Here is a 230,686-nt window from a genome sequence, read left to right on the forward strand (position 1 = left end):
AACGCAACTGATGAAGATTTTGATACTGAATATTTAGCCAATAATTTAAATATAAAATTAGTGGATGCTATTGGCGCGGCGGCGGTATATGTAAACTCTTCAACTAGATTTACAGATGGTGGCTCTTTTAGCCTTGGAGCGGAAGTCGGTATCAGCACAAATAAACTTCATACTCGTGGACCTATGGGTATAGAAGGACTTACTACGTATAAATTTAAGATTTATGGTAGTGGACAAATTAGAGCATGAAAAAATATACTAAAAGCTGAGACATGAAAACAAAGAATAATGTTTTTCTATTTGTAGCTCAATATTTTAGATGATTGATTTTTAAAGTATGTCTCTTGATTGTCAACTTAGGACTTGGTTTCAGCATATATTTAAAAGCAAAGTACTTATTTAGAGGTAAATATAGCATAATCTATAGTATTAAAATATGTATTATTAACCTAATCTCATAATACTCTTTCAGATATAAAAATTGTTGTACTATATAGTAGATGTTTAAATTATATTTTTGGAGCATTAAGCCAATGAAAAATGATCTGTTATTACAGTTAGATAGGCTGGCATACCCAGTGTTAATTTTAAATGAGTCAAATGAATTTATTTGGTCTAATAATAAGTTTAACATCTTACATAAAAGTGCTCTTATAAACAAAAATAACATCCTCATTCGTGACATTGTTATATCATCTATACTCCCCGTTTTAGATAGAGGAGAATATGAAGTTCAAAATATTAAAAAAAAGCATTATTTTTCTATTATAGAGTCGTCAATAGATTTGAATGGTAAAACTTGTAAATTTTTAAGTTTTTTTGATATTTCCAAACGAAAAGAACTAACAAGAGAACTTTCCGAAAAAGGGAAGATGTTTGAGTCATTAAGTGAATATTTACCTGAGGGAATTGTTTTATACAATGAAAAAATTATTTATAGTAATCCAGCATTTGAGAAGCTAAGCGGGTATAGGGGTAGAGAACTAATGAGTAAAAATTTTATAGAACTACTTCTACCTAAAAGCCAATCTGAACTAAAAATAATAATGGATGGAATGCTTCTAAAACAAGGTAAAAAGTATGAATTAAATGCCCAGATTAGACGAAAAAAAGGTGACATACTCCATGTACAGGTTAAAACACAATCTTTAATGATAGATAATAATATACATTTTTTAAGTATCATATCTGATATAACACACAAAATAAAAGAACATGATAGGCTTAAGCAATTCGCATATGTTGATGCATTGACTGGTATTTATAACCGGAGAAAATTTGATGAACTATTAGAGGTTGAGTACAGTAGAGCAAAAAGATATAAACGTAATTTAAGTGCACTATTTTTTGATATTGATCATTTTAAAAAAGTAAATGATAACTTTGGACATGATATTGGTGATGATGTTTTGAAAATGATGGCTCACTTGGTCAAATCAAATATAAGAGAAACAGATTTTTTTGCACGATGGGGAGGAGAAGAGTTTATCGTTCTTTTACCAGAAACTTCGCTAGAGGATGCTTTAACAATAGCAGAACATATTCGTAGTGGTATTGAATCTAAGATGTTTGAAATAGTAGGAAAAATTACGGTAAGTATTGGGGTGAGTAAAATTAAAGAGAAAGAACGTATTGAAACGTTTATAAAGCGTCTTGATAATGCACTATATAAAGCTAAACATGAAGGAAGAAATAAAGTAGTTAAACTCTAAATACAAAGTGTTTAACTAGGTCCATAACATTTGTATTTAGATACGGATAATAAATTATATAGTTTTAATTAAAGTAAAATCAGTGTTGCTAAGCCTAGAAAACTAAAAAATCCAACTATATCTGTAACTGTGGTTAAAAGAACTGATGAACCTACAGCCGGGTCTATATCTACCTTTTTAAGAATTAAAGGGATAAGTGCACCAAAAAAACCTGCCGTTATGAGATTAATAACCATGGATGCGGCTATTACTACGCCGAGCAACGGTATAGAAAACCATGCCCATGCAATCAGACCAATTGTAACTGCAAAGATAGAACCATTCATAAGCGCTAAATAGACCTCTTTTTTTATTGTTTTTTTTGCATCATCATCACTAATATCTCCCAGAGCCATCTGTCTTACGGTTACGGTAAGTGTCTGTGTTCCTGCATTACCGCCCATAGATGCAACAATGGGCATCAAAACGGCTAAAGCGACAAATGATTGCAAAGTAGTATCAAACAAGCCAATAACTACAGATGCTACAATTGCTGTAAAAAGATTAATACCCAGCCAAAATGCTCTGTGCTTACCAATATGAAATAGGCTTTCCTCTTGCTCTGCTTCATCATTAACACCGGCAAGGTTATATAACTGACCAGTAGCACGCTCTTCAATAATGTCGTAGATATCATCAGATGTGATACGACCAAGTAGTTTACCTTTTGAGTCAACAACAGGAATGACACCCATATCGTAGTTAGATGCAATCTCTACAACATCATGAATATCATCGATAGCATTTACAGCTACACTGTTAACACCCTCTTTTACCAACTCTTTATAATGTACATTTGGCCCTTGTAAAATCAAATCTTCTAAAGGTATGGAACCTAAAAATTTATTTTTTCTACTAATAACATATACCTGATAAACACTATCTAACTCTTTTGCAGCTTTTAGACGCTTAAGCCTTCTTATAGACTCACCGACCTGCTCATCAATGAAAGCTGAAAAAAGCTCAGTTTGCATGTATGAACCGGCTTGATAATCTCCAAAAGCGATGAGGTCTTCTAGATTTTCACGATCTTCTTGTGGTAGATGTTGTAGAACTTCCTCGGCAATATCTTCATCAATTTCTTCAATATTACGAATAAGTTCAGCAGCATCATCTGTGTCGAGTGTGTTTGTTATCTCTGCAAGTTCATTGGTTGTAAAATGCTCTACAAACTCTTCATGACACTGCTTTGGTAACTCAATAAGAACAGCTGCTTTGAGCTCTTCAGGGAATTTTGCTAACTCTTGTAAATATACTTTTTCATCATAATTACGTAACTCTACCAACAATTCTGCAATATCATAAGGATGTAAATTTGTATCAAATCCTTCAACATATCTCTGAACTTTATTCTCAAGTAATTTAATCAGTTCTATAGATGTCAGTTTCATTTTATCTTCCTATGATTTAAAGATTTATTTTTTCATTTAGTAATGATTTTTGTTTTTCTATAATTGTTTCTTCAGTTTGAACAATCTTTTTAAATTTTGCATAAAGTCTATACTCAATAAAAATTGCATATAGACCAAACACTGCAAGTACTACTAGTACATATTTTAGATTAACATCAAGATAGTCAAGTATCATAGCAGTAACTGCTCCCCCAACAATAGCAGAAGATACTACAAATGAACGTAACATCAAGTATTCTTTTATATTAATTTCATCTTGCATAAAATCAATAGTATGAATCCTTGAAATCTCAAATGTAATTGCCTGTAGAGTGAAAATACTCAAAATTGCATATGTAAAAACAACAATGTTTATAGTTACTAATGAATAGCTGAATATCTGTATGATATCTAAAACTATTACAAAAAGATAAATATGATAGATTTTAGCCTTTTTAAACAGTGGCTGAATCAAACCGTCAGTAGCACCTATAAGCATATACAAACTTATCATAAATACCGGCAGATGAGTACCTTCAAGCTTTGTGATATAAGGCATAATTACCCAATCTATGTAAGTTGTTAAAAAAAGTACCATAACTTGAAGCTTTAATAGCTTACTGCCACCTAACGCTTTAAAAAGATCCTTATAATGTCTCACCGGCATATTCTAACTCCATAAGATAGGCATCACACCCATCACGATAGAAGGATTTTAGTACTTTAACTACGTTAAACCCTACTTTTTTATATAAAGATATTGCTACTTCGTTATATATACGCACCTCAAGAATAAAAAGTTTGAAATCTAGAGATATCAAATCTTTATATATTACTTTCCATAGTTTCTCAGCAATTTTTTTTCCACGATATTCCTTGCTAATTCCAATAGAATACAACTTGGCATTAGTTCGTTTTATTAAGACCAAAACATATCCTGCAATATTCCCGTCTATCTCTGCAATATATAAGAGATTATTACGTACATGGTATGCAAATGAACCTCTAGATAAAGGATAGTTCTTTATGCTAAATAGTTCTTTCTCTAGAGTATAGAGCTTCGAAACATCGCTAGTTTCTGCTTTACGAATTATCATTTTTGGTAAATTGTATATTTTGGCACAAGTTTAAATGGACGATAAGACATCTTAACCTTGCGAAGGTTCTCAAATCCCATATCATCACCTACATTAATATATGCAACACCATAATGTTCTTTAAGCATTTTAGAAAACTCACGGAAGATAAACTGAGCACATCCAAGAATTTCAAAATCTGTTTTTTCAATAATAACAGTCGCAGTATCTTCATTAATACGCTCACCAACTGTAAAGCCTTTTAGCTCGCCATTTATGTAAATAACTAATCCAACAAGTGATAGTGCTTCGTAGTTTTTAAGCATTTGCTTAACAGCAAAGCGTTCTTGGTGAATACCCTCAAGGAAATTTTCCGCCTCATCTCCTGACATATATTTCACCCTATCAGAAACCCATTTATTAAAGAGTTTCATTATCTCATCTTTATGTATAGCGCTGTCAAGCTGTTCAATAATATACTCAGGATAAGACTTTGTAAACTTGTTGATCTCTGTACGTTTTGTATGATAGCTATTTCCACGCAGTTCAATTAAGCTATCAACTGAGTAGATGTAGTCAACCAGTTTTTTTTCTAAAATATAGTGTTCAAGCATAACAAACATACTCTCTGCTTCATCAGTAGATTGAATAAACTCTTCAAGCATTGATTCCTGTACATAGTCTATGCGAGCATAGTAAGGTGAAGAGTTGTTAGCATTCATAATCTCAAAACAGCGTATTATCGCATCTGTAATATATTTTTTCTTTCCTAATGGTGGCAATAACATTGTCAACTCACCGCCTGTCATTACAAATAGACAGAAACACTTATTTATGATAGCATAGAAGCCACTACTATTAGCTAGCCATATATAATTTGCAGCGAAAGTATAATCGCTAAGATCAACATCAAGCTTTGCAAGATACTTCTCTATTATAGGTTTTGAATCAAGTGTGAAAGGCTTGAGCGTTTGTTTATTTACTGTTAAATTAGCCATTTTAATCCTCTTTGTGTATTAAATATATTTGGAATAATACATCGTTTTTTTTATTTTGCAGTAGGAATTTTTTATCCCCTAAAATAGCCTCTTAATAAGGGTTAATTTTCTAAAAATTGACTTTACTCCAATAGAGTTTTAAAATATTTTAAAATAAATCTAAAAAAAGGATATAGTTTTATTTTAAATAAATGAAATATGTTTCTAGCAACGGATTATAAAATGAAAATATATAACTTAACAGATACTCAACAAAAAGAGGCACTTATAAGTTACTCAGAAAATATAGCTTTAGAGCCATATCAAGCGGAACTGGTAAAACTTCAACAACATATTGAACGTCATAAGCTAAAGCTTATCATCCTCTTTGAAGGCCGTGATGCCGCTGGTAAAGGGAGTGTAATAGGCAGTGTCAGCAGATATCTTAATCCTAAACATTATAGAATTGTAGCTTTAGGTCGTCCTACTGAAGAAGAACGTACACAATGGTATTTTCAGCGCTATATTAAACACTTTCCACATGGTGGAGAAGTTGTTCTCTTTGATAGAAGTTGGTACAACCGTGCGATGGTAGAACCAGTATTTGGTTTTTGTTTGTCAGAGGAGCATAAGCTTTTTATGAAGCATGTAATTCCGTTTGAAGAATCTTTTGTAGAACAAGGAACTGTATTGGTTAAACTTTACTTTAGTGTTAGTAAAGAGAAACAAGCTATTAGATTTGAGCAGCGCCGCACAGATCCTCTGCGTCAATGGAAACTAAGTGAAATAGACTTGCAGGCACAAAGTATGTGGGAGCAATTTTCAACAACAAAATACCGTATGCTAGAGAAGACTAATCACGAAAAAGCACCATGGCATGTTATACGCTCTAGTGACAAACATAAAGCACGATTAGAAACTATGAAGTTGATTTTAAATAAAATAGAATATGAGGGAAAAAGTCGTGCTATTGATTTGTCACCTGACTATAAAACTGTCTTTACAGCAAGTCAGGAGTTGGAGATTATGGATATGCACAAGTTACATAATATGTAGGATATATAAAGTGAGTATTTTTGATAAATAAGGAGTTACAACTTATTTTGTTTATTAAGCATATTCTTGTTTGTATGAGAATTTTCTACTGCTATCGCAAATCTCAACGATATCAGCTGTATAAACTCCAACATGTTCCATTTCAAACACAAAGCCAAAATTATACACTTTATATTTGGATAAATATTATTTTTTTGTTTAAGCTAAATTTTAGCAAAAAAGTTTAATTTTGGGAGTATAATTTCGATGCGAATAGGAAGTACAATCTACTTTGTATATCAATGCAGCTTGGCAGTTTACATTGATATACTCCTAATAAAAAAACGTGAATGTAGTTTTGTTTAGGATTAAGGTACAGTTTAATAAAACCGTATTGAAATCCTAACAAAATAATCTTATTAAAATATTAAGGATATGTAATATGAAGATTTCAATACTTGTAAAAGCTGCTCTATTAGCAACTCTATTTTTAGTACCTTTAAATGCAAAAGATACTAGTGATGAACAAAACTGTGATACAGTTTACGAACTGTGTACAGAAAAATGTGGAGATAAAGAATCTTGCATTGATAAATGTGAAAAAAAATACGATAAGTGTACTGAATCACAAGAAAATTCTAAAAAAGACTCCGAATAACCAAACCGCTATTAGGTCCTTACTACCTTTCTATTTGCAATAAGGTTCACTGCTAATTTCAGTGAACTTATTATCTGCACCATATTGTGAACTTTCTGATAGTGCTTATATATATATATATATATATATATATCTGCTTTCTCTTCTCTGTCTACCTTTATAGATACAAAATGTTCATTTAAAATGTCTGCACACTCCTGGTTTTCAAATACTGTCTCTTCTATCACATCACACCAAGAAAACAAATCAACTGGATTCTCCTTATGTTATTGTAAATATGGTGATTTATTTTTTAGCTAATTTAATTATTTTCTATTAGTTGTATAGGTAGTGTTTTAGTTTTAATATAAAAATCAAGAGAAACGAGATGATTATTTGAGTTGTCGCTGTATATATCCCCCCCCTTCATTATGAGTATAAATAATCTATATCATAATTAGATACTTATAGATTAAGTCTAAGGAAAAAACAATATAAATATTATTTATTTAAATATAATATTAAGTGAGCAAAAATAATCGCTATGCTATACTCAGCTTTAATACAAAGGAAAGACTATGGCATATATAGATTTAACAACAAAAAACTTTGACGAAACACTTGATAATAACGAAATAGTCATTATAGATTTTTGGGCAGAGTGGTGTGGTCCCTGTAAACAATTTGCTCCAATTTTTGAAAAAGTAGCAGAAGATAACCCTGATATTACCTTTGCTAAGGTCAATACCGAGGAACAACAAGCTCTGTCAGGGCAGTATGGTGTTCGTTCGATTCCAACGCTTATGGTAGTGCGAGATGGTGTCATCCTACTTAATCAAGCAGGTATGCTACCTGAAGAAGCCTTTGGTAAGCTCATCAATCACGTTAAAGGGCTTGATATGGATCATGTACGTGAAGAGATGACTAAGGATGAAGAGGATGACGAGTAATATAATTACTATTTACGCCAATTCAAATACTAAGTGCAACACCTGTTGATAAAATACTTAAGAGTTTATTCCTCATCATCATCAAATTCATCCAAATCAAACTCTATTTTTACAGGTTCTTCTATTACTTCTTTTATATCACTAATATCTTCAGCAGAGATGTTTAGGGCCATTGAGATAAATAAGGCTAAATCATTATCATCTATAATTTCTTGGCATACTTTAGATGTATTGTAAATAGTAAGTATTCCGTCTTTTACGAGTACATCTCTAGTGCCAATACCTAGTTCTGCCGCTATATTATGTAAGTCTGGACGATTAAGATGTAGCCCGTCAACTTTCATTGAGAAGCCTGTTCTTATCTTTTTTCCTGGATGCATTTTTCTTCCTATTTTTAAAATATTTTTATTAATTAATTTTTGAAACTATAGCTAAATAGTTCAAACCTTGGAATGTCCCCTATAAACTAGACAATTACTAACCCAGTAAAAACATATATATTTGAAGACTCCATATTGTATCTTTTTTCAAACTCATTTGGTGAAATATAATCTAAATAACTATGTCTTCTTTTTGAGTTGTAGAACATTTCTATATATTCAAATATTTTAGAGGCTGCAATTTTTCTCGTTAAAAATATCTGTTTTCTGACAAGCTCTTTTTTTATAGTTTTGAAGAAGCTCTCTGCAACAGCATTATCATAACAGTTGCCTCGTCTGCTCATGCTAAGAGTGATATTATTCTTTTTTGCAAATGTTTTATACTCATAGGAGCTGTATTGACTTCCTTGATCTGAGTGAAGAATTACATTGTCGTCCTTGTTAAGTCTTGCAACTGCCATTTTGAGAGCATTTATAATTAAAGGTGTTGTCTGTCTATGTCCTGTTGCCCAGCCAATAATTTTTCTACTATATAAATCTATAACAGTCGCTAAGAATATCCATCCCTCTTTAGTTCTAATATAAGTTATATCACTAACCCATGTGTCATTTGGCTTTCCTGCTATAAAACATTGATGCAGATGATTTGGATGTGCTTTATGAACTGGACCAGCTTTAGAGTAAGGCTTGCGTTTATAAGTGCCAACACCATAGAGTTTGGCTTCGCTCATAAGTCTAGCTACTCTTTTTTTATTGACATGTATGCCGAGTTCCTTTAAATCCTTATGAATATTTCTATGACTATATACACCCTTTGAGTCTCGATAAGCCTCTTTTATTTGAATGAGCAATTCTTGATTTTCAAGTTCTCTATTGGATATAGGTTGATTAAGCCACTGATAGTATCCGCTACGGTGCACTTGCATAACTTTACACAGTCTATGAACTGTGTAAAATTGACTATGCTCTTTGATAAAAGAGTATTTTAACTTGTGTGGCTTGCAAAGTACACCGCGGCCTTTTTTAAGATGTCACGCTCCTCTGTAACTATTTTTAGTTCTTTTTGGAGTTTCTTTATCTCTGCTTGAGATTCATCTTGTAGTTTATGCTTTTTAATAGCTTCTGGGGATTCTAATCTCTTAATCCATCCACTTAAAGAAGTTGGATGAATTCCAAGTCTCTGCGCCGTATCTGTAATACTGTAACCATTGTCGGTAACTTGTTTTACTGCCTCTATTCTAAACTCTTCGCTATAAATTATTCTTGCCATTTTTAACCCTATTAAATCTCATAATGTATTAACATTATTTTATCTAAATTACTGAATTAAATAATGTCTAGTTTATAGAGGACATTCCAAAACTTTAATTCATACAACTAGATACTTTATTGATCAGTGATGTCTAAGTCTTTTGCTTTTATGACACTATTTTGTTTTGATTCCATCTTTGTACCTAACCAAAATCCAGCGGCGGCAAGGGCGATTAGTCCTAGTAAAACCACCCAAGCTTGTACGTGCATTAATTGAGACAGGGTTTGGCTCTCTGGACCTTTAGCAGCTACATACAGAGGTAGAATCGTGTCAAATAAAATGGCAAATAAAAATACACCGATGAGCATACCCAGCATAAAAATGAGAGCATCAATACGCCCCGTGAATAAACCGACTACAGAAGTGCCGGGGCAATATCCACCAATGGCAAGTCCGGCACCCAAAAGCGCACCCCCAACAGCCATTGCCCAAAAGAACGTTGTCTGTACGTTTAAAGCATCTAATCGTACCCATCCAAAGAGATCAAAAAACCATAGTCCTACTGCTGCTACCACGATGGCTACGAACATCACTTTAAAAATGCTCCAGTCTTTAAACGTAAACTGGGCATTTAGTTTACGGGGACTTCCAAGCCCAGATACTTCGAGAAAATAGCCAAAGAAAAAACCGCCAATGATAATCATAATACCGCTGGTGTATTCAAAAGGAAAATTCATTGCCATATCCTTCGTGTAATGAGAGAGACTAATATCCCTGCAACAAAAAATGCAATAAGAAATACAAATGCAGCTACCGCCAGTGTTGCGCCGCCTGAGAGGCCCAGCCCACTTGTGCATCCATGTGCAAGCTTTGCTCCAAAGCCAGTGAGTATCCCGCCACCTAAAGCCAGTGCAACTCGAGAGTATACGCCGATGTTTTGACCACGTTCAATATTGAAGCGAAACCGTCCACTCATAAAACTCCCTACAAGCGCACCCAAGGCTACCCCTGCAATTTCCCAGCTTATCCAACTATTCAGTGGGTTTCCGTTAGCAGCAAATGTAAAGAAAAAATTGTTATTTTCTGTCCACACAGGCACAACCGTATCACTCAGCCATGCGCTCAGACGAACAAAAAAGCCACTGGCTCCAATCCCATGCCCCGTAATAAGAAACATGAACATAAGTGCTAAACCGAGCCCAATACCGGCAGTTAGAGGGGACAAGAACGCTCTTGGTTGTTTATTTTTCATTATCGTACTCCTTTTAATGAATGTAAATCATCATATTAATTTTAATATACTTGAAATAGGGTGGGTTCTTTTGCAGTTGAACTATAGGAGAATAACTAAAACTAGTTATAAAATCACTACAACATTTAATAGTTACTGAAGATGAAGAGCTGCATTAAACTTTAAATTTACGTATGACAAATGCCTAAAAACAGCATTTGTATTATACAATTCTGAGAACTACTAGATACTTATACAAAATTATGAACGCTCTCATATAACTAACTAATATTTTTATATAAAAGGTCTTAAAAATACCTCCGCTGCCACCGCGACAGCACCCATTACAGAAAATCCTCCGAAGAGACTTGCAAAAAGCTTTTTCATTTCCAACCCTTTTAAATATTTACCGAAATTATAGATTTAATTAATGGAGGAATTATGAAGTTTTAATTACAAAAGCTAATACTTATCTCTTTAGTCATTATTATATATTCAAAGGCACACCAAATTCCATTATGTGTGCCTCATGCCCTAACTCATTTTTTATTACATTTGCAAATATCTCCATCTTCTCAACTTCCCCATGGATTAAACAGAGTTTTTTCATATTTTTAACTGGACGCATCCAGTCTATTAATTCACGTTGGTCTGCATGAGCAGAAAAACCATTAATCGTATAAACCTTCGCTTTTGTGACAATATCTTCTCCGTAGATATTAACTGAATCTGCACCATCAACTATACTGCGTCCCAACGTTCCTTCAACTTGATAACCAACAAAAATAAGAGAATTTTTAGGATTCCAAAGTCTATGTTTTAAATGATGCATAATACGACCACCATTACACATGCCACTACCTGCAATAATAATAGCTTTTTTATTAACTTTGTTGATAGCAATAGACTGGTCCCTTGAAGTGATTGGCTCAAGCCATGCAAATGAAAAAGGGTCCTTCCCGCTTCCTGGTCTGTATTGAATCTCATCACTTAAATGAGTTGTATATTGATTATAAAGCTTTGTTGCTTTAATAGCCAGTGGACTATCAAGGAATACCCTACATTTTGGCAACTCTCCATTGTCATGCATCTCATGGAGTAACCAAAGTATCTCTTGAGTTCTCTCCAGCGCAAAAGATGGAATAAGTACATTACCATTATTTTTCAGAGTTGATACAACCGCTTTTTTAAACTCTTCTACACTATCATCTAGCAGTTTATGTGTACGATCACCATAAGTTGATTCTATAAATAGTGTATCTGCTTCATCTAGCTTGTCATGGTTATCAATGACCAATCTCTCTGGAGAGCCAATATCACCTGAAAAAACTATACGCTTATGATTGTTTTGCTCCTGATAATCAATCATAACAAAAGCACTTCCCATAATATGACCAGCATTACCGAATGAAACTCTTACATGTTGCTTTAGTTTATGTTCTTCAAAATATTCCAGCGTGCGCCATTGTTTAGTATAAACTTGCTTGACATCATCCTTAGTATACAATGGTTCTTTAACACTCTCTTCATCACCATGTCTACGAGCTTTTCTTCTTATAGTTTTATACTCTTCTAGCAATATACTAGCACTATCAAGAAGCATAATTTTAGAAATATCACGAGTAGCTTTTGTAGATATAATCTCTCCATTAAATCCATCTTTAACTAGCTTTGCTACTCTCCCAACATGGTCAAGATGAGCATGAGTCAAAATAAGATAGTGTATTTTTTCAGGCTCAAACCCAAATGGCTCATAATTTCTTTCACTTCCGCCATCACCTTGAAACATACCACAATCAATTAAAATTTTTATTGAGCCGATTTTGAGAAGATGACAAGAACCAGTTACAGTTTTTGCAGCTCCATATGAAGTGACAGTTACCATAAAGTACTCCTGAACTAGAATGTAGACTTTCTAATAATCTATTATATTCAAAATTAATAAAGTTTGCATTAAGCTTTAAGCATAAGTCGTATAGAATGTGTGGACGAATATATTATTTACAAATCTAAATAAAGGGGATGTTATGGCAAAAGGTCAAGATGCAAAAAAATCAGTTAAGAAAACAGCAACAAAAAGTTTGAAAGAAAAAAGAAATGATAAAAAAACTAAAAAAGCTCAAGACTAAAATTCTAAAATAAGCTTTTTAAACTCTTTCATATGTGACTATTCCCTTAAATATTTTGGGATACCTATAACATCAATGAGTATTTAAAAGGGATAGAAATGGCGGTAGTAAGTATTGTAAATAATTTAGACTGTTTTGCAGAGGAATTTAAAGGTATTACTCTTCATGACTCAAAGATTGAAAAAGCGGAATTTGAATCGTGTCCATTTATATCTTGCGACTTTAGTGAAACTTTCTTTTTCTCTTGCAGGTTTGTTGAATGCCGATTTGAAAACTGTAATCTAATTATGCAGTCTGTTTTAAGGTTCAACCAGTTAGTTTATATACGTGGGGGAGTACTTCTTGGTAATGCATTGGTACTTGTGGCAGTTATGGAAGTGGAAAAAGTTGTAAGACAAAAAAGTTTCACATAAAATCGAGTCTCTAAGTTTGTGAACTTGAACCCTTTATTGTTATTGTCTATTATTGTAGCAAATTAAGAACATAAATAAATAAAAGTTTATAATGTCAAAGATAATTTTTGAAGTTAAAATGAAAGATATAGTTGATAATATGTTAATATTAAAACAAAGGATTATACATAGATGGCATCTGGAATTTTTGCACTCTTAGATGATATAGCTATACTTGCAGATGATGTTGCGGTTGCCAGCAAGATTGCCACTCAAAAAACTGCGGCAATACTCGGAGACGATTTAGCAGTAAATGCACAAAAAGCTACTGGGTTTGATCAATCACGTGAGTTGGCAGTAATTTGGGCTATTACAAAAGGTTCTTTAAAAAACAAGGTTATTATATTGCCAATAGCATTTCTTTTAAGCAGTTTTGCTCCTAGTGTAATTATATATATACTTATACTTGGAGGGCTCTATCTTCTATATGAGGGTACTGAAAAAATTGAAGAGTATCTGTTTCATAGAAATAATAAAGAAGTAGATAAAAAGATACTCCATTCAACAAAAGAAAACATCTTAGAGATAGAAGAAAAAAAGATAAAATCAGCAATACTTACAGACTTTGTGCTATCTATTGAGATAGTAGTTATCGCTCTTACAACTGTACTTAACAAACCATTTGAAGTTCAGGTAATTTCAACGGTATTTGTTGCACTTGTAGCAACTTTTGGCGTATATGGCATTGTTGCATTGATAGTAAGAATGGACAACGTAGGCTTTTGGCTGATAGATAAAAAACATATAAAAAGCGGCAGTTTTTTGATAGGTACCATGCCAAAACTGATTAAACTCTTAGCTCTAGTTGGTACATTTGCTATGATTTTAGTTGGAGGAGGAATACTAGCTCATAATATAGAATTTTTTCATCACTATTTTATAAGTGCTATTCCGGCTATTATAAATGAGTTAATCGTAGGTTTGATTATAGGAGTGGTTACTCTCGTGTTTGTAAAAATATTTAAAACCTTTAAAAAGGAAAAGTCATGAACATTAAATTAGCTTCTACTTTGACACTAATAACACTCGTTATTATATTTATTTTTCAAAATGTAGCTGTAGTTGAGATTAAATTTCTCTTTTGGTCCACTCAAATATCGAGATCTTTATTTATATTTTTTCTACTTTTAATAGGAATTGTAATAGGGTGGCTTTTACATATTTATTACAAAGACAAAAGTGAAAATAAAATATGACTTCACCTTAATAGTAAAAATGAGGGAAAAGTTCCAAAAGGTACTCCTTTAGAATTTAATATTCTATCGGTCTGACACAAAGTTTTGAACACTTCCACACAGAATTGCTAACACTCCTAATTGTTCATATTTTATACTAAACCTTTCTTTACCATGGATATAACCATAGGTATGTTTATTCCATCATTATTATAACCTTCATCTATACATGCTTCACAAACATCTCCCATTGGGCAGTCGCTATTTGCAAGCAGTTCTTCTAAGGTATTTAAATTATTTGTCTTCATACATGTAGCTATATCTTTTATACTTAAAGAGTTGCAAACACATACCTCTGTATCTAAATCAATCATTTGTTCACTCCGTTTATTTTTTAGACTTATCTTCTGGTGTAAATTTTTTATCGTGGAATTTATACCACTTACACCTTTTTTTATTTTTTATGCTGTATATATTATATGTAAATTTTCTACCGCACTCCTGACATTCAAATGTAGCACGGTTTTTAAATTTATTGTAGTTTACAAATAAGAAGTTTCCAACTTGATCGCCTTTTTTGTAAATAATTTTTTCATTTTTTGCATAAGAGCTTTCAGCTAATAGGGCATCTTCTCTCTGCTTTACAAGCCAAGTTGGTTCTTCGTCTTCTTCAAATTCGTAGTTCATATATAGTAAAGATGTTTATTTATAGTTTATGGTTCTTATAACTGAGTTTTTAACATCAAATATATTCCCATACTCATCTTCAACAATAGCTACACCAATATCTGAAAATACTGTAATAACTTTGATTTGTTTGCCTTCGTATGTTTGTCTGTAGCCAGAGTCATAAGAGTGTGAAATTTCTGGGTTTGTCTGGTATGTCATATTAAATCCTTAAAAGATATATATTAAGCTATGCAATTTTTATTCCAATTGTAAGGGTTGATTTGTGAGCGTTAGGATAAAATACTAAATGATAAACTACTCACACCCACTATTTAGACCTCCTGCAGAAGCTGATAACGTAATTATTCAAGCAACATACGGTTGTAGTTACAATAACTGTAGCTTTTGTTCCATGTATAAAACAAAGAGCTATAAAGTAAGAGATATGGAAGATGTTTTTAAAGATATAGATAAATTGGCTACACATTATCCAGCGGCAAGTAAAATTTTTCTAGCCGATGGTGATGCGCTCTCTTTGGATACAAGCTATCTGGTTAAATTACTTCAATACCTCCAGAAATCATTTGTTAAACTAAGGAGGGTGTCGCTGTATGCATCTGCACAAAATCTTCTTGAAAAATCACAAGAGGAGCTAGAACTTCTTGTGTTTAACAAACTAAACTTAATCTACTATGGAGTTGAGTCAGGAAGCGATACAGTACTAAAAAAGATTACTAAAGGTGTTAACTCAAGCCAAATCATAGAGTCTCTAAATAGAGCCTCTGCTTCTGGTATGAAAATATCAGCAACAGTTATTTTAGGTATAGGAGGAGAGAAGTATACAACTGAGCATATCCAAGATACTGCTAAGATTGTAAATGCTACAACTCTCAACTATCTATCAACTCTGCAGTTAGGTTTAGAAGATGATGCTAAAGATAATTTTTATAAACACTTTAATGATTTTACTATGCTTGACGATTACCAGATATTAGATGAGCAGAAAAGATTTTTACAACTCTTAAACCCTCTAAATAAAGTAATATTTCGCTCTAATCACGCTTCTAATGCCCTGCATCTCTCAGGAACAATCCCAAAGGATAGAGATAGGTTAATAGAGGAGTTAGACACAGCATTGGAAATTGGCAGAGATGCTTTAGTGCCTGAGATATTTAGAAGTTTTTAAAAGTATAATAGCAAATATGAAAAGCCTCCCAATAAATGAAGTCTTAGAAGATATTAAAAGCTCACTAGGCACCAACTCAACACTTATACTGCAAGCTCCTCCTGGGACCGGAAAAAGTACACTTGTTCCAATCTCTTTACTTAGCGAGTCTTGGCTTGGCGAGAAGATGATAATTATGCTTGAGCCAAGAAGAGTTGCGGCTAGGATGGTAGCAACTCAAATGGCGAAACTCTTGGGTGAAGATGTCGGAGATAGCGTTGGTTATCAGGTTAAAATGGATAGTTGTTACAGTAAAAAAACAAAAATCCTTGTAGTAACTGAAGCTATCTTGGTTCGTATGCTTCAAGCAGACCAAACACTTTCAAAAGTGGCTTTAGTTATTTTTGATGAGTTTCATGAGAGAAGTATTAACAGCGACCTCTCTTTGGCTCTGTCTTTGCAAGTTCAAGAGCTACTGCGAGATGATTTAAAAATTTTAATAATGTCAGCAACGCTTAACTCACAAGAGATTTCAAAACTGCTAGAGAGTGCTCCTGTGATCACTTCACAAGGTAAGGCCTATGAGGTGGAAGTTAATTATTTAAATATAAATACAAAGCAGCCCGACAGCAGGTCCATAAACACGCTTGTATTGAGTGCAATTCTTAACTCTATTAAAGATGACGAGGGGGATATTTTAGTTTTTTTACCTGGAGTCAAAGAGATAAAAAACTTGCAAAACTCACTACATGTAGCTTTAAAAAACAAAGATATTTCAGTTTTGCCTCTATACTCAGCACTAGGTAAAAAAGAGCAGGATAGAGCCTTACAAAACTCTACCTGTAGAAAAATTATTCTCTCAACTAACATAGCCCAGACATCTTTAACCATTGAGGGTGTAAGAGTTGTTATTGATACCGGTTTAGAAAAACTATCAAGATATAACCACTCAAACGCCATGGACCATCTGGAGATGTCGTTTATATCTAAAGAATCAGCAATTCAAAGGTCAGGAAGGGCTGGACGTGTCTCAAACGGAAAGTGCTACAGACTTTGGCATGAGGGGAAAGTCGTGCTTGAGTCAACAAAGCCTGAGATACTAAGGTCAGATTTAAGTTCACTGCTTTTAGACCTTGCTCTGTGGGGAGTTGATGATTTTAATGAACTTAAATGGCTTGATATTCCAAATGAGAAGCTTATACAAGAGAGCAGGGTTGTTCTAAAAGAGTTGCAAATGTTAGATGACTCCTATAAAATCACTCTCTTTGGGAGACAAGCTTTGAGTCTTGGAGTGCATCCCCGCTTCTCTTATATGATTTTAAAAGCCAATGATATGGGGTATGCATATGAGGCCTCTCTTTTGGCAGCACTTTTAAGTGAAAAAGATATTTTTAAAGATTCACGAACAGACAGTAGTATACTATCTAGGTTTATCCATCTTTATGAAAAAGATTTTGATGAAAACTACATACATGTACACAGAGCGAGAGAGGTTTTAAAACAGACGGATTTTTTTTACTCTAAACTTAAAAAGATTAAAAAAGTGGATAAAAAAAGTTCTGTTTTAAATAAAGATATATTAGCAGTATTACTTCTTTTGGCTTATCCAGATAGACTTGCGATGCAAAGAGCAAAGAATGAAAATAGATATAAACTCAGTAATGGCAAAGGGGCAATCCTACATCTAGAAGACTCTATGTTTAACGAAGAGTTTTTAGTTGTGCCAAATCTAAATGCAAACGAAAGCGACTCTTTTATAAATTTGAGTATGAGTATATCGATGCAACAGATAGAGAAGTATTTTAGCGATTTTATAAAGCAGGAAGAGTCTATAAACTACAACAAACAAAATAAAAAATTTGACATAAGAGATAACAGCTATTTCTTGCAGTTACAGCTTTACTCATCTGTAAGTAACCAAAGCTCAAAACACAACTACAAAAAACTGATTTTAGAGTTAATTAAAAAAGAGGGCTTGGGACTTCTTACATGGAGTAGAAAAGCAACTAGCTTAATGGCAAGGGTAAACTTTGTAAACAGACATTTGGAGTTGATGTTTGAAGATTTAAGCGATGAGAGACTACTTGAGAGTTTAGAGAGTTGGCTGGAGCCGTATCTTGATGGTGTCACTACGGTTAAAGAGCTTGAGAGCTTGGACATGTATGCAATTCTCTTGGCTTTAATATCATGGGAGAATCAACAGCGTTTAGAGGCTCTCGCTCCTCTACATGTAAGAGTTCCAAGCGGTTCAAATATTTATATAGATTACTCAGACCCGAATAAGCCATCGGTAAGTGTTAAAATTCAAGAAGTTTTTGGACTGCTTGAGGTGCCAAAGATACTAAACAGCACTATAGCTTTGCAAATCCATCTTTTGTCGCCGGGTATGCGACCTATTCAAATAACATACGATTTAAAAAGCTTTTGGCAAAACTCATATGTTGAGGTGGCAAAAGAGCTTAGAGGTAAGTATAAAAGACATTACTGGCCTGAAAATCCATATGAAGCAGTTGCCACGACTAAGACAAAAAAATATATGTAAGTTAAATACTAACTTTTAGATTTTTTAAGGCGTATTCTAAAACATGTTCCAATATCTTTATTGATAACCTCAATAGTACCATGAAGGTGATTTTCAATAATCATCTTACTCATATAAAGACCTAAACCTGTTCCATTTTTTTCATCTTTTGTGCTGAAATATGGATTGAATATTTTAGATAAAATTGCCTTATCGATGCCAATCCCGTTGTCGCAAATTTCAGTATTTACATACTCTTTATCTTCATAGATCTTTACTTCTATTATTGGACTTCTGATGTGCTTTACTTCTAATGCATCTTTGGCATTATTGAGAATATTAACAAATACCTGCATCAATTCCCTTTGATACACCTCTACTTCAGAATCGGAATTATAAGATGTAATTAGTTCAATGTTATTATTAGCGAGGCTATCTTTAATAATTACATATGTTTTTTCAAGAATGTTTTTTACTTTTACTTTAGAGATAGATTTATCAGGTTTAAAAAAGTTTCTAAAATCATCTATTGTATCTGATAAATATTTAGTATGTTTAATAACATTTTTAGAATACTCTTCTGCTTTACTTTCATTGAAATCATCCAGTGCAATATCAATAAGCATATTGTTGGCATTCATGGCAATCACACTCAGAGGCTGTCTCCACTGGTGAGCTATCATCCCAATCATCTCTCCCATAGCAGCATGGCGAGATTGAACAATCATCAGTTCATCTTTTCTTTTTAGCTCCGTGATATCCATGGCAGAAGATATTACAGTGCGTTTACCACCTATTATATTTAAAGGAGCTGAACTAAATTGCCAAGTAATAATATTTCCATTACTTGTGCGAAGATTATATTCGCCATGGTCAGATGGTTCATCCATGGTATAGAGCTTATCAATATACTTTTTAGCAACTAACGATTTTTTGCCATAAGCTTTTTCAACCCATTTTTCTATTGTATTTATCTCTTCATAGTTATATCCGGTTAGTCTCTCCCAGACTTTGTTTATCATCATAACTTCCCCGTCTTCATTATGTATCATAATAGGGTTAGGTGCTTCTTGAATTATTGTTTTCAAATCTTGTGATTCTTTTTGTAGTTCAAAAGAGGCTTTTTCAATAGCAGATTTGAGATAAACTTGTCTATTAGCTACAATATAAACAATAGAACTTAACATAATAGCAATAATTAATACGATTGAGTTAATTATCCAAGGAAAATAATCATAATAGAAGTTTTTAGCAGGATATGCTATTAAATCTACATATTTGTCAAAAATTATAACTCTATGTTTAACTTGAACTGCTGGCTTCTCTTTAATTGAACCTGCAATAATTTTGTTATCCATACTGCGCACAGCAATATCAAAACCAGATTTTGATGATAACATACCTGTTTCTAAAAAAATATTTGGCAAATCAATAGCGATAGCAATAATCCCCCAAAAATTTTCATCTTTGAAGAGAGCTAAACGTAAAACAACTCCAAGTCCCCCTTGACGCAGCTCGTAAGGTCCATCAAGTATTGGCTCTTTTGTCTCTATAGCTTTTTTAATATTTTCAACAACGGAGATTCGTGTGTCGCTTAAAAGATTGTGTCCTAGAACTTCTTTGTTATCTTCAGCCGGATAGACGAAGCTTTGTATTGCGTTTGGCGCAATAGTGATGTTTCTAATTGCTGATGAATATTCGTGCATAGATTTTGCAAAGTTAAAGATTTCAGAATTATTTAAATCCAGATTTCCTTGAGTTGCATTAAGTTGAACCTCTATATATGTTTTGAGTCCATAAAGTAGAGCAAAACGTTTATCAAGTGCCTCATCTAAGGTGTTTCCATGAGCAGTCAATTCGGTTAAAATATTTTTATTGTGATGTTCAATGATGTTAGAAACATACCAAGAACCAAGCTGTTTAAGAGAGATGAAAATTATAATAAAAAGAAGAAAAGACCATAAAAAAACAGATCTTTTTACAAATTGCAAATATTTACCCATATGTTCAATACCTCTATAAAATTTATAATTGCAACTTAATTCTTATGTATTATAGCTTTTAAATATGTAAAAAAAGATAGTTTTTTAAACTGAGTAAATATTATAAAGAAAAGTTTAGTCTAAATTTTCTAATATGCTAAATAAATTCCATTGTGATATAATTCACATTACATGAAATTACATAAGGTTACAGATGCTTGATATGAGTGAGAAGATAAAAATTTTTAAAGCCCTTGGAAACGAGACAAGATTTAAGATTTTTAAAAATATTTTCAGCGGAGGGTATGCTTGTTCAATTGATGGGACAAAACCAAAAGATGACATAATTGCTCAGGCCACATGCGTAACGAGTATCGCAAACGAGTTTGATTTTGCACTTCCTACAATATCACGTCATTTAAAAGAGCTAAGAGATGCAAAAATAATAACTATGAAAAAAAGTAAGAATAAGATTTACATTGAACCTAATGTTGAGACAATGAAAGAGATATCTGAATCTCTTAGTGCATTAATAAATGATTATGAAAAAGGGGTTGTATATCAATTTGACAACACTAAGTAGAATTTTATACTGAAGTTGTGTTGATTTTTTATATTTTACTGTAACTTTTGCTATAATATTATCACATTTATACCATATGAAAGATTCTAATGAAAAAAATTATACTTTTTGTGTTCTCATCTATTTTACTATTTGGGGCACAACCTAAATTTTTAATGCCCGAAGAGGCTTTTAAACCAACCGCTCAAGTTAATAATAATACACAGATTGAAGCTAAAATAGAGATAGCTAAAGATATATATTTATATAGAGATGCTGTAAAGTTAAAGATTAAAGAGGGAAGTGGTATAAGCATTAAGGATATCAAGTCACCTAAAAGCGTTGAGCACGATGGAGATATGGTTTATCTTGATTCTCCGACTTTTGTTGTTGATTTAAAAAAAGAGAGTGGTGTTAGCGGCATTAAAACTGTAGAGTTTGAGCTTACATATCAGGGTTGCTCAGAGCAGGGTCTATGTTATGAGCCGTATACAAACTCTTTTAAACTTGACGTAGACAGTTCAAAACTTGGTTCTAGTGATGAAAAAAGCACACAAAAAGTAGAAGTAAAACAAGAGATAATTGAAGAAGTATCTGAGAGCGATTCTATAGCTAATACAATAAAGTCAGGTAATATCATTGTAATTCTTTTAACTTTCTTGGGGTTTGGTCTTTTGTTAGCTTTGACTCCTTGTGTGTTTCCAATGATACCGATTATTTCTGGAGTAATTATAAGTCAAGGTGAAGGAATTACAACGAGAAAGGCATTTGCACTATCTATTGTATATGTCCTTTCTATGGCTGTTGCTTACACGATTGCTGGTGTTTTAGCTGGTCTATTTGGCTCAAACCTGCAAGCAGCACTTCAAACTCCTTGGGTTATATACTCTTTCTCGGGAGTTTTTGTAGTACTTGCCATGAGCATGTTCGGATTTTTCGAACTTAAAGTTCCAAGCTTTTTAGTCGAAAAAGTAAGTTCAAACAGCAACCCTAGTGGTTATATTGGTGTAGCTATTATGGGATTTTTATCGGCTCTTATAGTTGGTCCATGTGTTGCAGCACCACTTGCTGGTGCTTTAGTTTACATTGGTCAAACAGGTGATGCTGTTCTTGGGGGAATGGCTCTTTTTTCTATGAGTATCGGTATGGGTCTTCCTCTTATTGTTGTCGGTGTAAGTGCTGGTAAGTTTATGCCAAAACCTGGAGCATGGATGACTATGGTTAGTGCAGTATTTGGTGTTATGATGCTTGGCGTTGCTGTTTGGATGCTGGAGCGTATTGTAGATTCTCAAATTATTACACTTTTATACTCTGTTCTTGGTATAGGTTTTGCAATCTATTTAGGTGCTCTTGAGCGTGATGGGCATATCTTTAAAAGAACTACAGCTGTAATCATCTTTATTTACTCTATATCTCTTTTTATTGGAGTTATGGCTGGTTCAAGCAGTATGACAAAACCATTGGGATTTTTAAACTCTTCACCCTCTACAGTTGACAACCAGATACTTTCTTCACATGTAAAGTTTGAAAAGGTAACTTCAGTTAAAGAGCTAGATACGCTTTTAGCTAAGAATAGTGGCAAAAAAATAATGCTTGACTTTAGTGCTGATTGGTGTGCATCTTGCAAAGAATTGGACGAGATTACGTTTGCAGATGAAAGAGTAAAGGTTAAACTTGGGGAGTTTGTTCTTATTAGAGCAGATTTGACAGATAATGAGCAGGCTCAAAAAGAGCTAAGTAAAAAATATGGTGTTTTTGGACCACCGGTAATGATATTTTTTGATGAAAATTTAAAAGTATTAAGCGCTAAAACTATTGTAGGTTTTATAGAGCCAGATGAGTTTTTGGCTCATCTTGGTAAGATTTAACTTTTTATTGTATGAACTATAAAGTCTTGCTCTTCTTCTGTTAGAAAAGCACTCATCGGTAGTGACATGATTTGTGAGGATACTTTCTCACTAACAGGGTAGTTACCCTCATTGTAGCCTAGCTTTTTGAATGCTTCTTGAAGATGAAGAGGAATAGAATAATAAATAATAGTTGGAATCTCTTCATCTCTTAACTTCTCCATCATAGCCTCTCTATCTTCAACTCTTATGGAATAGTGAGAAAAAACACATATATTTGATTCTGAAATTTTTGGAGTTATAACATTAGCATCTTCAAGCAGGTCATTGTACCTTGTCCCTATCTCATCACGAAGTTTTATCTCATTATCAAAATATTTTAGTTTTACACCCAGAACCGCCGCTTGAACCTCGTCAAGATAGCCATATATTTTATTTTCCAATAGAGCTCTGATTTTAGCTGCCAGCTCCTCATCGTTTGTAAAAACTGCTCCACCGTTGCCATAAGCACCCAGTGGTTTTGATGGGTAAAAACTTGTATAACCTATAGTTGAGAGGTTGCAGGATTTTTTGCCATTGTAAGTTGCGCCAAAGCTCTGAGAAGCATCTTCTATTACAGGTAAATCATACTCTTTTGCTATAGAGTTAATGCTGTCCATATCTGCACACTGTCCAAAAAGTGAGACCGGTATAATTACTTTTGTTTTTTCAGTTATTGCACTTCTGATTTTTACAGGGTCGATATTGTAATTTTCCTCGTCTATATCTACGAAAATAATATGTGCACCCAAAAGTGAGATAACTTCTGCAGTTGAGCTTGATGCAAATGGAGTGGTAATGACCTCATCTCCATGACCAATATTTAAAGCAACCAAAGAGAGCATAAGGGCATCAGTACCACTTCCGCAGCAAATAGCATGATCAGCTTCAGTGAAAGAAACTAAGTTTTTTTCCAGAGATGTTAACTTTTCTCCGCGGATAAACTCCGCTGAACTAAATACCTCTAAAACTTCACTATCTATCTCTGACTTATACTCTCTATATTGTGCTTTTAAATCTACAAAATCAATATTCATTATTTTTCCTCTATTATTAATGCAACATTTTTTGAACTTCCATGTTGCAAGTATTCTCTTAATGCTTTTGAGTCATTTAAAAATTCAGTTTTGTTATACTCGCCAAAAGCTTTAATCAAGTTATCTACCGTTACATCATCTTGGATAAACTCAGGGTGCATAGCTCTTTCATTAAACTTGGTAAACATTATATTACTAAGTCCTAAATGATTTAATTTTACAAGCCTGCTCGCTATAAAGTAGTCAAGTGGTTTTGCTATATAGGTTAGAATAAAAGGAGTTCCAATAAGTGCTGCTTCTAGTGTAGCAGTACCGCTGCAAATAAATGCAAAATCAGACTGCAGAAGTGTTTTATGTGCGTTATGAGCTATTTTAAAACCGCTTAAATCACCATAAAGTTCTTTTACTTCCTGCTTGCTGAAATGTTCTGGTATTACAATAGTAGCTTCTACATGTAGAGATTTTTGAAGTTCTTTATAAACAGGCATAAGCTTGTTTATTTCGCCTTTTCTGCTCCCTGGCATAAAAGCAATTTTTTCTACATGTAGGTTTAGTTCCTCTTTATACTCTTTTATAATATCAAGAAGAGGGTGACCTACATAGGTGATTGGAGCACTCTTTGAATAATACCCTTTTTCAAACGGAAGTATAGAGGCTAAATGGTCTATTGTTTTTTCCAGCACTGGAATACGCTTTGGTTTCCAAGCCCATGCTTGAGGTAATATATAGTAAATTATCTCTTTATCGGGGTATTTCTTTTTAATTTTTTTAGCCAGTGGCAGGTTGAATCCTGATGAGTCTATAAGCAGTACTTTATCTACATCTTTAGCCAAATTTGCCATCTGAGTATTTAGTTTAAAGAAAAATCTCAGTTTTTTAATAGCATCAACAAAACCCATAATAGCAAGGCTTCTTAAATCAATAATACTATCACCAAGTTCACTGTCAAATATACCAACAAACTCTACATCATCACTTAACTCTTTTTTCAAAGATTTTAGGTGTATGTTTGCTGAGTGTTCTAAAGCACTAACTAAAATTTTCATGATCCACCATCTCCAGATGTTTGAAAGCTGTCATCATATCTTTCAGCATTCTCTTCCTCTACAAACTCATACATGTAGGTTGTTAAATTATCTATATCTGCATCACTTAAGCCAGAGGCATAAGCTATCATCATCTCTTGTTGCTGGGTGTCTGCTTTGTTAGAGCGAAAGTATTTAAGTTTATAACTCATATAACCCTTGGCTCTATTTGCCAGATGTGGATATTCATGTAAACCTTCTAGTTTGTTACCATGACAACTATAGCACCCTTTTTGCAAATATATCTTTTTCCCTAATTCATAAGGTGTTTGAGCTTGCAACAAAGAGAGTAATAAAAATAGTGAAAGAAAAAAAACGCAATCTAAGCCTTAATAGAATATAATTTTATCATTATAGCGAAGGTGGTCTGAAATGGTTATACAAAATGCAGTAATTTGTGATGCTAATGGGCAAAGAGAAGCCGATATCCGTATAGAAGATGGAATTATTACACAAATGGATACAAATCTGTCTGATGCTAATATTATCGATGGTAAGGGTTCATACTTTATGCCGCTTTTGGTAGACACGAACGTAAGACTGCAAGACTCGATTTTAAACTCTAAAAATATTAAATCTATTTCTGAACAGGCACTTAGCGGTGGAGTCGGACATGTTATATTAAATGCTGACAGCACTCCTGCAATAGATAGTGAAATAGTTTTTGAATTTGCTCAAAATGGTCTTCACGACTTAAGTGGTGCAAAAGTTGACTTGATGATTAACACACTAAAAGAAGATGCAACTCTGAGTAATATTGCAATTCTTTTAAAAAGGGGTGCGATAGCTCCATATATGAGTACGATTGCTAAAAATGATGTGGCGATTAAAATAGCTCAGTACTGTCAAATGTATGATGTAACTCTATTTTGTAAAGCAGAAGATAACTCACTTATAAACAGTGGTGTGATGCTCGATGGAGATGTCAGCTCAAAACTAGGTCTAGCAGGGATACCGGACCTTAGTGAAGTTCTACATGTATCTCGTATGATAGAGATAGCAAGACACTTTAAAATAAAAATTCTTTTTAAATCAATTGCTTCACCTCACTCTGTCTCTTTAATAACTCAGGCTAAAAAAGATGGTGTAGATGTTAAGTGTGAAGTCTCTATTCATCATCTTATAAACTCAGATGAAGCTTGTGAAAACTTCAATACTACTGCAAAGCTTGACCCGCCGCTTGCTTGTAAAAGTGATGTAAAACTTCTTCAAGAGGCACTCAAAAATAATCAAATAGATATACTTACAACACTGCACCAACCAAGTTCTCCTGTAAATAAAGAGGTTGCGTTTTTTGATGCAGCTTATGGTTGTGAAGCACTAGGTGATACAATTGCTCTTTACTATACAAAACTTGTAGAATCAAAGATGATAAGCATGAGTGATTTAGTAAAATTTACAGCTCAAAATAGTGCAAAAAGTATAAAAAAAGAGTATGGAACTATAGAAGTAGGGCAAAGAGTAAGTGCAATGCTGTTTAACCCACATATAAAAGCGACTGTAAAAAATGAACAGTCACTTTATAATGGTGGAGAGCTTAGCGGAAAAGTTACTGCCATATTTGACAATAAGAGAGTAACAGAGTTTTAAGAGCGTTTTTTATAAAACTCTGTCTTAAACTCAGCGAACCTGTCTTCGAGTATAGCTTCTCTTACTTCTCTCATTAGGTTTAGGTAGTAGTGAAGATTATGAATAGTTGCAAGCCTAAAGTATGAGAGCTCTTTAGCTCTAATTAGATGGTTCATATATGAGCGAGTATATCTTTTACATGTAAGACATGTACACTCCGGATCTATAGGTAATTCATCCTCTTTAAACTTAGCACCTTTTATATTTATTTTACCAAATGATGTAAAAAGAGTTCCGTTTCTAGCATTTCTAGTAGGCATAACACAGTCAAACATGTCTATACCGCGTTCAACATTTTCAATGAGGTCTTCAGGAGTTCCAACACCCATTAGGTAGCGAGGTTTGTCTTTTGGCATATATTGGACAGTATGCTCAACTGTATCGTACATGTCCTGATTTGCCTCTCCAACACTTAGCCCGCCGATAGCAAAACCGTCATAGTCTGTTAAAGCGCAAAGTTCAGTTGCACTCTTTGTTCTAAAAGCTTTGTCCGTTCCACCTTGAATAATTGCAAAGATGTTTTGCTCTGTGCCAATCCCTTTTGCCTGATTTTCTTTATGGTACCCTATTGACTCTTGCGCCCATTTTGTTGTTCTGTCAATAGAGAGAGCAATTCTCTCCTGAGTAGCAGGAAGTGCAACTAAATCATCTAGTATCATCATAATATCTGAGCCAAGATTGTTTTGAATATCTATAACTTTACTAGGAGTAAAAAGGTGTTTTGAGCCATCTATGTGAGAGCGAAATTCAATGCCGTTTTCTTTATGTTTGGTCATGCTGCTAAGGCTAAATGCTTGAAACCCTCCGCTGTCTGTTAAAAAACTTTTAGGGAAGGTCGTAAACTTGTGCAGTTTACCCATTTTAGCAACGGTCTTATCGCCAGGTCTTAAGTACATGTGATAAGTGTTTGCAAGAATTATCTCAGCTCCAAGTATATCAACAACATCCTCCATGTCAAGTGACTTAACACTCCCAACAGTCCCAACTGGCATAAAAACCGGTGTTTTAATAGTTGAATGAGCTGTTTTAATTGTACAAGCACGAGCATTATTTGAAGTGGCGTCTAAAGTAAATTCCATAATTGATTAAGTCCTATATTGTTTGTTATCCTTAATTTATACCCAAGGGCATTTAGGATTTATTTTTTGACATTATAGCATTAACTATAATCAAATGATTTCTTAGGTGTATTGATGCAACTTCAATTGATAAATAATCAAAATTATTTTATAAATAAATTAGTTTATAAAATAAGAATTATTTAAAGACATTAGAGATGTTGCGAGATAAAAAGTATATCAAAGAGCTGATATTTATCCCTTGAAACAGTAACAATGAAAAAATTAGCAAAATTTTAATTAAAACTTATATTTATTTATTTTTGGCATTAATTCTAAAATAATTAAACATAAAGACAAAATAATTGTTAATAAAAGAACTATTTATGTGATAAAGTAAATACAAAAATAAATAAAGATCATTAATAAGTACAGCTTATAGATACTTAACCAATCCTACTATACCATTTCCAACGCAACAAGATGTTAATAAATATCTAAAATACATTGCAATAAATGAGGTAAAGAAAATGAAAAGATTAGTATTGGCAAGTGCTTTAATAATTAGTGTAGTTAACGCAGATGTACTTAAAACGGCCCTAAATACTCCATCTAGTGATGAAGATTTTTCAACAAGCGTAACTGTAGAAAATGCTAATAAATATGGTGTGTTTACAGCCGCATATATAAAAAGCAAATCAGATATAGTGTTGGAAAAAGCTTTAAATACTCCATCTAGTGATGAAGATTTTTCAACAATCGCAACTGTAGAAAATGCTAATAAAGATGGTGTGTTTACAGCTGAATATGTAAAAAGCAAATCAGATTTAGTGTTAGAAAAAGCTCTAAATACTCCATCTAGTGATGAAGATTTTTCACAAGCGTAACTCTTTATAGTGAATAGCATAAAGCTATTATAAGATGTAGCTTAAATTAGGCTACATCTTTATCTTTCATCTGAAATATAGACAGTAACTATACTTTCAGATTGAAAAAATTTATACTCACATTTATCTATTTAGATTCTCTTTTAAGTTTTAATAGTTTAATGATTGGTTTTAATTGTACAAGCACGAGCATTTTTTGAAGTGGCGTCTTAAAGTAAATTACATAAATTTTTTTGACATTATAGCATTCTAAGCACCTTTAGTGTAGAATTCAAAAAAATTATTTAACCAAGGTGTTTTAATGGCAACTATCGGAATGGGTGATATCAAAAAAAATGTTCGCATGATTGTAGGCGAAGTGCCATATAAAGTGGTGGAGTTTCAGCATGTAAAACCAGGTAAAGGTGCAGCATTCGTTCGTATGAAAATAAAAAGTTTTTTAAATGGCAAAGTTGTTGACAAGACTGTACACGCAGGTGATAAATTTGAAGTTCCTATAATAGACTTTAAAACTATGCAGTATCTATACGATGATGGTGAAATGTACCAATTTATGGATAATGAAACTTATGACCAACTTGGTCTACCTTACGAGCAGTGTGATGATGCAGCAAAATGGTTAAAAGATGGGACAAATGTGGAAATGATTTTCTTTAAAGGAAACGCTATATCTGTTTTGGCACCCGAAACAATGGAACTTATTATTACAGATACTCCACCAAACTTTAAAGGTGATACTTCAAGTGGAAGTAAAAAACCTGCAACTCTTGAGACTGGTGCTGTTGTCCAAGTTCCTTATCATGTATTACAAGGTGACTTAATAAAAGTAAATACTGTTGATTGTGAATTTTTAGGAAAAGTAAAATAGTAATTTTTAATAATCAAACCTATTTAACATAGGTTTGATATTTCTACATGTAGATAATTATTGAGTATTGATTTTATTAATTACACTCTCACTAAATAGATAATCTGTACTCCACATGTGTTCATGGCAATTAATACATGAGTCTATTTTTCCTTCAAACCATCCATTGGTACCAGTTTTGTCGTAAACTCCATACCACCAATTTTCATTTTCACTGTCATATCCATCTTTCATCTTCATCATAATTACTAAACGAGCTAAATTTTCTCTTTTTCTTTCAGGGTATAGAGGTTTTAAGATTATAGAACCTTCAGGGAGCTTATTGTTTTTATTTATGTAAGCACTTTTCGCAATATCATTTACATAAATATCAACAAATGAATTATGGTCAATAGAATTTAGCAACTCTTTATTTAGAAGATTCATACTTTTCCATTTTGGAAATACAAACTTTTCTGCTGATGCACCATCCTCATGTTTAGAATATAAGAGTGTAAAAAGTAGCGATATTAACAGTAGTTTACTATTCATCTCCTAGCGGCTCAAAATTCTCTTTTATTTCTCCACAATAAGGACAAACCCAATCCTGTGGGAGGTCTTCAAAAGAGGTTCCAAGAGCAACTCCATTCTCTTCATCACCAACTTTGGGATCATAAATATAATCACATGTTAAACATCTGTATCTTTGCATAATGAATCCTTTTTTATTCTAATTAATTGTAAGAGATAAAAACTGTAATTAAAATTACTTTATAGACTAATTATAAATATTAAGCTATTGTATAAAATAGTATTAAACAATAAATTAGAAAAATTTATGTAGTATTTGGCATTAAATTTAAATATGGCTATCTAATGAAAAAACAAACTTATTTACAGATTTTATTTTTTATAACAGCTGTTGGCATAGTCTTTTTTTATAATTCCAAATATCAAATAACATTAAATGAGAATGCTTTTCCCATAAGTATAGAGAGACAGATTGATGAAACAACTATGCAGGCAAAACAGATTGTTACAAAAGAAGTGTCTGTCAAAGTTGAAAATGATTCTAATCTCTCTATTAGTGAAGAGAAAAATACAACTGTTGTAAAAAAAGAAATCGTGAGAAGTGAAAAAACATTAGATAAGAAAATAGAAAAACCAGTTCAAAAACCAATCCAAAAACATAAACCTAAGCTTGTGAACAAAAATAGAAAGTTTTTAGATGCATCAATTGTAAAAGAGATACCTATGGATGTTTATAGTAAATATGATGCAAGAAATACAAAAAAATCAAAAATATATAAAAAAGAAATTATTGTTATCGATAATACTGATTTTGATATTGTTGCTTCACCGATGCCTGATGAAGTTTTAAGAAGTCCTAAAAAATCTTATAAACAAAAGCAGTATAAACGCGAAAAAGTGCCAAAGAAATTAGAAGATATTAAAAGAGTTGCAGTTTTGTCTGACTATAAAAGAGTTAAAATAAAAAAAATAGATAAATCGGTAGAAAATGTAAAGGCTAATAGAAAAGTTGTCTCCACACCACCCGGTGGAGAAAATATATATTCAAACCGATGTAGGCTATGCCATGGTAAAAGTGAAAGTTTTATAGTAAAATATACTGCTCAGAGATGGAGAGAACTGCTCGCAGATGATGGCAAAATTATTAATTCAGTGCATGAAAAAACAAGGGTGTCAAAATTAACTCAGAGGTTCTATAAAAGCAAAAATTATTCAACGCAGTTTGCTTCTCTAAAAGACTTTATTTTTACTTCTGTAAAGTAAGAGTGTTATAAAATATCAAAAAAATAAATTACTAAAGATTAAGACAATTTCACTATAATCAAAAAATAATTTATAAAAGATAGGTAATAATATGAGTGCACAACCTTTCACACATTTACATCTTCATACAGAGTATTCACTACTAGATGGTGCAAACAAATTAAGCAACTTGGTCTCACGTGTTAAAGAGCTTGGTATGACTTCTGTTGCTATGACTGACCATGGAAATATGTTTGGTGCAATCGATTTTTATCAACAGATGCAGGGTGCCGGAATTAAGCCCATCATTGGGATGGAAGGATATATCCATAACGGTGACACATTGGATGATAAGAGTACTAAACAGCGTTTTCATATTTGCCTTTTTGCCAAAAATCAAAAAGGTTATGAGAACCTTATGTATCTCTCTTCTAAAGCTTTTATAGACGGCTTTTATTACTTTCCTCGTATAAATAAAAAAGAACTTCGTGAACATAGCGAAGGTCTTATATGTACCTCTGCATGTCTTCAAGGAGAAGTTAACTGGCACCTTAATTTACAAAATGAGAGAAATGTAAGAAATGGTGCTTTGGGGTATGATGGAGCACTTGCTGTTGCACAAGAGTATAAGGATATTTTCGGTGATGACTTTTACCTTGAGCTTATGCGTCATGGTATTGGTGATCAACTTTTCATAGATGATCAGGTGCTTAGGATATCAAATGAGTTAGATATAAAAGTAGTGGCCACAAATGATACTCACTATACCTATCCAGGTGATGCTCAGTACCATGAAGCGTTTATGTGTATAGGGATGAATAAACTCTATGATGACCCTAACCGTATGCGCCACTCAGTACATGAGTTTTATCTGAAATCTCCAGAGCAGATGGCAAAAATATTTGCAGATATTCCAGAAGCGCTTGCTCATACTCAAGAGATAGCAGATAAGTGTAATTTAGAGCTTAAGCTGGGTGACCCGATTCCGCCAAACTTTAAATTTACCCCAGAGTACTCAAAAGGTGATGGTTTAGATATAAACCACGAAGATGATGCTCCACTCCCATCAGCTGCCTCACTAGAAGATAAAAAAAAGTGGTTTAGCGGGATTGACAAAAATGACGCAGAGTACTTTATATATCGTTGTGAAGTTGGTCTTGTAGAGAGACTTAAACATGTCCCTCAAGAGAAGCATGAAGAGTATAGAGATAGACTTAAGTTTGAGATGGATGTCATAAACTCAATGAAATTCCCAGGCTACATGTTGATTGTTTGGGATTTTGTAAAAGTTGCTAAAGAGAGAGGTATAGCAGTTGGACCAGGTCGTGGTTCTGCCGCTGGTAGTTTGGTTGCATATTCTCTAGATATTACAGATATTGATCCTATGAAGTATGACTTACTCTTTGAGAGATTCCTAAATCCAGAACGTGTGTCAATGCCCGATATAGATATGGACTTTATGCAAGCTAGACGTGGAGAGGTTATAGACTATGTTGTTGAGAAGTATGGACGTAATCAGGTAGCTCAGATTATTACCTTTGGTTCGCTTTTGGCTAAAGGGGTTATAAGAGATGTAGCACGTGTACTTGATATGCCACTATCTCAGGCTGACAAGATGGCAAAACTTATCCCTGATGAGCTTGGTATTACTTTAAACGGCAAAACAAAAAATGGTGATTTTATTGCAGGAGCTTTTCAAAAAGAGCCAAAACTCCAAGAGCTAATAGAGAGTGATGTAAATTCTAAAAGAGTTTGGGAGTTTGCCAAGAAGCTAGAGGGTCTTAAACGCAACTCAGGTATACATGCCGCTGGTGTTGTTATATCTAATGAAGAACTTTGGAAAAAAACACCTATATATAAACCTTCAGGTGAGACAACCTTTGTAACTCAGTACTCACTTAACTACCTTGAAGATGTTGATTTAATTAAGTTTGACTTCCTTGGGCTTAAAACTCTTGATGTTATTGATAATGCCATTAAGCTAATAAAGAGAAGATACGACAAAGATGTAGTTTGGCATAAGATAGATGAAAATGATTCTAAAGTATATGATGTAATTCGTGGTGGTGATACAGTAGGAATGTTTCAAATAGAGTCTTCTGGTATGCAGGATTTGAATAAACGACTTAAGCCAGACAACTTTGAGGACTTGATTGCGGTCTTGGCACTTTATCGTCCAGGACCAATGGAGTCTGGAATGCTTGACAGTTTTATTGAGAGAAAGCATGGACGTGAAGCTATTGAATATACATTTGACACAATGGAGCAGATTCTTGGAAAGACTTATGGGGTCATCGTCTATCAAGAACAGGTAATGCAGATTGTTCAGACTATCGGTGGTTTTTCTCTTGGGTATTCTGACATTATCCGTCGTGCTATGGGTAAGAAAAAAGATATGAGTGTTTTTAATCATGAGTTTAGTGATGGTGCACAAAAGCAGGGTTATGATTATGATAAGGCCTCAAAACTATTTGATTTGATTGAGAAGTTTGCAGGATACGGTTTTAACAAGTCTCACTCGGCAGCCTATGCGATGATTACCTTTCAGACTTCATGGCTGAAGACATACTATCCAAATGAGTTTATGGCGGCACTTTTAACCTCGGACAAGGACAATACAGATAAAGTTGTTCGTTATATCGATGAGGTAAAGAGAATGGGAATTGAGCTCTCTCCTCCTGATGTAAATGACTCATACATGGAGTTTTCCGCAATAACTAAAGATGACAAAGAGATAATTCTTTTTGGTTTAGGTGCCATTAAGGGAGTAGGTGGGGCTGCTGTTGAGTCGATTATACAAACAAGGGAGCAAGATGGTGAGTTTACCTCAATTGAGAATTTTGTAAACCGTATAGACCCGTCAAAAGTAAATAAACGATTTGTTGAGTCAAGTATAAAGTCAGGTGGTTTTGACAGGTTTGGTTACTCGAGAAAAGCTCTTTTAGACCAGATAGAACTAATAGTTGAAACTGCTAAAGATGCTGCAACTGCCAGAAAAAATGCTGTAGGTAGCCTCTTTGGCGATGACGAAGAGATAACAACTGTAAAATTATCTCTTAAAAATTCAGATGAGTATGAGCTAAAAGAGATTTTGGAGTTTGAAAAAGACACCTTGGGCTTTTACGTATCAGGGCATCCCCTTGATGAGTATAGAGAAAAGCTCTCTGAACTAAACTACACTATGTCATCAGAGATTGAGAGTGTAAAAGACGGCTCCAGTGCTATTTTTATTGGAAAAGTAGAAGAGATACAAAAAAAAGTATCCAAAAAAGGAAACCAGTTTGGTATAGTAAACCTTATGGATTTTCATGGAAATGTCGAGATTATGCTTTTCTCGGATAAGCTAGAGCAATTAAGCGAAATGAATTTAGAAGAGCCTGTAGCATTTAAAACAAAAATCACTCACACAGAAATGTTTACTCGCATAGGTGTAAGTAAGATAATGACACTAAAAGAGGCAATTAAAGAGACTAAAAAGACTAAAAAAGAGGTGAGAGAAGCACCACTTGAGCCTATACATTTGGCAATTAGACTAGATAGTGAAACAACAATTTTAGATGAGCTTTATACACTTGTCCGCCAAAATCCAGGTAACAGAGAACTAAAACTTACGATAATTTCTAAGCTTCAAAACGTTGTGATTGACTCTGCCATAAGAGTTGACAGTAAGATATTGACTGCTTTAGACGGCAATCTACATGTAGATATATTAAGTTAAGGAAAACAGATGAATAAACAAGATTTTAATGAAGGGTTGTTAGGCTTTTTAGATGCTTCGCCGACACCTTTTCATGCTACGAAAAATATGGCAATGATGTTTTCTAATGCCGGATTTACAAAGCTTGATGAAGCCGGTAAATGGGAGCTGCAAAAGGGAGAGAAGTACTACCTTACTAGAAACGACTCTTCAATTATAGCTTTTACATACTCTGATAGTAAAAATTACACGATGGTAGGGACGCACACAGACTCTCCAAATCTGAAGGTAAAACCAAATCCTGTTATTAAAGAACATGGAGTTGTAAAGTTTGGTGTTGAACCTTATGGTGGGCTACTTTTAAACCCTTGGTTTGATAGAGATTTGTCTTTGGCTGGAAGAGTGACATACCTAAGTTCACAAAACATTATAAAAGATGCCCTGATAGATGTTAAAAAAGCAATTGCTGTTATCCCCTCACTCGCTATTCACTTAGACAGAGAAGTTAACAACACTAAAAGCATAAATGCCCAAACAGATATTACCCCTATTGTTACATGTAACGAAAATTTTACTAAAGAAACCGGAGGTTTTGACTTTGATGATTTTATAAAAGAACAGCTTCTACATGCAGGGATTGACGATGTAAAAGAACTATATGCGAATGAGCTTAGTTTTTATGACACTCAAAACGCCTCTTTTGTCGGACTAAATGATGACTTTATAGCAAGTGCAAGAGTTGATAATCTTCTTAGTTGTTATGTTGGGATGCTTAGTATTTGCAGTGTTGATGCGCAGACACCTATGCTTTTTATTGCAAGCGACCATGAAGAGGTGGGAAGTGCTTCAACCTCGGGTGCAGCAGGGTCATTCTTGGAAAACACTCTTAGAAGACTCTTTAGTGATTATGAAGAGTATATGCAGTTAATTAGAACATCACTCTTTATCTCTGCGGACAATGCACATGCAGTCCACCCAAATTACCCATCTAAGCATGACAAAGAGCACTCTCCATACATAAACAGAGGAAGTGTTGTAAAAATAAATGCAAATCAGCGATATGCTTCAAACTCTAAAACAATATCAAAGTTTTTAAATGTAGCATCTTCACTCGGTGAACCAACTCAAAACTATGTTACAAGAAGTGATATGGGGTGTGGTTCCACAGTAGGTCCAATAACAGCTACAAGACTTGGTATCGACACTTTAGATGTTGGACTTCCTACTTATGCTATGCACTCTATAAGAGAACTTTGCGGAGCTGATGATGCATACTCGCTATATAAAATTATCTTAGGGTTTAACGATTAATGTCTAGTATTACGCCCCAAGAGCTAAACCTATTAATAGAACAGACTTACAAGGTTGAAAATGAGTTTAATGATCTTAAAAGCTCTTATGCTCATCTGCAAGATACAGTTGAAAAAGTTGTAGAGTTTTTGCCAAATGCAATCTGGATACTCAATGATGATGGAACTGTATTTTTACAAAATTCACAAGCTAAATCTTTATCTGAACTATTAGAACTTCTTGAGCCTAAAAATAACGACTATGAGGTCTCATTTAACAAAAAATCTTATTTGATAAAAAGTTCATCTCATAAAGATAAAGTGATGCTGAGTGCTACAGATATTACAGAACAAAAAAGAAAAGAGAATCTTGCAACAATGGGGCAAATGGCTGCTCATCTCTCACACGAGATAAGGAATCCAATCGGTTCTATATCCCTTCTAAACTCAACTCTGAAAAATAGAGTTCTTCCTGAAAACTTACCAATAGTTGAAGAGATACAAAAATCAGTCTCTAGAATAGAGCGGATTATCAAGGCAACGCTAATGTTTAGTAAAGGAGTCGAAGCAAACATAGCTCCATTTATGTGGAGTGATTTGCAAGAAGAACTTAACATGTTAGTTGGGTATTATGGCTATACTAAAGAGATAACTTTTATTTTCCCTACGCAAAAATTTATACTAAATGCAGATAAAGGTCTTTTGGAGATGCTTTTTTCTAATTTCTTGGCAAATGCTATTGATGCTATAGAGTTAGATGAAAACGATGATGGGATTGTTGAAATTGTTTTTAAAAAAGAGAATAAATTTCATATTTTTTATATATATGACAGTGGCATTGAAATTGAAAATACTACAGAGTTGTTCGAAGCATTTAAAAGCACAAAAGTTAAAGGAAATGGACTTGGGCTCGTCTTATCAAGACAGATTGCTGAAGCTCATGGTGGTAGTGTAGAGCTTTTAAACGGAGAGAGAAAAGGGTTTGAGATAAAAATAGCTGTATAGAAAATGGAATGTGAATTGCTTAATTTATGGAATATAATATACTTTGAGGAATAAGCATGCTGAAAAACAGTGAAACAATAGTCTCATTACTGGATTATGTAAAAATAGATAGGTTTTATGTGGTTTGTCATTTTAAGTGTAAAACAAAAAACAAAACTATTGTTTCAAGTGTCCCATTTGAGCCATATGATGGTAAAATAGAGATAACTTGGCAAGATATGCTACTCCATCCAATAAAATCATATAATAGGTACTACCATACTCCTATAATAATCTATGGGAATGATTGTCATGAAACCATAGTTATAAAAGCTTTCGAGAAAGTTTCCAGTTATTTTGACTGGAATCAAGAAGAGAAGAAGTATATATTTCATTAAAAAGAGACAAGTATGAAAAAAGAGTTAATTGAACTAAAAAGAGCAACACTTGATATTTATAAGTATGAAAAAGATGGATTGACTTTTTATGAGTTCGATGCAACTGAATGTGAACCGCCAGAACCTATGGTTAATACAGTTGTCGCAATAAGTTTATTAAAAACTAAAGAAGATAGATTGGTTGGTGTCTATTTCCATGAACCATATCCGCTTTATGATAGGCTTCCAAAAAATGTATCTCATGAAGCTAAAGAACTCCCAAGTGGAGACTTTAGAGTAACTTTCAAAATAGACTAAACTAAAGGTTTTCTTATGGCAAAAGTTTTAATACTTACGGGTGCTGGGATAAGTGCAGAATCCGGTATATCTACATTTAGAGATAGTGATGGTTTATGGGAAAAACACCGCATTGAAGATGTTTGTAGTGCTGGATGCTTAGATACAAATGAAGAAGTGACTAAAAATTTTTATGATGCCAGACGTGCAGATATAAAAGATAAAAAACCAAACTATGCACACAAAATTATTGTAGAACTCAAACATAATTATCCTGATTATATATCTTTACTAACTCAAAATGTAGATGATTTATTTGAAAAAGCTGGTGTTAAAAAAGATGAGATTGTACATCTGCACGGTTTTTTACCAGAACTTAGATGCGTAGAATGTGATAAGATTTTTGAGATTTCATATATAAAACAGGATGATTTTGCCAAAGAGTGTTCCACATGTGGTTCAAAACTTAGACCAAATATAGTTTTTTTTGGAGAAGCTGCTCCAAAGTATGAGATACTTGCTGATGAATTAGATGAGTGTGAGCTAATAATTGTTATCGGAACAAGTGGAAACGTTTTGGATGTAACATATTTTGCACAGTTGACACAAAAATCTATTTTAAACAATTTAGAGCCAAGCAGTGCGATAGATGATAGCTACTTCACTAAGGTATATTATGCAAAAGCTACTGAAGCAATTTCTGATATTGCAGAGTATATTGAAGATTTTTTGAATTAAAGAGATTAGTTTAATCATCTATTAGTTAATTTTAACTAGAATGTCCTTTTTATTAAAGGATATATATGAAACAACTTCTCTCTGTTTTTAGTTCCATGAAAACAATGGTAATAATGATGCTTATTTTTGCATTTTCTGTTGGTTATGCAACATTTGTTGAAAATGATTACGGGACTATTACTGCAAAGGCAGATATTTACAATGCAAGATGGTTTGAGGTGCTTTTAACACTTCTAGCTGTGAACCTTATGTTAAATATGTATAAATTCAACATGTTTAGTATAAAAAAAGCCCCTATATTTATTTTCCATCTATCGTTTTTAATTATAATCATCGGTGCTGCAATAACTCGTTTTTATGGTTTTGAAGGAACTATGCATATTCGTGAAGGTTCAACTGCCTCAACAATGGAGAGTAAAGATACTTATTTTAATATCACTGCAACAGCAGGCAAAGACAAAGCTACCAGTTCAGATTCTGTCTATTTATCAAAAAAATCTACAAACTCCTTATCATCAACTTTAAGTGTTGGTGGCAAAAATGTACATGTAGAGCTTATTGACTATATACCAGATGCAATTGAAACCTTAGAAGAGGGTACTGATGGTGGTTTTGAAGTAGCTGAAATTATGATAACAGGTAATGGTTCTAGCGAATCAATCAAGCTTAAAAAAGGTACATACTATGAAAATAACTTTGTAGCTTTGGATTTTGCTTCTGGTAAAATGCTATTAAAACCAACTATATCAGTTTTTGAAGAGGGTGGAAAGCTTTATATGAAGCATGACATGCCTCTTAGCTGGATGAAAATGGATGGTGGTGCAAAAGGAGAGATGCCTCAAAGTGATAGAGATGAATTTGCTAGAAGAACACTCTTTGGTGTAGATGGTAGTAATTTTGTTTTGCGTAAGTTTTATAAACATGCGAGTGAGAAAATTGTCTCTAATCCAGAAGCTAAAGCTTCAAGACCTGGACAAGATGCACTAAAATTTAAAATTAGTGTAGATGATACATCAAAAGAAGTTGTGATTTTTGGACAAGCTGGAAGAATGGCACGTGAGTCTCACAATGAGTTTAATGGAGTAGATGTACATGTATCTTACGGTTCTAAAATAATAACACTTCCGTTTGGAATTAAACTAATAGATTTTCAGCTTGATAGATACCCAGGTTCAATGAGTCCGGCATCTTATGCAAGTGAAGTTGAACTGATAGATAAAGAGCAGGATGTTAATATGCCATATAGAATTTTTATGAATAATATTTTAGAACATCGCGGATATAGATTTTTTCAATCTTCATACGATCAAGATGAAAAAGGGACAGTTTTGTCCGTAAACAATGACCCTGGAACACTTCCAACATATATAGGTTATTTTCTTTTAGGTTTAGGTATGTTTTGGTCACTTTTTTCAAGAGGCAATAGATTTTCAAAACTCTCTGAAAAAGCAAAAAAAGCAAGTGAAGCAAAAACTTTAGGCTTATTGCTCTCTATTGGACTACTGTTTAGTGTAACGCCATCTTATGCTGAAGATATAAGCCCAGCTATTAAAACTATACTATCATTGGATAAAGAGCATTCAAAAAAGTTTAGTCAGTTAATTGTTCAAGACAGTGCTGGAAGAATGAAGCCAATGGATACTCTTACAACTGAAATATTGGCAAAAATTCATAGAGGTTCATTTGTGAAAGTTGGAAATCAAAAATTGGATTCTAATCAAGTTGTACTTGGAATGATGATAAGACCTGATATCTATAGAGACGTAAAAATTATTAGAACAAAAAATGAAGTAATAAATAAAATGATTGGTTCAAAAGCAGATTCAAAATATGCTTCATTTTCTCAGTTTTTTGGAGATCCTGATAATTTACGTGATTATAAATTGGCCAATGCTGTTGATACAGCAGTTAGAAAAGAGCCAAAGCATAGAGACTTGTTTGATAAAGCAGTTTTAAAAGTTGATGAACGTGTTAATATATCTTATTCAATATATTCTGGTAATCTTCTACAAATTTGGCCTAAACCAAATGATGTTAATGATAAGTGGTTCTCAACAATAGATGCACTACAAACATTTACTCCAGATAATGTAGAACGTGTTAAAACTATTATCTACAGCTATTTTTCAACACTTGACAAAGCAATGGTGAGTGGAGATTGGAGTGAGGCAAATATTGAAATAGGGAAGATAGTTGAGTATCAAAAATTTTATGGTGCTTCAATACTCCCATCTAAAAGTAGAATTAAAGCGGAAGTTTTCTACAATGAAGCAGATATATTTGAAACTATTTATCCTATATACCTTTTGATGGGTTTTATACTTCTTATTTTGAGTTTTACTAAAATTTTAAAACCAAGTTTTAATTTGGCTATTTATTCGAAAATCTCTTTACTAATTCTTGTTGCTCTTTTTGCATCTCATACAGTTGGACTTGGTTTAAGATGGTATATATCAGAGCATGCACCATGGTCAAATGGGTATGAGTCTATGGTTTATATAGCTTGGGCAACTGTTTTAGCCGGATTTATCTTCTCTAAACGCTCAACTATGACTATGGCTTCAACTGCAATATTAACTGGGCTTATACTGTTTGTTGCACATCTAAATTGGATGGATCCTCAGGTTACAAACTTAGTTCCAGTGCTAAACTCATACTGGTTAAGTATTCATGTATCAATAATTACAGCAAGTTATGGTTTTTTAGGTCTAGGTGCACTTCTTGGATTTATTACAATACTACTCTTTGTTCTTAAAAATGAAAAAAACGAGAAACATATTTCTCTATCAATTAAAGAATTAAATGCTATTAATGAGATGAGTTTAATGGTAGGTTTAGTGCTTCTAACTTTTGGAAATTTCCTAGGCGGTGTTTGGGCAAATGAGTCTTGGGGTAGATACTGGGGTTGGGATCCAAAAGAGACTTGGGCTTTAGTGACTATTCTTGTATATGCAGTTGTAATTCATCTTAGATTTATTAAGTCTATATATAGTGACTTTAACTATAGTGTAATCTCTTTACTATCTTTTTCAACAGTTATAATGACATACTTCGGAGTAAATTATTACCTTGCAGGAATGCACTCTTATGCTAAAGGTGACCCAGTGCCTATTCCTGATTTTGTCCCTATTACTTATGCAATTATATTTGTGGTAATTGCTTTGGCGTTTAGAAACAGAAAACTCTCTTAAAAGGATAGGTGTGGACTTTAAAGGCTTCTCAAATAAAACACTCCCTTTTTTGAGAGCTATCCGCAGCAATAATAATAAAGAGTGGTTTGAAGCTCATAGAACAGAATATGACAATTATATTCTAACTCCATCACGCTCATTTGTAGAGGAGTTTGGCGAGCATCTTATGGCTCTTGAACCAACTATAAACTTTTCTCCTAAAATCAATAAATCACTTTTTAGAATTTATAGAGACACTCGTAGAATGGGGGCAAATAAAGAACCATTGAAGCATCGTATAGGTATTATCTTTTGGCAAGGTAATGGCAGCAGAATGCAGACATCATCTTTTTACATGCACTTTTCACCAGATGAACTTTTTGTTTCTGTTGGTGTTAGATGGTTTGAGAAGCCTATGTTAGATGCATACCGTGAATATATAAAAGACTCACGCAAGCGAGAGACATTAAATAGACTGCTTCACTCTTTGATGGATAAAGGTTATAGTGTGATTGAAAAGGGGTATAAAAGATACCCATCAGGTATAAATAAAGAGATGATGTATTCGCATCTATTTTTATATAAAGGGATGGCGACTTATAAAATTATAGAGCCAAATTTAATAGAAAATGGTGAGAAATTGATAGAAACACTTTATAAGATATATGAAGATATGTTACCATTACAACAAATTGTTTATGAAATAAGTTTGAGAGTTAAGGAGGAAGGCAAGTGAAAAAAGAAGCAGTAATTTTACTAAATATGGGCGGACCTAATAACCTTGAAGAGGTTGAAATATTTCTAAAAAATATGTTTGCAGATAAAAACATATTGACTATGAAAAGCAATCTATTGAGAAAGTTTATTGGGGGATTGATAGTCTTTAATAGAACAGAGAGTTCACAAGAGATATACAGACAGCTTGGTGGTAAATCACCAATAGTAGGACATACAAAATCTTTAGTAAAAAAACTTCAAGAGAGACTCGGAGGAAATGTAATAGTTGACTTTGCTATGCGTTATACACCCCCTTTTGTACCTGAAGTTATAGATAGAATTAACAAAGAAAAAGTTGAAAAGATATACTTGATTCCTCTGTACCCTCAACAATCAACTACAACTACAAAATCATCACTAGAAGACTTTGAAGAGAATTACCACAACAGTGAAGGTAGTGCTGTTTTAGTGGAAATAAAACATTTTTTTGAAAACAAAACATATAACAAAGCCGTAATTGAGAGAATAAAAGAGAAGATGGGCGGCGATAACTATAATGATTTTGATATTATATTTTCTGCACATGGACTTCCTAAAAAAATAGTAGACGCTGGTGATGTTTATGAGCGACATGTCAAAAAGCACGTAGAAATTTTAAAAGATATGTTAAAAGAAGAAAAAATGAATTTTCATGCTACTCATTTAGCGTACCAATCAAAGGTCGGACCATTAGAGTGGTTAAAACCGTCTTTGCAAGATAAACTTGAAACTGTAAGAAATAGGGGAATAATTATATTTCCAATAGCTTTTACTATCGACAACTCTGAAACAGATTTTGAGCTGGAGATAGAGTACAGAGAGATAGCAGAAGAGCTAGGTTTTAAAGAGTATAGAGTTTGTAGATGTCCAAATGATAGCGATCTTTTTGTTGATGCTCTTGAAGAGATATATACTAAGATGAAGTAGGATAGTTTATGAAAGTTGTTATTTTTGATATGGATGGTACTCTCTTAGATTCAAAAAAAGATATAACTATTTCTGTAAATAAAATAAGAGAGATACATTATAATATGCCTCCTCTTAGTGAAGAGTTTATAGTTGAAGCCATAAATATGGAGGTTAGAAATTTACCTAAACTTTTTTATGGTACTGAAGTTTATCACGAAAGAGATAGAAATGCTTTTGAAATTCATTATGCTATTCAGTGTATACAAAATCCATATCTTTATGATGGTATAAAAGAGACGCTTCTTGAGTTGGTTAATAAGGGGATAAAAATTTCTGTAGCTACTAATGCCCCCACTCCATTTGCTCTAAGAATGTTAAAACATTTAGGAGTATACGAACTTTTTGATGTGATTATAGGAGCAGATAAGGTGGCTATTTCTAAACCAAATCCTGAAATGCTTGAAAATATTTTAAATTTTTATAAGTTTAACAAGAGTGCTCATAAAGCCTGGATGGTTGGTGATAATTCAAAAGATATGCTAAGTGCAAGAAATGCTGGCATTGACTCAATATTTGCAACTTGGGGATTTAGCCCAATAAGTAATCATAGTTTAGTTGTAAGTAATCCAAAAGAGATATTAGATATTGTTTTATAAATTTTTATGATAGAATATATGCAGATTATAACAAGGAATTAATGTGCTTGATGCTGATTTAATAGTTGCTCTTGCGTTTATGGCAGTACTTTTTTTTAGACAGATTTATATACTAAAGCAGCCAAATAAAATAGATTATGCACCACTTATGATAGGGATAGGAGCTATTAGCAGTCTCGTTCATTTTATAATACATCCTGAAGTTATTGATACGCTTCTGGTATTAAGAGAGAGTCTTTTCCCTTTATTAATATCTATGTTACTTTATATTGTTATGAATGTATTTCACCAGACAAAGCAATCTCAGCTTGAAAAAACCCAATTTGAATTTACAAAAGCTTTGATAGAACAGATAACACAGCTAAAAGAGTTTGCTTCTGAATTAGAAAAGAAAATGATTTTAAATAAAAATGAAGATAGAGAGTCTCAACAAGAAATAAGAGAAAAATTTAAGCAAGATATAAAAGCACTAGATGCGATACAAATAAATCAAGGTAAGTTTTTAGATAAATTTTTAGAGATGGATGAGTGGCACAAGGATGTTTCAATAGCATTTGAAAATTTTACAGAAGTTCAACTACCATCTTTGGACGATGTAGTACATAAACATATAGATATACTTAGAATTGCTGAGCAAGACCACTTTAATAAAGTTAAAAACACCCTTGAAAAAGCTGTAGATAGTAGATATGATATGACAAAAGATATCGAAGAAATGAAGTATAACTTAGAGAGTATTGGTAATATTTCGCAAACAATAGCAAATAATATTACAAATCAAACGATTGAACAACTCTCACATGTAACGAAACCGTTCGAAAAGCAAATTTTATCACTTAAATCACATACCGAAGGTGTTGCTACATCTTTATATGAGGGTGAAAGTAAGCTTAGTGGCATTAAAGAGCAGAGTGAGATGATCATGAAGCAGATGATTTTATCATCAAAAAAGATGAGTGTATTAGAGGGACAAAATAGTTCTTTACATGATCTCTATGGCAGTATAAAAGAGCTTGTGAGTGATATAGAGATTGTAAAGGCTGAGTATGTAAAATCACAATCACAATTAAGCGTAATTGTAAATGATCTTAAGGTAGCTCAACTTAACGAGATGAATAGTGTGAAAGAACAGATGGAATCTTTGACATTGGAACTTACAGTAAAGATAGACAACTCCCTGGAAAAATTACACAAGCACTACAATATTGCAAATGAAGATATATCAAAAAGTGTTCAGTTTTTAGCTAAACAGGCTCAAGTTAAAAAAAGTTATTCTGACCTAGATAGATAATATTATTAAGACTGGGTATATAAAAAGTCCAATATATGGTAAAAAATTATTTATTGGTGCTAGCAATATCAAGCTCATTTCATGAGATAGTTCCCTTTTTATATATACCTGCTCTATAAGAATTATTTTAGTAGCTATATCTGCACTCTTAATAAAAAGTAAAATCATTGCAAAAGTGTTGTAATTGCTTAGTATTGCAAAACATATCGCAAATATAAATGTTGGCTGCATTATTAAAAATATAAAGACACTTTTAGAGTAATATTTATGCATGCGGATTATCATACCCATAATGCTAGGTGCTTTTTGCCAGCTTATTTCATAAACTTCAAGAAAAACAAAAAGAAGTATGTAGTTTAAAACTAAATCATTTATCATCTTGAAATTCTACAATAATTTTTGCATAATATAGTAAAAATTCAGAGAGCATAATCATACTCTTTAATTAAAACAATAATATAAAATAATATAAGAAAATATTTTAATACTAAAGTACTATATACATATAAATTAACTTATGATAACATCTAAAAATAATTATATTTTATGGAGGTGTGAGATGTCTACTGGTAAAGTTATAGGACAAATACAAGTATCGCTTGGTAATGTAAAAATTGTTGGTGTTGATGGTGTGATTCGCAACACTACGTATGACGGTTTAATGTATGAAGGTGAGCAGATAGTTAGTGGTGATCCTACGGCACTATTTCAGATTAAGTATGCAGCACTTCCAGAAGCAACTGCTTATGATGGTATATTTAGAGTCTTAGCTGATGGCTCAGTTATAGCCGGCATTGATGCTATGGATAGTATTGCTAGTGATGAGAACCTTATGGATTTATTAGAAACAGCAGCCGGAGAAGAAGGAATTGATCCAAGCTCTGCATTTATTCCAATTGATGTTGTTGCCGACTCTAGTGTGCAAGGTTTTACAAGAGGTTCAAATTCTGAAGTTTTGGGTGCGGATGGAATTGGTTCTGGAGCAGAGTTCTCAGATGATTTAAATGACTTCGCCCCAACTGCTTTGGATGCTGCTAATGTTGCTACAGAGGATGACTTAACTAATGTTACAGGACAACTAGTTGGTGCAGACGCTGATGGAAATGCTTTTACTTTTGTTTTAGTTGATGGACCTACAGAGGGAACCATTATATTAAACCCTGATGGAAGTTACATTTATAATGTTGCAGGTGATTTTCAAGATTTAGGAGTCGGTGAAACTAGAGATGTTACTTTTACATATAAAACTGTAGAGACTAATACTCCGGAAGGTTATGAAAGTGAATTAGCTACGGTAACTATTACAGTAACTGGTACAAATGATCAGCCTGAAATAACAAATATATATGCGAATGGAGAAGAAACATGGTTAATTGGAGCTTCTACAATTCAAAGTGATAATGACTCAGGAGAAGCTGGTGGGTATTACGATATAGATGGTGCATCAGTAGAAGCCATAAATACTCTATTTTATGTCGGAGAAGGTTCTGTAGAACTAAGTGATATTCCAAACCCAGTTGGTGATGAATATGACCCGACTGATGGTGCGGCTATGAAGTTTACAATGAATGTGGATGCAGGTGAAACTGTAACATTTAACTGGACTTTTAATGATGCAGAAGGATATGATAGTAATTATGAAGATGATGAGGGCTATAGAGATTTTTCTTTTGTTGTAATTGATGGTCAATCTATAGAACTATTAGCAGATACTTATTTTGATGGTAACACAAATAGTGGTGTGTTTACATATACATTTGAAAATGCTGGTCAACATGAGATTACATTTGGAGTTATGAATGATGATGATGAACAGGCTGATTCTAGTCTTCTGATTTCATATATATCAGGTGGAACAATAGTAAGCACTGATAGCGTTGGTTATGTTGAGAGTATGGATAATACACTATATGAGACACATGATAATATAGATATATCTGGTGTAGATGATACTCAAGATGAAGTACATAATATCTTTACGGGTGTATTAAGTGTATCGGATGTTGATGTTACTGATACTCATACTTTTGAAGTAGTTACAGGAACTGTATCTATAGATGGAGTTATTCAACCAGATGCATTAGCAATAATTTACTTTAATGATGAATCAGGAAACTGGGAATACAAAATTGAAGGAGACTTTAATTATTTAAGCGCAAATGAGAATGCTGTAGTAACATTTGACTATGTTGCTATAGATGACAGTGGTGTTGGACTCGGAGATGAGTTTAATGAACCTGAACGCTCAGAACCGGCAACTGTCACATTGACAATTACAGGGACTAATGACCAGCCGATAGTATCAGAAGTAGCCGTTGAAGCAGTAAATGAAGCTTTAGACGGCATGAATGTAAATGTGTTTGTAAATCAGTTGTCGGTAACAGATGATGACGTTAATGATACACACACTTTTCATATTGTAGACCCAGATGCCAATGAAGGAAATTTTTATGGAGGAGGGGGTACTCAAGGTGCTCATGATCCTCACATCCCAACTACTGTAACTGATGATTCAGGTGTCCCACTTGGGATTACCGCTACAGTAGAGATGACAGATATAGACAATGGTACATTCGAGATAGTTGGTGACTTTAATGCACTTGCAGTAGGGGAGAGTGCTACAGTTACATTCTCTTATGTAGCCATAGACAATAGTGATGGTGTAGGCGAAGCATCAGTTTCAGAACCAAAATTAGTTACAGTTACAATTTTGGGTACGAATGATCAACCGGTAGTTACAGACATAAATGCAAATACTATCGTTGTTGGGGAAGAACTTACTGATGTCCATGATATAGTCGAAAATGGTGAGGGGACAGTTGCATATACATATTTTACTGTTTATGAAACAACAACAGTTTCAATCGCAGCAAACTCAACTGGAAGTAGTTTTGTTGATCCTTATCTTTACGTATTTTCTAATGATGGTGATTTGACTGAGGATGATTATATAACACACAATGATGATTCTGGACCTGGTTATAATTCATTTCTTAGTGTAACACTTCAGCCTGGAGAATATATTGCTGCGGTGGGTGACTTTCCTCTAAACATTTCAGAAGCTGTGAACGGAATAAATAATGGTAATAACAGTGCAGGTGAGATAACCATAATATTTACTGCAGATTACGGTATATCTATACATGATTCTAATACGAATAATTCTCTCTTTTATGAATCTCACGACACTACTGATATTATAGGATTAGACGACACACAAGAGGATGTATATACAACATTCGTTGGTACTTTAGCAGTACAAGATGATGATGTTACTGATACTCATACTTTTGAAGTAGTTACAGGAACGATAGCAATTAATGGAGAGACTATTTCTGATGCATTAGCAACAATCTATTTCAATGAAGAATTAGGAAACTGGGAGTACGAAATAAGAGGAGACTTTAATTACTTAAGCGCAAATGAGAATGCTGTAGTTACTTTTGATTATGTAGCTATAGATGATAGTGGTGTTGGACTAGGAGATGAGTTCAATGAGCCGGAACGTTCTGAACCAGCAACTGTTACACTCACAATTACTGGATCAAATGATCAACCGATTGTAAGTAATGTTGTTCTTGGTATAGATGAAATAATCTACGAAACTCACGACACAAATCCTGCAGACAACTATAATGGAGAAGGGTATAATCCAGATTGGGATGGTGGTATTGGTCTAAATGACGAATACAGCAATGCCTTAAGAGGTACCCTGGTCGCGAGTGATGATGATATTAATGATACTCATATGTTTGATATTATTAATACAAACGGGGGCAACTTTACATCAACACTAGACACCCAAGCTGAAGGTTATAATACACATGTAGAGTATCCTGTATGGGATATTGACCTTCAAGATGGCGAATTAGATTTTCCAGTATCAGTTATGATTGAATCAACAGATATTGATGCTTCAGAGATTGATCTTTCATATATTAGACTATATAACAATGATGGTGCCGATAGCAGTACAGACTTTAAACTAGTTGGTAACTTCAATGCATTAGCCGCAGGTGAGACAGCAACTGTAACATTTACATACAATGCAACTGACAGCTCAAGCGGAAGTGAAGAGCCAAACCTATCAGAACCAAAAACAGTAACTATTACTGTGACTGGTACTAATGATCAACCGGTTGTGGAGAATGTTGTTCTTGGTATAGATGAAATAATCTACGAAACTCACGACACAAATCCTGCAGACAACTATAATGGAGAAGGGTATAATCCAGATTGGGATGGTGGTATTGGTCTAAATGACGAATACAGCAATGCCTTAAGAGGTACCCTGGTCGCGAGTGATGATGATATTAATGATACTCATATGTTTGATATTATTAATACAAACGGGGGCAACTTTACATCAACACTAGACACCCAAGCTGAAGGTTATAATACACATGTAGAGTATCCTGTATGGGATATTGACCTTCAAGATGGCGAATTAGATTTTCCAGTATCAGTTATGATTGAATCAACAGATATTGATGCTTCAGAGATTGATCTTTCATATATTAGACTATATAACAATGATGGTGCCGATAGCAGTACAGACTTTAAACTAGTTGGTAACTTCAATGCATTAGCCGCAGGTGAGACAGCAACTGTAACATTTACATACAATGCAACTGACAGCTCAAGCGGAAGTGAAGAGCCAAACCTATCAGAACCAAAAACAGTAACTATTACTGTGACTGGTACTAATGATCAACCGGTTATAGAGAATGTTAATTTAAATGATACTCAAGGTACCATTTATGAAACACGCGATAATACGACTTATTTTAACAATAGTGATGATACACAAAATGATACATATAGCTATATTGATGGAACATTAGCCACAGCAGATGATGATGTTAACGATGGGCATACCTTTATCTTAGCGGATATTACAGCAAGAGAGTTTTATGGTGTTCCTAGACAAGGGGCTGATACTCAAGATGTTAAATTTCAAGTTGTTTCTGAATATGCTGACGCTAGTGACCGTGTTGTTGATGGTTACGTTAAAATGGTTGTCGAATCAACTGATATTAATGTTGGACATATTGATGTTAAAGGAATCGTATTATTTGATAATGATCCTACTGATGCTACTCCAAATTCAACAGATTTCAAAGTATTTGGAGACTTCAATGCTCTTGGAGTAGATGAAACAGCAACAATTACTTTTAAATATTATGCACAAGATGATAGTGGTGTAAATGAGAATGGGGATGTAAATAACGAACCATCACTCTCAGAACCAAAAACAGTAACTTTTACTGTAACTGGTACAAATGATCAGCCTATTATTGATCATATTGAGACTAGGGATGTACTTGAGACTAACTTAGATTCAGTTACTTATTATGGAGAAGTTGCACCTGTTGATTTGACAGATGTAGCATCAGATCCAAAAGAAGGATCAGCACTAAAACTTGTTTTTGATACTGCTGATGGTGATACAGTGTCATTTGACTGGAATTTCATATCTGCTGATATGTTCCTAGATGCTGTTTCAGTTATGGTAGATGGTGTTATTGTTGGAACCGTTGACACACAAAGAAGCCTGACTTCTGGAACATATGAAACAGACCCTCTTAGTTCAGGTGAACATACAATTACATTTGTAGTTGTAAATGACAGACTTGATGATGGTAATACTGCCTATAATGCACAATTTGTTATCTCTAATGTTGTAACTGATGGTGTAATGCTTCCAGGAGAAGTATTTGGTGCTGTTGATAGAGTTGGTGGTACTTACACTTTATCTGCTAATTCAAATCTTCCAGTAGCTGATCTTGATGCGTTTATAGACCTTGAAGGTGTTACGTATGAAAATGCACACTTAAGTGGATCAATCGAAGAGTATTTGAATGGTGAGGATAGAGTAGATGGTATACATGTAAGTGATGATGATGACAATGATGGCTACTCTTACGTGGCATTTGCTGACAGAATTGTTGAATTTACAGAGACTCATGACGACCCAGGGACAGATGTGGACCTTATAACAACCCCTATCCGCGTAAGTCTTGATGCAGATGGTAACTACGATGTGATTAGTTCAAGTTTTGACAAGCTTGGAGATGGTGATAGTGTAACAATCACTTTTGATATTCGAGTAAGAGATGATAGTGGTGCTAGTGATAGAGGAACTGATCCTGATGAGGCAGCAGTATCAGAAGCAAAAACAGTAACTATCGTGATTAACGGAACTAATGATAGTCCGGTACTTGGAGCTATTAGCGCTGTGGAAATGATGGAGACTGATTTACAAGGTCTTCCATTTACTCAAGACCAAGCTTATCCAGAAAACTCTTATATTATTGGTACTTTACCTCCTGTTACAGAGTTGGTATCTGATGAAGATCTAAATGATACACATACATATGTAGAGTTTGGACAGTTTAGCGGACCTCCAATGTTTGTAAATGTTCTGGACGCTAATGGAGCGATTATGGGTAATGCTCAAATCAGACTAGATTCTGCAGGAGAGTATAGAGTTTTTAATCCATCATTTAATAATCTTGCCGCGGGTGAGACAGCAACAATTAACTTTGAAGTTAAAGTTACAGATGGAACTTCACTCGGTGAGAATCCAGAATCAAATGCTCAAGTCGTGACACTTACGGTAACTGGAACAAACGATCAACCAGTTGTTCAAGATGTACATATTGGTATAGCTGAGACATCTTTAGCTAATGTAGGTATCTATGAAGAAGCAAGATATGAAGGAACATTAACTTCAGCAGATGAAGATACTGCTAATACTAACCCTCACTATCAATTAGTAGGAGATGTAGAAGTTTCAGGCAACTCAGCTGGAATATTGGCTTCTCATGTAGTTGTTGCCTTATCAGGTGCAAGTTCAAATGGATGGAATACTACTGGAGACTATACTGTTACAAGCACGATGTTTAACGGTTTAGCAGCAGGTGAGACAGTTACAGTTAGTTTTGATTATAAAGCATCTGACTGGGAAGGTTTTTCAACAACAGGAGATGGAGTAAATGAAGCTTCTCACAGTGATGTTAAAACAGTAACTCTTACCATAACAGGCACAAATGATGCAGCAGTTCTCTCTGGAGATGTCGCTGGCGGAATTAATGAAGATTCTGTATTGACAATCGACGGGCAGTTATTAATTACAGATGAAGATGTAGGTGAAGCACATTATCAAACTGGATTTGATTTTGATTCTTCTTCAGACAATTCTGAATCATATGGTACCTTTACGATTGATACAAATGGCAGATGGACGTATTCACTAGATAATGCAAATCATGGCTCAGAGATTCAAGCACTGCATGCTGGAGAAACAATTACTGAAGTGTTTAATGTTTATTCTCAAGATGATACTACTCATAGTAATCCGCAGTTAGTTACAATTACAATAGAAGGTGCAGAAGATGGACCGGTTGCGGTTTCTGAGACTATTACTAAAGTAGCTGATCATGTTGACATGACTAGTATACCTAGTTACGAGGATGGTGATATTACAGCAATGACATTCAACTCTTTATTCCCATATTGGACGAATGAAAATGCTGAAGTTGTAGTACGTGGTAATGGCACATATGCAGTTGATGATCAAAATGAGGTAAGAATTTTTTGGTGGTCTGTTGCTGATGCTGATAAAGAAAATTTTATTGATAGCAAAGGCTTATGGAATGAAGGAATTATTTTTAATTTTAATCATATAGTAAGTGAAGCTACAATAGTTCTACATAATATTGATAATCATGATAATGTGGCAATTGCACTTTATAATGGAGATGATTTTATTAAATTTGTAGATGCTTCCAATGTAGCTCCAAATAACCAAGTACTTACAATTGATGAGGGTTTAACATTTACTGGGGTTAGAATCTATGCACTTGATACTATTAATGGAATAACGGATTTTACAGTTGATTCTGTTGTTGGTTATTATGAATATGAAACAATTAATCCTTTCATAATAGAAGAGGAGACATTATTAGCAAACGACACTGATGCTGAAAACGATGATTTAGATATAATTTTTGTTGATAGTCTGTTGATTCCAGTTGGAGGAGGTGCAGCTATTGGCACGGTGACTCTTGTGGATGGAGATGTTCTAATAACTCCAAATTCAGGAGTAGAATTTACAGACCCTGTTAACGAGTATGCCACATTTAATTATACTATATCTGATGGTAATGGTGGAATTGATACAGCAACTGCTACTATCAATATAAGACTAGGTACTTTAGAAGAAGGTGAAGCATATTCTGATATTGAAAATGTTCTAGTAATTGATGATAATGGCTTACTCGATTTAACAAATGTTACAAATATAGATGTAATTCAGTTAGGTGAAGATGCTACGCTAGTTGGAAGTGGTGCTCTTGATGCTATTAATGCTAATGATGTATTTACAGCAACAGGGGATGATAATACACTAGTTATCACTGCATTAGATAATAACGCAGCAGATCAGGTCAATGTAGATACAAGCTCATTAACACCTCAAGGAGATACTAATATTGGTGGCGTAGACTATGCTCAGTACGGCGATGGAACATCAACATTGTTAATTGAGATTGATCCTCCAATAGATATGCCATAATGTACAAATATGTTAACATGTAACAATATTTGTTGCATGTTAACTACTATTTAATTTTCTTTATTTTAGAATGATTACTTAAATTTTAAGGCGAGGGAGACTCTGTCGGTTACTCCGGCTTTTTCAAAAATGTGACTAATATGACCTTTAACGGTTGAGAGGGCGATCTTTTGTTTTTGTGCAATCTCTTTATTTGATAACCCATCAGCAATCATTAGTGTAATGTCTCTTTCTCTTTCTGTTAAGAGCGAAAAGAAAGAAGGTTCATTTTTATTATGACTTTGGACATATTTATTAATAATATAACGTGTCAAATTAGAAAAAAGCCAATTATTACCACTCTCTACACTACTTATCATTTTGAGTAAATTATCTTTATCTATGTATGAATTTTCATACCCTTTAATACCATTTCCCAATAAAGTTGAAGCATGATGTACTTCAGGTACAGCATTAAAGAGTAGAATATTTGCAAACTTGTAAGATTTTAGTTTTAATAATGCATCTTGAATATTGGAAACACTCATCTCATCTAACATGACAATTGAAGAGTCACTATTTTTATCTAAATAATCTGTTAATTCATAAAAATCTTCTATATTTAATAATTGATATGAATTTACGAGAGCTTTCTCCCAATGTTTTCTAATTGAAGACATATTTGTAAATAGTATTATTTTTTTCATACAACCTACCTCTCACTCAATACATTTTCTCTGGCGCGCAATAACGGTTTTAAAATATAGTCTAATACAGTTTTCTTTCCGGTGATAATATCTACATCTGCTGTCATACCGACAATAACATTAAGTTTTTTATCTTCATTGCCTAGGAAGTTTTTATCAGTCCTAATACGTACAAGATAATAACTTTGCTTGTCTATTTCATCAATGATTGTATCAGCACTGATATGTGTTAAAGTACCCTCTAGTGAACCATATATAGCAAAATCGTAGGCAGAAAATTTTACAATTGCACGTTGCCCTGGATATAAAAAGGCAATATCTGCAGGTCTTATTTTAGCCTCAACCAATAAATTGTCTTGGGTTGGTACAATTTCAATAATGTTCATACCTGGTCTTACAACACCACCTACAGTGTTTACTAATAATTGTTTAATTGTTCCATTTACTGGAGAACGGACAAATGTGCGCTGTACTTTATCTTCTCTAGCAATATTAGCTCTTTCAATTCTTGACATTTCTGCTTTTGCTTCATTAAATGCCTCTTTGGCAGCGTTGCGAAACTTTAATTCAACCTCTTTTATATTATCCTTTTGCTCTTCAAGAACAGAGATAAGGCGTGGTATAGAGAGGTTTATTGCCTTCATTTCACCACCAATTGTGCTAGCTTGTCTTTGAAGTTGTAAATATTCAACTTCAGATACAATGCCTTTGTCAACTAAAGGCTTATTTAGTTCGAGTTCTCTTCTAATTAGTGAATAGTTATTTGTTAATTGAACTAATTTAGCTTGTGCCTCTTTTAGCTCATTTCGTTTTTGTAGTAAGCGGCGGTTATATATGATTATATTATTATTTAGCTGTTCTAGGTTTGTACGATACAAAGACTCTTCATGTTTAATAAGATTTGGTGAGTTTTTTCTTATTTGTTTAGTAGCTCTAAATGGACGCCCAGATGACTCTGCTAAAAGTCTAATAGTCTTCGCTTGTAGTTCATTGTAACGAAGTTGGCTCTCTATATAATTACTGACAAAACTTGTATCATCTATTTTTACAAGAATATCTCCTTTTTTTACTTCTTCACCCTCTGCAACAAGAATTTCACTAACAATACCACCTTCAAGATTTTGTATTACCTGTAATTGGTGAAATGGAATAATTTTACCTTGCCCTCGAGTTAGAGCATCAATCTCAGCATTATAAGCCCAATATATTAGCCATAATATTACAAATGCACCTATCCACAACATGAGCCTAGTGCTTAAAGTGGTATTCATTAACATAGCTGAGCTAACAGAATTCATATATTCTAAATCTTCCTCGTCTTTTACGCGAAGTTTTTTGATATCTTTTTTTCTATAGGAGTAATCAACAAATTTATCTTTAAGACTCATGTTTTACCCCTTTTTTTGGTTTATGCAACTGTTCAATAACTTCATTGCGTATGCCATCTAAAACAATTCTTCCTTTGTCCATTAAGATTAATCTTTGTGTAAGCGCCAATAAGTTGTTTTTATGTGATATTAAAATCATTGTACGATTTTTTTGATGTACATTTATTGTTCTGATGAAATTTAATTCATGGGCGCTATCCATTGAATTTGTTGGCTCATCAAGTAACACAATTGGTGCAGGGTGTATAAAGGCTCTTGCTACACAAATAGATTGTTTTTGACCCCCTGATAAACCGTCACCTCTCTCACCAACTGGCATATCATAACCCATTGGATGAATGTCAGCAAAGTCACTTACCCCACTAAGTTTTGAAACATATAAAATATCTTCATCACTAGCATCCGGAGAGCGTAAAATAATATTATCTTTTAATGTCCCTTGAAACAATATGACATCTTGTGGCACATAGGATATACTTCGTCTCAAATCGGCAGGGTCAATCTGTTTTATATCAATTCCATCAATTAATATTGAACCGTCTGTTGGTTCATAAAGTCCTAGAATTAGCTTTTCAAGAGTTGTTTTTCCTGAACCATTGGTACCTATTATACCGACAGACTCTCCAGGGTTAATTACAAAACTAATGTCATCTAAGACTTTTTTATCAGTATCTGGATATGTAAAATTCACATGTTGAAACTCAATCTTTCCACTAAAAGAAGGGCGCTCAACAAACTTTTTAGCATCTTCTCTTTCAACAGATAGTTTCATTATTGCGTTTATAGCATCATACGCTGTTTTTGTTTGTTGAAAGTTTGCGATTAAGGATGCTACTTGACCTAAGGGTGCTAGCATTCTTGAACCAAGCATAACTACGGCTATAAGTCCACCCATGCTTAAAGATTTTTCACCTATAGCATAAACACCACCGATAACAAGTGCTACTGTATTTATCTGGACTACAAAATTTACAAATGTTGAAATAGAATTTGATAAAATTTTAGAGCTTAGACCTTTTTGTGCAACATCACCAGTTGCTTCTTCCCATTTCCATTGATAGTGACCACTTATTCCTAGTGCTTTAATAGTTTCTAATGCTGATAATGATTCAATTAAGACAGAGTTTTTTCGTGCAGATGCTTCATATGTACTTTGAACGCTGTGTCTCATTGGTTTTTCAAGAATAGCACTGTAGATTATAATAATCAAACCACTAATCATAGGAATAGCAACTAACCAATCCCCTATTATATATATAATAAATAAAAAGATAATTGTAAATGGTAAATCTATCATAGTAGCAATTGAAGATGCAGTAAAAAAACCTCTTATAGAATCAAAGTCTTTTAAGTTACTGGCAAAAGATCCAACAGAACGAGGTTTAGAAGCTATTTTTAAATTTAATACATGTTCATAAATCATTGATGACATAATGACATCACTTTTCTTTGCTGCATTTTCAAGAAAATAGGAGCGTAAAAATTTTAAAATAATATCGAATATATATATTACAACAATACCAGTAGCAAATACCCACATAGTATCTATAGCATTATTTGGAACAACTCGATCGTATACATTTAGAGTGAAAATCGGACTTGCCATAACAAAAAGGTTTATTAAGAAGGATGCTACAATAACATCCATATAAACACCTCTTGAATATGCTAGAGTACCCCAAAACCAGTGATGTTCTTCATGTTTCAACAAACGTTTATGAGCATCTTTATAGTTATGTGAAGGTTTTAGTAAAAATGCAAAATTTATATACTCAGCTTCTAGAATATTTGATTCTACCCAATTCTCTCCTTCACCAACTTCTGGCAAAATAATTCTTGCATATTTTCTATCTGGGCTAATTTCAGTTAAAATACACGCCTTTTCATTTTCCTTATCACCTTTTAATATTAAGATAACAGGTAGAAGTAGTGGGGATATATCTTTAAATGAGTAATTTACTAACTTAGAGCTAAATCCTGCACGCTGTGCAGCACGATGAAAAGCAGATTTTGAACCTTTTGTTTCCAATGAAAACAGTTTAGGTGTTACCCTTCCCGGTGGTATTGGAAGGTCGGCAACAAGTGCATCAGCACTAAAAGGACGATTATAGAGCTTGGTGAAAATCACCAAGCATTCTAATATAGGGTCTTTGGGCATGTTATTCAACCACTACATTCATTTCTTCCAGTATTTTACCGGTGTATGATAAAATTTGATAGTAAGAGAGTAGACGGTCAAACTCTGCTGTAGCTTTACGATTTCTAGCGTTGTTGCGTTCAACTTCAATATTCAAAAGGTCAATAATACTTCTTCGTCCAAGCTCATTCTCTTTAATATAATCAGCTACTGTTTCTACAGTTGATTTTATATTATTGTCTATATGAACTAATTGTACCTTTGTTGAGTTAAATGTTTGTAAGGCGATTTGAGTGTTAGCTTTTATGTATCGCTTTGCATCCGCAAGAGTACTGTTTTTATTAAGTAATCTGTGTTGATTTGCTTGTTTGTTAGCTTGATCTGCCAAACCGTTGAAGATATTATAGTTTAGAACTAATAAAGCGTTATAACCAGAGTCATTTTCGTGTAGACTTGGGTTTGGATTGCTTAGGTCAGTAGAAACACCATGCACGTTTGCATTCCAATAACTTTGCAATCTAATATCTGCTCTTGGGTAATAAGGTGCTTCTGAACGTTTTAGAGCAGAACTTGCCACCTTAATATCATCTTGTGAAACATGGATTGTAGGATTGTTTTTCATAGCAATATCAACTAAAGCGTCTAAAGTATCTGCAGGTATTGCACCTATCATTGGCTTTTCTAAATCTGTAGCAGATACTTCGCCTGGTAATATACGCTGAAAGCTTGAAATAGAGTTAACATAATTTTGTTCTGACAAATACTGAACACTCAAAGCACTCTCATAACGTGATAATGTCTGTTTATAATCAGAATTACGTCCAACTCCTGCATCTACTTTTTGCTTTATTTGCGAAAGGTATTTTTTGTGTACTTCTACATTCTCTTTAGAAATTTTATATAACTCATAATTTCTAAGTACATCAATATAGTAAGTAACAGCTTCTAATGCTAAATCATTTGCACTCTCTTTAACTGAATCATTAGCGGATAAAATAAGTGCTTTTTGTTGTTTAACACCATACTTTGTGTCAAAACCCATAAACAAGTTTTGAGATAGTGTAGCAGAAGCATCTTGTCTAACTAAACTCTCACTCTCCCTTGCATTTGCTATTGTTCTTGTTACCTCAGGACCAACTGAGTACGACAAGTCAATTGTCGGCAAATAATCAGCTTTTACACGTGTAAGCAACTCTTTTTGCGTGAAGTGATCCTCTTTCTTCATCTGCATCTGAGGATGTGTTTCAATTGTTTTTTGTACAACTTCTGTGACTGACATAGCACTTACAAGTGCAGGCGTTAGGACAATAGAGAGTAATGTTAATCGTTTCATTCTGTTTCCTTTTATTATAATATTGGGTAAGTATACTATTAGAAACGTTAAGCTAATCTTAATATTATTTGTTATTTTTTAATGTATTTGAATATATATATTTTATTATTATCATTGTTTATGTTTGTCTAATGTGAATTATTACATACAAAAAAGAATTTAAAAGGTTGATAAAGTGCAAATAAGAGTCTATTGCGATTACCCATATTTTCCTGTAACTTCCGGAAACTGTAGGAAATAAAGACTTTTATTTTTAGAAATTTCCTATTTTTTAGTGAATTCAGTGAGATTTAGTGACCGTTTTTGGGGATGTTTTAGTCTTTTGAAAATGACATCTATATATTTCTTTATCATCTTATAAATACCTTAAAGTATAAAAGGGTGACAATTTCTTAGTTTTCTTCCACTGCCACATAAACAAATACTTTGTCTATCGAAACTCCGCATTTGCGTTTTCATTATGACGAGCAGCTAATATGAGATATGCCAGCAATTTCAAAGAATTCAGAAGGCTTTTTTCTATAGTATTTCTCTTCTATCTCACAAGATTGCTCAGTATATGGGTTTGTCATGACTTCTTGTAACTCTTTTATAAGTGTATAGTCTCCTTTTTGAGCCTCTTTGTAGGCAGGAACAAGAAACCACTCTCGTAGCGTATATTTTGGGTTGACTTGTTTCATCTCTTTAGAAAGCCTTTCGCAAGATTTTGGGCTAGTGGCGTTGATATCTATAGGGTTTGTGTCTTTGATGAGTGATTTCCATTTATCTAGCCACTCAGACCAGCTTTTTAAAATCTTATCATCATATATGGAATCATCGTAAAAGCTTTTAGTGAGCACAGAGATATCATCAGGTACGCTAGAGAGTTCGCGAAAAAAGATAGTGTAATCGACAGAAGTTTCTATCATTAGCTTTACAAGTTCATTGAATAGAGTTGCATTAAAGGTTTGTAGACCTAGCTTAGAAGCCCACATCTGTATCATTTTGGCTTGTATGACCTTGGAGAAGCCATCTCTTATCTCATGGAGTTGCTGGGTTTCGTTCTCATGTGACTGCAGTAAAGGTTGCAGTGCTTTGCAAAACATTTGAAAGTTACGCTCGGCAGCTTGAGGTTGATTAAGAAATGAAAAGTGAACTCCGCCACCCGTCCACGGCTGATATTTAGGGTCAAACATATCTATAAATCCAAACGGACCGTAATCGAGTGTAAAGCCGCCTGCTGCACAGTTGTCGCCATTAAAGTTCCCTTGAGTGTAGCCTACACGAATCCAGTTTGCTACAAGTGAGGTGAGTCGAGAGCGAAATTCACGAGCTAGTAACACCACTTTTCCTTCGGTAGTTAAATTTGTATCAATGACATCACTATATTCACGATCAATTAAGTGTAACACAATCATCTCGAGCTCTTCCATCGCTTTTGGATGCTCGTTTTTGCGGGCACGACGACCGAAAAGTTCAAGTTGACCTACCCGAAGAAAAGAGGGTGCAACCCGTGTTGTAATAGCAACAGCTTCTTCTATCATAACTTCAGGATCCTTGGAATATGAACCGTTTAGAAACCATGGTCGTTTGACTTTTTCTGTTTGTGATGCGTATAAACTCAAAGAGCGTGATGTTGGAACTCCAAGGGCATGCATATGTTCCTGTGCCAAAAACTCTCTAATACTTGAACGGAGTACTGCACGACCGTCAGCTCCACGACAGTAAGGTGTTCTACCACCGCCTTTAAGCTGCATTTCCCAGCGCTTGCCATTTATTACAGCTTCAAGTATAGATATGGCTCGACCATCACCGTATCCATTTCCCGTTTTAAAAGGACACTGTTCGTAGTATTCTCTGCCGTAGATAGAAAGTGCATATCCTGTTGCCCAACCTATCTTTCGTAATGGCTTGGGTAATTGAGAAGTATCACCGGAAAACAGTCGAATAAAATCTTCTGATGTTGCCAAACTATCACAAAAGCCAAGCTCGTCAAAAAAGTTCTTGCTATGCGCAATGTAAACGGGAGCTTTGATTGGTGTAGGGTTTACTGGGACATAATGCCCGCTTAATACTTGTCGGGGCAAGTGGTCTATACCGTTTTCTTTAGCATCTGGATCAGAGTTGAGTGTGTCCATTAGGGAGTAGTTTGTTAACTGTGCTAGATCATTGAGTGTATTTATAGTCTGACAGGTTTGTTTAACTTCTTGCATATATCTTCCTTATTTTAGAAACATAACATCTTATATCTCAACTACCTTTATAATAAATAAATTGCTTAAATTATATAGTTGTTTTTAACATTCTAAAATTTGATGGAATTTCAGTCTAGTTTATAGGGGACATTCCAATTATTTGCACAGAGTTTATTCTTATGATACTCTTTAGTTTATATATTATATTAACAAAGAGTAGAAATATTTTGTATTAGTCACATAAAATCCGTTTAGTAATTAAACAATTAATAAAGGATATTTATGTTAGATTTTGGACCTTTTATATCTCTATCTGCAGATGATTTTAATGAGAAAGTGGAACAAGGATATGAAATAATTGACATCAGAAGAGCTGATGAGTGGGAATGCTATGGAGTTATTGAGGGAAGTCATAAGATCACATTTTTTGATGAGAAAGGTGCATATGATATTGATGGTTTTTTAGAGGTATTCACGCAGATTGTCACAGATAAAGAACAACCTTTTATCTTAGTCTGTGCTCATGCAAGAAGAACAAAAGCAGTTGGTGAATTACTTGCTTTACAACTTAAGTATACAAATGTTTATGAATTAGATGGCGGTATTAACTGGGGTTGGATCGATAAAGGTTATAAAACTATTAGATGACTATATTTTAGTGTTAGGGTGGATTCCAATTAGATGATTTATCTATAAGTGCAAATTACGAAGTATGAGTGGCTACTTACAAATACAAAAGAAGAAAATAATGATAATTATCTAGTAGAAGAAAAATTACTAGTGTTCGAAGAGTTCCTGGGAAAGATAGGAGAATATTTAAAGAAATAGAATTTAAGACTTGAAGATATATTAATACATAATACTGATGTACAGATAGAAAATAAAAAAATTAAAAAGCTCTTAACAGATGTTTGACCTTACCATTAAATACAGTACAATACAAAAAATATAACTAAATATCAGCTTTAAGTTTCAAATAATTTGTGGATGTTTTTGGTAATGGTTTATTTTAGAGGGCTCTTAAATACCCTGTGCAAAGGGGTTTAACATGAAGATACGGGTCTATAACTTCCGGAAATTGTAGGAAATAAAGGCTTGCTTTTGAATAATTTTCCTGTATATTAGGAAATTAAGTGAAGTTTAGTGACCATTTTTGGTGCCGTTTTGTATTCTTAAAAGCTAACTATACTGAGGAGAGAAACAACTCTCCCTATTGTAGATATATTTTTATTCTATAACACACTCAACATCTCCGGATTTTCTATCCTCCATTGATATTTCAGGGCGTGAGACTTGGTTGTTAGCTGCATCATCTCCCAATACATAAACGTCGTTATCTTCAAAATGAGACTTATTTGCTTCATCATATGGAAGATCCCATACAATACAGCCATCTGTTGGACATGCAGCTTGACATGCTGGAGTATCATGGTCTCCAATACATTCAGTACAGGTTGCTGGATTAACATAGTACATATCCTCTCCTGTTGGGTTGTCATCTGATTCAACAATAGATCCTGTTGGACACTCTGCTAAACAAGCATCACACTCTATACATAAATCTGTAATACGAACTGACATTTTATATCCTTTTTTAGTTAAATTTAATAGCTATGATACCTATAACATTTTAAAGCATTATTAAGCTTCTGAAAATAACTGCTAATTATATCGCCAATTCAAATAGTAAGTGCAACACCTAGTTAAACTGCTGCATAAGATTTCGTAATTGTATCGAAAAACACTTCTGCTGGAATTTTGTAATTTAGTACCTTTCTTGGTCTAGCATTTAACCTATTCTGAACTTCAACAATTTGCTCATCTGTGATATTTTTAAACTCAGTCTTTTTTGGAAAATATTCTCTAATCAAACTATTAGTGTGTTCGTTTAAACTGGAATGTCCCCTATAAACTAGACAATATTTAATTCAGTAATTTAGATAAAATAATACGAATGTATTATGAGATTTAATAGGATTAAAAAATGGCAAGAGTAGTTTATAGTGAAGAGTTCAGAATAGAAGCGGTGAAGCAAGTTACAAAAAATGGGTATAGCATTACAGATACTGCTGATAGACTAGGAGTTCATCCTGACTCACTAAGAAACTGGATAAAAAGATTAGAATCTCCCCAAGCAATACAAAAGCATCAAATATTAGATGAATCTCAAATAGAGATAAAGAAACTCCAAAAAGAGCTCAAAAGAGTTACAGAAGAGAGGGACATACTAAAAAAGGCCGCGGTGTACTTTGCAAGCCACACAAACTAAAATATGCTTTTATAAAAGTATATAGTGAAGTTTATTCAGTTCATAGACTTTGCAAAGTTATGCAAGTACACCGTAGCGGATATTATCAGTGGCTAAATCAGCCGATCTCAGATAGAGAACTTGAAAATAAAGAATTGCTAATACAGATTAAAGATGCATTCAAAGCATCAAATGGTGTTTATGGTCACAGGAATATTCATAAAGACCTCAAAGAGTTAGGTATTCATGTAAATAAAAAGCGAGTAGCTAGACTCATGAGTGAAGCTAAACTGTATGGGGTAGGCACTTATAAACGTAAGCCATATAGTAAGGCTGGTCCAGCTCACAAAGCTTATCCAAACCATCTTCATCAGTGTTTCATTTCAGGGAAGCCAAATGACACATGGGTGAGTGATATAACTTACATTAGAACTAAAGAAGGATGGATATTTTTAGCCACTGTTATTGATTTATATAGTAGAAAAATTATTGGCTGGGCAACTGGCCATCGCCAAACTACACCGTTAATTGTTGAAGCATTAAAAATGGCCACAACAAGACTAAGTAAGGATGACAAGGTCATACTTCACTCAGATCAAGGGAGTCAATATGCTTCTTACGACTATAAAAAGTTTGCAACTTCACATAATATTACTCTGAGTATGAGTCGAAGAGGAAACTGTTATGACAATGCAGTTGCCGAGAGCTTTTTTAAGACTCTAAAAAAGGAGCTTGTTAGAAAACAGATATTTTTAACGAGAGAAATTGCAGCTTCTAAAATATTTGAATATATAGAAATGTTCTACAACTCAAAAAGAAGACATAGTTATTTAGATTATATTTCACCGAATGAGTTTGAAAAAAGGTATAATCAAAAGTCTTTAAAAAGTTAGGTTTTTACTAGTTTAGTAATTGTCTAGTTTATAGGGGACATTCCATTATTCTAATAATAGTTAGTGTTGTTTTTCTGTACAATACTAAAAAATATATTTTCAAAATCGCTTTCAGTTTTAAACATTTTAGTGTCCGGTTTTGTGTCCGGTAAATTAAAAAAGTACTGATAGTAACGGGTATAGAGGGGTTTAGAGTGAAAGTACGGGTTTATTACGAAGACACAGATACAGGCGGGGTAGTTTACCATTCAAATTATTTAAATTTTTGTGAGCGCGCTAGGAGTGATGCATTTTTTAATATAGGTTCTACACCGGTTCTTGAAAATGGTCATTTTGTAGCTAGAAGAGTTGAAGCTGAGTATCTTTTAAGTGCTAAATTAGGTGATGAGTTAAAAGTAACAACACAGCTTTCAGTTATGAAAGCAGCTTCATTTAAACTTTTGCAAACAATTTATAAGGATGAAAAAAAGATATTTGAATTGTCGATTACTTTAGCATATATAACGTTTGAAGGGAAACCTCAAAAAATCACTACAGATGTGAAAGAGCTTCTATTGTCACTCTTCAGTAGTTGATTCATAGTGTATAAATCTATATATAGATGGCTGTAGTAGTTTGATAGGGTAAATCATCTGATTATCAACTACTTCAATCTCATATTCTCTCTCTTCACCATTTAACTGGTTAAAAAAGTAGTCAACTCCAACTGTAGTTGTGTAGTTTATCCAATCATATACTATGTCATTTCCTAAAAGTAAGTTTGTTTCTATAAGTACATCTTTATTTTGAGTTATAGAGTTTGCTATTATCATATTTTTTCTATCTTGATATTGAGTCATAGAGAGCAGTAGCGGATTATAATTTGTTTGAGTTGACAATACATTTGTGCTGTTTGTATCATAGAGTGTCAGTTGAGACATAATCATTCCGCTTTTAATAATAGGAGTATTTACAAAAACTGATCCTTGGTTTATTTCTATATTTTCTTTTAACTGTTTTTCTAAGTTCGTTATTTGCTTAGGAATTGAAAATTTTACAACAGTTAGATTTTCATCAGAATTTATATTCTCACTCCTAAACTGTTCTTCTTGATAGTCAGATAGCCTTTTACCAATAATTGATTTATCATGGAAAATTACCAATGGAGATATCGCTTCTTTAATAAGTAAATTGCTTTGTGCACGATAATCAATGCCACCATAGTAAAGGTATTTTGATGTTGTAGTTGTGTCTTTTTTGTTTATTGTTGGAAAGTATATATTTAATTCAGGATTGATTTTTGAAATAATATTTTCACCTATTTGAGTTAGTGGAGCAATAACATAGTCAAACTCATCTTCTTTAATTTTTATTAGTGCATCAGAAATATCTTTATGAGTTTCATTCTCTATTTTGTAGCTTTTTAACTCAAAAGGGCGATTTTTGGCCATAAGATAAGCAAATGAAGCATTTGTGGTTGATGAAGCGTATCTTCCTATTTTTTTATATGGTAATAAGAGAGCAATGCGAAGTTTACGGCTTAGTATTTTTGCTTTTAGATTAAATAGTGATATATATTTTCTTCTTATATCCTCTTGTTTATTGTTCTCTAATGGCAAATTTGCATGAGCTAAAAATGAAAAAATAAAACCATTATCAAGATACTTTTGTAAACACTCTTCGTTGCATGAATAAGGATCTAAATTTTGAACATCTATTTTTGGAAGTTGAATATTAGATATAAGAAAGCTTTGTGCATATAATAAAAATGGAAATAGTAAAATAAGGCATAGCTTTTTCATATACAACTCTTTATAGTTTTTTGTAAATATACGATAAATGCCTATAATTAGTGCTTTTGAAGTATATTTAATCCCTACTTTTTTATAATTATTTAGTTTAGAGTAGGGATTTATTTAGTATGCTTATTATATCGGATTGAATTTAAATAAAAGTATAAACGAATGAGAGTATTAAAATATTATTTAAGTAAATGAAAATATCGCTTAAATGATACGATTATAAGTTATAATAGACTCAGAAAATGATACTATTAGATTAGATATTCGATTCAAAAGGCAAAGTATGGATAGTGAAATTATAAAGTGGATATGGCAACATAGAGATTATCCTCATTTCAAGTATGATAAAACAAAACTTTCAATACTTATCAGCGAAATCGATTATCAAAGGGGTATCCTCGATGGTATGTCTAAACTTTTTAATCAAGAAGACATTAGAAATATAGAAATAGATACCTTAACAGATGAAGCAATAAATACATCCTTAATAGAGGGTGAAGTATTCAAAAGGGAAAGTGTACGCTCCTCATTTAGGAAAAAACTGGATAAAGACTTTGATGGAAGAAGTGATAAATACTCAACAGCTGCAACAGATTCTCTTGTAGAGATACTTTTAGACTGTAGTTTAAATAAAGACCCTCTAACGCTTGATAGGCTTCACGGTTGGCATAACTGCCTCTTTGAAAATAGATATAGTAGGTTAGATCGAATTAATATTGCCAAATTTAGAACTCATGATGATATGGAAGTAGTCTCTGGTGCAATAGGACATGAAAAAGTACATTACAAAGCTGTACCATTATCAAGCATGGATGAAGATATTGAAAACTTTTTAGAATACTGTAACAGTAGTGATGAAAACATTTATATTAAGTCTGCAATAGCTCATCTTTGGTTTGTATCTATCCACCCTTATGATGATGGAAATGGAAGGATATCAAGAGCAATTACTGATTCCATTTTATCTAAACAGACACTTCATACAGAGTTTAAACTCTATTCTGTTTCAACAGCTATTAATAGTGATAGAAAAGCTTATTATGATGTATTAGATAAGACAACAAACCTCTTTAAAAATAGAAATTTTGACATAACTTTATGGTTAGACTGGCATTTGAATACTTTAAAAAGTGCAATGATAGACGCATTGAAAAATATTGAATATCTTGTAGAAAAAACAAAGTTTTGGGATATTCATAGGAAGCAATCTCTAAATGAAAGGCAGATAAAGGTTTTAAATAAAATACTTGATAAGGGTGCAGAAAACTTTGAAGGTGGTATCAATACAAAAAAATATATATCACTTACTAAAGTCAGTAAGGCTACAGCGGTAAGGGATATTAATGAGCTTTTAGAGTTTGGGTGCATCAAGCAAGTTCAAGGAACACAAGGGAGAAATGTAAGGTATAGAGTCCTGGTTTAGGAATAAAAGATATCAGTAAACTATGAGTGAAAAAGAGAGGATGGCTTATAAAAAAATTTAAAAAGAAACATATTTTTTTGGATGAACATGATGTACTGTTTAGACCATAGAAAGAGTATACTCAACTACTTCAAAAAACAAGCAACGAGAGGAGTTGAGACATTATAAGCCAAAGAATGATGATGTTGCTAACAATAAGTTAGAAGTTCTTTAAAGAATGGAGTGTAAAAGACCAGTTGATATAGTTATTTAGTTTTTTTACGACTAATATAAAATAAATTGTCCATATTTGGACTTTTATTCAGATCGTATGCTTTAGCTAACCTTCTTGGCTTCTTATATTTTGCATTATAGATATTAGGTAGTTGCATTGTCTTACTTCTTACCCCTAGGTGTGAATAATAATATCTTCCAATTTTAGTATTACTATCTTTAAACTGTAGTGTACAAGCCTTATATATTGCTATAGCGAGTTGAGAAGTTAATATATTGTGAGACAGTAAAATATGAATTTCTTCATCAATTTCTTTTTCCCACATCTGTATGTTTAAATTTTGTTTGCTTCCCAAAAGATTCATTCCATAAAAAGTTATTATAGAATTTATTGTAGTATATTGCTGCTGGATATATTCAAGTGGATTTCTTTGCTCTATATAGTATTTATCCCTACTAAATTTATCAATATTAAAACTGATTGAATATTCAAAATTAATATAATTTAGATTAATAATCTCTTTTAAATCATTTTGATTAAGCCTATAGTATAGTACTGTTTTATGGCAACCTCTAATTTTATTGGTAGAAAAAGAATGATTACTGAATATTTGAAGGCTCTTACCATGGATAATAAAACAGATAAACTAGCGATAAGATTTTTATACATAATCACGCAGCTAAATTTAGGTAAAAAACTTACTCCAAAAGAGTTAGCCTTAAAGTTTGATGTAACAGAGAGAATCATCCAAAAAGACATAATTACAAATTAATGCCACTTGTGGCATAATACCTCAAAAGGAGATGTTATGAAACGCATAGACTTAATTAATCAAATCATTAACAGAAAAGAGCAACTTGGTATTACTGTAGAAAACCTTGCTAAGCTTAGTGGTGTTGGTGTAAGAACTATAAACAGGCTTTTAAAGAATGAAGATGTTAAGTTAAGTACGATTGAGCATGTAACAAACTTCCTAGGTTTAGATTTTGCTGGTAATGAGCAAATACCTGTTAATGAACTAAAGAAACAAAGAGCACACGAGAAAGCTCTCTTTTTAGCTTCTATAGTTCAAGGCACATCAGCGCTTGAGATGCAAGGCTTAGAGGATGATAGTTTGAATCGTATTATTGCCACATACGAAAAAGAGTTTTTAGATGGAGAGTATAAAAATACTCTTTGGGTAGCTTAAGATGATACACTCTACAAAGCCAATAGATGATGCTACACCGCTTGATGATATATCAGGACTAAAACTGCCAAGTTATAAAGTTTACACCCTCAAAGAGATATATATTGCAGAAGCTAACAACATTGCAATCGCAACACTAAAGTACTTATCTGCCCCACCATCTAAAAAGGTAGCCCCGTTTTCTTATGAATGGCTATCTTCACTTCACGAAGAGATGTTTGGCAATGTATGGGATTGGGCAGGTAAATTTAGACAAGTAGAACTCTCTATCGGCATAAAAGCTTATCAAGTTCCAACTGCACTCAAAGAGCTATCAGATGATATCGCTTACTGGGACAAGAATAAAACCTTTGATATCTACGAAATAGCTACTCGTATACACCATAGAGCTGTTCAAATACATCCATATAAAAATGGTAATGGTCGTTGGTCTAGAATGTTGGCGAACATATATCTTAGGCAGAATGGTTCTCTCCCTGTAAAGTGGCAAGAGGACTTACTCTCAAAAGAGAATCCTAATAGAGACGAGTATATACAAGCGCTTAAAGAAGCTGATAGTGGGAACTACACCAGTTTAATTGCTATGCATCGTAGTACTTATTGAGGAAAGTATCAATGATAAAGTTTGATAAAAAGGCTATGGAAAAGTTTAATCAGATTCCAGATGATATGAAGGCAAAGATACTTTCTAATGTTTATTGTTCCAGCTGTAAAGATACAGTGAAGATTATTGATTTTACAGCAACAATAAGTCGAGAAGACTTGCTTTTAAAAGGTAAATGTGAGAAGTGTGGAACTGAAGTAGCTAGACTAGTTGAGATATAGCATTATCTTTATAGAAAATCTCTCTTTATCCCACTCTAACTTTTTAATAAATCCAAAAAGCTCATTACCATTACCAAGGATATACGATGGTGTATAGTTCATCTTTTTTGGAAGATAGCCTAATTTAATATTGTCAGTTGTAAGTACTTTAACAGCTCTGTTATCATATGGATTATTCTTTTCGCTAACTACCACTACTTTATCGTTGATTTGCAGACTTTGTATAAGTTCACTCATGTTGTCGATGAACTGAGTTCCTGCAAGATAAAATTCACCAAGACATACACCAAAAGAACTGTCAGGCAGTTTTATCTCTTTTAGATAGTGCAAAAACAGTTTAGCTGTGATTTTTGAAAGCTTTTTTTGTTCTATAAGTAAACTTTTGGTTGGTAGCCTGTAAAGCTCCATAAAACTATGGATATCATCGGTATTGATATCGCCGTCTTTTATCTTTTTTAGAAAGTATTTTCGTATGGATTTATACTCTTTATGAGATTGACCTTGTTTAGTTAGTTTATACAACAGCTTATTGTCTGTCTGTTCATACATTGATTTAAATGTGCTCTCTAGTGATAGATTTATTATCATGATAGACTCCTTCTATATCTAACAGTATAGAAAAAGTATTGGACTACATTATGTCCGTTTTATTATTTAATCAGATGTTCTATCTGCCTTGATAAAAATTTATCAGCATTGTCTTTTGCTTTAAGTGCAAGATCTTTTGGAGAAACAACAATGAGATCTGGCATCCATTTTTTCACTTCATGAAGTATTTCTCTATCAGATGTAGCAAGTAGTGCAATGTCCATGCTTCCATCACTATATATTTTAACTATACGCTGTGTAGTAGCTATCGGTCTTCGCTCAAAATACTTAGCAATATCAGAAGACGCATTTAGTATAACTTCAAAGTACTCGTTGTTAGGTTCAAACCAAGCGTTTATAGAACGTTCTAGTATATTATGGGCTCTTGATTCAGGTTTAAATACTTCATCCGTAACTTCTAAATGAGTGATATCTTTAAAATAAAATGTTTTTAAACTACTTGTTAAGATCTCTTCTCCGTACAGATACCAATAACCTTCAAAAGAAACTATCTTATATGGCTTTACATGACGGACTTTATCGTTGTAGTTAAAGATTACTATTAGATTCTCTGCGATGGCCTTTTCTATCTTGTTAAATAGCTCTAAACTCTCTGAAATATCTTCTATTATGGTTTTGGAATAAATAGGGTTATTGGAATGATTTTGAAGTTTAGAAAAAAGATGTTTTGCTTTTGAACCAAAACCTGCACCGATACTTTGTGCTATATTTTCAAGCATCTCTATTACCAACATCTCTTCAGGTGTACGCTCTTTAGTAATGTTGTAGCCTTTTTGCATTCGCCATTTACGTCCATCTTTCTCTATTGGAAATCTTATAAGCCTTTCGTTAAAATCTCTCTGTATAGTTTTAGAAGATACATTGAATTCTTCTGATAAATCACTAACCGATAAACTCTCCCCCTCATATAGTCTTTGTAAAATGATCGTTAATCTAGTAAGTATTTTGTCATAATCGTGAAGTGCTGCCATATTTTCTCCTAAACGGACATTATGTTGTCTAAGAAGTATTATAGAATAATTTCAAAGGATTTGAAAATGGAACTACCTGGTTTTATAATTATCGGTATTTTAGTTTGGTCAGTATTTACCATTGGAAGTGTAGCACTTCGTAATCCATTTACATTTATATTTGCGATGATTGGGCTAGGGTTTCTATTTGGGGATGATGATTGTGATATATAAAATTTGATAAGTACTTTACAGTATGTTTTAAATAAGAAACTGTATAATATTTTAAATTATTAGGAAATGTGAATGACAATAACTCAGATAGAACAAAATATAAAGAATATAATAGGTAATTTTTCACAAGATGACTTTATATTTGACTTACTATTAGCATATGGTGAACCTAAAGCTACTATCAGCAGATTGAGAAAGGGAGATCTGAATCAGCTTGAAAGTAAGGGCGAACTTACACACAGAAAAAAGCTGTTTTTCAAAGTTGCCACTGATCATTTACATTCAACTGTTGATAAACTAAGAAATGATAGTGCAACTCTAAAGCAGAAACCTAGATTTATCATTGTTACTGACTATAAAACACTACTTGCATATGACACAAAAACTACAGATACCTTAGATATAGAGCTAACAGACCTTACAAAACACTACGACTTCTTTTTACCTTGGGCTGGTATGGAGAAGTCCACTCATCAAGCAGAAAACCCCGCTGATGTTAAAGCATCTGAGAAGATGGCAAAACTATATGATGAAATTTTAAAAGACAATCATATAGAGTCGGAAGAAGATGTGCATGCATTAAATGTATTTTTAACAAGATTACTCTTTTGTTATTTCGCAGAAGATTCTGATATATTTACAGATAATATCTTTACTCACTCAATCTCTTCTCATACACAAGCCAATGGTAGTGATGTAGGTACTTACTTAGATAGGCTTTTTGATGTGTTTAATACCGATGAAAAAGATAGAGATGCTTCACTTCCTGAGTATCTTAAAGCTTTTCCATATGTAAATGGTGGATTGTTTAGAGATAAGTTTACTATACCTACCTTTACGATGAAATCACGAAACATTTTATTAGAGATTGGTAGTTTAAATTGGTCAGAAATCAATCCAGATATTTTTGGTTCGATGATACAAGCAGTCGTAAAAGATGAGTATCGTGGTGATATGGGTATGCACTATACTTCAGTTCCAAACATTATGAAAGTGATGCAACCACTATTTTTAGATGAGCTTTATGAAGAGTTTGAAAAAGCAAAAGGCAATACTAAAAAGTTAAACTTACTGCATTTAAGACTTCAAAACCTTAAAATATTTGATCCAGCTTGTGGGTCTGGTAACTTTTTGATTATTGCATATAAAGAGCTTAGAACATTAGAAATGTTGATTTTTAAAGAGGGTGGACTGTTAATCTCTCCAAGTATTAAATTAACACAATTTTATGGAATAGAGTTAGATGATTTTGCTCATGAGGTCGCGATACTTTCTCTTTGGTTGGCTGAACACCAAATGAATATGTTGTTTAAAAAAGAGTTTGGGACTGTTCCTCCTGCATTACCGCTTCAAGATGGTGGTAATATAGTTCAGGGTAATGCCACAAGACTTGACTGGGAAGAAGTTTGTCCTAAAGTGGATGGGGATGAGATTTATATACTTGGTAATCCTCCATATCTTGGGTCTAGCATGCAGAATAAAGAACAAAAAGCAGATAAAGAGTTTGTCTTTGATGGTTTGAATAACTTTAAGAATCTTGATTACATTGCTTGCTGGTTCTTAAAAGGTGCTAAATATATTCAGAAATCAAATGCTCAGCTTGCCTTTGTTTCAACCAACTCAGTTAGTCAAGGTGAACAAGTTTCGATGCTATGGCCAAATATCTTCAAGAAGAATATTGAAATATTTTTTGCTTATCAGTCTTTCAAATGGACTAATAATGCAAAAGGTAATGCAGGAGTTAGTGTTGTTGTTATTGGTCTTAGAAATATATCTAAAGAATTGAAATTTCTCTTTATTAATACTATTAAGCATGAAGTGAAAAATATTAATGCATATTTAGTAAACAGTAACAATATAATCATTGAAAAAAAACAATCCTCAATTTCTTTTTTACCATCAATGGTTTCTGGAAATAAGCCTGTTGATGGTGGTAACTTGATTTTAAGTGAAGAGGATAAAAATAAATTATTGGAAAAAGAACCTAACGCCAATAAGTTTTTGAAGAAATTATTAGGTGCTAGTGAACTGATGAGTGGACAAAATAGGTACTGTTTATGGATAAATGATTCTGACTTAGAAGAAGCTCAACAGTTCAAGTTTATTAGAGATCGTATTGAGAGTAATAGACAGTTTCGGTTGGCTAGTAGAGACTCTGGCGCAAACAATCTTGCTAATTCTGCTCATCAGTTCAGAGACTTTTTTTCAACTAGGCGCACAAGTATAGTAATCCCACAAACAGGCTCTGAACGACGAAAATATTTACCTATAGGGTTTATTAACTCGGATACTATTGTTTCAAATGCTGTTAGAATCATATATGATGCAGAAATTTGGATAATGGGATTACTTTCATCTAATTTGCATATCCTTTGGGTGAGAGCTGTTGCTGGAAGAATGAAAATGGATATGCAATATTCTAATACATTATGCTACAACACTTTTCCATTCCCAAATATTAACAAAAAACAAAAAGAAGAAATAACAGAACTTGTACTTAATATACGAGATGAAAGAGAGCAACACACAGAAAAAACATTGGCTCAAATGTACGATCCAGATAAAATGCCACAAGGCTTAAAAGAAGCTCATCATCAATTAGATTTAGCCATAGAAAAATGCTACAGAAATAAACCTTTTGAAAATGATGAAGAAAGACTTGAATATCTGTTTAAACTTTATGAAGAGATGACTGTAAGTGAGAATAAATAATTGAAAGATAACATACCTGAAATAAATAGTTACTTTGGTTTCAACAAATGCAAAGAACATAAAAATATTTATATCAGTGATCAACTACCTTGTCCTCATCCAAATTGTAAGCATGGATTACAGTCAGAAACTTTTATTGATAATGGAATCCCATACTCTAATAAAATAATATATATAAGGAAAAGTTGGAAAGGCTTCAATGGAGAGAATAAATATATTTGGATTAGAGAAGATGAGTTAATAATATATATCAGTAATATTATATATGATGAAGTATTTCAAATAATCAAGGGTAAATCATCAGATAGTATTTATCATTATACAACATTGGATACTTTGAATAAAATACTAGAATCAAATGAATTGTGGCTGACTGAATGGAAATGTACTAATGATAAAGTTGAAATAAAGCATGGTTTAAAAATTACTGATGAATTTAATCGTGATAGATTAAAGATAGAAGATAACCTGAAAACAAATAATTATTTTATCTCCTCATTCTCTTATGAAATTAATAATGTAACACTCTTTGATAGATATGCAGACAAAGCACAAGGTGTCGCAATAGAGTTTGATACTAAATTTGATTGCATTCCTAGAGAAAATTTTTGGTATAGAAATGCTGAATTTATGAAACTAATGCCCGTGATATATGAAGAAGATATTCAACGAAAAATAATACAGTATGCCTTTTCAATATATGAAAATACAAAAGAATGGTTAGCTGAATCAAAGGAGCATTATAACTTTGATGGAAAAGTGGTTTCAAAGAAAGAAAGAAAAAAAATGTTAGAAAAGTTTTTTATAACAACAATTGAAGAAATTATTTCATTTTTTAAACATCCATCATTTAAAGATGAACGTGAAATTCGATGGTTATATAGATTTGACAGTGATTTTATAAAAGAACATAAATTTAATTTAAAAATGAAAAAACTTAATGATAAAAGCTATTATACTTCAACTGATGCACATGATATGTCATATCAAAATTATTACAATCTAGATGAAAAATCAAAGATAAACTTACCAATAAAAAGTATTATACTAGGGAGTAAAGTTGAAAATCAAAAAAAAGTTATTAGTGAGCTAAATGAACGGTGCAAGATGTTTGGGTTTCAAAATATTGAAATTAGAGTGTCAGAAATACCATACAGATAAATTAAAGAGAGAGCATATGCAAAACATAGTAGAAGTAAGTTACGAACAAACTGGAAAAAGTAAATCAACAAACGAATTTGGTATGCGAGATATGCAAGAGAAAGCTTATGAGCAAAGAGATGCAAGGTTCTTACTATTAAAAGCACCACCAGCTTCTGGTAAATCAAGAGCATTGATGTTTATAGCACTTGATAAGCTTATAAACCAAGGACTAAAAAAAGTTATAGTTGCAGTTCCTGAAAGATCAATCGGTGGTTCCTTTGGAGCTACCGATTTAAAGTCTTTTGGCTTTTATGCCAATTGGGAAGTTAATGAAAAATACAACCTTTGTACTTCCGAAGAGTCTACAAGCAAAGTGGAAGCATTTAAAGAGTTTCTCTCTGGTGATGAGAAAATTTTAATCTGTACGCATGCCACACTAAGATTTGCATTTGATCATCTTGATGACTCAAAATTTAACAACACACTTTTAGCAATAGATGAGTTTCACCATGTATCAGCTGATGGACAAAATATACTTGGTGAACTTATTCGCTCAGTTATGGAAAAATCTTCTGTTCATATAGTAGCTATGACTGGTTCATATTTTAGAGGGGACAGTGTACCTGTTCTTATGCCAGAAGATGAAGCTAGATTTACTAAAGTAACTTATAACTACTACGAGCAATTAAATGGATATGAGTTTCTAAAATCCCTCGGTATAGGGTATCACTTTTATCAAGGTAGATATACGAGTGCTATTAAAGAGATACTAGATACTGACAAAAAAACCATACTGCACATTCCCAATGTAAATGCCGGTGAATCCACTAAAGATAAGTATAAAGAAGTTGGAACTATTTTAGATATTATTGGTACTGTTGAAGAGACTACTGAAGATGGTGTAATGATAGTTAAAAGACATGGAGATGGAAAGCTTTTAAAAGTCGCAGACCTTGTAAATGATGATAAAAAAGAAAGAGATAAGTTAGCAACATATTTACGTAACATGACGAGTGTAGATGATATGGATTTGATTATCGCATTAGGAATGGCAAAAGAGGGTTTTGATTGGCCATATTGTGAACATGCACTGACTGTTGGATATAGAAGCTCACTGACTGAAATCATACAGATTATAGGACGAGCTACAAGAGATAGCAATAATAAAAATCATGCACAATTTACAAATCTTATAGCTCAACCAGATGCACAAAATGATGAAGTAAAAGTATCTGTAAATAACATGCTTAAAGCCATAACGGCATCATTACTCATGGAACAAGTATTAGCCCCTAGTTTTAAGTTTAAAGCTAAATTTGATAGTGGTTTAGATCTAAAAACAAGAGGTGAGATAGCTAGTCGTATGGGTATAAAAGAACCAAGTAGAAAAAGAATTGGTGATATTATAGAAAGTGACCTAAACGATATAAAAGCAGCGATACTTCAAGATGAAAAGATGCCACAAATAGTAACAGGAGGTGTCGATCCTGAAGTGGTAAATACAGTGATAATACCTAAGATAATAATGAACAAATACCCTGATATAACAGAGGATGAGGCAAAAGAGATAGCTCAAAGAGTAGCAGTAGATTTTGTGACACCTGAGTTAGAGATCACTGCGGATAAGAAGTTTGTAAAAATGGCAGATAAGTTTATTAATATAGAAGACTTGAATATTGACTTAATAAATAAGATAAATCCTTTCCAAAAAGCCTATGAGATACTTTCAAAGTCGGTAACTACAGGCGTTCTAAAACTTATACAGGAGTCTATAGAATCAACTAGAATCAAAATGGATATAGATGAAGCAAAGATACTATGGCCTAAAATTCAAACTTTTATAAAAAAGCATGGTAAAGAGCCAGAGTTAAAATCTAATGATCCACTGGAAAAAAGAATGGCTGAGTGTATCATATATCTAAAAGAAGAGAAGAGAAAACGAGCTAATGGATAAAGATACAATACTTGATGATATTTTTGCTAGTGATATTTCAGGCATCTTAGATATAAAAGTAAAGAATCCAGTTGTTACAGCTGATGACAGGTTAATAGCATCTTTTGAAGAGATAAACACTTTTTACGAAACAAATAACCGTGAGCCAGATAAATCTGCAGATATGAACGAGAGAGGACTGTTTTCTAGATTAAAAGGAATACGTGAAAATCCTGATAAAAAAGCTTCACTACAAAAATATGACAGATTTGATTTGCTTTCATCTAGTGAATCAGAAGTTGAGATAAACACTATCGATGATATTTTTGCTAATGACGAACTAGGTATATTTGATAATGATGATGAAGATATTTTCACTTTAAAAAATGTACCTAAGTTTGATAAAGATAGAGCAGAAGCTGACATGGTAGCTAGGCGAGAAAGATGCGAAGATTTTGATAAGTATGAGCATCTATTTATAGCATGTCAAGAGGATTTGAAGTCTGGGAAAAGACGTATAGTAGATTCAATCGAGAGTAAGCTAGATATTGGAGTGTTTTGTGTACTGGATGGAATACTACTCTATATAGCTGATATAGAAGCACCTAAGCGAGGAAATAGTGGTAAGATCAACAGAAGAACCACTCTTATCTTTGAAAATGGCACACAATCTAACATGCTACTTCGATCTCTTGGAAAAAGACTTAGAGATAGTGGAAAAATGGTTACAGAACTTGAAGAAAGAGTGATGGATAGACTAAAAGGGATTACTCATGATGATATCTCAAGAGGACATATATATGTTTTAAAGTCCCTAAGTACTGATGATAGAATTAGTACAAAAAAAGATTTATATAAAATTGGTTTTTCAACAGTACCTGTAAATGAAAGAATTAAAAATTCTGTTAATGAACCTACATATTTAATGGCTCCAGTACATGTACTCCGAGATATTGAAGTGTTTAATTATGATGCACAACATTTAGAAGGTTTGATGCATAAGTTCTTTGGTAATAGTTGTTTAGATGTGACTATCGCAGATGAAAATGGAGAAATACATAGACCCAGAGAATGGTTTTTTGCTCCATTGGCTATTATAGATGAAGCTATAAAGCTTATCATCAGTCGTGATATTGTGAACTATCGATATGATTCTATTAATGAAGATATTGTGAGTAGGTAGTTGATGAAAATATTACATACATCTGATTGGCACTTAGGACAAAGCTTTATGGGGAAAAGTAGGGAAGAAGAACATCAGGCTTTTTTAACTTGGCTGCTAAAGACTATAGAAGAAGAGAATATAAATGTTCTAATTGTTGCCGGAGATATTTTTGATACAGGTACACCACCTAATTATGCACTAGAGCTTTACTACAATTTTCTTACAAAACTTTCTTTGTCTTCATGTGAAAATATTATTATTACCGCTGGCAATCATGATTCTATCGCTACTTTAAAAGCTCCTAAGCAACTCTTAAAAGCACTTAACATTCATGTCATTACAAGTGGTGATGAAAATGAAAATGAAGTTGTTGAAGTTTACAAGAAAGGTAAACTGGAGGGAATTGTTTGTGCGGTTCCATTTTTACGTGATTATGTAGTCCGTCAATCAGTAAGTGCCCAAACTATGAATGATAAAGAGTCATCACTCACTCATGGGATTAAAGAACATTATAATAATGTTTATAAAGAAGCTTTAATAGTTGCGGATAAGAAAAATATACCTATTATCGCTACTGGACATTTAACAACAGTTGGCAGTAAAACAAGTGAATCAGAACGTGAAATATATATTGGTGGTACCTTAGATATAGATAGTGATTTTCTAAGTAAAAATTTTGACTATGTAGCCTTAGGACATCTTCATATTAACCAAAAAGTTGGATGTGAACATGTACGTTACTGTGGCTCTCCAATACCTCTTAGTTTTAGTGAGTCAACATCACAGAAAAAAGTAAATATCGTAGAGTTTGAGAATAAAACTATAAAAGTTACTGAGTTAGATATACCACTTCATAGACCTTTGTTAGTTTTGCGTGGAGATGTTACATCTATTTTAAAAGACTTTGAGTCTGTCGAAGATAAGAATACATGGATAGAAGTCCATCTCAATGATGAAAATCCTTTCCATGCTAACCAAGTCATAAGAGACAAAGCAGAAGAATTAGAACTTATACTTTTAGCAGTTAAGATAGATAAAACAGAAAAAGCACTTCATAAAGAAGATTTTGATGTAATAAGTCTGGATGAACTCAACCCTTTCGAGGTATTTGAGCGTCGTATGGAAAAGGATGGACTAGAAGATGAAGATTTTGTAAAAGAACTTGTAGTTAACTTTAAACAGATTGTTAGTGAGGTTCAAAACTCATGAAAATAATTTCAATAAAATCTCTCAATATTAATTCTTTAAAAGGCATAACTGAGATTAACTTTGCAGAGCTCACAAAAGATAGTGCTCTTTTTTCGATAACAGGGCCAACAGGTTCTGGGAAAAGTACAATACTTGATATCATCTCTTGTGCTCTATATGGACGAACTGCAAGACTAAAAAATCCAAATGATTTGATGTCACGACACTCTGGTGAAGCTTACTGTGAAGTTGAGTTTGAAATCAGAGGTAAAACATATCGTTCATCATGGACACAAAAAAGAGCACGAAACAAATATGATGGTGCATTTCAAACAGCTAAAATGGAACTTATCGATTTAGAAGAAGACAAAATTTTACCTTTAAAATCTAGAGAAGTGCCTAAAAAGATAGAAGAGCTGTCAGGTTTAGATTTTGGTCGTTTTACTCAGTCTATGCTACTTGCTCAAGGTGGCTTTGATGCCTTTTTAAAAGCTGATGAAAAAGAGCGTTCGGCACTACTTGAAAAGATAACGGGAACGCAGATATATGCGGATATTTCTATTGCTATATTTGAAAAACATCGTGGCTTTCAGCAAGAGATGGATTCTGATCAAAAAATCTTGGAATCGATAGAACTTTTAGACAAGACAGTCGTTAAACAGAAGCAAAAACAACTTAGTGAAAATATTGCTAAAAAAAGAGAGACTGATGGAGAATTGAAAAAGCTTACGTTATCTCTAAACTGGCTACAAAGACTTTCTGAGCTTAGAAAGGATAGTAAAAGATATGAAGAGGAGTTCAAAGAGGTTGCAAAGCTAAAAGAGGAGAGTAGAAATTCCTTTCTTAAGTTGGCTCTAGCAAATCGAGCGCTTAACGTGTTTGCTACTTTTTCATCTTACACGCAACTTCAAAAGAGTGTATCTGTAGATAAAACAACAGCAATGAAACTTACTGGAGAACTTACTCTTCTAGATGAAGATATAAAGAACAAAGATAAAGAGTACTCTGTTATAAAAAAAGAGTTTGAAAAGGATAGTGTCGAGTTTGAAGCACAGAATCAGAAGCTAAAAGAGGCTCGTGAAATACAAACGCAAGAGAAAGAGGCAAAGATAAACCTTAGTAAAGAAGAGAAGTTACTAAAGGGTAAGCAAGAGAATTTAACGCAGATAACAAATTCTCTAAATTCAATTGTTAAAGACCATAACGATATACAAAAAGAAGCGGATACTAAAAAATCTTATCTTCTTGCCAATGCTAAAGATGAGAAGCTATTATCTGTAATTGGGATGATAGAGCAAAATATCAGAGAGTATAAAAAAGAGAAAGAAAGCCTTACTAACAACCAGGGTAAGTTGGAAGCCTCTGGAAGTACATTTCTTACTCAAGAGACAAACTATAATCTGAAAAAAGAGGAAGTTGATAAACTATCTTCTATTTTTAAAGAGAAAGAATTTGTATATACACAACTAGAGCAAAATAGCCTGAATGACTTTAAAATAGAAGAGGGCAGTAAAAAAAGTTTAGAAGATACACAAACTCTAATAAGAGCATTAGAAAGTTATACTAAGATTGCCAAAAACAGAGATAAAGAGCTTGAAGAACATCACAAATATAGTGATCTGGTAAATTCTCTTATGGAAACAAAAAGTGTTTCTCAGCAGTATATAAACGAAATAAAAAAGCATATAGATACACTTCGAGAAAAACAAGAAAAAGAACAACTACTTAAAAAATATGAAGAAGATAGAAATAATCTTGTTGATGGTGAAGCCTGTTTACTGTGTGGTTCTACAGAACATCCATTTGTAAATAGTTTAAACGAAGTTCATATAGATAAAACTAAGCAGATGATAGCAAATCAAGTTAAAGAGTTAGAAGATAAAGAGAAGGCTCTTAAAGAGTTAGAGTTACGCTTTGGTATTGCACAAACAAAAAAAGAGACATCAATACTTGAAATTCAAAAGTTAGACAAAGAGATAAAGACTCTTAAGAATCTTTTTAAACAATACTCCTTTGAACCTACAAGTGATAGTGAAATAGAACTGGGGGAAAAAGAGGAAGTACTTACTAAAAAACTCGATATTGTAAAGCAAAACCGTATTCAAAAAGATGAACTACTAAAACAGAGAGATAGCGCGGGTAAACAACTTCAAGTCCAAGAGAAGTCATTGGAGCAGATAAAAAGTGTTTTAGAAAAACTAAGTAGTGAAAAAGAGCAGCTGATTTTAGCTGTAAAATCTAATGAAGTAAAAATCAAAGAGTATCTAAAAAGTTTAGAGTTAGATTTAGAAAAGTTTGACCTAAAACTAGACCTAGAAAAATTAGATATTCAGTATAAAGAGCTTGTAAGTAGAAAAGAGCTTTATATAGAAATGACAGAGGCTTTAAAAGTATTAGATATAGAGTTAAATAAATGCAGTGTAATTAAAAAAGAGAGTGAGACTAGAGCCACTTTATTAGCGAAAGAAATTGAACTAATAGAAGCGAATATAAAAGAGTTGGTGCTAAATCTTGCTAAGTTATCTTCTAAGCGAATAGAGATACTTAATGTAGCTGATTTGGATGTTCATGAAAAAGAGATTACTACCAAGTATAAAATGGCGCAAGAAAGAGAACAGCTATGTAAAACTGCTCTAAATGAACTTAAAGTAAAGAGTGCAGAGCGATTAGCTAATAAAAAAAGTCTAGAAATAGAAATAGCTGAAGATGAGAAAAAGCTAGATATATTAAGAGCTGAACTAGAAGAACTCTATAAGCAAAATGATTTTAAAGATGCAGAGGAACTGCAAAATGCAATGCTTGATAAAAATGAGAGAGAAGAATTGTCTACTTTGTGTAAGACAATAGAAGACAGATATAAACAAACGCAAACTCTTAAAGCAGAGACTATAAAAAAATTACAAGAACATGAGAAAGAACCTCTCAGTGATAAACCAATAGAACAGCTAGAAGTTTTACAGGCTTTGCTAGGACAAAAAGCAGATGCACTTGCCGAGAGTATAGGAAGTGATAAAAAAGAGTTAGAACTTAATCAGGAAAACAGTGATAAACATAAAGAGAGAATAGCATCTCTAGAAAAGAAAAAAGAGTCTTTTAGAGTCTGGGTAAAACTAAATGAACTAGTAGGTTCAGCAGATGGAACAAAATTTAAAAAGTTTGCACAAGGTATAACACTAGATCAGCTTATAAATCTAGCAAATCAGCACCTAAATATTTTAAGTTCTCGCTACACCTTAGCAAGAACTCAAGATAAACTCTTAGAGCTTGAGATTATAGACGCTTATCAAGGCAATGTTGTCCGTCCTGTAAGTACCTTATCTGGAGGGGAAAGTTTTATCGTAAGCCTTGCATTAGCACTTGGTCTATCAGAACTCGCGAGCCAAAAGATAGCCATAGACTCACTCTTTTTAGACGAGGGCTTTGGAACACTGGATGAAGATAGTTTAGAAACGGCTCTTAATGCTTTAAACCTTTTACAAAGTGGTGGAAAAATGGTTGGTGTTATCTCGCATGTGGAAGCTCTAAAAGAGCGTATACCTTTACAGATAAAGGTTGTTCCTAATGGGGATGGGACTAGTTTTGTTGAGATTTAGAAGTTAAAGGAAAAAAATGAAAATTAAAAGTGTAAAGATTTCAAATTTTAGATCTATTATAGATGTTGAAATAAGTTTTGAAAATTTAATGATGTTCATAGGGCAAAATAATCATGGTAAATCAAATATTTTATATGCAATACTTTTTTTCTTTGGTGAAATAAAGATACAAGACCTAGATTTTTTTGATGGTACAGATGACCTTTATGTAGAAATATTATTTTATGATTTAGATGACGATGATAAAGTAACTTTTAATAAGTATTTAACAATAGAGAATGAAATTTTAGTGAGAAAAACTGCTTATAGAAATGGTAGTTTTGAATACAATGGTTATATTCAAAATCCTCAAAATGAATACCTACAAGAGTCTAATGCTACTAACTATAGAAGTCGAGAAACCGCACTAGAACTACCTTTTTATGATTATCTTCCACCTGATGGAAGGCTAACAATTGCCCTTATCCAAGATGCACAACAACAATATATTGCAGATAATGGAGAAAGTATAGAGTTTGTATATGAATTGGAAGAAACTAATTTCTTAGGTGCAAAAAATGTTGCACAAGGAATGTTCGGTGAAATCTTTTTTATTCCAGCGGTAAAAAGTATAAATGAAGATTTATCTAGTAATAAAACAAGTGTATTTACAAAATTATACTCAAAAGTAATAGAACTTGTAACTTCATCTAATGCAGATATCTCAAGTATCAAAACTCAAATTAATACACAATTTAACAAGTTTAAAAAATATAATGAAGATAGTACAGATAATCAAGATAGACCGGTAGAACTAAATGAATTTGAGAATAGACTTTCACATAATTTAAGAGAATGGGGAGTTAATTTAGAAGTTGAAATTCTTCCTCCTAATATTGATGATGTATTTAAATCTGATGTGAATATTTGGATACATGACGGTATTAAAACTGATATTAATAGAAAAGGGCATGGGCTACAAAGAGCAATGACCTTTTCGTTAATAAAAACTTTTTCAGAACATGTATTGTCAATACCTGATGAAGAACGACCTAATAGACAAGCATCTAAGTCATCATATTTTATTTTTGAAGAACCAGAATTATATCTTCATCCACAAGCACAAAGAGCATTGTTAGATACATTGATTAATTTATCTAACGATAGTCAAGTTATTTTATGTACTCATTCAAGCTCCTTAATTAGTTTAGATAACTATAAATCAATTGCTATTGTTAGAAAGGATGCAACTACAAATGAAACTAGTATCACACAATATCAAGATGAAATATTTGTAGGGGATGAAAAGAAAAATTTTAATTTACTATCTTGGGTAAATCCAGATAGAGCGGAATTGTTTTTTGCAAAAAAAGTAATTTTAGTTGAAGGTGCAACAGAGAAAGCAATAGTTCCATTTATTGCTAAAAAATTAAATGTTTTCAAATTTGAGTATACATTAATTAATTGTGGTTCTAAAACAAATATCCCTTATTATATAAACTTATTAAATAAATTTAAAATACCATATTTTGCTGTATATGATAAGGATCATCAATCTAGTAAACAAGAGCAAGCAAGAAATGTAGCGGATAGAGATACTGCTAAAATTGAAGATATTATAGATTCTAGTATTGGTAAAGGTATTGTTTTTATAAATGATATTGAAGAAGAATTAGGAATGACAGCTGGTATCTCAAGTAAACCATTTACTGCTCTTGAAGAAATAAGTAAAGAAGAGTTTATTGTATCAACAAGTTTAGAAACTAAAATCATAGAAATTTTTTCATAATAAATTAAAAAGGATAAAAAATGTGTAATGAAATGATTAATGTAAAATCATCCAATGTGGAGAGTGTTGGTTATGATGAAGATTTAAAGATAGTATGTGTGAAATTTTTGAATGGAAGTTTATATACTTACAAAGGTGTTCCCAACTCTGAATTTAACAATCTTAAGAATGCTACATCTGTTGGATCATACTTGAATCGTAATTTTAAAAATGTTTACCAATATGAAAGAATAAGCTAAGTAACATATATTTTACAAGGAAAATAATGAACCTCTCTAAATCCCTATATACAAAAGCCATCCAATGTCCAAAAGCACTATGGTTAAAAAAGTACAATAAAGAAGTACTTACACCACCAGATGCAACTGCATTAGCAAGATTTGAAACCGGTAATGTTGTTGGAGAGTTGGCGTGTAAACTTTTCCCAAATGGAAAAGAAGTCATTTATAATCCTGATGATTTTAACGGTATGGTAGAGACTACTAAAGAGTGGATAGAGGAGGGCTTAGAGTATATTTATGAAGCTACTTTTCTTTATAATGGAATCTTAGTTTTAGTAGATGTTTTAAAAGTGACTCCTGATGGATTAGAGATATATGAAGTAAAAAGTTCTAGTAGTGTTAAAGATATTTATTTGCATGATGTTTCGATACAGTTGTATGTACTTAAACAGCTTGGATACAGTGTAATCAGTAGTAATGTCGTACATATTGACAGTTCTTATGTTCGAGGTGATGAGCTTGATTTAAATGGACTATTTAAGATTGTAGATGTTAGTGATGAAGTAAATACTTTGCAAGTAGATATTCCTAAAAGACTTGAGGAGTTTGAATTATATCTAGCCGATAGAGATAATGAACCAGATATTGATATTGGGAGTCATTGTAATAAGCCTTACGAATGTGATGCAAAAGAGTACTGTTGGAGAGTTCAGAGAAATATACCTGAGTATTCATTATTCAATATTTTTAATCTTGGCAGTAAGAAGCAGATAGAACTTTATGAACAAGGCATAGTTAATATAGAAGATATTCCTGACGGTTATGCCATGACCGCTATACAAAAGCAAAAAGTTCAAAACTGGAAAGAGCAAGTAACTTTTGTAGATGAAGAGAATATAAAAGATTTTCTTAACACACTGAACTATCCTATTTATCATCTTGATTTTGAGACATTTCAACAGGCTATTCCAGAGTGGAAAGGTATTAGCCCATACCAACAGATACCATTTCAGTATTCGCTTCATATAGAGCACTCTGATGGGATTATAGAACATAAAGAGTTTTTAGGTGAAGATGGTATTGACCCTCGTTATGAATTGGCCAAGAGGCTTGTTGAAGATATTCCTATTGACGTTACAGTTTTAGCTTATAACATGAGTTTTGAAAAAGGGGTAAATGCTAAATTAGCTGAGAGTTTTCCAGAGTTTACAGATCATCTACTTTCTATTAATGAAAATACAAAAGATTTAATGTTCCCTTTTCAAAAGAAATACTATGTTACACCTGAAATGCAAGGAAGCTATTCTATCAAGTATGTATTACCATCATTAGTGCCGGAAATGGCAGAAGCATATAAAAGTTTAAACGGTATTCAAAACGGTAGTGATGCAATGAATGCCTTTCCAAAACTTCCTAGTATGAGCCCAAAAGAAAAAGCAGACACTAGAACGGCTCTGCTTGAATACTGTAAGCTTGATACTTTAGCAATGGTGGAAGTTCTTAAAAAACTAAAAAAAGTAATAGAATAATACTTGTTGCGAACTCATAGTTCGTAACAAGTAGATACTATAGCAATATTGATAATTTATACTTTTAAAGGGAGTAGATATGTTAACTAAGATAGTTTTACTAAATTGTGCAAAATATGAACAAGGGATTATTACGATAAATGATGTAGAGTCCATTCAAATTGTAGGTAGAAACAATTTAGGAAAAACGACATTAATTAGTGTACTTAATTTCCTATATTTACCAAGTCAAAAAGATTGGAACTTTGATCATACCCCAAAAGAGACATTAAACTTTTATTTTAAAAAGCTTGATAAAAATTATATACTTTTTGAAATATATAAAGATGGGTATTTTTGTATCTTGATGAAAAGAGGTTTAAACAATGACCTTGAATACTATAAGATAGACTCATCCTATGATGAGATAAAAGATAAAATTATACAGAACTCTAAACTGTTAAAATTTGAGTCAATCCAAGAAAACTTACTGGGAAATATCTCTAAACTTGACAATAAAAAATACAAAACTCTTTTATATGGGCACTCTAAACGAGATAAGACGGTACTGTGGTTAAAAGAAAATAAACAAAACGTATTTAGTAGGGTGTATAGGTATCTGTTAGATATAACCCAGATAGATAATTATGCAGTAAAAGAATCACTTTTAGTATCTGATAATAGAGAGAAAATAAAAAGAGAATTTACAAATATAGATAACGACAATATTCAAAGTATGCAAAAGCAACAAAGAGTGATAGAAAGATTAAAAAATATTAAAGAAGAGTTTACTTATTTTAAAAATATTGTCAGTGAATTTATCGTGAAAAGTTCTGTTCTTGTACAGAGCTACTCTGATTTTTTATCTCTATATCAAGCTGAAAAGAAAGAGTTAGAAGATATTGTTTTATCATCCTCACGTATAATAGAACATATTGAAAAAGAAAAAATCCTGCCACTAAAAAACAATATAGAAAAGATTGGTATTGAGAAAGGAACAATAGAATCAGACTTGAAACACCAAAGTATAAGTCTTGATAAAGAACTTAAAACTAAAGAGAAAATTTTAAAGTATGATGACATTGGTTTACTTAGAATAGCACAAGAAAATTTGAACAGTGAAATGGATAAAAAGAAGTATGATTTAGAGCAAATAAAACAAGAGAACTACACACTTGAGATGATTGATGGTTTAATAAATAGTACAAAAATTAAACAAGTAAAGCTATCGAAACAAATAGAAAACTATGAGAATTTACTTATACATCATATATCAGAAGATGTAGATGCTAAACGAATAATTAGTAGTGTTTTATCAAAAGATGTTCTTGAATTAGACAAGAGAAATATCATAGAGATTGTTAGAAGTATAAGTGATGGCTCTCTAAAACTTTTTGATGGTGAGATTGATATATCGAGTATAAAAGCAGTTGATTTCATTACAATAGAAAGCTTAATGCAAGAGTTGAAACAAGTCGAGTTATCGATAGAAAAATATGCAAAAGTTAAAAATAATATTGAAAACTATAATGGCATCAAAGCAGAGATACAGAGACTAGAGAAAGAAATTTCTCTAATTGTAAATCAAATCAAAGAGATAAGTACGCTTCCTGATATACTGAATAAAATCACTTCTCTCGAAGAAGATGGCAAAAGTTTAACTTTAAGACTATCAGAAATAACATCTAAAGCAGATGAAAACAAGCAAAATTTGGAAGCAGCAGAGTTATTGGTTCAAAATGAACAAGACAAAGAACAAATATCAAAAGAAAGATTAGCTGTATTAAATGCATATCACATGAATTTTAAAGATGAGTTAGAAGAATTAGAAAACATAAACATAGAGAACAGCTCTGATAAAACAATTGATGAGTTGGCTGAAGAGATAAAAACTCTTAGAAAAGAACTAAATAAACTAAATGATGCTAAAAATAGCACCTTTCGTGATTTAAAACATATTTTACAAAAAGAGCATGCTATAGAGAATGATTTTATAAAAGAAGTGGAAGAGGAAATTGACACTATTAAAGATAAAGAAAATACTGTTTCGGAACTTATTCAAAATATTACTAATGAAATCAGTGCCCCAACTAAAACTTTTTTAAGAGAGTTGGAAGATTTTGAAAAGTACATTGTTTCTGCTAACACAGCATTTAAAAAATACAAAGTTTCAAATATTCAAACTATTGAGATTAAATTAGTTAAAAATGAAAATATAATTTATGATTTAAAACAGATTGCAGATATCAAGAAGGATGATCTCTTTGACTTTGATGAAAATAAAACTTCTAGTTATGAGGAACAAATTAATATTTTAAAAGGCTATATTAGTAAATCAAAAGTATTTACACTTTCGGACTTGTTTGATGTCGCGTTTGTCATAAATGGAAAAGTAGCTAATTTAAACAAGCAGATAGAGTCAACAGGTACAGATAAAATTTTGAAGATAATGCTTTTTATCCTTATAATTAAAAATATAATCATTCAGGATGAAGATAACAAGCTTGTAGTGTATGTGGATGAGCTTAGTGCAGTTGATGATGACAATAGTGCTGAATTAATTAGAATATGTAAAGAAAATAACTTAATACCTATTTTTGCCAGTCCCGATAAGAAAATAAATATTCAAAAGTATTATGACCTACAAGAGTTGAGTAACGGTCAGATAGTTGTGGATGAGAATAGGGCGATATTATGGGAAAAGTAGAATTTAATTTTTATAACAATTTACAATTAAATGGAAGAGCCGCCAATAAGATTCCAAAAGTTGTAGCATCTTCATCTGAATTCCATGTTTTATTGGAAGCTAAAATTATTAATAAAGTTCATAGTGGACGAGGGTACTATTATGAAGTATCTAAGCAGGATAAATTTGATGCTTTTTATAATAAGAAATATCCAAGGGATAATATTGAAGTTATGACAGAAGTTGATAATCAGTTAAAGTACAGAGACACTAAAGCAACTGGATTAAAAAAAGATAGAGTTATATTCATACGAGGTACTCAAAAAATCACACTTAACGACAGGGAGTTGGATCTAAAGCATGCAACACAAGATTTTAATATATTTAGTGCAGTTTTTCAAACACTAAAAGCTAGCAAAATATGTTTTGTAGAAAATTTACAGCCTTTTTTAGAGGTTGAGAAGATCTTAGGCGATAAGTACACTTATATACATTTTTATGGTCGATTGCCTAGAAAAGAGGTGCTGTTAAATATAGAATGCGATGAATATTTACACTTTGGAGATTATGATTTTTTAGGTCTAAATGAATTTTTAAAAGCAAAAGAGGTGTTTGCTAAGTGTGAAATTTATATTCCAGATAATTACGACATGCTTTATAATGAGTTTTCTAGGAAAAGGGAAGCAAAAGATACAATTTATGAAAAAGTAAAGAACTCTACGATTAGTGAGGTGGTGAGAATAAGAGAGCAATTGAATAAACATAACCGTTTTTTAGAACAGCAAGTTGTTATAAGTGAAACAGTATGAATGAACCAGTACAAATTCTTGCTTTTGTTAGTAATTTTTTCAACGAAATAAAAGTAATTTATAAACTAGAAAAAGAGTATGGATCCATCACACATTCTCAGCTAAAAACTATATTTGATCGAGACTCGACAATAGATAAACTTTTTGAATATGACATTTTAGAAGAGATGGTTGATGAATCTATAAAGATAAAAGAGGTTTGGTACACGTTAATTGAGAGTTTGTTAGATGAAACATCGCTTGATATGCCAGAGCAAATATCTAAGTATCATCTTTCATTAACTGAGTTGTACACAAAGTTAAAGAGCTCAAAAAGTAAAAATGAAGTTATAGAGTATACAAAATCGTTAGATAAAGAGATAAGTAAATTTGAGAGCCAACTCAAAAGAAATATTAAAAAACTAATAGAAGAAACAAGATACATCAAAGTTAATAGTGATAAATTAAACTATAAACAAAAGATGAAAAAAGCTTCTGAATTATCTAGTTTATATCTTGAGCCATTTAATATTATTATGCAAAACCATAGCGACTCACTTATGTCTATCATTGCAGATATAAGTGAAGAAGCGAATAAGCAGCGGTTTTTAAATACTGACATTATTGTGCAAAGACTATATACAAAAGTTTATACAGCTTTTTGTAGAGTAGAGCGTGAAGTTCAGAATAATAATCGGCTGTTGATTAACGAGGTAGGACCGCTTTTAGAGAGGATAAAGTCTGAGAGTGTTCTATTGAGTGGTTTTAGTTTATTTCTTCGAAATAATAAAAAGTATGAAGTGCCCAAACTATTACAAAAAACAAATAACAAAGTCTATTTTAAAGATGCTATTTGGGATGCTAAAGATATATGGGACGGGTATTACGAGATACAAGAAGATGTTGTCATGCAGAGTATTGAAACCGTAAAGAAAGAATGGATGTACGATGAAACAAAATATCTTAAGAAGCTGGAGGAAGCACTACCGGTAAATAATTTTTATAATTGGATCTATACTGAGTTAACACAAGAGTTAGAGATGGTTGACTCTAAGATGTTTCTTCAGCTATCTAAGTTAATACATAATAGAAAAATCGAAGCCACATATGCTGATAACGAGAGAGAAAAAATAAGATTAGAAGATAAAATAATGAATGTGCCAATAGTGGGCATAAAAAAGGTATTGTAATGAATGTTAATAATAGTTTTGTTTACCCTGAGAAACATTTTGAGATAGTTAAAAATTTGCTAAACGGTAAGTTCATTCTACATAATGAAGAGTTGTTTGAAGTTATAAGTGATAACTTAGAGTTTTACATTGATTTTTTCCAAAAATCCTATGATTATGAGTTAGTAAAAAACACAGAAATTATCTATGTTATTTCAAGTATCACGAGTGAAAAGTTTTCTAGAAATATTATGTTGGTTTTAGCAGTTATATCTTGGGAGTTTAATAGAGAAGGTAAAAATATATATACAGAATTAGACAATAAGCATACTATTAGAAGTATAGAAGAACTTATTAAAAAATCAAGTTTTAAAGATAGCTGTAGAGGGATTAACATAGATAAACTATTTAAAGATGCTGCATCTAGAAATTTAGTGTTGATTCTTGATAATGAGAAAAGTATCAAGTTTACGAATGCTATAAATATATTTTTAGAGGCAGCTAAAGAGATCGCAGAACTAGAATAGATATGCTTTAAATCCATTAATACTGCTTCATTAATATTTTTTTTAAAAGTGCCTTTAGCTTCAATTGACTTTTCAGTATTAGTATGCTTACTAGAGTTTTTTTTAGATAAAATAATATAAATACAATGGAGATAATATGGAAAACAATCGAACAAAGATGGATGATGCATTTGAAATGATAGAGAAAATGGAGGAAAAATTTGAAAGCATGAACGTGCATTCTTTGCTAGTTGTAGTTGGACAGACTTTACACGATACAATGGATTATAGTAGACTTTTTAATAGTTTCAACAGTTATATGCAATTTAAAAATCTTTATCTCGATTCTAAATCAAGCACTTTAGAAGAAGATTTAGACAATGAGGCTGAAACAGAGGATAAGATGATGAATGAAATATATAATCAAATGCTCTCTCATAGGCGAGAAATAGAAAAAACTCAAATGATAAATGTACAACAAATTTTAAGATTACAGGATATGGCTAGACGAGCACTTGAGTTTGCAGTTGAAAAATCAAAAACAAAAGCTGAGTTGCTACAGTGTGCTAAATATATAGAGTTTGAAATTGATGATAAAGATTGGGCTAATGAAATAAGAAAAAAAGCATATGCTAAAAACTGGAGTCCATCAAATAGTGAAAGTTCAGATACAAATAATCCAGTGAAACCTAGTAGCGATTTTGAAAGTTTTATAAACGAAAATGAACTTGACTTAATGAAACATTTTAGTACTAAACGACCTGCTGCATATGAAGAGTTTTTAAAAGAAGAAGCTGAAAAAGACAACTAAAATATAGGAGATGAGAGCTTACTTCATCATCTCTATAATTTTATATAGTTTTTCATCTGAAGCATTAGGGTATAGTTTTTTTAATGTTTCATATTCAGTCTCAATTATTTCAACATCTATAGCATCATTTGATGTGCCTATAACAGCTGTAAAAGTGTTTTGAGCTTCTATTGCTTGTTCTGTATTGTCATTAAGATAGTTTGCTTGTGTAGTACTTAGCAGTTTATGAGAGAGCATTTTAGAAACAGCATAGATATCTGCACCATTTCGTAGTGCCACAACTGCAACCATTGAGCGAAGATCATGCATAACCATATTGCTAACACCAATGCTTTCCATGGCAAGTCTCCAATGATAATGTACTGATATTGCTTTTAAATCAAAAATTTTACCAGTAGTGGTTTTTTGTATCTTTATAGCATTTAGAAGTAGGGGAGTTAAGGCATAAGTGACTTCTGTGTTAGTTTTGGTATTTTCTTTAGGCAGTCTAAAAGATCCATAAGGGTATTGCTCTGTCTTTTTATAGTTAATATGGGAATGTTCCATCAGCATGGTTTCATTTACTCTTCTACCGCTGAGTAGAAATGTAAATACACCTCTAGCTATTGGATGCTTATACTCCAATAATGTTTTAGCAATGAGCTTGGCTTGTTCATCATCACCACTAAATTTTTGTTTAGGCTCTATTTTTGGCAATATGATTTTTTTCCAATTTAGAGTTACATCATTTGTATCTAGCAATGGTTTTAGTACGGCTTTAACTATAGTGATTGTTTTAGGCTTTTTCCCTTTGTTAATCATCTCATTAATAAGGTTTTGAATGTCATCTTCAGTGATTTCGTCAATGATTTTATTATCAAGTTTTTTGATTGAAGCATTGTAGGAACCGTTATACATTTTAACAGTACTAGAACTAACCTCAATGGCTTTACGAGCTATCCAAGCAGCATATACAGATTTGAACTTTCTATCTTTAGTATCTATCTTTGGAATAATCTTCTTTTCAATTTTCAAGGTACCTTTAGATTTAAGAGTATTTTTCATCTCTTCACGCTTACCAAGTAATGATCCAACAGCTTTAGCAATACTGGTACCTTTAGCAATTGTAAACGTTTCCTTGCCTCTAGCTCTTTTGTGATTATGCATTGCTTCCACAGCTACTTCAATCTTGTAACTTCTATTTGGTGGTTTCGTTTCATTATCTTTAGTATATTTGATTTCATTGTCATTAACTAAAATATACATTCCAGAAGCTGTTCCATTATTTAGTTTGATTTTTACTGGCTTATGCTCTAAAACGCCCATAAATAGCACCTTTTTTTTAAATCCCTACTTTTTACTAAAAACTACAAAAAAAGTAGGGATTTTTATAGTTATATGTAAATTATTATATCTAGTTGTAGTTAATAAGATTTTCTAAACATGCTAAAATAGGGGTGTTTGTGGATAGTTGTAGCTAGATGTAACTATGTTCTACAGGCAACTCTTTATAGTTTTTAAATCATTTAGTGCAATTTTTTTATCATCAGGATTTCTAAGTAAATGGTTCGGATGGTAAATTGGGATTAGCTTATACTCTTTGAAGTCAATAACATGTCCTCTTACACTTTGAAAATTTTCATTCTCAGATGTAACTTTAGCATAAGCATCTTTACCTAAGGTTACAATGATTTTTGGTTTAACAAACTCTATTTGTGAGAATAGATGGTCTTTACATGAATCCCACTCAGAATTTGATGGAGTGTTTGAGTTCAGAGGTTTACACTTTATCGCATGGGTAAAATAAACATCTTCAGTTTTTAATTTCAAAACATTTTCTATCATATTTGTTAATATTTCACCTGAACGGCCGGTGTAATAAGAATTTGTACTATCTTCATTTAGTGAAACGCTATAGTCTATTATCATAATATCAGCATTTTGGTTTCCAAAACCACTCATACTCTGTGATCTTGATTTACTTAAATCACATAGATGACATGTAGATATGTTTTTTGTTAATTCATTAAGGTTAGAAGGCTTTTCATTTGAACTTTTATGGTTGACAGAAAATGGATCACTATATTCAAAGCCAAGAGCTTTTAGTCGATATAGATTTTGAAGAAGAAGTAGATTTTGAAAAGACTTCAAATAGTAACCTTTATATTATTAAAATATCAATGTGAGTATATTTAAAATGTGGTTAAAATCTACTTTATATTTTTTAGGTAGAATGGCAGAAAGAATTTTTGGAGTGTAATGTGGACTTAGACAATGAAATATTAGAAGTCACTGATTTTACATTAATATCTTCAAGAGATATTCCAGATGTAATTGAAAGTTTTGAAAAATTAAATAAAGATAATATTTTAATTCATATTGTGTCTTATATACACAATACAGTTTTAGTTCAAAGTTTAAAAAATGAGTTGATTAAGATAATTCCAAGTGCCAATGTGATTTTAATTAAACATAGTGATAAGAGTAGAACTTTTTTGACTGTTTACAACTTGAAAATTAATATAGATATTCAAAATATAAATAATGAGATACTAAGAGAACTTTATTTAGAAACTACAAAAAAAGATTTGAGTATTGAGGAGTATAGAAATAAACTTTTTAGTAGATATTTTACAGATCATCTAACAAGTCTTCCAAATGTATATAAGCTCAGAAATGATCTAGACGAAGAAAAAGATTTTGCTTTAGTAGTTTTTAACATAGATAATTTTCAGACAATTAATAATTTCTATGGTTTTATTGTTGGAGATTATGTGATTGAGCAAGTTGGAAAATATCTTAAAGAAATTATTTCTGATAATGAAATTTACAGACTCTCTGGCGATGAATTTGCGTTTATTTTAGACAAAGACATTGGTTTTTATGAGCTCAAAGACTATTTGAATACTCTTTATAATAATATTAAAAGTTTTGTTGTTGAGTATCAGGATATTAATATATATGTAGATTTTACGTTGGCCTCATCAACTAATGGAGATAATAAAAATATATTTTCTAAAGTTTCAATGGCATTAAAATATGCAAAAGAGATAGGTATTCCTTTTTGGATATATGAAGATAGGATGAATTTTGAAGATGAGTATGAAAGAAATTTAAAACTCTCTGGAATTGTTAGATATGCTGTAGAAAACTCTCATATAGTTCCATATTATCAGGCTATTGTTGACACAAAAACTTCAAAAATAAAAAAATATGAGTGTTTAGCAAGGTTAATAGATAAAAATGAAAAGATACTCTCTCCGATTCTTTTTATACCTATAGCAAAAAAGATTAAAGTTTATAATATAGTTACAAAAACTATCATTGACAAATCTTTCTCTACATTTGAAAACAATGAGTTCGAATTTAGTATAAATCTTTCTATCGAAGATATCATGAGTAGTGAAATGTTTAATTTTATTATAAATAAATTGAAAAATTCTAAAGCATCAAATAGAGTTATTTTTGAACTTCTTGAATCAGATGCAATCGTCGATTTCAAAAAAGTAGAACGTTTTGTTAGTGAAGTAAAAAGATATGGAGCTAAAATAGCTATTGATGACTTTGGAAGCGGTTATTCAAACTTTGCTTATTTAACTAAGATGAGTGCTGACTACATAAAAATAGATGGTTCTCTTGTTCAAAATATGGATGTAGATAAAAATTCACTTTTAGTTGTTGAAACTATAGTTGAATTTGCCAAAAAACTGGGGATTAAAACTATAGCTGAGTATGTTCATTCAAGTGTAATAATGGATAAAGTTAAAGAGCTTGGTGTTGATTATTCTCAAGGATATTATATAGATGAACCATCTATTAATCTTAGAAAGTAGATTTATGAGATTATCTCCAAATCACTTCTAAGTCATTACTTAAAAGTGATTTATCAAATTTAGTTGTTGCTGTTTGCAGGTTCCCAATATTAGACTCAGTACTAAGAAACTCTTGCAGATAATATTTTTTGTTATAACCTCTATTCATTAACTCTTTTATAATTTCATTAACATCTTCTACATGTAGTAAATCATTATGGATTGTGGTTCTTACTTCAAAATCAATTGAACTGCTAATAAGCATATCTAATGTACTTAAAAAATCTTCATATTTGTTTGAGTAGGTTATTTGTTGAAATTTTTCTTTTGGTGCTTTGAAATCAAGTGCTACATAGTCAAGTAAATTTAGTTCCAGTAGCTCTTTGATTTTTATAGAATTGGTACCGTTTGTATCGAGTTTAATTTTGAAGCCCATCTCTTTTATGGATTGGCAAAACTCTTTTAAGTTATGTGAAGTTGCTTCTCCACCAGATAGTACAACAGCATCTAAAAGGTTCTTTCTGCTTTTTAAAAAAGTTAAAATATCATTATAGCTATGCTCTGCATTTTTAGCGAATACAATATCTTTATTGTAGCAGTAATCGCACCTCATATTGCACTCACTAAACCAAACTATACAAGATAGATGATTAGGATAGTCTAAGTGAGTGAATGGTGTGCAATCATAAATTACATTAGCACTCAGTGAATTGCTTTCTTTGTTTATGCTCACCAGTTTTTCCTACATTAAAACTTTCAACAGGTCTGTGGTAACCCATAACTCTTGTATATACTATACACTTTTGTCTTTTGTCTTCGTGTAACTTTAATGCTTCATTTTTACTCATTTAATTTCCTTTAATTTATTTTATACGGTATCGGAAGTAATTCCGCTACCTAAGCTAATACAGCTAGTACTTAAGCGATGTTTTCTTCTATCAAAATTTCTTCATCACATTTTGGACAATACTCATGCTCACCTGCAATATATCCATGTTTTGGACAAACAGAGAAAAGAGGAGTAATTGTAATATATGGAAGTCTAAAGTTTGAAATAACATTTTTAACAAGCTTTCTACACGCTTCAGTAGAACTAACTTTTTCTTTCATATATAGGTGAAGAACTGTTCCACCAGTATATTTACACTGCAGATCATCTTGAAGTGTTAATGCTTCAAAAGGATCATTTGTCACATCAACTGGAATTTGTGATGAATTTGTATAGTAGATATTATCATCCATACCAGCTTGAAGAATTGAATCACCGTATCTTTTTTTATCTTCTTTTGCAAATCTGTATGTAGTTCCCTCAGCTGGTGTTGCCTCAAGATTGTAAAGGTTTCCTGTCTCTTCTTGAAATTCAACCATTCTATCTCTCATATGATTTAAAATCTCAGTTGCAAACTCTATACCAGCTTCTGACCTTACATCATAAGCATCGCTGGTAAAGTTTCTAATCATCTCATTGATTCCGTTTACACCAATAGTTGAGAAGTGATTTTTAAAACCTGGAAGATATCTCATAGTATATGGGAATAATCCTCTATCATACATCTCTTGAATAAACACACGTTTCTTTTCTAAAGTATTTTTTGCATGATTCATAAGTTGGTCAACACGAAGCATTAATGATTCTTTGTCACCTTTATATAAAAAGCCAAGTCTTGCCATATTTACAGTTACAACACCAATGCTTCCTGTCATCTCAGCACTACCAAATAGACCACCACCACGTTTAAGTAATTCTCTTAAATCAAGTTGTAGTCTGCAGCACATACTTCTTACATGTCCAGGCTTATATGCTTCTTCATTTGCAATTAATTCTCCTACATCGTTTCTCTTATATTGAGAACCAATGAAGTTTTGAAAATATGATGAGCCAATTTTTGCAGTATTTTCAAAAAGTACATCTGTGTTTTCTCCATACCAATCAAAATCTTCTGTAATGTTTACAGTAGGTATAGGGAATGTAAACGGTTGACCAGTTTTATCTCCCTCAGTCATTACCTCGTAGTAAGCTTTGTTTATCTGGTTCATCTCAGATTGGAAATTTTTATATGTCATATCTTCAAGACTTTTACAACCACGCTCAGATGCTATTGCTTCTAATTCACTGTCAAGTATGCCCTTGAAAAGGTGAGTTTGCTTAGATGTAGGAATTTGATCTTTTAAATCCTCTGGCACAGTCCAGTCTATTGTAACATTTGTAAAAGGTGATTGACCCCAACGAGCTGGAACATTAAGATTGTAAATAAAACTTCTTACTGCTTTTTTAATCTCTTTGTATGGAAGTTTATCTCTAAATACATAAGGAGCTAAATATGTGTCAAATGATGAAAAAGCTTGAGCACCAGCCCATTCACTTTGAAGTATTCCTAAAAAGTTAGCCATTTGACCAAGAGCTTCACGAAAATGCTTTGGAGCATCACTTTCAACTCTACCCCTCACTCCGTTAAAACCTTCATCAAGAAGTGCTCTAAGGCTCCACCCGGCACAGTAGCCTGTGAGACAGTCAAGGTCATGAATATGGTAATCACCATTTCTATGTGCCTGACCCTCTTCTTTTGTATATATTTTATCTAACCAGTAGTTTGCAATAACTTTACCGGCAGTGTTGTTTACAAGTCCTGCATTTGAATAACCAGTATTTGAATTTGCTTTAATTCTCCAGTCGGTACCAGATATATACTCTTCAATAGTTTGAGTAGAGTTTATGTATGTTGTGTCTTCTTCTAGAGTGTGGTCCCTTTGCATTTTATGCATATGGCGGTAAAGTAAAAATGATTTCATAACATCATAGTATCTTGCTTTATATAGCTCTTCTTCTATTGAGTCTTGTATGTCTTCAACAGCTACTACTCTCTTATTTTTAAGTTTATCAAGTACATTGTGAAATACAGAGCTATCATAAATTACATGCTGTGACTTAAATGCTTTTTTAATTGCATCTTCAATCTTATATGACATAAATTCTTTATGCGTTCCGTCTCTTTTTAATATGTTTTCAACCATAGTAACCCCCAATATTTTGACGAATTTTATAGGATAAGAAGTTAAAAGTTAATAATAAAAAGTGTCATTTAGATGTCACTAAAAGCTCTTTTAATTGCTATAGGGTATAATTACGTATGAATAAAAAAATAGAAAAAATTTTAGAAATTTGGCATAAGCATTTTGAGTCCGAGGATAGACAGTATTCTGAATTTGAAGACTCAGACATAGAGTATTTTGTAGGGTGTTTATTATACAACCACTTTTCACTCTCTAAATCACTTGATACAATGAAAACCATAGATTTGTCATATGATTTCATCTCAGAGTGTGGTGATGAGTATGATGAAGTTATGAGTATAATTAAAAGTATAGATTTTGATGATGAAACACAAAAGTTAGAGTTTTTGCAAAACTATTTAACGCAAGTGAAATCAAAATATAGTGGCGATGAACTTTACTTGCTAAATCGTTTAGAGTATCATGTAAATGGTATTGCGCAAAGATACAAAAATGATGAAGAATCGGAAACTGTTGTCTTTGATGCTCCAGTTTCTAAATCTAGAAATCCACTGCTTAGATAGCAGGTCTAGTAGCTAATTAAATTATGTATAAAAGCAAAACACTAAAGGCTATTGAACCACAAAAGTATCTAATAACTTCTGCGAAGTTTTGTATAGATACTCCAGATATTTTTAAAAATATTTTACATAACCAGTTTTTAAAACACAAACCAAACTATGCACTATACAGAGATAAGTCAAATAAAGACTATGCTCTTGGAGCTAGTTCTTTTATGGATGTCTGCCGTGATTTTAAAACTGTTAAAAGTTTTATTCACCAACATGTAGATTTGGCTAAAGAACTAAATGCTACGGGTGTACATCTTACCTCTACACAGTTTGACAGGATTTTGGACGCAAAAAAGTCTGATCTTGAAGTTATCATTAGCACTCACACCTTTGAAGAAGTTTTATTGGCACAAGAGTTGGGGGCTGACGCAGTAACTTACAGTCCAATTTTTGCATCTCCAGATAAAGGTGAGCCAAAAGGGGTAGAAGAGCTAAAAGAGCTTTTGGAGATATGTTCTATTCCTGTATTTGCATTGGGTGGAATAGTTAAAACGCTACATGTAGATATGATTGGGCAGACAAAAGCTTATGGTTTTGCTTCTATCAGGTACTTTAAATAGATGATGTTTTATCTTTAGTATCAACTTCTTCACTTTTTTTAAAACCGGCACCTTTTTTTGTTTTAGCTTCAAGTCCTATAGCTTCTATTATTGAGCGGTAATCTATTTCTTGTTTATTCATTGTTGAAAAGCAGGTTGCAATTACTGCTATCGTATTGGGCACTTTACCTTTTGTTTTATATGATTGAATATTTTTTTCACTTACTTTTATTAGTTTACTAAATTTTGGCAAGCTTATTTCAGCATCAAGTAATAATTTTTTAAAATCTATAAACGTCATAATATACCCTTGTGTCTACATTTAACATGCGTAATTATATCTTACTTTATCAATATATATCTAAAAGTAGAGTATTACTATATTTTATTACTATTAGTTAGAAAATAGTTGACATAATCATATAAAAATAATATAATCTCTATAATTTATTACTAATAGTAATAAATCCAAAACAAAAGGAGCCGCAAATGGCAAAAGTTTTAAAGAAAAAAGCAGTAAAAAAAGTTGTTGCAAAAGTAACTAAAAAAGCAAAAGCATCAAAAGATGTGGCAAAAAAAGTAGCTAAAGCTGTTGTAAAGAAAAAGCCTGCGACTAAAAAAGTAGCAAAGAAAGTAGCTAAAAAAGCTGTTAAAAAAGCAAAATAATTATTTTTTTAATAGTCCTGCCAAATGTCCACTGGCAAAACTCCATTGGAGGTTATAACCTCCACATGGACCATCCAAGTTCATAACTTCTCCGCAAAAATATAAACCATAAATTAGCCTGCTCTGCATCGTCTTTGGATTTATCTCTTTTAAGTTTATTCCGCCTCTGGTAATCATTGCCATCTTAAAGCCATCGTGTCCGCTTATTGTAAGTGGTGTCCATGCAAGTATATTTATGAGTTTTGCTTTTGATGAGCCGGAAATTTTCCCATATGTACCCTTAGGGTCGATGTCAGCTAAGTGAAGTAATTCTAATGAGAGAGGCTCTGGAAGTAGGGCGCAGATATACTTTAAAATCTCTGCATGTGGATTACTCTCTGCTTCTTTTTTTAAGTGCTGATTTAACTGCTCTTCATTCATCCCTTTTGTTAAATTGGCAAGTATTGGAAGTTCGCCATATTTTGATAAAAGTGGTGTAATCTCTCTGGCAAAATCCAAAACAACAGGACCTCTGATACCGTTGTTTGTAAATATCAAATCTCCTGTTGCTCTGAGTTTATTATGTTTTTTCAAGTCTACCCTAAGTTCAACTTTGGCGATTGTGTCGGCACGACAGTTTTTAACCCACTCATCTTTTGTCTTAAGCGGCATCATAGCCGGATAGAGCTCTGTTGTTTTGTGTCCGAGTTCTCTAGCCATATCATAACCGTCACCTTGAGCTCCTAGAGTTGGGTAGCCGAGTCCGCCAGTAGCTACTATGACTTTTGGTGCACTGAAAGTGTCAGATGATGTTTTAACACCAACTATTTTATTCTCTACATGTATAAGTTTTTGGACTTTTTGTAAGCATGAAACTTCTACATGTAGATTATGTAGCTCATTTTCAAGAGCAGAGATAATAGTAGATGAGCTGTGAGAAGTAGGGAAAATTCTAAAGCCGTCAGGGGCATGAGTCTCAACTCCTATATCTTTGAAAAACTGTTTAAGAGCTCTGTGGTCAAATTCTCCAAGCGCATCTTGCATAAAGCGGCCATCACGACCAAATTTAGCCATAAACTCTTCATTTGATAAAGTATTTGTAAGATTGCAGCGTCCACCGCCAGTAGCCTTCAGTTTTGCAGCAATTTTAGGAAGTTTTTCTAAAAGCAGAACACTTTTTCCATCTCTCGCAGATGTTATTGCAGACATTATCCCTGCTGCACCGCCACCAACAACGATAAGGTCAAAGCTTTTATTCAAAGTAATCCTTTTAATTGTCTAATTTTAGTATAATTTCTATTATTTATATAGGTTGAAAATGCAAACACTTTATGGTGATAGAGAAAAATGTTATAACTGTTACAGACCAAAAAGCTCCTGTATGTGCAGTTATGTCAATAGTATTAAAACAAAAACTAAGTTTATAATACTTATGCATCCAAAAGAGTTTAAAAAAGTAAAAAATGGAACTGGGCATTTAACTCATCTATCACTTAAAAATTCAGAACTTTTTATTGGAGTTGATTTTACTAACCATAAAATGATAAATGATATTATTTCTACATGTAAGAGCTATATACTTTATCCATCAAAAGACGCAATAAATATTAGCAGGGAAAAACTGTATGATAACGATTTAGATATTCAAAAAGATATGGCAATTTTTATTATAGATTCTACTTGGGCATGTTCACTGAAGATGTTAAGAGAATCTAAAAATTTACAAACTCTTAAGCATATTAGTTTTGACAATAATAAACTTTCGCAATTTAAGATAAAAGAGCAACCGGCAGATTATTGCCTATCTACAATTGAGTCAACTTTGAGTGTTTTAGAACTTTTAAACTTTTGGAAGCTTGAAAACATAGAAAATGACTATTTAAAGACATTTTTAAATCCATTTGAAAAAATGGTTGAATACCAGCTAAAATGCGTAGATAATCAGCTCAGTAATGCTGTTAGATATAAAATAAAATATAAAGTTATTAATTAAATCTTCTTTCTTTGTGATAATTTAGTTATAATTTCGCTATAAAATAATAAATATAAGGATAGACAATGAAATTATCAGATGTATTAAAGGGTGGCTTAGTAGCTGCTGCTTTAAGTACGACACTCTTAGCCGGAGTGCATGGAACTCATTGGGGTTATACAGGTCATGAAGGCCCTGAAAATTGGGGTAATTTAGATCCAAAGAATTTTATGTGTAAAGATGGTAGAAATCAGTCTCCTATCAACATTGAAGAGAGATCAATTGTAACAACAACTAAAGGGTTGGATAAAATAAAATTCAACTATGCTACAGAGGCTGAAAATGTTGTAAATAATGGACATACAATTCAGGTAAATGTTAAATCTGGAAGTTCTATAAATGTTGATGGAATAGAGTTTAACTTAAAACAGTTTCACTTTCATACTCCAAGTGAGAATCAAATAGAAAGTAAACATTTTCCTTTAGAGGCTCACTTTGTGCATGTTAGTGAAGATGGACAACTCGCTGTTGTTGCTTTAATGTTTGAAGATGGTAAAGAGAATAAAAAAATTAAAAAGATTTGGGATCATATGTCAGAGCATGCTGGAGAGACTAAAGGTTGCGGAACTCATGCAGTGGCACCAAAAGATTTTTTACCATCAAAGAAAGATTATTATAGATTTGACGGTTCACTTACTACTCCGCCATGTAGTGAAGGTGTAAGATGGTTTGTTTTTCAAAATTATACATACGTAAATAAAGAGCAAGTTAAAAAGTTTGCAGAAATTATGGGTGGCAAAGACAACAGACCAATTCAGCCTATCAATGCTAGAAAAGTTCTAAAATAATTTAATTCCCTTTTTAGAATTATTTGTAAATAAATGTAACTCTAAAGTGAAAACTTTAGAGTTGAGATAAAAAGTTTTAATTGTAAATAAAATTATTTATTAAACATAATGGAGCCGAGTCTAACCATGTTAGAACCACACTCAATTGCCAATTCGAAATCACCGCTCATTCCCATAGAACAAATAGTTGCACCTTCAAGTTCACTGTAGATTTTATATGTCGTCTCAAAACTTTTTTTAATTACTCCTATGTCATTGCTATGTGCACCAATGCTCATAACACCCTTAAGATTGATATTAGGGCACTCTTTAGCTATTTTTTCATAGCTCTCTTTTGCAGTTTCTGGCATAAAACCATGCTTACTATCTTCTTTTGCAGAGTTAATTTGTAGTAGGCAATCAAGAGTCATATCTCTAGCTTTTAGTTTCTTCTGTAGCTCATATGCCAACTCTAAAGAATCAAGTGCATGAAATAGAGTAGGGTCTATGTCTAGCAGATTGTTTATCTTGTTTTTTTGTAGGTTGCCTACAAAGTGCCACTCAATAGGAAGTTCTTTAAGCTCTTCACTTTTAGCCCTTAAGTCTTGAACTTTGTTTTCCCCATAAGCTCTTTGGCCTATACTATAAAGTTCTTCTATCTCTTTAGCTGTTGAATACTTACTAATAGCTACAATTTTTACAATATGATGAGCACTGACTCTAACTCTTGCAAATTCAACTCTTCTTATTACATCATCAATATATAGCTTATACTCTTCTTTGTTCATTTTTACCCCATTAATCTATTAATATCGTTGTATATTCCAAGTCCCATAAGTGAGAAAAGTATTGCCCACCCAGCAATAGTAAGTTTGATAACTATCGCTTCACTCGCTTCTCTTCTGAATATAAACTCATAGAGATTAAACATTATATGTCCGCCGTCAAGTGCTGGAATTGGAAGAAGATTTAAGACACCAAGGTTAACGGAAATAAGTGCAGCAAAAGCTAAAACACTCATCCATCCATATGCCGCTGCATCTGATGTTATTTTAACTATACTTATAACTCCGCCCAACTCTTTTGCCGGAACTTCTCCAACAATTAGTTTTTTAAGGCCTGTAAATATCATAGTAGAGGCAAAAACAGTCTGTTCAATCGCATAAGAGATTGTTTCACTTGGAGTAAGTTCAAGTTTGTGTGTTACTCCTGCACTCCCGATTCCTATCATTTTCTTTTGTATAATCTCGTTAAACATGTTTGTAGTTTCTGTGACTTTTGGAGTTAGTAACTTATGCTCAATAAAATTATTTCTTAAAATCTCAATATCTAGTGAGCCTGTCGAAGTTTCAATATGTTTAGCCATATCTGACCAAGTGAAAATCTCTACACTATTAATAGACTTAATAGTGTCATTAGATTTTAGTCCTGCAATAAAAGCAGGTGAATCTTTTACAACATTTCCTATAACAGGAGATAAAATACTAGGGCCACCAAGCGCGATAATAAAATAAAGCAAAAAGGCTAAAGCAAAATTGGCAAGTGGACCAGCTAAGAGTATAAAAATCTTTTGGATTGGTGTTTTTACATTATAGCTGTCGTTGTCATAACTTTTTTTACTTGGGTCACTATCATCTTGACCCTTCATCCTTACATAACCACCAAGTGGTATAAGTGCTATTTTCCACTCAGTGCCCCACTTATGAAAAGAGGCGATTTTTTTTCCAAACCCGATACTGAAAACTTCAACATAAACACCCATAGCGCGGGCTGCAAAGTAGTGACCTAATTCATGAAAAAATATAAGTGCAGAGAGGACTAAAAGAGAGATAATAAAACTCATTGATTTTTACCTTTTATAATTGCTTGTTTAAACCCATAAAGATATTCAAATCCTGAGTATAGAGTAAGAGCTACCGCAAACCATAAAAGCTCAGTCGCAAAAGGCCAGTGCATTAGTAAAAAACCAATGGCAATCATCTGTATAACTGTTTTTATTTTTCCAGCCCACGAAGCTTTAACGCTTAATCCTTCACTAACCGCAACAGTACGAATTCCAGTGATGAAAAGTTCACGAACTATAATTATATAAATTGCCCAGGCAGAAGCCTCACCAATCATCATTAGAGCTAGAAATGCAGCAAGAGTAAGCATCTTATCAGCAAGAGGATCTAAAATGGCACCAAGCATAGTCATCTGATTCCATTCTCTAGCTATGTAGCCATCAAAAAAATCTGTAATACTAGCTAGCACAAACAAAAGAGAAGCCGTATAATAGTTCCATGTAATATCATAACCAGAGCCTGTGAAAAAATCTGGATTTAAGATTATCCAAAACATCAATGGTGCAATTAATATGCGAAGTGATGCCAAGGCATTTGGAAGATTAAGCAAAAATATCCTTAAAAATTTTAATTATGTGATTTTAGCTATTTTTTGCTTGTTTTTGGTTAACTTAGTAAAAGTTTAAGTATATACTTAAGTGTACTTAAGCCAACAAAGATGGCTCATCTATATAATAACCTTGAGAGAAATCAACACCTAGTTCTTTAACTCTATCCATGATGACTCGCGAATGAACATACTCTGCTATAGTTTTAATCCCCAGTTTTTTGGCGAACTCAACTATAGTTTCAACAACCAAAAGAGAGTTTCTATCTGTGTCAATCTCTTTAACAAGAGAGCCGTCTATTTTTATAAAGTCGGCACTCATCTTGGTTAAGTATGAGAAGTTGGAATAACCACTTCCAAAGTCATCTATAGCTATTTTAGCGCCATATCTTTTTACTTCACAAATAAAGCGTTCAACTTTCTTAAAGTCATCTATTGCATCTGATTCAAGTATTTCAAATGTAACTTTATTTGATACTTTTGAATTTTTCAGTTTATCCATAATAAATATAAACATTTCTTTGTCTATAATATCTTCTATTGATAAGTTTATTGTAAATTCAAAATCAAGAATTTCAAATGTAGCAAATGATTTGTCAATTATTGTTTTTGTAACTATATGGTAGTTTTTTATCTTCTTTGCTATAGGTATAAAGTCTAATGGTGACAATACTTTTCCATTAATGTCTATAAGTCTTGCGAGACATTCATATTTCATGATTTTAGAAGTTTTAGTATCAATAATAGCTTGATAATATGGAACAACCCTAAAATTACTAACAGCCTCTCTTACCACATCTGATAACTGAAGTTTTTTTTCATAGTTGTTTTCAAAATCCATTTTATCTTCATATATCCAAAAGTGGGCACGAATCTCTTTTGCATGCCTTAGTGCCATTGATACTTTGGAAAATATATTTGTATTATCTCCATTTACGGATGATGCAAGGGTGATATTAATATATATATTAGTACCTTGATATTTAACAACAATATCTTTCAAACGGTTGTAAAGGTTATTTAGGTGCTCTTTTAAGTCATAAAAAAACATGTGTTTGTTTATGACAAGTGCAAACTCATCACCAGATAGTTTATAAATATCATACTCAGGTATGTTTTTTTGAAGATATTTGGCAACATTTTCAATTACATAATCTCCAATTAAATAACCATAAAAATTATTGATTGTTTGAAAATTATCTATGTTGAATATAATTAATGTAAAATTTTCATTTTGCTCTAAATCACCTCTTAATTGATATACATTTGGAAGGTTTGTTAAGTGATCAGTGAAATATCTGCTAAGAAGCTTGTCTCTGTATTTTATTATTTCACTACTTTTATTTGTGTTGTCTCCATACAGCTTGCTAAATATCTCATCACTGAAATCTTTAGTTTCTGTATCTTCTTGCAAAGTATAAACGTTTAGGCATATTTTAGATTTTTCGTTGTGCCTCAGAAAAACTATCTTTGCTTGTGGAACTACAGTATTTATTTCATTATTTAAATTTTGAAGCAATTGTGAATTACTTGAAAAAGATACTATATGAATAATAATGTTATTTTTTTTTAAATTTTTTAAATTTTCTAAAATATTAAAAACTTCATTTGGAGATGTAATAGTAAAACTTTTACTTTCTATAGTGTTTTTGTTTAGTTCCACATAGTCTCCAAAATACTTTTTGTTATATAAAAGCTCTTAACTTTCAATATAGATATTAATTATTTTGGGAGCAAACATTGTTCCAATAAATACACATATGTCACATATGCAACATAATAAAATACTATAAATTAAAGGCAGTGTTTAGATTTGATTTTATTTAAAGGAGTGTTTTCAACAGGGCTTTAAAGCCTTATTGAAAAGAGGAGAAATTTATAGTTATTCAGTTACTTCAACTTCTGTTTCAGTTGATTCCCAAATACCGTGCTTAGTACAGTATGCTTGAGCAGTAAGTTTAAGTTTTTTACCAGTTGGAATAATGTTAAATGTAACTTGTGCATGAGATTTTATATTTCCAAGAGCACCAGGTGTAAAGTCAGCACGAGCAAGAAGTGTTTCACCATTAAAAAGTGACATGTTAGCAATATAGTGATCGAAATCATCAGGGTGAGTATATTCATTACCCATTTTTACAGTTATAGAGAACATCTCACCAGCTTTAGCCTTACCTTCACAGTGAATGAATGGAGAGTGACGGTCAATTAGGTCTTTTTTAGCTTCACGTTCTACAGTATCAATATCTACATACTTATTTATCTTTGGCATTTTATTTCCTTGTGTTTTAAATTTATATGACATTGTAACTGTAAAAGCTTTTAGATTAACATAAAGAAGAGTATATTTATCTTGTTTAAGAAAATTTTAATTTTTAACACTATTGTTTTTAATACAACTAGACTTAACAGATAAGTAACAATTCTTGGTTAAAGTTCTCAACTTAAAATTTTTAGCTTAGGAAAATTATGAAATATAGATATTCACTTATCACACTGTTTACACTATCATCACTTAATGCACAAAATATCAGTTTAGATGCGATTAGCATAACAGCAACAAAAATCTCTACAGGAACAAAAGAGGTGTCACAATCAATTGCAGTTGTAGATGAAAAAACTATTGAAGATAAAAACATATTAAATATTCAAGAGGCTATAGAAAATATACCAGGTGTAAATGCAGAGTCTTCAACAAACTCTCCAAGTCCAAGACTTATAATCAGAGGAGCTGGGCTTAAAGCCAGATATGGTGTTAGAGAAGTTATGGTTATGAAAGATGGAGTGCCTCTAACTGATCCAGATTCATTTACAAGATTTGATTTTATTGATATACAGGATGTATCTAGTATAGAGGTTCAAAAAGGACCAGGTTCTATAAATGCTGCTAATGCAACCGGTGGTGTAATTCAGCTTATAACCAAGTCTGTATTTGAAGAAGACAAAAACAGAATAAAACTTGGTGTTGGTGATGATGGGCAAAGAAATCTTAATCTAAAAGTTAGAAGTGCTATTAGTGAAAACGATTTTGCTTCAGTTACCTTCAGCAAAAGGAAGATAGATAATAGTTGGAGAGATAATAATAACTTTGATGCCACTCAACTTAGTCTAAAATATGGTCACTTCTTTGAGGATGACTCTTCGGTAGAGACAGAACTATCATATACTGAATCAAATATGAAGATACCAACAGCAATGACAGCAGAGGAGTTTGCTGTATTTAAAAATACAGGTGAACAGCATAATACAAGTGCTCAATTCCAACACAGTTCTAGAGACTCTAAGATATTTGCCCTTAATGTTAAGTATGAAAAAGAGGTTGGAGAAATAACTTACAAACCAAGGTTTTATTTTAATACATGGGATCACTTTCATCCGGTTACAGGCTTGATAAACGAAAGTGATAACAACAGTGTATACGGAACTGATTTAGAGTTAAATTATAATCATAATTTATTTGGAAATAAAGCCTCTTTAGTAGCTGGAGTCACCTTAAAAACAGACATAACCAAAGATGCCAAAAAGTATGAGTATGCGGATTATGTAATACTACCTGCATCTGGATGGCCATTTTCACCATACATAAGTGAGACACTATCAGACAACAAAGGCGATTTGGCACAAACTGAGGATAGTACAACTACACTTTATGGGGCTTACCTGATGGAGACATTTTCACCTATAAATGGTTTGAGATGTGATATTAGCACAAGAGTTGATAAACTGAGTTTTGATATAAGTGGTAATGAGATTACAGCTTATGATTACAGCATTAAGAACTATACCGATGGTATAGGAGAATATTCGATTGATAAGTCATATAAACTTATTTCATCTAGATTTGGGGCAACTTATAAACTAACTGAGACAACCAATGTGTATTTGTCTGTGGCAACAGCTAATCAAGCTCCTACTACAAGTGAATTAGGTGAGAATGAATCTTTAGAAAAATCAACAAGTTTAAACTATGAAGTTGGTGTTAAAACCAGAGCACAAAACATCTCATTTGATTTTGCAATTTATCAAAATGATGTAGATGATGAGATTATTCAAATTTTAGATGCTAATGGTAACTCCGTGTATGATAATGCAGGAAAAACTCAAAAAAGAGGTTTAGAATTTAATGGTGTTTATAAATTATCAAATAACCTAGACTTTGGAGGAAGCTATGCTTTTAGTGATTTTAAATTTAAGAAATTCAATGAAAAAGTTGGTGCAGTATTAGTATCTAGAGATACAAACCACTTACCATATATTCCAAAAAACCAATACTCACTATTTGCTGCATTTAATATGGATAATGGGTTTAAATCTAGAATTACCACAAAAAGTTGGGGCAGCTACTATATGGACAATGCAAATACAAAAAAATATGAAGGGTTTAAATTTGCTACAGATTTAATGATAGGTTATACATATAAATCGCATAATATACAGTTGAATATTAAAAACATAACAAATAAGTACTATGCAATGGAAGCTTTAAAGGACGTATATGGAAATGAATCATATAAAGCCGCAGCTCCAATGAGTGTTATGTTGACTTATAGCTACTTATTTTAGGAATTATTATGATTGAAAAACAAATAAGAGATAAGAATGACATTTTTAACATCCCGGTTTTAAGGTTTTTATTTAAAAATCAATTGTTTATAATGGGTCTTAAATTGATATTGTTAGAGCTATTTATATATGCTATGTACTTTGGAATAATTCATCCGGTAAAAGAGGAAAACATATTTACAACTGCAGTTTTCTGGTCATTGTTTTGGCCACTGTTTATAGTAGTTACACTCTCAACATTTGGTAGAGTTTTTTGCGGTATCTGCCCACATGCATTTATAGGAAAATATATAACTGATTTTGGCCTCAAAAAAAAGATGCCTAAAGCACTCTCTAATCCTTTTGTTGGTTTACTATTGCTAGTAGTAGGTTTTTGGGTAGTTTACTATATATACCCAGAGGCTTATAAAACTCCAATTGCATCATCAATATTTTTTATTGTTCTAACCGTAATATCAATAGTGTTTTTTTATATCTACAAAGATATGAGCTACTGTAAATCAATATGTCCAATAGGAACCTTAATGAGAGGTTTTGGAAAAATTTCTTTTGCAAAACTTGGGACTTATGAAGAATCATGTAAAGACTGCAGAACATTTGAATGTGTAGATGCATGTTCTTACAACCTAAAACCATTTACGTTTGACAAACGCTCTAGTATGACAGACTGTACTCTTTGTATGGATTGTAGCAGTGCATGTGAGGCAGTTAGTTTTAAACTTGTGAAGCCATCTGAGCCACTTTTAAAAAAATTTCAGATACAAAAGGCTGAAGTATGGGCTTTTATTCTAATCACAGCAGCAATCTCTATAGCAATGAGTTTTCACCATGCACTTGGTCGTGTTGCTATTTCTGATGAATTTATTTGGTCAAAACTTGGTGCTTTTTTAAAAGAAACAATAGCTATAAGTGGAGTTGACTATGTAGGGATAAGCGCACTGTTCTTTGCAATGCTTATAACTATATCTTTGGTATATGCTGGAATGTACATTGCGGCAAAAGTCTTGAAAGAGGATTTTAAGAGAGTGTTTTACACTCTCGGTTACGCCTTTGCACCTCTGTTTATAATAGGCGGACTCTCACATACATTCGAATTTTTCTTTTTATACCACTATAGCGATATAGCAAATGGGTTTATTCAAGGTTTTTACCTTACTGTTAACAGAGTAGAACCAATCGCTACAAGAGGAGATGACTGGCTTAGAATATTTGCTATTTTTAACTACATAGCTGTTATTTGGGCATTTATAATTATGGCAAAGAGAATAAACTTTTTCAGTGCTTCAAAAATTGCAAAGATAGTAGCATTTTTAGCTGCATCAAGCTTGATAATATTTTATCTATGGCTCAACGTCTATAAAGTTTATGCATTTAAAACATATGGCGCCAAAAAGTTTGCTCATCATGCTCCAAAAACTAAAAGGTTTCAATCAGTCTCTTTGATTGATGCTACACTACTTCATTCTGGAGAAAACAAGAGAGATGGGGTTTTATGTGGTATGGATTTAGTTATATTTTATAAAACAAATCATACCGCAACATTAAATGGTAAGGCTAGACAATACTGCTCTCTTCATTGTCTTGTTGATGACTTACATGTTAATAAACTACCTCTTAAGGATATTCAAGTTGTTGATGTGAAAAGTTTGAAATTTCTAGATGTAACAAAAGCTTTTTACGTAGTTGGAAGCAGACAAAAAGGTACCATGAGTGTAGAGAGCAAGTATGCATTTTCAAATTATGAAGACGCCAGTGAATTTGCAAAACTATACGGCGGCAAAATTTTAAATTTTGATGGAGCCGTAGAGATAGCAAAAAAAGATTTTAAAAGCACTCTTTAACCAATAAACAGATAAAATCGCGGCAATAATATAAAAATAAAGAGTATATGAGATGTTGAAACCATTATTAATCGAGATTGGTGTAGAAGAGCTTCCAGCGGTTCCGCTTTTAAAAGAGTTGAGTAATATTGAAAAAAAATATGCTGATATTTTAGAAAAAAATTCACTTTTATGTGAGTTTGACTTCTACTATACACCTCGTCGTTTGGTTATTTGGCATGCAGAGTTTAAAACTCGTCAAGATGACAGTGAAGAGGAGTTTTTCGGCGCACCAATATCTGTAGCATACAAAGATGGTGAACCAACTCCGGCAGCTATGGGCTTTGCCAAGAAATGCGGAGTTACCATTGAAGAGATTGGCAAAGCAGAGAAGGGCGGCAAAGAAGTTCTTTACTACAAAAAAGATGTTAAAGGTAAAGCTTCAGCAGAGCTTTTAGGAGAGATAACAGAGAACTGGATTAAGTCACTGGACTTTGGTAAATCTATGAGATGGGGAAGTAGTAGCGATAGCTTTATAAGACCTATAAGATGGGTAAATGTACTTTTAGGCGATGATTTAGTTGATATGGAAGTTTTTAATGTAAAGTCCAATAAGCAGACTTTTGTTCACCGTATCAGTAATTTTGACGCTGTTAATATTAGTGGAGCCAAAGAGTACTTTGAAGTTTTGAAAAAAGGTGGTGTTACACTTTTCCCTGAACTAAGACGTGAAAGTATTTTATCTGACTTCGTTTCACTTGAAAAAGATAATGGTATAAAAATCGAAATAGATGAAGAATTACTAGATGAAGTTGTAGCAATCACTGAACACCCAACCGCACTTTTAGGCTCATTTGATGAGTCGTTTTTAAGACTTCCTCCTGAAGTAATTATTACCTCTATGAAAGAGCACCAGAGATACTTTCCAGTTTTTAAAGATGGTAAATTAATCAATAAGTTTGTTGTTGTATCAAATGCATTTACGGATGATTTTACTAAGGTTATTGAAGGAAATGAAACAGTTCTAAGACCACGCTTGGCAGATGGGCTTTTCTTTTATGACAATGACCTCAAAAACGGACTTAGTACCAATGGACTTGAAAAAGTTGTCTTTATGAAAGGTCTAGGGACAGTGGCTGATAAAATAGAGCGCGAGAAAAAAATAGCAAATACTCTTTTTGACATGTATACTCCAAAAAACTCAAAAAAAGAGACACTAGAGCGCGCTGTAAGTCTAGCAAAAGCTGACTTGACAAGTGAGATGGTATATGAGTTTACAGAGCTTCAAGGTCTTATGGGAAGCTACTATGCAAAATCACTAGGTGAGAGTGATGAAGTAGCTACATGTATAAAAGAGCAGTATCTTCCAGACGGAGAAGATAGTGAGCTTCCTTCATCTGAGCTAAGCGCAATAGTTGCTATGAGTATTAAGCTAGATACTCTGCTTGCCATGTTTAGTATTAACCAAATCCCAACAGGCTCTCGTGACCCTTTTGCGCTTCGTCGTGCTGTTAATGGTCTTATTAGAATCACTAGAGAGCATAACTTAGAGTTTGATATAGTTGATACTCTTACAAATTTAAGCAAAGAATATGCAGAGTTTGAAATGTCAAAACTAGAGGGATTCTTTTTAGAGAGGGTTAAGCAGTACTTTAAAGTAAACCCATCAATCGTAGAGGCTGTTTTGGCTTCTGGAGAGAGAGAACTTTTAGCAATGGGTAAAAAGATAGAAGCTTTAGAGACCATGGTTAATAGTGAAGGTTTCAGTGAATCTTTTTCAACATTTAAAAGAGTCTCAAACATCACTAAAGATATTAATATGTCAAAAGAGATGATAGTTGATCATAAGCTTTTTGAGCAAGAAGCAGAAAAAGTCCTACATGTAAGATATATAGAAGTTTCTACATGTAAATATAACTCTTATGAAGAGGAACTTGATGCTCTCTTTGGTCTTAAGCCTGAACTGGATAAGTTCTTTGAAGATGTTATGGTAAATGCCGAAGATGAAAGTGTAAGAAATAATAGAAAATCTTTACTAGCTTCTATCTATAAAAGTATCTTGAAAATTGCTGACATCAAAGAGGTGAGCGTAGCATAACTGAAGAGGATTCAGCTAAATTCTGCTGATTCCTTTGTTTATAATAATCTCTATTATTTCATTGTATGAAAGACCATGTTCAATTTCACATGCTTTGACTAGATAGCTTGAGACATCTTTTATATCTGGGAGTAGATTTGCTCCCATTAAAAAGCAGTGCCCATAACTGTTTGTTTTAATATCTATTTGTGCAAAGTCTCTTGCTCCAAGGTCCATAAAAGCATTAACAGCAATATTTTTAACCCTATTTATAAGCTCAGAATCTTGAGTTTTTTTGAACTCCTCTTTGTTCTCAATTCGTGTTTTTAATCCAAGAATTTTAATTCCATTTTGTGATTTGGTAGGGATAACTTCAATTGTACTAACTAGTAAATCACCATCTTTTGTTTTAAGAAGGGCAACTGTAAACTCTTGACTTTCAAGATACTCTTCAACTAAAACAGGCTCATTGTATGTGTTATATAATGATAAAACCTTACTCTCAAACTGTGCATAATTTGTAACGTACGATAAATCGTCAATTCCATTGCCGTTTGCAGAACTATTTGGTTTGATAAATAGAGGGTATCTAATTGGTATCTTGTTGTCATTTACATACTCACCAGGAGTTGCTGTAAAATAATTTGCTGTATTATGACCTTGCTCTTTTAAGTAAGATTTGGTTAACACCTTGTCAGAGTTATATTTTAATGCTTCTTTTGTTGAGCCTGAAAAATTTATACTGTTTAATTCAAAGTATTCAGATAGGCAAATGTTTTCTTCATTTTCAATTAATATATCTTTTTGAGACAAAATCACTAAGTCCGGTTTTCTTAGTACAACTTCATCTAAATTTGATTTATTTAAACATATACTCAGCCTAACTGCGTGACCAATCTCTTCAATTGATTTAACAATGTCATTACATGTGCTTGTGTCTGTCGTTATAATTTCTATATTCATTGTTGCTAACTCTCTTTATGGTTAAAGATGATTATTACTTTGGAGGGTATCCAGCTATAAGGTCATCGCATCTATCAGATTTTCTCGATATTAGAGTAAACCACATTTAAAAGTATTTTAGTGCGTCTTAGTTGGGGATTTTAATCATAAAAAAATGAAAAGTCCATATTAGAAAAACAGAAATATCACCTGTTTACATCCAAAAAAGGAGTTTGTTTAGTCAAATAAGAATGCGATTATACAGTTTTACTGCTTAATATACAGGGCGGTCTTAAAGCTAGATTATTTAACTTTACCTAAGAGTATTTTCTTTGATGTCAATGCTTTTACTAGTGCATTTTGTATTGACATATATGAATCCTGATTTTGAATCAATATTTTTTTGTCTCTATTTTCTTCTCTTTTTAAAGAATCAATTTCTCTCTTTATATCTGCGTAGTTAGCTACTACACTTGAATCAATAAGCTTTGAAGACAACACGGCTTTTTGTTCTTTTTGATGTAACAAATTTCTTTTTATTGAGACTATGTCATTTTTTAATGTTTTTCTCTCGTTTTCATCTTTTGATGAACTTAAAGTATCTATATATGAGTCTAATTTTTTTGTATCATAGTTAGCTTCTTGTGATAACTTATCTATCTCTCTTTTCAATCCATTGTTATACTCTAAAGGTGAAATTCCACCAATATATAAACCAGAGATGTCATTATTTAAATCATTTACTTTTTCATATATATTATCTATAGATATTTTTGCTTTAATATAAACTCTAACAATAGACATTATGGATGTAATATTCCATCTCATCCCATTTTCTGCTTCCATACGTGGAACTTTATATTTAATTCCATCAAGAACAACTACATCTAATGAATAATACTTTAAAAATTCTATCATGTTCTTATTTGATGATCCAACTTCTTCTAGTATAATGTCTGCTATATATCCAAATACCTCTTTGAAATGTATTCTAAATATATAGCCTGCAAACCCTTTAAAAAATTCATTATTGTTGTCAAATAAATTAGTTAATTGCTCTATTATAATTGATTGTATTAAAGAAAATGCATTTTTTTCGTAAGCTATATTATCTATGTTCTTAACTAAAAAATATGTATCAACAAATTCTTCTGCTGTGAAATAAAAAAAATCTTTATTATCTTGCTGTGAAAAAATCTCATCATTGAACGATTTTAGTTTATCCTCATCAATCCCATTGTACCTATTTGCAACAGTATTTTTTTGATTATCAGCAACTTCCTCTATTAGGAATCCGTCTAATAATTTTATAATTATTTGATTGCTTCTAATGATTATAATATCACTTTCCTCAAGTTCAAAAGCATGTCTTACGGCAAATCTAATCAATTCTTTTTTATTTATATCCTCATTGTTTATGTTTCTTACAAAACTATATATTTTATTTTTTACATCTTCTGGGATAGAAATTAAACCTTCTATGCCTTTGTAATCATACTCTATTAGATCTTCGTAAGATTCAATAATATTAATAATCGCATCCAGGTTTATACTATCTTTAGGCTCAGTTTTATATTCAAAAACTTTTATCCGTATTGTATTTTCTGTTAGCTTTAATAATGGGTACCCAATAGGCTCAAAATACTCTTTAAAAGCACGTTTGATGTTTAGTAGATTTTCGCTGTTTGATAGGAAGTTTTTCGGATAATTTTTATTTAAATATAAAAAAAAATTTTCATTGTCCAAATCATCCCATTTAAAGTCAATTGATGGTTTTGGTAAATTTGTTTTTAAATAAGTATTTAACTCTGAAGCTATATTCTTCATTTTATTCCAATAATAACATAATTATGAAGTATACAACCACTAAATTAAACAGTAGAAGTATATGCAACCCGACCATCTTTTAGTAAAAAAGACTCGTGATTTTCCGTCCTTACTTCACAATAAGTTTGGCTTTTTTTTAATATACCTATTGTACAGTATAATGTTTTAATTTATAATTAATATAATTTTGAAGTTCATTTATGTTAAAATTTTATAAAAAATAAAAGGTGAATAATGAAATTAATATTTTTATTATTATTAGCTGTTGGATTGCTCCATTCAGAAGAGCTGGGCGATTTATTAGGCACTTATACACACAATAGTGATCTTTCAAATAAGACAAAACTTGAAAGCGGCGGGGCTGTAACTATCTTTACTAGAAAAGATTTAGACATTATGCAGGCTCACAGTCTCAAAGATATCTTAAAGTCACACCCTATAGTAAGATACAAAGAGAGTCGTGGCGGAATTGCAGATATGTTTTATAGAGGCTCCTCCGCATTTTTTTCAAGCAGTACTATACGTTTGTATATAGATAATCAAGAACTTGTTTCATCAACATTTGGAAGCGGTTTTACAGCTGCTAACAGTATTGACCTAGATTTTATAGACCATGTAGAAATTTATACACGCTCACCATCGTATGAGTTTTCTACAGAACCAACATATATCTTAATTAAGCTATATTCAAAAACGGCCGAGCGTGACAGTGGTGGGAAGTTAAATCTTAATTATGGAAGCCGTGGATTTAATCAAGAATCTGCATATTATGCAGATGAGCTCAAAGATTACTCTTATGTTGCATATGTATCTAGAAGTGATGATAAAAGAAAAAAGTATTTCAGTCACAATATTCCAATTAAACGTGATTCTGAAACTTATTCACTTTTTAGTTCCATACATTCCAAGAACAATAAGCTCCAAGTTATGGCGGGGACATCAGACCTTGATACATCAATAGCCAGAAGCCCTTTAGCTACTTATGATATCTCAACAGGTCACTATGACTATTTTAACATAGGGTACGAAACAACATACTTTAAAAATTTATGTATCTCTGTAAATCATCAATATACACATATCTCTGGAAAAAACAAAGAAGCAGCTGGTTTTGAATCGCCTTACTCTCCAGAGCTTGATTTTGATAGAGAAGAGGGTGTTTCTACAGCAGAGATAAAGTACACAGGTGAATCAGAGTATAACCGTCTAATTATAGGTGCAAAGCTTCGCTATAAAACCTTTGAGATGATAGAAGCTAAAGTGGATGGTGTTTTAAGTTCCAAGGATGATTATAATAGACAAGCCGTAAGTACAATTTTCTTAGAAGATAGACACAGCATATCAAATAACAATATTATAAGCATTGCTGCTCAGTATGCCTTAGTGAATAACAATGGAGGAATTGAAAATGAAGATCTTTTTCAATTTCGTATAAATCACACATATATTCATGATAATTTTATTTTTAAATCATTTGCGTATAGAGTGGAGTCATTGGTTGAACCTTATATATATGTAGATTTTCCATTTACTAAACGTCCTCTTGATAATCAAGTTTTAAATGCGATTAGCGAGGAGATAAAATATATTAATGGTAAAAATGAAATAGAGTTAGTTGCTACCTATGGTGTTACTAAGAATTTATTTGTACAACCCCCCTTTGTAGTAAATCCAACAGGAGCTTTTACCAATAGCAAAGAGAACGTAAAAAATATATCTGCTTTTTTGGAGTATACTTATAATTTTGACATAGACAATAAACTTGTCTCAAATGTTTCATATGCAGATATAAGAAACTTCAACAATAAATCTATTGCTGCTTTTGTCCGCTCACTAAATAGAGTTGGAAAGTTTGATATTTTTAATGAGGTTATCTTTAATCGTAACAATATTGACGATACTAATCATTATGATTATAGTGCAGGGATCAAGTATAGCTATACGAATGATTTGATAATTTCTTTAAAAGGTGAAAATATTTTTAATAAGGGTTACGAAGATAGTTATTATAGAGTTGATCCAAACACATTTTTACAAGAAGAACCTATAAATATATCTCCTGTAGAACAACGCTTTTTTGTTAGCATGGAGTATATGTTTTAAATGAAATTTATTCTGTTTGTACTATTGGCACTTGAGCTGTTTGCTTTTGATACTGCTACTGCCTCTAAAATATTTGATAAAATATTTTTGGCAATGGTAGATAAGGACAATATTAGTGTTTATACAGTTAACAACAAATACAAAGAGGTTGTTTTAGCCTCATCAAATCTATACATATCGAGTGAAGTTGAGAGCGCTGATATTATTTTAGTTGATTCACTTGAAGAAATTCCTAAAAACAGTGAAGGTTTACTACTTTTTACAACATCACATGTAGTATACAAGGTTAATAAAGATTCGGTTGGTGCTTTTTACTGGGATAGAGGGCATATTAAAATTGAGTTTTCAAGAGTAAGGCTGCATAACAAACAAATATCACTTCCTCAAAATTTTGATAAGTATATAAAGGATAGTGAATAATGATAAAGTTTAAAACTATACAGACTAAAATAATATCCCTCTCAATTGCTACTATTGTTTTGTTTTTTGGCATTAATTTTTTACTTCAACTCAATGAAATAGAGGAATATGCATTTGAAATGATTGAAAGCACTAATAATATTGTAAATGATTTACTTGTTGAACATATAAGTGCATATGTTTACAACCATGATGAAGTGAATATCCAACTTAGCATTGATTCAATTAATAGTGATTATATAAAATCCATCTATATTCTTGATAAAGACGGAATTATTATAGCAAAAAATAAATCTCCCAATATTGTTCAAGAAATACATCCTATGTTTGAGACACTTTTGAAAAAAGAGCACAATAGTATTAGGAATACAGAGCAATATATTGTAATGGATATCTTTTCTGTGTTGGATGTCCCAATCGGTTATATGGTTGTTGAAGCTAATTTAGAAACATATAATAATTATATAAAAAGAGAGTTATTTGAGTTTATTATTGAAGGGTTGTTGTTAATTAGTGTCTTTTTTATTATTTCGTATTTTGTAGCAAAATCTATAGTCTCACCAATATATGATATTGTTTATAAACTGAGTAATACAAAAGATGATGATATCTTGATGTTTCCCAAGCAAGAGCAAAAAGAGTTTCAGTACTTAGGAGTAAATATTGCTAATAAACACAATAAACTCCTTGAGTCAAAATCGAATTTAAACACAATTTTTGATATGACTACAGATGGAATTGCTATAATTGATAAAAATACAAATTTTCTTTTTGTAAACAGAGCCTTTGGTGAAATTACGGGATATACCAAAGATAGTCTCTTGGAGAGATCTTTTATTGAGTTTATACCCCTAGATTTTAAAGATGAAATAATAGATATTATTAGAGATGTGTTTTATAAAGGCTCACACTCTAGTTTTGAAAATAGTTGTAGTGTTAATCACGACAAGATTATTGATGCAATTATTAGTATGAATCTTATGCCTGACAGAAAAATAATTATGCTTGTTTTAAAGGATGTGACCAAAGAAAACCAATACAAAAAAGAGAAGCTAGAGCAAGAGCGTAAGTTTATAGAGCAGACAAGAATGGCTCAAATGGGAGAAATGATAAGCATGATTGCCCATCAGTGGAGGCAGCCGCTCTCTTCAATTTCAGCAACATCAATGAATATGATGATAAAAATTCAACTTGGAGAGTATGACTTAGAGACAAAAGAGGGGAGAGATAAGTGTGAAAATTCCTTTATCAAGCAGCTTAATAATATTGAACACTATACACAAAGTCTAACTACGACAATAAATGATTTCAGGAATTTCTATAAACCAAATAAGTTACAAGTACTTAGCACATTAGAGGATGTAGTTGCAAAATCTCTAAAAATCATTGAGGGATCACTTACTAATGATAATATTGATATAGTTTATGATTACAATTTTAAAGAAAAAATAGCACTTTATGATAGTGAATTGATGCAGGTTGTTCTCAATATATTGAAAAATGCTCAAGATAACTTTAAAGAAAAAGGGATTGAAAAACCACTGATTAAAATAACTACAAAAGATAGCAGCTTAATCATATGCGACAATGGCGGCGGAATACCTGAGAGAATTATGAAAAATATATTTGACCCATACTTTTCAACAAAAGATGAAAAAAATGGAACAGGACTTGGGCTATATATGTCTAAAATAATTGTAAATGACCACCACAAAGGAGCTCTACATGTAGATAATCAAGAGGCTATAGAAGGAGAAGGTATCGGTGCCTGTTTTACTATAAAGCTTAATTTATCTTCACAATCGTTGGAAGGTTAGTTTTAAAAGCTCTCTTAAATGCATTTGCTCTTATCTCTCTAAGTTTTCCAGTTGCAATTGCTGGTAAAAAATATGCCACCTCTTGACTCTCAACTGCATCGTGGTTATTGTCATACATAAATGCAATATGTTTACCTAGCTTAGCAGCTTGTGCAGAAATATTTCTAGCATAAGTGATTATATTTTTGTGATGTCTGTCATACTTGTTTCCTGAAATAAAGAAAACAAACTTACCACTAAGACGAATATTAAGGTAGTCTTGATAGTTAAGCTCTTTATCATAGCGTGTTAGCTGATTGCTTGTGTATCTGTCTAAATCACCCTCAAACTCTTCTAGAATGGGTGTTGGTTCTATGTTTGGTTTGTTAAGTGCGAAAAGATACTTAATCTCTATAAGCTTGCCTCTATAGCCATCTTTAATAGCAGAAGCGAAAAGAGTACAGTTTTTGTCAAAAGCTAGTTCATCAAATTGACCATTGAATTCATACCCCTGTCCGTCTAAGCTGGCATCGTCTTTGTATCCTATAGGTGCTATTGTCGGATTGTATAAAAAAATAGTTCCAATTACTGTTTTACGTTTGTTTTTAAGCATCTGCTCTAGTTGCTCTGAATCTATAGTCTCGTCACTCTCTTGAATATAAATATACTGTTCTTTTATGTACTCTAAATCTAATTTTCTTGAAAATTTCCCGAATGCTTGCATATAAATATCCTATAATAATTATTGGAATTATACTATAATTCCACTCAATAAGGTTACAAATGATATATATAGTATTTTCACTTTTTACGCTTGGTATTATAGCTTTCGCATTTTACCATTGGCAATATTTTATGGTGTTTTCACCAACTTATTATCGTGATGAAGAGTTAGACGATGAGTTTGAAATTCTTAGTATTACTACAGATGATGGCATTGAACTTGAAGGAGTTGTGTATGAGCCAAAGAGTCTATATAGAAAATTACCTACTATAAAGTCAACACTTCTTTTTTTTGCAGGTCGCTCACATGACAGTGTAGGACTTATTAAAAGACTCTCATTGTTGTTTCCGCATGTTAGAATAATCACTTTCAACTATCGCTCATACGGAAGAAGTGAAGGAGTTGTTAATGAAAAAAACATATTAGTAGACTCTCTAAAAGTAGCCCAGATAGTTAAAAAAAATTATGGTGATTTTTATGTTTTAGGCTTCTCAATAGGCTCATTGGTTGCTGCTTATGTGGCGAGTAAAATGAGCGTTTTGGGTGTGTTTTTGGTTGGACCATTTGATTCCATCACGCTACTTGTTAAAGAGAAATATGGTCTTCACATACCTTGGCTCCTGAGATATAAATTTGATAAAACTAAACTTGTGTCGGAGATAGATGCCAAGACTTATATTTTTGCTAGTAAAGATGATGAGATAATATATATTAAAAATACAAGAAATTTAAAACAATATGTGAAAAACTTGGCACTATACAAAGAGTATGAAGGGTTGACGCATAAAGAGCTTCTTTGGCATGAGGAAGTCTCAAAACATATAAATGAGGTGTTAGAGTAATGGAACTTGGATTTTTTTTAAAGAAGTTTATAACTTTTTTTGTTGAGCCTTTTGGTATGGTACTTATAGTTTTTGCTTTTGGCTTTTATTTTCTATTTAATGCAAAGTATAGAGTTGCAAAAGCTTTTCTTGGTTTTGCACTTGGACTTTTACTCCTTTTTTCATACCACCCATTTTCAAACTTTTTAGTAAAAAACCTGGAAAACCAATATTCAAAATATGAGTATAAAGAAAATATAAAATATATACATGTATTAGGAAGCGGGCATAACACAGATGAATCTCAGCCGCTTTCATCACAAGTTGCAAGTAAAAGAGTGCTTGAGGGTGTTATAATCCATTTGCAAACTCCAAATTCAAAACTTATATTTACAGGTTATGAGGGGAATACAAATATTTCAAATGCACAAATGAATGCCTCTTTAGCAATTGCACTCGGAGTTAAGGCTGAAAATATTATTATTAATGGGGAGCCAAAAGACACAAAAGAGGAAGCAATTTTCACACAAAGTTTAATTGGTGATGAAGCTTTTGTACTTGTAACGTCAGCAAGCCATATGCCAAGATCTATGAAGCTCTTTCAATCCCTTAGTTTAAACCCAATTCCTGCACCAACAGACTTTCATAAAAGTAAAGTTAATGGTTATCTTACGGCACCTGGGATTGGGTATATGCGTAACTCAAATATTGCTATGCATGAGTATTTCGGAATCTTATGGAGTATGTTAAAAAAGTAAATATATTAGTATTTAATTTTGGCTAAATAAAGACCATTACATTTAGCAGGTTTAAGCTTGTGGTTTTCTTTGCATTGCAGTTTTTCAATGATTTCACTTGTGTCTAGTGTAAGAAGTGCCCCAACAATAAGTCTTATCTGACTTCTTAAAAAGCCGTTTCCTTCGAAATTTAAGACTATATACCCTTTATGTTCATATGTAAATGCTTTGTAGATGGTTCTACATGTAGAGTTTATATCACTTCCGGTTTTCATAAAATACTTAAAGTCAAACTCACCTCTAAAGAGCTTTATATTTTTCTCAATTCTCTTGAAATCTACGGAGTCAATAAATGTAAAATAATTATCTTCAAAAGGATTACTCTCCCCCTGTTTTATAAGATATCTATAAACTCTTTTTTTAGCGCTGTATCTTGCATGAAACTCATCATCTACTTCTTTTATATGTTTGATAAGTATAGAATTTGGAAGCATCTCATTTAGAACTTTTTTAAGTTTAGTTAGATCATTCCAAAACTCTGGTAAGTTAATATGGCAAACCTGACCTGTTGCGTGAACACCTCTGTCTGTTCTTCCGCTGGCGATAATCTTTGAATCTATATGTAGTTTGTGCAGCACATGCTCCAAGTTTCCAAGTATGGTATTTGAAGAACTTTTTTGCGTTTGTGAACCTAAGAAATGTGTGCCGTCATAGGCTATTGTTAAAGCACATCTCATTAAGCATTAAAACTTTGTAACAATTGTTTTTCTATATAAGAAATATGTTGTGATTAGCCAAGCTGTAATGAACAATGGAATTGTATAGTATGAAAACTTACTCTGCAACCCAAAAGCAAGAGCATAATAAACTAAAATTCCTAAAAATAAGTATAAATATACTTTCCCTTTTTGATGCCTAACATGTACTATCCCAATACTTGCAACTAAAAATAGACTTATCAAAGGAAAGATACTAAGTAAAATGTTTATTATAAACAATTTTTTATAGTTTTTTCCACTCTTAAGCCAGTACTCAACTGGTGTTTTATACGTGCGAAAATCAGTTTTCATAGTATCGTTAATAAACATTGTTTTAAAGTCTATTTGTGTGAACTTCTCTTTTGAGTAGCTATAACCCTCTCCATCACTTAGTTTTAGTCGCAAAATACCAGAGTCATTAATAATCTGTGCTTTTTTAGCCCCTATCAAAACCTCTTCATTTTGTTTTTTATTAAATAAAATAACATCAGAGTAGCTTTCATTCTCATTTTCTTTTCCAATATAGAGTAGCCATTCACCAAATTTATGACCAAATTCAGAAGCAGAGAGATTGAATTTTGCCTCGCTGGTCTTATATGATATAAAGTTTTTTGATAGAATTTTAGCGTGTGGAAATAGTATGAAAAAATTAAACATTAGTATAACAGAGAGAATGGCTGCTGGTTTTAGTAATGTTTTTAGTATAAATCTAGGCTCTATACCAAGTGCAAACAGCACAACTATCTCATTGTCATTTGATAGTTTGAAAAGAGTTAAGGTGGTGGCAATAAAAAAAGAGATTGGAAGTGAATAAAATAGTAGCTCAGGGACTATGAAGAAAAATAGTTTAGCCATCTCCCATATAGACAGTTGTATAACAGCTGTATAAGTAGCAAGTTTTATAAGAAAAACTACAGAAGCTATGGCAAAAAGAGGGATAAATATAGATAAAAATATAACAGATAAAGAGTCTCTTATATATTTTTTTAGTTCATACATTAGTATAGGGCCTCAACTAGTGTTAAAACATAGCTATCAAATATATAAACTATAAATGTTGCCAGAACTAAAAATGGAACAAAAGGAACAGTTTGCCCTTGCCCATATCTATTTATAAGAAATATCATAACAGGTAGTGCCAAAATTGCTGAAAGAAATACAGCGACAAGAGTTAGTTTTACACCAAGAAGTGCTCCCATTGTTGCCCCAACCATTATGTCGCCTTCGCCCATAGCTTCTATAAATGGATATGTATGATAGTTTTTTGTCCAAGGTGTTATAGTTTTTTTAGCATCCCTGTGAGCAGATGATGTTAGGTAATATGATAGGGCAAATCTCAATAGAGTAAATCCACCTGCGAAGAGAAGAGCATTTTGAAAGTTTGTTAAAACTCCGTGTAAACTCCAAGCACCAACTATTGCAAATAACAAAGCCAAAAGATTAAGCGAGTCCGGAACCATTTTATATTTTAAATCAATCATTGAAAGAGATAAAAGCATAAAGAAGCTAAGTGCTATAAAAAGAACAGGAACACTAAAACCAAACTTGTTGACCAACATTAAAAATATCAATCCAGACGTCAGTTCAATAAGTGGATATTGTATGGATATCTTCGCACCACAAAAAGAGCATTTTCCTCTTAAAAATAACCAAGAAAATAGAGGTACGTTATGCCAGGGCTTCAAGTTATGTCCGCATGTTGTGCAGTGTGAGCCTCCAAATACTATACTTTCATCATTAGGTATTCGTAATATAATTACATTTAAAAACGAACCAATAAGCATACCGAATATAAAAGCAATAGTAAGTAGTTCCATTATTTTAAGCCTCCAAAGCGTCTCTCAATTTTTGTGAAATCCTTGATGATTTTTTGTAAATCATCGGTTGTAAAATCTGGCCATAATGTATCTGTAAAAAATAGCTCAGCATATGCAGCCTGCCAAAGTAAAAAGTTAGATAGTCTGTGGTCTCCACCTGTGCGAATAAGTAAATCTACATTATGTTTGCAGTCAAGTGCGTTTGAGAGCATTGCTTCTGTTATGAAGTCTTCACAGTCTTTAATTTTATTAACAGCTCTTAGTATCTCATCTTGAGCACCATAGTTAAGTGCAAGCGACTGAACCAAGCCATCACAGTGAGATGTTTTTTCTTGAACATCTTTTATAGTTTTTTGTAGAGACTTGGAAAAAGCCCTAGTGTCACCAATAGGCTCAAACCGTACATTGTTTTTCAGATAGACAGGAAGCTCATTTCTTAGATACGATTCTAACAGCTTCATTAAAAACTCAACTTCTAGTCTTGGTCTTTTCCAGTTTTCTGTTGAAAATGCATAAAGCGTTAACCTCTCTATATCTTTGCTCTGTGAACAAAATGTTGTAATCTCTTTAACAACCTTTGCTCCTGCTTCATGACCTTTAACTCTTTTTTTATCTTTGAGCTCTGCCCATCGACCGTTGCCATCCATAATAATTGCTATGTGTTTTGCTTTGTTCATATACAAAGGTCCAAAAGAGAGTTGATATTAGCGTTGTAAAGTGGTTCTATTAAATTTATAACAGAGATGTCTACTTCATAAGAGAGGTTTTTCATATCATTTTCCAAAAATTGTTTAGTTTTATCAAAAGCAACATTTAGCTCAATGCTTACTCTGCCATTTTCAAGTGAAATAATACCTGAAATGGGTCCTAAAAGCTCAAGTGCCGCATAAAAGTCTATTTGACTCTTCTTAGTTTTCTTATTGTACCTTTTTTTAAATTGTAAAACAGAAAAATAGCCATGATAATTTAGCGGAATTGTCATAGTCTGGTTTTGCAAAGAAAGTAATAGAGTCGATGCATTTGAAAATTCTTCTTTTGTAGTTGCAGTGCTTAAATGCTCTAGTATGTTTTGTTTTAGTATATTTTCTGGTTTTACAGATGATAGAATCGTTTTTAAATCTTTTAATGAATATTCCAGGTTTGTATGCTGTAAATTTTTAAGTAATGATGGCTGTTTTAAGAGTTGGGAGAGCTGTGGTACTGAGTCTTTGGTTTGTGTGAGTTGTGACCAGTATTTAGCCCCTTCGCTCAGTGGTTTGTCACTCTGTGCGGTAAGTCTCTTGTTATCAAGTAAAACACTATATTTACCATCTCCTAAAGATTTTAAGATATCAACAGAGACTAGTTTTATAAGAGCTTTGGCCTCATTTGGATTTGTATTGATTAGATTTACCAAAGAGCCTAGTTGTGATATATTCATTGAGTAGCTATTTTTGCATACTTTTTGCATGCTCTAAAATATCAAATGCGACACTAAGTTTGTCAGATAAAGGGATAGACTCTATTTTGTCTGGAAGAATAAAATCAACCTTATTTGTGTCAGTCCCAAAACTAGAAGAATCTTTCAAGACATTGAGACAAACAGCATCAATACTTTTATTGTCAATCATCTTAGAGGCGTTTTTGATAGCGTTATCTGTGTCCATTTCAGCCTTAAAAGCAATAGTTGTTATATCTGTTTTATCAATAGAGTTTAAAATATCAATATTTTGCGTTAGTTTGAGATCCCACTCTTCTCCTAAAGTCTCTTTTTTTAGTTTTCCATCTTGTGCGTATGCAGGCACATAGTCACTAACGGCCGCCGCCATAAATAGATATGGTTTTTTTTGTATAAGACGAATCTGGTCATCACTCATAAGTGATGCCTTTGATAGTTTGCCTTTTTTGGCAATTCGGATAGAGTCACTTAGATACTCAAGCATCTCCTGCGAACTTTCAACATCAATAGTATGTAAATCTTTTGGTAAATTATCTTCAAATTTAGTAGAGATTAAATTAACATCAGCTCCCTTGCAATAGAGTGCTGTAGCAAGTGATGAAGCCATTTTACCACTTGAGTAATTTGAAATATATCGAACATCATCAATCTTCTCTACAGTTCCACCACCAGTAACTATAACTCTTCTATCAGTCCAAAAATCATCTTTAAGTATAGCTCTAGCAGATTGCCAAAAAACATCTATGGGCTCTGCCATAGCACCATTTCCAACTGTTTTACATGCAAGTTCTTTGGTCTGAGTATCTACAAGCTCATAAGATGCAATCGACAACATTTTTAGGTTAGCTTTTGTAATAGGGTTTTCTAACATATTAGTGTTCGCGGATGGCGCTATTATCTTTACATGTGGATATGCTAAAGCAGTTTGTAAAAGCATATTATCAGCTATACCATTAGCTAGTTTTGCAATTGTATTCGCAGAGCAGGGCGCTATAACAAATAGGTCAGCCCACTCACCAGCCTTGATGTGGTTATGGTCATTTACCCATGACTCATTAGTATCATCAAGTACTTGATTTGAGGTGAGGGTCTCAAAAGTAAGAGGAGTTATAAACTTTTTAGCAGCTTCACTCATAACAACTTTTACATCTGCACCAGCCTTAACAAATAGTCGAACAATATCAGGTGATTTATAGACAGCTATTGAGCCGGCAACTCCTAAAAGTATCTTTTTGCCTTTTAATAAATCTGTTGGAATAAGCATGGTTTACCTCGATTTTTCTATATGTTTATTTGAGTTGTATTTTAGCAGGAAAACCTTTAAGATATTTAACTTAATGCTTGTAGAGTTTCTATAGTTAAAACTACACAATAACCTATCTTTGTAATTTTTTTTAAGTTAATTTAGTTAAATATTAAAAAAGTAGTATAATAATTTTTATGGAAGCACATGACTTTTTTTTAACACTTTTTTTAATATTGATAGTTGCAAGGATACTAGGTGAGGCTTTCGCTAGATTTGGAATCCCATCAGTTTTAGGTGAACTATTTGCGGGAGTACTTTTAGGCTCTTCCATCCTAGGCATTGTTGAGCCAAATGAAATATTGAAAATATTAGCAGAGATTGGAATTATTTTACTTCTTTTTGAAGTAGGACTGGAGACCGATTTTACAAGATTGAAAAATGCAGGAACAAAATCTCTTATAGTTGCTTTATTGGGAGTTATACTACCCTTTAGTTTTGGGCTGTTAATAGCTTATTATATCTTTGAATTTTCATTTGATATATCTCTTTTTGTAGGTGGAACACTTACAGCAACAAGTATAGGTATTACTCTTAGAGTTTTAAAAGATATCCATATGGAAAACACTAATATAGCCCAAATTGTTATTGGTGCGGCTGTTATTGATGATATCATCGGAATAATACTTTTAGTCTTTATATATGACTTCTCAATCTCACACGAGACAAATTTTAAGCATACACTCTCAGTAGCAGGAATGGTTATGATGTTTTTAGTATTGGCCCCGATTTTGGCTAAATCACTTTCGTACATGATACATAAGTTTAATGGAAAAGATTTAGTTCCAGGGTATATTCCAACGATTATTATTTCACTTATTTTACTTTTTGCATACCTTTCACATTTGGTTGGTGCCCCTGCTATTTTAGGCTCTTTTGCAGCAGGTATTGCACTCTCAAGAAGATTCTTTCTCCCCTTTGGTACATTTTTGAGCACAAATGAAATACTCCTTGGTGAAGTACAAAAAAGTATGACACCAATTATTCAGATATTTACACCTATATTTTTTGTTATGGTTGGCCTTTCTATGGATTTGAGAGTTATAGACTTTTCATCCTCTTCTTTTTGGATTATGGGGTTATCATTTATTACAATAGCGTTTTTAACTAAATTTATTGGAGCATTTTTTATTATTCAAAGTTGTATTAGAAACAATGTAATAATCGGAATATCTATGATACCAAGAGGAGAGGTTGGTCTTATCTTCGCTGAGATGGGCAGGGTAAACGGAATATTGCCAAATGATATTTATGCAATGCTTATTTTTGTAATAATAATTACAACTGTTGTCCCTCCTTTTTTACTAAAGAAATATTTTAGAGGTGAATGCGTTTAAATATAATTTTTTATTAAGTTTTTTTGTTATAGACTGTTTAAAATATAATATGTAAAGGAATGAAAATGAAAAAGAGAATGACTACAACAGGCGGAAATCCTATTGGTGATAATCAAAACTCATTAAGTGCTGGTGCTCGTGGTCCGTTATTGATGCAAGATTATCAATTAATTGAAAAACTTGCTCATCAAAATAGAGAGAGAATCCCTGAGCGTGTTGTTCATGCGAAAGGTTCTGGTGCTTTTGGAACACTAAAAATTACCCATGACATAAGCAAGTATACTAAAGCAAATGTTTTACAACTAGGGGTGGAGACACCTATGTTGATTCGTTTTTCTACAGTTGCAGGTGAGAGAGGTGCCGCAGACGCAGAGAGGGATGTTAGAGGTTTTGCAATGAAGTTTTACACAAAAGAGGGGAATTGGGACTTAGTTGGAAACAATACTCCGGTTTTTTTCGTAAAAGATCCTATGAAGTTCCCTGATTTTATTCATACACAAAAAAGACACCCAAGAACAAATATGAGAAGTACAACAGCTATGTGGGATTTTTGGTCATTAAGCCCTGAATCACTTCACCAAGTAACAATCTTGATGTCAGATAGAGGAATCCCCAAAACATTAAGAAATATGAATGGATACGGCTCTCACACATACAGCCTTATTGATGATAAAAATGAAAGAGTATATGTAAAGTTTCATTTTAAAACGGCTCAAGGAATTGAGACTATGTCAAATGCCGATGCTGAAGCAGTTGTAGCAAAAGACAGAGAAAGCTCTCAGAGAGATCTTTATGAGTCTATAGAAAGTGGTAACTTTCCAAAGTGGAATTTCCAAATACAAATTATGACAGAAGAACAAACCAAAGAAGCGCCATTTAATCCATTTGATTTAACTAAGATTTGGCCACATGCAGATTATCCCATGATTGAAGTTGGTGAGTTTGAGCTAAATAGAAATCCGCAAAACTATTTTGCCGAGATAGAGCAATCTGCGTTTAGTCCATCAAATGTAGTCCCTGGAATTAGTTGGTCGCCTGATAAAATGCTTCAAGCAAGAGTCCTCTCTTATGCTGATGCACATAGATACAGAATTGGTACGCACTATGAGATGCTTCCGGTAAACAGACCGCTAAGCGAAGTAAATACATATCATGCTGATGGCCCTATGAGACTTGATGAGCCAAAAGGGAGTGATGCTTATTATGAACCAAATAGTTTTGATGGCCCTGAAGAAGACAAGCAATATGTTGAGCCGCCATTTGCTATAGATGGTGATGGATACAGATATGACCATCGTGAAGATAGTGACGATTACTACTCTCAGCCAAGGGCACTTTTTAATCTAATGAATGGTTATCAAAAACAACAATTATTTAGTAATATTGCTGAAGCCATGGGTGGAGTGCCAAAAAATATTGTAGATAGACAGTTAGCACTTTTTAAAAAAATTGACCCAGGGTATGCGACTGGTGTGTCAAAAGCATTGAGTATGCAATGATGAATACAACAACTGAAGAAGATGATAATAATAGGTATATTGAACTTCAGCTTATGTCACTTGACTTTGCACGAGATGGTGAAACATATACATTAAAAAATATGATAGAAGCTGGTATAAGTGTTGATTTAGCAGATGAAAAAGGAAATACTCTGCTTATGCTTGCTTCATATAATGGCAATATAGAATGTACAAAAATGCTACTAAGTCATGATGCACAAGTAAATAAAAGGAACGATAGAGGACAAACACCACTGGGTGGAGTAGCTTTTAAAGGCTATCTTGAGCTTGTTATATTGCTTATAGAACATGGTGCTGAAGTTAATGCAGACAATGGTGGAGGAAGAACTCCACTAATGTTCTCCGCGATGTTTGGGCACAAAAATATTGTCGAATATTTAGTATATAAGGGTGCAGACATACAATCGCAAACCTTCTTTGGTATGTCAGCTTTGCAAATGGCAAAGATTACCGGTGGAATTAGAGTTTTATTTGGGAAATCAAACAATAAAGTGCAATGAGTATTGATATATCAAATAATATAGTCTATTATATTCTAATAATATTTGGTGAATTGCTGATTGTCTTAGTCTTTATACATATGGTTTACAAAAAGAGAACACCTGCGAGTATGACAGCATGGCTTTTATCTATGATACTAGTTCCCTATATAGGAGTTCTCTTATATTTGATTTTTGGTTTGAGAAAACGAGAAAATAGATATAAGAAAAAAGCAATAATACTCCAAAAACATACACAAAGTTTTTATAAACAAAATCCTGTTCATGATATTTTAAGAAGTTATGGTATTGCTGATGCAAGTGAAAATGAGAAGTTTGAACTCTTTACGGACTCTATAAAAGCATATGAAAAGTTTATGAGTTGTATAGAAGATTCTAAAACATCAATATATTTAAGTACATATATTTTTGAATATGATGATGTTTCAAAAGAGATTATAAAGGCACTTATTAAAAAAGCAAAAGATGGGGTAAAGGTTAAAATACTTATAGATTCACTCGGTTCGATAGGCTTATATTTTTCTCAGTATAAATTGAGAGAACTTAGAGAATCCGGTGTAAAAGTTGAATTTTTTATGCCAATCTTTCAAATGCCATTTAGAAACTACATAAACCTTAGAAACCATAGAAAGATTTATATATTTGATGATAAAAAGGTTATAAGTGGTGGTATGAATATCTCAAGTGAATATTTTGGACCAAATATAGATAAAGCGAGATGGGATGATATGCTTTTTTTTAGTGAAGGCACATCTGCTGAACTATTTTTTGAAATATTTGCTTCTGATTGGTTTTATGCTTCACAGGAGAATATGAGTTTTGTAAAAAACAGTGCTCCAAATAGCGGTGATACGTTTTTACAAGTAGTACCATCTGGACCAGATATGAGCAAAGATATTCTTTATGAAGCACTTCTCTGTGCAATTTACAGTGCCAAGGAGCGTATCTGGATTGTCACTCCATACTTTATACCTGACAATTCTATAATCCAAGCTCTAATAATTGCTAAACATAAAGGGATAGATGTTAAACTTATTACACCCAAGGACTCACAAAACATCATCGTTAATTTAACTAGAAGTTCATATATGAGAGAGCTTGAAGAGGTTGGTGTAGAAGTTGCACTCTATAATGGAGCGTTGCTACATGCAAAAGCTATACTTTTTGATGAGACAAGTGCTATGCTTGGAAGTGTTAATTTTGACAATAGAAGTCTGTTTTTAAACTATGAGGTAGCTACATTTGTCTACTCTGTAAAAGTTATAGAAGATATTGAATTTTGGATGAATAAATTACTTTTATATTCATCAGCAGGGACAAAAGAGGTTTCTGTACCTAGAAAAATTTTAGAAAATTTAATGAGAATTATAGCACCTCAACTATAGCAAAAAGAAGAAATTATGCTTAAGCCGACTAAAACTGTAAAATCTTTAAAACACCAAGATAAAAGTTTGAGAGAAAGTTTTACTGTTTTATGTTGGAATGTGGCGAAACTAACACTTAAAAGTGAATATCAGGACTACTTAAACTCAATTGTTCAAAAATATAAAGTAGATGTTTTACTACTTCAAGAGGTAAAAAAACAGATAGCAAATGAGTTGGATATATCTGATTTTTCTTATGTTTTATCTCCAAATATTCAAACTAAAAAACACGTATTTGGAGTATTGAGTGCATTTAAAATTTCTTGTGAGAATGAAGTGTCGCTTCTTACTCAAAAACGGGAACTTGCATACGCAACTCATAAAGTGACATTAATAACTAAACATAAAATATCTCACGACAAAGAGATATTGATAGTAAACTTACATGCAATAAATTTTGCAAATAATAGTGACTTTTACAATGAGTTAGAGAGTATAAAGTTAATAATTAAATCTCATACAGGAGCCATGATAGTTGCGGGTGACTTTAACACTTGGAATGTAAAAAGGATTCAATATCTAAAAGAGTTCACGCAATCATTGTCGCTTAAAGAAGTAAAATTTAGCGATAGAACAAATCTAAAAAAAGTTTTTACAAATTGCTTAGATTATATTTTTTACAGAGACTTAGAATTAACATACTCAAAAGTGATTGACAGCAAAAAAATCTCAGACCATAATCCTATAATTGCGACATTTGAGTTTTGATTTTTACATGTAAGTATGTAAATAAGATTATCATTTACTAATCTATAATATAGTCTTTGGTTATTATTTCGAGTATATGACCATTTTCATCTTTAAAGTATACTCCGCGACCGCCATAGTTGTCGTTTGTCTCGCCATTATCTAACTTATATGGACCGCTACCGTAAACTATTTTATCCTCTTTTATACGTTCAAATATCTCATCGAACTGCTCATCTGTTACTTTAAAAGCGTAGTGCATTTTTGAGAAGTGCTCTTTTGTGCTAAAGTCCAGTGTCAGAGTTGAGTTAACTCTTACAACCGCAAAGTCATACCAGACTTTTAAAAACTCAAAGCCGAAAATCCTCTCATAAAACTTAGCCGATTTTACATTGTCATACGCTGGAATAATTGTATGATTGAGTGTGATTTCCATAACTATTTCCTCACTTAAGAACTATATTTAAAATGTAACATAAGTAAAATATATGTATGTTTTATTACTTATTTTAATAGTTACATGTAAGTTTTAGTTTTGATTTTTTCATGTGCTGTATGTACATTGATATTATAAGACTTAAAAGAGTGAGTATGATGTAAAATATCATAAAGAAGAGTGTGAATCGTGAGGTGCAATCAAGGAGTAAATATATGAATAAATATTTCACAGTGGCGCTATTAACTCTCTTTATAGCTTTAAACTTATCTGCAAACGACAGAGAAAAGTCTGTTTGCGGTGTTTTTCAAGAGCCTTTTTTGTTTTGGGTATGGAGTTCTATGACACCTGAACCAGATAGTAAAAGAATAAGCAATATACCGTTTATTGAACCGAGTGAGTTTAAGACATCAGATGGCAAAACCCTTCGTGGTTATAAGTACATATCAAATGATTCCAAGAACAAAACTTCTGCACAAGGGTACCTTTTAGTTGCCATGGGAAACACCATGGTCTCAGACCAGCTAATTGGCTACCTAAGAGAGTTCTCTGAGAAAAACTATGATGTATATATTTATGACTATAGAGGTTATGCCAACTCTGAGGGAAACAGACGAATCAACGCTATAATTGAAGACTATAAAGAGATAACTACATCTCTAAACAAATCATATGATAGAAAACTTCTTTATGGGATCTCTTTAGGTGGAGCTATTGTGCTAAACGTTATAGGCTCGGGTGTTGTATATGACGCAGCTGTCGTTGACTCAGCCCCAAGTTTTCTCTCGCCTCATGGTTGTCCAGAGTGGATTGATCCGGTGGCAAATCTTCCAAAAGATGCTAGTAAAATACTTGTGATTACTGGAAAAAAAGATAGCGTTTTGCATGAGAGCATGACTTCACCGCTGAGAGAGGGTGCACATGACAGAGGCGCTAATACAATTAATGGCGAAAACTACAATCATCCTTTTAATGATAAAACAATTGAGATTCATAATCAGCGTATGGAGCTGATTTTAAATCACCTAACTAAATAGTGAGCTAAAGTGGAGATTCAACCTCTGGGGTTTAGTTTTGGGGTTTAGTTTGGGGTTTAGTTTTTATTTAATAGCCAGCAAAACTTGGTACTCATGTAAAGCAAAATCATCTGTCATGCCGCTGATGTAGTCTATGATTAGTCGTACTCTGTAGTACCATTCAAGAATTTTAAATGACTCTACATCCTCTTTATCAAGCTTTTTAACATCATTTGAGTACGCTACAACATGCTTTGATGCTATCCTTTTTATAAGTCTCATGGCAATAAAGCACTCTATCTCCTCATCACGCATTAACTTCTCAAAATCTTCTGAGCTCAGCCCTAAAAGAGGTTTATAAATATTTAGCAGTCCATTTATAATTGCGTAGCCTTGAAGTTCCAGTTTTTGGACATGTGCATTTTTGTAAATATGTTTTTCAGATATATTTTGTAAAATCTCAATAGCTTTGTAGTACTTACTATGTTTATCATACTCAAGTAATGCACTATTAAACTTGCCCTTAAAAATGGCTTCGTGGTTGTCAATATAAATATCTACGACATGAGACACTAAAGAGGTCACTAGTTTTGCTCTTACTAGAGTAAAAAACATGTTGAACTGGAAAGGTTCATCGTCATTTTTTGCCTTTTGGTATCTATCTTCTATAACATCTAGTAGATAGTTTTCTCCCTCTTCTTCACACTCTGCTTTTATGAGGTTATAAACCTCATCCAAACTAAGTATCCCTTTTTCAACAGAGTCTTCCAAGTCTGCTGTAAGGTAGGAAATGTCATCAGCTGCTTCCATGATGTAAGTTATTGGGAATCTATGTCCATGTTCTACATCTAGTTTTTTTTGAATCTGCTCTATTAAATCTTTTTCACTGTAGTAAAACCCCGGTTTTTTCATAAGATAATCAAAAGGTTCTCCCTTTTTTGGTCTATCTTCAAATGCACCTCTTGTATATTTTAGTACTGCTAGAGTTTGAGTGTAGGAGAGGTTTAGTTTTTGCAGTTTTGTGATTACTCTTATGGCTTGTGCGTTTCCGTCATAGTTGCAAATATCTTTAGCAATCATCCCTTTGAGTTTTTTACTTTCATCATAACTTGAAGAAAAGCTTTCAAGTATTGGCAGAGCATTTTCTTTTATCCATTTGTTGATAGTTTTTTCTGCAAAATGTCCAAACGGTGGGTTACCAATGTCGTGAAGTAAACTTGTCATCTCTGCAGTAGATACAAACGCATCTTTAAGACCGTCCAAGCAATATGTCTTAAGTTCTTCTTCTGTGAGCTTTGAGAAAATAGTTTTAGCAATGAAACGGGCAGTCTGTGCCACTTCAAGAGAGTGCGTAAGTCTTGTGCGAATAGATGCGTTTAGTTCTAATGCAAAAACTTGCGTACGTTTTTGGAGTCTTCTAAATGCAGGTGCAGAGAGTATTCGACCTCTGTCACTCTCTATAGAGTAGTCAAGATTATCAATGGGGTAAAACTCTCTATCTACTGTCAACTTTTTACTATAATCAATCATCTATTGCCTTATTAGATATATCTAAACTTTGAGTGCATGATTTACTTTTTCGTTTAGTTTACATGCATGGGAATTATAACTTGTTTTCATGTAATCATGCCAAAGTTATTTTGTGAACACTTTTTGCTTTTTGACATTTGATCCACATCTTTTATTTGTTACGATACTTCTAGACTAAGGATATGTCATGAACAATGGTTTAATTCGAGTTGATGTTGCTAGTACCCACAATCCAAAAGTTAATCAGAATATACGGTTCCTAAAAATGGTGAAAATCAATTTAATGCTTAACGATAAAGGAGGCTGATCCTTTCGTATAGCAAATGAACTTACTATATGTATCTTGTGCTCAAGGATGAGATAAGATACATTCTAAACCTCTATAACCATCGACATAGTTTCAAGCTTACTAAAATACTCTATCCATCTTTATTATTTTTCCACGGTCATCAGCAATATACATTTTACCATCATCGTCAAAACATAATCCTTCCTGACTAGACTTAGGTAGTTTGTAGGTTTTTATTGTTTTCTCATTTATTGGGTCATATGCTATCAAAAGGTTATCGTTGTCACTAATCATGTATAAAATATTTTGATAGTAACTAAGTGCAGCGATATCTACATAACCATGATTGAAAATTTTTGTTATTTTCGCCTTCTTATTTTCAAGTGTATCTATTGTGAAAACGATTGAAGAGTCCTCTTTGGGGTAGATATTGTATGACTGGTTAGATAGATATAAAACATCATCTATAAGCTCAATCGCTTCTAATCCATGCTTCTTATCTTTTTTCAGAACTTTTATGCCATTAAATTTTCTTTTTATAGGAACCTCTTTTATAATATTGAAACTTTTTGCATCAACAACTAAAACAGAATCATCACCTTCAACACAGAGATATAAAAGTTTTTTTTCATTGTCACATGCAATGCCTTCTAAATCAAAACGTCCAAGATAATGTTCTCTTTTTATTTTTCCTTTTTTGGAGAGTTCATATATGCTCCCCTCATCATTCACAACAAAAAGAGTTTTTGATAGAGTGTAAAAACAGATGCCCGATGCCTCTGGTATTTTAGCAATAACTTTTTCTTTAGCAATGATTTGAGTAAATATACCCAACGATAGGATTAAGGTTATTATCATTTTCATTTGATGTCCGTTAGTGTATATTGTATTTTAAATCCCTTTTATAGCTTCTACAAAGATGTCACAACTACTCTGTGAAGAAAATACAAAGTTTACTTCCATTGTATCATCTGTATCTAAAAAAGATTTAACGCTCTTGTAGGCAACTTTAGCTGCATCATCCTTTGGATAACCGTAAATACCCGTAGAGATAGCAGGAAACGAAATACTATGGCATTTCAGATCTTTAGCAATTTTGAGTGAGTTGATATAGCAGTTTGAAAGAAGCTCTTCACAACGATTTTTACAAGATGTATAAATTGGTCCAACAGTGTGAATCACATATTTTGCCTTCAAATTTCCTGCAGTTGTTACAGTAGCATCTCCGGTAGGCAAACCATCTGGATAGGTAGATGTTCTAAGCTTTTTACACTCACTAAGAATTTTCTCTCCACCTGCACGATGTATGGCACCATCCACACCACCTCCACCGAGAAGTGATCTGTTTGCCGCATTAACTACCGCACATACATCCTCTTGTGTTATATCTGCTATTTTTATGTTTATATTTTTCATTTTCATACCTTCTGGCGTTGGATAGCTTTGTAATTGTACAATATTTGACTTTATAGATTTGTGTATAATAATTCAATGATATAATTATTTAATCTCTTGTTTATTACAAAAGGAAAACAACCAATGATACCGTTTAATCATCTAGGATTTGTCTTTAAATATTTTGGCTCTGTTATATATCCAAAAAAGGTCTTAGAAGAACTCTGCATATTTTTAGAACCATTGTCTAATAAAGCATCAGTTTTAGATGTCGGAGCAGGGACAGGTATGATGAGTGAGTTAGCATATAGATGCAATAGTGAGCTGAGATATGTAGCGGTAGACCCAGCGAATGGTATGCTCAAATATGCTGAGGATTATGTAGAAATACATATAGCAACTGCAGAAGTACTCCCTTTTGATGATGATAGTTTTGATGCCATACTTATGGGAGAATCACTGCACCACTTTGATGACCCTGATGTTGCTATGAAAGAAGTTGTGCGAGTTTTGAAGAAAAATGGAAAACTATTTATTTATGATTTTGATAAGGGAACATTTATGGGCAAGAGCCTCTGGGCTATGGAAAAACTATTGGGTGAGCCTGCTCATTTTTATGAAGTACATGTACTAAAAAAGATGCTAGAAGGGAATGGTTTTACCGTTGAAGTAAGCAATCATAGTTGGCGTTATACTGTGAGTGCCACTTTATAAATATTTAATATCTTATTTCAAAATCACCGCTAAATGTCTCATCACATGGGTGTCTCTCTATATTTTTTACGATACTTTTGGTCGAGCCTTTTTTGAGTATCTCGATAAATCTATTTATATCATTTTCATTACATGTAACGCAGGCTTCAACAGATCCGTTTGGCAGGTTTTTAACATATCCGCTAAAGTTTTCTTTGATGGATTTTTCATAAGTACTTTTTCTGTAAAAAACACCTTGTACTCTTCCATTTATAATAAATTTATAATTTTTCATGAAGATTCCTTCTGTATTAATGTATCAAAATTTTACTTATATTTTAGATATAGATTAAAGTGGAGATTCAGCCTCTGGGATATATCTTATAAAGTCTCAATATCAACCAGTTCTACACGCTCACAATCTTTCTTTAGTAACTTTTTAGTTGCTGCATCTTCTTCTGCTAGTACTAGAATATCTGCAAAGTCATCTTTAGTTACCTCAAATGAATGTAGCTCTTTGGTAGTTTTAATTTTTAAAGATGCGTCTGTACCAGTAGAGAGTAGTGCAATATTTCTAAAACCTTTGGCAAATTCACTTTTTATAGCTTTAGCTACTTTTTCGTTCAAAAGTAACTCTTTTAGAGATATCTCTTTATTTAAATCCCCATTACACAGAATTTTATATGTTACCATTATTGTCCCATTCATTTCTAGCCTTTTAACCTATTATCGTTCACAATAATATCCTATTGTTTAGGAAAGAACTAAATTTATTGCATAATGTCATTTTTTTATATAATATAATGGACTCTAAACTTATAATAAGGAATTAATATGTACACAGTATATCTTGCAGGAGAAATCCATTCTAACTGGAGAGAAGAAATTATAATAGGTTGCAAGGGTTGTGATATTAAATTTCTTACACCTGAGCACGACCATCAAAGTAGTGATGATATAGGTAAAAATGTAGTAGGAGAACAAGATAGTAGTTTCTACAATGACCATGTTAGTGCAAAAATAAACTCTATGAGAAATCACACCTACATCAAACAATCAGATATAGTAGTTGTAAGGTTTGGTGAAAAGTATAAGCAATTCAATGCTGCCTTTGATGCTGGATACGCAAATGCACTAGACAAAAAGTTAATAGTTATTCATCCCCAAGAATTTATACATGCACTCAAAGAAATTGACGCAGCAGCATCAGCAGTTGTAAACTCTCCATCTCAAGTTGTTGATATACTTAAACATTTAGTGAGATAAATAAACAGCTATTTTTCAGTTTTACTGGTTATGAATATATCTACATGTAGATTATATTAAAAGTGGAGATTCAACACAATGGGGCGTAGTCTTTACATCAAACCACGCATCATTAGATGTTTATACATGTGCTTAAGCATATATACATCAAAAACCCACCATGAATAACGTGGAACTGAAATATCTTTCCAAAAAGGTATAGAAGGCATTGGTCCATCATAACCAAACTCTGCCATGATTATTTCACCATACCTTGGTTTTAATGGGCAAACTGTGTAGCCATCAAACTTTTCTTCTAATGGTTTGTTACCCATAACTGAAATAATATTTTTTGCTACAATCGGTGCATGATGACGAGCAGAACCACCAGTTTTACCCATAGGAATTCCACACACATCACCTATTCCAAATATATTTTTATAACGGCGATGTTGAAGAGTAAATTTATCTACTTCAAGCCAACCTTTTTCAGGTCCTTCTTCCCATACTAGATTTGACTCTCTAACAGCTTCAACAGGACTCATAGGTGGAACAATATGTAGATAGTCATAATCTAAAACAACTTCCTCCTCCATAGATTCTATCCCCCACTCATCTTTATGCTCATAAATATAATGAAAAGTAGCCTTCTTATTTTTTACATCTACTTTAATAAGGTTGTGCTTAAATTTTGTTGACATTCCTTCGTAGCTATCTTGCGCTTTTTGTAGCTCATCTGCTATGTTTTTAAGACTAAAAAGTTTTCCCCCTGCAGTCGTGAAAATCATCTCAGTATGAAGTTTTTTCTGCTTTAAATAATCAGCACATAGACAAAGCATCTTCTGAGGAGCACCACCACATTTAATGGCCGTTCTTGGCTGAGTAAATATAACACGAGGCTTTTTGCCAGACTCTATCTCTTTAGTTATGTCCTTTAGCCATGTCCAACTTGTTGAACCACCGTCAGCTGTGCCTTTTTCAAAGTCTGAAAGATAAACAGATGAAAGTCCATTTGTTCCTATATCTTCTTTCTTCAGCCCTTCAATCCAGTCGTAGTTACACGCTGCACCCGTGGCTATAACAAGGTAGTCATAGCTAACATCTTCGCCGTTTCTAAGAGTTATTTTATTGCTATCAGCATCAATATTTTTAACTTCATCTTTAATCCAATTTACATCACTAGGTATAAAATCATTATTGTTCATGATAATATCTTCAGTCTGGTATACACCTGTTGCAATAAAAACTTGTCCTGGTTGATAAAGATGAGTTTCATTGGGAGCTATAATAGTGATATCTGGGTTAGAAATTTTTGACTTTAAGTGTGCCATTGCCATGATTCCACCAGCGCCTGCACCAATAATTACAATTTTTCCCTTAACATCAGTTGCAGCTTCTGCTTCGCTTGACATTGACCCATTAGCTATTACCATAGCTGCTACAGGTGAAATTCCTATTAACTTAATGGCATCACGTCTTGATAAATTACTTTCTATATTTAAAGTCTTTTTTGGCTCTTGATTCATTATATATCCTACTTATTAAATTAATAAGAAAGTATAATGTTATATAACTAAAATAAATCTTAAATAGTAAAATATTTTTTACTTAAATATTATCTAGTTTATAGTGGATATTCCATTTTTATTTTTTTACAACTCCACAACCCTCTCAAACATCTCTTTAATCTCCATCTCATGGCTAATCAAAAATATCTGCCTGTACTGCTCTTTAATGGTGTGAAATGCTTCTAGTATCTCCATCCTTCTTGCTTCATCTTGACTTCCGAACACTTCATCAAACGCTAAGAAACCTATGGAACTAGCACCGCTTAGTTCTGTTAGAGTTTTTGAGATAGCTATGCGTAGAACTAAGTTTGCTAGGTCTATCTCTCCACCTGAAAATCTCTCTATCGGGTACTTTTTTCCCTCATCATAGATGAAAAAGTCGAAGTCGTTGCTTACCTCTATGTGTTGGTATTTGCCTTTTGTTATTTGGGAGTACATCTCAGAGGCAACGCTTGAGATGCGAGGTGCTACTTTGGCATTTAGTTTTGTCTTAAACTCTGCAAGAGAGAGTTTGATTTTCTCGTAGTCCACTAAGTCATCTTTTTTAGTTTGCACTTTTTTGAGTTGAGTTTCGTTGTTCTCAAGTGAGTTTTGAATGTTTTTTATCTCGCCGTCTATCTTTGCAGTTTGTACTTTTAGCTCGTTTATAAATGCTGTTTTTGACTCTATGGTTTTGAGAAGACCTTCGTGCTCATCAAGTGCGTGTTTATGCTTCACATCGTCATAAATCACGAGTTTAAACTCTGCTTCTTTATCGCTACATGTAGAGTCTAAAACCTCGATGTTTTTAGTTACGTTTGCTAGGTCGGATTTAACTAAGACAAATCTTTTCAGCTCTGTTTCAAGGCTAAGTAAATGTTTGTATTTTGGCTCTAACTCAGTAAAATTACTCAAAATAATGTAGTGTTGTTTCTCATCGTAGTTATACTGCTCAAGCTCTTTTAACGCTTCTTTATTTTTGAGACCTTTTTTCTCTACATGTACAAAATGTTCTTGTGCAGTTTTTAGGTCTTGAAGCTTACTTTGTATAAGATTCAGACTCTTTGAAAGCTCCAAGTGTTCCTTCTCTTTAGCTTTCTTCTGGGCTTCAAGTGTAGCTTTTTGAGTTTGCACATGTAGAAGTTGTTTTTTAAACTCGGTTATCTTTTTTTGGTGCGTGTTATTTACTATATCTACTAGCGAGTTTATAACATTGTCGTACTCTTCTATAAGCGGTCTGGTACATGTAGGGCACTCAGATTCACTCCCTAGCTCTTTAAGTTTTGCTATTTTTGAGTTTGTGACGTCTATCTGCTTTTGTTCTCCAGCCATCTCTGCTAGAAGCTCTTTTTCTATGGTGTGTTTAGCTTCTATGTCATCTTGTCTTATATGAAGGTCTTGATCTAAATTCTTTATGTCAAAAGTGTACTGCTCGTACATCTCACACGCTTTTTCTAGAGTGTGAATGTCGGACTTACTTTTAGTGTACTGGTCTCTTAAGTTTACTTGCTCTTTTTGTAAACCCTCTTTTTTGAGGTGAAATTCTTTTAGCTTCTCTTGGTTTTTTAGTTGCTCTTGCAGGTTTATGTACTCTGATTTTAGGTTGCCTAGCTTGTTTAGTTCTTCTTGTTTGTGCTCTAGCTCGTGAACCTCGGCCGATAGTTTTACTTGGTTCATAACCTCAGAAGACTTGGAGTTTTTAGCAAGTTCAAGTTCTGAGAACAGCTTTTGTTTTTGCTCTTTTGTTTTAGCAAAAACCTCTAGTTCTTTTTTTACATGTAGCTCTCGACTCTTAATACTCTCAAGCTCTTTTGTTTTACTTTTCTCATCTTCACTAATAGATTTTTTAGCATCTTCATTACTCTTTATTTGCTCTTGTTTTAGCTTTATCTCATCTTCACCAAGAAGCACTTCTGCAAATGCACTTATCTCACGTTTTAGCTCTCTGCTTTTCTCAACCAGCTCTTTTTCCACGAAGTCTATCTTCTCAAGTCCGAGAAGTTTTCGTATCATCTTTTTACGGTCTTCATTTTTTAGAGTGCTTAGGCTTATCAGCTCTTTTTGAGAAGCGAAAAGCGTGTGCATAAAAGCATCTTTACTCATCTTTGTTAGGTTTACTATGGAAGTTGTAACCTCTTTTGCTCCCGTAGTTGTAAGCTCACCGTTTTTATAAAACTTTGCGTGTGCACTTAGAGCTTTTCCACGGAACTCCCGCACCACTTTGTACTCCAAGCTTTCAAACTCAAACTCTAGTTCTACAACAACAGGGTCTTTCACAGATGCATTTGCATTTCGAATTAGCTCTTTATTTCCTCTTGTTTTAGCTTCACCGTAAAGTGCAAAAAGTATAGCCTCAAATATGGTAGATTTCCCGCTTCCGTTCTTGCCGATGATGCCCACAAGACCCTCGCCAAACTCTATCTCAAATTCGGTGTATTTTTTAAAGTTGGTAAGCTTTATATTAGATAGTATCATTCGATATATCCTCATATTGTGCAAACAGTTCTTGAACTTTAAATTTTAGTCTTTCATACTCTTTTTCTTTCGTCTCTTCTTTGATATGCTCTAAGAAAAACTCCTCTAAAGAGAGTGCTTCTACGCCATCTATATTTGCCTCGTTTTGCTCATGTATAAACTCTCTTTTTACACTCACACTCATAGCATCAGGGAATAGATTTTTTATATCTGTGTTTTGAATATCAATAGATTGCAGAGCTGTTAAGTTTGTAAGTCTTACCTCCACAATCGCATCTTTTGTATCACTAGCGTCTAAAGTTTTTAGTGACTCTTCAAACTCTTCACAATCTATCTCTTTAAGAATTATAGGTCGTATTTTTATCTCTCGATAATCTACATGTAGAGTGTCGTTTAACTCTACATGTATAAAACCTTTTGAGTTTCTTTTGTCGTTTAGTGATGTTCTCTCAGTTGAACCGCTGTAGTAAACATTTTCATGTTTGCCGACTTTTCCAAAGCCGTGCCAGTGACCAAGAGCAACATAGTCCATCATCTTAAATATATACTCTTTGTCGCTCGGGTAAACCCACTCTCCAAACTCTTGCATTAAGTACCAAGCACCAACTGAGCAGTGCATCATCATAACATTCTTCTTACATGTAGAGATGTTTTCCTCGCAAAGTTCTATCTGAGAGAGTGCCTTTGTATCATCGTTCATGTGGGGCAGGGTATGAAACACTATGTCGTCAAACTCCACTTTTTTGTACTCTTGATTGTACGATACATGTAGATTTTTAAAACCCTCAAATATCCTTAAAATAGGGCTACTTAGATTAGTTCTAGGAGTTGAGTGATTTCCAGCTATAAGGATAAATGGAATGTCAAGTGAGTCTATGATTTTAAACTGTTCAAGTGCAAAAGTTATAGCACGGTTTGAGGGGCTAGAGCGGTGAAACAAATCACCAGTGTGTATAATGTAGTCGGGTTTTATAAGTTTGATTTGCTCAACCACTTGAGAGAAAGCGTTATAAAAATCTGCTTCTCTTTGGTTGATGTTCTCTTCGTTTAAAATATCTAAGTCGTTATACCCTAAATGAGTATCGCTAAAGTGTATTATTTTCAAATATTTTCCTGATATAACAACAGCAGTCGTTTTATTTTTTATATATTCTTTGAACAGAATTTATCCAAGGCTCATATCTACTGCCATACTTTAACTCTACTTTATATTGTGGAGATATGCTTTGTCTATTTTTATAATTATTTGCTGTTTTGACATCTTTGAAGACTTGTTTAAATCTATAAGGTAGATAAACGTTTCGTATACTCAGTTGTTGTATGTAGCCATATATGCTCTTGTCTTTACTACTTTGACCTAGTTTAACAACTCCTTTAACTATTATATAACTAACTTTACTAGTATATTTTCGTCTCAATTTATCATAATCTAAACCTGCGTCGATAGCAAAAAGTCTTGACGCTGATAACTGTTCACTAGTTAAACTCTCTTTTGCGCGATTATAAGATCTTTCTCTACCTTTAGAATATTTATTCTCATTATATAAAATCTCATTTGCTACAAAATCTTCTTCTGCTAACTTTAAAGATTCTTTATATGCTTCACCGTCATACTCTAGAACTATAAAAGCCTCTTTGCTTTCTTTTTCGTTATTTTTAGAATCTATATATTTATTTGTATCTAATCCTAGCTCTTTTAATTTAGTAGTGTCTAGCCAATCAACGCCAGGTGAGCGTTTTGTTTTCTTTAGAGTTCTGTAATTTATTCTAAGAGATATGTTGCTGATTTCTTCTTGCATTACATATGGCAGTTTCAGTTCCCTTTGTGTTAATGTCGTATCAGATGTTGTCTCGCCAGATCTATTGATATATACACCTGTAAGTACAACTAAGTTAGTCGTAATCAATAATATGAAAGCTGCTAAAAATAGTTTAGAAGAAGAGTTTAATTTTTTCATGATACCTTCCCTTGTGTATTACTTAGTAGCTTTTCTCTAAATCTTTTTAGCACTATAAGTATAAAAACAGCACTTAACCCTATAACTAAAAAGAAGATGTATTTTGGCATCCAAGCCCACCACCAGTTGTAAAACTTTGTATAAAGAAAAATAACAAAAAATACATTTCCCATATTTGTAACTTCTGCTAAGCCTTTTTTGATACCAATATATATGGCAAAAGCACTAAAGCCAAATCCTAGAAGCTGGTAAAAGCCCTCTATGAAATTTTTGTCCATATTTATATAGCTTATTACTCCATAATTTGAGAGTACAAGTACAGGCAAGAAGAACAAAAACATAGAAAAATACCTATAAATGACATCAAAATTTGAGTATTTACTATGGTTTATAAATGAGAGTAAAAATAGAATTAGTGCAATCGGAAAAAAGTTTTCGGGATTATCTGAAAAATTAATCCAGTAAGCTCCACCCAAAACTCCAACCTTTACCGATAGAAAAAATGAAAAGAATATAATCCCTACACCTAAAAGTAGTCTTGCATTTAAAGCGTAAGCCAGTAAAAATGCAAAAAGTGACCATACAAAAAAAGCATTTGGAGATTCTGAGATATTAAATATTTGACCCAACATAGATAGATTTAAAATAAATGTAACAAAGGTAAGAAGTCCTGAGATTTTTGTATAGTAATCTCTACTTTGCTGTTTTGATAGATAAGCAGTTAGAAAAAAGAAAACAGTTGGAGTTAAAATAAGTATCATAACTTGAGTAGTCTCTACAAAATCACCCCAAAATTGCATGAAAAGAAAAAATATACTAAAAGCTAATCCTAAAGCCGCTAAAAATGAAGCTATCTTCATACCAAGGCTAATTTGTTTCTCATTTTTAGTTGTCTCTGTGTCAAATTTTAAATAGTAGTTAGATAAAAGTTTTTGATGGTATTGAGATATTTTTTCGTCTTGTTTGTCAGTAAGAGAAATGATATCTGCGTCTTTTAAAACCTCTAGTTCAGCTTGGAATGACTTTATCTGGTCGGTTCTTTGTTGTGCTGTTAGAGATGATTTATTTTGCATTTATTTTTTACCAAAAAACTTATAGTAAAAATCTTTTATTGTTCTTAGTTTTGCACTGCTTACTGCAAGATGACCACTCTCGATTTTACCGCTTCTTACAGTTGTTCCCGCAGCTACCATAACATCATCTTCTATTGTAATTGGAGCTATCAGTTGGCTGTCACTTCCAACAAATACATTTTTGCCAATAATGGTCTTATGTTTATTGATGCCATCATAGTTACATGTAATGACTCCTGCACCAATATTTGTACCTTCGTCAATCTGAGCATCGCCAATGTAGCTTAAGTGGCCAGCTTTAACACCTTTTAGAGAACTCTTCTTAACCTCTACAAAGTTTCCTATATGAGTGTCTTCTATAAATGAAGCAGGGCGCAGATGTGCCAGTGGTCCGACATCTGAGTTTTTAACGATGCTATCTTCTATAACTGTTCCTGCCTTTATGTGAGAGTTTACTATTAGTGTTTTGCCAGTTATGCGGCATCCGTTTTCTACTATACACTCGCCTTCAAATATTACTCCATCTTCAATGTATGTTGTTTGAGGAAGTTGCATAATAACGCCTGACTTCATTAATTCAGATTTGATTCTATTTTGCATTATCTCTTCTGCAACTGCTAAATCTAGTTTTGAGTTAATCCCCTTAAAATACTCCTCTTCAACAAGTAGTGGAGAAATTCTAAGTCTGTCCTCTTTAGCCATTGCTATAACATCTGTTAAATAGTATTCTTTTTGTGCGTTGTCATTATTTAAAAGAGGAATATACTTCTCAATTACACTTTTTGAAAACGCGTAAACTCCAGCATTTACTGTTGTTACTTTTAGTTCATCTGCTGATGCATCTTTTTGCTCAACAATTTTTTGAACTTGAGTGTTCTCAATAATAACACGACCATATCCATCTGGATTTACAAGGTTAAATATTGACATTATGATGTCGGCATCACTATCTAAAAAACCTTTTAACGAATCTGCAGTTATTAGTGGCATATCTCCGTTTAAAACTAAAACTTTCTCATTTTTAACTCTTACATCTCTCATGGCTCCACCGGTTCCAGGAAAGTTTTTGGCATCTTGAACAACAAAAGTTATATTACTAAAGTAAGAGTTCATCTGCTCTTTTACACTCTCTTTTTGATGTGCGATTACCACTGTAACGTCATCACTTATTTCTACTGATGATTTTATAATATGATAAAGCATAGGCTTGCCACTTATGGAGTGAAGGACTTTTGCCTTAGTTGATTTCATACGGCTACCTTGACCGGCAGCTAAAATGACTATACTTATTTTATCTTTGTTCATAAATTTCTCTTGTTAATTAAATTGTTTGAATTATACCCTTTTAGGTTATGTATATGAAATTAAATTGAGAAAATAACCATTTTAGTGTTGAGCCTAATATATTTTGTGGTATTATAAGCCTAATATTTTGGTTTAAGGTTTGTGAATGGATTTAGGTACGGTCATTGGTATTGTTTTAGTCATGGCGCTTCTAGCGGGCGCTATGTCAATGGGTGTTGGTGTAGGCGCTTATATCGATATTCCTTCTGTTTTAATCGTTATCGGTGGTAGTATTGGTGCCTTGATGATTTCATTTAAACCGTCTCAGATGAAGTCGTTTACAAAAATCTTCATGATAGCTGTTAAGCCGCCTGAAGAGGATAAAGCTGAGCTTATCAAAAAACTTATTGGATTTGCTACCAAAGCAAGAAAAGATGGTATTTTAGCACTGGAGAGTGAAGTTAATGGCGAGCCAAATGAATTTTTAAAAAAAGGTTTATCAATGGCCATTGATGGAAATGAGCCTGATACTATACGTGACCTTTTAGAAATTGATATGGAGCAGACAAGTACCCGTCATAAAATTAATGGTTCTATGTTCTCTCAGTGGGCAGGACTTGCAGGGGCTATGGGTATGGTTGGTACTCTTATTGGTCTGGTTGCGATGCTTCTAAATATGGCTGACCCATCTGCGATTGGTCCGTCAATGGCAGTTGCATTACTTACAACCATGTATGGTGCCATAATCGGTAATGTTGTTGGTACACCTATTGCAATTATACTTGGAATTAGAAATGATGACGAGACTTTAGTTAGAGAAATGATTATTTCAGGAATTATGTCAATTCAATCAGGAGATGCGCCAAGGGCCTTAGAAGCAAAACTTCTAAGTTTCTTAGCACCAATAGAACGCGTGAGTCAGTTTGACTAATGGCTAGAAAAGTAAAATGTCCTGATTGTGAGAGATGTCTCCCCGGTTGGTTAGCAGCCTTTGGAGATTTAATGTCTCTTCTTTTATGTTTTTTTGTTTTACTGCTCTCTATGTCAAGTATGGATGCGAAGAAAATATCTGAAGCTATAGGATCTCTCTCTGGTGCTATGAGTGTTTTAGAGGGTGGTACAAAAACTGAAATTTCTAAACAACGAATACAAGAATCAACACCAATAGAATCAAGAGATGAAACATCTGAGCAGGTAAACAGAATTACTGTGTCAGCTGCTCAAGCTGTTATTGATGCAAATGAAATGATTGAAAAAGGGCATGCGCCTTCAATTGTTTTAGAAGAGGCTCAGGATGGTTTTGTAATAGAGCTACCAGCTTCACTGCTGTTTAAATCAGGAAGTGCAACTATACAAAATGATGATGCAATACTTTTTTTAAAAAGAATAGCTCTTATTATTGCAGAACTACCAAACGAGATAAAAGTGAGCGTTCAGGGGCATACAGATAGCCAAGGACCTGCCCAAAGCAGTATATTTAAAGACAATTGGGAACTCTCTTCGGCCAGAGCAATATCTGTTTTACAAGAACTTTTACTTGATGGAGTTGACCCAAAACGCATTAGTGCATCAGGGTATGCTGAGTTCTCACCAAAAGCAACAAATGTAACAAAAAGCGGTAAAGAAAAGAACCGTAGAGTAGAGTTACATTTCTTTGGTGCAAAACCTAAAGATAAAGCTAAAGTTAGAGAAACTGTTTTAGATAAGGCAGCAAATAAATAATGCTTAAACTGTTTCTATTACTTTTGGGCGTAAGCACATTTTTGGGTGCTGAAGCTGTGCAGATTCCTACCATGAATTTTCAGCTTTCTGCTCCCGACACTCCACAGCAACTAGTTAGTTCTCTAAATGTTTTAGTAGTTCTAACACTACTATTCTTGGCTCCTAGTATGGTTCTTGTTATGACAACGTTTACTCGCTTTGTTATAGTCTTTGGCTTTCTAAGACAAGCACTCGGTACTCAGCAAGTTCCACCTACTCAGCTTCTTGTAATGCTAGCTATGGTTCTAACATTTTTTGTAATGGAGCCAGTCGGCACCAAGGCCTATGAAGCAGGGATTAAACCATATATAGAAGAGAAAATTGGCTATGAAGAGGCCTTTGATAAAACTGCTTTGCCATTTAAAAACTTTATGATTAGAAATACACGAGAGAAAGATTTAGCTCTGTTTTTTAGAATAAGAAAAATGGATAATCCTCAAAGTGTAGCAGAAGTTCCTTTGTCTATAATAATTCCAGCTTTTGTTATTAGTGAGTTAAAAACAGCTTTTGAGATAGGTTTTTTACTCTTTTTGCCATTTCTTGTAATAGATATGGTTGTCGCATCTATATTGATGTCAATGGGTATGATGATGCTTCCACCGGTAATGATAGCTCTGCCCTTTAAGATACTTGTGTTTGTTCTTATAGATGGATGGAACTTGCTTATTGGTAATCTTATAGCCTCAATAAAGTAGTAATAGATGGATTGTAAATATTTCGGAGTATGCGGAGCTTGTAGAATCTATGAAGATGGATATGCTGCTCAATTAAATGAGAAATTAGAATTAAATAGAGATAGATTTAAAAGTTTTTATAGTGGTGAAATATCTGTTTATGATTCCCCCCAGCAAAACTACCGCTCAAGAAGTGAGTTTAAGATTTGGCATGATGGCGACATCCTTCGATATGCAATGAACCATGTGGATAAAAAAGGTGTTGTATTTGTTGATGAATGTCCGCAAGTCAATGAATTTATATTTGAATTAATGCCAAAACTTCTTTGTGAAATCACTGAGGAACAGATAGGTTTTAAGCTTTTTGGTGCTGATTTTTTAAGCTCAAGAAGTGGTGAGATAGTTGTTTCACTCCTTTACCATAGAAAGCTAGACGAGGAGTGGCAAGAGAAAGCTTCTGAGATAGCAGGAAAACTTGGCATATATATAATAGGTAGAAGTCGCAAGCAAAAAGTTGTTATAGGGCAAGATTATATAACAGAAACTCTACATGTACAGACCAAAGAATATAAGTTTAACTATATTGAAAACAGTTTCACTCAGCCAAATACTAAAGTAAATGAGCAGATGATTTCATGGGCTTTGAAGAATTTATCTGATATTGATGGAGATTTGCTTGAACTTTATTGTGGTGCAGGAAATTTCACTATACCTTTTGCAAAAAAATTCAATAAAGTATTAGCGACTGAAATATCTAAATCATCTATTAATGCAGCAAAAGCCAATATGCTTTTAAATGATGTAAGTAACATTGAGTTTGTACGAATGAGCGTAGAGGAGTTTGTTCAGGCTCTTGATGGTGTTAGAAGTTTTAGAAGAATGAATGAAATAGAGATAAGCTCATATAATATTGAGAGTATATTTGTAGATCCGCCAAGAAGTGGAATGGATGTGGCTTCATGTGAGTTTAGTTCAAGATATGAGCATATTTTATATATATCTTGTAATCCAGAGACATTGGTGAGAGATTTAGAGCTATTATGCCAAACACATGATGTTGTTGATATGGCTCTATTTGATCAGTTTCCTTATACCCATCATGTTGAGATGGGTGTTAAATTAGTCAAAAAAGGTAGTAAGCAATGAAAAATATATTTGTAACTTTAGTTTTTTTATCGTTTTTAAATGCAGGTGAAATGCCAAACTTGGAAGCAGGTGAAGTAAAGAGAATAGGAGCTATCATAAAAGACATTGGTAAACTTCGTATTGATAATAATAAATGTCAAAGTCAACTGAATGAAGAGAAGCAAAAAAACGCTGTCTTAAGGGCTGAAAAAGACTTTGAAAATGATTTAGCAACTAGCAATAAGAGTTTGTCAAAAAAAGTTGCAGAGTTAGAAAAAATCATTATAACTCTAAGAAAAAAAAATAGCGGTGTTACTAAAGAAAACAATACTTTTCCTAAGTTGATGATGAAAGAAAAATATAAAGAAGAGGTTACTGCTTTTAAGGCTGCAGCATTTGTTTTATCAACTGATTCTATTATCTATAGCTCAATAAAAGGCAAAAAAATTGATAAGTGGGAAAAAGGGACATCTTTTACATCAAATAAAAAGAGTAAAAACTGGATTAAAATTACGGGCTATTTTGTAAATAAAAAATGGAAAATTAGCGAAGTTGATATGTGGGTAAAAATAGCACAGGTATCTAAGAAGTAGTTCTTTTTTCTCATATAGTTAAAAGTTATATAATTGTATGCTTTATACATGTAGATAGAAAAGGAGTCTATTATGTGTATTCCTCATGGTGCAACTGGAGCAAAGGATAGTTCTTATATCAACACTAAGCCTAAGAAGCACGTAAAAAAAGTTGCTCAGCATATATTTGAAAAAGGTGACCCGAATTTCGTTGATGAAAGGCGGTTGGAAGAAGACAGCATAAAAGATAAAAAATCTTTTCTTAGCTCGCTTTTTGATGATTAGTTTTTTAGTCACAACTAACATAAATAAATTAAATATTATATTTAATGTTATTTTAATAAAGTTCTTACATTCCTTCTAGTACAATCATTATAAAATTTATATAATAAATATTTTGGGAAGTTAAATTTCTTGAATGAGTAATATAATGGAGAATAATATGAGTAAAAAAATTATAATAGTAGATGATTCGAAGACTGTTCTGGCAACTGCAGAAATGGCTTTAGAAGGCTTAGTTAATGATGGAACAATTGTCTTAAAGACATACGTGAATCCAGCAGAGCTTCATGATGCATTAATTGGTGGAACTGAAGATTATGACCTGCTGATAAGTGATATAAATATGCCTCAGTTAAATGGTTTGGATTTAGCAGCAGAACTCAAGCAAATTGCTAATTTTAAAAGCAAGCCAATTCTTATTTTGACTACAGAGAGTTCAGCTGAAATGAAGACAAAAGGAAAAGAAATCGGTGTTACTGGATGGCTTGTTAAGCCTTTTAGTGATGAGAAGTTAGTTAAAGCCATTAAGATGGTATTGGGAATCTAAATTATATGGATAATAAGAAAAAAATAAAAGAGATTAGTACAGCGCATAGGTACTTAACCTTTTTTGTTGATGATGAGCAGTATGGTATAGATATCTCTAGAATAAAAGAGATTATAGCTCCTATAGCAATAACACATATACCAAAGACCCCACCATTTGTAAAAGGTGTTATTAATTTACGTGGTTCAATTATTCCCGTAGTTGATGTAAGACTGAAATTTGATATGCAAGAGCGTGAGATAGATATCAATACCGCAATTATAATCTATGAAGTAGATAAATCTTCCATAGGATTCATAGTTGATCAAGTAGAAGATGTTCTCTCTATAGAAGATAAGTATATTTCCGATGCCCCTCGATTTGGAGGAAATATTGACACAACTTTTATAGAAAATATAGCTGAAGTAGGTAATGATGTTATCATGCTTTTAAACCTAGAAAAAATATTTGAACCAGAAGAATTATTAGATATAACCAAACTAGAACATGAATATATAAATGAGGAAGAGTAATGAAAAAATTGACACTAACCACACGGATTAACTTAGGATTTGCATTATTAGTGATAATAACATTAGCTTTAGGTGTTATTTCTATTGTAAATATGAAAAGTAGTGAAGTTGATTCTCATAAATTAGCAGAAATATATGTCCCTGAAGTAGAAATTGCTAACAATATAGAGCGCTATGCAATATTAGCAATGTATGATATTAAGAGTTATTCTTTAAGTGAAGATAAAAAATTTTTAGATTCGGGAAGAAAAACTATCAAAAAAGTAAAACATTACCTAGATGAAGCTAAAGAATTTGCTCAAAGATTCTCTTTAGCTGACTTAGTTAAGCAAGAAGCTGAAGCAAGAAAAAGTATAGATATATATGAAGAATTAGTAACTGAAATTGAAGAACTTAAGAATGCAACTGTTAACGCAAGAATTTTGATGGATGAAAGTGCTGATGTATTTATGAAAAACGCTAATTTATATCTTTATAGCAGTAATAAAATACTTGAAAAAGAAATTTTAAATAAATCAGCTAATTATAAGCTTAGTAGAAGTGTTCAAAAAATTACATTGATTAATGAAATAATTAATTTAGTGAATGATTCAGCGATAAAAAACTTCAAGTTTCAATCATCTGGTAAAGTAGAAATTTTAGATTCAGCTTTTGAAAACTTTATTAATATTGAAAATAGACTAAAATTAATTAGAAAAAGCACCTTCATAAAGGCAGATATAAATAAAATAGATGTATTAAGTAATAGTACCAATAATTATGAAAAAGCTATTAAAGGATATTTGTTCGCATGGAAAGAGATGAAATTTATTAATGTACAAATGGATAATGCTGGGGGAATTGTCTTAAAATCCTCTCAAATTATCTCCAAAATCGCAATGGAGAATGCAAATAATATATCAAAAGAATCTGAAGAAAATTTATCAAAATCTTCTTACATTTTAATGGTAGGCTTAATTATTTCACTTATAGTTGGTGCTAGTATTTCTATATTTCTTGGATATTTCATAACAAAGCCAATTATAAATGCTGTTAAATCTATTATTGAATCGAACGAGCAAGTGTTAAGTGCTTCTACAGAGATTGCAGATTCTGCTACAGCTCTTGCAGAAGGTGCGAGTGAGCAAGCTAGTAGTGTTGAGCAAGTTAGTGCTACAGTAGAAGAGTCTACAGCAATTAATAATCAAAATTCAACTAACTCTCGTGAAGCTGATATCCTAGCTAAAGATGCTAAAGCTTCTGCTGAGAATGGTTCTAAAAAAGGTGAAGAATTAATAGAATCGATGAATGAGATTAATAAATCAAGTGAGAGAATTTCTAAAATTATCAAAACAATTGATGAGATTGCTTCACAAACAAAACTTCTGGCACTTAATGCTGCAGTAGAAGCTGCCCGTGCAGGTGAACATGGTCTAGGGTTTGCAGTTGTTGCAGATGAAGTTAAAAGTCTTGCTCAACGCTCCTCAGATGCTTCTACTGAGACAGCGGCTATTATCGAAGAGTCAATTGCTCAAACAAAAAAAGGTGCAGAGATAGCTAAACTTACTTCTCAATCATTTGAAGATATTCTAGACCGTATAAATAAAACATCTAACCTTATAAGTGAAATTTCTGTATCTGCAAAAGAACAGAGTGATGGAATGAATCAAATTGCTATAGCAATAAGCGAAATAGACCAAGTTACACAACAAAATGCAGCTACAAGCGAAGAGACAGCCGCATCTTCAGAAGAACTTAGTGCACAAGCAGTATCTATGAAAGAAACTGTAAATATTATTGCTGCCATGGTTGGTGAATCAACAACTATATCTGAAAATACACATACGATAAATCAAGTAAAACGTTCTCCAAAAAAAGCTAAATCTGTAAGGTCGTATTCAAGAGGTTCTAAAGATATCTTTCCATTAGATGAAGAAGACCTTAAGGAGTTTTAGATGACTATTGATGGTGATACTCTTGAAGTTTAGCTTGTGTAAATGTATATAAATAATAAAAATTAATTAATTAATTTTTATTATTTTTAATAATGTTCTTACATTCCTTCTAGTACAATCATTATAAAATTTATATAATAAATATTTTGGGAAGTTAAATTTCTTGAATGAGTAATATAATGGAGAATAATATGAGTAAAAAAATTATAATAGTAGATGATTCGAAGACTGTTCTGGCAACTGCAGAAATGGCTTTAGAAGGCTTAGTTAATGATGGAACAATTGTCTTAAAGACATACGTGAATCCAGCAGAGCTTCATGATGCATTAATTGGTGGAACTGAAGATTATGACCTGCTGATTAGTGATATAAATATGCCTCAGTTAAATGGTTTGGATTTAGCAGCAGAACTCAAGCAAATTGCTAATTTTAAAAGCAAGCCAATTCTTATTTTGACTACAGAGAGTTCAGCTGAAATGAAGACAAAAGGAAAAGAAATCGGTGTTACTGGATGGCTTGTTAAGCCTTTTAGTGATGAGAAGTTAGTTAAAGCCATTAAGATGGTATTGGGAATCTAAATTATATGGATAATAAGAAAAAAATAAAAGAGATTAGTACAGCGCATAGGTACTTAACCTTTTTTGTTGATGATGAGCAGTATGGTATAGATATCTCTAGAATAAAAGAGATTATAGCTCCTATAGCAATAACACATATACCAAAGACCCCACCATTTGTAAAAGGTGTTATTAATTTACGTGGTTCAATTATTCCCGTAGTTGATGTAAGACTGAAATTTGATATGCAAGAGCGTGAGATAGATATCAATACCGCAATTATAATCTATGAAGTAGATAAATCTTCCATAGGATTCATAGTTGATCAAGTAGAAGATGTTCTCTCTATAGAAGATAAGTATATTTCCGATGCCCCTCGATTTGGAGGAAATATTGACACAACTTTTATAGAAAATATAGCTGAAGTAGGTAATGATGTTATCATGCTTTTAAACCTAGAAAAAATATTTGAACCAGAAGAATTATTAGATATAACCAAACTAGAACATGAATATATAAATGAGGAAGAGTAATAAAAATGACAATTAAAAAACAGTTGACTACGGCACTATGGTTAGTAGGCTCGATACCATTTATAGTAATAGCACTTACATCTTATTATAAATCAAGTACAGCTCTATCTTTAGAAGCAGTTGATAAAATGGAGATGGCAAGAGATTTAAAGAAAAATCAGCTACTTGGTTATTTTGAAATGCTTAAAGGAAGTGTTGAGAGCTTTTCTGAAAACAGAAATCTTCATGTAATGTATGATGAATTAGTAGTACTGCATAATAAATATAATGTTACTCCAGATGGTCCATGGAATATAACTACTAACTCCGAAGTATTGGATGTTTATGCTAGGTATGATAATTATTTTAGAAAATATATGGATGATAATAATCTTGCTGACATTACTATTATGTGTGCAAAGCATGGACATGTTATGTACTCGGTACAAAAAAACTCTGATCTTGGTCAAAACCTTATAACAGGAGAACTCCGCAATAGTCCTCTTGCGGAGGCATTTAATATAGCTCTTAAAGATAAAGAGTCACATTTGACTGACATGAGTCCTTACTCGCCATTAAAAGGCTCACCAGTTATGTTTCTTGGAGCCCCTATATCTGAAGCTGGTAAAGTAGAGTCTGTGATTACGGTTCAGATTGATTCTAGATTAATTAATAAAATTATGCATGACCGTACAGGAATGGGCGAAACAGGAGAGACATATTTAGTTGGACAAGACTCTCTTATGAGAAGTGACAGCTTTATAGATCCGAAAAATCGCACAGTTTATGCTTCATTTAAAAACCCTTCAGTGGGGTCAGTAAAAACAAGTTCTGCGAAGAATGCTTTATCTGGAGAGACAGGCACAGATATTATTGTGGATTATGAGGGTGACTATGTTATGTCAGCTTATACCCCATTTGAATTTCTTGATTTGAAATGGGCAGTTATTGCTGAAATTGAAAGAGATGAAATATTTGCAGCTGTTATAGAGCTTCGTAATTATACGTTAATAATGGCGGCTATTTTTGCTATTCTTGTAATATCTGCTGCTTTGCTCCTAGGAAGTTTTATTACAAAGCCAATTATAAATGCTGTTAAATCTATTATTGAATCGAACGAGCAAGTGTTAAGTGCTTCTACAGAGATTGCAGATTCTGCTACAGCTCTTGCAGAAGGTGCGAGTGAGCAAGCTAGTAGTGTTGAGCAAGTTAGTGCTACAGTAGAAGAGTCTACAGCAATTAATAATCAAAATTCAACTAACTCTCGTGAAGCTGATATCCTAGCTAAAGATGCTAAAGCTTCTGCTGAGAATGGTTCTAAAAAAGGTGAAGAATTAATAGAATCGATGAATGAGATTAATAAATCAAGTGAGAGAATTTCTAAAATTATCAAAACAATTGATGAGATTGCTTCACAAACAAAACTTCTGGCACTTAATGCTGCAGTAGAAGCTGCCCGTGCAGGTGAACATGGTCTAGGGTTTGCAGTTGTTGCAGATGAAGTTAAAAGTCTTGCTCAACGCTCCTCAGATGCTTCTACTGAGACAGCGGCTATTATCGAAGAGTCAATTGCTCAAACAAAAAAAGGTGCAGAGATAGCTAAACTTACTTCTCAATCATTTGAAGATATTCTAGACCGTATAAATAAAACATCTAACCTTATAAGTGAAATTTCTGTATCTGCAAAAGAACAGAGTGATGGAATGAATCAAATTGCTATAGCAATAAGCGAAATAGACCAAGTTACACAACAAAATGCAGCTACAAGCGAAGAGACAGCCGCATCTTCAGAAGAACTTAGTGCACAAGCAGTATCTATGAAAGAAACTGTAAATATTATTGCTGCCATGGTTGGTGAATCAACAACTATATCTGAAAATACACATACGATAAATCAAGTAAAACGTTCTCCAAAAAAAGCTAAATCTGTAAGGTCGTATTCAAGAGGTTCTAAAGATATCTTTCCATTAGATGAAGAAGACCTTAAGGAGTTTTAGATGACTATTGATGGTGATACTCTTGAAATTGAGCTTGATATGGATATTAAAGATGTACTTGAACTAAAAAACTTTATAGTTGATAGACTTGAGTATATTGAAGCTGTTTCACTTATAGGAGAGATGAATGAATTTTCTTCATCCTCACTATTGCAGTTGCTTTTTAGTATAAAAAAATCTAAACCATCAATTACAATAAATGCAATTGATACAGATTTAAAGTTAGAGAATTATGGTGTAATACATTGGGTAAATAATGACTAAAGAGCAGATACGAGATATATTCATTGAAGAAGCAACGGAGATTATTGAAAAGTTAGATGTTGATATTATTAATTTTGAAGATAATCCGCAAGATAAAGATTTACTGAATGAACTATTTCGTGGCGTACATACTTTAAAAGGAAGTGCCAACTCTTTCGGATTTACTAGACTTGGTGAGTTTGTGCACCATTTTGAAGATGTGCTTGATTATTACCGAAATACAAATGATATTGTAAATCCACAAAACATTGATCTATTTTTATCTTCTGTTGACATAATTAAAGATGTTATGTGGAGAGAAGTTGATGGTAACGAGGGTGTGCCAGATAATTTCAACAATATATTAGAAGGTATAAAATCTATTTTATCACAAAGTACAGTAGGTTCAAAAGTTGAACATGCTGATTTAGCAATTGACTTTTCAGAACAAGCAAAAGTAATAAAAAGTAATTTCAGTGAAGAAGATATTATTAGAATGAAGAGTACACTAAATTATGGAGAAGAGTTATATCACATTTCTTTAACCCTTGACGATGATATATTTTTTCGTGGGTTTGATCATGCACGACTCTTCAAGCTACTTAGTGATGAAGGTCAGATACTTGAATCTTGGTGGAATATGGATGATATTCCCACTCTTGATGAACTGAATCCGGAGAGAAGCAGTATTAAACATGTAGATGTTTTTTTCGCTTCTGATAAGCCATCAAGTGAAATTGAAGAGTTGTTTGAGTATATAGATGAACATGAATATAGTTTTGTACATGTAGAAAAAGATGTAGAAAAAAAACCTGAACCTGAACCACTAAGAGATGAAGATATTAAGTTCGGACGCAGGGAAATTGATAATGAAGTAAAAACATCTGGCCGTAGAGCAAACGATAGGGATGATACAAAAGCTGGAGTTGGTCGTAGAAAAAACGATGCACGCTCTTTTGTGAAAGTCGACACTACTAAGCTTGATGAACTTTTTGATTCAATTGGAGAAATGGTAATTGCACAAAATTTTCTTGCCGAAAACGAAGAGATAAAAAAGATTAAAAGTGAGGGTATTACAAAAACTATAAATGTCCTTTCAAAAATTACACGTTTAATTCAAAATAGAGTTATGTCACTACGAATGGTAGCCGTAAGTGATACTTTTGAGAAAATGAAACGGGTTGCTCGCGATGCAAGCAAAAAAGTAAATAAAGAGATATCTTTAGAAATTTATGGCGCTGATACTGAAATAGATAAAACAATGGTAGATGCTCTTTCTGATCCTCTTATCCATATCATGCGTAATGCAATTGACCATGGCCTGGAAGATTGCACAGAAGACAGGATTGCAGTAGATAAAACAGCTATAGGTATTATAGGACTAAGAGCATTTCACAGGGGTGGAAATATAGCCATTGAAGTTTCTGATGATGGACGAGGTATAAACCGTGATAAAGTCTTTTCTAAAGCAGTAGAGCGTGGACTGATTGAAGAAGATGATGATTTAACTGACGCTCAGGTATTTTCACTAATTATGCAGGCTGGTTTTTCTACAGCAGATGTAATTAGTGATATATCTGGTCGCGGAGTTGGTCTTGATGTTGTACGCTCATCAATTGAAAAGTTGCATGGACGAGTTGAGATAGCTTCTGAGGTTGGAAAAGGTTCTACTTTTACTATTTTACTTCCATTAACCTTAGCTATTATCGATGGTATGATTGTTAAAAGTGCCGGTGATACCTTTATTATTCCAACACTCTCTGTAGTCGAATCATTTATTCCCTCCAAAGAGATTGTTCACTCCATTAAACGAAAAGGTGAATTTGTTGATTTAAGAGGAGAGATGATTCCTGTAGTAAGATTAAATCATGTGCTTGAAATTGGTGAAGCTAAACCTAATATTTGGGAATCTACACTTATGTGCGTCGAGAGTGAAAAAGGCAAATATGCTATTTTGGTAGATGACCTTGTTGGAAGACAACAGGTAGTTATAAAATCACTTGGTTCAACGCTTTCAAGAATAAAGGAGCTATCAGGCAGTGCTATTATGGGTAGTGGAGAAATTGCTCTTATTCTAAATGTAGAAGAATTGCTTATTCAAGGATGCATAAAGTAGTGAGTATAGAAGAAAATCTAAGTATTTCAGAATTCAAGATGTTCCAAAAACTTATTTATAATGATATCGGAATTTCATTGGCGGATCATAAGCGTACACTTGTTCAATCACGACTTAGAAAATGGATAAGGGAGTTTGAACTAGCAAACTATCAAGAGCTTTATGAAAAAATAGCTAACGATAATAGTGGTCAAATGCTGATGATGCTAGTCAATGCGATTACAACAAATGTAACATCTTTTTTTCGCGAAGAGAGTCAGTGGATTTATTTACAAAATAATTTAACTGAAATTTTCGACATAAAAAATAAACGTATTCGTATCTGGTCAGCAGCTTGTTCTAGTGGACAAGAGCCTTACAGTATCATTATTTTTTTAAAAGAGCATTTGAAAAATTTTGATGAATGGGATATTAAAATTTTAGCAACAGATATATCTGAAGAAATTTTACTAAAAGCTACTAGTGGTATTTATGTAAAAAAAGAGCTAGAAGGTATGCCAAAGAATATACTAATAAAGTATTTTAACGGTTATAAAGATGAATCATTTATGGTTAAAGATGAAATTAAACAATACGTAGTTTTTCGTACTTTCAATCTTGTTACAGGTGATTTTTCAATTTTTAAAAATAATTTTAATATTGTTTTTTGTCGTAATGTGATGATTTATTTTGACCGTCAAACACAAAATCAACTTTTTGAACAGTTTGCAAAATTACTTGAAAAAAAATCACGACTATTTATTGGACATTCAGAATCAATACATCAAAAAAATTATACGTATAAATTAGTAGCACCATCAATATATAAACTTAATTAAGGAAGACATTATGGAGATTTCAAGAATTACAGATAGCGAGCTACTTAAAGAGATTGGGCGCCGTTTTGAAGAGAAGAAAGCTTCTATTTCAGAGATGGAGTTTATGACAAAAAAACTTCTTGAGCTTAATGAAAAAAATAAAAATTCACAAGAGGTTAAAAGTCAATTTTTATCTCTTATTAGAAATGAGTTTAATAACCCTATGTCGTCATTACTAAACATAACAAATATGATAGTAAAAAAAACAACAGATCAAAAAATTGCTAATTTATCAGCTATGATGCAGAGTGAGTTGCTAAAATTAGATTTTAGCTTAAAAAATATTTTTGCTGCTTCAGAGATAGAAGCAGGAGAGACTGCTAATGACTACTCTTCTGTTAATATTGAAAGTATTTTTAACGAAAAGCTAGACTACTTTAGTTTTCTAATTGAAGAAAAATCTTTAAAACTAAAATATATAGATGGATGCAAAGAAAAAGTTATTTCAGATTCTCAAAAGATAGATATTATTCTACTCAATTTAATATCAAATGCGTGTGAATACTCATACAAGAACTCTGAAATCATAGTATCTGTTGAGTGTAATGACAAAAATTACATAATTAAAGTAGAAGATTCAGGAGAGGGTGTGTATGAAGAGCACACTAAAGAGATATATAATCGTTTTACGCACTTTGAAACAGGAAATACAAGAGCTACGGCTGGATTAGGCCTTGGACTTAGTGTTGCTCGAGGAATGGTAGAAGCTCTTGACGGTACGATTGATAATACCATAGAAAATGGGAAGACAGTTTTTACAGTTTTAATAAGTAAAATAGATGAAAGAGACATTGATATATCGACAGGAGTAGGTTCTAATGAGTTTATATTTGACCATGGTGACGGGATAGTGGAATTTTAGCATGTACATAAAGAAATTTATCCATGTTGGAGAAATTCATATTGGTGCAAGAGAAACTGAAATTAGTACAATTTTAGGTTCTTGTATTTCAGTTTGTATTTATGATTATGTACGTTGCGTTGGTGGAATGAACCATTATTTAGTGCCTTTGTGGAATGAAAATGGCCTTCAAAGCCCAAAGTATGGAAATATATCAATTCCTCGCTTGATAGAAAGTATGGTAAACATTGGTTGTGACACCAAAAATATGGAAGCTAAAATATTTGGTGGGGCAAATGTTATTGATGTTTCAAGCGTTGAGATGATGGTGGGACGAAAAAACATTTTAATTGCTAAAGAGATACTAAGAGAGTATGGTATTCCAATTGTAGCACAAGATGTGGGCGGTGAAAAAGGAAGACGAATTATGATGCGTAGTGATACTGGGAAAGTTTTTTTAAAATATACAAAAAGCAGTGATGAATAGTTATGGGGATAAAAGTCTTAGTAGTTGATGATAGTGCTACAGCAAGAGCTATTCTTACTGATATTTTAGAGAGTGATAGTGAGATTGAGAGTGTAATGACTGCTCCAGATGCTTATGTAGCTCGAGATAAAATACTAAAGTATAAACCAGATGTTATATGTTTAGATGTTGAGATGCCAAGAATGGATGGAATAACATTCTTAAGAAAACTGATGAAATACATGCCTATTCCAGTTGTAATGGTATCTTCTATTACAAAAAAAGGTGCCAGAACAACACTAGATGCTCTTGAAGCTGGTGCTGTTGATTTTGTTGCTAAGCCACACTCTAATATATATGAAAATTCTGATGAAATTCGAAGTGAACTTTTAGAAAAAGTAAAAAGTGCGGCTATGGCACAAGTAAATAAAGATATTAAAATAGATACAAATAGAAAAGTTTTTTATAAAGCATCTACTTTAGAGACTCCTCAAAAGCTTATTGTTCTTGGCTCATCGACAGGCGGTGTTGAGGCACTTAGGTTGTTTTTGGCTCAATTTCCAAGTAACAGTCCTGCTATATTATTAGTACAACATATGCCTGTAGATTTTACTAAACAATTTGCACAGAGACTTAACAGCACCTGTAAAATGGATGTTAAAGAAGCAAAAGATGGAGATACACTGGAAATAGGTCAAGTGTTGATTGCACCAGGTGATAAACATATGACATTAAAACGCTCAGGGCATAGGTATTACGTTCATATTGGTGGTAGAGAAAAAGTTTCAGGTCACTGCCCATCTGTTGATGTCATGTTTAACTCTGTGTCAAAAGTAGCAGGAGCAAATGCTGTTGGTGTTATTTTAACAGGTATGGGCTCTGATGGAGCAAAAGGACTTCTCAATATGAGTAAATCAGGAGCTATGACTTTTGGGCAAGATAAGCAAAGCTCTACGGTTTATGGTATGCCCAAAGCAGCATATGAGTTGGGTGGCGTTAAAAAACAAAATTCTTTAGATAAGCTCCCAAAAGATATTTTAGATTATTACAACCAGGATAATAAATGAGTAACCACAATAATATTTCTGAATTAAAAAAGTTGACAAAAGACTTAACAATTTTATATGTAGAAGATGATGATCAAATTAGAAAAAGTACAGCAGAAATTTTTTCGCACCTAGTACAAACAGTACATGTAGTGGTTGATGGGCAAGAGGGATTAGACCTTTATAAGGAGTATTTTTCAGATAATGGTAAATATTATGATATTGTAATAAGTGATATTCAGATGCCGCGTGTTGATGGTATTTCTATGAGTAAAATGATTTTAGAATTAAATAAAAAACAAAAAATCATTTTAATATCTGCACATGATGAACATATGCTTGAAGCAATCAATATGGGCATTGAAGGTTTTATTCAAAAGCCTTTAAAAAGTCAACAAGTTTTTGACGTATTAAAAAAAGTATCTTTAAACTTTCATTCTGATGATATTCAATATTTTAATGTACTTACTGAGGCTTCGATTATATCGAAATCAGATACAAAAGGTGTAATTACTTATGTAAATGATAATTTTTGTAAAATTACTGGATATTTAAGAGAAGAGATGCTCGGTCATCCGCATAGTATTTTCAAGCATCCAAATAACTCTGATGAAATTTATAAAGACTTGTGGGACACTATCTCTTCTGGTAAAATATGGAGAGACCGAATGGTAAATCTAAATAAAGATGGTTCTGAGTTTATTGCTGAAACTACGATAATACCACTCCTTGGCAGCAACGGAAGTATTAAAGAGTATATGGCAATTAGAAATGATGTTACAGAAGTGGTTCACTTTAAGAGAAAAATCTTCTTAGAAGAGCAGGAAAAAGCAAAACGAATTAAAGTTGCAGAGGCACAAAAATCTTTCCTTGTTGTGTTTACGCATGAACTTAAAACACCACTAAATGCTATTATTAATTTTACGAAATATGTAAAAAAACAGATAGAGTTGCCTAAAGAGTTAAATAAAGAAAAGCTCTCAAGCTTACTTGATTCTGTTTTGAGTAATGCAAACGATATGCTTGAAAATGTCACACAAATATTAGAGGTGTCTAAGTTAAATGCACATAAACTAACCTACAATTACTCAGTATTTAATGCAAAGGATATTGTTTCTGAAGTAATGAAAAGATATAATTCACTTATAACAGAAAAGAATATCAAAGTTGTATATGATATGCCAGATGATGTTCTAATAAGTAATGATATATTTCGCGTTAAACAGATTTTCTCAAATATAGTTTCAAACGCTATTAAGTACGGAAATAGTGAGATTAAAATTTCTATTTCAAATAAAGAACATTCAACAATTTCAGTAGAAGACAATGGGCCTGGAATAAAAGATAAAGATGCTATATTTAACCTTTATTCTCAAGAAGATGATGGACTATTAGAGAGAAAAAGTCAAGGTACTGGAGTTGGTCTATACTTTGTTAAACTTCTTTGTGCAGATTTACATATTAGTTACAAAGTTGAAGATAGAGATGAAGGTTCTGGAACTAAATTCATTCTTATATTTAATGAAAAAAAAGAAAAAGGTGAATAAAGATGAAAATATTAATTGTTGATGACAATAGAGATAATAGAATGACAGTTGAACTTCTATTGGAAGAGTTTGAGAATATAGAAACTTCTGAAGCCAAAGATGGTCAAGAAGCTGTTGATATGTGTAAAAATAAGCATTATGATATAATTTTCATGGATATTATGATGCCCAATGTTGACGGTATTAAGGCAACAAAAATTATAAAAGCGTTTGATAAAAAGGTGATGATACTAGCACTAAGTGCTTTAGATGATGATGAGTCAAAAAATCAAATGCTTTCTAATGGTGCGGAAGACTATATTGTTAAGCCCATAGAAAGTGGGCTTTTTCATCAAAGAATGAAAAATTACTTGCAAATTGTAGAGCTTCGTAAACGAAAGTTATACAACATAAATGCCACTAATGCTTTTACTGAAGAAATCTACTCAAGAACTATGGTATTTAACATTTCAACATTACAGTCATTATCTGAATTATGGGACTATTATTTAAATAACTCTTATTATCAAATAGAAAGCCTGGAAGATTGCATTAGAATGATATATGCTTATGGACAATTAATTTTAAAAAAAGACAATACGTTTACTATTGTCGCTGAAGAGAATGATGATAATTTATATTTAACACTCACCCCTCTAGATGTTATAGGCGAATTGGTTATACAAAGAACATTAGTAAAAAACTATAGTTCTGCTGTTTTTATTCTTAAAGATAAAGAACTCTCTTTTCGTCTTCCAAAAGCAAAACCAATTACTATTGAGAAAGTTGAAAAGATTGAAGTTACTGATTATCAACAAGATATTTTAGCTAAGGTACATTTTGATAAAACTACAGCAGTAGAATATGTAGACAACACAGCAGTTTATGTTATTGACAAAATAGAAATTCTTGAGAACACACTACGAGAAGTTGAAGTCAAAGCAATTGACTTTGAGAAAGATGCCAAAAAGAATACTTTATTTGAGATTACAGAGTTATTTATGGAATATATACATGTTGTTGAAGAGCTGATGGAGTTTGAACATTTTGCATATGCACTTAAAACACTTAATGAGTTTATGAGAAATTTAGATATTGAACATGTTGACCCTGCTGATCATAAAAAGTTTGCTCTTTTATTTATACTTCTTTTAGATGATATCGGAGAGTGGAGAAATAATATATTCATTAAGCAAGAAGCAAACGATGTTCATTATCTTGACTCTTCACTTTTAAGCTCTTGTCTGCAATTGCAGTCTATATTTGAGAAAAAAGAAGTTTCTCAGCAAGACGAAGATGATTTTGAGCTATTTTAAAGTATTTAGGTAATAATTATATATGAAAAAAATTCTTATCATAAGTGATGGAGACATTGGGGATCATTTTATACATAGAACAATTGATACGTATTCAAGTGAAAATATCTACTATGTAGTTCAGAGAAAAGCTAAAGAATACAAAGGTGCAAATCCAAAACGTTTTAAGTTTTATGAGTTTGATTCAACAAGTTTATACAAACTATCAAACCTTCTGAAAATGGACTTTATTCAAGTTGTTATAACTATGGAAAATCTACTTGATGTTGAAAATACGATTAAAAATATTAGAACTATAAAAAAACAACTTAGAGTTATTGTTCTAAGCAGATGGAATTTGATTAATAAGGATCCAAACGTTCTTTTAATAAACTCAAATGAAATTTTAGCATCAAGACTTCTTGATTATTTACCTAATGTTCCAGTTATTGCCCAGAATGTTGGGATGGGAGAGGGTGAAATAATGGAAGTGCTGGTTCCATTTGGAAGCTCATTTGTATATAGACACATAGGTGTAATTGAGCAAAAGAATTGGCGAATAGTAGCAATTTATAGAAACAGAGAATTAGTTATGCCAAATCGTCGCAGAATGATTCAGCCAAATGACTTACTCCTTTTAGTTGGAGACCCTACAGTTTTAAAATCAGTTTACCGTGCAATTAAAAGAGAACTTGGACAGTTTCCTGAGCCATTTGGGTCTAATCTTTACATCTATATTGATATGAATATTGTCAATTTGGAAACTATAGAAAATTTTGTAAAAATGGCAGTTTTTACATATAAAAAATTAAACCATAAACTATTTATAAAAATAGTAAACCCTAACAATATATCTATCATTTGGAAGATTAAAGAATATATGGATGATGATATCATGGTAGATATAGATTATAATAGTTTAAATTTAAAAGAGAGTTTTTTCAGTGATATTAAGACTCACCATATTGGATTAGTTATTGTATCTAGAGAGATGTTTAAAAATTATCATATGAGACAAACTCTCTATGAAGCACATGTTCCTGTTCTTAAAATTGCTGATAAAACTTTCTCTTCAGTTAAGGATGCAGTTATAATTTTGAGTGATAACCGTGATATAGAAAAAATTTCATCTACAATATTTGATATATCTGAGCAGATGAATTTTAATATAGAACTTTATAACTATACGAATGAACACCAAGATGCAAAAGAGCAGGTAATAGAACACTATTATAATTTATCAACAATTTTTTCAAAAAATATAAAAGTTATTAAAGAGAGTGAAAATCCTATTAAAATTTTAAAACAAAAAGATGATTTTATTCAGCTTTTACCGTTTACAAGAAAGTTAACTAAAAGACGAATTTATTCTCTTCTCTCAACTGATAGTGAAAAACTATACCATAAACTTGATGATTATCATCAGATTTTTATTCCTGTGCAGATTTGAGATAGAAATTTATCAAAATATTAGTTTGTTTTAAGTATTATATATCCAATTATATAATATACAAATCTGGATAAACAATGCAAGTAAATATAGCTCTTAAAAAAGTTGTTGACAACTCATACGATATAACAATAAATACTCTCCCAACACTTCATCTTGACACTAAAGTAGCAATCGTAACTAATGAAACAGTCTCTGCTATTCATTTAGAATATTTACTAACAAAGGTTTCTGCAAAAGAGCTACATGTAGTAACTTTAAAAGATGGTGAAAAATATAAAAATCAAGAGAGTATAGATACAATTTTAGAGTCATTATTTGAAAATCGTTTTAATCGCAAATCTATCTTGATTGCTTTTGGCGGTGGTGTAATTGGAGATATGACTGGTTTTGCTGCAAGTATATATCAGAGAGGTATAGATTTTATTCAGATTCCAACAACTCTTCTTTCTCAAGTTGATGCTAGCGTTGGTGGGAAAACCGGAATGAATAATAAGTATGGGAAAAACCTTGTTGGAGCATTTCATCAGCCCAAAGCTGTATATATTGACCCATATTTTTTAACAACACTTCCATCTCGCGAATTTAGTGCTGGTGTCGCTGAAATAGTGAAAATGGCAGTGACTTTTAATAAAGATTTTTTTGAATTTTTAGAGTGTTCTGATCTTAATAACCCTGAAGTTTTACAAGAAGTTATAAAACAAGCAGTTTCAACAAAAGCAGATGTTGTGACTAAAGATGAAAAAGAGCACGGAATACGTGCAGCCCTTAACTATGGACATACTTTTGGACATGTAATAGAAAATGAAACAAAATATAAAAAATATCTACATGGTGAAGCTGTAGCTATTGGCATGGTTATGGCAAATGATGTAGCTGTAAAAATGAATCTTATGAGTGAAAAAGAAGCTGCACGAGTAAAAGCACTGCTAGAAAAATATAATCTACCAACTTCATACAAAATAGAAAACTCTCGCAGTTTTTATGAAGCATTTTTCTTAGATAAAAAAAGCTCTGATTCTGCGATAACATTCATTATTCCTATAGGAATTGGAAATGTAACAATTACAGACAAAGTAGACATAGGAACAATCATGTGTGTTTTAAACAAGTTTGGAGAATCTTAATGAAGATAATATTTTTATATTTTCTATTAACTTCATCTTTGTTACTTGCTGAGAGTGTAGATAAAAGTATTGTTACAGACAAGCAGGAGATTCTAAAACAAGAGCTTGAAAAAGAGGATCTTAAAAAAGAAAAAATAGCTGAATATGTTTTAGAATTGGAGAATCTTGAAGTAAATATAGAAAATAAAGATAGTGTTTGGACGAAAAGTTATGCCTCTTATTTAACATCTTTAGAAGTTAGAGAAAGTTTGGAGAAGATTAAAAAAAGAATAGATTTTTTACAAAGAAAAAGAAAAAAATCTGTTACTCAAAAAGATGAGTTAGATGCACTTGTATCAAAAGAGAAAATTTTAACATCGCAAATAGAAAAACTAAAGAAAAAAGACAGCTCTCCTTTTGCAAATATTTTAACTCCACCTAGTATCGATGAAACTGTAGTAATTACAAACCCATTTGATATATTTACTGGAATCTCTTTGATTAAAACAGTGGAAAAAGACTACAGTGAATATGTGCTGCAAAAAGATGAGTTAAGTGAACTGATATCATTATTAAGATTGCAGATATCTATCTATAAAGAGATAGAAGCTATAGATACTGATGGTAAATATAAAGAAGCAGCAAAGAGAAAATCAAAGCAACTAGAGAGATTTGAGACAGCACTTGATACTATGAGTGTTACCTCTGAGGTTTATCAAAAAAGATTAGAAATTGTAGAGATAAATATTAATAAAGCTATTGAAGTTCAAATGCTGAAAATTGTAAGAATAGGTGTTATAGTTTTAGTTGTTTTTATTATATTTTTTCTCCTTAAATTGATTGTTAAAAAATATATAACTGACAATGAACGATTTTATATGGCAAATAAAATTATTACATTTGCAAATTTTACGTTAATAATTTTAATTCTATTTTTTAATTATATTGAAAATGTCGCATACTTGGTTACAATACTTGGGTTCGCCTCAGCCGGTATCGCTATTGCTATGAAAGATTGGTTTATGAGCATCTTGGGATGGCTTGTAATAGTCTTTGGCGGGAGCATTCATGTTGGAGATAGAATTCGCGTAGATATGGACGGAATGAAGTATGTTGGTGATGTTATGGATATTTCACTTCTTCGAATGACGATACTTGAAGATATTACGCTGACATCTGTTATGCAAAATAGAAGAGCGGGAAGAATTATTTTTGTACCAAATAATTATGTCTTTACAAGAATGATTGCAAACTACACTCACAGCACACTTAAAACTGTTTGGGATGGTGTAAATATCACTATATCATTTGATTCAAATCATAAAAAAGCGATGCAAATCTGTAAAGAGATAACTAAAAAATACTCTAAAGGTTATACCGATATAACTAGAAAACAGTTAAATAAACTGAGAAACCAGTATAGTCTTAAAAATACAAATGTTGAACCCAGGATTTTTTCATTTATTGAACAAAATGGTATATCAATTGATGCATGGTATTTGACGAACGCTTATGCAACTCTTACTTTAAGAAGTGTAATATCTGTTGAGATAGTTGATGCTTTTAATGCTGAAGATGATATTACTATTGCATACCCAACTCAAAAACTACATGTAGAAACAGTTAGAAAAAAACCACCTTTTGATGAAAATGAAGTTGTATAGATGAAAAAAAAGGTTTATTTTAAAACTTTTGGTTGCAGAACTAACCTTTATGACTCTCAGGTTATGATGGGTGCTATGCAAGATTATGATGTTACAGAGATTGAAAGTGAAGCCGATGTTGTTGTAATAAATTCGTGCACTGTAACTAATGGAGCCGATTCTCATGTTCGTTCATATCTATCACATGTAGAAAAAAGCAGTGGTGCTAAAGTTTTCTTAACAGGTTGCGGAGCACATACAAAAGGTGAAAAACTACTTACTCAGGGAAGGGTTCAAGGGGTATTTGGTCAAAGTGAAAAATTGAAAATAGATTCAATGTTGAGTAAAGATAAACCTTTTTACGAGCCTGGTGATTTAAACCATATTGATGAAGCAGTTGTTGATGATTTTGTCGGAATGAGCAGGGCGTTTATAAAAATTCAAGAGGGGTGTAGTTTTCGCTGTTCTTACTGCATTATCCCATTTGTACGTGGTGATGCAAGAAGTATGGATGAGGATAGAATTTTAGAGCAAATCAGAAGCCTAGCTCTAAACGGTTTTGGTGAATTTATCTTAACTGGCACTAATGTTGGAAGCTATGGTCAAAAAACAGATAGTTCTCTCGCACTACTTATGAAAAAAATATCACAAATTCGCGGTGTCAGACGCATACGATTAGGGAGTGTTGAGCCTATTCAAATAACAGATGAGTTTAAAGAGATACTTGGTGAGCCTTGGCTTGAAAGGCATCTTCACATAGCGCTTCAACACACTTCTCCACAAATGTTAAAACATATGAATAGAAGGAATATCTACAAACAAGATAGAGAACTCTTTGAACTTTTAGCATCCAAAGGCTTTGCTATTGGTACTGACTTTATTACCGGTCATCCAGGTGAGAGTCAAGAGCTTTGGAATGAGGCTATGATAAATGTAAAAGATTTACCTCTTACTCATCTGCATGCTTTTACATATTCAAAAAGAGACGGTACTCCATCTGCTACAATGAAGCTAGAAGTTAACGGTAAAGTAGCAAAAGAGCGATTACATGAATTAGAGTCTATTGTTAAAGCAAAAAACCTAGAATTTAGAAAAGCTTTTAATGGCGAACTGGAAGTTTTAATAGAGAATGAAAAAGATGGTCTATATATTGGTTATGACCAATATTTTAATAAAATATCAGTAGAGTCCGATGAAGACCTTGTTGGTAATTGGCTAAGTATTAAAGATTATAAAATAAAAAAGGAGTTTAATTATGCTAGAGTCTAAGTCAAACAGAGTAGCTCTTTATGCATCAGCTTTTTTAGTGATTATCTTAGTTCTATTTGCAATGCTTAGAGATAATGCAGATAAAATAACTCTTAACGATGCAACTGAAATCCTGGATAACCATTTAGTTAAAAAAGTAGTTGTTTCTAAAGATTATGTTTACCTTAAAACAGATAAAGATTTTTACAAAATAGCATCATCCCAAGTTACTCCTAAGATGTTTATAGACTATCAAGTTGAAGTTGACAGTGGTTCAAATATAATTGTATATCTACTTTTTTTAGTTTTATTTTTAGGTATAGGGAGCCTTGTGTTTAGGTGGCTTCAAAAAAGTCCACTAAAAATAGGTAGAAGTATACAAAAAGATTTATCTATTTCTGCTTATGAGACAACAAGACCAATTGAATCAACAAAAAGTGATGTTACCTTCAATGATATTGGCGGAATAAGTGATGTTAAAATAGAGCTGGAAGAGATTATAGATTTTATGAAAAACCCAAAACGGTATAAAACTTTTGGTGCAAGAATGCCAAGAGGTGTCCTTTTAGTTGGCCCTCCTGGTGTAGGTAAAACTATGATTGCCAAAGCCGTTGCTAATGAGGCAGGTGTGCCTTTTTACTATCAAAGTGGTGCCTCATTTGTACAAATATATGTTGGGATGGGTGCAAAAAGAGTTCATGAACTTTTCAGCGCTGCCAAAAACAATTCCCCATCTATTATATTTATAGATGAAATAGATGCAGTTGGTAAAACAAGAGATGGGCAAAGAAATGACGAAAGAGAAGCAACTCTCAATCAGCTTCTAACAGAGATGGATGGTTTTGAAAATTCCAGTGGAGTGATAGTAATAGCTGCTACCAATAAGATAGATATATTGGACTCTGCACTTCTTCGCGCAGGTAGATTTGACAGAAGAGTTTTTGTTGAGCTTCCGACAAAAAGGGAGAGAGAATCTATTTTATCAAAATATTTAGCTCAAATTCCCCACGAGCTAGATGTTAAGGCAATAGCAAATATGACAGTTGGATTCAATGGTGCATCTTTGGCTGCATTGGTAAATGAAGCAGCTCTTCTTTCAATAAGACAACATGATTTTCAAGTTACTATTGATCATTTTCATCACGTAAAAGATAAGGTTATGTTTGGAAAGAAAAAGCTTCAGATGTTAAGTGATAAACAAAAGGAGTATAGAGTAACTTATCAAGCGGCTAAAGTTACATGTGCTACTTACTTTAACTTGCCGTTTGAGAAGTTGATGCTCTCAAGTGAGAAACTAACCCCAAGAACAGACGATCCATTAATTAAACATGAATTGGAATCAAGAGTTAAGATGTTGTTAGCTGGCATGGTAGCCTGTGGCATTAAATTTAATGAGCATGCCAGTAGTGCAAAAGTTGATTTAGACGAAGCAAAAGAGATAGTTAATAAAATGCTTCAAGAGTATGGCATGGGTGAATCATTATTAGCTAAAGATAAAGAGCAAGAAATCTTTATGAGTAGACTTTATGATGAGACTAGGATTTTGTTAGAATCTTTATTGGAAGTTATAAATAAAGTTGAGAATGTTCTCTATGAGAGAGAAAGTATTACAAAGGAAGATGTTAAAATATTTATAGATAAATATTTATAGATAAATTGTTTTTAAGCAGAAAAAAACTTGTTTATTTGGGGGTGTATTATGAAAGTATTACTTACTGGTGCAAACGGTTATATTGGTAGAAGATTAAAAAGCCTGCTTATCTTAGAAAAAGATATTAACCTGAGGATATTTGTTCGAAATAAAGAAAAATTATCTAAAAACATACTTGATAATTATGAAGTAATAGAAGGCGATACCTTTAATAAAGAAGCTTTGGCTGAAGCTTTGTCTGGAATTGATACTGCTTATTATTTAATTCACTCTCTAAATAAAGATAATTACAAAGTTCTTGATAATAAATCGGCTGAAAATTTTATACAAATTGCAAGCGACTGTGGTGTTAAAAGAGTAATTTACCTTGGTGGATTAGGTGTTAAGAATGATTTTACAAGTCAACATCTCTTAAGTCGTATTGAAACTGGTGAGATTTTAAGTTCATGTAGTAGTGTCCAAACTATATGGATAAGAGCTGGAGTAATTATAGGCTCTGGAAGTGCCAGTTTTGAAATTATTCGTAATCTTGTAGAGAAGTTACCGCTAATGATAACACCAAAGTGGGTTAATACTTACGCACAACCAATCGCAATAGATGATGTGATGAATTACCTTGTTTCGTCTTTATATTTAGAATATAGAAAAAATATTATAGTTGATGTTGGTTCTACAAAAATGAGATATAAAGATATGCTGCTGAAAACGGCAACTGCGCTTGAGCTAAAAAGATATCTTATAGCTGTACCATTTCTGAGTATAAATTTTTCTTCTTATTGGTTAAATTTAATCACACCGGTTCCTTATAAGGTTGCAAAAGTATTAATAGAGGGGCTTAAGTCAGAAGTAACAATACAAAATAACAATGCAAAAGAGTATTATCCACAAATAAAGCCTATTGGCTATATTGAGGCTGTAATAAAAGCTGTTATTGAGATAGAGCAAAATCAAGTACTAAGCAGATGGAGTGATACAGATGATACTACTTGGGATGTTAACCATATAAATCAAATCAATGATGCTATATATGTTGACAGAAAAGAGGTTAATATTAGTTCTTTTGATAAATCGAAGATATTTAAATCCATTACTTCTATTGGTGGTGAAAATGGTTGGTTTAGTTACACTTTCTTATGGAAGATAAGAGGAGCAATTGATAAAGTATTTGGCGGAGTTGGACTAAGTAGAGGTAGAAGGGATCATAGTAATTTAAGACTTGGTGATTGTTTGGATTTTTGGAGAGTTGTAGATATAAAAGAAAATGAAAGACTATTGCTTTTTGCACAAATGAAATTACCTGGATTGGCATGGCTAGAGTTTAAAATAGATGGTGACAAACTGATTCAATCGGCATACTTTTATCCTAAAGGTATCTTAGGCCGTATTTATTGGTATATTCTTATACCTCTTCACTATTTTATTTTTAAAAATATGATAAATAGTATTCTTAAAAAAAGCAGTTGATTTAGATTTTTTCACCAAACAGATTATTAAATATACATTATGGTTAATCCAATCTCTTCTCTTGTGCAGTATTTTACAGAATATTAATGATTGCAAAGTATAATTCATGTACAAAACCTTTTAGGAGTTCATAGTGATATATAAGAGTTTTAATGAAGTTTTTTAGCGGTTTTTCACTGAATAATGAAATGTATCTTTTTAAGAGTTTTATAAACACATCTGAATACTCAATATGTGGATTTAGTTATGGTTCAATTAAAGCATTAGAACATGTTAAACAACAGCTGGAATGTTCAAGCAGAGTAGATACGCTTCAGTTGTTTTCCCCAGCTTTTTTTCAAACAAAAAATGAGAAGTTTAAAAGGTTACAACTACTCTCTTACAGTAAAAACACAGATCAATACATAAGACAATTTATTGATTTGTGCTTCTCTCCACATGAGAAGAAAATAGTAGAACTTATAAACAGTAAAAAAGAAGAGCTTGAGGAGTTGTTGAAGTATGAGTGGGACTTACAAGAGTTAAAAAACATATCTCAAAAAGGTGTAAAAATAGAGGTATATCTTGGTAGTGAAGATAAAATTATAGATGTATGCGGAGCAAGAGAGTTTTTCTTGCAAATAGCTACTGTAACCTATATTAAAAGTGCAAACCATTTTTTACAAATAAATTAATAGGAAAAGATATGAGTGAAATCAAAATAGGTGTAATAACGGCAAGTGATAGGGCAAGTAAGGGAATATATGAGGATATATCTGGTGTTGCAATACAAGATACTATGAAAGATTATTTATCCAGTGAATTTGAGATAGTTTATAGATGTATTCCTGATGAGCAAGATATACTTGAAGAGACTATGAAAGAGTTGTGTGACGAAGCAGGGTGCTGTTTAGTTGTTACTACTGGCGGAACAGGCCCTGCGCTTCGTGATGTTACACCTGAGGCTACTGAGAATGTTTGTCAGAAGATGATGCCAGGCTTTGGTGAGCTTATGAGACAAGTTAGCTTGAAGTATGTACCAACAGCAATTTTGTCCCGTCAAACAGCTGGAATTAGAGGAAAAAGTCTAATTATAAATCTGCCAGGAAAACCAAAGTCAATTCGTGAGTGTTTGGATGCAGTATTTCCGGCGGTTCCATACTGTATAGATCTTATAGAAGGTCCGTTTATTGAAACTAACGAGAGTGTTATTAAGGCTTTTAGACCTAAAGCTAAATAGCCACTCCATTATAATTACAATGTATTTGATTTTTAATATGCTTGCTTGAATCAACTTGAATCAATATGTGATTAAAGCCAATGTGTTCTAGTTTATATTTTATATTATCTGTAATTTTTTCTACATTCAAGAGATTTAACTTATCATCATTTAATACTATGTGAAATGATATAAAGTTAAACTTTGAATTTGGTCTAGAGATATGAAGGTCATTATATTCCAAGATTGCCTCATCGCTATTTATGATTTCATCTAATTTTTCCTGAGAAATATCAGTTGTATTTACATCCATAAGTGATAAGAAACTTTTTTTAAGCAGTGGATATGAGTGTTTTAAAATGTAAATAGAGAATATTATAGTCAGTATTGAATCTATATAATAAATTTTAAAATAATATATAAATATACCTGCAACAACAACACCAACAGATATTAGAGCATCACTTAGCATATGCAAGTAGGCAGATTGAATATTTGCATCTCCATGGTGGTGGTGATTATGTGTCTCATCATGTGAGTGTTCATGACCATGACTGTGTTCCACACCAAGAGAGTGCAAGATATAAGCACTGACTCCATTTGCTATTACAGCGATTATTCCAACAACTATCATATATATTGGTTCTATAACTTCAGGATTATATACTCTATTGACCGCTTCATAAATCATATAAATCATGGTTACAAATAGAAATAATGTGTTTGTAAATGCTGCCATCATTTCAGCTTTTATAAAACCAAATGTATATTTAAACGTTGTTTTTTTAGCCCCTAGCTTTAGTGCCATATACGTTATAGCTATAGCTAAAACATCGCCCGTATTATGCAAGGCATCAGCAATTAGAGCAAAAGAGTTTGAAATAATTCCAAAAAATATTTCAGAAATTACAATTAATGAGTTAAATATTATTATCCAAAATATTTTTCTTTCTTTCATTGCTGCTCTTCTTTGTTTTACTTCATTGAAGTTTTAATCATCATTCTTCTAAGATAAGCAATTTTCGTTTGTAAAGGTAAGCTCTTAGGGCAAACATCTTCACACCCTAGAAGTGTCATACATCCAAATACACCATCTTCATTACCAATAAGCTTATAAAACTCTTCATCACTTCGCATATCTCTTGGGTCTAAGTGGTATCTTGCTATTTTGTTTAAGCCAACAGCTCCAACAAACTCTTGTCTCATCTGAATAGTACCACAGCCTGCCACACAGCACCCACACTCTATACAACGCTCAAGTTCATAAATTTCATCAGCTAGTTCTGGTTCCATTCTCTCTTCAAGCTTATCAACATTTAATTCTTTTTCTTTATTGTGTATCCAAGTTTCTAAATGCTGATTTAAGTAACGCATCCATTTTCCAGTATATATAGATAAATCACCAATTAGTTCAAAAAGAGGAAGAGGGGCTAAGGATATGTTAACTCCTAGTTTTGAAGTTAGAGTTTTACATGCCAAAGTAGGAGTTCCATTTACAAGCATAGAGCAACTTCCGCAAATTCCTGCACGACAAACAAAATCAAATTTTAGTGAATTGTCGTGATGCTCTCTAATCTCATTAAGTGCAATAAAGAGTGTCATGCCATCTGCTTCTTCAACTTCAAAAGTTTGCATATGAGGAAAATCTTCTGGATCATTTGGATCAAATCTTAAAATACTTATTTTTAAAATTCTATTGTTTTCTTCACTCATACATTTTCTCCTAATCTTTCATTAATTCCCTGATATTTTTTTGGAAGTTTATCAATAAAGGGCATTAGAGCATTTTGAATATCAAAGCGAGATGCTCCTTTTGCCTCAAGTTTTTCTGTTATGTCGTCAACAATTTTTTGTCTCTCTTGTGAATCTGGATGAGTGTTTGTTAAATCTTTTCCATAACCGCGGAAGCCAGGAGGTATCTCCATTTTTGATATATCTATATCTTCATAGCTTACTGTTGGGAGCACTTGCTCTTTACTCTCCCAGCTTGTTATAGTTCTTTTTAGCCAGTTTTCATCATCACGTTCAAGATAGTCTTCTCTGGAGTGTGCCCCACGACTCTCTTTTCTTAGTAGTGCTCCATAAGCTACACAAAGAGCTACTTTTAGCATTTTTTGAGTTCTATATGCATTGACTAAAGCTGGGTTTGCTGCTTTACTTTTAGAGCGAAAAACTTCTATATTTTCACTTCTTTTTAGAAGTTCTGATAGTTCATTTACAGCATCTTGAAGGTCATCTCCATTTCTGAATATTCCAACTTTTTCCATCATAATCTCTTCCATTCTACGACGAAGAATATATGCATCTTCACCATTCTCTTTTTTAAGAAGAGCTTCTAGTTTATCAGCCTCAGTTTTTAATGCTTCTTCAACAACGGCAGTATTTATTTTTATATCGCTATCATCACTATCAAGATAATCAGAAATGTACTCTCCAACTAACATACCAGCTACAACTGTTTCACTAACAGAGTTTCCTCCAAGTCTATTAAAGCCGTGCATATCCCAGCAAGCTGCCTCGCCACATGAGTATAAACCTTTTAGTGTTTGTGATTCACCTGTGAATTTTGTACGAATTCCACCCATTGAGTAGTGTTGAGTAGGGCGAACGGGTATCCAGTCTACTGCAGGGTCTATACCTAGAAAATTTTCACAAATCTCTTTTACTTCTCTAAGGTTTTTTTCAATGTGTGCACGTCCAAGTATAGTTATATCTAACCATAGATGATCACCATAGCGAGACTTGACACCTTTTCCTTTTCTGATATGCTCAGTCATTCTACGACTAACAACATCACGAGACGCAAGCTCTTTTTTTTCTGGTTCATAATCTGGCATAAATCTATAGCCATCTTTGTCAAGAAGCAGTCCGCCATCGCCACGACAACCCTCTGTAGTTAAAATTCCTACAGGAACAATAGCTGTTGGATGAAACTGTATAGCTTCCATATTACCAAGTGTCGCAACACCTGTTTCTAATGCTATAGCTTGTCCTATGCCTTGACAAATAACAGCGTTAGTAGACACACTATAAATTCTGCCATATCCACCTGTAGCAATGGTTGTTGCTTTTGATACATAAGCAACTAATTCACCATTCATTAGGTTTCTAGCAACTGCCCCGTAACATCGACCATTCTCATGAATAAGCGATATAGCCTCAAGCCTTTCGTGCATCTCTATTTTATCTTCATGAGCTTTGTTGTCCATAGCGTACAGCATACTATGTCCTGTCCCGTCAGACGTGTAGCAGGTTCTCCACTTTTTAGTACCACCAAAATCTCTGGCAGTAATAAGACCATGCGCCTCATCTCTTTCTGTGATAGTGACTTTTTTTGCATTTATCACAGACTGTCTGTCACCTCTTTGAACTCTAGTCCAAGGAACTCCCCATTGAGCTAATTCTCGTATAGCTTTTGGAGCACAGTGTGTAAACATTCTAGCAACTTCTTGATCAGCTCCCCAGTCACTACCTTTGATAGTGTCACTAAAGTGTACATCTTCGTTGTCACCTTCACCCATTTTAGAGTTCGCTAAAGATGCTTGCATTCCACCTTGTGCTGCTGCAGAGTGTGAACGCTTTGGTGGCACTAGTGTTAATACAATTACATCATGCCCACGTTCTTTAACTCCTGTTGCAACTCTCAAGCCTGCAAGTCCTCCACCAATGATTAGCGAATCCGTATAAATTATTTTCATTGTTGTGTCCCTTGAATAGTCTTGGTTACTTTATGATATCTCTCTCCAGCCTTACTTTTATGCTCAATGCCTATTTTAATATAAGCTGCTAAAGTTATAAATCCTAGGGTAAGAAAAAATATTGTGATAGCATATTTTAGTTTACGTAGATTACTTCTACTTTTTTTAGTGTCACTGCCTTCAAACCATCCCCACTTAAGTGCAAGACGATATAAGCCTATAGAGCCATGTAGTTCTACTGCCAATAACAGTAGTATGTATAACGGCCACATCCACTCAGTTACAACGCGATCAGCTGAAGCATATGGGCCAATTTCTGAAGGATTAGTCATAATAATATAGAGGTGAATAGAGCCTAAGAAGAACATTGCAAAACCAGTGAATATTTGCCAAAACCAAAGTGTCGTGTCAGTATGATTAAACGACTTTATATGATTTTTCATAATTTTATATTTTTTATAGTTTGATGGAAATTTACGTAATGCAACTAAAGCATGCGCTATAAATATTATGAAAATAGCACCCGCTGCAATTGTTACAATAATTGGATATGACTCTCCAAAAAAATATTCCCCTTCAAAAAACTTTGTTACGTTATACATAACCTCTTTACCAAGTAATATTGTGGATACGAAAAACATGTGTGCCCACATAAAAAGTGCAAGTATTAGTCCACTCGCACTCTGTATGAAGTCTAGCCTAGCCGGTATTTTATCTATTTTTATCTGTTTCATATTACCTCATATAATTAATTACGAGGATTATATTATTTTTTTTATTAAATACTAATTATTATGCCAACAGGACAGTGGTCAGAGCCGTTAATTTCATCAAGTATAAAAGCATCTTCTAGGTTTTCGCATAAATCTTCACTGATAAAGAAATAGTCAATTCTCCAACCTACATTTTTTAGTCTTGCACCTGAGCGGTAAGACCACCAGCTATATCTATCTGCTTCATCCCCATTTACATATCTAAACGTATCTACATAACCATGTTCTATCAGTTTATCTATCCACGCTCTCTCAGCTGGCAAAAAACCAGATGTTTTAGAGTTTGCTTTTGGATTTTTAAGATCAATCTCTTTGTGGGCGGTATTTACATCTCCGCAAATAATTATAGATTTTCCATCTTCTCTTAGTTGTTCACTGTAAGATAAAAAGTCATCATAGAATTTCATCTTATGTGCCAACCGCTCATCATCTTTTTGACCATTTGGAAAGTAAATATTAAAAAGAACTATATCTCCATAGTGAGTCTCAACAATTCTCCCCTCGCTTAGAGTGTCAATATTGTTACATGTAGAGTTGTAATCACTTTGAATTGAACTATAAGTCATAGTTCCGCTATATCCTTTTTTACTTGCAGAATTAATTAATGTATCTACATACCTTTTATCAAATAAATTATCAGGGATTTGGCTTGGGAGTGCTTTTATCTCTTGAAGACATAATATATCTGGATTTCGTCCATCAATCCATTTAAGAGCCTCTTTATTGCCTACAGCTCGTATACCATTAACGTTCCATGAGATTATTTCAATTGAGTTTGACATTATGCATTCTTTTTTAGTGTATTTGTTTGTAAGTAAAAAGCAGTAAAGTGCGCGAGCCTTCTGATAAAAAAAGTTTTTTTATCAGTAGCACTTTAATACAGAGGCGTAACTAAAGGAAAGAATACCCTTAGTATGATAAATTATATAAAATTTACTTCAGCAATGTGATGCTTAAGTCCAAGTTCTTCAGTGCTACATCCAAGTGCAAGACCAACCATTTGTTGCATGTGTAAAACTGGAAGCTCTACATCGCGACCTATAGCTTTTGAAGCATGATCTGCTTGAGTATCTAACTTTAGGTGACAAAGTGGACATGGAGTTACCATCCAATCAGCATTTTGATCAACTGCACCAGCAATTGCATTACCAGTTAAAACAGCAGCAGTATGAGGAGCTTGAAGCTCTACATGGAAACCACAGCATTTGTTTTTTTGTTCATAATCAACATTCTTACCACCACAAGCGATTATTAAATCATCAAGTGAAGTAGGATTGTATGGATTCTCTTTTGTTCTATGAGTCTCATTTTGAAGCTCAGAAGGGCGAATATTATGACAACCATAAAATGGTGCAATATTGAATTGACTTAAAGGTTTAACAACCATCTCTTTTAGTTTATCAAGACCAAAGTCATCAATTATTGCATAAAGAAAGTGAGTTACTAGAGATGTACCTTTGTACTCTAGACCTACTTCGTTTAATTTTTCATTCACTTCTGCTTTTAGCTCTGCATTGTTATCTAGGCGGTGCTTAGTCATTGCAGTATTAAGCTGACATGTATTACAAATAGTAACCATAGTTAGTCCGTGCTTTTCTGCATAAGCTATATTTCTGGCATTTAAAACTAGAGATAAAAAGTCATCATAGTCTTGAAGGTGAGAAGCCCCACAACATGAAGCTTCAGTTAGTTCTATAAGTTCTATTTCAAGTTTATTTGCAACAGCATATGTAGACATTAATTGCTCTGGAGTACTTTGTTTTGCTGTACAACCAGTAAAAAGTGCGTATTTTAATTTTTCCATCTATAACTCCTTAAAACTTAACAGTTGATGATGATTTAATAAGTTTTTGTATCTCATCTAGATTGTCAGATTTTGGTATTGCCCACGGCATAACTATCTTACCTTTTCTAAGCATCTTAAGTGCAACAGGGATATGTTTAACTATAGCTGGCCCTTCACTATAAAGAACTAATCCACCTTCATCCAGTACACCATGTTTAGCAATTGAGTGCTTAAAGCCTACAGCATGACGAGTAGCAACATTACTAGTTGCAACACCTTCTTTAAATAACATTTGGTGAAGTTTAGTTATTTTATCTATTGGGTTTACATCTTTAGGACAAGCTTCAGCACACTCAAAACATTTTACACAGTCCCAAAGACCTTGCTTCTCTTCGTGCAGCTCAGTAAGTCTTGTAACATGGGCATCATCACGAACATCTGCCTCAAAACGGTAGGCTTTTGCAAATGCAGCAGGACCGAAAAAGTCTTCATTTATCTCGACTACAGGACAAGCATAGTGGCAAGCACCACATTGAATACATAGATCAGCATCATTTAGCTCATCTGCTTGTGCTGGAGTAACAGCACACTCCATATCTGGATGTTCATCTATATTTGAGATAAGGAATGGATGAATAGCATCGTGTTTTTCCCAAAAATCACCTTTATCAATGATTAAGTCTTTAACAGCTCTTTTTATACTTAATGGCTCAATTGTTAAATCAGTGCCAAATATGTTTATTATAGTACTCATACTCTCTTTACATGCAAGAGTTGCACGACCATTTACTTTAATAGCACATGCCCCACAAATACCATGGCGACAGCTACGACGATATGAAAAACTGCCGTCTAAATCCCATTTTATTCTATTTAATATGTCTAAAACAACTTCTTCTGAAGTTACTTCCATACTGTAATCTTCATAGTATGGAAGGTAATCATCACCAGCATTGAAACGAAATACTTTGAAGTTTACTTTTTGTGTAGTTATTGAATGTGTACTCATAAGTTCTCCTTAGTATGTTCTTGCTTTAAGTTCATGTTTGCCAAGTACAACATCCATGTAGTCAAGTGTAATATCGCCATTTTCAGACATATAAGCCATTGTGTGTTTTAAAAACTCTTCATCATTTCTAGTGTCAAAGTCTTCTCTAAAATGAGCACCACGACTCTCATTCCTAGCTATTGCACTCTCTACAATAAAAGCAGAATAGTCAATCATATGACCAAATTCTATAGCTTCTTGAAGCTCAGTATTAAACACCTTTGATTTATCTTTTATTCTTATATCTTTAAATCTTCCTCTAAGCTCTTTAACTTTTGCTACTGCTATCTCTAAAGTACCTTTTGTTCTGAATGCACCGGCATTAGCCGTCATGCACTGCTGTAACTCTTCTCTTAAATTTGTAATTGTTTCTTTGCCATTATTGTTTAAAATAAAATCTATCTCTGCAAGTGCTGTTTTTGCATCTTCTTGTGTCGCAACACGAAGTTCAATATTGTCAACTTCTGCAGCCATTGTTTTACCAACATAGCGACCAAAAAGAAGAGCTTCGAGTACAGAGTTTGCACCTAAGCGATTGGCACCATGAACTGAAACACAAGCACACTCACCAGCTGCATAAAAACCTTCAATAAATTCATTGTTATTTTTACGAACATTTCCAGCTATATTTACCGGAATTCCACCCATGGAGTAGTGAGCAGTTGCCGAGATAAGAATAGGCTCTTTAATCATATCAAGACCTAAAAATGTGATTGCTAAATCACGTAGTTCAGGTAGTCTCTCCATAATTAAATCTCTACCAAGATGAGTTACATCTATATAAACTGCATCTTTTCTTGGTCCAACACCACGACCTTCTCTGATTTCATTAAGAATCGCTCGACTTACAACATCACGAGATGCAAGTTCCATAGCGTTAGGAGCATATTTCTCCATAAATCTTTCACCTAGAGAGTTTAAGAGTTTACCACCTTCACCACGTGCAGCTTCTGAAATCAAAACACCATTTCCAGATAATCCAGATGGATGAAACTGAACAAACTCCATATCTTCTAAAGGAAGACCATGGCGAGCAACAATAGATAGTCCATCGCCGGTATTTGCATGTGCATTTGAATTGATTTTATACGAACGAGCATATCCACCAGTTGCAAACATTACAGATTTTGAGTTAAAGATAGCCATTTGCATATCTCTTATATTAAATGCAATAACACCTGAAACCTTCCCATCTTTATATATAACGTCAGCTGCATACCACTCATCCCAAAACTTTACACCTGCACGATGAGCCTGCTCATATATAGTTTGGAGTAGTGTTAAACCAGTCCTGTCTTTTGCGTAACAAGCACGAGGTGAAGATTGCCCTCCAAAAGGTCTTTGAGCAATTTTTCCATCAGGAGTACGGCTAAATGCTGCACCCATTCTTTCAATCCAGCGAATAGTACCAGGAGCTTTTTCACACATAAAAGCTACTGCATCTTGATCTGCTAGATAATCCGATCCCTTAACTGTGTCAAATTCATGAAGTTCAATACTATCCTCATCACTAAATGCTGCGTTTACACCACCTTGAGCCGCTCCAGAGTGGCTTCTAAGAGGGTGAAGTTTAGTTATAACAGCAACTTTTTTTCCTGCATTTTGTAGTTCTCTTGCTGCAGCACAGCCAGCAAGACCAGCTCCAACAACAATTGCATCGTAAGTATAAATAGGAATACTCATCTAGCTTTCCTTTGTTAAATAAAATATTTTGGATTGTACAATCATTACCCTTTGTAACGCATAAAAAGATATCATATAGTCCTGTTTGTTACCTTTTGGGACATGGTTCTTTATATACTGTTGTTATTATTTTCTGATATACTCATCTCTTATTTTTAATATAAATATTAGAAGGAATATTATGATTAAAGAACTACAAGTTGAACTTTTTAGATTTGATTCTAAAGTTGATTACCTGCCTTATTATAAAACATATACTATAGAGTATAAGCAAAGAGACACCGTATTGAGTCTTCTCAACAAGATAAACAGTATTGATAAATTTGGATTTGAGGCTACTGTTGATTTTAATATAAAAATAAATAATCTTTATATGAATGTGAACGAATTAATAGTAAACATAGTAGATGCAACATCAAATGAATTTAAAATTGAGCCTATTAGCATATATAGAGCCACACAAGACCTAATAATAGATAAAAAAGATTTCTTAGAGAAGATAGTTACATTTAAAGAGTATATAACTCCTATGGATATGGATGAATATGCTAAAAATTATGAATTAGACTATTATGCATCCAACACATACGATATCAACAGAGATTATATCGGAGATCATTCACTGCTCATAGCTAGTGATGTAATTGAGCAAAACCCTAAGTTGAAGGAAGATGTTTTAAAATTTATTTCTAACGTAGATAACGGAATTTGGTACCATACATCACTTCAAAATAGAGTTTTTAACTATGACACAAGCAAAGAGCATAAAATAAAATCACTTTTATCAATGCTACCAAAAGTTACTTATTCTGGAATTTCAGCCTCTACAAATATTAAAACACATCATGCAGATATTTCTCAATTTTTTGAAGGTTTTAATATTGCTTCATTCGATGGTTTAAATAAAAATTCTTCAAGTTCTATGATAAAAGAATCAAAAGCTAATTATGTTGATATAAGCCTTAAATATGAAGATCTGGCGCCATATTCAACGTTGGTTAGCAAAAATTTTTCACTTAAAATAGCGGGTAATATTTTAATTCAAGCCAAAGACGAAAATGCTGACTTTATTGTTGTTAGAGGCAAAAGCGATGTTATGTTATTTGATGGTGAGCAAAAAAGAATAGAAAAAGCAGTAGGACGAGAGATTAATCTTCCAGTTATATCTCAAGAGCAGTTTGTTAAGTTACTAGAGGGAGAAAAAAACAGTTCACTCCTTGGCTTTGATAAACATAAGGTTAAAATCTCTTTTTTATAAAAGATTTATCTAGAGCTCACTTTTAGCCAAATCTTTTATTTGACATATGCTACAAGTACCTTGCTCTTTAGAAAAATTTAAAACTTTTTTTGCTTCTACTATAGAGTTTTCAAGAGATACATTGTTCGGTTTAACAACAAATCCTCCATTTATAGTTATCTTTACTGCGCCATCAGCTTGTGATTTTAATCTTAGTTCAGAAATACTTTGACGAATAGTCTCAATATCTTTAAATGACTGCTCTTTGCTCTCACGAGAAAGAATTACAGTAAATTGGTTATAGTCAGTTCTTGCTATTACATCCAATGCTTGTTCATGTAGAGATATGGTAAATGCAACTTTTTTAAGTATAGTTTGTGTAAATTCTTGTGAATAGGCTCTGTTAGATTTTGAAAAATTATTAATCTCGAGAATAGTTACAGTTGTAAAGTTTCCATCCTTTAACCCTTTTTTTTCTGAGAATGAATTTACCATACCTCTGTGATTATTAATACCTGTTACAGGGTCTATCATTGATGGATTGTCAGATGTAACCGGCTTTCTAACCATTCTTAGTGCAATAGCATCAACTTCTTCTGAAAATATCACGTAATCTTTTTTATTCACATTGTATAAAAATAGTAAATCTTCATATATTGCATTAAGCTTTTTTCTATAAAAAATTAATGCAAGCAGAATTATAAAAAATGAACCGTAAGTGATATTTTTATATATATAAAATTTTTCTTTGGAGTATTTTATGCTTTTGAATATAATTGAGTCAATTTTATTATAGAGCAGATTAAAGTTTTGATTTAGCTCATCTTTTTTAGCGTTAGTTGTGTAGTAATGACGAGCTTTTATGTTAAATGAAGTTGTTAAACTACTAAGTTCATCCAAATCTGCAAGATACTCATCTTTATTTGATAGTACGTACTGTTCTGTATAATTATATTTATACAAGTTACGTAGTTTCTCTATCTCGTAGTGTAGCTTTGTGCTTTTGCCATTGAATTGGATAAGTGCTAATTCTATGTCATCTTTAGGAAAAGTTGTCAAAGTTGATATAATTTGCTTTTGGTTATTTAAATTGTCTATCTTTGTAAAAGTACTACTATGGTCTATAGCAACCAACACGCCACCAGCAGCAAGTATGGTTATTAAAAAAAGAAATAATATTAAGTTATTAAAAATATTTTTTATAGATTGTTTCATGAAGTTTTCCTAAAAAATGGTATAATGTACGCTATTTTATATCTATTGGCTTTAATACTAACTTAAAGCCACTGCAAGAAGTTTTATTGAATTTAGAAAATTATTTTATATCACAATTTAAGAGTGAACATATTGGTGATGATGGGGCTTTGATAAAACAAAATGTTTATTCAAAAGATGCATTCTTTGAAAATGTACACTTCAAGCATGAATGGATGAGTTATTATCAAATTGCTTCCAAGGCAATGATGATAAATATTTCAGATGCAGTTGCCATGAATGCAAAACCAAAATATGCACTTTTGAGCGTTTCTATGCCTCCTCGTATAACTAAGAAGCAGATGAAAGAATTGGCATCAGGCTTTAAAGATGTTGCAGACAAATATGGGATTGATATAATAGGTGGGGATACTATAAGTAATGTAAAATTGGATATTACTATAACAATTGTCTCGCAAACAAAAAAGCCACTTTTAAGAAGTAATATTAAAAAAGGATATTTAATAGCTTTCACTGGTGAACTTGGTAGAAGTAAAAAAGATTTAAAAAAGCTTATGAATTTAGGCAAAATACACAAAAAATCTAAGTTTATAGATATAAAACTTAGAGATAAATTTTTATCAAATGCAGAGCGATTTTTAAGTTCAGGAATGGATATATCAGATGGTCTATTTAGTGATTTAGATAAGCTTTCATCAGTGAACAGAGTAGGCTTTAAGTTTAATACAAAGATATTAAAATCTATTGGATGTAGCGGAGAAGAGTATGAAATGTTGGTTGCGTTTGATAAAAGACACAAAAAAGCTGTTTTAAGACGGGCAAAGCAGAGCAGAACACCACTTAATATTTTTGCTAAAAGTGTTAGAAAGAGATATGTAAATTGCTGTAAAGCGAATCATTTTTAAAATAAGGATTATAAAAGTATGGATAGATTTTATTCATTAAACCACTCTAGTATTGATTTTCTTTTTAAACAGACTCCCAGAGATTTTGTTGTTGAAGAGTTGCCTCTTTATGAGTTTTCAGGGGAGGGTGAGCATCTTGTTCTTTTTGTTAGAAAAAAGAGTTTATCAACACTTGAATTAGTTAGCATAATTGCCAGATATCTTGGCATTCAAAACAAAGAGATTGGTTATGCCGGTCTAAAAGATAAACATGCCATGACTAAGCAGTATATATCTATTCACAAAAAACATGAAGAAGCTATGGATAAGTTTGAACATGAAGGTATTAAAATACTTTCAAAAGCTTATCATAACAACAAAATAAAAACTGGTCACTTAAAGGGAAATAGGTTTTATATTAAACTTAAAAAAGTAAATCCAACAAGTGCTCAAAAGCTAGATGAAGCTTTAAAGAATATTTCTAAATTTGGTATGCCTAACTTTTTTGGTTTTCAACGTTTTGGAAATGATGGTGATAATCACATTGAAGGTGAGAAAATTGCCAAAGGTGAGAAAAAAGAACGTAACCCAAAGATAAAAAAACTTCTTATAAATGCATATCAAAGTCATCTTTTTAATCTATGGCTAAGTAGAAGACTTGAAATTAATACACTTATAGAAAATTTTAAACCAGAAGAGTTAGAATCACTTCTGAATATGCCAAACAGTGAACTTGTTAATCTCAAGGCGCAAAAGCATCCATTTAAGCTGTTTAATGGCGACATAATGGAACATTATCCTCATGGTAGGCTTTTTGATTTTAATGGACAAGAAGATGATTTAAATAGGTTTAATGATAGAGGAATATCACCAACAGGTCTCTTGTGTGGGACAAAGGTAAAAATGTCTTCAGATAGTGCAGGCGTTATAGAAAAAGATTATGATGATGAAATTAATGCTGAGGGTGCTAGAAGGTATGCTTGGGTTTTCCCTGAAGGTGTAGAGGGCAGGTTTAAACCAGAAGAGGCTCAGTATGAACTAAACTTCTCTCTTCCAAAAGGCTCTTATGCAACTGTGCTTATAGAAGAGCTGGCAAAACGTAATATTAATGAAAAAAATAAAAAATAAGTAGGATATAGTTAAAAATGAGCAGACATATAACTTCAGCAGTTTCACAAAGTTTTGCAAAATTTGCAAATAAAAAGTTTTCAAAACCAATTCAAAATTTTGTTAATAACTCTTATGTAAATTTAATGGGCTTAGATATGAGTGAATTTCATTCTCCAAACACTTACAGCAGTTTAAATGCCCTTTTTACGAGAAAGTTAAGAGAAGATAGAATGTATTCACTTGATGCAGATGATTTTATATCACCGTGCGATTCTCTTATATCTGAGTGTGGAGAACTACAAGAAGAGTATGCGCTTCAAATTAAAGGTATGAGATACAAAAGTGATGAGCTTTTAGGTGATAATTTTTCCCAAGAAGAGAAAAGTATAGTCAACAATGGAACTTTTGTAAACTTTTATCTTTCACCAAAAGACTACCATCGTTACCATATACCAACAAATCTAAAAGTTATTAAAGCTGTACACATCCCAGGTAAATTTTACCCTGTAAATATACCATCTCTTAAAAAAAGAGTTAATCTATTTATAGAAAACGAGAGAGTTGTTTTGCTTTGTGAAACGACTAATAAAAAGAGATTTTATATGGTTCTTGTAAGTGCCTTAAATGTAGGTGTTATGCAAGTTTCTTTTGAGCCAAAGATAAAGACTAACGCTGATGCATTTAATAGCAGTGTTTACAGCTATGCTGATTTACACCTAAACAAAGGTGATGATTTTGGCTGTTTTGAGATGGGCTCAACAATAGTTATATTAGCTGAAAAAGGGATGTTGGAATTAGATATTAAAGCTGGCGACAATGTCAAATACTCAGACACAATCGCGAAAATTATTTAGTTATTTATAATAAGTTTTGCTAAAAGTTTTCCATCTTCTTGATAAATTTCTAGTTTGGAGTCTATTGGATTTTTCTGTTTTCTTAGACTACCTTGAACTGAATGAAGTACATGTGCAAATTTTTGAAACATAGGCACAACAATAAATCCAATATTCTCATTTTTAACAAGCTCCGCCAATACATCAACAGCACAATAATAAGCACTCTTGTTTTTTGATCTTTGGATTAGGTAATCACTCATAATGTTTATATTGTTTTCAAGAGTTATTTTATCTTCACTCTTTATAATGTTATTTTCATGCGCTCTTTTTAAATTATGATTAATTTCATTCTGAACATCGTGACTTTTTTCTTCAATTAGTGAGCTTAACTTAGGACAATACTTTTTTAATTCCTGATATATTTCATCATTTGATAATCTGGAACTGTCGGTCTGATATGTATATATCTTGTCTTTAATGTAGCTGTGATTAAGTGATTTTAGTAGTTGGACAACAATATTCAGATAAACAAACTTATCCTCTTTGTTGTTGTCAAATTCTATGCCCGTGTGTGAAATAATTGGTTTGGGACCAACATACTTTAACTCCATACTAACTCCCTTTTAAATCGTTTAGTATGCGATAAATCGGCAGTTGTGCCTAAATGTTAAATCTAAAGTGCATAACATCACCATCATTAACAATATACTCTTTACCTTCTAGTCTCATCTTTCCAGCTTCTTTTGCTTTGGATTCCCCACCACACTCTATATAGTCATTGTAAGCTATAACTTCTGCACGGATAAAACCTTTTTCAAAATCGTTATGTATAGCTGCTGCTGCTTTTGGTGCAGTAGTATTTTTACGAATAGTCCAAGCACGCACTTCTTTAACACCGGCAGTAAAGTAACTCATAAGTCCCAGTTTATCAAATCCTTTGTGGATAATTTGCTCTAATCCAGACTCTTTAACGCCTAAGTCAGTTAAAAATTCTTGTGCTTCATCATCATCTAAGCCAATTAGTTCTTCTTCTATCTTTGCACATAGCTTAATAATCTCACAGTTGTTTTTAGAAGCGTGCTCTCTAAGTCTAATAACATAGTCGTTATCCTCAAGTAATCCGTCTTCATCAACATTAGCACCATACATAATCTCTTTGTTTGTTAAAAGTCTGATTTCATGATTAAGTAGAATGTATTCTTCTGTATCATTTTTTTCGAAGTTTCTTGCTAAATTACCATCAGCTAAAAACTCTAAAAGTTCTTCTGCAATAGTTAAAACAGCTTGAACATTTTTATCAAATTTTGCTTGTTTTTTCAGTCTATCTATTCTATTTTGTAATACTTCTATATCTGCAAGTATAAGCTCACCCTCAATTATATCAACATCTCTCAATGGGTCAATATTGCCTTCATTGTGAACGATGTTATCATCATCAAAACATCTAACAATTTGAAGTATAACTTCTGTCTCACGGATATTTGATAAAAACTTATTTCCTAGTCCTTCACCCTTACTAGCACCCTTAACAAGACCTGCAATATCAACAAAATCAAGTGTTGAATATTGAATTTTCTCAGGATTAACAATCTTAGCCAGCTCTGCCAATCTTTTGTCTGGAACAGGAACAACTGCTTTGTTTGGTTCTATTGTACAAAAAGGATAGTTAGCTGCTTCTGCATTTTGTGCTTTTGTTAGTGCGTTGAATGTTGTTGATTTACCTACGTTTGGAAGTCCTACTAGACCTATGCTTAATCCCATTTAAACCCTTTTGATACTTATAAAATAATTTTGTAATAATAACTAAAGTATGCAAAAATAACTCTTATTAGATAAAATATATAAATCAAGTAGAAATACTCTATTATGCTACTCCTTTGCTATGCAAATTAGGTATAATATTTTAATTATATTTAAAGGTTGTAATATGAGAAATATTAAAATATTTAGTTATGGAACACTACAAAAGAGTAAATTTAGTAGGAATAGAGAGAAAAAAGAAGCAACACTTACTGGTATGTATGAGATTATGGAAGGTGATTTTCCATTATTAGTAGATACACATAGAGGAAAAAATATAATAAATGGTGTTTTATTTGAAGTTACACAAGATGAGATAAATGAAATAGATGATTATGAAAGTTTACCACATCTATTTAAAAGAGAAGAAAAAACGATTATATTGACAGACGGTACTAAAGAAACAGCATGGGTTTATTTGCTAAATGATTAAGTAAAAATTAAATACTGCCAGTAAGGTACGAAGCCTGATTAACTAATTTAAATTCCTTGAATTAACTTAGCTTCTATCTTGCTTGCTTCTTCGTATTGTTTATATATGTAAACAAAATCAGCTTTTCCATGTAGAATATTGCTATATTCTTTGCGTTGAGGAAGTAGTGTTACAAAAGGTATTTTAGACTCTCTTGCAAAGCGTAAGTTTACACCAATATTATTAATTAGGTGCATTTCCCCTGCAAAAACAATAAGTTTGTCCCTATTAGTTCGTAACACATCATTAGCAAGTTTGGCACTCTCTTTAGCCATCTTTGTATCCCAAGCAACCTGAACGCTGTACATTCTGTTTATGCACTCTTGATTACTTTCTCCATTTTTTGCTTTATGACAATGGCTAAAAAATGGTGAAAGAAATGTTTTATGAACTAATACATCTACATCTAGAGTGTTGAAAAATATTTTTTCATTCCTGTTCATACCAGTAGTGTTTACAGTTGAAATAAGTTTACGTTGTTTTTTTGATAGATTAATACCATAAAGTTTTCCTTTAGTATCTATAACTGCATGATATATAGGTGAGAAAAGGTCAAATTGAAAATATTTTCTTGTTTTCCAGTTTATTTTTTTGGTAAACTCTTCATCGTTTAGTGATCCATTTGCATATTTATCTAAGATATTATTATCTTCTGGTGTGAACCACTCATTTGCAAGATGAATACGATATCCTTTTTTAGATAAACTGTATATGATGTCCGCAACGTTCTCATGGTGTTTTTTACTACTATGATGATCTCCTATAAATATAACTTTATAAGATTCAAGTGTCTCAATAAACTCTTCATGATTTATGCATTCGGCACTTTTTAATGAATAGATACTTTCTTTGCAATTTAGAGAATGATAAAGTTGCTTTGGAGTGCTTGGTTCAGTACAGCCGAAAAATACTATAGATAAAAATAATGTTAAAATTAATTGCATATTCATCCTTGGATAACTATTTTCTAGCCTCAATCCCTCTTTTATATTCTCTTTTATTGTGGCAAATTGGGTTGCATGAACCGCCATCTATATTTTTTATATAGTTTAAAGAAAATTTTGTTCCTGCAAATGTTGTTTTCTCTTTAAGTAGAGGTATTTGCTTTTTTACAGCATGAAACTCATGACAGGTTCCACATACAATTGAGGATTTCTTTACATGTATGGTATGAAGGTTCTTATCATTTCTTCTAAAATTTGTAAATGTTGTAGTAGAGGCTTGAGTTATCTTTTCACTATCATGACAAATAAAACAGAAATAACTCTCAGGTTTAAATTTTGCTATGCTTTTAGAGGGGTAAGGACCCTTTAGCATCCTATGATTGTTAGAACCATGTGGATTGTGACATCCTACGCAATTTCCAGTAATAATTGGACCGTGCCACTTAGAGTTGTTATCCAAATGCTCTTTCATATTTAGAAGCATTTTACCATCTTCGTCTCTTTTTAGTGGCTTGTTATGACATGAAAGGCATAAATCTTTTGATGTTGGAGCTTTTAACATCTTTGGTCTATTTGTGCCATGTGGATCGTGACAAAAGAAACATCCGCCATCTTCTAAAAATATTGCACCATGTTTATTTTTAACACTGCTAATCCACTCTTTTTTTTCTGTATGACAACTAAGGCATAGATCTTTTCTTTTATCATGTTTTAGTCTAAATTTACGTTCACCAGAATGTGGATCGTGACAGCCTGTGCAGCCTTTTTGTTTAATGGCGGGGTGCTGATATTTGTCTTTGTAATAAGTAGCTCTTTTAGCGGAATGACATAATATGCACATTTCAGGAGATTCTTTTATTCTAAGTAGGTCTTTTGTATCAGTGTTAACATTATGGCATGCAGTACAAGTTCCTATTTTTACAGGCATATGGAAGTACTTATTTCCTTCACGCATATCATGACATGTATCACACTTGTTTTTTAGTTCCTCTTTTGAATGTTTGTAAACATTTTGAATACTTTGGGCTTGTTTATTTTCAGCTTGTAAATAATTACAAGCCATTAAAATTACAATTGGTATCACTAATATTGAAGGTTTCATTTTCTCTCTAAATTCTATTTTTATTGTGAAGTTAAATATTTTTTAAATAGTGACTCACCATACGCACGCCAGCACCAGTTGCCCCATGTACATTACAGTCCCATGGAGCTTCTGTGTATGCTGATCCAGCTATGTCAAAATGCATCCATTTATCTTTCATGTCATCTTGTATAAACTTATCTAAAAAAAGACCGGCTGTTATAGCTCCGCCATAAGGTTTTGAAGAAACATTTGAAATATCTGCTATTTCACTTTTTAGAAGTTTTTTAAGATGTCTGTTGAATGGAAGAGAACCAACTAATTCACCAGATTTAGTTCCAGCTTTTAAAAAGTCATGTTTTACTTTTTTAGAGTGTCCCATTATGCCGGTTGTATACTGGCCAAGAGCAACCATACATGCACCTGTAAGTGTTGCAAAATCAAATATATAGTCAGCTTTGACTTTATCTTGAGCATAAGTTAAAACATCTGCTAAAACTAATCGACCCTCAGCATCAGTGTTTCTAACTTCTATTGTGGTTCCGCTACGTGAAACTAATATATCATCAGGTTTGTATGCGTTTCCGCCAACCATATTCTCAACTGCTCCAATAAAAGCATGAATCTCAACATCAAGTTTTAATTCGCTTGCTGCTTTTATCATCCCCATAACTGCACATGCTCCAGCTTTATCCATTTTCATAGTTACCATTGATGTTGCAGGCTTAAGACTTAATCCGCCACTATCATAAGTTAGACCCTTACCAACAAGAGAGATTATTTTTTTAGGATTAGCAGGCTTATATGACAGATGTATTAATGCACTTCCATGAACAGAGGCACGACCAACTGCTAGCATAGCACCCATATCCTCTTCTTCTAGCTCTTTTTCCTGAAGAATATCACACTCTAGTGAATTGTCAGATGCTAATTTTTTAGCTAGTTCAACCATGGATTGTGGATGCATCTCTTGTGGTGCTGTATTTACTATATCACGAGTAAAGCATGTAGCGTTGGCAACAATTAGTGCTTCTTTAAAAGTTTTTTGCATTATTTCAAAATTTGAGTCATTGCAACACAAAGATATATTTTCTAAAGTTGTCTTTTTTGGCTTAGATTTATATTGATTAAACTCATACCCACCTAAAACTACGCCTTCAACGATTGCAGTTATGGTAGCAATAGAAACAACATCTAATTTAGCACTTGTGTAGTTTGATGCTTTTAGTGCTTTAATCATCACTGCACTTGCACTTCTTACATCATCGCTGTTTTTACTATCAATTCCGCAATATATGGTAGCCTTCTCATATAAAAAACATTTGGAATCCTGCTCCGCTGTAAACCCTGCATTATTTAATAGTGTAAATTCTTTATGCTCTTTTAACTCATCTTTTGTTAAAAATGTAACTATTACTTGAGCTTCAATATCAGTAATATTTTTGTTTAATAATTGAATATTCATTTTTGTTCCTATAGTTGTTAATATTATTTTTTTAAGATATTAATCAAAGTGAAGAATATCTTTAGCTTGAATCATATCTTTATCACCACGGCCGGAAAGGTTTAAGATGATTAGTTTATCTTTTATATTTGGTAGTTTTTTAAGATAAGCTACAGCATGAGCACTTTCAAATGCCGGAATAATTCCCTCTTTTCTAGATAACCATACAAAAGCATCAAGTGCTTCTTGGTCGGTTACATTATCATAGCTTACAGATTTATTGTCACTATGAAAAGAGTGCTCAGGTCCAATACCTGGATAGTCAAGCCCAGCTGATATAGAGTGCGCTTCTAATATTTGACCATCTTCATCTTGGAGTGTATAGCTCATTTGACCATGTAAAACACCTGGACGACCTTTTTTAAGTGAGCAACCATGTTTATCTGTTTCTATCCCAAGCCCACCGGCTTCAATACCTATACATTCAACTTCTTCATCTTCTAAAAAATGCTGAAACATCCCTATTGCATTAGAACCACCGCCAATACAAGCTATTACATGATCTGGCAGACGATTCTCTTTTTCAAGTATCTGTGCTCTTGCTTCATAACCTATAATAGCTTGAAAATCTCTAACCATCATCGGGTATGGATGAGGACCGGCTACGGTTCCAATAATGTAAAAAGTGTCTCTTGCATTTGTTACCCAATGACGGATTGCTTCATTCATTGCGTCTTTTAGTGTACGCGAGCCACTCTCAACAGAGTTTACTTTAGCGCCAAGAAGTTTCATTCTAAAAACATTAAGCTCTTGTCTTTGCACATCTTTTGCACCCATAAAAACTTCACACTCTAAATCCAAGAGTGCACAAATGGTTGCAGTTGCAACGCCATGTTGTCCAGCACCAGTTTCGGCTATAATTTTTTTATAACCGAGTCTTTTTGCCATTAGCCCCTGAGCTATTACATTGTTTACTTTATGTGCACCGGTATGGTTTAAATCTTCTCTTTTAATATAGATTTTTGCACCAAGTTCATTTGAAATATTTTCAGCAAAATATAGTGGGGAAGGGCGACCTACATAATCTTTTAGATAGTAGTCTACTTCACCCCAAAACTTTTTATCAAAGCGTATAGATTCATACTCACCTTTAAGCTTTAATAGTGATGGCATAAGCGTTTCAGGAACATATCTACCACCAAAGATACCAAAATGTCCATTTTCATCTGGGTCGTATTTAGAAGCCGATGGTATATACATTAGTTAACCTCTATCAGTGAGTAAACATCAGTTTTACTTTCTAGGTTTTCCACTCCATCTAAGAAACTTAGAGCAATTATAAAACAAGCTTCAATGCACTGCGCACCTGCTTGTTTAACAAGCGTAGCAGCAGCATTTGCAGTTCCTCCGGTAGCTATTAGGTCATCAATAAGAAGAACTCTTGCATTTTCTATACTACTAAAAGCATCAATATGTATTTCAACTTCATCTACTCCATACTCTAATGAATACTTCTCACTGATTGTAGTGTATGGTAGTTTTCCTTTTTTACGAATAGGTACAAAACCAACTCTAAGCATCTGTGCGAGTGCTGCACCAAATATAAAACCTCTTGCATCAATACCAGCAATATAGTCTAAGTTGTACTCTTTATATCTTTGATAAAGATGGTTCATTAAGACACCGTAAGCTTCTTTGTCATTTAACAAAGTTGTGATATCCTTAAAAACAATTCCAGGTTTTGGAAAGTCCTTTATATCCCTTATGGAGTTTTCAATTATTTTTCTCTCAATATTGCTTAGTGTCATGATTTATTCCTTTATAATAGAGCGTCAATACGATTCTCTAGTGCTTTAATTTTACTATTTAAACGGTCTGTCTCTTGTCTATGTTTCGTGTTTCTCTGCTTTAGTATTTTAAGTTCATTTCTTAGTTTTGTTAACTCATCGCTTAAAATATCCACATTGCCTAAAGCACGCTGAAGCTGAATTTGATACTTTCTAATAAGTATCTCAGCTTCTTTAAGAGTTAATTTCATCAACTCATTGCTTCTTTGTTCTTTGTTTGTAATGCTTTTGAAGTAAAACATTTTAACAAACAAATATATAGAAAGAATTGATAATATTGTTAAAAGTGACCATTCCCAAAACATAGCTTTCCTTTAAGAGTTTATTGCTTCTATTTTTTCTACTCGACCAGAGTGTCTACCACCATCAAAACTACTAGCTATCCAAGCATCAAGGATAGACTCACACACACCGCGACCTATAATTCTTTCGCCAAAGCAGAGAATATTTGCATCATTGTGTCCACGAGCAACAGTTGCAGTGTAAGCATCGTGGCAAAGAGCCGCTCGTATTCCTGAGTGTCTATTCGCCGCCATACTCATACCGATACCTGAGCCACATATAAGAATCCCTTGTGAATCACTCTCTGCCAACACAGCTTCTGAGACTTTAACTGCATAGTCAGGATAGTCAACTCTATCTTTTGAGAAAGGACCTAAGTCTGCAACTTCGTGCCCTTTTTCTTTAAGCAGTTCAACTGTGTAATCTTTTAAATCAATTCCAGCGTGGTCTGTAGCGATATAAAATTTCATTTTCTTCCTTTATGTTAGTAGTAGGTTTAAAACTGTTTGAACAGGTATCAGCAACAGATAATTTTTTAAAGGGGTCATAAGAACAATAAGCACTATTATTATCCCATACCTCTCGTTCTTGTAAAAGAATTCCGCAATTGCATTTAGTTTGTATTTTAGAGACAAGTGCATAATAAAATGAGCACCATCAAACTGAGGAATAGGAAGCAGATTAAAGACACCTAAAACAACGTTTATAATCAATAGTTGAAATACAAATATATATGCAAATATATAAACCAAGCTATCAGCATTAGTTGGTTTACTCATGGAAACAATCGCTATAGACGCAAAAACTGCCAATGTGAAATTATATACAATCCCAGCTAAATCAACCTGCATAGCTCCATTGTATCCAGCTCTTTTAATAACGGTTGCTGTATTTATAGGAACCGGCTTTGCCCAACCAAATAAAAAGCCACTTTCTCCACCTAGAAGCATTGGTAAAAAGTACAAACTTAACGGAACTATGATTGTTCCAACCAAATCTATATGAGATAGAGGATTTATAGTTAATCTGCCTGCATTTTTTGCAGTTGAATCGCCGTACATGTAAGCAACCCAGCCGTGCATTATTTCATGTCCTATAATTGCTACTGCAAGCGCCAATACGGCTGCTAGTATTTTAAGTAAATCAATAGATTCCATGGTCATCTTTGTCTTTTTTTATTCGTTCTGCTATTGCTTTTTCTAAGTGTTCAGGTGATTCCAAGTCTGTAGGAGTTTTACCGATTCTATCCCATCTGATTTCCCAATGTTCATCAACGCTGAAGTAGATAAACCAAGGAGTTCCTTCAATGTTATCATAAGGCACTGCTCCCCAAAAACGGCTGTCATTAGAATGGTCACGATTATCACCCATCATAAAGTAGTTATCTTCTTCAATTTTAATAGGTGCAAAGTTAAACAGCTGAGAATGATATTTACCATTATCAACTATTTTAGTGTCATTATGAATACCAGGATGTTGTTTTCTGTAAGGATTTTTAACCCACAGTCTTCCTGCAAATACTACTATCTCAAAGCCTTTAAAATTCTCTTTTATCCACTCATCACCTTCACTGAAATGAATAAATAAATTTTTCTCATGTAAAAACAGCTCATCACCAGGAGTTGCAACACATCTCTTTACAAAATGCTGTTTAGTGTTGTTTGGCGGTCTGAAAATCACTATATCGCCTCTTTTTGGCTTGTCTCCGTCCATCAGGCGAAGCTTGTCACTCCACGGCATAATGGACATTTCCAAGAATGGTATATGAGGCATGGAGATACCGTAGGCGAATTTTTTGGCAAAAAGGTGGTCACCAATAAGAAGTGAGTCTTTCATTGAACCACTAGGAATTCTAAATGCTTGAGCTATAAAAAATATTACAAATAAAACTATGATTATAGTTCCTGTCCATGAGTTTGAGAATCTATAAGTTTTGTGCAAAATCTCCTTCATCTATACTCTCCTAAGCGCATTGGCATTTGCAGCTTTTAGAGTATTGCTAAGTAGCATAGCTATTGTCATAGGACCAACTCCACCTGGAACTGGAGTTATGTAAGAGCATTTTTTGCTAACATTTTCAAAGTCAACATCACCAACAAGTTTTCCATTATCAGCTCTGTTTATTCCAATATCAATTATTATTGCATCTTGCTTTACCATATCTTCTTTTATAAGATTTATTACACCGACACCAACTAAAAGAATATCAGCATTTAGTGTATGTTTTTTCAAATCATCAGTAAATATATGGCAGATTTCAACAGTTGCATCAGCATTTAAAAGTAGGGCAGCCATAGGTTTTCCTACTATATTAGAAGCGCCTACTACAACGCAGTTTTTCCCCTTAATATCAATATTGTACTCTGCTAAAAGTTCCATAACTCCAAGTGGAGTACATGGAACAAATCCATCAAGTCCAGTTGTTAAACGACCGACATTATATGGGTGAAAACCATCTACATCCTTACTTGGATCTACTAATTCAAGTATTTTTGTTGTATCAATTTGAGGAGGAAGCGGAAGTTGAATTAATATCCCATCAATATTTGGATTGTTATTCATCATTGTAATTGTATTTTCTATTGCTTCTTGAGAAATATCTTCTGGCATTTCATGCGTAACAGAATAAAAGCCAACTCTATCACACGCCTTTTTTTTCATGCTAACATAAGCAGCACTAGCAGGGTCATGGCCTACTAGTACTACGGCTAATCCTGGAACTGAGCCAGAAATTTTTTTAAACTCTTTTACGCCACTAAGTACAATAGTTTCTATCTTTGTTGAAAGTGCTTTACCATCGAGAAGTTGCATTTAAACCTCATAAATTATTTTTTTGTTATTATACCGATATATATTGAAGGGTCGCTTTATGAGATACATATTATTTTTATTAATGCCATTTTACCTATTTGCAAAATCTAGCTTTATTACACCTATGGAATACGCATCATCACTCTATAAAAACCCAAGAGGAATAGGTTGTCATTTGTGCCATGGGGAGAGTGGAGAAGGTAGGCTTGTTGCTACTTATATGGATAAGAAAATAAAAAAAAGCTTTAGCGGCAATGCAATAAACAGTCTTGATTTTGGCAAATTTCACAAGGCATTAAATGAAAGAAAAAATGGTATGCCTAGATACTTTTTGACAAAAAAAGAGATTCAAGCACTCTATTTCTACCTCCAAGAAAAAAAGAAAAAAAGCAGTTCAAATGAAAAATGAATTATTATTAGAGATACAAACAGCTTATAAAAATAGAGATTTACAGGCTCTTGATGCTCTTGCAAAACCTAAATACAGAAATATAAACAAACATAATGATTTTCGTTCAGCATTAATGTTGTCGTGCAATAATATAAAGCATTTAAGCAAAATAGAAGATTTAGAAGCAGACTGTATTATGCTTAATTTAGAAGATGGCGTAAGCAAAGAAGAGAAACCTTTTGCATTAGTATTATGTGCCATATTTTTATCACACTTGCCTACATGTAATAAAAAACTTGTAGTAAGGGTAAACCCTCTTGATGAAACTGGATATGAAGAGATAACATACTTAAATCAATTTATGCCTGATGCCATAAGAGTTCCTAAAGTTAATACGCCACAGGAAGTGGAACGGGTAAGTGCTCTTGTAAATGACGAGATTGAGCTTCACCTATCTATCGAAACTGCGTCAGCTTGGCACAACTTATCTTCCCTAAGAGTTAATGAGAAAGTAACAACATTTTATTTTGGTATTTTAGACCTGTTTGCAGATATAAAGCTATCTCACAATCTTGTAAATAGAGATAATCCAACAATGCTATACATGTTATCTCATTTTTTTATCTCTTGTAAAACAATGGGCATAAAACCTGTCTCTTTTGTTTATCAGGAGTTTAAAAATTTAATAGAGTTCGATAAATGGCTAGAGCTCGAAAAGAGTATCGGTTATGACGCAAAAGGGTGTATATCTCCAGAGCAGGTATTACATGTGAACAAAATGTTTGTAAATGAAGTTAAAGAGATTCAAAGGGCACAAGTAATTATAAAGCTTTTTGAAATGCATAAAGAGCAGGGTATAACAGGCTTTGTAGATGAGGAGTATGGTTTTATAGATGAGCCAATCTATAAGGGAGCTTTAGCTCTACTTGAGAAAAAATGAACTCTACATGTAGAATTTAATATCTAGCTAAATTATAAAAAACGTTGTATCTAATCAATGTTTTTTCACTCGGTCTTGGGTATTTGCTGTATGCGTAGTCAATAGTCTCTTTTGTAGTGTTGTCAAGTACGAAATATCCGCTTTTTTGTAAAAATCTAAAATCACTTATATCACCATTTGGATGAAGATAAAACTCTATAATATTACTTCTATTAACATTCATATCTCTTGGTAAATTTACACTTGCAACTCTGGTTAAGACCTGCTGAGTTATCCTTCTCATAATCTCCTGATTATCTATTATGTATTGTTGTTGACCTGGAGTAAGTTTTCCAAACTCCTCGCCGTAAAGCTCTTTTATATTTTGGTCTATGCTACTACTGCTTTGAGCAACAGTTTTTTTCTTCTTTATCTCTTGTGATGATTTGTCTTCATACATCCAGGCAAGAGGGTCTTTTTTTTCTTCTTTTACCGGCTCTTTTTTAGACTCTAAGACTACATGCTTCTCTTTTGGTGGCAGAGGCTCTGTTTTGTTAATTGGTTTTTCTTCTACTTCGGGCTCTTCCTTTGGGAGATTTATTGGCTGTTTTTTTATTTCTGGTTGCTCTTGTATCTTTTTTTGATCATATAAGATTGGCTGCTGCTTTATAAACTTAACAATCTCTTTAAGTTGTTTTCCTTTTGGCATAGGTGGAGCTATATTAGATGGTTTTATTATTTTTTTTGTAACTCCTGCATCTTTAAACTTTTTAGGCATCTCTTTTAGAGATACTTTCATCCTTTGTTCCTCTTTTTCTTTTATTGGTTTTTTTACTTCAGGCGTTATGCTACCAAGTAGCCAAAAGAGCAAGATAAGTAAAAAGTGAATTAAGAGTGCCACAAAAAGGGCAAAAGATGAGCGATTCAAATATTTCCATTTATTATAAATTTTTGAATGATTATAACTAATATAGATTAATAGTTATTGGCTATAATAACAAAAAAATTATTAAGGTTATTCAATGGGTACACAAGCATCACTTAAAGCGTTCAATCAAGCAAAAGAATTAATCCCAGGTGGAGTTAACTCTCCAGTAAGAGCATTTAGCAGTGTTGGAGGCTCACCACTTTTTATAACAGAGGGTAGTGGAGCATATATAACTGATGTTGATGGAAACAAGTATGTTGACTTTGTACAAAGCTGGGGACCACTTATATTTGGTCACAGAGATGAAGCAATTGAGAGTGCTGTAATAGAGGCTGTAAAGCACGGACTTAGTTTTGGAGCTCCAACACAGGCTGAGACAGATTTAGCTTCTCTTGTGATATCTATGTTTGACTCAATTGATAAGATAAGATTCGTAAGCAGTGGTACAGAAGCTGTAATGAGCGCTATTCGTTTAGCTCGTGGATTTACAGGTCGTGATGATATTGTTAAGTTTACAGGGTGCTATCATGGTCATAGTGATTCATTATTAGTTGAAGCTGGAAGTGGTGCTGTTACTTTTGGAAACCCTAGTTCACCTGGTGTTCCCGCAGATTTTACGAAACATACTTTACTGGCAACTTATAATGATATAGAGAGTGTAAAGAAATGTTTTGCAGATAGCAAAGACATTGCATGTGTAATTATTGAGCCAATAGCAGGAAATATGGGTCTTGTTCCAGCAGATAAAGAGTTCTTGCACGAATTAAGAAAGCTTTGTGACGAAAATGGCACTCTACTTATTTTTGATGAAGTTATGAGTGGTTTTAGAGCATCTATTAATGGTGCTGAGTCAATAACTGGTGTTAAGCCAGACCTTATCACTCTTGGTAAAGTTATCGGTGGAGGTATGCCGGTTGGTGCATTTGGTGCAAGAGCAGAAATAATGGCAAAACTCTCCCCTGAAGGACCAGTATATCAAGCAGGAACTCTTAGTGGAAACCCAGTTGCAATGGCAGCAGGACTAGCTGCTATAAGCAAACTAAAGAAAAATGCTCAAGTAATGTCTGTATTAAATGCAAGAGCAACTAGATTGGTTGAGGGAATGCAAAAAGAAGCAGAGGCTTGCAAAATTACAATGCAGATAGATACACGCGGAAGTATGTTTGGATTTTTCTTTAACGAAAAACCAGTAAAAAACTTTGCTGATGCATGTAACTCAAATGCAGAACTATTCGCTAAGTTTCACTCAGGTATGTTAAAAGAAGGTTTTTACTTTGCATGTTCACTATATGAAACAGGCTTTATCTCTACAGCAACTACAGATGAGATGATTGAAGATACAATTACTGCTAGTGCAAGAGTATTTAAGGCAATCACAAATGGGTGAAAATAATGAAGAGTCAAAAGAAGAACGCAAACCTAGAATAAAACCTATTATTGAGGCAGCTGATAGCCTCTCTTTAGGTATCTCAATGGTTGTAGCAGTTGTTATGGGTGTTGGAATAGGATATTTGCTAAAAAGTATGACAGGACATGCTTGGACTTTTTGGATAGGTGTTTTTGTTGGAATAGCAGCAGCTGTTTTGAATGTTTACAAAGCCTATGCAAAACAGTATAAAGAGTACGAGGAGTTGGCGAAAGAGCCACGTTATGCAATTAAGAAAAAACTAGAAGATGATGAAGACGATGAAGATAGTTTTTGGGAAGATGACTATGGCGAAAAAAGCCATTAAATTTTTTTTAGTAGTTGAGATACTTATTTTGGCTACGCAGTTATTTTCGTTTGAGTTTTTCATAAATCTGCAGATAGCTTTTTTAAGCAGTTTTTTTATAATTATAGGTTCAATGTTCGCATATAAACGTATGATTGAAACACAGATTCAAGCCGAAAACATTAATGAAAAAAGAGAGTTCCTTGATGAATTGGAAGATCCATATGAACTTTATGATGAAGAACCTCTAAACAATGCCCCATATGAAGAGCTTGATTTAAAAGAGATTGTTAAACAAGAGAAAAAGAAGATAAAAATTTTAAATATTAGTGATATTAAAAAAGGTGGCAGAGCAGGTTTTTCACTCTATAGACTTGTTCCATATGTGTTTCTTATATTGGGGTTTATTGCTCTTAAAAACAACAACCTTTTAGACATTTCAATCTATTTACCATCTTTATTGGTTGGTATAGTTGTTGGATATATAAGCTCTAAGCAGTAATCATAGGTATATTTATAGTTACCTTCTCTTTTATATCTATATAAAAGCTTGTATTTGCAGTTAGAATTTCCAGTTCATTCATTTTATGTTTGTCTATGTTTTGAGCACTGATCTCAACAGAAAATAAACTATACTTTTTATCATCAAATTTTATATGCTCTCCAACTCTATAAAATATTTTGGTATTTATTTTTTCATTCTCACTAAAACATAAATATACTTTATTGAGTATTTTAATAAAGCTGTTTGAATCAATAATAATTTCTGGTATTGTTGGGTCAAGTTCTTTTGTAAAAATAATATTTGAGTTAATAGAGTTTGTAGATATACATAGGTCCACAAGTGTATAGATATTTGTTAGTTCACCAATAGGTTGAGGAGGCTTATTAATCTTGAAAGATGGGGATTGGTAAAGTTTAATCCCTACCTCATTTTCATTTTCATACCCAACAGTAACTGCAAAAAATTTGTAACGTCCAAATTCCAACTCTATAAAAGTTGTTTTGAACCCAAAAGTTACATTCGCATATGTGGTTGCTATTTTAAAAATCTCATCTGCACTAGTAGCAGCAAGAAAGAACTGTGATTCAGAGTTTAGTGATATTATTTTTCCGGTTGAATCAAAGAGTATGAAAGGGTTGTAATCATACTCTATCCACTGTTGTTCAAAAGTCATATTTTATTCTGCTACTCTTCTATATAGTTTTTAAGTTTTCTTCCAACTTTAGGGTGCTTCAGTTTTTTAATAGCACTAGACTCTATTTGACGAACACGTTCTCGAGTAACATTTAGCTCTTTTCCAATCTCTTCTAAAGTTCTATCACTTTCATCATCCATTATTCCAAAACGAAGTTTTATAACAGCTTTTTCTCTCTCATTTAATTGTTCTAGTACAGTTTCAATTTGAACTCTTAAATCATCTTTTAGTATAGCATCAGATGGAGAAAGCGATGTTTTATCTTCAATAAAGTCTCCAAAACGACCATCATCTTCACTACCAATAGGAGCCTCGAGACTAATAGGTTCTTTTGTAATTTTAATTACATTTTTAACTTTTTCTACTGACAATCCCACTTCTTCAGCAATTGTTTCAACATCCGGCTCTTTACCATGCTCTTGAAGGTGTTTACGCATTATTTTATTAATACGGTTGATTGTTTCAATCATATGGATTGGTATACGGATAGTTCTTGCTTGATCTGCAATTGCACGGCTGATTGCCTGACGAATCCACCAAGTTGCATATGTTGAGAATTTATAACCTTTTTGGTATTCAAACTTGTCAACAGCTTTCATAAGACCAATGTTTCCTTCTTGAATAAGGTCAAGAAAAGGGAGTCCACGATTGGTGTATCTTTTTGCAATTGAGACAACAAGTCTTAGATTTGATTTAGCCATCTTAGTCTTAGAGATTTCAGAAATATTTTTACCACGTTTAATCTGCTCTAAAATATCAGCTAGTTTTTCAGGCTCCATATCAAAACTATTTTTTGAAGCCTCTTTTGTTTGAGCAAGCTTTTTAATTTCCATATATGTACTAACCATAGTAGCTTCTGGAACCATATTAGCAATATCTTCTTTGTTTAAGTCACAAATTTTATCAACTAAAATTTTGTGATTTGCTTTTAATGTTGAGTTAAACAGTGGTAATTTATACTCTAATCTTTTTAATTCTTTGTCATAACCATCATCGCTTTTTAATGCGGTTTCCATCGCTTTTACAAGTTCATTTATTAGTTTTGAAGTTGGCCCCAAGTCTAATAATTTCTCTCTAAGCGCACCTTTTTTAAATGTAACGCCCAAGAAGTACATAACTATTTCTTCTGTTATATCACCATCTAAATTTTCTGTTGATTGATCAGCAAGTTTTACCCACTCTTTTTTTGCTTTTTCTAATGCTTTAAAACTTACGGTTACTTTTTCAACTCTTGTTTTGTCTTTAGCTGTTAATACTACTTCTTTAACTTCATCAGATGAGTCTTCAACTGATTCTGTGTCATCATTAGTGTCTGACTCTTCTTTTTCATCTTCAAAACTTTTAAACAGCTCTTTAACTCTTCTTTCGCGGTTAATTAAAGGTTCCTTATAGTCTAAAATAAAATCTATTAAGTATGGAACAGAACAGATTGCATCAATTATAATACTCTCACCACTTTCTATTTTTTTAGATATTTCTATCTCTTCTTCTTTTGTAAGCAGAGGAATCTGACCCATTTCACGCAAGTACATACGAACTGGAGAGTCTGAACGAGACCACTCAAGAAGTTCATGCTCTTTTAGTATGTCAAACTTGTCAGTTTCATTGTTTTCAAGCATTTTTCTCTGCACAGACCTTCTTGCTTCAGCTTCTTTATCATTTAGAAGTTTTGCGTGTTCTGATGCGGTGTATATACATGCTTTATTTTTTGTAATAAGCTTAAATATATTTTTTGCTTGTGCTGCAGTTGGTTGTTTGTCAAAAAGTTCAATTAGTGTTTCATATGTTGAGCACTCTTTGGATTTTTGATTGGTAAAGAATGTTTCAATTGCTTTGTTGAGTTCTTTAGCTGTCATATAAAATATGCCTTATATAGAGTTTTGTAAGATTTTTTAAAGGTGGATTATACCGAGATACTCTTAAAATATCCTTTTTTATTTATTGGCACACTACTTGCTTTTGTCTTGAAATAAACTAGAAAAAGGGATTTTTATGCAAAGCGGATATTATAGTTCAGCAGCAGGTATGGTGACTCAATTTAATCGTCTAGATACTATTGCAAATAATCTTGCCAATGTTAATACAATTGGATTTAAAGAAGATAATCTTGTTGTTGGTGACTTTATGCGTCTATATAAAGAGGCAAGAGATGAAGTTCCAAACGAAAATAATACTAAAGAAGCGGCTCAGTTTCTAAACAGAGCAATGAATAAAGCGCCACAAATTGTAGACTCATTTACTAATCATTCGCTTGGTACATTGCAAAAAAGTGATAATCCATTAGATTTTGCTCTGTCAGAAGAGGGTCTATTTTTTATGGTTAAAACACCTGAGGGAGTAAGACTTACCAGAGATGGCTCATTTACTGCAGATGATGAAGGGAAGCTTATGACTAAAGAGGGTTATGAAGTTTTGCCAAATGACTACTTTGCTTCAAAGAGCCCTATAACGATAAACAGAGAAGACAGCATTATAGAAGTTGATAAAAATGGAAATATGTATACTAATGCACCAAATAGTGTTAAGCTAGTAGCTGGTTCTAAACTTTTTGTTGCACAGCCAGACAATTTGAGACTTCTTAAAAAAGAGGGCGACAACCTTTACAAATATCCTGGGATTGATGAGCTGAAAAGTTTAGATGAGAGTGGAGCTGTACGACAAGGTTTTGTAGAAAAAAGTAATGTTAATGCCGTCAAGATGATGACAAGTATGATAGAAACAAATCGTCTTGTTGGAATGTATCAAAAAGCTATGGATACACAAATGAATGATATGAACCGTGATGCAATTGAAAAAATTGCTAAAAAATCTTAAGGAGTTAAACTATGATGCAATCACTTTATACTGCCTCTACCGGAATGCTAGGGATGCAGACACAGATAGACACGACTGCGAATAATATAGCCAATGTTAATACTATTGGATTTAAAAAATCTCGTGCAGAGTTTGCTGACTTGATGTATAAAGTTATGGAATATGCTGGAACCTCCACAAGTGATGTTACAAAGAGTCCCACAGGTATAGAAGTTGGTCTTGGTTCTCGTCCTACTGCGATAAATAAGATTTTTTCAGAGGGAAGTCTTAAGCAAACCGACAATCAACTTGATTTAGCTATAACTGGTAGAGGTTTTTTCAAACTTGAGCTTCCAGATGGAACTGAAGTTTACTCAAGAAATGGTGCATTTAAAATTGATGAAAACGGTACTATGGTTAACAGTGATGGATACAAACTAGTTCCTGAAGTTGTTATTCCGCCTGATGCAACAAACATCAGCATAGGTACAGACGGAACAATGACTGTTGTTCAGCCTGGTCAGACTCAAGCTACGCAAATTGGGCAAGTTACACTTACAAACTTTATAAATCCAGCCGGTCTACACTCTATGGGAGATAACCTATATATTGAAACAGACAGTTCAGGTCAACCAGTTGAAGGTACACCAGGTCTTGATGGTCTTGGAGTATTGAGACAAGGTTTTGTTGAACTAAGTAATGTTGAACTTGTTGTAGAACTAACTGACCTTATTACAGGTCAAAGAGCTTATGATTCAAACTCAAAAGTAATCACAACAAGTGATGAAATGCTACAAACTATAAATAATCTAAAAAGATAACAACTCCACAGTAATGGCTTGATATTATTTGATATTAAGCTGTGGTTTTGTTCTACATGTAGATCTGGATATTCAACTACTTGGGTTTTATTTTCAAAAGTGTCTATATTAGTGTTAACAGATCACTCTATAATATCTTCATCATTTAGTTCATGAAACTCACTTGATTCCATTGCATCTTCATTAAAATACTCAATCTTATCTTCAGCAATTTCTAGGTTTCTAAATTTACCTATATGAAAAACAGCATCACCTGCTTGCACTAATGGTATTTCTGATTTACCAATAATTACACCATCAAATGGTGATTTTATTTCAAAGCTTTCATCATCTAATGGTTCATCTATATATGCAATTACTTCATCTTTTTTGACTGTATCACCAAGAGCTTTTATTGTCCTTAACATACCACTTTCAGTTGATCTTACCCACTGACTTGTTTTTGTAATTATTGGTGTTTTTTTAGTTTTTTTACTCAATACTTTTGGAAGCATGTTATTTTCTCTTAAAACATTAACAATGCCATGAACTCCAATTCTAATGCAACCCTCATCAAACCTTAATGCTTCACCTGCCTCATACAAAAGAATTGGGACACCTTCTTCTTGAGCTACAGATCTTAGTGAGCCATCTCTGAGTTCAGAGTGTAAAACAACAGGTGCTCCAAATGATTTAGCAAGTCTAAATGTATACTCATTATCTATATTTGTCCTAATTTGTGGCAAGTTTGACTTATGTATGGAAGCTGTATGTAAATCGATTCCTAAATCACATTTTGTAACTATCTCATTAAAAAATATCTTTGCTACTCTACTAGCTAATGAACCTTTATTATTACCTGGAAAACTTCTGTTTAAGTCTCTTCTGTCAGGTAAATATCTTGAAAGAGTCATGATTCCATATACGTTAACTATAGGAACCAACACAAGAGTTCCTTTTAATCTTTTTAAAATATTTAACTTTCTTAATCGTCTAATTATTTCTATACCATTCAATTCATCACCATGGATTGCAGCACTTATAAAGACAACTGGACCATCCTTTTTGCCTCTGATAACTCTAACGGGTAATTGCGTAGGAGTATTGTAAAGTTTTGGTAAATCAAGGTTAATAGTTATATTAACCCCTCTATTTATTTCAACACCACCTAAAATAAACTTTTCATTAGACACATTAAGCTCCAATTTTATCTTTTTTGATTTTTCTTTTCTTTCTATCGCTTTCACATTGTGGAGTTACATTTGCTTCAATATAGTCCATTATTGAAGCAGCTATATCTATATTTGTTGATTTTTCTATTCCTTCAAGACCAGGAGATGAGTTAACTTCCATTACAAGTGGTCCACGAGCAGATGGAATCATGTCTACTCCACAAACCCCTAGTCCCATTGCTTTTGCAGCGGAAAGAGCAGTTGATTTTTCTTTTCTTGTAAGCTTATGTGCAGTTGCACTCCCACCTTGATGCAGGTTTGACCGAAAGTCACCTTCGGCACCTTGTCTTTTCATAGCACCAACAACTTTACCATTGACAACTAGTACGCGGATATCTGCTCCGCCAGCTTCATCTATAAACTCTTGAACTAATAAACTTACATCCATTCCGTAAAAAGCATCTAGTACTGATTTAGCAGCCTTTTCCGTATCTACAAGTACAACACCAACACCTTGTGTCCCCTCAAGTATTTTAAGTATTAAAGGGGCTCCTCCACTAAGGGCTATTACATCTTTTGCACTTGATTTATTTGAGGCAAAAACTGTTTTTGGCATATCTACATCATACTTTGACAATATCTGAAGGCTTCTTAACTTATCTCTACTTCTTGCTATTGCCAAATTACCTGATGTTGAAAATACACCCATCATCTCAAAGTGCCTTACCATTGCTGTACCATAAAATGTTCTACTGGCACCTATTCTTGGAATAATAGCATCAGGAACAGGCAGTTCAGCACCTAAATAGTTAACACTTAGATGACCTTTCATAATCTCAATACTACATTTTAGGTAATCAATGACTTTAATATTCCAACCTTTTTGCTCTCCAGCTTCAACTAGTCTTTTTGTAGAGTAAAGATTTTCATTTCTCGATAATATATAAACTATCATATTTGTCCTTTTTTATATTTGCTTAGCAAGATACTCTAGTGAGACATCAACTAAGAACTTACCATCTAAAAATTTTCTTCCTATTAGCATTGGATACTTCATGTCTGAACGATCCGTTAAAGATATAATAGTTGAATACTTTTCGCCTAGAAGTTCAATTTCCACCTTAATTGACGGCCTATGTTGAAGTTTTCCATTTGAACTTCTTATTTTTTTCATTTTGTAAAGGGGCACTTGCATATGTTTGCCATTATAAGCTTCATGAACTTCATCTAAAAGTTTGAAGTGCACAATATTATTCTCATCTACAAATATATCATCACAGTGTAGCGCATTAGAATCAGCACCAGTATCTACTTTTGCATCCAACCCATATAGTTCTAAATCCAAAATAGAGATAAGCTCTTTTTTGCCAATAATTTTCTTTTTTATCATTCATACGCTCCACCTATTATGGAAATTATAGCACATAATATAATATAAAATCGTTAAAGTTAAACGCTTGAATAATGAGATTTTCTTAAGTTTATTTTTAACAAAAAAATATTATTAGGGAGTACAGTTTAGCTCTAAATCTATAATCAAAATTAGACCCCGTGGATTGAATCTCCACTTCGAAAATAAACGACATTTGAATTTCCAAATACGTCTTTAAAAGGTCTACATGTAGTATGCTGTATTAGTCATACATAATTAACCTTTTTTATTCTACATGTAGAACTCAAATATGAATCTATTTTATTAAATATAATCATATTTCACATCTTAGAAACTTTCAAGAAGTAGGCTTTAGCTCTATCTTTTCTCTTTTTGATCAAGTATATAAAGATAATATACTTTACTCTTTTGACATAAAATAACGCGAGAAAGCTATAAAAAAGTTTACGCAGATTAATGTTTTGAAGATATAAAACTATTTTACAACCTTGACAACAGGCTATTTGAGATGCCTAATTTTACACATGGAAATACAAGTAAACTTCTAAAACAATATGGCATTGAAAAAGACAGTATCTGCTTTGAAATTTCAGAAAGATATGAAATTCCTATTAAGCAAGAAGAGAAACAGGCACATGTAAGCAGTTTGGTGGGAGAGCCAAATTTATCTACATGTGACCTATTCTTAATAAATAATTATTTTAGAAACTGCTTTATAAAACTACAATCACAATTTGGATATAATCGCAAAATTATTTAGAGATACAATATTAAAAATATAGGATTTTCATAATGAAAAAAGCAAATATTGATGGAAAAGTTTGGACATTTGGTAAGGATGTTGACACAGATTTAATCATAGCGGCTCGCTATCTTAATACTTCGGTACCAGAGGAGTTAGCAAAGCACGTAATGGAAGACGCTGATCCAGAGTTTGTTAACAAGATGAGTGTTGGCGATATAATAGTAGCTGGTGAGAACTTTGGTTGTGGAAGCTCACGTGAACACGCTCCAATCGCACTTAAAGCTGCTGGTGTTGCAGCAGTTATTGCTCCAACTTTCGCAAGAATATTTTATAGAAACTCATTCAATATGGGTCTTCCAATTTTCGAACTTCAAGAGAGTGCTGAAATATCTGAAGGTGATGATATTACTGTAAATATGAACGATGGAACAGTAACAAATAAAACTACAAATAAAACATATAGTTTTACGCCAATTCCAGAATTTATGCAAGAACTAATAGATGCAGGCGGACTTATGAACTTTGCACAAAATGAAATAAAAGCTCAGGAGAGCAAATGATGAAAACATATAAAATAGCACTTATTAAAGGTGACGGTATCGGACCAGAGATAATAGATGAAGCAGTGAAAGTTTTAGATGCTGTATCATCTTGCTTCGACTTTGATTTTGAGTACGAAGAGGCTCTAATGGGTGGTTGTGCTTATGATATTACTGGAGACCCACTTCCTCAAGAGACAATAAATATTTCACTAAACAGTGATGCTGTACTTTTTGGTGCTATCGGTGGAACACAGTGGGATTCACTGCCTCGTGAAAAACGCCCAGAAAGTGGTCTTTTAAGATTCAGAAAAGAGCTTGGTGTCTATGCAAATCTTCGTCCTGCTGTTGTTTATGATGAGCTTATTAATGCTTCATCACTAAAGGCAAGCGTTGTTGAAGGTGTTGACCTAATGGTTGTTCGTGAGCTTATCGGCGGAATCTATTTTGGTGAGCCAAAAGGTCGCACTGATGATAAGGGCTGGAACACTATGGTTTACACTCGTGAAGAGATTGTAAGAATTGCTCACCAGGCATTTAAGATTGCAATGACTAGAAGCAAGAGAGTTTGCTCTATTGATAAAGCAAATGTTTTAGATGTTTCTCAGCTATGGAGAGATGTGGTTACTGAGGTTGCAACTGAGTACCCTGAAGTTGAACTAAGCCACATGTACGTAGATAATGCTGCGATGCAACTTATCCGTGATCCAAGACAGTTTGATGTAATGCTTACTGGAAATATCTTTGGTGATATTTTAAGTGATGAGGCAAGTATGCTTTCAGGTTCTATCGGTCTCTTACCATCTGCATCTGTTGGAGCTAAAATAGGTGTTTATGAGCCTATTCATGGTTCTGCTCCAGATATCGCTGGTCAAGGCATAGCAAACCCAATTGCTACAATATCTTCTGCTTCTATGATGCTAAGATATGCTCTTGGCGAGATTGATGCGGCAGATAAAATAGACGCTGCTGTAAAAAGAGCACTTAAAGAGGGCTATAGAACAAAAGACTTGGCGCAGTATGATGCAAAAGAGGTTTGTTCTACAAGTGAGATGGGTTCTATTATTGCTAATTATGCGGCAAAATGAAAACATTAACTTTAGCTAATATTTACGAACTTCAGGGCCTCAAAGAAGAGGCTCTTGAAATTTACAAAGAAATTTTAAAAAAAGACCCTTCTAATAGCGATGCAAAAATTGCTATTAGAAGATTATCCGGTATGAGAAAAAAGTTTTTAAATGTAAACACTCAAATGAAGGGCTTTTTTTTAAAATTGGATTCTGAAGTAGAGTTTAACGAATTTGAAAGGTGGTTATTGAAATTATGGAATTAAAAGATGTAATACTATCAACATTGGCAGAGATGGAAGATACAAACACTGACAAAAGTGATAAAAAACCTATAAATAATTTTCAAATTAAACTAAAAAAAGAAGTGAAAGAGGAAGTATTTACTGAGGATGAACGTGAATATACTCAGGAGAAGACTTCTAGTGATGAGATGATTTTTTTAATTTCAATGAGAGAGAGACTACTTGTTCTTTTTGAGGGCTTTCAAGCACCGAATAATACAAATATAGAAGCAAAAGTTGATATGACACTTAATTTCTTGGAGTACGTATTAATAACTCTTGACGAAAGAGTGCTAGAGCTTGAAAAAGGGACAAGTATATGAGCAAATACAGAGTATTAATTGATGCTTATGATGAAAAAGGGTTGGTGCATAAAGTATCTACTATATTTTATAATAATGATTTAAATATACTCTCAAATAATGAGTTTGTAGACAAAGAAAATAATAAGTTTTTTATGAGAAGCGTTGTAGATGGAGATATTGACCTAGATGTGCTCTATGACCTATTAGAAAATGTTCTGCCTTCTAGTGCAAATATCAAGGTAATAGCTCCTAAGAAGAAAAATATAATTATTATGGCTACAAAAGAGATGCATGCACTAGGTGATATATTGATTCGTCATGAAGCAGGTGAGCTTGAAGCAAATATTTTAGCAGTAGTCTCTAACTACAGTGATTTAGAATCTCTAGTCACTAAATTTGGCATTCCTTTTATAGCAGTTTCACACGTAGATTTAGACAGAGCAGAACATGAAAATAAAATACTTAAATGTTTGGAAGAGTTCAAAGATATTGACTATATTGTTTTGGCAAAATACATGAGAATCTTAACTCCGAGATTTGTAGAAGTATATGCAGACAGAATTATTAATATTCACCACTCTTTTTTACCTGCTTTTATAGGAGCAAATCCTTATAAGCAAGCTTATGATAGAGGTGTTAAGATTATTGGTGCTACATCACACTTTGTAAATAACAACCTCGATGAAGGTCCAATTATTGCTCAAGAAGTGATACATGTAGATCATGCTTACGGCTGGAGAGATATGCAGCGCTCTGGTAAAGATGTAGAAAAAGTAGTTCTTTCACGTGCTCTTAAATTGGCACTCGAAGATAGAATTTTTGTATATGCTAACAGAACTGTAATCTTTTAATGAATTTATCTATAATAAAATCAACTTTGGGAATGTCATTTGTTTAATATTGTACTTGTAAATCCACAGATACCTAACAATACGGGAGCCATTGGTCGACTTTGCGTTAATGCCGGAGCAGCTTTACATATAATTAAACCTATAGCGTTTGACATAGATGAAAAAGCGGTTCGAAGAGCAGGGCTTGATTACTGGGAAAAGTTAGACTTACATGTATGGGAGAGTATTGACGAGTTCTTCCTTGAGAACAAGATAAAAGACAATGCTTACTTTGCCACTACAAAAACAGATAAGCCATACTTTGAGGCGGAGTTTAAAGATGGTGATTTTATTTTTTTTGGAAGTGAGACTGCAGGAATTCCTGAAAATATTCTAAATGCTTATAAAGAGCAAAATATCACAATACCAATGACTAAAGATGGCAGAAGTCTAAATTTAGCTATAAGTACAGGTATTATTCTTTATGATGCCATAAGACAGATATACAGTACATTTAAGGGAAATATATGATCCCTATTATTAATGGAATAATGGTAGTGCTATTTGTATTATTTCTTGTATTTGTTTTTGGTGGTTACCATAAAAATAAGTCAGCACAAAGAGAAGCGGATAGGGAAGATCAAGAGAAAAAAGAAGTAAATTCAGATAGTTCTACTGAATCTAATTAAATTTCATAAGTTAATAAACGCGAAGAGTTTAGCTTAGAACATTTAAATAACTCATTTAAACTAATTAAAAAATTCTCTCTGCCAATTTTTCTATATTTATTTCAAATCTCTCAAATAAACTTTGTGCATTTTTTACTATAATCGCCATTTATAATCCTTTAATTTATTCTCAAATACTACACATATTTTCAAATAAAAATAATAAATATTGCATTTTGTCATATTTTCTTTGACTAAATTGAAAAATAGTATTATAATTGTTAAAAAGTACAGGGGAATGGCATGAAAAGTTTTTTAGAAATTGTTGAAGAGATTAAAAGTATTATATCTGCTGAGTTTAGCGGTAAGAAGATATTCGATAAAGATGTAGCAGATACTTTAGGTGTAAGTCAGATGAATTTTGCAACAATGAAAAAAAGAAATAAAATTCCTTTCGGTGAGCTTCTTGATTTTTGTGCAACAAAATCTATTTCAATAAACTGGATGCTTTATGGACAATCTCCTGAGAGTCTTATTGATGCAACAAACAAATTTTTTATGGTTAAATATTTTAGTGATATAAATGCTTCTGCTGGTGGTGGAGCAGATAGCGATATTGAAGACGCACAAGAGATAGAGATACCACATGCATTTGCAATGATGCTAGGTGGAGAGAAAGAATTAAAACATATAGAAGCAATAAATGTAACTGGTGATTCTATGGAACCTACTTTTAGCTACAGCGATATAGTATTTATAAACAGAAGTAAAACTGACCTGCAAAGAGGCGGAATCTTCACAATAAGAACAGAAGCTGGTCTGTTTATAAAGAGAGTAGTCAGGAGAATAGATGGCAAAATAGATATAATATCTGACAATGAAGTCTACTCCACACAAACTCTTGACCCTGGAGAAATTGAAGTTATAGGGAGAGTTGTAAGTAGATTTGGTGAGGTTGATTAAAAGATTATGGTGTTGAAATATATTTATATAGTTTTATCTGTCATTATCTTTGTGGGTTGCTCAAATAAAGAGATTAGTGCAGTAGCAAAAGTAATTAAGCCTAAGAAGATTTTGGTAAAAATTGATGATAATTTAAGTTGTGAAGAGATAGCAGACATAACTCCTAAAAAACTCATAGATGTAGCTGATTTAGTTAATATACCACAGGATGTGACTAAATATTTACAAAACATATCTCAAAATGTACCTTTTTATGAAATTCAAAAAAAGTATGAAGAGTATTACTTTAGTATGTGGAATATAAACACACCTAAAGAAGATTTAAACTCCATTAAATGGCCATTTGCATCATATTGTGCTGGAACAAGCTATGGAGAAAATTTTCAACCATTAGAGCAAAAGTTTTTTGATGAAATGCTAGAAAGTTCAAATTTTACCTCATTTGCAACAGTTAATTTAAATGCAATGACTCTAAGAGAGACTAATATAAGAGCTTTTCCAACTATAAAACCACTATTAAAAGACCCAGCAAAAGCAGGGGAGGGTTTTCCTTTTGATTATCTTCAAAACAGCACTATTCACGCAAGTAAACCTGTTTTTATTTCACACTATTCCAGAGACAGAGAGTGGGTGTATATTTTCGCCAGCTTTGCATCAGGATGGGTTAAAACATCCGAAATAGTTATATTAGATAAAAAGTATAGTGATATATGGCAAAAAGCTCAGCAAGTTCAGATTGTTAAGGAAGATGTGCCAATATACTCTCTTAATGGAAGATTTCTTTTTAAATCAAAAATAGGGATGATGTTTGCCTTAGTTGATCAAGATAATGAAACATATACAATTTTAACAATCTCTTCATATAAAGACTCTGAACCACTATACATAAAATCAAAAATATCAAAAGATATAGCTCACAAAGATGTTATGAATTTAAACAAAAAAAATTTACACAATATAATAAACGAAGTTTCTAAAACAAATTATGGCTGGGGTGGAATGTATGAGCAGAGAGATTGTTCTTCTATGCTTAGAGACATGTTCGCACCATTTGGTATATGGTTACCTAGGAACTCTTATCAGCAAAGTAAGATTGGCAAAGTTATAGCTTTTAATGGGATGAGTGATGATGAAAAGATTAACCTTATTAAAGAGAAGGGTATTGCTTTTGAGACACTTCTGTATAAAAAAGGTCATATAGTTTTGTATGTTGGAACTTATAATGATGAAGTTATTGTGTTTCATAATACATGGGGAATAAAAACTAAAAAAGATAATATAGAGGGAAGAGTAATAATAGGCAAACCAATTTTTAGCACTCTGAAACTTGGCAAAAATCAAGAAAATTATGACGAAGAAGCAGAAATACTTAAAAATTTAAAAACCATGAACATCTTAACACAAGATGCCTTTTAGATATTATGCTTTAATATCTAAAAGTGAACCGAACATCTCATCTTGTGTTTTTATTGCTGTAACATTCACAGCAGTTGCATTCTGCGCAACAATCTGATCTGGAATCTCTTTGGCTAAATCAGTCTGACTAATCTTAGACCCATTATTATCAGCTTTACGAGTATTTGCCAAAACAGAACCATCAGCACTAGACATTCTAGTACTGCTAGGAACAAAACCATCCGAATTAACATTTGCTACATTATTTGCAGTTGTGTTCATCATAGTTTGATGAGATTGTATCGATGATATATTACTTGATATACTCATATTAACTCCTTCGCGTGTCAGGAATTATACTATACATTAATTGAAAGAATGGTTATTTGATGGAAGTAGTTCTACATGTAGAAAATAAATCTACATGCAAAATAGAATATTTAGTGGAGATCTGCGTTGAGTTTAATCTCTCTTGTTGAGCGTGAAGCAGTTAATTCGCCAGTCATAGAGTTTTGTCTAAAATGAAGACCGTTTAGTCCTGCTAAATCTTTACCTTTGAAGATTTCACCATCTATAGTAATGTTATTATTTACTTCTTTTATTTTAAGAAGCTCTTTAGAACTTATTTTAACTTTAGTTCCTTCTAGCATTGCTACACCTGCATCTAAGATACAACCATCACCCATAGGTATTCCACATGTAGAGTTTGCACCTAAAAGTGTGTTTTTACCAATTGAAACAGGATTCCCGTCTGTTCCACTAAGAACACCTAGTATAGAAGCACCACCACCAACATCACTGCCAGCACCAACAATAGCAGAGCTAGAAATACGTCCTTCAACCATAACTGGACCAGTTGTACCAGCATTAAAGTTAACATAAGAAGCACCGGGCATTACAGTTGTACCAGCTGCTAGTTGCGCGCCAAATCTAACTTTTGATGTGTCTAGTATACGAGTGTTGTCTGCAGGAATAATGTGTTGTAAAAATCTTGGGAACTTATCTACAAAGTCAATATGTGGGTATTCATTTGATAATTTTAATTCAATCTCAAATTCACGAAGGTAGTCAAGTTCAATTGGTTGACCATTTGACCAAGCAACGTTTGGAAGTGCACCAAAAGCACCATTTAAGTTAATGCTTCTAAGTTCAACTTTAGCTTGTGACAATGCATATAATTTTAAATAAGAAGCTTCAACGCTCTTTAACGCTTCATCAGCAAAGATAAATGTAACTTTAAACTCACCCTCTAAAGAGCCGCTATTCATTATTTGGTTATAAAGTGCAGAAATAACTTGGATGTTTTTATGAGCATCACCATAAGCTTCATCAGAGTAAGGGGTAAAAGCATTTAAACAGCTTCTTAAAAAGTCAGCGTTAATATCGCAAACAACCTCGCTTTCATTAAAATCAACTTCAATACCTTGCTCAGATAAAGCTCTAATGAAAATAGCCGCACTTCCAAAGTTTTCATTCCAGTTAATTATAGGGTAAGTTGCTTGAAGAGATTTTCCAATATTCAGCTGACCTAAATCTACTCTACAAATACCAAATGCTAGAGGATCTTTATATCCAGTAGTTGATGATTTAATATTTTCTATTAATGCTTTAAAGGCATCCGTTGTTTGAATTAGTTCCATAAACTCTCTCTTTGATAAATTATTTGTGCAAGTATATTAAAACTTTACTAATACATATTTATATATACTTACATTATGGATAAATGGATACGATTTTTAAAAAATAATGACTATTTAGGTGTAAAAAAACATCTAAGAGATGGTGCTGATGTTAATGATGCTAATGAACATGAGGAATCTGTACTAGCTATGTCATTTAGGCACCATTGTGATATTGACTTAATAATGCTTCTTATTGAGAATGGTGCAGATATTTATGATTTTGACGAAGAGGGTGTGAGTATCTTCGAAGTGGCTATAACTTATGGCAATATTGAAATGGTTAAATATTTAATATCTTGTGGCATAGATGTAAATAAAGCACAAAGAAGAAGTGGCTTTACGCCTCTAATGGCAGCAGCTTGCTATGGTAGAACAGAAATTATAAAGCTTCTTATGGAAAAAGGCGCAGACATAAATGCCGTTGATTTAAAAGGATTGAGCGTAACTGACTTTGCAAGAAAAATGAAAAAGAATAGTATATTAGAGCTACTTAGAAAATAGCTCTTTGTAGTCTAAGAAGCATGTAATAGTTTTGCGAAGCTTTTATAGCCGTCTATTATATGCTGATTTTTTTGACTTTGAATATAAAATTCAATTGCTTTTTTGCCTAATCTTGGGATTTCATTTTTAACTGCCCAACTGCTTACAGTTCCCTCTGGAACTTCTAAAATTTGTGCAAGATTTTTTTGAGTAATTTTAAGCTCATTACAAATATCTTTAACTATATTTGCTTTTTGTTTTGTTCTCTTAGTTGTTTTTTTCACTTCTGCAACAGCTATGTTTGCAGGTTTATTTTCTATTTCAGGAGTGTTTTTCTTTATCCAGTTTAATACATCAGAAGCACTTAGAATCCAATCTCTAGTTAATTCTCTAACAATATCGTGAGTAAACTTTAGTGCATGCTCTCTTGCAAAATCTTGATTGCTAAGTTGACACAATATAGAAAAACCTAACTGTCTTGCAGCTGGTCCTGTATGTCCCCAGTCAAAACCATTTTTAGATTGAGAGAAAATCTCATACCTTACTGGAAGCTCCAACTCTCCATAAGTTACAAACTTACTTCCAAGCAATGATTTATGTCCTTTAAAAACATAGTTATTTCTAACAATAGCCATTTTTTACCTCTTAAATTTTAAATGTAAAATGATTGTTTATCTTTACATCTTCCTCTTTTTTCTCAAAGAAAGCAAATTTACAAACAATATATATGGAGAGTGTAAGCAATAATAATACCAATAACCAAATTAACATGATAAATTTCCTTGATTTTTACTTATTCATAAGAAATCGGCAAAAAAAATATTAAATCAAGGTGAATTTAATTTTAGAGCTAGATAGAAAGTCTGTAAAAAGCTTGAAATATTTTTCTACTTGTAGATTGTTTGTAGAACATAGTGATATTTCAACTGAGATATTTGATTTACTAAGTATAGGCAAAGACGAGAGTTCTATATCTTCTGGAATCTGTTTCATTATTGATATTAGAGTATTCTCACTAGTTTGAGCAAGCAGAGTTAGTCTGTATTTTTCAACTGATTTATTAAAGAGCCTGCTGATAACTGCACTTATCATTGGGTGTGCCATTTGCGGGAAACCTGGAACAAAAAAATATCTATCTTCTAAGGAAAATCCCGACATATTGTTTACCGGGTTAAACAACAAATCTGAGTTTTGAGGTAAATCTGACATGTGTATCCTATGTGGATATGCTTCGTTTGCAAATTTATTTATAATATCTTGCTCAAACTGTTTGTGCCTATAAAGCGGCTTCGATGTAAACACATCCGCCGCAATAGCTCTTGTTAAATCATCCGGAGTTGAACCTATTCCTCCAAATGAGAACATAACAGATTTTTTATCATTCATTATCAGTTTGTATGTGTTTTTTATAAGCTCTTCATCATCCTTTATGATAAATGATGCAAAAAGTTCATGTCCGTATTTATTAAGCTCATTTTTTAAGAATTCAAAATGTTTATCAACTCTTCGTCCGTTTAAAATTTCAGTTCCAATTATTAGTGCATAAAAGTTCATTTTAACCTACTAGTTTGTAATTTTTAAGTATTATATTGTAAATTATTTAAGGAAAAGATATATGTCACACGCACAAAAATTAGAAGAGCTGATTACAAAGAGTGTTATTCCTGATCTTGATGATAGATTAGATGAGATTTTCGCAGAAATTGCTGATAGCAAAGAGGCAAATGAGGATGCAAAAGAAGAAATAGAAGAGCTACGTGAATTTAAAGCTGACCTGCAAGACGTTTTAGAAGATATACAAAGTGGAGACATTGAAGAAGAAGAGTGTGAAGAGCTGATTAATGACATTTTAGAAGCTCAAAAAGGTAGCGAAGAAGAAGATTTTGGATTTTCAGAAGAAGACTAATAGTTATCAAAACGCAAGTGCTATTAATATGGCATTTGCAAATATAAATACTTAACAAAACAACACACTCACTACACATAAAATCAATATAATTCAACACTAAAATTACAAGGAGAACTATGAACTGGCGCACTGAAACTGAGGCTTTAATGGAAAAACTTGGGAAAAAAATAACTCTTCATCCTAAAAAAATAATTTTATTTATGTTGCTTGTAAGTTTTGCAATGATTTCAAACTTACCAAAAATAACTATTGACACTTCAACTGAGGGATTCTTGCACCATGAAGATCCGGCTTTAGTTAAATATGAATCGTTTAAAGAGCAGTTTGGTCAAGATGAACGAATCATGGTAGTTGTAAGAACTAAAAATATTTTTGATATTAAGTTTTTAGAGAGGTTTAAAGAGTTACATGTAGAACTAGAAAACAACATACCACACCTAACTGATATAAATTCACTTATTAATGCTAGAAATACAAGAGGTGAGGGTGATAGGCTTATTGTCGAAGACTTAGTTGAGAACATGCCACAAAATGTACAAGAGTTGGCTTTATTAAAAAGGCTAGCAACAACTAGCGTAATGTATAAAAATCTTCTTTTAAATAGCGATGCTACATTAGCTACTATCATACTAGAGCCTAATGCTTATGAAGCTTCGTCTAATGTAGATGCACTTGATGGTTTTAGTGAAAGTAAAATAAAACAAGAGAATCAGGAATTTATATCTGATAAATCTAAAAGTGAAATGGTAAGAGCTGCTGGTGAAATTGCTAAAAAATTCACAAAAGATAATTTTGATGTTTTTATAGCTGGTTCACTTGCGGTAAACGACAATACAAAAAAATCTATGCAGTCTGATATGCAAAAGTTTATTAAGCTAATTCTTCTAATAATAGCAATATTTCTATTTATAGTTTTTCGAAGAATTAGCGGTGTTTTGCTTCCTCTATTTATAGTTCTAATATCTTTGTTGAGTACTGTTGGAGTTATGGCTATGACCGGCACAGCTATATCAGTACCTACTCAGATATTGCCATCATTTTTATTAGCTGTAAGTATTGGTGCTACCGTTCATCTTCTGGTAATGTTTTTTAAACATTTCAACAGTAGTGAGTCAAAGAATGAAGCTATAATCTTTGCTTTAGGACACTCAGGACTGCCAATAATTATGACATCTTTAACAACTGCTGCCGGACTACTATCATTTAGTTCAGCGGAGATTGCACCTATAGCAGATTTGGGTATATTTGGAGCTGTTGGTATTATGATAGCTTTATCAAACACAATTATTCTGTTACCTGCCATACTTGTTGCTTTACCTCTAAAAAAAGCTAAAGAGACGCATAAAAACAACTCTGTCATAATGGATAAATTTCTAATAGCTATAGCAAATTTTAGTATCTACCATGCTAAAAAAATAGTTGCTGTAACAGCTATAATTTTTGTTGTGTTTTTGTATAGTGCTTCACAACTTGAGTTAAAACATGACCCACTAAGTTGGCAAAAAGAAGATGCCCCAATCAGAATAGCTACTGAAGTTGTAGATAGAGAGCTTAAAGGTTCTGTTACAATGGAAGTAATTCTTGATACAAAAAAAGAGAATGGCCTTCACAATTCGGAATTATTAAAAAAGATAGATATAGTAAGAGAAAAAGCTGAAGCAATTAATAACGATAAATATTTTGTAGGAAAGGGTTGGAGTGTTGCTGAAGTTCTAAAAGAGATTCATCGTGCTTTACATGCAAACAACCAAGAGTATTATGCTATTACAGACAATAATGCTTTAATCCCACAAGAGTTTTTACTTTTTGAAAATAGCGGAAGCGATGATTTAGAAGATTTAGTAGACTCTTCATTTTCTAAAGCAAGACTAACATTCAAATTGCCTTGGATGGAAGCAAGTGAATATGAAGCTTTATCTCAAGAATTAACTACGCTCATAAAAGAAGAACTTAAAGATGAAGTTGAGATAACTATAACTGGTATGGTTCCTCTTTTTCAAAGAACATTGGTTGCAGCCATGGACACTATGGTTGTTAGCTATGCGACAGCATTTATTTTGATAACAATTATGATGATTTTATTACTTGGAAGCTTTAAAATTGGGTTAGTAAGTATGATACCAAATGTTCTTCCTGTTGTTATGGCTTTAGGATTCATGAATATGGTTGGCATGCCACTGGATATGTTTACTATGCTTATAGGTTCTATTATTATCGGTCTTTCTGTTGATGATACAGTTCACTTTTTTCATAATTATGCAAAATATCATCATAACGGAATGAGTGTACAAAAAGCCGTAGATGAAACAATGCTTGGAACTGGTCGTGCAATGGTTGCTACAACAATAGTTTTATCGTTAGGATTTTATGTTTATATGTTTGCTTCGCTTAGTAATTTAGTTAACTTTGGTATTTTAACTGGTGGGGCAATTACCATAGCATTACTCTCTGACATTATATTAGCTCCGGCATTACTAAAACTACTGGCAAAGGAAGAAAAATGATTTTAAAAACACTTTTAACTACAGTTTTAACACTTAGCTCACTAATGGCTATAACTGGCGAAGAGATAGCGCAAAAAGTTCATGATAGAGATGATGGTGACAACATTACATCAGAGATGAAAATGACTCTTATTGACAAGAATGATAAACAAAGAGTTCGACAACTTAAGGTCTATACAAAGGACAAAGGTATTGATACTCAAAAGCTAATGTTTTTTATGGCTCCTGCAGACGTTAAAAATACAGGTTTTTTAACTTATGACTATGATGACAGTAGTAAAGATGATGACCAGTGGTTGTATCTTCCAGAACTTCAAAAAGTCAAAAGAATAGCATCAAGTGATAAAAGTTCATCTTTTATGGGGAGTGATTTTACATACTCAGACATGACTAAAAGAAATGTAAAAGATTACACCTATAAAATAATGAAAGAGAGTGTTGTTGGCGGACATAAAACTTGGCAGATTCTTGTAACCCCAAAGAGTGAAAAAACTATTGATGAAACAGGTTACACAAAGTCTATTATATTTGTAAGGCAAGACAACTTTGTAATTGTCCAGGCACTCAACTATATAAAAGCCGGAAAGAAATTGAAGTATATGATGCTTACCGGACTAGAGAAAATTGATGGGATTTGGACAACAACAAAAATACAGATGGTTACAAAAAAAGGTAAAAAAACTCTCCATAAGACTATCTTGGAATTTTCAAGTATAAAATACAATCAAGATTTAAAAGAGTCGTTTTTTGTTACAAGAACTATAGAAAAAGGGCTATAAGGAATGATAAACAAAGTCTCTCTTTATGTGTTGTTTTTTCTTACATGTAGCAATGTCTATGCGCAAAATATCGTTGAAGATGATTTGGGCGGATTTGAAGTAGAGGCTGTGCAAGAGAAAACTGTTGAGGTTTCCGATGATTTGGCAGGTTTTGGAGAAGAGGAAGTTTCTCTAGAATCATCAACAGAGAACAAAGAAGAGAATATCTTTTCTTTGAGTGGAAATTTGGCTTTTAAAACCTCTGCAGGATATAAAAAACATAAAGTAGACGGCATTGAGTATTCAGGTATAAACCAAGCTCAAACTTCGCTATCTCTTCAGTTAGATTCTAAACTTTCAGAGAAATGGAAAATGCGAATAAGCACAAATATGTTTTATGATGCAATCTACGATTTATATTCACACAACAACTACAGTAGCGATATTAAAGATGATTACAAAACTCAAATCAGGATTGACGATGCTTATGTTCAGGGGAAAATAAACTCAAACATTGATTTAAAAATTGGTCGTCAAATAGTTGTATGGGGAAAATCTGACAGTCTGAGAGTTACAGATGTTATAAACCCGCTTGACAACCGCTTGCCAGGGATGACTGATATAGAAGACTTAAGACTCAGTGTCGGTATGGCAAAGCTTGATTACTATTTTGGCAAATGGAACTTCTCTTTTATTGCCATAGGTGAGAATAGAATTATGATTGAAGCTCCCCCTAGAAGTGAATTTTTTCCAGTGGATGAAATATTTCCATCTGCACCGAA

The 230,686-nt window shown here is 32.8% G+C and carries 223 protein-coding genes, 2 pseudogenes and 1 riboswitch (2 of these 226 running past the window's edge); of the genes and pseudogenes, 128 read left to right on the top strand and 97 right to left on the bottom strand.

Going from position 1 to position 230,686, the window contains the following annotated elements; genetic code table 11:
- Both proA and HUE87_RS05280 read left to right on the top strand, forming a co-directional pair.
- A pseudogene (proA, locus tag HUE87_RS05275) lies at positions 1 to 249 on the top strand (glutamate-5-semialdehyde dehydrogenase); its annotated part reaches 129 nt to the left of the window's first position; the annotation flags it as partial.
- 284 nt (positions 250 to 533) lie between these two features.
- Positions 534 to 1,712, top strand: a complete 1,179-nt coding sequence (locus tag HUE87_RS05280; RefSeq protein ID WP_194367678.1) for a sensor domain-containing diguanylate cyclase — start codon at positions 534 to 536, stop codon at positions 1,710 to 1,712.
- 68 nt (positions 1,713 to 1,780) lie between these two features.
- Here the strand turns inward: HUE87_RS05280 and mgtE are convergent, their stop codons facing one another.
- Genes mgtE through HUE87_RS05300 form a run of 4 tightly spaced genes read right to left on the bottom strand, consistent with a single transcriptional unit; the run spans position 1,781 to position 5,216 of the window.
- Positions 1,781 to 3,142 (bottom strand): magnesium transporter, encoded by a 1,362-nt coding sequence (gene mgtE, locus HUE87_RS05285; protein WP_194367679.1) that lies wholly within the window; start codon positions 3,140 to 3,142, stop codon positions 1,781 to 1,783.
- A 16-nt stretch (positions 3,143 to 3,158) separates the two neighbouring features.
- Positions 3,159 to 3,809, bottom strand: coding sequence for a hypothetical protein (locus HUE87_RS05290; RefSeq protein WP_194367680.1), 651 nt, complete (start codon positions 3,807 to 3,809; stop codon positions 3,159 to 3,161).
- Positions 3,790 to 4,239 (bottom strand): ribosomal protein S18-alanine N-acetyltransferase, encoded by a 450-nt coding sequence (rimI, locus tag HUE87_RS05295; protein ID WP_194367681.1) that lies wholly within the window; start codon positions 4,237 to 4,239, stop codon positions 3,790 to 3,792. Before rimI ends, HUE87_RS05290 begins: the two co-directional genes overlap by 20 nt.
- Positions 4,236 to 5,216 (bottom strand): DUF2156 domain-containing protein, encoded by a 981-nt coding sequence (locus HUE87_RS05300; RefSeq protein ID WP_194367682.1) that lies wholly within the window; start codon positions 5,214 to 5,216, stop codon positions 4,236 to 4,238. The genes rimI and HUE87_RS05300 overlap by 4 nt, the downstream gene beginning before the upstream one ends.
- Positions 5,217 to 5,438: 222 nt before the next feature.
- Between HUE87_RS05300 and ppk2 the strand changes: the two genes are divergently transcribed.
- Positions 5,439 to 6,251, top strand: a complete 813-nt coding sequence (gene ppk2, locus HUE87_RS05305; RefSeq protein WP_194367683.1) for a polyphosphate kinase 2 — start codon at positions 5,439 to 5,441, stop codon at positions 6,249 to 6,251.
- Between the two features lie 421 nt (positions 6,252 to 6,672).
- Complete coding sequence (locus HUE87_RS05310) at positions 6,673 to 6,888, top strand: hypothetical protein (RefSeq protein WP_194367684.1); 216 nt, start codon at positions 6,673 to 6,675, stop codon at positions 6,886 to 6,888.
- Between the two features lie 11 nt (positions 6,889 to 6,899).
- On the opposite strand, the gene HUE87_RS05315 is transcribed toward HUE87_RS05310, so the two are convergent.
- Entirely contained in the window at positions 6,900 to 7,115 is a 216-nt protein-coding gene (locus HUE87_RS05315; protein ID WP_229855237.1) for a DUF255 domain-containing protein, read from the bottom strand.
- Between the two features lie 330 nt (positions 7,116 to 7,445).
- Here HUE87_RS05315 and trxA point away from each other — a divergent pair, with 330 nt between their 5' ends.
- On the top strand, positions 7,446 to 7,817 hold the full coding sequence (gene trxA, locus HUE87_RS05320) for a thioredoxin (protein ID WP_194367685.1): 372 nt from the start codon (positions 7,446 to 7,448) through the stop codon (positions 7,815 to 7,817).
- A gap of 65 nt (positions 7,818 to 7,882) precedes the next feature.
- On the opposite strand, the gene HUE87_RS05325 is transcribed toward trxA, so the two are convergent.
- The 5 genes from HUE87_RS05325 to HUE87_RS05345 form a co-directional block, all read right to left on the bottom strand.
- Entirely contained in the window at positions 7,883 to 8,197 is a 315-nt protein-coding gene (locus HUE87_RS05325) for a hypothetical protein (protein WP_194367686.1), read from the bottom strand.
- Positions 8,198 to 8,283: 86 nt separating this feature from the next.
- Positions 8,284 to 9,467, bottom strand: a protein-coding gene (locus tag HUE87_RS05330) for an IS3 family transposase (protein ID WP_194367687.1) whose coding sequence is annotated in 2 segments (ribosomal slippage) — positions 8,284 to 9,227 and positions 9,227 to 9,467 — 1,185 coding nt in all. Because the reading frame shifts where the segments join, the coding sequence is not laid out codon by codon here.
- Between the two features lie 116 nt (positions 9,468 to 9,583).
- Entirely contained in the window at positions 9,584 to 10,186 is a 603-nt protein-coding gene (locus HUE87_RS05335) for a DUF6691 family protein (protein WP_194367688.1), read from the bottom strand.
- Positions 10,183 to 10,701, bottom strand: a complete 519-nt coding sequence (locus HUE87_RS05340) for a YeeE/YedE thiosulfate transporter family protein (RefSeq protein ID WP_194367689.1) — start codon at positions 10,699 to 10,701, stop codon at positions 10,183 to 10,185. The genes HUE87_RS05335 and HUE87_RS05340 overlap by 4 nt, the downstream gene beginning before the upstream one ends.
- Positions 10,702 to 11,167: 466 nt before the next feature.
- Positions 11,168 to 12,565: an MBL fold metallo-hydrolase RNA specificity domain-containing protein gene (locus HUE87_RS05345; RefSeq protein WP_194367690.1), complete on the bottom strand. Its 1,398-nt coding sequence runs from the start codon at positions 12,563 to 12,565 to the stop codon at positions 11,168 to 11,170.
- A 342-nt stretch (positions 12,566 to 12,907) separates the two neighbouring features.
- Here HUE87_RS05345 and HUE87_RS12675 point away from each other — a divergent pair, with 342 nt between their 5' ends.
- From HUE87_RS12675 to HUE87_RS05360, 3 genes are all read left to right on the top strand, one after another.
- Positions 12,908 to 13,222: a pentapeptide repeat-containing protein gene (locus HUE87_RS12675; RefSeq protein WP_229855238.1), complete on the top strand. Its 315-nt coding sequence runs from the start codon at positions 12,908 to 12,910 to the stop codon at positions 13,220 to 13,222.
- Between the two features lie 171 nt (positions 13,223 to 13,393).
- Entirely contained in the window at positions 13,394 to 14,251 is an 858-nt protein-coding gene (locus tag HUE87_RS05355; protein WP_194367691.1) for a DUF808 family protein, read from the top strand.
- A complete protein-coding gene (locus HUE87_RS05360) occupies positions 14,248 to 14,457 on the top strand; it encodes a lipopolysaccharide assembly protein LapA domain-containing protein (protein WP_194367692.1) in 210 nt (69 codons plus the stop codon). Before HUE87_RS05355 ends, HUE87_RS05360 begins: the two co-directional genes overlap by 4 nt.
- Positions 14,458 to 14,588: 131 nt before the next feature.
- On the opposite strand, the gene HUE87_RS05365 is transcribed toward HUE87_RS05360, so the two are convergent.
- Genes HUE87_RS05365 through HUE87_RS05375 form a run of 3 tightly spaced genes read right to left on the bottom strand, consistent with a single transcriptional unit; the run spans position 14,589 to position 15,324 of the window.
- Complete coding sequence (locus tag HUE87_RS05365; protein ID WP_194367693.1) at positions 14,589 to 14,810, bottom strand: hypothetical protein; 222 nt, start codon at positions 14,808 to 14,810, stop codon at positions 14,589 to 14,591.
- A 13-nt stretch (positions 14,811 to 14,823) separates the two neighbouring features.
- Positions 14,824 to 15,123: a hypothetical protein gene (locus HUE87_RS05370; RefSeq protein ID WP_194367694.1), complete on the bottom strand. Its 300-nt coding sequence runs from the start codon at positions 15,121 to 15,123 to the stop codon at positions 14,824 to 14,826.
- 15 nt (positions 15,124 to 15,138) lie between these two features.
- Entirely contained in the window at positions 15,139 to 15,324 is a 186-nt protein-coding gene (locus HUE87_RS05375; protein ID WP_194367695.1) for a hypothetical protein, read from the bottom strand.
- 88 nt (positions 15,325 to 15,412) lie between these two features.
- Here HUE87_RS05375 and HUE87_RS05380 point away from each other — a divergent pair, with 88 nt between their 5' ends.
- Together HUE87_RS05380 and hrpB are read left to right on the top strand one after the other, a co-directional pair.
- Positions 15,413 to 16,291 carry a radical SAM protein gene (locus HUE87_RS05380; protein ID WP_194367696.1) on the top strand — a complete coding sequence of 293 codons (879 nt, stop codon included), beginning with the start codon at positions 15,413 to 15,415 and terminating at the stop codon, positions 16,289 to 16,291.
- A gap of 16 nt (positions 16,292 to 16,307) precedes the next feature.
- Positions 16,308 to 18,812, top strand: coding sequence for an ATP-dependent helicase HrpB (hrpB, locus tag HUE87_RS05385; RefSeq protein WP_194367697.1), 2,505 nt, complete (start codon positions 16,308 to 16,310; stop codon positions 18,810 to 18,812).
- Between the two features lie 8 nt (positions 18,813 to 18,820).
- Here the strand turns inward: hrpB and HUE87_RS05390 are convergent, their stop codons facing one another.
- Positions 18,821 to 20,794, bottom strand: a complete 1,974-nt coding sequence (locus tag HUE87_RS05390) for an ATP-binding protein (protein WP_194367698.1) — start codon at positions 20,792 to 20,794, stop codon at positions 18,821 to 18,823.
- A gap of 193 nt (positions 20,795 to 20,987) precedes the next feature.
- On the opposite strand from HUE87_RS05390, the gene HUE87_RS05395 reads away from it, so the two are divergent.
- Positions 20,988 to 21,356: an ArsR/SmtB family transcription factor gene (locus HUE87_RS05395; RefSeq protein WP_194367699.1), complete on the top strand. Its 369-nt coding sequence runs from the start codon at positions 20,988 to 20,990 to the stop codon at positions 21,354 to 21,356.
- A gap of 89 nt (positions 21,357 to 21,445) precedes the next feature.
- Complete coding sequence (gene dsbD, locus HUE87_RS05400; RefSeq protein ID WP_194367700.1) at positions 21,446 to 23,203, top strand: protein-disulfide reductase DsbD; 1,758 nt, start codon at positions 21,446 to 21,448, stop codon at positions 23,201 to 23,203.
- Here the strand turns inward: dsbD and HUE87_RS05405 are convergent.
- From HUE87_RS05405 to HUE87_RS05415, 3 genes are read right to left on the bottom strand one after another with little or no spacing between them, the layout of a single operon-like run.
- Positions 23,200 to 24,258, bottom strand: a complete 1,059-nt coding sequence (locus tag HUE87_RS05405) for a DegT/DnrJ/EryC1/StrS family aminotransferase (protein ID WP_194367701.1) — start codon at positions 24,256 to 24,258, stop codon at positions 23,200 to 23,202. The genes dsbD and HUE87_RS05405 overlap by 4 nt on opposite strands.
- On the bottom strand, positions 24,258 to 25,304 hold the full coding sequence (gene lpxB / locus HUE87_RS05410) for a lipid-A-disaccharide synthase (RefSeq protein ID WP_194367702.1): 1,047 nt from the start codon (positions 25,302 to 25,304) through the stop codon (positions 24,258 to 24,260). Before lpxB ends, HUE87_RS05405 begins: the two co-directional genes overlap by 1 nt.
- Complete coding sequence (locus tag HUE87_RS05415) at positions 25,301 to 25,624, bottom strand: c-type cytochrome (RefSeq protein ID WP_229855240.1); 324 nt, start codon at positions 25,622 to 25,624, stop codon at positions 25,301 to 25,303. Before HUE87_RS05415 ends, lpxB begins: the two co-directional genes overlap by 4 nt.
- A 91-nt stretch (positions 25,625 to 25,715) precedes the next feature.
- Here HUE87_RS05415 and HUE87_RS05420 point away from each other — a divergent pair, with 91 nt between their 5' ends.
- Positions 25,716 to 26,933 carry an amidohydrolase family protein gene (locus HUE87_RS05420; RefSeq protein WP_194367704.1) on the top strand — a complete coding sequence of 406 codons (1,218 nt, stop codon included), beginning with the start codon at positions 25,716 to 25,718 and terminating at the stop codon, positions 26,931 to 26,933.
- On the opposite strand, the gene tgt is transcribed toward HUE87_RS05420, so the two are convergent.
- Complete coding sequence (gene tgt / locus HUE87_RS05425; protein WP_194367705.1) at positions 26,930 to 28,051, bottom strand: tRNA guanosine(34) transglycosylase Tgt; 1,122 nt, start codon at positions 28,049 to 28,051, stop codon at positions 26,930 to 26,932. The two genes, HUE87_RS05420 and tgt, sit on opposite strands and share 4 nt — an antisense overlap.
- A gap of 509 nt (positions 28,052 to 28,560) precedes the next feature.
- Between tgt and HUE87_RS05430 the strand changes: the two genes are divergently transcribed.
- Both HUE87_RS05430 and efp read left to right on the top strand, forming a co-directional pair.
- Positions 28,561 to 28,917 (top strand): hypothetical protein, encoded by a 357-nt coding sequence (locus HUE87_RS05430; RefSeq protein WP_194367706.1) that lies wholly within the window; start codon positions 28,561 to 28,563, stop codon positions 28,915 to 28,917.
- 301 nt (positions 28,918 to 29,218) lie between these two features.
- Positions 29,219 to 29,785, top strand: coding sequence for an elongation factor P (efp, locus tag HUE87_RS05435; RefSeq protein ID WP_194367707.1), 567 nt, complete (start codon positions 29,219 to 29,221; stop codon positions 29,783 to 29,785).
- A gap of 57 nt (positions 29,786 to 29,842) precedes the next feature.
- Here efp and HUE87_RS05440 read toward each other — a convergent pair whose 3' ends face one another.
- Both HUE87_RS05440 and rd read right to left on the bottom strand, forming a co-directional pair.
- A complete protein-coding gene (locus HUE87_RS05440) occupies positions 29,843 to 30,316 on the bottom strand; it encodes a cytochrome P460 family protein (protein WP_194367708.1) in 474 nt (157 codons plus the stop codon).
- Positions 30,309 to 30,476 (bottom strand): rubredoxin, encoded by a 168-nt coding sequence (rd, locus tag HUE87_RS05445; protein ID WP_194367709.1) that lies wholly within the window; start codon positions 30,474 to 30,476, stop codon positions 30,309 to 30,311. The genes HUE87_RS05440 and rd overlap by 8 nt, the downstream gene beginning before the upstream one ends.
- A gap of 164 nt (positions 30,477 to 30,640) precedes the next feature.
- Here rd and HUE87_RS05450 point away from each other — a divergent pair, with 164 nt between their 5' ends.
- From HUE87_RS05450 to HUE87_RS05505, 12 genes are all read left to right on the top strand, one after another.
- On the top strand, positions 30,641 to 31,558 hold the full coding sequence (locus tag HUE87_RS05450; RefSeq protein ID WP_194367710.1) for a hypothetical protein: 918 nt from the start codon (positions 30,641 to 30,643) through the stop codon (positions 31,556 to 31,558).
- Between the two features lie 91 nt (positions 31,559 to 31,649).
- On the top strand, positions 31,650 to 35,255 hold the full coding sequence (gene dnaE / locus HUE87_RS05455) for a DNA polymerase III subunit alpha (RefSeq protein ID WP_194367711.1): 3,606 nt from the start codon (positions 31,650 to 31,652) through the stop codon (positions 35,253 to 35,255).
- 9 nt (positions 35,256 to 35,264) lie between these two features.
- Positions 35,265 to 36,545: a M18 family aminopeptidase gene (locus HUE87_RS05460; RefSeq protein ID WP_194367712.1), complete on the top strand. Its 1,281-nt coding sequence runs from the start codon at positions 35,265 to 35,267 to the stop codon at positions 36,543 to 36,545.
- Positions 36,545 to 37,528, top strand: coding sequence for a sensor histidine kinase (locus tag HUE87_RS05465; protein ID WP_194367713.1), 984 nt, complete (start codon positions 36,545 to 36,547; stop codon positions 37,526 to 37,528). The genes HUE87_RS05460 and HUE87_RS05465 overlap by 1 nt, the downstream gene beginning before the upstream one ends.
- Positions 37,529 to 37,584: 56 nt before the next feature.
- Entirely contained in the window at positions 37,585 to 37,905 is a 321-nt protein-coding gene (locus tag HUE87_RS05470; RefSeq protein ID WP_194367714.1) for a hypothetical protein, read from the top strand.
- A 12-nt stretch (positions 37,906 to 37,917) separates the two neighbouring features.
- Positions 37,918 to 38,202 (top strand): DUF2249 domain-containing protein, encoded by a 285-nt coding sequence (locus HUE87_RS05475; protein ID WP_194367715.1) that lies wholly within the window; start codon positions 37,918 to 37,920, stop codon positions 38,200 to 38,202.
- A 15-nt stretch (positions 38,203 to 38,217) separates the two neighbouring features.
- Positions 38,218 to 38,919 carry an SIR2 family NAD-dependent protein deacylase gene (locus HUE87_RS05480; protein ID WP_194367716.1) on the top strand — a complete coding sequence of 234 codons (702 nt, stop codon included), beginning with the start codon at positions 38,218 to 38,220 and terminating at the stop codon, positions 38,917 to 38,919.
- A 65-nt stretch (positions 38,920 to 38,984) separates the two neighbouring features.
- Complete coding sequence (locus tag HUE87_RS05485) at positions 38,985 to 42,110, top strand: cytochrome c biogenesis protein CcsA (protein ID WP_194367717.1); 3,126 nt, start codon at positions 38,985 to 38,987, stop codon at positions 42,108 to 42,110.
- A 10-nt stretch (positions 42,111 to 42,120) separates the two neighbouring features.
- Entirely contained in the window at positions 42,121 to 42,825 is a 705-nt protein-coding gene (locus HUE87_RS05490; protein WP_194367718.1) for a TIGR02453 family protein, read from the top strand.
- Positions 42,822 to 43,772, top strand: coding sequence for a ferrochelatase (gene hemH, locus HUE87_RS05495; RefSeq protein WP_194367719.1), 951 nt, complete (start codon positions 42,822 to 42,824; stop codon positions 43,770 to 43,772). Before HUE87_RS05490 ends, hemH begins: the two co-directional genes overlap by 4 nt.
- Before the next feature lie 8 nt (positions 43,773 to 43,780).
- On the top strand, positions 43,781 to 44,410 hold the full coding sequence (locus tag HUE87_RS05500) for an HAD family hydrolase (protein WP_194367720.1): 630 nt from the start codon (positions 43,781 to 43,783) through the stop codon (positions 44,408 to 44,410).
- A gap of 43 nt (positions 44,411 to 44,453) precedes the next feature.
- Complete coding sequence (locus HUE87_RS05505; protein ID WP_194367721.1) at positions 44,454 to 45,701, top strand: hypothetical protein; 1,248 nt, start codon at positions 44,454 to 44,456, stop codon at positions 45,699 to 45,701.
- Here HUE87_RS05505 and HUE87_RS05510 read toward each other — a convergent pair.
- The gene (locus HUE87_RS05510) at positions 45,690 to 46,079 is read right to left on the bottom strand and encodes a hypothetical protein (RefSeq protein WP_229855242.1); all 390 of its coding nucleotides are present in this window, start codon (positions 46,077 to 46,079) and stop codon (positions 45,690 to 45,692) included. The two genes, HUE87_RS05505 and HUE87_RS05510, sit on opposite strands and share 12 nt — an antisense overlap.
- Before the next feature lie 181 nt (positions 46,080 to 46,260).
- Here HUE87_RS05510 and HUE87_RS05515 point away from each other — a divergent pair, with 181 nt between their 5' ends.
- Entirely contained in the window at positions 46,261 to 54,279 is an 8,019-nt protein-coding gene (locus tag HUE87_RS05515; RefSeq protein ID WP_194367722.1) for a VCBS domain-containing protein, read from the top strand.
- A gap of 74 nt (positions 54,280 to 54,353) precedes the next feature.
- Here HUE87_RS05515 and HUE87_RS05520 read toward each other — a convergent pair whose 3' ends face one another.
- The 6 genes from HUE87_RS05520 to HUE87_RS05545 form a co-directional block, all read right to left on the bottom strand.
- Positions 54,354 to 54,965: a response regulator transcription factor gene (locus tag HUE87_RS05520; RefSeq protein WP_194367723.1), complete on the bottom strand. Its 612-nt coding sequence runs from the start codon at positions 54,963 to 54,965 to the stop codon at positions 54,354 to 54,356.
- Between the two features lie 5 nt (positions 54,966 to 54,970).
- On the bottom strand, positions 54,971 to 56,353 hold the full coding sequence (locus HUE87_RS05525) for an HlyD family type I secretion periplasmic adaptor subunit (protein WP_194367724.1): 1,383 nt from the start codon (positions 56,351 to 56,353) through the stop codon (positions 54,971 to 54,973).
- Positions 56,343 to 58,511, bottom strand: coding sequence for a type I secretion system permease/ATPase (locus HUE87_RS05530; RefSeq protein ID WP_194367896.1), 2,169 nt, complete (start codon positions 58,509 to 58,511; stop codon positions 56,343 to 56,345). Before HUE87_RS05530 ends, HUE87_RS05525 begins: the two co-directional genes overlap by 11 nt.
- 1 nt (position 58,512) lies before the next feature.
- Positions 58,513 to 59,823 carry a TolC family protein gene (locus tag HUE87_RS05535; RefSeq protein WP_194367725.1) on the bottom strand — a complete coding sequence of 437 codons (1,311 nt, stop codon included), beginning with the start codon at positions 59,821 to 59,823 and terminating at the stop codon, positions 58,513 to 58,515.
- Between the two features lie 366 nt (positions 59,824 to 60,189).
- The gene (locus HUE87_RS12915; protein ID WP_194367726.1) at positions 60,190 to 60,282 is read right to left on the bottom strand and encodes an SEC-C metal-binding domain-containing protein; all 93 of its coding nucleotides are present in this window, start codon (positions 60,280 to 60,282) and stop codon (positions 60,190 to 60,192) included.
- Positions 60,282 to 62,015 carry a protein adenylyltransferase SelO gene (locus HUE87_RS05545; RefSeq protein WP_194367727.1) on the bottom strand — a complete coding sequence of 578 codons (1,734 nt, stop codon included), beginning with the start codon at positions 62,013 to 62,015 and terminating at the stop codon, positions 60,282 to 60,284. Before HUE87_RS05545 ends, HUE87_RS12915 begins: the two co-directional genes overlap by 1 nt.
- Positions 62,016 to 62,279: 264 nt before the next feature.
- On the opposite strand from HUE87_RS05545, the gene HUE87_RS05550 reads away from it, so the two are divergent.
- A complete protein-coding gene (locus HUE87_RS05550; RefSeq protein ID WP_194367728.1) occupies positions 62,280 to 62,645 on the top strand; it encodes a rhodanese-like domain-containing protein in 366 nt (121 codons plus the stop codon).
- A 579-nt stretch (positions 62,646 to 63,224) separates the two neighbouring features.
- Here HUE87_RS05550 and HUE87_RS05555 read toward each other — a convergent pair.
- Together HUE87_RS05555 and HUE87_RS12920 are read right to left on the bottom strand one after the other, a co-directional pair.
- Positions 63,225 to 63,578 (bottom strand): 4Fe-4S dicluster domain-containing protein, encoded by a 354-nt coding sequence (locus tag HUE87_RS05555; protein WP_194367729.1) that lies wholly within the window; start codon positions 63,576 to 63,578, stop codon positions 63,225 to 63,227.
- A 122-nt stretch (positions 63,579 to 63,700) separates the two neighbouring features.
- Positions 63,701 to 63,889 (bottom strand): annotated as a pseudogene (locus tag HUE87_RS12920) (IS30 family transposase); the annotation flags it as partial.
- Between the two features lie 92 nt (positions 63,890 to 63,981).
- Between HUE87_RS12920 and HUE87_RS05560 the strand changes: the two are divergent.
- Positions 63,982 to 65,138 (top strand): IS3 family transposase gene (locus HUE87_RS05560; RefSeq protein WP_430732976.1). Its coding sequence is split into 2 segments (ribosomal slippage): positions 63,982 to 64,225 and positions 64,225 to 65,138, totalling 1,158 coding nucleotides; the frame shifts between segments, so codons are not numbered across the junction.
- A 194-nt stretch (positions 65,139 to 65,332) separates the two neighbouring features.
- Positions 65,333 to 65,713 carry a YbgC/FadM family acyl-CoA thioesterase gene (locus tag HUE87_RS05565; RefSeq protein ID WP_194367730.1) on the top strand — a complete coding sequence of 127 codons (381 nt, stop codon included), beginning with the start codon at positions 65,333 to 65,335 and terminating at the stop codon, positions 65,711 to 65,713.
- Here the strand turns inward: HUE87_RS05565 and HUE87_RS05570 are convergent.
- Positions 65,696 to 66,919, bottom strand: coding sequence for a hypothetical protein (locus HUE87_RS05570; protein WP_194367731.1), 1,224 nt, complete (start codon positions 66,917 to 66,919; stop codon positions 65,696 to 65,698). The genes HUE87_RS05565 and HUE87_RS05570 overlap by 18 nt on opposite strands.
- Before the next feature lie 283 nt (positions 66,920 to 67,202).
- Between HUE87_RS05570 and HUE87_RS05575 the strand changes: the two genes are divergently transcribed.
- Positions 67,203 to 68,342 (top strand): Fic family protein, encoded by a 1,140-nt coding sequence (locus HUE87_RS05575; RefSeq protein ID WP_194367732.1) that lies wholly within the window; start codon positions 67,203 to 67,205, stop codon positions 68,340 to 68,342.
- A gap of 245 nt (positions 68,343 to 68,587) precedes the next feature.
- Here HUE87_RS05575 and HUE87_RS05580 read toward each other — a convergent pair whose 3' ends face one another.
- Positions 68,588 to 68,911: a hypothetical protein gene (locus tag HUE87_RS05580; protein ID WP_194367733.1), complete on the bottom strand. Its 324-nt coding sequence runs from the start codon at positions 68,909 to 68,911 to the stop codon at positions 68,588 to 68,590.
- 207 nt (positions 68,912 to 69,118) lie between these two features.
- On the opposite strand from HUE87_RS05580, the gene HUE87_RS05585 reads away from it, so the two are divergent.
- Genes HUE87_RS05585 through HUE87_RS05600 form a run of 4 tightly spaced genes read left to right on the top strand, consistent with a single transcriptional unit; the run spans position 69,119 to position 70,570 of the window.
- The gene (locus HUE87_RS05585; protein WP_194367734.1) at positions 69,119 to 69,328 is read left to right on the top strand and encodes an HTH domain-containing protein; all 210 of its coding nucleotides are present in this window, start codon (positions 69,119 to 69,121) and stop codon (positions 69,326 to 69,328) included.
- Between the two features lie 36 nt (positions 69,329 to 69,364).
- On the top strand, positions 69,365 to 69,745 hold the full coding sequence (locus tag HUE87_RS05590; RefSeq protein ID WP_194367735.1) for a helix-turn-helix domain-containing protein: 381 nt from the start codon (positions 69,365 to 69,367) through the stop codon (positions 69,743 to 69,745).
- Position 69,746: 1 nt separating this feature from the next.
- Positions 69,747 to 70,349, top strand: coding sequence for a mobile mystery protein B (locus HUE87_RS05595; RefSeq protein ID WP_194367736.1), 603 nt, complete (start codon positions 69,747 to 69,749; stop codon positions 70,347 to 70,349).
- Positions 70,350 to 70,360: 11 nt separating this feature from the next.
- On the top strand, positions 70,361 to 70,570 hold the full coding sequence (locus HUE87_RS05600) for a hypothetical protein (RefSeq protein ID WP_194367737.1): 210 nt from the start codon (positions 70,361 to 70,363) through the stop codon (positions 70,568 to 70,570).
- Here the strand turns inward: HUE87_RS05600 and HUE87_RS05605 are convergent.
- Complete coding sequence (locus HUE87_RS05605) at positions 70,556 to 71,158, bottom strand: HIRAN domain-containing protein (protein ID WP_194367738.1); 603 nt, start codon at positions 71,156 to 71,158, stop codon at positions 70,556 to 70,558. The two genes, HUE87_RS05600 and HUE87_RS05605, sit on opposite strands and share 15 nt — an antisense overlap.
- Positions 71,159 to 71,220: 62 nt before the next feature.
- The gene (locus HUE87_RS05610) at positions 71,221 to 72,150 is read right to left on the bottom strand and encodes a helix-turn-helix transcriptional regulator (RefSeq protein ID WP_194367739.1); all 930 of its coding nucleotides are present in this window, start codon (positions 72,148 to 72,150) and stop codon (positions 71,221 to 71,223) included.
- A gap of 66 nt (positions 72,151 to 72,216) precedes the next feature.
- On the opposite strand from HUE87_RS05610, the gene HUE87_RS05615 reads away from it, so the two are divergent.
- The 15 genes from HUE87_RS05615 (at position 72,217) to HUE87_RS05685 (ending at position 93,554) form a co-directional block, all read left to right on the top strand.
- A complete protein-coding gene (locus tag HUE87_RS05615) occupies positions 72,217 to 72,363 on the top strand; it encodes a hypothetical protein (protein ID WP_194367740.1) in 147 nt (48 codons plus the stop codon).
- Between the two features lie 72 nt (positions 72,364 to 72,435).
- Complete coding sequence (locus HUE87_RS05620) at positions 72,436 to 75,075, top strand: DNA methyltransferase (protein ID WP_194367741.1); 2,640 nt, start codon at positions 72,436 to 72,438, stop codon at positions 75,073 to 75,075.
- Positions 75,076 to 76,236, top strand: a complete 1,161-nt coding sequence (locus HUE87_RS05625; RefSeq protein ID WP_194367742.1) for a DUF2971 domain-containing protein — start codon at positions 75,076 to 75,078, stop codon at positions 76,234 to 76,236. It begins immediately after the preceding gene.
- A 16-nt stretch (positions 76,237 to 76,252) separates the two neighbouring features.
- A complete protein-coding gene (locus HUE87_RS05630; RefSeq protein WP_194367743.1) occupies positions 76,253 to 78,172 on the top strand; it encodes a DEAD/DEAH box helicase in 1,920 nt (639 codons plus the stop codon).
- Positions 78,165 to 79,334 (top strand): GIY-YIG nuclease family protein, encoded by a 1,170-nt coding sequence (locus tag HUE87_RS05635; protein WP_194367744.1) that lies wholly within the window; start codon positions 78,165 to 78,167, stop codon positions 79,332 to 79,334. Before HUE87_RS05630 ends, HUE87_RS05635 begins: the two co-directional genes overlap by 8 nt.
- A gap of 3 nt (positions 79,335 to 79,337) precedes the next feature.
- The gene (locus HUE87_RS05640; protein WP_194367745.1) at positions 79,338 to 80,525 is read left to right on the top strand and encodes an exonuclease SbcCD subunit D C-terminal domain-containing protein; all 1,188 of its coding nucleotides are present in this window, start codon (positions 79,338 to 79,340) and stop codon (positions 80,523 to 80,525) included.
- Complete coding sequence (locus HUE87_RS05645) at positions 80,522 to 84,097, top strand: SbcC/MukB-like Walker B domain-containing protein (protein WP_194367746.1); 3,576 nt, start codon at positions 80,522 to 80,524, stop codon at positions 84,095 to 84,097. Before HUE87_RS05640 ends, HUE87_RS05645 begins: the two co-directional genes overlap by 4 nt.
- A 16-nt stretch (positions 84,098 to 84,113) precedes the next feature.
- A complete protein-coding gene (locus HUE87_RS05650; RefSeq protein WP_194367747.1) occupies positions 84,114 to 85,865 on the top strand; it encodes an ATP-dependent nuclease in 1,752 nt (583 codons plus the stop codon).
- A gap of 20 nt (positions 85,866 to 85,885) precedes the next feature.
- Positions 85,886 to 86,104, top strand: coding sequence for a KTSC domain-containing protein (locus tag HUE87_RS05655; RefSeq protein ID WP_194367748.1), 219 nt, complete (start codon positions 85,886 to 85,888; stop codon positions 86,102 to 86,104).
- A gap of 26 nt (positions 86,105 to 86,130) precedes the next feature.
- A complete protein-coding gene (locus tag HUE87_RS05660) occupies positions 86,131 to 87,615 on the top strand; it encodes a DUF2779 domain-containing protein (protein ID WP_194367749.1) in 1,485 nt (494 codons plus the stop codon).
- 79 nt (positions 87,616 to 87,694) lie between these two features.
- Positions 87,695 to 90,301, top strand: coding sequence for a hypothetical protein (locus HUE87_RS05665; RefSeq protein WP_194367750.1), 2,607 nt, complete (start codon positions 87,695 to 87,697; stop codon positions 90,299 to 90,301).
- Complete coding sequence (locus HUE87_RS05670) at positions 90,289 to 91,089, top strand: DUF2220 family protein (protein ID WP_194367751.1); 801 nt, start codon at positions 90,289 to 90,291, stop codon at positions 91,087 to 91,089. Before HUE87_RS05665 ends, HUE87_RS05670 begins: the two co-directional genes overlap by 13 nt.
- Positions 91,086 to 92,258, top strand: coding sequence for a hypothetical protein (locus HUE87_RS05675; RefSeq protein ID WP_194367752.1), 1,173 nt, complete (start codon positions 91,086 to 91,088; stop codon positions 92,256 to 92,258). The genes HUE87_RS05670 and HUE87_RS05675 overlap by 4 nt, the downstream gene beginning before the upstream one ends.
- Positions 92,258 to 92,764: a condensin complex protein MksE gene (locus HUE87_RS05680; RefSeq protein ID WP_194367753.1), complete on the top strand. Its 507-nt coding sequence runs from the start codon at positions 92,258 to 92,260 to the stop codon at positions 92,762 to 92,764. The genes HUE87_RS05675 and HUE87_RS05680 overlap by 1 nt, the downstream gene beginning before the upstream one ends.
- 136 nt (positions 92,765 to 92,900) lie before the next feature.
- A complete protein-coding gene (locus HUE87_RS05685) occupies positions 92,901 to 93,554 on the top strand; it encodes a hypothetical protein (RefSeq protein ID WP_194367754.1) in 654 nt (217 codons plus the stop codon).
- An 18-nt stretch (positions 93,555 to 93,572) separates the two neighbouring features.
- On the opposite strand, the gene HUE87_RS05690 is transcribed toward HUE87_RS05685, so the two are convergent.
- Both HUE87_RS05690 and HUE87_RS05695 read right to left on the bottom strand, forming a co-directional pair.
- Positions 93,573 to 94,859: a tyrosine-type recombinase/integrase gene (locus tag HUE87_RS05690; protein ID WP_194367755.1), complete on the bottom strand. Its 1,287-nt coding sequence runs from the start codon at positions 94,857 to 94,859 to the stop codon at positions 93,573 to 93,575.
- Between the two features lie 168 nt (positions 94,860 to 95,027).
- Positions 95,028 to 95,684, bottom strand: coding sequence for a uracil-DNA glycosylase (locus HUE87_RS05695; RefSeq protein WP_194367756.1), 657 nt, complete (start codon positions 95,682 to 95,684; stop codon positions 95,028 to 95,030).
- Between the two features lie 110 nt (positions 95,685 to 95,794).
- Here HUE87_RS05695 and HUE87_RS05700 point away from each other — a divergent pair, with 110 nt between their 5' ends.
- Positions 95,795 to 97,366: an EAL domain-containing protein gene (locus tag HUE87_RS05700; RefSeq protein ID WP_194367757.1), complete on the top strand. Its 1,572-nt coding sequence runs from the start codon at positions 95,795 to 95,797 to the stop codon at positions 97,364 to 97,366.
- Between the two features lie 10 nt (positions 97,367 to 97,376).
- Here the strand turns inward: HUE87_RS05700 and HUE87_RS05705 are convergent, their stop codons facing one another.
- The 3 genes from HUE87_RS05705 to HUE87_RS05715 all read right to left on the bottom strand — a co-directional run bounded on the left by HUE87_RS05705 (position 97,377) and on the right by HUE87_RS05715 (position 100,357).
- Complete coding sequence (locus HUE87_RS05705; RefSeq protein ID WP_194367758.1) at positions 97,377 to 98,078, bottom strand: anaerobic ribonucleoside-triphosphate reductase activating protein; 702 nt, start codon at positions 98,076 to 98,078, stop codon at positions 97,377 to 97,379.
- Positions 98,041 to 98,193, bottom strand: coding sequence for an anaerobic ribonucleoside-triphosphate reductase (nrdD, locus tag HUE87_RS05710; RefSeq protein WP_194367759.1), 153 nt, complete (start codon positions 98,191 to 98,193; stop codon positions 98,041 to 98,043). Before nrdD ends, HUE87_RS05705 begins: the two co-directional genes overlap by 38 nt.
- Positions 98,194 to 98,263: 70 nt before the next feature.
- On the bottom strand, positions 98,264 to 100,357 hold the full coding sequence (locus HUE87_RS05715; protein WP_194367760.1) for a ribonucleoside triphosphate reductase: 2,094 nt from the start codon (positions 100,355 to 100,357) through the stop codon (positions 98,264 to 98,266).
- A 116-nt stretch (positions 100,358 to 100,473) separates the two neighbouring features.
- On the opposite strand from HUE87_RS05715, the gene HUE87_RS05720 reads away from it, so the two are divergent.
- Both HUE87_RS05720 and HUE87_RS05725 read left to right on the top strand, forming a co-directional pair.
- Entirely contained in the window at positions 100,474 to 100,920 is a 447-nt protein-coding gene (locus tag HUE87_RS05720) for a hypothetical protein (RefSeq protein ID WP_194367761.1), read from the top strand.
- 23 nt (positions 100,921 to 100,943) lie between these two features.
- Complete coding sequence (locus HUE87_RS05725) at positions 100,944 to 101,528, top strand: thiamine phosphate synthase (protein WP_194367762.1); 585 nt, start codon at positions 100,944 to 100,946, stop codon at positions 101,526 to 101,528.
- Here HUE87_RS05725 and HUE87_RS05730 read toward each other — a convergent pair.
- Positions 101,521 to 101,808: a hypothetical protein gene (locus HUE87_RS05730; protein WP_194367763.1), complete on the bottom strand. Its 288-nt coding sequence runs from the start codon at positions 101,806 to 101,808 to the stop codon at positions 101,521 to 101,523. The two genes, HUE87_RS05725 and HUE87_RS05730, sit on opposite strands and share 8 nt — an antisense overlap.
- Before the next feature lie 188 nt (positions 101,809 to 101,996).
- Here HUE87_RS05730 and HUE87_RS05735 point away from each other — a divergent pair, with 188 nt between their 5' ends.
- A complete protein-coding gene (locus HUE87_RS05735; RefSeq protein WP_194367764.1) occupies positions 101,997 to 102,173 on the top strand; it encodes a hypothetical protein in 177 nt (58 codons plus the stop codon).
- Here HUE87_RS05735 and HUE87_RS05740 read toward each other — a convergent pair whose 3' ends face one another.
- A complete protein-coding gene (locus tag HUE87_RS05740; RefSeq protein ID WP_194367765.1) occupies positions 102,174 to 103,412 on the bottom strand; it encodes a BaiN/RdsA family NAD(P)/FAD-dependent oxidoreductase in 1,239 nt (412 codons plus the stop codon). It lies immediately after the preceding gene.
- 58 nt (positions 103,413 to 103,470) lie between these two features.
- Between HUE87_RS05740 and HUE87_RS05745 the strand changes: the two genes are divergently transcribed.
- Together HUE87_RS05745 and HUE87_RS05750 are read left to right on the top strand one after the other, a co-directional pair.
- Entirely contained in the window at positions 103,471 to 104,145 is a 675-nt protein-coding gene (locus HUE87_RS05745; RefSeq protein ID WP_194367766.1) for a tRNA-uridine aminocarboxypropyltransferase, read from the top strand.
- Between the two features lie 65 nt (positions 104,146 to 104,210).
- Positions 104,211 to 104,972, top strand: a complete 762-nt coding sequence (locus HUE87_RS05750; RefSeq protein WP_194367767.1) for a carbonic anhydrase — start codon at positions 104,211 to 104,213, stop codon at positions 104,970 to 104,972.
- Between the two features lie 92 nt (positions 104,973 to 105,064).
- Here HUE87_RS05750 and HUE87_RS05755 read toward each other — a convergent pair whose 3' ends face one another.
- From HUE87_RS05755 to HUE87_RS05775, 5 genes are all read right to left on the bottom strand, one after another.
- On the bottom strand, positions 105,065 to 105,739 hold the full coding sequence (locus HUE87_RS05755; protein ID WP_194367768.1) for a YggS family pyridoxal phosphate-dependent enzyme: 675 nt from the start codon (positions 105,737 to 105,739) through the stop codon (positions 105,065 to 105,067).
- 2 nt (positions 105,740 to 105,741) lie between these two features.
- Positions 105,742 to 106,794, bottom strand: coding sequence for an RIP metalloprotease RseP (gene rseP / locus HUE87_RS05760; RefSeq protein WP_194367769.1), 1,053 nt, complete (start codon positions 106,792 to 106,794; stop codon positions 105,742 to 105,744).
- Positions 106,791 to 107,345, bottom strand: coding sequence for a CDP-diacylglycerol--glycerol-3-phosphate 3-phosphatidyltransferase (pgsA, locus tag HUE87_RS05765; protein WP_194367770.1), 555 nt, complete (start codon positions 107,343 to 107,345; stop codon positions 106,791 to 106,793). The genes rseP and pgsA overlap by 4 nt, the downstream gene beginning before the upstream one ends.
- Positions 107,346 to 107,439: 94 nt before the next feature.
- Complete coding sequence (locus tag HUE87_RS05770) at positions 107,440 to 109,005, bottom strand: EAL domain-containing protein (RefSeq protein ID WP_194367771.1); 1,566 nt, start codon at positions 109,003 to 109,005, stop codon at positions 107,440 to 107,442.
- Between the two features lie 219 nt (positions 109,006 to 109,224).
- Positions 109,225 to 109,611, bottom strand: coding sequence for a class II SORL domain-containing protein (locus tag HUE87_RS05775; RefSeq protein ID WP_194367772.1), 387 nt, complete (start codon positions 109,609 to 109,611; stop codon positions 109,225 to 109,227).
- Between the two features lie 197 nt (positions 109,612 to 109,808).
- Between HUE87_RS05775 and HUE87_RS05780 the strand changes: the two genes are divergently transcribed.
- From HUE87_RS05780 to glyS, 3 genes are read left to right on the top strand one after another with little or no spacing between them, the layout of a single operon-like run.
- On the top strand, positions 109,809 to 111,902 hold the full coding sequence (locus HUE87_RS05780) for a TonB-dependent receptor (protein ID WP_194367773.1): 2,094 nt from the start codon (positions 109,809 to 109,811) through the stop codon (positions 111,900 to 111,902).
- An 8-nt stretch (positions 111,903 to 111,910) separates the two neighbouring features.
- Complete coding sequence (locus tag HUE87_RS05785; protein ID WP_229855244.1) at positions 111,911 to 113,743, top strand: nitrous oxide reductase accessory protein NosL; 1,833 nt, start codon at positions 111,911 to 111,913, stop codon at positions 113,741 to 113,743.
- Positions 113,744 to 113,795: 52 nt separating this feature from the next.
- Complete coding sequence (gene glyS / locus HUE87_RS05795; protein ID WP_194367774.1) at positions 113,796 to 115,820, top strand: glycine--tRNA ligase subunit beta; 2,025 nt, start codon at positions 113,796 to 113,798, stop codon at positions 115,818 to 115,820.
- Positions 115,821 to 115,835: 15 nt separating this feature from the next.
- Here the strand turns inward: glyS and HUE87_RS05800 are convergent, their stop codons facing one another.
- Positions 115,836 to 116,762 (bottom strand): D-alanine--D-alanine ligase family protein, encoded by a 927-nt coding sequence (locus HUE87_RS05800; RefSeq protein ID WP_194367775.1) that lies wholly within the window; start codon positions 116,760 to 116,762, stop codon positions 115,836 to 115,838.
- Between the two features lie 282 nt (positions 116,763 to 117,044).
- The gene (locus HUE87_RS05805; RefSeq protein WP_194367776.1) at positions 117,045 to 118,568 is read right to left on the bottom strand and encodes a hypothetical protein; all 1,524 of its coding nucleotides are present in this window, start codon (positions 118,566 to 118,568) and stop codon (positions 117,045 to 117,047) included.
- 59 nt (positions 118,569 to 118,627) lie between these two features.
- A riboswitch (cyclic di-GMP riboswitch) is annotated at positions 118,628 to 118,708 on the bottom strand.
- 94 nt (positions 118,709 to 118,802) lie between these two features.
- On the opposite strand from HUE87_RS05805, the gene HUE87_RS05810 reads away from it, so the two are divergent.
- From HUE87_RS05810 to HUE87_RS05820, 3 genes are read left to right on the top strand one after another with little or no spacing between them, the layout of a single operon-like run.
- Positions 118,803 to 120,671: a TonB-dependent receptor plug domain-containing protein gene (locus HUE87_RS05810; RefSeq protein ID WP_194367777.1), complete on the top strand. Its 1,869-nt coding sequence runs from the start codon at positions 118,803 to 118,805 to the stop codon at positions 120,669 to 120,671.
- The gene (locus HUE87_RS05815) at positions 120,672 to 121,091 is read left to right on the top strand and encodes a hypothetical protein (protein ID WP_194367778.1); all 420 of its coding nucleotides are present in this window, start codon (positions 120,672 to 120,674) and stop codon (positions 121,089 to 121,091) included. It begins immediately after the preceding gene.
- The gene (locus HUE87_RS05820) at positions 121,091 to 122,908 is read left to right on the top strand and encodes a sensor histidine kinase (RefSeq protein WP_194367779.1); all 1,818 of its coding nucleotides are present in this window, start codon (positions 121,091 to 121,093) and stop codon (positions 122,906 to 122,908) included. The genes HUE87_RS05815 and HUE87_RS05820 overlap by 1 nt, the downstream gene beginning before the upstream one ends.
- On the opposite strand, the gene HUE87_RS05825 is transcribed toward HUE87_RS05820, so the two are convergent.
- Positions 122,877 to 123,611, bottom strand: a complete 735-nt coding sequence (locus HUE87_RS05825; protein WP_194367780.1) for a hypothetical protein — start codon at positions 123,609 to 123,611, stop codon at positions 122,877 to 122,879. The genes HUE87_RS05820 and HUE87_RS05825 overlap by 32 nt on opposite strands.
- Before the next feature lie 59 nt (positions 123,612 to 123,670).
- On the opposite strand from HUE87_RS05825, the gene HUE87_RS05830 reads away from it, so the two are divergent.
- Positions 123,671 to 124,453 carry an alpha/beta hydrolase gene (locus HUE87_RS05830; protein ID WP_194367781.1) on the top strand — a complete coding sequence of 261 codons (783 nt, stop codon included), beginning with the start codon at positions 123,671 to 123,673 and terminating at the stop codon, positions 124,451 to 124,453.
- The gene (locus HUE87_RS05835; RefSeq protein WP_194367782.1) at positions 124,453 to 125,190 is read left to right on the top strand and encodes an ElyC/SanA/YdcF family protein; all 738 of its coding nucleotides are present in this window, start codon (positions 124,453 to 124,455) and stop codon (positions 125,188 to 125,190) included. Before HUE87_RS05830 ends, HUE87_RS05835 begins: the two co-directional genes overlap by 1 nt.
- A 5-nt stretch (positions 125,191 to 125,195) precedes the next feature.
- Here the strand turns inward: HUE87_RS05835 and truA are convergent, their stop codons facing one another.
- The 6 genes from truA to coaBC are packed head-to-tail and all read right to left on the bottom strand — an operon-like array spanning position 125,196 to position 130,446.
- Positions 125,196 to 125,906, bottom strand: a complete 711-nt coding sequence (gene truA / locus HUE87_RS05840; RefSeq protein ID WP_194367783.1) for a tRNA pseudouridine(38-40) synthase TruA — start codon at positions 125,904 to 125,906, stop codon at positions 125,196 to 125,198.
- Between the two features lie 6 nt (positions 125,907 to 125,912).
- Positions 125,913 to 126,926 (bottom strand): LptF/LptG family permease, encoded by a 1,014-nt coding sequence (locus HUE87_RS05845; RefSeq protein WP_194367784.1) that lies wholly within the window; start codon positions 126,924 to 126,926, stop codon positions 125,913 to 125,915.
- Positions 126,926 to 127,744, bottom strand: a complete 819-nt coding sequence (locus HUE87_RS05850; RefSeq protein ID WP_194367785.1) for a prepilin peptidase — start codon at positions 127,742 to 127,744, stop codon at positions 126,926 to 126,928. The genes HUE87_RS05845 and HUE87_RS05850 overlap by 1 nt, the downstream gene beginning before the upstream one ends.
- Entirely contained in the window at positions 127,744 to 128,421 is a 678-nt protein-coding gene (locus HUE87_RS05855; RefSeq protein WP_194367786.1) for a di-trans,poly-cis-decaprenylcistransferase, read from the bottom strand. The genes HUE87_RS05850 and HUE87_RS05855 overlap by 1 nt, the downstream gene beginning before the upstream one ends.
- Positions 128,418 to 129,164, bottom strand: coding sequence for a hypothetical protein (locus HUE87_RS05860; RefSeq protein WP_194367787.1), 747 nt, complete (start codon positions 129,162 to 129,164; stop codon positions 128,418 to 128,420). Before HUE87_RS05860 ends, HUE87_RS05855 begins: the two co-directional genes overlap by 4 nt.
- Before the next feature lie 7 nt (positions 129,165 to 129,171).
- Positions 129,172 to 130,446: a bifunctional phosphopantothenoylcysteine decarboxylase/phosphopantothenate--cysteine ligase CoaBC gene (gene coaBC, locus HUE87_RS05865; RefSeq protein ID WP_194367788.1), complete on the bottom strand. Its 1,275-nt coding sequence runs from the start codon at positions 130,444 to 130,446 to the stop codon at positions 129,172 to 129,174.
- A gap of 176 nt (positions 130,447 to 130,622) precedes the next feature.
- On the opposite strand from coaBC, the gene HUE87_RS05870 reads away from it, so the two are divergent.
- The 5 genes from HUE87_RS05870 (at position 130,623) to HUE87_RS05890 (ending at position 135,974) form a co-directional block, all read left to right on the top strand.
- Positions 130,623 to 131,822, top strand: a complete 1,200-nt coding sequence (locus tag HUE87_RS05870) for a cation:proton antiporter (RefSeq protein ID WP_194367789.1) — start codon at positions 130,623 to 130,625, stop codon at positions 131,820 to 131,822.
- Positions 131,823 to 131,887: 65 nt separating this feature from the next.
- Positions 131,888 to 133,321, top strand: coding sequence for a catalase (locus HUE87_RS05875; protein WP_194367790.1), 1,434 nt, complete (start codon positions 131,888 to 131,890; stop codon positions 133,319 to 133,321).
- Positions 133,318 to 133,842 (top strand): ankyrin repeat domain-containing protein, encoded by a 525-nt coding sequence (locus HUE87_RS05880; protein WP_229855249.1) that lies wholly within the window; start codon positions 133,318 to 133,320, stop codon positions 133,840 to 133,842. The genes HUE87_RS05875 and HUE87_RS05880 overlap by 4 nt, the downstream gene beginning before the upstream one ends.
- Entirely contained in the window at positions 133,839 to 135,227 is a 1,389-nt protein-coding gene (locus HUE87_RS05885) for a phospholipase D-like domain-containing protein (RefSeq protein WP_194367791.1), read from the top strand. Before HUE87_RS05880 ends, HUE87_RS05885 begins: the two co-directional genes overlap by 4 nt.
- Before the next feature lie 15 nt (positions 135,228 to 135,242).
- Positions 135,243 to 135,974, top strand: a complete 732-nt coding sequence (locus HUE87_RS05890; protein ID WP_194367792.1) for an endonuclease/exonuclease/phosphatase family protein — start codon at positions 135,243 to 135,245, stop codon at positions 135,972 to 135,974.
- Positions 135,975 to 136,011: 37 nt separating this feature from the next.
- On the opposite strand, the gene HUE87_RS05895 is transcribed toward HUE87_RS05890, so the two are convergent.
- Positions 136,012 to 136,389 (bottom strand): VOC family protein, encoded by a 378-nt coding sequence (locus tag HUE87_RS05895; protein ID WP_194367793.1) that lies wholly within the window; start codon positions 136,387 to 136,389, stop codon positions 136,012 to 136,014.
- A 215-nt stretch (positions 136,390 to 136,604) separates the two neighbouring features.
- Here HUE87_RS05895 and HUE87_RS05900 point away from each other — a divergent pair, with 215 nt between their 5' ends.
- Positions 136,605 to 137,426 (top strand): alpha/beta hydrolase, encoded by an 822-nt coding sequence (locus HUE87_RS05900; RefSeq protein WP_194367794.1) that lies wholly within the window; start codon positions 136,605 to 136,607, stop codon positions 137,424 to 137,426.
- Between the two features lie 63 nt (positions 137,427 to 137,489).
- Here HUE87_RS05900 and dgt read toward each other — a convergent pair whose 3' ends face one another.
- The 3 genes from dgt to HUE87_RS05915 form a co-directional block, all read right to left on the bottom strand.
- The gene (gene dgt, locus HUE87_RS05905) at positions 137,490 to 138,935 is read right to left on the bottom strand and encodes a dGTPase (protein ID WP_194367795.1); all 1,446 of its coding nucleotides are present in this window, start codon (positions 138,933 to 138,935) and stop codon (positions 137,490 to 137,492) included.
- A gap of 409 nt (positions 138,936 to 139,344) precedes the next feature.
- Positions 139,345 to 140,088, bottom strand: a complete 744-nt coding sequence (locus HUE87_RS05910) for an SdiA-regulated domain-containing protein (protein ID WP_194367796.1) — start codon at positions 140,086 to 140,088, stop codon at positions 139,345 to 139,347.
- Between the two features lie 27 nt (positions 140,089 to 140,115).
- The gene (locus HUE87_RS05915; RefSeq protein ID WP_194367797.1) at positions 140,116 to 140,640 is read right to left on the bottom strand and encodes an O-acetyl-ADP-ribose deacetylase; all 525 of its coding nucleotides are present in this window, start codon (positions 140,638 to 140,640) and stop codon (positions 140,116 to 140,118) included.
- Positions 140,641 to 140,763: 123 nt separating this feature from the next.
- Between HUE87_RS05915 and HUE87_RS05920 the strand changes: the two genes are divergently transcribed.
- Positions 140,764 to 141,333 carry a class I SAM-dependent methyltransferase gene (locus tag HUE87_RS05920; protein ID WP_194367798.1) on the top strand — a complete coding sequence of 190 codons (570 nt, stop codon included), beginning with the start codon at positions 140,764 to 140,766 and terminating at the stop codon, positions 141,331 to 141,333.
- A 4-nt stretch (positions 141,334 to 141,337) separates the two neighbouring features.
- On the opposite strand, the gene HUE87_RS05925 is transcribed toward HUE87_RS05920, so the two are convergent.
- Entirely contained in the window at positions 141,338 to 141,607 is a 270-nt protein-coding gene (locus HUE87_RS05925) for an acylphosphatase (RefSeq protein ID WP_194367799.1), read from the bottom strand.
- Positions 141,608 to 141,693: 86 nt separating this feature from the next.
- Positions 141,694 to 142,020, bottom strand: coding sequence for a hypothetical protein (locus HUE87_RS05930; RefSeq protein ID WP_194367800.1), 327 nt, complete (start codon positions 142,018 to 142,020; stop codon positions 141,694 to 141,696).
- A 126-nt stretch (positions 142,021 to 142,146) separates the two neighbouring features.
- On the opposite strand from HUE87_RS05930, the gene HUE87_RS05935 reads away from it, so the two are divergent.
- Positions 142,147 to 142,578 carry a YtoQ family protein gene (locus HUE87_RS05935; RefSeq protein WP_194367801.1) on the top strand — a complete coding sequence of 144 codons (432 nt, stop codon included), beginning with the start codon at positions 142,147 to 142,149 and terminating at the stop codon, positions 142,576 to 142,578.
- 92 nt (positions 142,579 to 142,670) lie between these two features.
- Here the strand turns inward: HUE87_RS05935 and HUE87_RS05940 are convergent, their stop codons facing one another.
- The 6 genes from HUE87_RS05940 to glmU form a co-directional block, all read right to left on the bottom strand.
- Positions 142,671 to 144,083: an NAD(P)/FAD-dependent oxidoreductase gene (locus HUE87_RS05940; protein WP_194367802.1), complete on the bottom strand. Its 1,413-nt coding sequence runs from the start codon at positions 144,081 to 144,083 to the stop codon at positions 142,671 to 142,673.
- 126 nt (positions 144,084 to 144,209) lie between these two features.
- On the bottom strand, positions 144,210 to 146,579 hold the full coding sequence (locus tag HUE87_RS05945; protein ID WP_194367803.1) for an AAA family ATPase: 2,370 nt from the start codon (positions 146,577 to 146,579) through the stop codon (positions 144,210 to 144,212).
- Positions 146,566 to 147,684, bottom strand: coding sequence for a metallophosphoesterase family protein (locus HUE87_RS05950; protein WP_194367804.1), 1,119 nt, complete (start codon positions 147,682 to 147,684; stop codon positions 146,566 to 146,568). Before HUE87_RS05950 ends, HUE87_RS05945 begins: the two co-directional genes overlap by 14 nt.
- A gap of 31 nt (positions 147,685 to 147,715) precedes the next feature.
- The gene (locus HUE87_RS05955) at positions 147,716 to 148,537 is read right to left on the bottom strand and encodes a DUF4824 family protein (RefSeq protein ID WP_194367805.1); all 822 of its coding nucleotides are present in this window, start codon (positions 148,535 to 148,537) and stop codon (positions 147,716 to 147,718) included.
- On the bottom strand, positions 148,534 to 149,610 hold the full coding sequence (locus HUE87_RS05960) for a DUF2157 domain-containing protein (RefSeq protein WP_194367806.1): 1,077 nt from the start codon (positions 149,608 to 149,610) through the stop codon (positions 148,534 to 148,536). Before HUE87_RS05960 ends, HUE87_RS05955 begins: the two co-directional genes overlap by 4 nt.
- A complete protein-coding gene (glmU, locus tag HUE87_RS05965; protein WP_194367807.1) occupies positions 149,611 to 150,915 on the bottom strand; it encodes a bifunctional UDP-N-acetylglucosamine diphosphorylase/glucosamine-1-phosphate N-acetyltransferase GlmU in 1,305 nt (434 codons plus the stop codon). It abuts the gene before it with no gap.
- Positions 150,916 to 151,060: 145 nt separating this feature from the next.
- Here glmU and HUE87_RS05970 point away from each other — a divergent pair, with 145 nt between their 5' ends.
- The 28 genes from HUE87_RS05970 (at position 151,061) to mog (ending at position 179,538) form a co-directional block, all read left to right on the top strand.
- Positions 151,061 to 151,825, top strand: coding sequence for a motility protein A (locus tag HUE87_RS05970; RefSeq protein ID WP_194367808.1), 765 nt, complete (start codon positions 151,061 to 151,063; stop codon positions 151,823 to 151,825).
- Entirely contained in the window at positions 151,825 to 152,616 is a 792-nt protein-coding gene (locus HUE87_RS05975; protein WP_194367809.1) for an OmpA/MotB family protein, read from the top strand. Before HUE87_RS05970 ends, HUE87_RS05975 begins: the two co-directional genes overlap by 1 nt.
- Positions 152,616 to 153,350 carry a flagellar type III secretion system pore protein FliP gene (fliP, locus tag HUE87_RS05980; protein ID WP_194367810.1) on the top strand — a complete coding sequence of 245 codons (735 nt, stop codon included), beginning with the start codon at positions 152,616 to 152,618 and terminating at the stop codon, positions 153,348 to 153,350. The genes HUE87_RS05975 and fliP overlap by 1 nt, the downstream gene beginning before the upstream one ends.
- 6 nt (positions 153,351 to 153,356) lie before the next feature.
- On the top strand, positions 153,357 to 154,475 hold the full coding sequence (trmA, locus tag HUE87_RS05985; RefSeq protein ID WP_194367811.1) for a tRNA (uridine(54)-C5)-methyltransferase TrmA: 1,119 nt from the start codon (positions 153,357 to 153,359) through the stop codon (positions 154,473 to 154,475).
- Positions 154,472 to 155,047: a hypothetical protein gene (locus HUE87_RS05990; protein WP_194367812.1), complete on the top strand. Its 576-nt coding sequence runs from the start codon at positions 154,472 to 154,474 to the stop codon at positions 155,045 to 155,047. Before trmA ends, HUE87_RS05990 begins: the two co-directional genes overlap by 4 nt.
- 72 nt (positions 155,048 to 155,119) lie before the next feature.
- Positions 155,120 to 155,311 carry a hypothetical protein gene (locus HUE87_RS05995; protein ID WP_194367813.1) on the top strand — a complete coding sequence of 64 codons (192 nt, stop codon included), beginning with the start codon at positions 155,120 to 155,122 and terminating at the stop codon, positions 155,309 to 155,311.
- Positions 155,312 to 155,444: 133 nt separating this feature from the next.
- Entirely contained in the window at positions 155,445 to 155,855 is a 411-nt protein-coding gene (locus HUE87_RS06000; protein WP_229855250.1) for a response regulator, read from the top strand.
- Positions 155,856 to 155,860: 5 nt separating this feature from the next.
- Positions 155,861 to 156,367: a chemotaxis protein CheW gene (locus HUE87_RS06005; RefSeq protein WP_194367814.1), complete on the top strand. Its 507-nt coding sequence runs from the start codon at positions 155,861 to 155,863 to the stop codon at positions 156,365 to 156,367.
- Positions 156,367 to 158,301 carry a methyl-accepting chemotaxis protein gene (locus HUE87_RS06010; protein WP_194367815.1) on the top strand — a complete coding sequence of 645 codons (1,935 nt, stop codon included), beginning with the start codon at positions 156,367 to 156,369 and terminating at the stop codon, positions 158,299 to 158,301. Before HUE87_RS06005 ends, HUE87_RS06010 begins: the two co-directional genes overlap by 1 nt.
- A 167-nt stretch (positions 158,302 to 158,468) precedes the next feature.
- Entirely contained in the window at positions 158,469 to 158,879 is a 411-nt protein-coding gene (locus HUE87_RS06015) for a response regulator (protein ID WP_229855250.1), read from the top strand.
- 5 nt (positions 158,880 to 158,884) lie between these two features.
- Positions 158,885 to 159,391: a chemotaxis protein CheW gene (locus tag HUE87_RS06020; RefSeq protein WP_194367814.1), complete on the top strand. Its 507-nt coding sequence runs from the start codon at positions 158,885 to 158,887 to the stop codon at positions 159,389 to 159,391.
- 5 nt (positions 159,392 to 159,396) lie between these two features.
- A complete protein-coding gene (locus HUE87_RS06025; protein ID WP_229855251.1) occupies positions 159,397 to 161,367 on the top strand; it encodes a methyl-accepting chemotaxis protein in 1,971 nt (656 codons plus the stop codon).
- A complete protein-coding gene (locus tag HUE87_RS06030) occupies positions 161,368 to 161,631 on the top strand; it encodes a hypothetical protein (RefSeq protein ID WP_194367816.1) in 264 nt (87 codons plus the stop codon).
- On the top strand, positions 161,624 to 163,726 hold the full coding sequence (locus HUE87_RS06035; protein ID WP_194367817.1) for a chemotaxis protein CheA: 2,103 nt from the start codon (positions 161,624 to 161,626) through the stop codon (positions 163,724 to 163,726). Before HUE87_RS06030 ends, HUE87_RS06035 begins: the two co-directional genes overlap by 8 nt.
- The gene (locus HUE87_RS06040) at positions 163,726 to 164,544 is read left to right on the top strand and encodes a CheR family methyltransferase (protein WP_229855252.1); all 819 of its coding nucleotides are present in this window, start codon (positions 163,726 to 163,728) and stop codon (positions 164,542 to 164,544) included. Before HUE87_RS06035 ends, HUE87_RS06040 begins: the two co-directional genes overlap by 1 nt.
- Positions 164,545 to 164,554: 10 nt before the next feature.
- Positions 164,555 to 165,445 (top strand): sensor histidine kinase, encoded by an 891-nt coding sequence (locus HUE87_RS06045; protein WP_194367819.1) that lies wholly within the window; start codon positions 164,555 to 164,557, stop codon positions 165,443 to 165,445.
- A gap of 1 nt (position 165,446) precedes the next feature.
- Complete coding sequence (locus HUE87_RS06050) at positions 165,447 to 165,911, top strand: chemotaxis protein CheD (protein ID WP_194367820.1); 465 nt, start codon at positions 165,447 to 165,449, stop codon at positions 165,909 to 165,911.
- A 2-nt stretch (positions 165,912 to 165,913) separates the two neighbouring features.
- On the top strand, positions 165,914 to 166,957 hold the full coding sequence (locus HUE87_RS06055; RefSeq protein ID WP_194367821.1) for a protein-glutamate methylesterase/protein-glutamine glutaminase: 1,044 nt from the start codon (positions 165,914 to 165,916) through the stop codon (positions 166,955 to 166,957).
- Complete coding sequence (locus tag HUE87_RS06060) at positions 166,954 to 168,483, top strand: hybrid sensor histidine kinase/response regulator (RefSeq protein ID WP_194367822.1); 1,530 nt, start codon at positions 166,954 to 166,956, stop codon at positions 168,481 to 168,483. Before HUE87_RS06055 ends, HUE87_RS06060 begins: the two co-directional genes overlap by 4 nt.
- Positions 168,484 to 168,485: 2 nt before the next feature.
- Positions 168,486 to 169,778 carry a response regulator gene (locus HUE87_RS06065; protein WP_194367823.1) on the top strand — a complete coding sequence of 431 codons (1,293 nt, stop codon included), beginning with the start codon at positions 168,486 to 168,488 and terminating at the stop codon, positions 169,776 to 169,778.
- A gap of 22 nt (positions 169,779 to 169,800) precedes the next feature.
- Complete coding sequence (locus HUE87_RS06070; protein ID WP_194367824.1) at positions 169,801 to 171,207, top strand: COG3400 family protein; 1,407 nt, start codon at positions 169,801 to 169,803, stop codon at positions 171,205 to 171,207.
- A gap of 77 nt (positions 171,208 to 171,284) precedes the next feature.
- Positions 171,285 to 172,334, top strand: a complete 1,050-nt coding sequence (gene aroB, locus HUE87_RS06075) for a 3-dehydroquinate synthase (protein WP_194367825.1) — start codon at positions 171,285 to 171,287, stop codon at positions 172,332 to 172,334.
- Positions 172,334 to 173,977 carry a mechanosensitive ion channel family protein gene (locus tag HUE87_RS06080; RefSeq protein ID WP_194367826.1) on the top strand — a complete coding sequence of 548 codons (1,644 nt, stop codon included), beginning with the start codon at positions 172,334 to 172,336 and terminating at the stop codon, positions 173,975 to 173,977. The genes aroB and HUE87_RS06080 overlap by 1 nt, the downstream gene beginning before the upstream one ends.
- Complete coding sequence (gene mtaB, locus HUE87_RS06085) at positions 173,978 to 175,225, top strand: tRNA (N(6)-L-threonylcarbamoyladenosine(37)-C(2))-methylthiotransferase MtaB (RefSeq protein ID WP_194367827.1); 1,248 nt, start codon at positions 173,978 to 173,980, stop codon at positions 175,223 to 175,225. It begins immediately after the preceding gene.
- Entirely contained in the window at positions 175,212 to 176,855 is a 1,644-nt protein-coding gene (locus HUE87_RS06090) for an AAA family ATPase (RefSeq protein WP_194367828.1), read from the top strand. The genes mtaB and HUE87_RS06090 overlap by 14 nt, the downstream gene beginning before the upstream one ends.
- A gap of 48 nt (positions 176,856 to 176,903) precedes the next feature.
- Positions 176,904 to 178,319, top strand: a complete 1,416-nt coding sequence (locus HUE87_RS06095) for an SDR family oxidoreductase (protein WP_194367829.1) — start codon at positions 176,904 to 176,906, stop codon at positions 178,317 to 178,319.
- Positions 178,320 to 178,471: 152 nt separating this feature from the next.
- Positions 178,472 to 178,993, top strand: coding sequence for a pimelyl-ACP methyl ester esterase BioV (bioV, locus tag HUE87_RS06100; protein WP_194367830.1), 522 nt, complete (start codon positions 178,472 to 178,474; stop codon positions 178,991 to 178,993).
- 11 nt (positions 178,994 to 179,004) lie between these two features.
- The gene (gene mog, locus HUE87_RS06105) at positions 179,005 to 179,538 is read left to right on the top strand and encodes a molybdopterin adenylyltransferase (RefSeq protein ID WP_194367831.1); all 534 of its coding nucleotides are present in this window, start codon (positions 179,005 to 179,007) and stop codon (positions 179,536 to 179,538) included.
- On the opposite strand, the gene HUE87_RS06110 is transcribed toward mog, so the two are convergent.
- The 8 genes from HUE87_RS06110 to HUE87_RS06145 all read right to left on the bottom strand — a co-directional run bounded on the left by HUE87_RS06110 (position 179,531) and on the right by HUE87_RS06145 (position 188,505).
- Positions 179,531 to 180,475 (bottom strand): cation diffusion facilitator family transporter, encoded by a 945-nt coding sequence (locus HUE87_RS06110; protein ID WP_194367832.1) that lies wholly within the window; start codon positions 180,473 to 180,475, stop codon positions 179,531 to 179,533. The genes mog and HUE87_RS06110 overlap by 8 nt on opposite strands.
- A 17-nt stretch (positions 180,476 to 180,492) precedes the next feature.
- Positions 180,493 to 181,230, bottom strand: a complete 738-nt coding sequence (locus HUE87_RS06115) for a fumarate reductase iron-sulfur subunit (RefSeq protein WP_194367833.1) — start codon at positions 181,228 to 181,230, stop codon at positions 180,493 to 180,495.
- Positions 181,227 to 183,215 (bottom strand): fumarate reductase flavoprotein subunit, encoded by a 1,989-nt coding sequence (locus HUE87_RS06120; RefSeq protein WP_194367834.1) that lies wholly within the window; start codon positions 183,213 to 183,215, stop codon positions 181,227 to 181,229. Before HUE87_RS06120 ends, HUE87_RS06115 begins: the two co-directional genes overlap by 4 nt.
- Positions 183,212 to 183,949 (bottom strand): fumarate reductase cytochrome b subunit, encoded by a 738-nt coding sequence (locus tag HUE87_RS06125; protein WP_194367835.1) that lies wholly within the window; start codon positions 183,947 to 183,949, stop codon positions 183,212 to 183,214. The genes HUE87_RS06120 and HUE87_RS06125 overlap by 4 nt, the downstream gene beginning before the upstream one ends.
- Positions 183,950 to 183,993: 44 nt before the next feature.
- Positions 183,994 to 184,770, bottom strand: a complete 777-nt coding sequence (locus HUE87_RS06130) for an exodeoxyribonuclease III (protein ID WP_194367836.1) — start codon at positions 184,768 to 184,770, stop codon at positions 183,994 to 183,996.
- A gap of 140 nt (positions 184,771 to 184,910) precedes the next feature.
- On the bottom strand, positions 184,911 to 185,792 hold the full coding sequence (locus tag HUE87_RS06135; protein WP_194367837.1) for a CoB--CoM heterodisulfide reductase iron-sulfur subunit B family protein: 882 nt from the start codon (positions 185,790 to 185,792) through the stop codon (positions 184,911 to 184,913).
- Positions 185,793 to 185,802: 10 nt separating this feature from the next.
- Positions 185,803 to 186,783, bottom strand: coding sequence for a succinate dehydrogenase/fumarate reductase iron-sulfur subunit (locus HUE87_RS06140; RefSeq protein WP_194367838.1), 981 nt, complete (start codon positions 186,781 to 186,783; stop codon positions 185,803 to 185,805).
- Positions 186,784 to 186,792: 9 nt separating this feature from the next.
- Positions 186,793 to 188,505: an FAD-dependent oxidoreductase gene (locus tag HUE87_RS06145; RefSeq protein WP_194367839.1), complete on the bottom strand. Its 1,713-nt coding sequence runs from the start codon at positions 188,503 to 188,505 to the stop codon at positions 186,793 to 186,795.
- A gap of 181 nt (positions 188,506 to 188,686) precedes the next feature.
- On the opposite strand from HUE87_RS06145, the gene HUE87_RS06150 reads away from it, so the two are divergent.
- The gene (locus HUE87_RS06150; protein ID WP_194367840.1) at positions 188,687 to 189,763 is read left to right on the top strand and encodes a DUF5644 domain-containing protein; all 1,077 of its coding nucleotides are present in this window, start codon (positions 188,687 to 188,689) and stop codon (positions 189,761 to 189,763) included.
- A 9-nt stretch (positions 189,764 to 189,772) separates the two neighbouring features.
- Here HUE87_RS06150 and HUE87_RS06155 read toward each other — a convergent pair whose 3' ends face one another.
- Positions 189,773 to 190,957 (bottom strand): GGDEF domain-containing protein, encoded by a 1,185-nt coding sequence (locus HUE87_RS06155; protein ID WP_194367841.1) that lies wholly within the window; start codon positions 190,955 to 190,957, stop codon positions 189,773 to 189,775.
- An 86-nt stretch (positions 190,958 to 191,043) separates the two neighbouring features.
- On the opposite strand from HUE87_RS06155, the gene HUE87_RS06160 reads away from it, so the two are divergent.
- The 3 genes from HUE87_RS06160 to HUE87_RS06170 are packed head-to-tail and all read left to right on the top strand — an operon-like array spanning position 191,044 to position 193,805.
- On the top strand, positions 191,044 to 191,862 hold the full coding sequence (locus HUE87_RS06160) for a thiamine-phosphate kinase (RefSeq protein WP_194367842.1): 819 nt from the start codon (positions 191,044 to 191,046) through the stop codon (positions 191,860 to 191,862).
- A gap of 18 nt (positions 191,863 to 191,880) precedes the next feature.
- Positions 191,881 to 192,969 carry a tRNA pseudouridine(13) synthase TruD gene (gene truD / locus HUE87_RS06165; RefSeq protein WP_194367843.1) on the top strand — a complete coding sequence of 363 codons (1,089 nt, stop codon included), beginning with the start codon at positions 191,881 to 191,883 and terminating at the stop codon, positions 192,967 to 192,969.
- Positions 192,970 to 192,986: 17 nt separating this feature from the next.
- Positions 192,987 to 193,805 (top strand): phosphatidylserine decarboxylase, encoded by an 819-nt coding sequence (locus HUE87_RS06170; protein WP_194367844.1) that lies wholly within the window; start codon positions 192,987 to 192,989, stop codon positions 193,803 to 193,805.
- Here HUE87_RS06170 and HUE87_RS06175 read toward each other — a convergent pair.
- Both HUE87_RS06175 and ychF read right to left on the bottom strand, forming a co-directional pair.
- Positions 193,802 to 194,398, bottom strand: coding sequence for a hypothetical protein (locus HUE87_RS06175; protein WP_194367845.1), 597 nt, complete (start codon positions 194,396 to 194,398; stop codon positions 193,802 to 193,804). The genes HUE87_RS06170 and HUE87_RS06175 overlap by 4 nt on opposite strands.
- 49 nt (positions 194,399 to 194,447) lie before the next feature.
- Positions 194,448 to 195,548 (bottom strand): redox-regulated ATPase YchF, encoded by a 1,101-nt coding sequence (gene ychF, locus HUE87_RS06180; RefSeq protein ID WP_194367846.1) that lies wholly within the window; start codon positions 195,546 to 195,548, stop codon positions 194,448 to 194,450.
- A 166-nt stretch (positions 195,549 to 195,714) separates the two neighbouring features.
- On the opposite strand from ychF, the gene HUE87_RS06185 reads away from it, so the two are divergent.
- Positions 195,715 to 196,020: a gamma-glutamylcyclotransferase family protein gene (locus tag HUE87_RS06185; RefSeq protein WP_194367847.1), complete on the top strand. Its 306-nt coding sequence runs from the start codon at positions 195,715 to 195,717 to the stop codon at positions 196,018 to 196,020.
- Between the two features lie 47 nt (positions 196,021 to 196,067).
- Here HUE87_RS06185 and HUE87_RS06190 read toward each other — a convergent pair whose 3' ends face one another.
- Genes HUE87_RS06190 through folD form a run of 10 tightly spaced genes read right to left on the bottom strand, consistent with a single transcriptional unit; the run spans position 196,068 to position 204,468 of the window.
- The gene (locus tag HUE87_RS06190) at positions 196,068 to 197,003 is read right to left on the bottom strand and encodes a ChaN family lipoprotein (RefSeq protein WP_194367848.1); all 936 of its coding nucleotides are present in this window, start codon (positions 197,001 to 197,003) and stop codon (positions 196,068 to 196,070) included.
- Positions 197,004 to 197,019: 16 nt separating this feature from the next.
- A complete protein-coding gene (locus tag HUE87_RS06195) occupies positions 197,020 to 198,105 on the bottom strand; it encodes a cytochrome c3 family protein (RefSeq protein ID WP_194367849.1) in 1,086 nt (361 codons plus the stop codon).
- Positions 198,106 to 198,136: 31 nt separating this feature from the next.
- Entirely contained in the window at positions 198,137 to 199,549 is a 1,413-nt protein-coding gene (locus HUE87_RS06200; protein ID WP_194367850.1) for a leucyl aminopeptidase, read from the bottom strand.
- Positions 199,550 to 199,588: 39 nt separating this feature from the next.
- Positions 199,589 to 200,788 (bottom strand): tryptophan synthase subunit beta, encoded by a 1,200-nt coding sequence (gene trpB / locus HUE87_RS06205; protein ID WP_194367851.1) that lies wholly within the window; start codon positions 200,786 to 200,788, stop codon positions 199,589 to 199,591.
- Positions 200,788 to 201,336, bottom strand: coding sequence for an adenine phosphoribosyltransferase (locus HUE87_RS06210; RefSeq protein WP_194367852.1), 549 nt, complete (start codon positions 201,334 to 201,336; stop codon positions 200,788 to 200,790). Before HUE87_RS06210 ends, trpB begins: the two co-directional genes overlap by 1 nt.
- A gap of 11 nt (positions 201,337 to 201,347) precedes the next feature.
- Entirely contained in the window at positions 201,348 to 201,680 is a 333-nt protein-coding gene (locus HUE87_RS06215) for a hypothetical protein (protein WP_194367853.1), read from the bottom strand.
- Between the two features lie 9 nt (positions 201,681 to 201,689).
- Positions 201,690 to 202,127 (bottom strand): ribose 5-phosphate isomerase B, encoded by a 438-nt coding sequence (gene rpiB, locus HUE87_RS06220; RefSeq protein WP_194367854.1) that lies wholly within the window; start codon positions 202,125 to 202,127, stop codon positions 201,690 to 201,692.
- A 9-nt stretch (positions 202,128 to 202,136) separates the two neighbouring features.
- Positions 202,137 to 202,814 carry a site-2 protease family protein gene (locus HUE87_RS06225; RefSeq protein WP_194367855.1) on the bottom strand — a complete coding sequence of 226 codons (678 nt, stop codon included), beginning with the start codon at positions 202,812 to 202,814 and terminating at the stop codon, positions 202,137 to 202,139.
- Positions 202,801 to 203,610, bottom strand: coding sequence for a signal peptidase I (gene lepB / locus HUE87_RS06230; RefSeq protein WP_194367856.1), 810 nt, complete (start codon positions 203,608 to 203,610; stop codon positions 202,801 to 202,803). The genes HUE87_RS06225 and lepB overlap by 14 nt, the downstream gene beginning before the upstream one ends.
- Positions 203,611 to 204,468 carry a bifunctional methylenetetrahydrofolate dehydrogenase/methenyltetrahydrofolate cyclohydrolase FolD gene (folD, locus tag HUE87_RS06235; RefSeq protein ID WP_194367857.1) on the bottom strand — a complete coding sequence of 286 codons (858 nt, stop codon included), beginning with the start codon at positions 204,466 to 204,468 and terminating at the stop codon, positions 203,611 to 203,613.
- Between the two features lie 58 nt (positions 204,469 to 204,526).
- Here folD and HUE87_RS06240 point away from each other — a divergent pair, with 58 nt between their 5' ends.
- Both HUE87_RS06240 and HUE87_RS06245 read left to right on the top strand, forming a co-directional pair.
- Positions 204,527 to 204,877 carry a c-type cytochrome gene (locus HUE87_RS06240; RefSeq protein ID WP_194367858.1) on the top strand — a complete coding sequence of 117 codons (351 nt, stop codon included), beginning with the start codon at positions 204,527 to 204,529 and terminating at the stop codon, positions 204,875 to 204,877.
- The gene (locus HUE87_RS06245; RefSeq protein WP_194367859.1) at positions 204,867 to 205,799 is read left to right on the top strand and encodes an HpcH/HpaI aldolase/citrate lyase family protein; all 933 of its coding nucleotides are present in this window, start codon (positions 204,867 to 204,869) and stop codon (positions 205,797 to 205,799) included. The genes HUE87_RS06240 and HUE87_RS06245 overlap by 11 nt, the downstream gene beginning before the upstream one ends.
- A 16-nt stretch (positions 205,800 to 205,815) precedes the next feature.
- Here HUE87_RS06245 and HUE87_RS06250 read toward each other — a convergent pair whose 3' ends face one another.
- Complete coding sequence (locus HUE87_RS06250) at positions 205,816 to 206,706, bottom strand: energy transducer TonB family protein (RefSeq protein WP_194367860.1); 891 nt, start codon at positions 206,704 to 206,706, stop codon at positions 205,816 to 205,818.
- Between the two features lie 94 nt (positions 206,707 to 206,800).
- Between HUE87_RS06250 and hemL the strand changes: the two genes are divergently transcribed.
- The 3 genes from hemL to HUE87_RS06265 are packed head-to-tail and all read left to right on the top strand — an operon-like array spanning position 206,801 to position 208,920.
- The gene (gene hemL, locus HUE87_RS06255) at positions 206,801 to 208,093 is read left to right on the top strand and encodes a glutamate-1-semialdehyde 2,1-aminomutase (protein WP_194365364.1); all 1,293 of its coding nucleotides are present in this window, start codon (positions 206,801 to 206,803) and stop codon (positions 208,091 to 208,093) included.
- On the top strand, positions 208,086 to 208,439 hold the full coding sequence (locus HUE87_RS06260) for an AtpZ/AtpI family protein (RefSeq protein ID WP_194365365.1): 354 nt from the start codon (positions 208,086 to 208,088) through the stop codon (positions 208,437 to 208,439). The genes hemL and HUE87_RS06260 overlap by 8 nt, the downstream gene beginning before the upstream one ends.
- Positions 208,393 to 208,920, top strand: a complete 528-nt coding sequence (locus tag HUE87_RS06265; protein ID WP_229855062.1) for a hypothetical protein — start codon at positions 208,393 to 208,395, stop codon at positions 208,918 to 208,920. Before HUE87_RS06260 ends, HUE87_RS06265 begins: the two co-directional genes overlap by 47 nt.
- Here HUE87_RS06265 and HUE87_RS06270 read toward each other — a convergent pair.
- Together HUE87_RS06270 and rpoD are read right to left on the bottom strand one after the other, a co-directional pair.
- Complete coding sequence (locus tag HUE87_RS06270; RefSeq protein WP_194365366.1) at positions 208,910 to 209,596, bottom strand: hypothetical protein; 687 nt, start codon at positions 209,594 to 209,596, stop codon at positions 208,910 to 208,912. The two genes, HUE87_RS06265 and HUE87_RS06270, sit on opposite strands and share 11 nt — an antisense overlap.
- Before the next feature lie 11 nt (positions 209,597 to 209,607).
- Positions 209,608 to 211,473 carry an RNA polymerase sigma factor RpoD gene (gene rpoD / locus HUE87_RS06275; protein ID WP_194365367.1) on the bottom strand — a complete coding sequence of 622 codons (1,866 nt, stop codon included), beginning with the start codon at positions 211,471 to 211,473 and terminating at the stop codon, positions 209,608 to 209,610.
- 136 nt (positions 211,474 to 211,609) lie between these two features.
- Here rpoD and HUE87_RS06280 point away from each other — a divergent pair, with 136 nt between their 5' ends.
- Together HUE87_RS06280 and flgG are read left to right on the top strand one after the other, a co-directional pair.
- On the top strand, positions 211,610 to 212,431 hold the full coding sequence (locus HUE87_RS06280; RefSeq protein WP_194365368.1) for a flagellar hook-basal body protein: 822 nt from the start codon (positions 211,610 to 211,612) through the stop codon (positions 212,429 to 212,431).
- A gap of 11 nt (positions 212,432 to 212,442) precedes the next feature.
- Entirely contained in the window at positions 212,443 to 213,231 is a 789-nt protein-coding gene (gene flgG, locus HUE87_RS06285) for a flagellar basal-body rod protein FlgG (protein WP_194365369.1), read from the top strand.
- Positions 213,232 to 213,353: 122 nt separating this feature from the next.
- Here flgG and HUE87_RS06290 read toward each other — a convergent pair whose 3' ends face one another.
- From HUE87_RS06290 to HUE87_RS06300, 3 genes are read right to left on the bottom strand one after another with little or no spacing between them, the layout of a single operon-like run.
- Entirely contained in the window at positions 213,354 to 214,457 is a 1,104-nt protein-coding gene (locus HUE87_RS06290) for a succinylglutamate desuccinylase/aspartoacylase family protein (protein WP_229855065.1), read from the bottom strand.
- Positions 214,405 to 215,337: a 30S ribosomal protein S6--L-glutamate ligase gene (gene rimK, locus HUE87_RS06295; RefSeq protein ID WP_194365370.1), complete on the bottom strand. Its 933-nt coding sequence runs from the start codon at positions 215,335 to 215,337 to the stop codon at positions 214,405 to 214,407. Before rimK ends, HUE87_RS06290 begins: the two co-directional genes overlap by 53 nt.
- Before the next feature lie 12 nt (positions 215,338 to 215,349).
- Positions 215,350 to 215,772 carry an ATP-dependent zinc protease family protein gene (locus HUE87_RS06300; protein WP_194365371.1) on the bottom strand — a complete coding sequence of 141 codons (423 nt, stop codon included), beginning with the start codon at positions 215,770 to 215,772 and terminating at the stop codon, positions 215,350 to 215,352.
- A 511-nt stretch (positions 215,773 to 216,283) separates the two neighbouring features.
- Here HUE87_RS06300 and HUE87_RS06305 point away from each other — a divergent pair.
- The 10 genes from HUE87_RS06305 to HUE87_RS06350 all read left to right on the top strand — a co-directional run bounded on the left by HUE87_RS06305 (position 216,284) and on the right by HUE87_RS06350 (position 222,592).
- On the top strand, positions 216,284 to 216,535 hold the full coding sequence (locus HUE87_RS06305; RefSeq protein WP_194365372.1) for a hypothetical protein: 252 nt from the start codon (positions 216,284 to 216,286) through the stop codon (positions 216,533 to 216,535).
- Positions 216,536 to 216,567: 32 nt separating this feature from the next.
- Entirely contained in the window at positions 216,568 to 217,080 is a 513-nt protein-coding gene (locus HUE87_RS06310; RefSeq protein WP_194365373.1) for a 3-isopropylmalate dehydratase small subunit, read from the top strand.
- Positions 217,080 to 218,147, top strand: coding sequence for a 3-isopropylmalate dehydrogenase (gene leuB, locus HUE87_RS06315; protein ID WP_194367903.1), 1,068 nt, complete (start codon positions 217,080 to 217,082; stop codon positions 218,145 to 218,147). Before HUE87_RS06310 ends, leuB begins: the two co-directional genes overlap by 1 nt.
- Positions 218,144 to 218,392 (top strand): tetratricopeptide repeat protein, encoded by a 249-nt coding sequence (locus HUE87_RS06320; protein WP_194365374.1) that lies wholly within the window; start codon positions 218,144 to 218,146, stop codon positions 218,390 to 218,392. The genes leuB and HUE87_RS06320 overlap by 4 nt, the downstream gene beginning before the upstream one ends.
- Positions 218,383 to 218,733 (top strand): CiaD-like domain-containing protein, encoded by a 351-nt coding sequence (locus HUE87_RS06325; RefSeq protein WP_194365375.1) that lies wholly within the window; start codon positions 218,383 to 218,385, stop codon positions 218,731 to 218,733. Before HUE87_RS06320 ends, HUE87_RS06325 begins: the two co-directional genes overlap by 10 nt.
- Entirely contained in the window at positions 218,730 to 219,566 is an 837-nt protein-coding gene (purU, locus tag HUE87_RS06330; RefSeq protein ID WP_194365376.1) for a formyltetrahydrofolate deformylase, read from the top strand. The genes HUE87_RS06325 and purU overlap by 4 nt, the downstream gene beginning before the upstream one ends.
- Positions 219,567 to 219,605: 39 nt before the next feature.
- Entirely contained in the window at positions 219,606 to 220,076 is a 471-nt protein-coding gene (locus HUE87_RS06335; protein WP_194365377.1) for a tRNA (cytidine(34)-2'-O)-methyltransferase, read from the top strand.
- A complete protein-coding gene (locus tag HUE87_RS06340) occupies positions 220,073 to 220,234 on the top strand; it encodes a hypothetical protein (RefSeq protein WP_194365378.1) in 162 nt (53 codons plus the stop codon). Before HUE87_RS06335 ends, HUE87_RS06340 begins: the two co-directional genes overlap by 4 nt.
- Positions 220,235 to 220,516: 282 nt before the next feature.
- Positions 220,517 to 221,176 (top strand): LexA family transcriptional regulator, encoded by a 660-nt coding sequence (locus HUE87_RS06345; protein ID WP_194365379.1) that lies wholly within the window; start codon positions 220,517 to 220,519, stop codon positions 221,174 to 221,176.
- A 12-nt stretch (positions 221,177 to 221,188) separates the two neighbouring features.
- Positions 221,189 to 222,592, top strand: coding sequence for an SH3 domain-containing protein (locus tag HUE87_RS06350; RefSeq protein WP_194365380.1), 1,404 nt, complete (start codon positions 221,189 to 221,191; stop codon positions 222,590 to 222,592).
- Positions 222,593 to 222,595: 3 nt separating this feature from the next.
- On the opposite strand, the gene HUE87_RS06355 is transcribed toward HUE87_RS06350, so the two are convergent.
- Positions 222,596 to 222,901: a flagellar basal body rod C-terminal domain-containing protein gene (locus tag HUE87_RS06355; protein ID WP_194365381.1), complete on the bottom strand. Its 306-nt coding sequence runs from the start codon at positions 222,899 to 222,901 to the stop codon at positions 222,596 to 222,598.
- A gap of 110 nt (positions 222,902 to 223,011) precedes the next feature.
- Positions 223,012 to 224,211 carry a tetrahydrodipicolinate N-succinyltransferase N-terminal domain-containing protein gene (locus HUE87_RS06360; RefSeq protein WP_194365382.1) on the bottom strand — a complete coding sequence of 400 codons (1,200 nt, stop codon included), beginning with the start codon at positions 224,209 to 224,211 and terminating at the stop codon, positions 223,012 to 223,014.
- 75 nt (positions 224,212 to 224,286) lie between these two features.
- Between HUE87_RS06360 and HUE87_RS06365 the strand changes: the two genes are divergently transcribed.
- The gene (locus tag HUE87_RS06365) at positions 224,287 to 224,754 is read left to right on the top strand and encodes an ankyrin repeat domain-containing protein (protein ID WP_194365383.1); all 468 of its coding nucleotides are present in this window, start codon (positions 224,287 to 224,289) and stop codon (positions 224,752 to 224,754) included.
- 11 nt (positions 224,755 to 224,765) lie between these two features.
- Here the strand turns inward: HUE87_RS06365 and HUE87_RS06370 are convergent, their stop codons facing one another.
- Positions 224,766 to 225,368 carry a DUF6166 domain-containing protein gene (locus HUE87_RS06370; protein WP_194365384.1) on the bottom strand — a complete coding sequence of 201 codons (603 nt, stop codon included), beginning with the start codon at positions 225,366 to 225,368 and terminating at the stop codon, positions 224,766 to 224,768.
- A 187-nt stretch (positions 225,369 to 225,555) separates the two neighbouring features.
- Positions 225,556 to 226,287 carry a competence/damage-inducible protein A gene (locus tag HUE87_RS06375; RefSeq protein ID WP_194365385.1) on the bottom strand — a complete coding sequence of 244 codons (732 nt, stop codon included), beginning with the start codon at positions 226,285 to 226,287 and terminating at the stop codon, positions 225,556 to 225,558.
- 61 nt (positions 226,288 to 226,348) lie between these two features.
- Here HUE87_RS06375 and HUE87_RS06380 point away from each other — a divergent pair, with 61 nt between their 5' ends.
- The 4 genes from HUE87_RS06380 to HUE87_RS06395 all read left to right on the top strand — a co-directional run.
- Positions 226,349 to 226,639 (top strand): hypothetical protein, encoded by a 291-nt coding sequence (locus HUE87_RS06380; RefSeq protein ID WP_194365386.1) that lies wholly within the window; start codon positions 226,349 to 226,351, stop codon positions 226,637 to 226,639.
- 119 nt (positions 226,640 to 226,758) lie between these two features.
- Positions 226,759 to 229,146 (top strand): efflux RND transporter permease subunit, encoded by a 2,388-nt coding sequence (locus HUE87_RS06385; RefSeq protein ID WP_194365387.1) that lies wholly within the window; start codon positions 226,759 to 226,761, stop codon positions 229,144 to 229,146.
- Complete coding sequence (locus tag HUE87_RS06390; protein ID WP_194365388.1) at positions 229,143 to 229,925, top strand: outer membrane lipoprotein-sorting protein; 783 nt, start codon at positions 229,143 to 229,145, stop codon at positions 229,923 to 229,925. Before HUE87_RS06385 ends, HUE87_RS06390 begins: the two co-directional genes overlap by 4 nt.
- A gap of 3 nt (positions 229,926 to 229,928) precedes the next feature.
- Positions 229,929 to 230,686, top strand: partial view of a DUF1302 family protein gene (locus tag HUE87_RS06395; protein WP_194365389.1) — the 5' portion only. Its footprint extends 679 nt past the window's final position; 758 of the gene's 1,437 nt are visible here — the first part of the coding sequence; the start codon lies at positions 229,929 to 229,931; the stop codon falls past the right edge of the window.

The organism is Candidatus Sulfurimonas marisnigri, from assembly GCF_015265475.1.
In the GTDB taxonomy this organism is placed as follows: domain Bacteria; phylum Campylobacterota; class Campylobacteria; order Campylobacterales; family Sulfurimonadaceae; genus Sulfurimonas; species Sulfurimonas marisnigri.

Excerpts from the sequence above, each read along its gene's own strand:
- HUE87_RS05280 (WP_194367678.1), top strand. The coding sequence starts at position 534 with ATGAAAAATGATCTGTTATTACAGTTAGATAGGCTGGCATACCCAGTG.
- mgtE (WP_194367679.1), bottom strand. The coding sequence starts at position 3,142 with ATGAAACTGACATCTATAGAACTGATTAAATTACTTGAGAATAAAGTT.
- HUE87_RS05290 (WP_194367680.1), bottom strand. The coding sequence starts at position 3,809 with ATGCCGGTGAGACATTATAAGGATCTTTTTAAAGCGTTAGGTGGCAGT.
- rimI (WP_194367681.1), bottom strand. The coding sequence starts at position 4,239 with ATGATAATTCGTAAAGCAGAAACTAGCGATGTTTCGAAGCTCTATACT.
- HUE87_RS05300 (WP_194367682.1), bottom strand. The coding sequence starts at position 5,216 with ATGGCTAATTTAACAGTAAATAAACAAACGCTCAAGCCTTTCACACTT.
- ppk2 (WP_194367683.1), top strand. The coding sequence starts at position 5,439 with ATGAAAATATATAACTTAACAGATACTCAACAAAAAGAGGCACTTATA.
- HUE87_RS05310 (WP_194367684.1), top strand. The coding sequence starts at position 6,673 with ATGAAGATTTCAATACTTGTAAAAGCTGCTCTATTAGCAACTCTATTT.
- trxA (WP_194367685.1), top strand. The coding sequence starts at position 7,446 with ATGGCATATATAGATTTAACAACAAAAAACTTTGACGAAACACTTGAT.
- HUE87_RS05325 (WP_194367686.1), bottom strand. The coding sequence starts at position 8,197 with ATGCATCCAGGAAAAAAGATAAGAACAGGCTTCTCAATGAAAGTTGAC.
- HUE87_RS05335 (WP_194367688.1), bottom strand. The coding sequence starts at position 10,186 with ATGAATTTTCCTTTTGAATACACCAGCGGTATTATGATTATCATTGGC.
- HUE87_RS05340 (WP_194367689.1), bottom strand. The coding sequence starts at position 10,701 with ATGAAAAATAAACAACCAAGAGCGTTCTTGTCCCCTCTAACTGCCGGT.
- HUE87_RS05345 (WP_194367690.1), bottom strand. The coding sequence starts at position 12,565 with ATGGTAACTGTCACTTCATATGGAGCTGCAAAAACTGTAACTGGTTCT.
- HUE87_RS12675 (WP_229855238.1), top strand. The coding sequence starts at position 12,908 with ATGGCGGTAGTAAGTATTGTAAATAATTTAGACTGTTTTGCAGAGGAA.
- HUE87_RS05355 (WP_194367691.1), top strand. The coding sequence starts at position 13,394 with ATGGCATCTGGAATTTTTGCACTCTTAGATGATATAGCTATACTTGCA.
- HUE87_RS05360 (WP_194367692.1), top strand. The coding sequence starts at position 14,248 with ATGAACATTAAATTAGCTTCTACTTTGACACTAATAACACTCGTTATT.
- HUE87_RS05365 (WP_194367693.1), bottom strand. The coding sequence starts at position 14,810 with ATGATTGATTTAGATACAGAGGTATGTGTTTGCAACTCTTTAAGTATA.
- HUE87_RS05370 (WP_194367694.1), bottom strand. The coding sequence starts at position 15,123 with ATGAACTACGAATTTGAAGAAGACGAAGAACCAACTTGGCTTGTAAAG.
- HUE87_RS05375 (WP_194367695.1), bottom strand. The coding sequence starts at position 15,324 with ATGACATACCAGACAAACCCAGAAATTTCACACTCTTATGACTCTGGC.
- HUE87_RS05380 (WP_194367696.1), top strand. The coding sequence starts at position 15,413 with ATGATAAACTACTCACACCCACTATTTAGACCTCCTGCAGAAGCTGAT.
- hrpB (WP_194367697.1), top strand. The coding sequence starts at position 16,308 with ATGAAAAGCCTCCCAATAAATGAAGTCTTAGAAGATATTAAAAGCTCA.
- HUE87_RS05390 (WP_194367698.1), bottom strand. The coding sequence starts at position 20,794 with ATGGGTAAATATTTGCAATTTGTAAAAAGATCTGTTTTTTTATGGTCT.
- HUE87_RS05395 (WP_194367699.1), top strand. The coding sequence starts at position 20,988 with ATGCTTGATATGAGTGAGAAGATAAAAATTTTTAAAGCCCTTGGAAAC.
- dsbD (WP_194367700.1), top strand. The coding sequence starts at position 21,446 with ATGAAAAAAATTATACTTTTTGTGTTCTCATCTATTTTACTATTTGGG.
- HUE87_RS05405 (WP_194367701.1), bottom strand. The coding sequence starts at position 24,258 with ATGAATATTGATTTTGTAGATTTAAAAGCACAATATAGAGAGTATAAG.
- lpxB (WP_194367702.1), bottom strand. The coding sequence starts at position 25,304 with ATGAAAATTTTAGTTAGTGCTTTAGAACACTCAGCAAACATACACCTA.
- HUE87_RS05420 (WP_194367704.1), top strand. The coding sequence starts at position 25,716 with ATGGTTATACAAAATGCAGTAATTTGTGATGCTAATGGGCAAAGAGAA.
- tgt (WP_194367705.1), bottom strand. The coding sequence starts at position 28,051 with ATGGAATTTACTTTAGACGCCACTTCAAATAATGCTCGTGCTTGTACA.
- HUE87_RS05430 (WP_194367706.1), top strand. The coding sequence starts at position 28,561 with ATGAAAAGATTAGTATTGGCAAGTGCTTTAATAATTAGTGTAGTTAAC.
- efp (WP_194367707.1), top strand. The coding sequence starts at position 29,219 with ATGGCAACTATCGGAATGGGTGATATCAAAAAAAATGTTCGCATGATT.
- HUE87_RS05440 (WP_194367708.1), bottom strand. The coding sequence starts at position 30,316 with ATGAATAGTAAACTACTGTTAATATCGCTACTTTTTACACTCTTATAT.
- rd (WP_194367709.1), bottom strand. The coding sequence starts at position 30,476 with ATGCAAAGATACAGATGTTTAACATGTGATTATATTTATGATCCCAAA.
- HUE87_RS05450 (WP_194367710.1), top strand. The coding sequence starts at position 30,641 with ATGAAAAAACAAACTTATTTACAGATTTTATTTTTTATAACAGCTGTT.
- dnaE (WP_194367711.1), top strand. The coding sequence starts at position 31,650 with ATGAGTGCACAACCTTTCACACATTTACATCTTCATACAGAGTATTCA.
- HUE87_RS05460 (WP_194367712.1), top strand. The coding sequence starts at position 35,265 with ATGAATAAACAAGATTTTAATGAAGGGTTGTTAGGCTTTTTAGATGCT.
- HUE87_RS05465 (WP_194367713.1), top strand. The coding sequence starts at position 36,545 with ATGTCTAGTATTACGCCCCAAGAGCTAAACCTATTAATAGAACAGACT.
- HUE87_RS05470 (WP_194367714.1), top strand. The coding sequence starts at position 37,585 with ATGCTGAAAAACAGTGAAACAATAGTCTCATTACTGGATTATGTAAAA.
- HUE87_RS05475 (WP_194367715.1), top strand. The coding sequence starts at position 37,918 with ATGAAAAAAGAGTTAATTGAACTAAAAAGAGCAACACTTGATATTTAT.
- HUE87_RS05480 (WP_194367716.1), top strand. The coding sequence starts at position 38,218 with ATGGCAAAAGTTTTAATACTTACGGGTGCTGGGATAAGTGCAGAATCC.
- HUE87_RS05485 (WP_194367717.1), top strand. The coding sequence starts at position 38,985 with ATGAAACAACTTCTCTCTGTTTTTAGTTCCATGAAAACAATGGTAATA.
- HUE87_RS05500 (WP_194367720.1), top strand. The coding sequence starts at position 43,781 with ATGAAAGTTGTTATTTTTGATATGGATGGTACTCTCTTAGATTCAAAA.
- HUE87_RS05510 (WP_229855242.1), bottom strand. The coding sequence starts at position 46,079 with ATGATAAATGATTTAGTTTTAAACTACATACTTCTTTTTGTTTTTCTT.
- HUE87_RS05515 (WP_194367722.1), top strand. The coding sequence starts at position 46,261 with ATGTCTACTGGTAAAGTTATAGGACAAATACAAGTATCGCTTGGTAAT.
- HUE87_RS05520 (WP_194367723.1), bottom strand. The coding sequence starts at position 54,965 with ATGAAAAAAATAATACTATTTACAAATATGTCTTCAATTAGAAAACAT.
- HUE87_RS05525 (WP_194367724.1), bottom strand. The coding sequence starts at position 56,353 with ATGAGTCTTAAAGATAAATTTGTTGATTACTCCTATAGAAAAAAAGAT.
- HUE87_RS05530 (WP_194367896.1), bottom strand. The coding sequence starts at position 58,511 with ATGCCCAAAGACCCTATATTAGAATGCTTGGTGATTTTCACCAAGCTC.
- HUE87_RS05535 (WP_194367725.1), bottom strand. The coding sequence starts at position 59,823 with ATGAAACGATTAACATTACTCTCTATTGTCCTAACGCCTGCACTTGTA.
- HUE87_RS12915 (WP_194367726.1), bottom strand. The coding sequence starts at position 60,282 with ATGAAAACGCAAATGCGGAGTTTCGATAGACAAAGTATTTGTTTATGT.
- HUE87_RS05545 (WP_194367727.1), bottom strand. The coding sequence starts at position 62,015 with ATGCAAGAAGTTAAACAAACCTGTCAGACTATAAATACACTCAATGAT.
- HUE87_RS05550 (WP_194367728.1), top strand. The coding sequence starts at position 62,280 with ATGTTAGATTTTGGACCTTTTATATCTCTATCTGCAGATGATTTTAAT.
- HUE87_RS05555 (WP_194367729.1), bottom strand. The coding sequence starts at position 63,578 with ATGTCAGTTCGTATTACAGATTTATGTATAGAGTGTGATGCTTGTTTA.
- HUE87_RS05570 (WP_194367731.1), bottom strand. The coding sequence starts at position 66,919 with ATGAAAAAGCTATGCCTTATTTTACTATTTCCATTTTTATTATATGCA.
- HUE87_RS05575 (WP_194367732.1), top strand. The coding sequence starts at position 67,203 with ATGGATAGTGAAATTATAAAGTGGATATGGCAACATAGAGATTATCCT.
- HUE87_RS05585 (WP_194367734.1), top strand. The coding sequence starts at position 69,119 with ATGGCAACCTCTAATTTTATTGGTAGAAAAAGAATGATTACTGAATAT.
- HUE87_RS05590 (WP_194367735.1), top strand. The coding sequence starts at position 69,365 with ATGAAACGCATAGACTTAATTAATCAAATCATTAACAGAAAAGAGCAA.
- HUE87_RS05595 (WP_194367736.1), top strand. The coding sequence starts at position 69,747 with ATGATACACTCTACAAAGCCAATAGATGATGCTACACCGCTTGATGAT.
- HUE87_RS05600 (WP_194367737.1), top strand. The coding sequence starts at position 70,361 with ATGATAAAGTTTGATAAAAAGGCTATGGAAAAGTTTAATCAGATTCCA.
- HUE87_RS05605 (WP_194367738.1), bottom strand. The coding sequence starts at position 71,158 with ATGATAATAAATCTATCACTAGAGAGCACATTTAAATCAATGTATGAA.
- HUE87_RS05610 (WP_194367739.1), bottom strand. The coding sequence starts at position 72,150 with ATGGCAGCACTTCACGATTATGACAAAATACTTACTAGATTAACGATC.
- HUE87_RS05615 (WP_194367740.1), top strand. The coding sequence starts at position 72,217 with ATGGAACTACCTGGTTTTATAATTATCGGTATTTTAGTTTGGTCAGTA.
- HUE87_RS05620 (WP_194367741.1), top strand. The coding sequence starts at position 72,436 with ATGACAATAACTCAGATAGAACAAAATATAAAGAATATAATAGGTAAT.
- HUE87_RS05630 (WP_194367743.1), top strand. The coding sequence starts at position 76,253 with ATGCAAAACATAGTAGAAGTAAGTTACGAACAAACTGGAAAAAGTAAA.
- HUE87_RS05635 (WP_194367744.1), top strand. The coding sequence starts at position 78,165 with ATGGATAAAGATACAATACTTGATGATATTTTTGCTAGTGATATTTCA.
- HUE87_RS05640 (WP_194367745.1), top strand. The coding sequence starts at position 79,338 with ATGAAAATATTACATACATCTGATTGGCACTTAGGACAAAGCTTTATG.
- HUE87_RS05645 (WP_194367746.1), top strand. The coding sequence starts at position 80,522 with ATGAAAATAATTTCAATAAAATCTCTCAATATTAATTCTTTAAAAGGC.
- HUE87_RS05650 (WP_194367747.1), top strand. The coding sequence starts at position 84,114 with ATGAAAATTAAAAGTGTAAAGATTTCAAATTTTAGATCTATTATAGAT.
- HUE87_RS05655 (WP_194367748.1), top strand. The coding sequence starts at position 85,886 with ATGTGTAATGAAATGATTAATGTAAAATCATCCAATGTGGAGAGTGTT.
- HUE87_RS05660 (WP_194367749.1), top strand. The coding sequence starts at position 86,131 with ATGAACCTCTCTAAATCCCTATATACAAAAGCCATCCAATGTCCAAAA.
- HUE87_RS05665 (WP_194367750.1), top strand. The coding sequence starts at position 87,695 with ATGTTAACTAAGATAGTTTTACTAAATTGTGCAAAATATGAACAAGGG.
- HUE87_RS05670 (WP_194367751.1), top strand. The coding sequence starts at position 90,289 with ATGGGAAAAGTAGAATTTAATTTTTATAACAATTTACAATTAAATGGA.
- HUE87_RS05675 (WP_194367752.1), top strand. The coding sequence starts at position 91,086 with ATGAATGAACCAGTACAAATTCTTGCTTTTGTTAGTAATTTTTTCAAC.
- HUE87_RS05680 (WP_194367753.1), top strand. The coding sequence starts at position 92,258 with ATGAATGTTAATAATAGTTTTGTTTACCCTGAGAAACATTTTGAGATA.
- HUE87_RS05685 (WP_194367754.1), top strand. The coding sequence starts at position 92,901 with ATGGAAAACAATCGAACAAAGATGGATGATGCATTTGAAATGATAGAG.
- HUE87_RS05690 (WP_194367755.1), bottom strand. The coding sequence starts at position 94,859 with ATGGGCGTTTTAGAGCATAAGCCAGTAAAAATCAAACTAAATAATGGA.
- nrdD (WP_194367759.1), bottom strand. The coding sequence starts at position 98,193 with ATGAGTAAAAATGAAGCATTAAAGTTACACGAAGACAAAAGACAAAAG.
- HUE87_RS05715 (WP_194367760.1), bottom strand. The coding sequence starts at position 100,357 with ATGGTTGAAAACATATTAAAAAGAGACGGAACGCATAAAGAATTTATG.
- HUE87_RS05720 (WP_194367761.1), top strand. The coding sequence starts at position 100,474 with ATGAATAAAAAAATAGAAAAAATTTTAGAAATTTGGCATAAGCATTTT.
- HUE87_RS05725 (WP_194367762.1), top strand. The coding sequence starts at position 100,944 with ATGTATAAAAGCAAAACACTAAAGGCTATTGAACCACAAAAGTATCTA.
- HUE87_RS05730 (WP_194367763.1), bottom strand. The coding sequence starts at position 101,808 with ATGACGTTTATAGATTTTAAAAAATTATTACTTGATGCTGAAATAAGC.
- HUE87_RS05735 (WP_194367764.1), top strand. The coding sequence starts at position 101,997 with ATGGCAAAAGTTTTAAAGAAAAAAGCAGTAAAAAAAGTTGTTGCAAAA.
- HUE87_RS05745 (WP_194367766.1), top strand. The coding sequence starts at position 103,471 with ATGCAAACACTTTATGGTGATAGAGAAAAATGTTATAACTGTTACAGA.
- HUE87_RS05750 (WP_194367767.1), top strand. The coding sequence starts at position 104,211 with ATGAAATTATCAGATGTATTAAAGGGTGGCTTAGTAGCTGCTGCTTTA.
- HUE87_RS05755 (WP_194367768.1), bottom strand. The coding sequence starts at position 105,739 with ATGAACAAAGAAGAGTATAAGCTATATATTGATGATGTAATAAGAAGA.
- rseP (WP_194367769.1), bottom strand. The coding sequence starts at position 106,794 with ATGAGTTTTATTATCTCTCTTTTAGTCCTCTCTGCACTTATATTTTTT.
- HUE87_RS05775 (WP_194367772.1), bottom strand. The coding sequence starts at position 109,611 with ATGCCAAAGATAAATAAGTATGTAGATATTGATACTGTAGAACGTGAA.
- HUE87_RS05780 (WP_194367773.1), top strand. The coding sequence starts at position 109,809 with ATGAAATATAGATATTCACTTATCACACTGTTTACACTATCATCACTT.
- HUE87_RS05785 (WP_229855244.1), top strand. The coding sequence starts at position 111,911 with ATGATTGAAAAACAAATAAGAGATAAGAATGACATTTTTAACATCCCG.
- glyS (WP_194367774.1), top strand. The coding sequence starts at position 113,796 with ATGTTGAAACCATTATTAATCGAGATTGGTGTAGAAGAGCTTCCAGCG.
- HUE87_RS05800 (WP_194367775.1), bottom strand. The coding sequence starts at position 116,762 with ATGAATATAGAAATTATAACGACAGACACAAGCACATGTAATGACATT.
- HUE87_RS05805 (WP_194367776.1), bottom strand. The coding sequence starts at position 118,568 with ATGAAGAATATAGCTTCAGAGTTAAATACTTATTTAAAAACAAATTTA.
- HUE87_RS05810 (WP_194367777.1), top strand. The coding sequence starts at position 118,803 with ATGAAATTAATATTTTTATTATTATTAGCTGTTGGATTGCTCCATTCA.
- HUE87_RS05815 (WP_194367778.1), top strand. The coding sequence starts at position 120,672 with ATGAAATTTATTCTGTTTGTACTATTGGCACTTGAGCTGTTTGCTTTT.
- HUE87_RS05820 (WP_194367779.1), top strand. The coding sequence starts at position 121,091 with ATGATAAAGTTTAAAACTATACAGACTAAAATAATATCCCTCTCAATT.
- HUE87_RS05825 (WP_194367780.1), bottom strand. The coding sequence starts at position 123,611 with ATGCAAGCATTCGGGAAATTTTCAAGAAAATTAGATTTAGAGTACATA.
- HUE87_RS05830 (WP_194367781.1), top strand. The coding sequence starts at position 123,671 with ATGATATATATAGTATTTTCACTTTTTACGCTTGGTATTATAGCTTTC.
- HUE87_RS05835 (WP_194367782.1), top strand. The coding sequence starts at position 124,453 with ATGGAACTTGGATTTTTTTTAAAGAAGTTTATAACTTTTTTTGTTGAG.
- truA (WP_194367783.1), bottom strand. The coding sequence starts at position 125,906 with ATGAGATGTGCTTTAACAATAGCCTATGACGGCACACATTTCTTAGGT.
- HUE87_RS05845 (WP_194367784.1), bottom strand. The coding sequence starts at position 126,926 with ATGTATGAACTAAAAAAATATATAAGAGACTCTTTATCTGTTATATTT.
- HUE87_RS05850 (WP_194367785.1), bottom strand. The coding sequence starts at position 127,744 with ATGGAACTACTTACTATTGCTTTTATATTCGGTATGCTTATTGGTTCG.
- HUE87_RS05855 (WP_194367786.1), bottom strand. The coding sequence starts at position 128,421 with ATGAACAAAGCAAAACACATAGCAATTATTATGGATGGCAACGGTCGA.
- HUE87_RS05860 (WP_194367787.1), bottom strand. The coding sequence starts at position 129,164 with ATGAATATATCACAACTAGGCTCTTTGGTAAATCTAATCAATACAAAT.
- coaBC (WP_194367788.1), bottom strand. The coding sequence starts at position 130,446 with ATGCTTATTCCAACAGATTTATTAAAAGGCAAAAAGATACTTTTAGGA.
- HUE87_RS05870 (WP_194367789.1), top strand. The coding sequence starts at position 130,623 with ATGGAAGCACATGACTTTTTTTTAACACTTTTTTTAATATTGATAGTT.
- HUE87_RS05875 (WP_194367790.1), top strand. The coding sequence starts at position 131,888 with ATGAAAAAGAGAATGACTACAACAGGCGGAAATCCTATTGGTGATAAT.
- HUE87_RS05880 (WP_229855249.1), top strand. The coding sequence starts at position 133,318 with ATGATGAATACAACAACTGAAGAAGATGATAATAATAGGTATATTGAA.
- HUE87_RS05885 (WP_194367791.1), top strand. The coding sequence starts at position 133,839 with ATGAGTATTGATATATCAAATAATATAGTCTATTATATTCTAATAATA.
- HUE87_RS05890 (WP_194367792.1), top strand. The coding sequence starts at position 135,243 with ATGCTTAAGCCGACTAAAACTGTAAAATCTTTAAAACACCAAGATAAA.
- HUE87_RS05895 (WP_194367793.1), bottom strand. The coding sequence starts at position 136,389 with ATGGAAATCACACTCAATCATACAATTATTCCAGCGTATGACAATGTA.
- HUE87_RS05900 (WP_194367794.1), top strand. The coding sequence starts at position 136,605 with ATGAATAAATATTTCACAGTGGCGCTATTAACTCTCTTTATAGCTTTA.
- dgt (WP_194367795.1), bottom strand. The coding sequence starts at position 138,935 with ATGATTGATTATAGTAAAAAGTTGACAGTAGATAGAGAGTTTTACCCC.
- HUE87_RS05910 (WP_194367796.1), bottom strand. The coding sequence starts at position 140,088 with ATGAAAATGATAATAACCTTAATCCTATCGTTGGGTATATTTACTCAA.
- HUE87_RS05915 (WP_194367797.1), bottom strand. The coding sequence starts at position 140,640 with ATGAAAAATATAAACATAAAAATAGCAGATATAACACAAGAGGATGTA.
- HUE87_RS05920 (WP_194367798.1), top strand. The coding sequence starts at position 140,764 with ATGATACCGTTTAATCATCTAGGATTTGTCTTTAAATATTTTGGCTCT.
- HUE87_RS05925 (WP_194367799.1), bottom strand. The coding sequence starts at position 141,607 with ATGAAAAATTATAAATTTATTATAAATGGAAGAGTACAAGGTGTTTTT.
- HUE87_RS05930 (WP_194367800.1), bottom strand. The coding sequence starts at position 142,020 with ATGAATGGGACAATAATGGTAACATATAAAATTCTGTGTAATGGGGAT.
- HUE87_RS05935 (WP_194367801.1), top strand. The coding sequence starts at position 142,147 with ATGTACACAGTATATCTTGCAGGAGAAATCCATTCTAACTGGAGAGAA.
- HUE87_RS05940 (WP_194367802.1), bottom strand. The coding sequence starts at position 144,083 with ATGAATCAAGAGCCAAAAAAGACTTTAAATATAGAAAGTAATTTATCA.
- HUE87_RS05945 (WP_194367803.1), bottom strand. The coding sequence starts at position 146,579 with ATGATACTATCTAATATAAAGCTTACCAACTTTAAAAAATACACCGAA.
- HUE87_RS05955 (WP_194367805.1), bottom strand. The coding sequence starts at position 148,537 with ATGAAAAAATTAAACTCTTCTTCTAAACTATTTTTAGCAGCTTTCATA.
- HUE87_RS05960 (WP_194367806.1), bottom strand. The coding sequence starts at position 149,610 with ATGCAAAATAAATCATCTCTAACAGCACAACAAAGAACCGACCAGATA.
- glmU (WP_194367807.1), bottom strand. The coding sequence starts at position 150,915 with ATGAACAAAGATAAAATAAGTATAGTCATTTTAGCTGCCGGTCAAGGT.
- HUE87_RS05970 (WP_194367808.1), top strand. The coding sequence starts at position 151,061 with ATGGATTTAGGTACGGTCATTGGTATTGTTTTAGTCATGGCGCTTCTA.
- HUE87_RS05975 (WP_194367809.1), top strand. The coding sequence starts at position 151,825 with ATGGCTAGAAAAGTAAAATGTCCTGATTGTGAGAGATGTCTCCCCGGT.
- fliP (WP_194367810.1), top strand. The coding sequence starts at position 152,616 with ATGCTTAAACTGTTTCTATTACTTTTGGGCGTAAGCACATTTTTGGGT.
- trmA (WP_194367811.1), top strand. The coding sequence starts at position 153,357 with ATGGATTGTAAATATTTCGGAGTATGCGGAGCTTGTAGAATCTATGAA.
- HUE87_RS05990 (WP_194367812.1), top strand. The coding sequence starts at position 154,472 with ATGAAAAATATATTTGTAACTTTAGTTTTTTTATCGTTTTTAAATGCA.
- HUE87_RS05995 (WP_194367813.1), top strand. The coding sequence starts at position 155,120 with ATGTGTATTCCTCATGGTGCAACTGGAGCAAAGGATAGTTCTTATATC.
- HUE87_RS06000 (WP_229855250.1), top strand. The coding sequence starts at position 155,445 with ATGAGTAATATAATGGAGAATAATATGAGTAAAAAAATTATAATAGTA.
- HUE87_RS06005 (WP_194367814.1), top strand. The coding sequence starts at position 155,861 with ATGGATAATAAGAAAAAAATAAAAGAGATTAGTACAGCGCATAGGTAC.
- HUE87_RS06010 (WP_194367815.1), top strand. The coding sequence starts at position 156,367 with ATGAAAAAATTGACACTAACCACACGGATTAACTTAGGATTTGCATTA.
- HUE87_RS06015 (WP_229855250.1), top strand. The coding sequence starts at position 158,469 with ATGAGTAATATAATGGAGAATAATATGAGTAAAAAAATTATAATAGTA.
- HUE87_RS06020 (WP_194367814.1), top strand. The coding sequence starts at position 158,885 with ATGGATAATAAGAAAAAAATAAAAGAGATTAGTACAGCGCATAGGTAC.
- HUE87_RS06025 (WP_229855251.1), top strand. The coding sequence starts at position 159,397 with ATGACAATTAAAAAACAGTTGACTACGGCACTATGGTTAGTAGGCTCG.
- HUE87_RS06030 (WP_194367816.1), top strand. The coding sequence starts at position 161,368 with ATGACTATTGATGGTGATACTCTTGAAATTGAGCTTGATATGGATATT.
- HUE87_RS06035 (WP_194367817.1), top strand. The coding sequence starts at position 161,624 with ATGACTAAAGAGCAGATACGAGATATATTCATTGAAGAAGCAACGGAG.
- HUE87_RS06045 (WP_194367819.1), top strand. The coding sequence starts at position 164,555 with ATGGAGATTTCAAGAATTACAGATAGCGAGCTACTTAAAGAGATTGGG.
- HUE87_RS06050 (WP_194367820.1), top strand. The coding sequence starts at position 165,447 with ATGTACATAAAGAAATTTATCCATGTTGGAGAAATTCATATTGGTGCA.
- HUE87_RS06055 (WP_194367821.1), top strand. The coding sequence starts at position 165,914 with ATGGGGATAAAAGTCTTAGTAGTTGATGATAGTGCTACAGCAAGAGCT.
- HUE87_RS06060 (WP_194367822.1), top strand. The coding sequence starts at position 166,954 with ATGAGTAACCACAATAATATTTCTGAATTAAAAAAGTTGACAAAAGAC.
- HUE87_RS06065 (WP_194367823.1), top strand. The coding sequence starts at position 168,486 with ATGAAAATATTAATTGTTGATGACAATAGAGATAATAGAATGACAGTT.
- HUE87_RS06070 (WP_194367824.1), top strand. The coding sequence starts at position 169,801 with ATGAAAAAAATTCTTATCATAAGTGATGGAGACATTGGGGATCATTTT.
- aroB (WP_194367825.1), top strand. The coding sequence starts at position 171,285 with ATGCAAGTAAATATAGCTCTTAAAAAAGTTGTTGACAACTCATACGAT.
- HUE87_RS06080 (WP_194367826.1), top strand. The coding sequence starts at position 172,334 with ATGAAGATAATATTTTTATATTTTCTATTAACTTCATCTTTGTTACTT.
- mtaB (WP_194367827.1), top strand. The coding sequence starts at position 173,978 with ATGAAAAAAAAGGTTTATTTTAAAACTTTTGGTTGCAGAACTAACCTT.
- HUE87_RS06090 (WP_194367828.1), top strand. The coding sequence starts at position 175,212 with ATGCTAGAGTCTAAGTCAAACAGAGTAGCTCTTTATGCATCAGCTTTT.
- HUE87_RS06095 (WP_194367829.1), top strand. The coding sequence starts at position 176,904 with ATGAAAGTATTACTTACTGGTGCAAACGGTTATATTGGTAGAAGATTA.
- bioV (WP_194367830.1), top strand. The coding sequence starts at position 178,472 with ATGAAGTTTTTTAGCGGTTTTTCACTGAATAATGAAATGTATCTTTTT.
- mog (WP_194367831.1), top strand. The coding sequence starts at position 179,005 with ATGAGTGAAATCAAAATAGGTGTAATAACGGCAAGTGATAGGGCAAGT.
- HUE87_RS06110 (WP_194367832.1), bottom strand. The coding sequence starts at position 180,475 with ATGAAAGAAAGAAAAATATTTTGGATAATAATATTTAACTCATTAATT.
- HUE87_RS06115 (WP_194367833.1), bottom strand. The coding sequence starts at position 181,230 with ATGAGTGAAGAAAACAATAGAATTTTAAAAATAAGTATTTTAAGATTT.
- HUE87_RS06120 (WP_194367834.1), bottom strand. The coding sequence starts at position 183,215 with ATGAAAATAATTTATACGGATTCGCTAATCATTGGTGGAGGACTTGCA.
- HUE87_RS06125 (WP_194367835.1), bottom strand. The coding sequence starts at position 183,949 with ATGAAACAGATAAAAATAGATAAAATACCGGCTAGGCTAGACTTCATA.
- HUE87_RS06130 (WP_194367836.1), bottom strand. The coding sequence starts at position 184,770 with ATGTCAAACTCAATTGAAATAATCTCATGGAACGTTAATGGTATACGA.
- HUE87_RS06135 (WP_194367837.1), bottom strand. The coding sequence starts at position 185,792 with ATGGAAAAATTAAAATACGCACTTTTTACTGGTTGTACAGCAAAACAA.
- HUE87_RS06140 (WP_194367838.1), bottom strand. The coding sequence starts at position 186,783 with ATGAGTACACATTCAATAACTACACAAAAAGTAAACTTCAAAGTATTT.
- HUE87_RS06145 (WP_194367839.1), bottom strand. The coding sequence starts at position 188,505 with ATGAGTATTCCTATTTATACTTACGATGCAATTGTTGTTGGAGCTGGT.
- HUE87_RS06150 (WP_194367840.1), top strand. The coding sequence starts at position 188,687 with ATGATTAAAGAACTACAAGTTGAACTTTTTAGATTTGATTCTAAAGTT.
- HUE87_RS06155 (WP_194367841.1), bottom strand. The coding sequence starts at position 190,957 with ATGAAACAATCTATAAAAAATATTTTTAATAACTTAATATTATTTCTT.
- truD (WP_194367843.1), top strand. The coding sequence starts at position 191,881 with ATGGATAGATTTTATTCATTAAACCACTCTAGTATTGATTTTCTTTTT.
- HUE87_RS06170 (WP_194367844.1), top strand. The coding sequence starts at position 192,987 with ATGAGCAGACATATAACTTCAGCAGTTTCACAAAGTTTTGCAAAATTT.
- HUE87_RS06175 (WP_194367845.1), bottom strand. The coding sequence starts at position 194,398 with ATGGAGTTAAAGTATGTTGGTCCCAAACCAATTATTTCACACACGGGC.
- ychF (WP_194367846.1), bottom strand. The coding sequence starts at position 195,548 with ATGGGATTAAGCATAGGTCTAGTAGGACTTCCAAACGTAGGTAAATCA.
- HUE87_RS06185 (WP_194367847.1), top strand. The coding sequence starts at position 195,715 with ATGAGAAATATTAAAATATTTAGTTATGGAACACTACAAAAGAGTAAA.
- HUE87_RS06190 (WP_194367848.1), bottom strand. The coding sequence starts at position 197,003 with ATGCAATTAATTTTAACATTATTTTTATCTATAGTATTTTTCGGCTGT.
- HUE87_RS06195 (WP_194367849.1), bottom strand. The coding sequence starts at position 198,105 with ATGAAACCTTCAATATTAGTGATACCAATTGTAATTTTAATGGCTTGT.
- HUE87_RS06200 (WP_194367850.1), bottom strand. The coding sequence starts at position 199,549 with ATGAATATTCAATTATTAAACAAAAATATTACTGATATTGAAGCTCAA.
- trpB (WP_194367851.1), bottom strand. The coding sequence starts at position 200,788 with ATGTATATACCATCGGCTTCTAAATACGACCCAGATGAAAATGGACAT.
- HUE87_RS06210 (WP_194367852.1), bottom strand. The coding sequence starts at position 201,336 with ATGACACTAAGCAATATTGAGAGAAAAATAATTGAAAACTCCATAAGG.
- HUE87_RS06215 (WP_194367853.1), bottom strand. The coding sequence starts at position 201,680 with ATGTTTTGGGAATGGTCACTTTTAACAATATTATCAATTCTTTCTATA.
- rpiB (WP_194367854.1), bottom strand. The coding sequence starts at position 202,127 with ATGAAATTTTATATCGCTACAGACCACGCTGGAATTGATTTAAAAGAT.
- HUE87_RS06225 (WP_194367855.1), bottom strand. The coding sequence starts at position 202,814 with ATGGAATCTATTGATTTACTTAAAATACTAGCAGCCGTATTGGCGCTT.
- lepB (WP_194367856.1), bottom strand. The coding sequence starts at position 203,610 with ATGAAGGAGATTTTGCACAAAACTTATAGATTCTCAAACTCATGGACA.
- folD (WP_194367857.1), bottom strand. The coding sequence starts at position 204,468 with ATGCAACTTCTCGATGGTAAAGCACTTTCAACAAAGATAGAAACTATT.
- HUE87_RS06240 (WP_194367858.1), top strand. The coding sequence starts at position 204,527 with ATGAGATACATATTATTTTTATTAATGCCATTTTACCTATTTGCAAAA.
- HUE87_RS06245 (WP_194367859.1), top strand. The coding sequence starts at position 204,867 with ATGAAAAATGAATTATTATTAGAGATACAAACAGCTTATAAAAATAGA.
- hemL (WP_194365364.1), top strand. The coding sequence starts at position 206,801 with ATGGGTACACAAGCATCACTTAAAGCGTTCAATCAAGCAAAAGAATTA.
- HUE87_RS06260 (WP_194365365.1), top strand. The coding sequence starts at position 208,086 with ATGGGTGAAAATAATGAAGAGTCAAAAGAAGAACGCAAACCTAGAATA.
- HUE87_RS06265 (WP_229855062.1), top strand. The coding sequence starts at position 208,393 with ATGAAGATAGTTTTTGGGAAGATGACTATGGCGAAAAAAGCCATTAAA.
- HUE87_RS06270 (WP_194365366.1), bottom strand. The coding sequence starts at position 209,596 with ATGACTTTTGAACAACAGTGGATAGAGTATGATTACAACCCTTTCATA.
- rpoD (WP_194365367.1), bottom strand. The coding sequence starts at position 211,473 with ATGACAGCTAAAGAACTCAACAAAGCAATTGAAACATTCTTTACCAAT.
- HUE87_RS06280 (WP_194365368.1), top strand. The coding sequence starts at position 211,610 with ATGCAAAGCGGATATTATAGTTCAGCAGCAGGTATGGTGACTCAATTT.
- flgG (WP_194365369.1), top strand. The coding sequence starts at position 212,443 with ATGATGCAATCACTTTATACTGCCTCTACCGGAATGCTAGGGATGCAG.
- rimK (WP_194365370.1), bottom strand. The coding sequence starts at position 215,337 with ATGATAGTTTATATATTATCGAGAAATGAAAATCTTTACTCTACAAAA.
- HUE87_RS06300 (WP_194365371.1), bottom strand. The coding sequence starts at position 215,772 with ATGATAAAAAAGAAAATTATTGGCAAAAAAGAGCTTATCTCTATTTTG.
- HUE87_RS06305 (WP_194365372.1), top strand. The coding sequence starts at position 216,284 with ATGCCTAATTTTACACATGGAAATACAAGTAAACTTCTAAAACAATAT.
- HUE87_RS06310 (WP_194365373.1), top strand. The coding sequence starts at position 216,568 with ATGAAAAAAGCAAATATTGATGGAAAAGTTTGGACATTTGGTAAGGAT.
- leuB (WP_194367903.1), top strand. The coding sequence starts at position 217,080 with ATGAAAACATATAAAATAGCACTTATTAAAGGTGACGGTATCGGACCA.
- HUE87_RS06320 (WP_194365374.1), top strand. The coding sequence starts at position 218,144 with ATGAAAACATTAACTTTAGCTAATATTTACGAACTTCAGGGCCTCAAA.
- HUE87_RS06325 (WP_194365375.1), top strand. The coding sequence starts at position 218,383 with ATGGAATTAAAAGATGTAATACTATCAACATTGGCAGAGATGGAAGAT.
- purU (WP_194365376.1), top strand. The coding sequence starts at position 218,730 with ATGAGCAAATACAGAGTATTAATTGATGCTTATGATGAAAAAGGGTTG.
- HUE87_RS06340 (WP_194365378.1), top strand. The coding sequence starts at position 220,073 with ATGATCCCTATTATTAATGGAATAATGGTAGTGCTATTTGTATTATTT.
- HUE87_RS06345 (WP_194365379.1), top strand. The coding sequence starts at position 220,517 with ATGAAAAGTTTTTTAGAAATTGTTGAAGAGATTAAAAGTATTATATCT.
- HUE87_RS06355 (WP_194365381.1), bottom strand. The coding sequence starts at position 222,901 with ATGAGTATATCAAGTAATATATCATCGATACAATCTCATCAAACTATG.
- HUE87_RS06360 (WP_194365382.1), bottom strand. The coding sequence starts at position 224,211 with ATGGAACTAATTCAAACAACGGATGCCTTTAAAGCATTAATAGAAAAT.
- HUE87_RS06365 (WP_194365383.1), top strand. The coding sequence starts at position 224,287 with ATGGATAAATGGATACGATTTTTAAAAAATAATGACTATTTAGGTGTA.
- HUE87_RS06370 (WP_194365384.1), bottom strand. The coding sequence starts at position 225,368 with ATGGCTATTGTTAGAAATAACTATGTTTTTAAAGGACATAAATCATTG.
- HUE87_RS06375 (WP_194365385.1), bottom strand. The coding sequence starts at position 226,287 with ATGAACTTTTATGCACTAATAATTGGAACTGAAATTTTAAACGGACGA.
- HUE87_RS06380 (WP_194365386.1), top strand. The coding sequence starts at position 226,349 with ATGTCACACGCACAAAAATTAGAAGAGCTGATTACAAAGAGTGTTATT.
- HUE87_RS06385 (WP_194365387.1), top strand. The coding sequence starts at position 226,759 with ATGAACTGGCGCACTGAAACTGAGGCTTTAATGGAAAAACTTGGGAAA.
- HUE87_RS06390 (WP_194365388.1), top strand. The coding sequence starts at position 229,143 with ATGATTTTAAAAACACTTTTAACTACAGTTTTAACACTTAGCTCACTA.